The organism is Terrabacter sp. MAHUQ-38 (assembly GCF_014518425.1).
Lineage (GTDB): Bacteria > Actinomycetota > Actinomycetes > Actinomycetales > Dermatophilaceae > Terrabacter.
In genome coordinates, this window is sequence record NZ_JACVCU010000001.1 from 846,940 (window position 1) to 1,075,733 (window position 228,794).

At 70.5% G+C, this 228,794-nt stretch carries 202 protein-coding genes, 1 pseudogene and 1 riboswitch (1 of these 204 running past the window's edge); of the genes and pseudogenes, 119 read left to right on the forward strand and 84 right to left on the reverse strand.

The genetic code is table 11. The annotated features are described in order from the left end of the window. From H9I49_RS04015 to H9I49_RS04025, 3 genes are all read left to right on the forward strand, one after another. A protein-coding gene (locus H9I49_RS04015) for an amidohydrolase (protein WP_188029001.1) crosses the window boundary here: on the forward strand, positions 1-1,093 show its 3' portion. It extends 815 nt beyond the left edge of the window; only the last 1,093 of its 1,908 coding nucleotides appear in the window; its start codon lies beyond the left edge, outside the window; it ends in the stop codon at positions 1,091-1,093. A 189-nt stretch (positions 1,094-1,282) separates the two neighbouring features. After that, positions 1,283-3,949, forward strand: a complete 2,667-nt coding sequence (locus H9I49_RS04020) for a GAF domain-containing protein (protein WP_255523597.1) — start codon at positions 1,283-1,285, stop codon at positions 3,947-3,949. Between the two features lie 216 nt (positions 3,950-4,165). Continuing rightward, the gene (locus H9I49_RS04025; protein WP_188029003.1) at positions 4,166-4,645 is read left to right on the forward strand and encodes a hypothetical protein; all 480 of its coding nucleotides are present in this window, start codon (positions 4,166-4,168) and stop codon (positions 4,643-4,645) included. A gap of 55 nt (positions 4,646-4,700) precedes the next feature. Here the strand turns inward: H9I49_RS04025 and H9I49_RS04030 are convergent, their stop codons facing one another. From H9I49_RS04030 to H9I49_RS04040, 3 genes are all read right to left on the reverse strand, one after another. Beyond that, on the reverse strand, positions 4,701-5,138 hold the full coding sequence (locus tag H9I49_RS04030) for a ribonuclease H (RefSeq protein ID WP_188029004.1): 438 nt from the start codon (positions 5,136-5,138) through the stop codon (positions 4,701-4,703). A gap of 235 nt (positions 5,139-5,373) precedes the next feature. After that, a complete protein-coding gene (locus H9I49_RS04035) occupies positions 5,374-7,548 on the reverse strand; it encodes a response regulator (protein ID WP_188029005.1) in 2,175 nt (724 codons plus the stop codon). Further along, positions 7,545-7,913, reverse strand: coding sequence for an STAS/SEC14 domain-containing protein (locus H9I49_RS04040; RefSeq protein ID WP_188029006.1), 369 nt, complete (start codon positions 7,911-7,913; stop codon positions 7,545-7,547). Before H9I49_RS04040 ends, H9I49_RS04035 begins: the two co-directional genes overlap by 4 nt. 173 nt (positions 7,914-8,086) lie before the next feature. Between H9I49_RS04040 and H9I49_RS04045 the strand changes: the two genes are divergently transcribed. After that, positions 8,087-8,485 carry a PPOX class F420-dependent oxidoreductase gene (locus H9I49_RS04045; RefSeq protein ID WP_188029007.1) on the forward strand — a complete coding sequence of 133 codons (399 nt, stop codon included), beginning with the start codon at positions 8,087-8,089 and terminating at the stop codon, positions 8,483-8,485. On the opposite strand, the gene H9I49_RS04050 is transcribed toward H9I49_RS04045, so the two are convergent. The 6 genes from H9I49_RS04050 to H9I49_RS04075 all read right to left on the reverse strand — a co-directional run bounded on the left by H9I49_RS04050 (position 8,472) and on the right by H9I49_RS04075 (position 12,222). Further along, positions 8,472-9,392 (reverse strand): NADP-dependent oxidoreductase, encoded by a 921-nt coding sequence (locus tag H9I49_RS04050; RefSeq protein ID WP_188029008.1) that lies wholly within the window; start codon positions 9,390-9,392, stop codon positions 8,472-8,474. The two genes, H9I49_RS04045 and H9I49_RS04050, sit on opposite strands and share 14 nt — an antisense overlap. Before the next feature lie 58 nt (positions 9,393-9,450). After that, positions 9,451-10,038, reverse strand: coding sequence for a carboxymuconolactone decarboxylase family protein (locus H9I49_RS04055; RefSeq protein WP_188029009.1), 588 nt, complete (start codon positions 10,036-10,038; stop codon positions 9,451-9,453). A 1-nt stretch (position 10,039) separates the two neighbouring features. Then, a complete protein-coding gene (locus tag H9I49_RS04060) occupies positions 10,040-10,342 on the reverse strand; it encodes a hypothetical protein (protein WP_188029010.1) in 303 nt (100 codons plus the stop codon). Between the two features lie 48 nt (positions 10,343-10,390). Continuing rightward, positions 10,391-10,702, reverse strand: coding sequence for a VOC family protein (locus tag H9I49_RS23700; protein ID WP_370587418.1), 312 nt, complete (start codon positions 10,700-10,702; stop codon positions 10,391-10,393). 96 nt (positions 10,703-10,798) lie between these two features. Beyond that, a complete protein-coding gene (locus H9I49_RS04070) occupies positions 10,799-11,296 on the reverse strand; it encodes a helix-turn-helix transcriptional regulator (RefSeq protein WP_188029011.1) in 498 nt (165 codons plus the stop codon). A 53-nt stretch (positions 11,297-11,349) separates the two neighbouring features. Continuing rightward, a complete protein-coding gene (locus tag H9I49_RS04075) occupies positions 11,350-12,222 on the reverse strand; it encodes an LLM class F420-dependent oxidoreductase (RefSeq protein WP_188029012.1) in 873 nt (290 codons plus the stop codon). A gap of 177 nt (positions 12,223-12,399) precedes the next feature. Between H9I49_RS04075 and H9I49_RS04080 the strand changes: the two genes are divergently transcribed. Beyond that, the gene (locus H9I49_RS04080) at positions 12,400-12,864 is read left to right on the forward strand and encodes an isoprenylcysteine carboxylmethyltransferase family protein (protein WP_188029013.1); all 465 of its coding nucleotides are present in this window, start codon (positions 12,400-12,402) and stop codon (positions 12,862-12,864) included. 92 nt (positions 12,865-12,956) lie between these two features. Further along, the gene (locus H9I49_RS04085; RefSeq protein ID WP_188029014.1) at positions 12,957-14,291 is read left to right on the forward strand and encodes a VOC family protein; all 1,335 of its coding nucleotides are present in this window, start codon (positions 12,957-12,959) and stop codon (positions 14,289-14,291) included. A 26-nt stretch (positions 14,292-14,317) separates the two neighbouring features. On the opposite strand, the gene H9I49_RS04090 is transcribed toward H9I49_RS04085, so the two are convergent. From H9I49_RS04090 to H9I49_RS04115, 6 genes are all read right to left on the reverse strand, one after another. Beyond that, entirely contained in the window at positions 14,318-15,457 is a 1,140-nt protein-coding gene (locus H9I49_RS04090; RefSeq protein WP_188029015.1) for a VWA domain-containing protein, read from the reverse strand. Beyond that, positions 15,458-16,465 carry a VWA domain-containing protein gene (locus tag H9I49_RS04095; protein ID WP_188029016.1) on the reverse strand — a complete coding sequence of 336 codons (1,008 nt, stop codon included), beginning with the start codon at positions 16,463-16,465 and terminating at the stop codon, positions 15,458-15,460. It lies immediately after the preceding gene. Next, on the reverse strand, positions 16,462-17,481 hold the full coding sequence (locus tag H9I49_RS04100; protein WP_188029017.1) for a DUF58 domain-containing protein: 1,020 nt from the start codon (positions 17,479-17,481) through the stop codon (positions 16,462-16,464). Before H9I49_RS04100 ends, H9I49_RS04095 begins: the two co-directional genes overlap by 4 nt. Further along, the gene (locus tag H9I49_RS04105; protein ID WP_188029018.1) at positions 17,460-18,551 is read right to left on the reverse strand and encodes a MoxR family ATPase; all 1,092 of its coding nucleotides are present in this window, start codon (positions 18,549-18,551) and stop codon (positions 17,460-17,462) included. Before H9I49_RS04105 ends, H9I49_RS04100 begins: the two co-directional genes overlap by 22 nt. Positions 18,552-18,611: 60 nt before the next feature. Beyond that, a complete protein-coding gene (locus H9I49_RS04110; RefSeq protein ID WP_370587419.1) occupies positions 18,612-19,565 on the reverse strand; it encodes a S1C family serine protease in 954 nt (317 codons plus the stop codon). A 140-nt stretch (positions 19,566-19,705) separates the two neighbouring features. Further along, positions 19,706-20,611 (reverse strand): CHAD domain-containing protein, encoded by a 906-nt coding sequence (locus H9I49_RS04115; protein WP_188029019.1) that lies wholly within the window; start codon positions 20,609-20,611, stop codon positions 19,706-19,708. A gap of 294 nt (positions 20,612-20,905) precedes the next feature. On the opposite strand from H9I49_RS04115, the gene H9I49_RS04120 reads away from it, so the two are divergent. Genes H9I49_RS04120 through H9I49_RS04130 form a run of 3 tightly spaced genes read left to right on the forward strand, consistent with a single transcriptional unit; the run spans position 20,906 to position 25,548 of the window. After that, positions 20,906-22,426, forward strand: coding sequence for a hypothetical protein (locus H9I49_RS04120; protein WP_188029020.1), 1,521 nt, complete (start codon positions 20,906-20,908; stop codon positions 22,424-22,426). Next, on the forward strand, positions 22,423-24,948 hold the full coding sequence (locus tag H9I49_RS04125; protein ID WP_188029021.1) for a hypothetical protein: 2,526 nt from the start codon (positions 22,423-22,425) through the stop codon (positions 24,946-24,948). Before H9I49_RS04120 ends, H9I49_RS04125 begins: the two co-directional genes overlap by 4 nt. A 54-nt stretch (positions 24,949-25,002) precedes the next feature. Continuing rightward, positions 25,003-25,548 (forward strand): GNAT family N-acetyltransferase, encoded by a 546-nt coding sequence (locus H9I49_RS04130; RefSeq protein ID WP_188029022.1) that lies wholly within the window; start codon positions 25,003-25,005, stop codon positions 25,546-25,548. Positions 25,549-25,700: 152 nt separating this feature from the next. Here H9I49_RS04130 and H9I49_RS24340 read toward each other — a convergent pair whose 3' ends face one another. Then, positions 25,701-26,579, reverse strand: coding sequence for a CHAP domain-containing protein (locus H9I49_RS24340; protein ID WP_188029023.1), 879 nt, complete (start codon positions 26,577-26,579; stop codon positions 25,701-25,703). Positions 26,580-26,583: 4 nt separating this feature from the next. Continuing rightward, a riboswitch (cyclic di-AMP (ydaO/yuaA leader) is annotated at positions 26,584-26,801 on the reverse strand. Between the two features lie 386 nt (positions 26,802-27,187). Between H9I49_RS24340 and H9I49_RS04140 the strand changes: the two genes are divergently transcribed. Next, positions 27,188-27,583 (forward strand): VOC family protein, encoded by a 396-nt coding sequence (locus H9I49_RS04140; protein ID WP_188029024.1) that lies wholly within the window; start codon positions 27,188-27,190, stop codon positions 27,581-27,583. An 18-nt stretch (positions 27,584-27,601) separates the two neighbouring features. Here the strand turns inward: H9I49_RS04140 and H9I49_RS04145 are convergent, their stop codons facing one another. The 3 genes from H9I49_RS04145 to H9I49_RS04155 form a co-directional block, all read right to left on the reverse strand. Further along, the gene (locus tag H9I49_RS04145) at positions 27,602-27,976 is read right to left on the reverse strand and encodes an iron chaperone (protein ID WP_188029025.1); all 375 of its coding nucleotides are present in this window, start codon (positions 27,974-27,976) and stop codon (positions 27,602-27,604) included. Between the two features lie 126 nt (positions 27,977-28,102). Beyond that, positions 28,103-29,119 (reverse strand): zinc-dependent alcohol dehydrogenase family protein, encoded by a 1,017-nt coding sequence (locus H9I49_RS04150; protein WP_188029026.1) that lies wholly within the window; start codon positions 29,117-29,119, stop codon positions 28,103-28,105. A gap of 188 nt (positions 29,120-29,307) precedes the next feature. After that, positions 29,308-30,282 (reverse strand): pirin family protein, encoded by a 975-nt coding sequence (locus tag H9I49_RS04155; RefSeq protein ID WP_188029027.1) that lies wholly within the window; start codon positions 30,280-30,282, stop codon positions 29,308-29,310. A 38-nt stretch (positions 30,283-30,320) separates the two neighbouring features. Between H9I49_RS04155 and H9I49_RS04160 the strand changes: the two genes are divergently transcribed. Then, positions 30,321-31,607, forward strand: a complete 1,287-nt coding sequence (locus H9I49_RS04160) for an MFS transporter (protein WP_188029028.1) — start codon at positions 30,321-30,323, stop codon at positions 31,605-31,607. 93 nt (positions 31,608-31,700) lie between these two features. Here the strand turns inward: H9I49_RS04160 and H9I49_RS04165 are convergent, their stop codons facing one another. Together H9I49_RS04165 and H9I49_RS04170 are read right to left on the reverse strand one after the other, a co-directional pair. Next, a complete protein-coding gene (locus H9I49_RS04165; RefSeq protein WP_188029029.1) occupies positions 31,701-33,218 on the reverse strand; it encodes a S8 family serine peptidase in 1,518 nt (505 codons plus the stop codon). Positions 33,219-33,348: 130 nt separating this feature from the next. Beyond that, entirely contained in the window at positions 33,349-33,957 is a 609-nt protein-coding gene (locus H9I49_RS04170) for a hypothetical protein (protein ID WP_188029030.1), read from the reverse strand. 198 nt (positions 33,958-34,155) lie between these two features. Between H9I49_RS04170 and H9I49_RS04175 the strand changes: the two genes are divergently transcribed. Together H9I49_RS04175 and H9I49_RS04180 are read left to right on the forward strand one after the other, a co-directional pair. Next, complete coding sequence (locus tag H9I49_RS04175) at positions 34,156-34,587, forward strand: hypothetical protein (protein WP_188029031.1); 432 nt, start codon at positions 34,156-34,158, stop codon at positions 34,585-34,587. Between the two features lies 1 nt (position 34,588). Beyond that, a complete protein-coding gene (locus H9I49_RS04180) occupies positions 34,589-35,710 on the forward strand; it encodes a hypothetical protein (RefSeq protein ID WP_188029032.1) in 1,122 nt (373 codons plus the stop codon). Positions 35,711-35,726: 16 nt separating this feature from the next. On the opposite strand, the gene H9I49_RS04185 is transcribed toward H9I49_RS04180, so the two are convergent. Beyond that, positions 35,727-36,488, reverse strand: a complete 762-nt coding sequence (locus H9I49_RS04185) for a hypothetical protein (RefSeq protein ID WP_188029033.1) — start codon at positions 36,486-36,488, stop codon at positions 35,727-35,729. A 313-nt stretch (positions 36,489-36,801) separates the two neighbouring features. On the opposite strand from H9I49_RS04185, the gene H9I49_RS04190 reads away from it, so the two are divergent. The 3 genes from H9I49_RS04190 (at position 36,802) to H9I49_RS04200 (ending at position 42,144) form a co-directional block, all read left to right on the forward strand. Continuing rightward, the gene (locus tag H9I49_RS04190) at positions 36,802-37,875 is read left to right on the forward strand and encodes a transposase (protein ID WP_188029034.1); all 1,074 of its coding nucleotides are present in this window, start codon (positions 36,802-36,804) and stop codon (positions 37,873-37,875) included. Further along, the gene (locus H9I49_RS04195) at positions 37,872-39,965 is read left to right on the forward strand and encodes a cytochrome c oxidase assembly protein (RefSeq protein WP_188029035.1); all 2,094 of its coding nucleotides are present in this window, start codon (positions 37,872-37,874) and stop codon (positions 39,963-39,965) included. Before H9I49_RS04190 ends, H9I49_RS04195 begins: the two co-directional genes overlap by 4 nt. Before the next feature lie 268 nt (positions 39,966-40,233). Next, the gene (locus tag H9I49_RS04200) at positions 40,234-42,144 is read left to right on the forward strand and encodes a hypothetical protein (RefSeq protein WP_188029036.1); all 1,911 of its coding nucleotides are present in this window, start codon (positions 40,234-40,236) and stop codon (positions 42,142-42,144) included. A gap of 43 nt (positions 42,145-42,187) precedes the next feature. Here H9I49_RS04200 and H9I49_RS04205 read toward each other — a convergent pair whose 3' ends face one another. Together H9I49_RS04205 and H9I49_RS04210 are read right to left on the reverse strand one after the other, a co-directional pair. Further along, on the reverse strand, positions 42,188-42,583 hold the full coding sequence (locus H9I49_RS04205) for an SRPBCC family protein (protein ID WP_223128247.1): 396 nt from the start codon (positions 42,581-42,583) through the stop codon (positions 42,188-42,190). Positions 42,584-42,602: 19 nt separating this feature from the next. Continuing rightward, positions 42,603-43,007 carry a cupin domain-containing protein gene (locus H9I49_RS04210; RefSeq protein ID WP_188029037.1) on the reverse strand — a complete coding sequence of 135 codons (405 nt, stop codon included), beginning with the start codon at positions 43,005-43,007 and terminating at the stop codon, positions 42,603-42,605. 204 nt (positions 43,008-43,211) lie between these two features. Here H9I49_RS04210 and H9I49_RS04215 point away from each other — a divergent pair, with 204 nt between their 5' ends. From H9I49_RS04215 to H9I49_RS04240, 6 genes are all read left to right on the forward strand, one after another. Then, positions 43,212-44,423, forward strand: coding sequence for an ROK family transcriptional regulator (locus H9I49_RS04215; RefSeq protein ID WP_188029038.1), 1,212 nt, complete (start codon positions 43,212-43,214; stop codon positions 44,421-44,423). After that, complete coding sequence (locus H9I49_RS04220) at positions 44,420-45,364, forward strand: carbohydrate ABC transporter permease (RefSeq protein WP_188029039.1); 945 nt, start codon at positions 44,420-44,422, stop codon at positions 45,362-45,364. Before H9I49_RS04215 ends, H9I49_RS04220 begins: the two co-directional genes overlap by 4 nt. Next, positions 45,357-46,259 carry a carbohydrate ABC transporter permease gene (locus H9I49_RS04225; RefSeq protein WP_188029040.1) on the forward strand — a complete coding sequence of 301 codons (903 nt, stop codon included), beginning with the start codon at positions 45,357-45,359 and terminating at the stop codon, positions 46,257-46,259. Before H9I49_RS04220 ends, H9I49_RS04225 begins: the two co-directional genes overlap by 8 nt. Positions 46,260-46,333: 74 nt before the next feature. Then, positions 46,334-47,599: a sugar ABC transporter substrate-binding protein gene (locus H9I49_RS04230; protein ID WP_188029041.1), complete on the forward strand. Its 1,266-nt coding sequence runs from the start codon at positions 46,334-46,336 to the stop codon at positions 47,597-47,599. Positions 47,600-47,649: 50 nt separating this feature from the next. Then, positions 47,650-49,920 (forward strand): TIM-barrel domain-containing protein, encoded by a 2,271-nt coding sequence (locus H9I49_RS04235; RefSeq protein WP_188029042.1) that lies wholly within the window; start codon positions 47,650-47,652, stop codon positions 49,918-49,920. Continuing rightward, on the forward strand, positions 49,917-52,250 hold the full coding sequence (locus H9I49_RS04240) for a TIM-barrel domain-containing protein (protein WP_188029043.1): 2,334 nt from the start codon (positions 49,917-49,919) through the stop codon (positions 52,248-52,250). The genes H9I49_RS04235 and H9I49_RS04240 overlap by 4 nt, the downstream gene beginning before the upstream one ends. Positions 52,251-52,751: 501 nt before the next feature. On the opposite strand, the gene H9I49_RS04245 is transcribed toward H9I49_RS04240, so the two are convergent. Continuing rightward, complete coding sequence (locus H9I49_RS04245; RefSeq protein ID WP_188029044.1) at positions 52,752-53,030, reverse strand: hypothetical protein; 279 nt, start codon at positions 53,028-53,030, stop codon at positions 52,752-52,754. A gap of 181 nt (positions 53,031-53,211) precedes the next feature. On the opposite strand from H9I49_RS04245, the gene H9I49_RS04250 reads away from it, so the two are divergent. The 9 genes from H9I49_RS04250 to H9I49_RS04290 all read left to right on the forward strand — a co-directional run bounded on the left by H9I49_RS04250 (position 53,212) and on the right by H9I49_RS04290 (position 63,587). Beyond that, entirely contained in the window at positions 53,212-54,159 is a 948-nt protein-coding gene (locus tag H9I49_RS04250; protein WP_188029045.1) for a cation diffusion facilitator family transporter, read from the forward strand. A 131-nt stretch (positions 54,160-54,290) separates the two neighbouring features. Then, complete coding sequence (locus tag H9I49_RS04255; protein ID WP_255523598.1) at positions 54,291-54,833, forward strand: 2'-5' RNA ligase family protein; 543 nt, start codon at positions 54,291-54,293, stop codon at positions 54,831-54,833. A gap of 115 nt (positions 54,834-54,948) precedes the next feature. Continuing rightward, a complete protein-coding gene (locus tag H9I49_RS04260) occupies positions 54,949-56,004 on the forward strand; it encodes a LacI family DNA-binding transcriptional regulator (protein ID WP_255523599.1) in 1,056 nt (351 codons plus the stop codon). After that, complete coding sequence (locus tag H9I49_RS04265) at positions 56,001-56,981, forward strand: sugar ABC transporter permease (protein ID WP_188029046.1); 981 nt, start codon at positions 56,001-56,003, stop codon at positions 56,979-56,981. The genes H9I49_RS04260 and H9I49_RS04265 overlap by 4 nt, the downstream gene beginning before the upstream one ends. After that, on the forward strand, positions 56,978-57,931 hold the full coding sequence (locus H9I49_RS04270) for a carbohydrate ABC transporter permease (RefSeq protein ID WP_370587420.1): 954 nt from the start codon (positions 56,978-56,980) through the stop codon (positions 57,929-57,931). Before H9I49_RS04265 ends, H9I49_RS04270 begins: the two co-directional genes overlap by 4 nt. 87 nt (positions 57,932-58,018) lie before the next feature. Continuing rightward, positions 58,019-59,605 carry an ABC transporter substrate-binding protein gene (locus tag H9I49_RS04275; protein WP_188029047.1) on the forward strand — a complete coding sequence of 529 codons (1,587 nt, stop codon included), beginning with the start codon at positions 58,019-58,021 and terminating at the stop codon, positions 59,603-59,605. Then, positions 59,602-61,713: a GH32 C-terminal domain-containing protein gene (locus H9I49_RS04280; protein WP_188029048.1), complete on the forward strand. Its 2,112-nt coding sequence runs from the start codon at positions 59,602-59,604 to the stop codon at positions 61,711-61,713. Before H9I49_RS04275 ends, H9I49_RS04280 begins: the two co-directional genes overlap by 4 nt. A gap of 79 nt (positions 61,714-61,792) precedes the next feature. Then, positions 61,793-62,830 (forward strand): glycosyl hydrolase family 32, encoded by a 1,038-nt coding sequence (locus H9I49_RS04285; RefSeq protein ID WP_188029049.1) that lies wholly within the window; start codon positions 61,793-61,795, stop codon positions 62,828-62,830. Positions 62,831-62,990: 160 nt separating this feature from the next. Further along, positions 62,991-63,587, forward strand: a complete 597-nt coding sequence (locus tag H9I49_RS04290) for a YciI family protein (protein WP_188029050.1) — start codon at positions 62,991-62,993, stop codon at positions 63,585-63,587. A gap of 143 nt (positions 63,588-63,730) precedes the next feature. Here H9I49_RS04290 and H9I49_RS04295 read toward each other — a convergent pair whose 3' ends face one another. Beyond that, positions 63,731-65,368, reverse strand: a complete 1,638-nt coding sequence (locus tag H9I49_RS04295) for an HNH endonuclease signature motif containing protein (protein ID WP_188029051.1) — start codon at positions 65,366-65,368, stop codon at positions 63,731-63,733. Between the two features lie 109 nt (positions 65,369-65,477). Further along, complete coding sequence (locus tag H9I49_RS04300; RefSeq protein WP_370587421.1) at positions 65,478-66,500, reverse strand: LacI family DNA-binding transcriptional regulator; 1,023 nt, start codon at positions 66,498-66,500, stop codon at positions 65,478-65,480. Positions 66,501-66,728: 228 nt separating this feature from the next. Between H9I49_RS04300 and H9I49_RS04305 the strand changes: the two genes are divergently transcribed. Genes H9I49_RS04305 through H9I49_RS04320 form a run of 4 tightly spaced genes read left to right on the forward strand, consistent with a single transcriptional unit; the run spans position 66,729 to position 70,924 of the window. After that, positions 66,729-68,030 (forward strand): sugar ABC transporter substrate-binding protein, encoded by a 1,302-nt coding sequence (locus tag H9I49_RS04305; RefSeq protein WP_188029053.1) that lies wholly within the window; start codon positions 66,729-66,731, stop codon positions 68,028-68,030. Between the two features lie 9 nt (positions 68,031-68,039). After that, a complete protein-coding gene (locus H9I49_RS04310; RefSeq protein ID WP_188029054.1) occupies positions 68,040-68,975 on the forward strand; it encodes a carbohydrate ABC transporter permease in 936 nt (311 codons plus the stop codon). After that, positions 68,975-69,925, forward strand: a complete 951-nt coding sequence (locus H9I49_RS04315) for a carbohydrate ABC transporter permease (protein WP_188029055.1) — start codon at positions 68,975-68,977, stop codon at positions 69,923-69,925. Before H9I49_RS04310 ends, H9I49_RS04315 begins: the two co-directional genes overlap by 1 nt. A 3-nt stretch (positions 69,926-69,928) precedes the next feature. After that, entirely contained in the window at positions 69,929-70,924 is a 996-nt protein-coding gene (locus H9I49_RS04320; RefSeq protein ID WP_188029056.1) for a family 43 glycosylhydrolase, read from the forward strand. Positions 70,925-71,555: 631 nt separating this feature from the next. Here the strand turns inward: H9I49_RS04320 and H9I49_RS04325 are convergent. From H9I49_RS04325 to H9I49_RS04335, 3 genes are all read right to left on the reverse strand, one after another. Further along, complete coding sequence (locus tag H9I49_RS04325; protein WP_188029057.1) at positions 71,556-73,166, reverse strand: hypothetical protein; 1,611 nt, start codon at positions 73,164-73,166, stop codon at positions 71,556-71,558. Then, on the reverse strand, positions 73,163-74,200 hold the full coding sequence (locus H9I49_RS04330) for a DUF932 domain-containing protein (protein ID WP_188029058.1): 1,038 nt from the start codon (positions 74,198-74,200) through the stop codon (positions 73,163-73,165). The genes H9I49_RS04325 and H9I49_RS04330 overlap by 4 nt, the downstream gene beginning before the upstream one ends. Positions 74,201-74,348: 148 nt before the next feature. Beyond that, the gene (locus H9I49_RS04335) at positions 74,349-75,830 is read right to left on the reverse strand and encodes a DNA cytosine methyltransferase (protein ID WP_188029059.1); all 1,482 of its coding nucleotides are present in this window, start codon (positions 75,828-75,830) and stop codon (positions 74,349-74,351) included. Positions 75,831-75,892: 62 nt separating this feature from the next. On the opposite strand from H9I49_RS04335, the gene H9I49_RS04340 reads away from it, so the two are divergent. The 4 genes from H9I49_RS04340 (at position 75,893) to H9I49_RS04355 (ending at position 80,062) form a co-directional block, all read left to right on the forward strand. Beyond that, on the forward strand, positions 75,893-76,330 hold the full coding sequence (locus H9I49_RS04340) for a very short patch repair endonuclease (protein ID WP_188029060.1): 438 nt from the start codon (positions 75,893-75,895) through the stop codon (positions 76,328-76,330). Between the two features lie 234 nt (positions 76,331-76,564). Continuing rightward, complete coding sequence (locus H9I49_RS04345) at positions 76,565-78,406, forward strand: hypothetical protein (protein ID WP_188029061.1); 1,842 nt, start codon at positions 76,565-76,567, stop codon at positions 78,404-78,406. 1 nt (position 78,407) lies between these two features. Further along, entirely contained in the window at positions 78,408-79,391 is a 984-nt protein-coding gene (locus H9I49_RS04350; protein ID WP_188029062.1) for a hypothetical protein, read from the forward strand. Further along, complete coding sequence (locus H9I49_RS04355) at positions 79,388-80,062, forward strand: DUF6339 family protein (protein WP_188029063.1); 675 nt, start codon at positions 79,388-79,390, stop codon at positions 80,060-80,062. Before H9I49_RS04350 ends, H9I49_RS04355 begins: the two co-directional genes overlap by 4 nt. 163 nt (positions 80,063-80,225) lie before the next feature. Here H9I49_RS04355 and H9I49_RS04360 read toward each other — a convergent pair whose 3' ends face one another. Genes H9I49_RS04360 through H9I49_RS04370 form a run of 3 tightly spaced genes read right to left on the reverse strand, consistent with a single transcriptional unit; the run spans position 80,226 to position 83,491 of the window. Continuing rightward, positions 80,226-80,900, reverse strand: a complete 675-nt coding sequence (locus H9I49_RS04360) for a hypothetical protein (RefSeq protein WP_188029064.1) — start codon at positions 80,898-80,900, stop codon at positions 80,226-80,228. Positions 80,901-80,903: 3 nt separating this feature from the next. Further along, complete coding sequence (locus H9I49_RS04365) at positions 80,904-82,955, reverse strand: DEAD/DEAH box helicase (protein WP_188029065.1); 2,052 nt, start codon at positions 82,953-82,955, stop codon at positions 80,904-80,906. Then, entirely contained in the window at positions 82,952-83,491 is a 540-nt protein-coding gene (locus H9I49_RS04370; protein ID WP_188029066.1) for a helix-turn-helix transcriptional regulator, read from the reverse strand. The genes H9I49_RS04365 and H9I49_RS04370 overlap by 4 nt, the downstream gene beginning before the upstream one ends. 118 nt (positions 83,492-83,609) lie before the next feature. Between H9I49_RS04370 and H9I49_RS04375 the strand changes: the two genes are divergently transcribed. Together H9I49_RS04375 and H9I49_RS04380 are read left to right on the forward strand one after the other, a co-directional pair. Continuing rightward, positions 83,610-84,113 carry a hypothetical protein gene (locus H9I49_RS04375; RefSeq protein WP_188029067.1) on the forward strand — a complete coding sequence of 168 codons (504 nt, stop codon included), beginning with the start codon at positions 83,610-83,612 and terminating at the stop codon, positions 84,111-84,113. A gap of 29 nt (positions 84,114-84,142) precedes the next feature. Next, positions 84,143-84,538 carry a WhiB family transcriptional regulator gene (locus H9I49_RS04380; RefSeq protein WP_255523601.1) on the forward strand — a complete coding sequence of 132 codons (396 nt, stop codon included), beginning with the start codon at positions 84,143-84,145 and terminating at the stop codon, positions 84,536-84,538. A gap of 159 nt (positions 84,539-84,697) precedes the next feature. Here the strand turns inward: H9I49_RS04380 and H9I49_RS04385 are convergent, their stop codons facing one another. From H9I49_RS04385 to H9I49_RS04405, 5 genes are read right to left on the reverse strand one after another with little or no spacing between them, the layout of a single operon-like run. After that, positions 84,698-85,699, reverse strand: a complete 1,002-nt coding sequence (locus H9I49_RS04385; protein WP_188029068.1) for a hypothetical protein — start codon at positions 85,697-85,699, stop codon at positions 84,698-84,700. Further along, on the reverse strand, positions 85,696-86,256 hold the full coding sequence (locus tag H9I49_RS04390) for a hypothetical protein (RefSeq protein WP_188029069.1): 561 nt from the start codon (positions 86,254-86,256) through the stop codon (positions 85,696-85,698). The genes H9I49_RS04385 and H9I49_RS04390 overlap by 4 nt, the downstream gene beginning before the upstream one ends. Next, a complete protein-coding gene (locus tag H9I49_RS04395) occupies positions 86,253-89,537 on the reverse strand; it encodes a helicase-related protein (protein WP_188029070.1) in 3,285 nt (1,094 codons plus the stop codon). The genes H9I49_RS04390 and H9I49_RS04395 overlap by 4 nt, the downstream gene beginning before the upstream one ends. Before the next feature lie 56 nt (positions 89,538-89,593). Then, positions 89,594-92,980, reverse strand: coding sequence for a type ISP restriction/modification enzyme (locus tag H9I49_RS04400; protein ID WP_188029071.1), 3,387 nt, complete (start codon positions 92,978-92,980; stop codon positions 89,594-89,596). After that, a complete protein-coding gene (locus H9I49_RS04405) occupies positions 92,977-96,060 on the reverse strand; it encodes a helicase-related protein (RefSeq protein WP_188029072.1) in 3,084 nt (1,027 codons plus the stop codon). The genes H9I49_RS04400 and H9I49_RS04405 overlap by 4 nt, the downstream gene beginning before the upstream one ends. An 821-nt stretch (positions 96,061-96,881) precedes the next feature. Between H9I49_RS04405 and H9I49_RS04410 the strand changes: the two genes are divergently transcribed. From H9I49_RS04410 to H9I49_RS04420, 4 genes and pseudogenes are all read left to right on the forward strand, one after another. Then, positions 96,882-98,342 (forward strand): Fis family transcriptional regulator, encoded by a 1,461-nt coding sequence (locus H9I49_RS04410; RefSeq protein WP_188029073.1) that lies wholly within the window; start codon positions 96,882-96,884, stop codon positions 98,340-98,342. 8 nt (positions 98,343-98,350) lie between these two features. Further along, positions 98,351-98,812, forward strand: coding sequence for a DUF4352 domain-containing protein (locus H9I49_RS04415; protein ID WP_188029074.1), 462 nt, complete (start codon positions 98,351-98,353; stop codon positions 98,810-98,812). A gap of 208 nt (positions 98,813-99,020) precedes the next feature. After that, positions 99,021-99,350 (forward strand): annotated as a pseudogene (locus H9I49_RS24345) (DUF6308 family protein); the annotation flags it as partial. A 44-nt stretch (positions 99,351-99,394) separates the two neighbouring features. Next, positions 99,395-99,673 (forward strand): DUF6308 family protein, encoded by a 279-nt coding sequence (locus H9I49_RS04420; RefSeq protein ID WP_188029075.1) that lies wholly within the window; start codon positions 99,395-99,397, stop codon positions 99,671-99,673. A 90-nt stretch (positions 99,674-99,763) separates the two neighbouring features. On the opposite strand, the gene H9I49_RS04425 is transcribed toward H9I49_RS04420, so the two are convergent. Further along, positions 99,764-100,834, reverse strand: a complete 1,071-nt coding sequence (locus H9I49_RS04425) for an NYN domain-containing protein (RefSeq protein WP_188029076.1) — start codon at positions 100,832-100,834, stop codon at positions 99,764-99,766. A 104-nt stretch (positions 100,835-100,938) separates the two neighbouring features. Here H9I49_RS04425 and H9I49_RS04430 point away from each other — a divergent pair, with 104 nt between their 5' ends. Together H9I49_RS04430 and H9I49_RS04435 are read left to right on the forward strand one after the other, a co-directional pair. Beyond that, on the forward strand, positions 100,939-101,076 hold the full coding sequence (locus H9I49_RS04430; protein WP_188029077.1) for a hypothetical protein: 138 nt from the start codon (positions 100,939-100,941) through the stop codon (positions 101,074-101,076). Positions 101,077-101,176: 100 nt separating this feature from the next. Then, on the forward strand, positions 101,177-101,371 hold the full coding sequence (locus H9I49_RS04435) for a DUF4177 domain-containing protein (protein WP_188029078.1): 195 nt from the start codon (positions 101,177-101,179) through the stop codon (positions 101,369-101,371). A 114-nt stretch (positions 101,372-101,485) separates the two neighbouring features. Here the strand turns inward: H9I49_RS04435 and H9I49_RS04440 are convergent, their stop codons facing one another. After that, positions 101,486-102,040 (reverse strand): hypothetical protein, encoded by a 555-nt coding sequence (locus H9I49_RS04440; protein WP_188029079.1) that lies wholly within the window; start codon positions 102,038-102,040, stop codon positions 101,486-101,488. A gap of 274 nt (positions 102,041-102,314) precedes the next feature. Here H9I49_RS04440 and H9I49_RS04445 point away from each other — a divergent pair, with 274 nt between their 5' ends. Then, positions 102,315-102,746 (forward strand): nuclear transport factor 2 family protein, encoded by a 432-nt coding sequence (locus tag H9I49_RS04445; RefSeq protein ID WP_188029080.1) that lies wholly within the window; start codon positions 102,315-102,317, stop codon positions 102,744-102,746. 136 nt (positions 102,747-102,882) lie between these two features. Here the strand turns inward: H9I49_RS04445 and H9I49_RS04450 are convergent, their stop codons facing one another. The 7 genes from H9I49_RS04450 to H9I49_RS04480 form a co-directional block, all read right to left on the reverse strand. After that, positions 102,883-104,406 (reverse strand): M28 family metallopeptidase, encoded by a 1,524-nt coding sequence (locus H9I49_RS04450; protein ID WP_188029081.1) that lies wholly within the window; start codon positions 104,404-104,406, stop codon positions 102,883-102,885. 296 nt (positions 104,407-104,702) lie between these two features. Continuing rightward, entirely contained in the window at positions 104,703-106,598 is a 1,896-nt protein-coding gene (locus H9I49_RS04455) for a glycoside hydrolase family 15 protein (protein ID WP_188029082.1), read from the reverse strand. Positions 106,599-106,675: 77 nt separating this feature from the next. Continuing rightward, the gene (locus H9I49_RS04460; RefSeq protein WP_188029083.1) at positions 106,676-108,616 is read right to left on the reverse strand and encodes a hypothetical protein; all 1,941 of its coding nucleotides are present in this window, start codon (positions 108,614-108,616) and stop codon (positions 106,676-106,678) included. Beyond that, the gene (locus tag H9I49_RS04465; protein WP_188029084.1) at positions 108,613-109,437 is read right to left on the reverse strand and encodes a hypothetical protein; all 825 of its coding nucleotides are present in this window, start codon (positions 109,435-109,437) and stop codon (positions 108,613-108,615) included. Before H9I49_RS04465 ends, H9I49_RS04460 begins: the two co-directional genes overlap by 4 nt. A gap of 10 nt (positions 109,438-109,447) precedes the next feature. Continuing rightward, positions 109,448-110,728 (reverse strand): C39 family peptidase, encoded by a 1,281-nt coding sequence (locus H9I49_RS04470; RefSeq protein WP_188029085.1) that lies wholly within the window; start codon positions 110,726-110,728, stop codon positions 109,448-109,450. A 77-nt stretch (positions 110,729-110,805) separates the two neighbouring features. Continuing rightward, positions 110,806-112,659: a dynamin family protein gene (locus H9I49_RS04475; protein WP_188029086.1), complete on the reverse strand. Its 1,854-nt coding sequence runs from the start codon at positions 112,657-112,659 to the stop codon at positions 110,806-110,808. Beyond that, a complete protein-coding gene (locus H9I49_RS04480) occupies positions 112,640-113,158 on the reverse strand; it encodes a hypothetical protein (protein WP_188029087.1) in 519 nt (172 codons plus the stop codon). The genes H9I49_RS04475 and H9I49_RS04480 overlap by 20 nt, the downstream gene beginning before the upstream one ends. Positions 113,159-113,283: 125 nt before the next feature. Between H9I49_RS04480 and H9I49_RS04485 the strand changes: the two genes are divergently transcribed. Further along, positions 113,284-113,814, forward strand: a complete 531-nt coding sequence (locus H9I49_RS04485; RefSeq protein ID WP_188029088.1) for an RNA polymerase sigma factor — start codon at positions 113,284-113,286, stop codon at positions 113,812-113,814. An 11-nt stretch (positions 113,815-113,825) separates the two neighbouring features. Here the strand turns inward: H9I49_RS04485 and H9I49_RS04490 are convergent, their stop codons facing one another. The 3 genes from H9I49_RS04490 to H9I49_RS04500 are packed head-to-tail and all read right to left on the reverse strand — an operon-like array spanning position 113,826 to position 119,064. Beyond that, positions 113,826-115,259 (reverse strand): dynamin family protein, encoded by a 1,434-nt coding sequence (locus H9I49_RS04490; RefSeq protein WP_188029089.1) that lies wholly within the window; start codon positions 115,257-115,259, stop codon positions 113,826-113,828. Positions 115,260-115,262: 3 nt separating this feature from the next. Continuing rightward, positions 115,263-117,197 (reverse strand): Hsp70 family protein, encoded by a 1,935-nt coding sequence (locus H9I49_RS04495; protein ID WP_188029090.1) that lies wholly within the window; start codon positions 117,195-117,197, stop codon positions 115,263-115,265. Then, positions 117,190-119,064 carry an Hsp70 family protein gene (locus H9I49_RS04500; RefSeq protein ID WP_188029091.1) on the reverse strand — a complete coding sequence of 625 codons (1,875 nt, stop codon included), beginning with the start codon at positions 119,062-119,064 and terminating at the stop codon, positions 117,190-117,192. The genes H9I49_RS04495 and H9I49_RS04500 overlap by 8 nt, the downstream gene beginning before the upstream one ends. A gap of 196 nt (positions 119,065-119,260) precedes the next feature. Here H9I49_RS04500 and H9I49_RS04505 point away from each other — a divergent pair, with 196 nt between their 5' ends. Next, the gene (locus H9I49_RS04505; protein WP_188029092.1) at positions 119,261-119,773 is read left to right on the forward strand and encodes a hypothetical protein; all 513 of its coding nucleotides are present in this window, start codon (positions 119,261-119,263) and stop codon (positions 119,771-119,773) included. A gap of 75 nt (positions 119,774-119,848) precedes the next feature. Here H9I49_RS04505 and H9I49_RS04510 read toward each other — a convergent pair whose 3' ends face one another. Together H9I49_RS04510 and H9I49_RS04515 are read right to left on the reverse strand one after the other, a co-directional pair. Further along, the gene (locus H9I49_RS04510) at positions 119,849-120,292 is read right to left on the reverse strand and encodes a DcrB-related protein (protein WP_188029093.1); all 444 of its coding nucleotides are present in this window, start codon (positions 120,290-120,292) and stop codon (positions 119,849-119,851) included. Between the two features lie 282 nt (positions 120,293-120,574). Further along, entirely contained in the window at positions 120,575-121,093 is a 519-nt protein-coding gene (locus H9I49_RS04515) for an ACT domain-containing protein (protein WP_188029094.1), read from the reverse strand. Positions 121,094-121,248: 155 nt separating this feature from the next. Between H9I49_RS04515 and H9I49_RS04520 the strand changes: the two genes are divergently transcribed. After that, on the forward strand, positions 121,249-121,608 hold the full coding sequence (locus H9I49_RS04520) for a cupin domain-containing protein (RefSeq protein ID WP_188029095.1): 360 nt from the start codon (positions 121,249-121,251) through the stop codon (positions 121,606-121,608). Between the two features lie 48 nt (positions 121,609-121,656). On the opposite strand, the gene H9I49_RS04525 is transcribed toward H9I49_RS04520, so the two are convergent. Beyond that, positions 121,657-122,556: an oxygenase MpaB family protein gene (locus tag H9I49_RS04525; protein WP_188029096.1), complete on the reverse strand. Its 900-nt coding sequence runs from the start codon at positions 122,554-122,556 to the stop codon at positions 121,657-121,659. A 61-nt stretch (positions 122,557-122,617) separates the two neighbouring features. Beyond that, on the reverse strand, positions 122,618-123,022 hold the full coding sequence (locus tag H9I49_RS04530; protein WP_370587422.1) for a PPOX class F420-dependent oxidoreductase: 405 nt from the start codon (positions 123,020-123,022) through the stop codon (positions 122,618-122,620). 109 nt (positions 123,023-123,131) lie between these two features. Here H9I49_RS04530 and H9I49_RS04535 point away from each other — a divergent pair, with 109 nt between their 5' ends. Beyond that, positions 123,132-124,280 (forward strand): hypothetical protein, encoded by a 1,149-nt coding sequence (locus H9I49_RS04535; RefSeq protein ID WP_188029098.1) that lies wholly within the window; start codon positions 123,132-123,134, stop codon positions 124,278-124,280. Between the two features lie 222 nt (positions 124,281-124,502). Here H9I49_RS04535 and H9I49_RS04540 read toward each other — a convergent pair whose 3' ends face one another. Both H9I49_RS04540 and rocD read right to left on the reverse strand, forming a co-directional pair. Next, a complete protein-coding gene (locus H9I49_RS04540; protein WP_188029099.1) occupies positions 124,503-125,147 on the reverse strand; it encodes a type VI secretion system tube protein Hcp in 645 nt (214 codons plus the stop codon). Between the two features lie 162 nt (positions 125,148-125,309). Beyond that, entirely contained in the window at positions 125,310-126,563 is a 1,254-nt protein-coding gene (rocD, locus tag H9I49_RS04545; RefSeq protein WP_370587423.1) for an ornithine--oxo-acid transaminase, read from the reverse strand. A gap of 172 nt (positions 126,564-126,735) precedes the next feature. Between rocD and H9I49_RS04550 the strand changes: the two genes are divergently transcribed. Beyond that, positions 126,736-128,151 (forward strand): cyclic 2,3-diphosphoglycerate synthase, encoded by a 1,416-nt coding sequence (locus tag H9I49_RS04550; RefSeq protein WP_255523602.1) that lies wholly within the window; start codon positions 126,736-126,738, stop codon positions 128,149-128,151. Between the two features lie 37 nt (positions 128,152-128,188). Here H9I49_RS04550 and H9I49_RS04555 read toward each other — a convergent pair whose 3' ends face one another. Then, on the reverse strand, positions 128,189-128,659 hold the full coding sequence (locus H9I49_RS04555; RefSeq protein WP_188029100.1) for a DUF3291 domain-containing protein: 471 nt from the start codon (positions 128,657-128,659) through the stop codon (positions 128,189-128,191). 72 nt (positions 128,660-128,731) lie between these two features. Beyond that, positions 128,732-129,658, reverse strand: coding sequence for an alpha/beta hydrolase (locus H9I49_RS04560; RefSeq protein WP_188029101.1), 927 nt, complete (start codon positions 129,656-129,658; stop codon positions 128,732-128,734). Positions 129,659-129,886: 228 nt separating this feature from the next. On the opposite strand from H9I49_RS04560, the gene H9I49_RS04565 reads away from it, so the two are divergent. The 6 genes from H9I49_RS04565 to H9I49_RS04590 all read left to right on the forward strand — a co-directional run bounded on the left by H9I49_RS04565 (position 129,887) and on the right by H9I49_RS04590 (position 137,029). After that, a complete protein-coding gene (locus H9I49_RS04565) occupies positions 129,887-130,648 on the forward strand; it encodes a DeoR/GlpR family DNA-binding transcription regulator (protein ID WP_188029102.1) in 762 nt (253 codons plus the stop codon). Beyond that, positions 130,645-131,589, forward strand: coding sequence for a 1-phosphofructokinase (pfkB, locus tag H9I49_RS04570; protein WP_188029103.1), 945 nt, complete (start codon positions 130,645-130,647; stop codon positions 131,587-131,589). Before H9I49_RS04565 ends, pfkB begins: the two co-directional genes overlap by 4 nt. 60 nt (positions 131,590-131,649) lie before the next feature. After that, complete coding sequence (locus H9I49_RS04575; protein ID WP_188029104.1) at positions 131,650-133,764, forward strand: fructose-specific PTS transporter subunit EIIC; 2,115 nt, start codon at positions 131,650-131,652, stop codon at positions 133,762-133,764. 76 nt (positions 133,765-133,840) lie between these two features. Continuing rightward, the gene (locus H9I49_RS04580) at positions 133,841-134,110 is read left to right on the forward strand and encodes an HPr family phosphocarrier protein (RefSeq protein WP_188029105.1); all 270 of its coding nucleotides are present in this window, start codon (positions 133,841-133,843) and stop codon (positions 134,108-134,110) included. Positions 134,111-134,115: 5 nt separating this feature from the next. After that, positions 134,116-135,810, forward strand: coding sequence for a phosphoenolpyruvate--protein phosphotransferase (gene ptsP, locus H9I49_RS04585; protein WP_188029106.1), 1,695 nt, complete (start codon positions 134,116-134,118; stop codon positions 135,808-135,810). Between the two features lie 61 nt (positions 135,811-135,871). Beyond that, a complete protein-coding gene (locus H9I49_RS04590; RefSeq protein WP_188029107.1) occupies positions 135,872-137,029 on the forward strand; it encodes a Vms1/Ankzf1 family peptidyl-tRNA hydrolase in 1,158 nt (385 codons plus the stop codon). Here H9I49_RS04590 and H9I49_RS04595 read toward each other — a convergent pair. Next, on the reverse strand, positions 137,023-137,475 hold the full coding sequence (locus H9I49_RS04595; protein WP_188029108.1) for an SRPBCC family protein: 453 nt from the start codon (positions 137,473-137,475) through the stop codon (positions 137,023-137,025). The two genes, H9I49_RS04590 and H9I49_RS04595, sit on opposite strands and share 7 nt — an antisense overlap. Before the next feature lie 129 nt (positions 137,476-137,604). Between H9I49_RS04595 and H9I49_RS04600 the strand changes: the two genes are divergently transcribed. Together H9I49_RS04600 and H9I49_RS04605 are read left to right on the forward strand one after the other, a co-directional pair. Then, complete coding sequence (locus H9I49_RS04600; protein WP_188029109.1) at positions 137,605-140,241, forward strand: adenylate/guanylate cyclase domain-containing protein; 2,637 nt, start codon at positions 137,605-137,607, stop codon at positions 140,239-140,241. Positions 140,242-140,302: 61 nt separating this feature from the next. After that, the gene (locus tag H9I49_RS04605; RefSeq protein ID WP_188029110.1) at positions 140,303-140,863 is read left to right on the forward strand and encodes a hypothetical protein; all 561 of its coding nucleotides are present in this window, start codon (positions 140,303-140,305) and stop codon (positions 140,861-140,863) included. A gap of 5 nt (positions 140,864-140,868) precedes the next feature. Here H9I49_RS04605 and H9I49_RS24350 read toward each other — a convergent pair whose 3' ends face one another. Beyond that, positions 140,869-143,046: an ATP-dependent DNA ligase gene (locus tag H9I49_RS24350; protein WP_188029111.1), complete on the reverse strand. Its 2,178-nt coding sequence runs from the start codon at positions 143,044-143,046 to the stop codon at positions 140,869-140,871. 242 nt (positions 143,047-143,288) lie between these two features. Between H9I49_RS24350 and H9I49_RS04615 the strand changes: the two genes are divergently transcribed. Both H9I49_RS04615 and H9I49_RS04620 read left to right on the forward strand, forming a co-directional pair. Then, entirely contained in the window at positions 143,289-145,283 is a 1,995-nt protein-coding gene (locus tag H9I49_RS04615; protein ID WP_188029112.1) for a hypothetical protein, read from the forward strand. Further along, the gene (locus H9I49_RS04620) at positions 145,280-146,407 is read left to right on the forward strand and encodes an NAD-dependent epimerase/dehydratase family protein (RefSeq protein WP_188029113.1); all 1,128 of its coding nucleotides are present in this window, start codon (positions 145,280-145,282) and stop codon (positions 146,405-146,407) included. Before H9I49_RS04615 ends, H9I49_RS04620 begins: the two co-directional genes overlap by 4 nt. On the opposite strand, the gene H9I49_RS04625 is transcribed toward H9I49_RS04620, so the two are convergent. Continuing rightward, a complete protein-coding gene (locus tag H9I49_RS04625; RefSeq protein ID WP_188029114.1) occupies positions 146,346-147,116 on the reverse strand; it encodes a hypothetical protein in 771 nt (256 codons plus the stop codon). The genes H9I49_RS04620 and H9I49_RS04625 overlap by 62 nt on opposite strands. Next, the gene (locus H9I49_RS04630) at positions 147,116-148,357 is read right to left on the reverse strand and encodes a hypothetical protein (RefSeq protein ID WP_188029115.1); all 1,242 of its coding nucleotides are present in this window, start codon (positions 148,355-148,357) and stop codon (positions 147,116-147,118) included. Before H9I49_RS04630 ends, H9I49_RS04625 begins: the two co-directional genes overlap by 1 nt. Positions 148,358-148,525: 168 nt before the next feature. Here H9I49_RS04630 and H9I49_RS04635 point away from each other — a divergent pair, with 168 nt between their 5' ends. From H9I49_RS04635 to H9I49_RS04660, 6 genes are read left to right on the forward strand one after another with little or no spacing between them, the layout of a single operon-like run. Then, positions 148,526-149,341, forward strand: a complete 816-nt coding sequence (locus tag H9I49_RS04635) for a UbiA family prenyltransferase (protein WP_370587426.1) — start codon at positions 148,526-148,528, stop codon at positions 149,339-149,341. Between the two features lie 18 nt (positions 149,342-149,359). Beyond that, positions 149,360-150,430 (forward strand): 3-oxoacyl-[acyl-carrier-protein] synthase III C-terminal domain-containing protein, encoded by a 1,071-nt coding sequence (locus tag H9I49_RS04640; protein WP_188029116.1) that lies wholly within the window; start codon positions 149,360-149,362, stop codon positions 150,428-150,430. Positions 150,431-150,461: 31 nt separating this feature from the next. Then, a complete protein-coding gene (locus tag H9I49_RS04645; RefSeq protein ID WP_188029117.1) occupies positions 150,462-150,989 on the forward strand; it encodes an isoprenylcysteine carboxyl methyltransferase family protein in 528 nt (175 codons plus the stop codon). Continuing rightward, the gene (locus H9I49_RS04650) at positions 150,986-152,101 is read left to right on the forward strand and encodes an FAD-dependent monooxygenase (protein WP_188029118.1); all 1,116 of its coding nucleotides are present in this window, start codon (positions 150,986-150,988) and stop codon (positions 152,099-152,101) included. The genes H9I49_RS04645 and H9I49_RS04650 overlap by 4 nt, the downstream gene beginning before the upstream one ends. Next, the gene (gene idi / locus H9I49_RS04655; RefSeq protein ID WP_188029119.1) at positions 152,098-152,685 is read left to right on the forward strand and encodes an isopentenyl-diphosphate Delta-isomerase; all 588 of its coding nucleotides are present in this window, start codon (positions 152,098-152,100) and stop codon (positions 152,683-152,685) included. Before H9I49_RS04650 ends, idi begins: the two co-directional genes overlap by 4 nt. 29 nt (positions 152,686-152,714) lie before the next feature. Next, the gene (locus H9I49_RS04660) at positions 152,715-153,458 is read left to right on the forward strand and encodes a phosphodiesterase (RefSeq protein ID WP_370587427.1); all 744 of its coding nucleotides are present in this window, start codon (positions 152,715-152,717) and stop codon (positions 153,456-153,458) included. A 5-nt stretch (positions 153,459-153,463) separates the two neighbouring features. Here H9I49_RS04660 and H9I49_RS04665 read toward each other — a convergent pair whose 3' ends face one another. From H9I49_RS04665 to H9I49_RS23710, 5 genes are all read right to left on the reverse strand, one after another. Further along, complete coding sequence (locus H9I49_RS04665) at positions 153,464-153,904, reverse strand: hypothetical protein (RefSeq protein WP_188029120.1); 441 nt, start codon at positions 153,902-153,904, stop codon at positions 153,464-153,466. A gap of 92 nt (positions 153,905-153,996) precedes the next feature. Beyond that, the gene (locus H9I49_RS04670) at positions 153,997-154,707 is read right to left on the reverse strand and encodes a dienelactone hydrolase family protein (RefSeq protein ID WP_188029121.1); all 711 of its coding nucleotides are present in this window, start codon (positions 154,705-154,707) and stop codon (positions 153,997-153,999) included. A gap of 21 nt (positions 154,708-154,728) precedes the next feature. Then, positions 154,729-155,193: a hypothetical protein gene (locus H9I49_RS04675; protein ID WP_188029122.1), complete on the reverse strand. Its 465-nt coding sequence runs from the start codon at positions 155,191-155,193 to the stop codon at positions 154,729-154,731. A 31-nt stretch (positions 155,194-155,224) separates the two neighbouring features. Next, positions 155,225-155,725 (reverse strand): DoxX family membrane protein, encoded by a 501-nt coding sequence (locus tag H9I49_RS04680; RefSeq protein ID WP_188029123.1) that lies wholly within the window; start codon positions 155,723-155,725, stop codon positions 155,225-155,227. A 185-nt stretch (positions 155,726-155,910) separates the two neighbouring features. Then, on the reverse strand, positions 155,911-156,312 hold the full coding sequence (locus H9I49_RS23710) for an NINE protein (RefSeq protein ID WP_188029124.1): 402 nt from the start codon (positions 156,310-156,312) through the stop codon (positions 155,911-155,913). Positions 156,313-156,487: 175 nt separating this feature from the next. Between H9I49_RS23710 and H9I49_RS04690 the strand changes: the two genes are divergently transcribed. From H9I49_RS04690 to H9I49_RS04700, 3 genes are read left to right on the forward strand one after another with little or no spacing between them, the layout of a single operon-like run. After that, the gene (locus H9I49_RS04690; protein WP_223128248.1) at positions 156,488-157,732 is read left to right on the forward strand and encodes a sensor domain-containing protein; all 1,245 of its coding nucleotides are present in this window, start codon (positions 156,488-156,490) and stop codon (positions 157,730-157,732) included. Then, complete coding sequence (locus H9I49_RS04695) at positions 157,720-158,361, forward strand: response regulator transcription factor (RefSeq protein WP_188029125.1); 642 nt, start codon at positions 157,720-157,722, stop codon at positions 158,359-158,361. Before H9I49_RS04690 ends, H9I49_RS04695 begins: the two co-directional genes overlap by 13 nt. Positions 158,362-158,371: 10 nt before the next feature. After that, positions 158,372-159,301: a DUF4097 family beta strand repeat-containing protein gene (locus H9I49_RS04700; RefSeq protein WP_188029126.1), complete on the forward strand. Its 930-nt coding sequence runs from the start codon at positions 158,372-158,374 to the stop codon at positions 159,299-159,301. A 90-nt stretch (positions 159,302-159,391) separates the two neighbouring features. On the opposite strand, the gene H9I49_RS04705 is transcribed toward H9I49_RS04700, so the two are convergent. The 3 genes from H9I49_RS04705 to H9I49_RS04715 form a co-directional block, all read right to left on the reverse strand. Further along, on the reverse strand, positions 159,392-159,805 hold the full coding sequence (locus H9I49_RS04705; RefSeq protein WP_188029127.1) for an antitoxin: 414 nt from the start codon (positions 159,803-159,805) through the stop codon (positions 159,392-159,394). A gap of 135 nt (positions 159,806-159,940) precedes the next feature. After that, complete coding sequence (locus H9I49_RS04710; protein ID WP_188029128.1) at positions 159,941-161,170, reverse strand: GNAT family N-acetyltransferase; 1,230 nt, start codon at positions 161,168-161,170, stop codon at positions 159,941-159,943. 293 nt (positions 161,171-161,463) lie between these two features. Beyond that, positions 161,464-163,797: an immune inhibitor A domain-containing protein gene (locus H9I49_RS04715; protein WP_188029129.1), complete on the reverse strand. Its 2,334-nt coding sequence runs from the start codon at positions 163,795-163,797 to the stop codon at positions 161,464-161,466. Positions 163,798-163,986: 189 nt separating this feature from the next. Here H9I49_RS04715 and H9I49_RS04720 point away from each other — a divergent pair, with 189 nt between their 5' ends. Beyond that, positions 163,987-164,787, forward strand: coding sequence for an inositol monophosphatase (locus H9I49_RS04720; RefSeq protein ID WP_188029130.1), 801 nt, complete (start codon positions 163,987-163,989; stop codon positions 164,785-164,787). 16 nt (positions 164,788-164,803) lie between these two features. Then, positions 164,804-166,006, forward strand: a complete 1,203-nt coding sequence (locus tag H9I49_RS04725; protein WP_188029131.1) for a benzoate/H(+) symporter BenE family transporter — start codon at positions 164,804-164,806, stop codon at positions 166,004-166,006. A gap of 176 nt (positions 166,007-166,182) precedes the next feature. Here the strand turns inward: H9I49_RS04725 and H9I49_RS04730 are convergent, their stop codons facing one another. Beyond that, positions 166,183-166,815, reverse strand: coding sequence for a hemerythrin domain-containing protein (locus H9I49_RS04730; RefSeq protein WP_188029132.1), 633 nt, complete (start codon positions 166,813-166,815; stop codon positions 166,183-166,185). A 172-nt stretch (positions 166,816-166,987) separates the two neighbouring features. Between H9I49_RS04730 and H9I49_RS04735 the strand changes: the two genes are divergently transcribed. Genes H9I49_RS04735 through H9I49_RS04745 form a run of 3 tightly spaced genes read left to right on the forward strand, consistent with a single transcriptional unit; the run spans position 166,988 to position 169,706 of the window. Then, entirely contained in the window at positions 166,988-168,409 is a 1,422-nt protein-coding gene (locus H9I49_RS04735; RefSeq protein WP_188029133.1) for a triacylglycerol lipase, read from the forward strand. A 35-nt stretch (positions 168,410-168,444) separates the two neighbouring features. Next, positions 168,445-169,221: a hypothetical protein gene (locus tag H9I49_RS04740; RefSeq protein ID WP_188029134.1), complete on the forward strand. Its 777-nt coding sequence runs from the start codon at positions 168,445-168,447 to the stop codon at positions 169,219-169,221. A gap of 47 nt (positions 169,222-169,268) precedes the next feature. Next, the gene (locus H9I49_RS04745; protein ID WP_188029135.1) at positions 169,269-169,706 is read left to right on the forward strand and encodes a VOC family protein; all 438 of its coding nucleotides are present in this window, start codon (positions 169,269-169,271) and stop codon (positions 169,704-169,706) included. A gap of 42 nt (positions 169,707-169,748) precedes the next feature. On the opposite strand, the gene H9I49_RS04750 is transcribed toward H9I49_RS04745, so the two are convergent. From H9I49_RS04750 to H9I49_RS04760, 3 genes are read right to left on the reverse strand one after another with little or no spacing between them, the layout of a single operon-like run. Then, on the reverse strand, positions 169,749-170,546 hold the full coding sequence (locus tag H9I49_RS04750; protein ID WP_188029136.1) for an arylamine N-acetyltransferase: 798 nt from the start codon (positions 170,544-170,546) through the stop codon (positions 169,749-169,751). 33 nt (positions 170,547-170,579) lie between these two features. Further along, positions 170,580-171,605: a DNA polymerase IV gene (locus H9I49_RS04755; protein ID WP_188029137.1), complete on the reverse strand. Its 1,026-nt coding sequence runs from the start codon at positions 171,603-171,605 to the stop codon at positions 170,580-170,582. Positions 171,606-171,649: 44 nt separating this feature from the next. Beyond that, a complete protein-coding gene (locus H9I49_RS04760; protein WP_188029138.1) occupies positions 171,650-172,084 on the reverse strand; it encodes a DoxX family protein in 435 nt (144 codons plus the stop codon). A 121-nt stretch (positions 172,085-172,205) separates the two neighbouring features. Here H9I49_RS04760 and H9I49_RS04765 point away from each other — a divergent pair, with 121 nt between their 5' ends. Beyond that, positions 172,206-172,976 (forward strand): glycoside hydrolase family 16 protein, encoded by a 771-nt coding sequence (locus tag H9I49_RS04765; RefSeq protein ID WP_188029139.1) that lies wholly within the window; start codon positions 172,206-172,208, stop codon positions 172,974-172,976. Positions 172,977-173,000: 24 nt separating this feature from the next. Here the strand turns inward: H9I49_RS04765 and H9I49_RS04770 are convergent, their stop codons facing one another. Both H9I49_RS04770 and H9I49_RS04775 read right to left on the reverse strand, forming a co-directional pair. Next, positions 173,001-174,002: a patatin-like phospholipase family protein gene (locus H9I49_RS04770; RefSeq protein WP_370587428.1), complete on the reverse strand. Its 1,002-nt coding sequence runs from the start codon at positions 174,000-174,002 to the stop codon at positions 173,001-173,003. A 26-nt stretch (positions 174,003-174,028) separates the two neighbouring features. Beyond that, a complete protein-coding gene (locus H9I49_RS04775) occupies positions 174,029-174,988 on the reverse strand; it encodes a sigma-70 family RNA polymerase sigma factor (RefSeq protein ID WP_188029140.1) in 960 nt (319 codons plus the stop codon). Between the two features lie 110 nt (positions 174,989-175,098). Between H9I49_RS04775 and H9I49_RS04780 the strand changes: the two genes are divergently transcribed. From H9I49_RS04780 to H9I49_RS04815, 8 genes are all read left to right on the forward strand, one after another. Then, a complete protein-coding gene (locus tag H9I49_RS04780) occupies positions 175,099-175,437 on the forward strand; it encodes a VOC family protein (protein ID WP_188029141.1) in 339 nt (112 codons plus the stop codon). After that, on the forward strand, positions 175,434-175,934 hold the full coding sequence (locus H9I49_RS04785) for a pyridoxamine 5'-phosphate oxidase family protein (protein WP_188029142.1): 501 nt from the start codon (positions 175,434-175,436) through the stop codon (positions 175,932-175,934). Before H9I49_RS04780 ends, H9I49_RS04785 begins: the two co-directional genes overlap by 4 nt. Before the next feature lie 317 nt (positions 175,935-176,251). Then, on the forward strand, positions 176,252-177,349 hold the full coding sequence (locus H9I49_RS04790) for a LacI family DNA-binding transcriptional regulator (RefSeq protein WP_188029143.1): 1,098 nt from the start codon (positions 176,252-176,254) through the stop codon (positions 177,347-177,349). Between the two features lie 132 nt (positions 177,350-177,481). After that, on the forward strand, positions 177,482-178,768 hold the full coding sequence (locus tag H9I49_RS04795; protein ID WP_188029144.1) for a sugar ABC transporter substrate-binding protein: 1,287 nt from the start codon (positions 177,482-177,484) through the stop codon (positions 178,766-178,768). Positions 178,769-178,772: 4 nt separating this feature from the next. Continuing rightward, positions 178,773-179,780, forward strand: a complete 1,008-nt coding sequence (locus H9I49_RS04800; RefSeq protein ID WP_188029145.1) for a carbohydrate ABC transporter permease — start codon at positions 178,773-178,775, stop codon at positions 179,778-179,780. Positions 179,781-179,782: 2 nt separating this feature from the next. Then, positions 179,783-180,685, forward strand: a complete 903-nt coding sequence (locus H9I49_RS04805; RefSeq protein WP_188029146.1) for a carbohydrate ABC transporter permease — start codon at positions 179,783-179,785, stop codon at positions 180,683-180,685. A gap of 20 nt (positions 180,686-180,705) precedes the next feature. Further along, positions 180,706-182,343, forward strand: a complete 1,638-nt coding sequence (locus tag H9I49_RS04810; RefSeq protein WP_188029147.1) for a glucoamylase family protein — start codon at positions 180,706-180,708, stop codon at positions 182,341-182,343. Between the two features lie 41 nt (positions 182,344-182,384). Continuing rightward, positions 182,385-184,211 carry a glycoside hydrolase family 3 N-terminal domain-containing protein gene (locus H9I49_RS04815; protein ID WP_188029148.1) on the forward strand — a complete coding sequence of 609 codons (1,827 nt, stop codon included), beginning with the start codon at positions 182,385-182,387 and terminating at the stop codon, positions 184,209-184,211. Between the two features lie 26 nt (positions 184,212-184,237). Here the strand turns inward: H9I49_RS04815 and H9I49_RS04820 are convergent, their stop codons facing one another. Beyond that, a complete protein-coding gene (locus H9I49_RS04820; RefSeq protein ID WP_188029149.1) occupies positions 184,238-184,486 on the reverse strand; it encodes a DUF2630 family protein in 249 nt (82 codons plus the stop codon). A gap of 53 nt (positions 184,487-184,539) precedes the next feature. Between H9I49_RS04820 and H9I49_RS04825 the strand changes: the two genes are divergently transcribed. Together H9I49_RS04825 and H9I49_RS04830 are read left to right on the forward strand one after the other, a co-directional pair. Next, a complete protein-coding gene (locus H9I49_RS04825) occupies positions 184,540-185,226 on the forward strand; it encodes an alpha/beta fold hydrolase (protein WP_188029150.1) in 687 nt (228 codons plus the stop codon). A gap of 143 nt (positions 185,227-185,369) precedes the next feature. Then, the gene (locus H9I49_RS04830; protein WP_255523603.1) at positions 185,370-185,942 is read left to right on the forward strand and encodes a DUF4396 domain-containing protein; all 573 of its coding nucleotides are present in this window, start codon (positions 185,370-185,372) and stop codon (positions 185,940-185,942) included. Between the two features lie 200 nt (positions 185,943-186,142). Here H9I49_RS04830 and H9I49_RS23720 read toward each other — a convergent pair whose 3' ends face one another. Beyond that, positions 186,143-186,271, reverse strand: a complete 129-nt coding sequence (locus tag H9I49_RS23720) for a hypothetical protein (protein ID WP_255523604.1) — start codon at positions 186,269-186,271, stop codon at positions 186,143-186,145. Between the two features lie 176 nt (positions 186,272-186,447). On the opposite strand from H9I49_RS23720, the gene H9I49_RS04835 reads away from it, so the two are divergent. Together H9I49_RS04835 and H9I49_RS04840 are read left to right on the forward strand one after the other, a co-directional pair. Next, the gene (locus H9I49_RS04835) at positions 186,448-187,083 is read left to right on the forward strand and encodes a DUF305 domain-containing protein (RefSeq protein ID WP_188029151.1); all 636 of its coding nucleotides are present in this window, start codon (positions 186,448-186,450) and stop codon (positions 187,081-187,083) included. Positions 187,084-187,174: 91 nt separating this feature from the next. Continuing rightward, a complete protein-coding gene (locus H9I49_RS04840; protein ID WP_188029152.1) occupies positions 187,175-189,805 on the forward strand; it encodes a tetratricopeptide repeat protein in 2,631 nt (876 codons plus the stop codon). Between the two features lie 17 nt (positions 189,806-189,822). Here the strand turns inward: H9I49_RS04840 and H9I49_RS04845 are convergent, their stop codons facing one another. Further along, positions 189,823-190,848: a LacI family DNA-binding transcriptional regulator gene (locus H9I49_RS04845; RefSeq protein WP_188029153.1), complete on the reverse strand. Its 1,026-nt coding sequence runs from the start codon at positions 190,846-190,848 to the stop codon at positions 189,823-189,825. A gap of 186 nt (positions 190,849-191,034) precedes the next feature. On the opposite strand from H9I49_RS04845, the gene H9I49_RS04850 reads away from it, so the two are divergent. The 6 genes from H9I49_RS04850 (at position 191,035) to H9I49_RS04875 (ending at position 199,142) form a co-directional block, all read left to right on the forward strand. After that, positions 191,035-192,561, forward strand: coding sequence for an alpha-N-arabinofuranosidase (locus H9I49_RS04850; protein ID WP_188029154.1), 1,527 nt, complete (start codon positions 191,035-191,037; stop codon positions 192,559-192,561). Beyond that, positions 192,558-193,928 (forward strand): ABC transporter substrate-binding protein, encoded by a 1,371-nt coding sequence (locus tag H9I49_RS04855; RefSeq protein ID WP_188029155.1) that lies wholly within the window; start codon positions 192,558-192,560, stop codon positions 193,926-193,928. The genes H9I49_RS04850 and H9I49_RS04855 overlap by 4 nt, the downstream gene beginning before the upstream one ends. Before the next feature lie 4 nt (positions 193,929-193,932). Continuing rightward, positions 193,933-194,931, forward strand: a complete 999-nt coding sequence (locus tag H9I49_RS04860; RefSeq protein ID WP_370587429.1) for a carbohydrate ABC transporter permease — start codon at positions 193,933-193,935, stop codon at positions 194,929-194,931. Continuing rightward, positions 194,928-195,755: a carbohydrate ABC transporter permease gene (locus H9I49_RS04865; RefSeq protein WP_188029156.1), complete on the forward strand. Its 828-nt coding sequence runs from the start codon at positions 194,928-194,930 to the stop codon at positions 195,753-195,755. The genes H9I49_RS04860 and H9I49_RS04865 overlap by 4 nt, the downstream gene beginning before the upstream one ends. Before the next feature lie 10 nt (positions 195,756-195,765). Further along, positions 195,766-198,096 carry a family 43 glycosylhydrolase gene (locus H9I49_RS04870; RefSeq protein ID WP_188029157.1) on the forward strand — a complete coding sequence of 777 codons (2,331 nt, stop codon included), beginning with the start codon at positions 195,766-195,768 and terminating at the stop codon, positions 198,094-198,096. A gap of 131 nt (positions 198,097-198,227) precedes the next feature. Next, entirely contained in the window at positions 198,228-199,142 is a 915-nt protein-coding gene (locus tag H9I49_RS04875; protein WP_370587430.1) for a glycoside hydrolase family 43 protein, read from the forward strand. 193 nt (positions 199,143-199,335) lie between these two features. On the opposite strand, the gene H9I49_RS04880 is transcribed toward H9I49_RS04875, so the two are convergent. Further along, the gene (locus H9I49_RS04880; protein ID WP_188029159.1) at positions 199,336-200,034 is read right to left on the reverse strand and encodes a zf-HC2 domain-containing protein; all 699 of its coding nucleotides are present in this window, start codon (positions 200,032-200,034) and stop codon (positions 199,336-199,338) included. Then, positions 200,031-200,519, reverse strand: a complete 489-nt coding sequence (locus tag H9I49_RS04885) for a sigma-70 family RNA polymerase sigma factor (protein ID WP_188029614.1) — start codon at positions 200,517-200,519, stop codon at positions 200,031-200,033. The genes H9I49_RS04880 and H9I49_RS04885 overlap by 4 nt, the downstream gene beginning before the upstream one ends. Before the next feature lie 122 nt (positions 200,520-200,641). Here H9I49_RS04885 and H9I49_RS04890 point away from each other — a divergent pair, with 122 nt between their 5' ends. The 3 genes from H9I49_RS04890 to H9I49_RS04900 all read left to right on the forward strand — a co-directional run bounded on the left by H9I49_RS04890 (position 200,642) and on the right by H9I49_RS04900 (position 202,485). Beyond that, entirely contained in the window at positions 200,642-201,484 is an 843-nt protein-coding gene (locus tag H9I49_RS04890) for a uracil-DNA glycosylase (protein WP_188029160.1), read from the forward strand. Between the two features lie 171 nt (positions 201,485-201,655). Then, on the forward strand, positions 201,656-201,952 hold the full coding sequence (locus H9I49_RS04895; RefSeq protein WP_188029161.1) for a hypothetical protein: 297 nt from the start codon (positions 201,656-201,658) through the stop codon (positions 201,950-201,952). 14 nt (positions 201,953-201,966) lie between these two features. Continuing rightward, on the forward strand, positions 201,967-202,485 hold the full coding sequence (locus tag H9I49_RS04900) for a DinB family protein (RefSeq protein WP_188029162.1): 519 nt from the start codon (positions 201,967-201,969) through the stop codon (positions 202,483-202,485). Positions 202,486-202,502: 17 nt separating this feature from the next. Here the strand turns inward: H9I49_RS04900 and H9I49_RS04905 are convergent, their stop codons facing one another. After that, the gene (locus H9I49_RS04905) at positions 202,503-202,931 is read right to left on the reverse strand and encodes a hypothetical protein (protein WP_188029163.1); all 429 of its coding nucleotides are present in this window, start codon (positions 202,929-202,931) and stop codon (positions 202,503-202,505) included. A gap of 209 nt (positions 202,932-203,140) precedes the next feature. Here H9I49_RS04905 and H9I49_RS04910 point away from each other — a divergent pair, with 209 nt between their 5' ends. The 3 genes from H9I49_RS04910 to H9I49_RS04920 all read left to right on the forward strand — a co-directional run bounded on the left by H9I49_RS04910 (position 203,141) and on the right by H9I49_RS04920 (position 206,571). After that, a complete protein-coding gene (locus tag H9I49_RS04910; protein WP_188029164.1) occupies positions 203,141-203,644 on the forward strand; it encodes a DUF1992 domain-containing protein in 504 nt (167 codons plus the stop codon). A 77-nt stretch (positions 203,645-203,721) separates the two neighbouring features. After that, positions 203,722-204,792: a winged helix DNA-binding domain-containing protein gene (locus tag H9I49_RS04915; RefSeq protein WP_188029165.1), complete on the forward strand. Its 1,071-nt coding sequence runs from the start codon at positions 203,722-203,724 to the stop codon at positions 204,790-204,792. A 144-nt stretch (positions 204,793-204,936) separates the two neighbouring features. Next, positions 204,937-206,571, forward strand: a complete 1,635-nt coding sequence (locus tag H9I49_RS04920) for an HAD family acid phosphatase (protein WP_188029166.1) — start codon at positions 204,937-204,939, stop codon at positions 206,569-206,571. 4 nt (positions 206,572-206,575) lie between these two features. Here H9I49_RS04920 and H9I49_RS04925 read toward each other — a convergent pair whose 3' ends face one another. Further along, on the reverse strand, positions 206,576-207,370 hold the full coding sequence (locus tag H9I49_RS04925) for an HAD-IIA family hydrolase (protein WP_188029167.1): 795 nt from the start codon (positions 207,368-207,370) through the stop codon (positions 206,576-206,578). A gap of 45 nt (positions 207,371-207,415) precedes the next feature. Beyond that, positions 207,416-208,612 carry an ROK family protein gene (locus H9I49_RS04930; protein WP_188029168.1) on the reverse strand — a complete coding sequence of 399 codons (1,197 nt, stop codon included), beginning with the start codon at positions 208,610-208,612 and terminating at the stop codon, positions 207,416-207,418. 153 nt (positions 208,613-208,765) lie between these two features. Here H9I49_RS04930 and H9I49_RS04935 point away from each other — a divergent pair, with 153 nt between their 5' ends. The 17 genes from H9I49_RS04935 (at position 208,766) to H9I49_RS05015 (ending at position 228,775) form a co-directional block, all read left to right on the forward strand. Further along, a complete protein-coding gene (locus H9I49_RS04935) occupies positions 208,766-210,250 on the forward strand; it encodes a sugar ABC transporter ATP-binding protein (RefSeq protein WP_188029169.1) in 1,485 nt (494 codons plus the stop codon). Next, on the forward strand, positions 210,247-211,350 hold the full coding sequence (locus H9I49_RS04940) for an ABC transporter permease (protein ID WP_188029170.1): 1,104 nt from the start codon (positions 210,247-210,249) through the stop codon (positions 211,348-211,350). Before H9I49_RS04935 ends, H9I49_RS04940 begins: the two co-directional genes overlap by 4 nt. Positions 211,351-211,449: 99 nt before the next feature. Beyond that, the gene (locus H9I49_RS04945) at positions 211,450-212,511 is read left to right on the forward strand and encodes a substrate-binding domain-containing protein (protein ID WP_188029171.1); all 1,062 of its coding nucleotides are present in this window, start codon (positions 211,450-211,452) and stop codon (positions 212,509-212,511) included. A gap of 115 nt (positions 212,512-212,626) precedes the next feature. Beyond that, positions 212,627-213,859: a Gfo/Idh/MocA family protein gene (locus H9I49_RS04950; RefSeq protein WP_188029615.1), complete on the forward strand. Its 1,233-nt coding sequence runs from the start codon at positions 212,627-212,629 to the stop codon at positions 213,857-213,859. A 94-nt stretch (positions 213,860-213,953) separates the two neighbouring features. Continuing rightward, complete coding sequence (locus tag H9I49_RS04955; protein ID WP_188029172.1) at positions 213,954-215,069, forward strand: sugar phosphate isomerase/epimerase; 1,116 nt, start codon at positions 213,954-213,956, stop codon at positions 215,067-215,069. A 101-nt stretch (positions 215,070-215,170) separates the two neighbouring features. Further along, positions 215,171-218,515: a PQQ-dependent sugar dehydrogenase gene (locus H9I49_RS04960; protein ID WP_188029173.1), complete on the forward strand. Its 3,345-nt coding sequence runs from the start codon at positions 215,171-215,173 to the stop codon at positions 218,513-218,515. Between the two features lie 85 nt (positions 218,516-218,600). Then, on the forward strand, positions 218,601-219,746 hold the full coding sequence (locus tag H9I49_RS04965; protein WP_188029174.1) for an inositol-3-phosphate synthase: 1,146 nt from the start codon (positions 218,601-218,603) through the stop codon (positions 219,744-219,746). Continuing rightward, positions 219,743-220,630: an SCO3242 family prenyltransferase gene (locus H9I49_RS04970; protein ID WP_188029175.1), complete on the forward strand. Its 888-nt coding sequence runs from the start codon at positions 219,743-219,745 to the stop codon at positions 220,628-220,630. The genes H9I49_RS04965 and H9I49_RS04970 overlap by 4 nt, the downstream gene beginning before the upstream one ends. Then, a complete protein-coding gene (locus H9I49_RS04975) occupies positions 220,627-221,508 on the forward strand; it encodes a sugar phosphate isomerase/epimerase (protein ID WP_188029176.1) in 882 nt (293 codons plus the stop codon). The genes H9I49_RS04970 and H9I49_RS04975 overlap by 4 nt, the downstream gene beginning before the upstream one ends. Beyond that, the gene (locus H9I49_RS04980; RefSeq protein ID WP_188029177.1) at positions 221,505-222,104 is read left to right on the forward strand and encodes an EboA domain-containing protein; all 600 of its coding nucleotides are present in this window, start codon (positions 221,505-221,507) and stop codon (positions 222,102-222,104) included. The genes H9I49_RS04975 and H9I49_RS04980 overlap by 4 nt, the downstream gene beginning before the upstream one ends. Before the next feature lie 9 nt (positions 222,105-222,113). Further along, complete coding sequence (locus tag H9I49_RS04985) at positions 222,114-222,983, forward strand: TatD family hydrolase (RefSeq protein ID WP_188029178.1); 870 nt, start codon at positions 222,114-222,116, stop codon at positions 222,981-222,983. Positions 222,984-222,985: 2 nt separating this feature from the next. Then, positions 222,986-224,176, forward strand: a complete 1,191-nt coding sequence (gene eboE, locus H9I49_RS04990; protein WP_188029179.1) for a metabolite traffic protein EboE — start codon at positions 222,986-222,988, stop codon at positions 224,174-224,176. Next, positions 224,173-225,558, forward strand: coding sequence for an alkaline phosphatase family protein (locus H9I49_RS04995; RefSeq protein ID WP_188029180.1), 1,386 nt, complete (start codon positions 224,173-224,175; stop codon positions 225,556-225,558). The genes eboE and H9I49_RS04995 overlap by 4 nt, the downstream gene beginning before the upstream one ends. Before the next feature lie 47 nt (positions 225,559-225,605). Then, positions 225,606-226,616: a sugar phosphate isomerase/epimerase gene (locus tag H9I49_RS05000; protein WP_188029181.1), complete on the forward strand. Its 1,011-nt coding sequence runs from the start codon at positions 225,606-225,608 to the stop codon at positions 226,614-226,616. 29 nt (positions 226,617-226,645) lie between these two features. Then, entirely contained in the window at positions 226,646-227,017 is a 372-nt protein-coding gene (locus H9I49_RS05005; protein WP_188029182.1) for a VOC family protein, read from the forward strand. A gap of 109 nt (positions 227,018-227,126) precedes the next feature. Continuing rightward, positions 227,127-227,519 carry a YciI family protein gene (locus H9I49_RS05010; RefSeq protein ID WP_255523605.1) on the forward strand — a complete coding sequence of 131 codons (393 nt, stop codon included), beginning with the start codon at positions 227,127-227,129 and terminating at the stop codon, positions 227,517-227,519. A gap of 17 nt (positions 227,520-227,536) precedes the next feature. Further along, a complete protein-coding gene (locus H9I49_RS05015) occupies positions 227,537-228,775 on the forward strand; it encodes an RNA polymerase sigma factor (RefSeq protein WP_188029183.1) in 1,239 nt (412 codons plus the stop codon). Positions 228,776-228,794: the final 19 nt, after the last annotated feature.

Below are 228,794 nucleotides of genomic sequence, written 5' to 3' on the forward strand. Positions count from 1 at the left end.
GGCGTCGGGGCCAGACAGCATCGCGACCTACGCCGAGCTGCAGGCCAAGGGCCTGCTGCTGCAGCACGTCACCCCCGCCGTGCGACTCTCGGTCGAGCAGACCCTCGCCCCGCGCGAGACCGTCGCCTGGCTGCGTGCCCTGCAAGCGGCATACCAGGACAACCCGCGCCTGCACGTCACGACCACCAAGGTGTTCGTCGACGGCGTGATCGAGTTCCCGGCCCAGACGGCCGCACTGCTGACGCCCTACCTCGACGCCGACGGTCAGCCCACGGACAACTTCGGCGACCTCTACATCACGAGCGCCCAGTACGCCCGACTGGCGATCGCGCTCGACGCGGCCGGCTGGCAGATGCACTCGCACGCCATCGGCGACCGCGCCGTGCGCACCGCCCTCGATGCCTACGAGGCCGCCGTCCTGGCGGGCGGGGGGCGCTCGAAGCGTCGCGGGCACACCATCGCCCACCTGCAGCTCGTGCACCCGGACGACCTCGCCCGCTTCGTCCGACTCGGCACGCTCGCGTCGATGCAGCTGCAGTGGGCCGTGCGAAACGTCTTCACCCTCGACGCCCTCGAACCGTTCATCGGCCCGTCCAGGTGGGGGCGGCTCTACCCCGCGCAGAGCCTCGCCCGAGCCGGCGCCACTCTCGTCGGCGGGTCGGACTGGCCGGTCGACCCGTTCCGCCCGTTCAACCAGATCGCCACCGCCATCGACCGCCTCGACCCGGTGGGCGACACCACCCCGCTCGTCGCCGGCGAGGCGATCAGCCGCGACGCATCGCTGCGGATGCACACCAGGGGCTCGGCCGAGCAGCTGCACTCCGAACGCACGGGCACCGTGGCCGTCGGCCGGCGCGCCGACCTCATGGTCCTGGACCGCGACCTGGCCCGGGTGCCGGTCAACGACATCCGCGGCACAGTCGTGCAACACACCCTGATCGCCGGCGAGGTGGTGCACGACGCCGGCTCGAGCGGCGCCCGTGAAGCCGCGAACCGGGCAGCTGCGGCCACGGGCTCGCTCACCGCGGTGAGCCGGTATGCCGGCACGCGCCGAGACCCGCACGCCTGCTGCGGCCACCGACCGACACCGTGACTGGCAGCACGCCCGGTCCTGCTGCGGCTGCCACACCGTCCGGCCGCGCGCTGCTCCACGACCTTGCGACTTTCTCGACCATGCGGCGTCCGACGGGAGGACACTGCTAGGGGAGCGCATCGGGGCACCAGCGATGGGGGGCCGCGCATGGTCAGGTTCGGAGAGGCATCGGAAGACAGCATCGCCGTGATGTCGCGCCAGGCGCTCGTGGGGCGTCTCGCGCAGGTCAAGGAGCAGTTCCGGGCCACGAGCGACATCCTGAAGGTCTTGACGAGCTCGTCGGGGGACCCCGACAAGGTCTTCGACGCCGTCGTCGAGAACGCGCGGACGCTGCTCAACGCGGCAGTGGCCCAGATCTACCTCGTCAAGGGCGCGACCTATGTCCTCGCCCGGCAGAGCGGCATGTCGGAGGAACACCGCCGGCTCGTCGAGGAACACCCCATCAAGCGCGACCGCGGCACGCTCGTCGGCCGCGTGACCATCGATCGCCGGATCCACTACATCACCGACGCTGTCGCCGACCCGGAGTACAGCCGCTCCGACATCCAGCGAATGGCCGGATTCCGCTCGATGATCGGCGCACCGCTGATCGTGGGAGACGAAGTGGTGGGCGCACTCAACGTGCTGCGCAACAGGGTGGCCCCCTTCGACGACGTCGACGAACGCGTGCTGGCCACGTTCGCCGAACAAGCGGCGCTCGCGCTGCGCCACGTCGACCTGTTCGCCGCGCTCGAGAGCAGGTCCGCCGAGCTGGCGCGAAAGGTCGAACAGCTGGAGGGGCTCGCCGACGTGGGTGCCGCGATCAGCTCGACTCTCGTTCCGGACGAGATGCTCGCCTCGATCGTGTCGCACGCCGTGGAGCTGTCCGACACGGACGGTGGGTCGCTGATGGAGTACGACGAGGCGACCGGGCTCTTCCGCGTGCGGACGGTGTACGGCACGAGCGACGACACAGTCTCTGCCCTTCGGGCCGCGGAGATCCACATCGACCGCACGTGGGTCGGCAAGGCCGCTCGGACCCGACGGGTCCTGCAGATTCCCGACCTGGACGAGGCCCAGCTCGACGAGCACCTGGCGGTCCTGCACCGGTCCGGCTGGAAGTCGCTCGTCGCCATCCCGCTCGCCCGCCCGGATCGGGTCGTCGGTGCCCTGGTCGTCAGGCGCAAGAGAACCGGCTCCTTCAGCGGCGAGACCTGCGACCTTCTCGACACCTTCGCCAACCAGTCTGCGGTGGCGCTGACGAACGCTCGCCTCTACCAGCAGCTCGAGCAGCAGAGCGCCGACCTGGCCGAGGCGAGCAGGCACAAGTCCGAGTTCCTCGCGAGCATGTCGCACGAGCTGCGGACCCCGCTCAACGCCGTGATCGGCTTCTCCGAGGTCCTGCTCGAGCGGATGTTCGGCGACCTCAACGAGCGGCAGGAGGACTACCTCAAGGACATCCACGCTGCCGGGCGCCACCTGCTCGCCCTGCTCGGCGACATCCTCGACCTGTCGAAGATCGAGGCCGGGCGGATGGAGCTCGACCTCACCACGTTCCCGGTGGACGACGTCATCGGCCAGGCCCTCTCGCTCGTGCGCGAGCGCGCGGCGCTGCACGGCATCCAGCTGACGCTCGACGCCGAGCCGGGCCTCGGGCTCGTCACCGCTGACGAGCTGCGCCTCAAGCAGGTGTTGCTCAACCTGCTCAGCAACGCCGTGAAGTTCACGCCGGACGGCGGCTCCGTGGAGGTCCACGCGCGTCGCGGGGCGGGCGACCTCGTCATGACGGTCACCGACACGGGTATCGGCATCGCCGTAGAGGACCAGGCCCGCATCTTCGACTCGTTCCAGCAGGGCAGCAGGTCCGCGTCGACGACGGAGGGCACCGGTCTCGGGCTCACGCTGAGCAAACAGATCGTCGAGCTGCACGGGGGCACGATGTGGGTGAGGAGCACTCCCGGAGAAGGCAGCACGTTCGGCCTCCGGATCCCGCAGGCATCCCTGATCGCGGAGGCGCCTGACGAGCGGTGGATGGTCGACGACCTGTCGGGGTCCGGACCGACCGTCGTGGTCATCGAGGACGACCCGAGCTCGGCCCAGCTCGTCGAGCTGCACCTTCGCGCCGCCGGACTGAACGCCGTGAGCGTCGGCACCGGGGAGGCCGGCCTCGAGGCCATCCGCCGCCTGTCGCCGGCCGCTGTCGTGCTCGACATCCACCTGCCGGGCATGACGGGATGGGACGTGCTCGAGACCCTGAAGGCGGACCCGTCCACGGCATCGGTACCCGTCGTGGTCGTCAGTGTCGAGCCCGAACGCGGTCGCGGATTCGCCCTGGGCGCAACCGAGTACCTCGTGAAGCCGGTCCACGGGGAGCACCTGCTCGCGGCGGTGAGCAGGGCACTGCAACACACGCGGACGCCAGTACCCGGAGGGACCCTTCCGGAGCGTCGTAGCGTCGTCGTGGTCGACGACGACCCGCTCGCACTCAAGCTCGTCCGCAGCACGTTGGAGCCGCTGGGCTGGACGGTCCACACGTGCTCCGGCGGCCTCGACGCCGCAGACCTCGTCCGCTCGGTGGACCCGTCGGTCGTGATCCTGGACCTGCTCATGCCCGATGTGGACGGGTTCGCGGTCATCGACGAGCTGCGGGCAGACGGCACGCGCAGCGGCCCACCCATCGTCGTCCTCACGGCGAAGTCGCTGACGCCGCAAGACCGTTCGCGCCTCGAGGGACGCATCGCCTTCGTCGCGGAGAAGGCGGGACTCGACCTGGCGAGCCTGGCACGACGGCTGGCTCAGGTTGCCGCGGCCGAGGCCACGGCGGCCGAGGCCTCGAGCGACACCAGCCAGAAGGCCGACGATGGAGGGGCGTCATGACCGAGCGCCCACTCGTCCTGCTCGTGGAGGGCGACCCTCACCACCTGCGGCGCTGGAGCAGATCTGAGGCGATTCAGCCGGTTCGGACGACGGGGTATCTTCTCCGCTCTCGCCGGTACTGACCGGAGTGGCAGTTCGCAGGGCCACTCCCGCGGGATGACCGTCCCGTGCCAGTACCAGTGAAGGGCGAGTGCGATGTCTTCCATCCTTTCCACCATGTCGCGTACCAAGAAGCGGGTCCTGAGCTCCGCAGTCTGCCTCGCAGCCCTCGTCGGCGTGTCCGCCACGATGGCGACGCCTGCGGCGCAAGCAATCCCAGTACCGCAGAGGTCATGTGCGTTCGACGTCGCGGGCAACACCGCCGTCAACGGCTGGCGTCCGGTCAACTCCGTCGTGACGGTCAACAACGGCCTCACCTCCCGTCCCGTGGTCGTCAACCTCAATGCCGACGCCGGCGTCGACACGCTCGCGGAGATCCGCGTCGGCTACCGGGTCGATGCCGGGCCCGTCCAGACGCCGGGAGCCCAGAACTTCGCCAACCACACGGAGTACTGGCAGACCCGCCACAGCATGGTCGTCATGCTCATCCCGTCCGGCGTCCACACCATCCGCCCCTACTGGCGGATCAGCGGCGCGGTGGGCAAGAACGGCGTCATCGGCGCTCGCTGCCTCACCGCGGAGGCGTACACGTCCTGAGCAGGACTCGACACCCGGTTGAGGGGTCGCCCGGTGTCGTCACCCGGGCGGCCCCTCAGTCGACACCGCGGCAGGCAGCCACGGCGAGCTGGTCGACGAGGTCGTTCATCTCGTGTCCCGAGTGTCCTTTGACCCACTGGAAGGCAACGTCGCCGCGCTCGCTGACGGCGTGGACGAGAGGCTCCCAGAGATCGCGGTTGGCGACGGGCTTCTTCTGTGACGTGGTCCAGCCGCGCTCCACCCATCCAGCCCACCACCTGTCGCGGAAGCAGTTCACGACGTAGGTCGAGTCGCTCACCACCAGCAACGGGCCACTCAGCGCGGTGACGGCCTCGAGTGCTGCGCGGATCTCCATCCGCTGGTTCGTGCTGGGCTTCTCCGAACCGGACGCGTATCGCTCACGATCAATCGCCCAGGCCCAACCGCCCGGGCCCGGGTTTCCCGAGCATGCGCCGTCGGTGTAGACCGAGACAGCGCCGGCGGGAGCGGCCATGGGCGCCTTCGGTGTCCGGGGCCCGGGGGCCCTGCCCGGGGTGGCTCTGGCCGGCGGCGCCCCCGTCAAGCCGGGTAGAACCAGCCCGGGACCGCAGTTCGCGTGCGCCCAAGCGCTGGAGTCGCCCGCGACACTCGCGATCGAGTCACCGGGTCGAATGGGGGCCTGGCAGCTCGCGCAGCGCCCCGGATACTTGGCCAGCACCGCTCTCCTTGTTGATCAGTCGACTCGACGTTCACAGCTGCTGGTCGGTGATGCCAGCACGCAGCTGTCGGCCCGCGCGCTCGAGCTCGGGCCCCAGCCGATCGAGAAGGTCGACCGCAGTTGCCTTTCCGCCGGTCTCAGCCTGACGAGCGAGGTCCGCGACCCGTACTGCACCGATGTTCGCCGCCGATCCAGCCAGCTCGTGGGCGGCGTCCCGCAGTCCGGCGTCGTCCCCGCTGTCGAGCATCCGGCGCATCGTCGCCAGCAGTACCGGGGAGCGCGCCATGAAGGCATGGGTCAGCTTCACGAGCAGGCTCTGCCCGTCCGGTGCACCGAGCCCGCGCAGGATCGAGAGGCGTTCCTCGTCGATCGCCGGACCCTCACGGTGCGGCGAGGCTGCAGGCACGTCGCCGGGCTGGTCAGAGCGGCCGTGGGCTGGCCGCGCCCAGCGGCTCAGGGCATCGCTGAGCGCCGCAACGTCGATGGGTTTGGCGACGTAGGCGTCCATTCCGGACGCGAGGCAACGTTCACGGTCCTCGGACGTCGCCCCAGCGGTCATGGCGATGATCGGCACCCGTTGACCGCCGGCCTCCCGCCGGCGGATCTCCTCGGTCGCGGAGTACCCGTCCATCACCGGCATGTGGCAGTCCATCAGCACGGCTGCGTACGCAGTGCCCGCGACGGCGTCGACCGCCTCGGCACCGTTCTCGACGATGTCGACCACGTAGCCCAAGTGCGAGACCAGTCCCTCGGCGACCATCTGGTTCACCGTGTTGTCCTCCACGACGAGCACGCGTGCGGAGGTGGTCGCCGCGCGGGCCTGCGGCAGCGGCTCCATCGCTCGCACGGTCATCGCGGGCGTCCCGGCGACCAGCGTGACGAGCCGGTCGAAGAGCTCTGAGCTGCGCACCGGCTTGCTCAACGTGTCCCGGATCCCGGCGTGCCGCAAGGCGTCCCGGTCGACGTCGGTGATCGAAGACAGCATGATCAGCAGGGTGTCGGCCAACGCCTCGTCTGCAGAGATGAGGCCGGCCAGCTCCAGGCCGTCGAGCTCCGGCATACACATGTCCAACACCGCGATCGCATAGGGATCGCCGCCGGCGGCAGCGGAACGCATCAGGTCGAGGACGGCCCGCGCGTGCTCCACGACGTCGGGCCGCATTCCCCAGTCGGCGAGCTGGGACTCGAGGACCAGCCGGTTGGTGGCGTTGTCGTCGACGACCAGGACCCGCAGGCCCCTCAGCAGATCGCGGCCAGCGCTGGGCCGCTCATCCGTCGCCGACACCTGCAAGGGCACCTCGAACCAGAAGGTGCTGCCGACGCCTTCTTCGCTCTCGAGCCCGATGGCGCCGCCCATCGCCTCGGTCAGCTTCCGCGAGATCGCCAGCCCGAGCCCGCTTCCGCCGTACTTGCGGGTGGTGGATGCGTCGGCCTGCGTGAAGGAGTCGAACACCGCGTGCTGAGCGTCCACAGGAATGCCGATCCCGCTGTCCGACACTTCGAACCGCATACGGGCCGGGTCCGCCTCGCTGACCCGGGCCGTGATCACCACCTCGCCCTTCTCGGTGAACTTCACGGCGTTGGAGCCCAGGTTGAGCAGGATCTGACGCAGTCGCACCTCGTCGCCCACCAGCCGCGACGGGACCTCGGGCGAGCAGTAGGCGATGAGCTCGAGCTCCTTGCGCGATGACGTCGGCGCCAGCAGGCCGGCCACCCCCTCGACCAGCTGCCGGGGGTCGAAGTCGACGAGCTCGAGGTCCACCATTCGGGCCTCGAGCTTTGAGAAGTCGAGGATGTCGTTGATCACCTTCAGGAGGGCCTCGCCGGCGTTGTGCAGACCTTCGGCGTACTGCCGCTGGGTCTGGTCCAGCTGCGTCTGCCGAAGCAGCCCGGTGAGTCCGATCACGCCGTTCATCGGTGTGCGGATCTCGTGGCTCATGGTCGCCAGGAACTCCGACTTCAACCTGGAGGCCTCCATGGCTTCCTTGCGGGCGGCCTCGAGCTCGACGGTGCGGGCCTGCACCCGCTGCTCGAGCTCCGCCCGATGGGCAGCGAGCTCCTCGGCAAGCATGTTGATCCCGACGATCACGGCGTCGAGATCCTCATCGTCTGGGGTGCGCGTCCCGCGGGCGTCCAGGTCGCCTGCGGCGAGGCTGGTCAGCAGCTCGATGACGATGTCGATGCCGCGGTCAGGCGACGTGGTCATGTCTGCGCTTGCAGCCAGGTGACCGCGTCGGCCTCCGACGTGAACATCTTCACCGGGATCGCGCCCCGCTTCAGGCCGAGGAAGAAGTTGGCCAGCATTCGCGTGGACGCGGAACCAGCCACGAGCGCGACGGCGCGGTAGTTCGGGTTGCGGTCCATGAAGAACTCCCGCGCGGGTCGGTCGATCGAGGCGACCTGACGCAGGTCGACGAGGGAGAGGACCCTGCCCTGACCCAGTGCGTGGATCTCGGCGTCGACCGCGCGGGCCTCCTCGATGCCGCACACCGCCCCGGGCAGCCAGTCCGTCCGTGCGAACCCGCGCTCCTCGTCCCACGAGATCCGGTAGCACTTGTCCTCGGCGTTCATCCCGACACCTCCGCAACATTTTGTTGCCAAGGTACCGCCAGCCAAGGGCAGATCGGGAGCGACCAGGACATTTCGTCTGCAGTCGCGTCGTCCGGCTCTGCCCGGGTTCGCGCGCCACAGCGGAACTGACGGCCGCAGGCAGCGCTGCCGCTCGCTGCGGTATGAATAGGCCCATGCTGCCAGAGTCCGCCCTGAGCCAACTCGGCAGCGAGAGGTTCGTCTCGCTGACGACCTATCGGGGATCGGGCGCCCCGGTCCCGACGCCCATGTGGGTGGTCCGAGACGCGCAGGGACTGCTGCTCAGCACACCGGAGGGGACGGGCAAGCTCAAGCGCCTGCGCGTCGACCCCAGGGTCACTCTCACGCCGTGTGGTCGTCGCGGTCGGGTCCCGAAGGGCGCCCGCCCCGTCGACGGGGTGGCAGAGATCATCCGCGACGACGAGGTGGTCGACCACGTCGCGGCGCTGCTCCTGGACAAGTACGGACTCGAGTACCGGACCTTCATGCTCATCGAGCGTCTCGTCCGCCGTGAGAACCCACCGCGTGTGGTTCTGTCCATCAAGCCGGCCTGACGCGGATGATCGTCTTCCCCTTGCGTCGCTCGGTGGGGTTGAGGGCGGCGGCGGCATCGTCGAGGGTCGCGACGGTGCCGATGGTCGTCCGCAGTCGCCCGTCACGCACCCGCCGGACGATCTCACCCAGCTGGGCACGATCGGACTCGACGACGAAGTCGACCACCAGGCCGTCGGTGGCCCGCGCCTGCGGCGGCCCGACGACGCTCACCAGTGTTCCGCCGGCTCGGATCACGTCAACGGACCGCTTCGCGATGCCGCCGCCGATGACATCGAAAACCAGATCGACGCCGCCGACGTCTTCCAGGGCGTCGTTGTCGAGGTCGAGGAACTCCTGCGCGCCGAGGTCGAGCGCCGTCTGCCGGTCCGTGGCACGTCCGGTGCCGATGACGTAGGCACCGGCCTCACGGGCCAGCTGCGTCACCATCGACCCGACGGCACCGGCCGCACCGTGCGCGAGGACGCTCTGCCCCGCCCGAAGGTGGCCGTGGTCGAACAGTCCCTGCCAGGCGGTCAGGCCCGAGATCGGCAGGCTCGCGCCGACCGTGAAGTCGACGTCGCCCGGCAAGGGTGCGAGGTTGCGCGCCTCGACGGCCACCAGCTCCGCCAGGGTGCCGTCGCGATGCCAGTCGGTCAGGCCGAACACCCGCTGTCCCACAGACAGCCCGGTCGTGCCATAGCCGAGGGCAGTGACCACTCCGGCCAGCTCGTGCCCAGGGATCGACGGCGTTCGGTCACGGCCGCGGCGATCGGTCCAGGTCGAGGGCCACTCCAGCTCGGTCGGGACGAAACCCGACGCATGAACCTCGACGACGACGTCGTTGATCGCTGCCTTCGGCTCCACCAGCTCCACCAGCGCCATCCCGGCCAATCCCGCAGCCTGATCCGTCACCACGATCGCCTTCATGTGGACACGCCTCTCTCTCAGTCGTCGCCTGCACGGCGTCCAGGGGGACGTCCGCCGTCTAGCGGAGGGTGAATCCCGGGAGCCGGTACTTCACCCGGTGGATCACCTTCGCGGCGACCCGCACCTGCTCCTCGGACTCCCAGGTCCAGTCGAACGCGTTGGCCATCCGGTTGACCGTGTTGAACAGGAAGCCGACGTGGAGCGCGTCGACGATCGCCTCCTCGGGGACACCCGCCTGCCGGGCAGCGTCGACGTCAGCCGGTCCGCACGACGCCGGGTCCTTCGAGAGCTTCTCGAGCAGAGGGATCACCGCGGCAAGTTCGGGGCGAATCACCGAAGGGTCGTCGACAGCGACCTCGCCGCGCGCCTCGATCCTCGTGGTCTCGGTGTGCGCGCGTACGCAGAAGGGACAGTCGTTGAACCGCGAGACCAGCATTGCCAGGTACTCCCGCTCGCCGACGGTCCAGTACGACGGTCCGCGCAGCACCTGCGTCCCGAGCGCGAAGAAGGGGCGGCCCCAGAAGTCCGGCCTGTGCATGGCGGTGAGTGCGACGTTGTCCATCCCCTGGCGCGACAGCAGCTCGCTCAGCCGGATGAACAGCCGCGCGGGCAGCTTGTGGCCGCGTTCCAGGACCTCCAGGCGCATCTCAGGGCCCCTCCTGCATCGCCCGCAGGCCGAGGTCGAGACGCTGCAGCGCGGCGCCCGTCGACACTGCGACGGTGACCTCGAAGATCTCCTCCTCGGTGCAGCCCGCAGCCTTGAGCGCCGAGACGTCGTGTTCGGTGATCTTGTAGGACGCCTCACGCACCTTGCCCACGTATGCCGACCACACCTCGGGCACGGGCGTCCCGGTCCCCGCCGCCCGCCGAACCGCTGGGTCGACCACGCCCGCGCCGTCGAAGACCCTCGCGCGCAACGCAGCAACGTCAATGACGTAGCGACCAGTCACGGCTCAAGTATCGCCCTGGGCCCAGGAGCGCGGAGGTTCGCCGCCGAGCTACGTCCCCTGCTGCAGGATTCGGATGGCGTTGCCGAATGGATCCCGAACCCCCATGTCTACGCCGTAGAAGTGCTCGGTGGGCTCCTGGGTGAAGTCGGTGACGCCGCGCTCGCGGAGCGTGTCGTACAGGGCGCGGGCGTCTTCCGTGGTGAAGACGAGCCCGCCCAGGGCGCCCTTGCTGACCAGCTCGCGCAGCTGCTCGGCCGTCGCTTCGTCATGGAGCGGCGGGCCGGGCTGCTCGAGCGAGATCTCCGTCGCGTGGTCGCCGGGAGCTCGAACGGTGAGCCAGCGGTAGTCGCCCTGCTTCACGTCATTGCCCTTCTCGAGCCACCAGCTTGTTGACGTAGAAGTCGAGCGCCTGCTCCTTGTCGAGGACATAGATGGACGTGACATTCAGCCGGTTGATCATCGTGTCCTCCTGCGCCGTTCCTGATGGAGCGACCCCAATTCTAGGGAGCGGTCACCCGGGGCGGCTTGTCCGAAACTGCTCGAATGATCGGGGCGCGCAATGCTGCCGAGGGGGCGCAGGGCGGCGAGCTGGACACAGTGCGGCGCCACGATCGGGCCGTGCCCCCTCCGATAGGCGCTCGGCGTCTCGCCCACGATCTCCCGGAAGGTACGGCTGAAGGTCCCGAGGCTGGTGAAGCCGACCGCGAAGCAGACCTCGGTGACGGTGCGGTGAGTCTCACGCAAGAGGAACATCGAGCGCTCGACTCGCCGCCGCTGCAAGTAGCGGTGCGGCGTCTCGCCGAAGACGGAGCGGAAGCAGCGGCTGAAGTGGGCTGGGGAGATGTGGGCAACCGCAGCGATCGCTCGCACGTCGAGCGGCTCGGCGTAGGCGCGATCCATGGCGTCTCGCGCACGGAGTAGGCGCCGGTTGAGGTCCTCGACGTCGCGGCTCACCCGCCAACGCTACGCGTCACGGTGCGACCGCTGTGGGTTCGACCTGTCCGGCGCTACAGCGCGGCGACGGCGGGAATGACCCGTTCTGCCATGAGCTCCAGCGTTCCAGGTTCGCTGACATCGGCGAGCGCGCCGTGCGCCACCTGGATACCCAGGTCGGCGAGCTCGTGGAGGTGCTCGATCGTCCGCTCGACATGTTCGCCACGGGGACCGAGGTCGAAGCGCAGCTGAGCGGTCTTCTCGATCTCGTCATAGTCGCGGCCGAGTCGCGCGCAGTGGTCGCGCAGCACCTGCAGCTTGTGGGCCAGCTCGGGCGTGTCGAAGATGTTGCACGCGTCGGCGTACTGGGCCACCAGCCGCAGCGTCTTTCGCTCACCGGCCCCGCCGATCAGGATCGGCGGGTGGGGTCGGCTCAGGGGCTGCGGCGAGTTCAGCGTCCGTTCGAGCCGGTAGTGCTTGCCTGCGTACGGGCTCTCGTCCTCGCTCCACATCTGCTTGCAGATCTGCAAGGCCTGCTCCAGCCGCTCGAACCGCTCCGCAGTGGATGGGAAGAACAGGCCGAGCCCGCGGGACTCCTCCTCGTTCCAGGCGGCCCCGATGCCCAGCATGGCGCGACCACCCGAGAGGACGTCGAGCGTGGTGACGGTCTTGGCCAGCAGCCCGGAGTCGCGGTAGACGACTGCCGTGACGACCGTGAGGAGCTTGGCCCGCTCGGTCTTCGCAGCAAGGAACCCGAGCGTCGTGTAGGCCTCCAGCATCTCGTGCTCGGGCGGGCCCAGGTGCGCGATCTGCCAGACATGGTCCATCACACTGACGCGGTCGTAACCCGCCTGTTCGGCGCGGACCGCCACCTCACCCAGCTGCCGCCGCAGGTCGCTCGGGCCGCCGTCCCAGGTGAAGTCGGAGATGTGCAGTCCCAGCCTCATGCCGCTTCCTCGTTCGGGTGTCTCGCAGCTCGGTGCTCTTCCTCGCCGGCCATCTCCCATTGAACCCGCAAGGAGCCCGGGCGTCACGGGCGAGAGCCGTCGCCGGAAAGTCCAGAGAGAACCGCGTTCCTGTCCGATTGAGGAGGGGAGTCCTGCTCCTCAGGGATGATGGCGAGCGTGGCTGATGATGCTCCAGCGTTTCGGGTGTGGCCGCCGGTCGCGCTCGGCGGACCGTGGCTCGGTGGTTGGGCGCTGACGGTTGTGATTGGTGACCCGGTGTCGATCGACCAGCCGTGGGCTCTCTGGGCGGGCTGGCTGCTTGTGTCGTTCTTCGGCGTCTGGAACGGGTTGGCGCTGTGGCTGATGCACGCCCACCGCACTGCGCTGCTGCCCGGCGGCTCGACGCGGGTCGTCATCGACTCGGGCCCGTTCGGCCTCAGTCGCAATCCGCTCTACGTGGGCCTGGTCGCGCTGGACGTCGGGCTCTCGCTGCTGTCGACCTCGTTCTGGGCGCTCGTGCTGGTACCCGTCGGCGTCGCCCTGTTGTGGTGGGGCGCCGTGCGCCCTGAGGAGCAGTATCTGGCGGCGAAGTTCGGAACCGAGTACGAGGACTACCGCCGCCGTGTGCGCCGCTGGCTCTGACCTGTGGGAGGCCTCGGGACGTCGATGGTGGCGCACCGGGCTGGTCCGCCGGTCTCTGGCGCGGCGACCTTTTCGCTGCCACGCTGTGAGGCATGGATGCCCGGGACGAGAGCCGGTCGGCGCTGACAGCCCGGGAGTTCCAGGTCGCGGACGGTACCGGCGACTGGCGGGTGATCGGCAGGGATGCTCTCGCGTGGTTCGTGACCCCGTCGCACGCAGCGGGTTCAGAGCTGCTGCGTCGGATCGCGGGAGTGGTCACGACCCGGGGTGCGCCTGACCACGAAGCTGGGACCGGACCCGAGGTCGACCTGCGCGCCCGCGGGGTCCGCGTACGGCTGCCTCGGCCGGGTGCCCGCTTCACGGAGCGCGAGGTCGAGCTCGCACGCGCCTTCTCGGCGACCGCCGCCGCCCTCGGGCTGAGCGCCGATCCGACTGGACTGCAGGTCCTGCAGATCGGCGTGGACGCGCAGGACGCGTCGGCCCTGATGCCCTTCTGGGAGCGGGTGCTCGGTTATGAGCGCGTTGGCGACGCCGTGCTGCGCGATCCCGGACGTCGGTTGGCTCCGCTGTGGTTCCAGGAGCAGGACGCGCCACGACCGCTCCGCAACCGGCTCCATCTCGATGCCGTCACCACTCAGCCGGTCGCGCAGGCCACGGTAACCGCCGTGCCCGAGCTCGGAGGGCGGGTGCGTCGCCGGCACGACTACTACGCCACCGTGGCCGATGCCGACGGCAACGAGGCGGACGTGCTCCCCCTGCAGGAGGCGGCGGACCGCTGGCAGGGGGCGGAGACGGAGGACTGGCGGCTCGTCTTCGCAGCCATGGCCTGCTATCCCACAGGAGGCATCGAGCAGGCCGTGAACCTCGTCGACCGCGTGGCCGCCCTGGCCGACGACGCGGGCCTGGCTCTGGGGATCGACGTGCGGCCGGGGTGCGTCACGTTGGACACCGGCAAGGACCTGTGGGAGATCGAGGACGGGTATGAGGTTCTGGCCGCGCAGAGTCAGGCAGCCGCCCGGGGGCTCGGGCTGCGCTCAGACGTCACCCTTCCCCGCTTCCTCCAGGTCGGCATCGACGCGGTCGACATTCCGGCGGTGCGGCGTTTCTGGGCGGCCGCGCTGGGTTATGTGGAGGATCCTCGTGAAGGGCTCACCGACCTCGTCCACCCCCACCAGCTGACGATGCCCTTCTTCCTACAGGGCCTGGACCCCGATGACCACGAGCGCCGCGCACAGCGCAACCGCATCCACGTGGACGTGTTCGTCCCCGACGACCAGGCGCGGGCCCGCGTGGACTCCGCACTGGCAGCGGGCGGCAGCATCACCCATGACTCCGAGGCGCCTGCCTGGTGGACCGTCGCCGATCCCGAGGGCAACGAGGTCTGTATCGCCGTCTCGCCCGGGCGCGAGGAGACGTGGGGCGAGTAGGCGACAGGTCTGCACCCACGCGTGGCTCACCTGCGGCGCGGTCCGCGTACCGAGACCCCCAAGCCGGCGAACAGGACCAGAGCCGCCAGGGCGGCGACCCCGGCGCTGAGGTCGATGTCCTGCTCGCTGACGGTGACGTGCTTGGGCAGGTCAGCCAGGACCTTGGTCAGGCCGTCGGCGTCCGTCGCGGCGAAGTACTCGCCGCGGGTCGTCTCGGCGACACTTCGCAGAGCTGCCTCGTCGACGACCAGGAAGTTCCGGCCGCCCGTCGACCCGCCGCCGGCTCCGCTGAAGTCGCGGATGCGGGGCTGCTGGAACCCGCCGTACTGGTCGCGCGTGCACGCCATCTGCGTGGGGTTCGTCGTGCCGAAGCCGATCGGGTAGACCCGGACCCCGCGCTCCGCCGCCTGCTCGGCGGCCTGGGCCGGCGTCACACCGCGGGTGTTCGCGCCGTCCGTCAGCAGCACGATGATCTCCGGCGCCACGTCCGGCTTCTCGCCACCGACGTCCGACCCACCACCCCCGGCACCGCCGGTCGCAGTCGGAGTCGGCACGGGCGGGGGCACCACCAGGCCCGGCCCGTCCGTCGTCGGCTCGTCCACCACATCGGCCGGCGCGACGTTCGGGTCCAGCTCGGCGATCGCGTCGATCGACCGCAGGATCGCCGCACCGATCGTCGTGCCGCGCCCGGTCGTCACCGCGTCGATCGCCTCGAGCAGCTCGCCGCGATCCGACGTCGGCGCCACCGCGAGCTGCGCGAACCCCGAGAACACCACGAGCCCGACCTTCGTCTCGTCGTCCTGCCCCTCGATGAACGCGCGCACCGCATCCTGCGCCGCCGCAAGACGGTTCGGTGGCACGTCGGTCGCACACATCGACCCCGACACGTCCAGAGCCAGGATGATCGTCGCGCTCGACACCGGCACGTCAGCGCGCACCTGCGGCCGCGCACTCGCCAGCCCGAGCAGGCCGAGCGCCACCAGCACGAGAGCAACCGGCACGTGCCGCCGCCACGACCGCGACCCGCCGACCACCGAGCGCAGCAGGGCGACATTCGAGTAACGCACCGCCTGCCGCTGCCGACGCCGCAGCTGCCACACGTAGACCGCCGCCAACACGGGCGCACACAGGACCGTCAACAGCAGAACGGGCAGCCCGAACGACATCTAGACCACCCGCCCCTGCCGCAGCACCGACACGGTCGCGCCACCGAGCAGCAGCAGCGCCGCAACCGCCGCCACCCACGACGTCACCTCGTGCGGCACCGTCCGCATCGTCCACTGCAGCTCGATCGCGTCGTAGACGGCCGCCAGGGACGCGGCATCCGAAGCCCGCCGGTACGTCCCACCCGTCGTCTCCGCCATCGCCTTGAGTGCAGACTCGTCGAGCGCCGTGGCGACGCTGAACCCGTCGACCTCGATGACGGTCCCCGCCGGGGTCCCGAGCCCGATCGGCTCGATCCGCACCCCCGCCGCCGACGCCAGCTCTGCAGCGATCAGAGGGTCGACCGACGTCGTGTCCTCGCCGTCCGTGAGCAGCACGATCGCCGTCCCGCCGTGGTATCCGATCGGCGTCTCACCCGTCGTCCCAGCCTCCGCGTCCTTGGGCGGCTTGACCGGCTTGCCGACGATCGCGCTCAGCCCCCCGAGCACGCCGTCGCTCAGCGACGTCTCCCCGGACGCTCGCAGCCGCGCGACGGCTGCCAGCACCGCTGCCTTGTCCTGCGTCGGACGCTGCGTCACGAGCCCGGTCCCGCCGAACGCGACCACCGCGATGCGCACCGACGACGGCTGCTTCTCGACGAACGCGCGCGCCGCCGCCTTCGCAGCGTCGAGCCTGGTGGGCTTCACGTCCTTGGCCGCCATGCTGTTCGACACGTCGAACGCCAGCACGACTGTGCCCTCCCGGTGCGGCTCGCCGATCGACGCCACCGGGCGCGTCAGCGACAGCACGAGCATCGCGAGCGCCGCGATGAGCAGCGCCGGCCCGAGGTGCCGCCATCGCGACCGCCGCGGCGCCGGCACGACGAGCCCCTCCGCGGCAAGGGCCTGTCGCCGGGCCTCCTGCACCCGCAGCACCCGCCGGTACCCGACGACGAGCAGCGGCACCACGAGCAGCCCGGCCAGCGCCCACGGCCACGTCAGCGACACCGCACTCGTCGAGGCTCCGTTCATCGACGCCGCCTCCGCCGCAGCTCCGAGATCCGCAGGAGCGAACGCACGAGGTCATCGTCCGTGCGCACGGGGTAGAGGTCCACGCCGGCCTTCCGCGCCCGCTCCAGCAGCTCGGCCTGCCGTGCCTCCGCCGCCGCAGCCAGCCGGCCACGGAACCCGACGTCGCTCGTGTCGACGAAAATCTGCTCGCCCGTCTCCGCGTCCTCGACGTACACCCCACCGGCGTCGGGCAGCTCGCTCTCGCGCCGGTCGAGGACCTGGAGCGCGACGACCTCGTGCCGCCGCGCCAGCCGCCCGAGCGGCAGGTCCCAGCCGTCCGCGCTGATGAAGTCCGACACGACGATGACCAGCGACCGCCGCCGCGCGATGCCCGCCGCTGCCGACAGCAGCACCGACAGGTCGGTCACCGCCCCGTGGCCGAATGCCGTCGGCCCCGCCCCGGCCCCGGCGGCCGTCCGCGCCCTCCGCCGACCGAACCGCCCGCGCCCTGACCGACCAGCCGCGCGAGAGGCACCAGCCGCGGCCTCGTCCCCAGCAGCCCGAGCCTCACGCCGGTCGAGCAGCGTCTTCGCGATCCGCAGCACCTGCGTCCGCCCCGACGCCGGCGGGATCACCGCATCGACCCCGGTGTCCATGACGATCGCCCCGACCCGGCTCCCGCCGCGGATCAGCACGTGAGCGAGCGTCGTCGCGACCTCGGCCAGCACGAGGTCCTTCTGACGGTCGACCGGGCCGAACCCCATCGACGCCGAGTGGTCGAGCAGCAGCCACGCCGTCAGCTCCCGCTCCTCGACGTACTCGCGCACGTACGGCTCGTCGAGCCGTGCCGTCACGTTCCACTCGATGTGGCGCAGGTCGTCACCCGGCTCGTACTCGCGCAGGTCGGTGAAGTCGACCCCCGACCCGCGGAACAGGCTGCGGTAGTCGCCCTGGAGCCGGCCGTCGAGCCGCTTGACGACCCGCCACTCGAGCCGTCGCAGCAGCCGCTCGGCGCTCAGCGTGTCGGTCGCGCCCATGTCGCGTCACCACTCACGGAACCGGGTTCGCCCCCGAACGCGCCTGCGACAGAACCAGCACCCGTTCCGGCACCAGACCCACCAGCACGTTCGTGCAGCGGAGCCGTCGGCGCCGGGACGGCTTCGAGGATCGGTCCGAGCAGGTCGTCGGGCGACAGGTCCTCGGCCAAGGCCTCGTAGGACAGCACGATCCGGTGCCGCAGCACGTCCCGCGCGAGGTCGCGCACGTCGTCGGGCAGCGCGTAGTCCCGCCCCCTCAGGAACGCCAGCGCCCGCCCCGCGAGCACGAGGTTGATCGACGCGCGCGGGCTCGCGCCGTAGGTCAGCAGCCGCGCCAGGTCGTCCCGGCCCACCCCCGCCGGCTCGCGGGTCGCCGTCACCAGCCGGACGGCATACTCGATGACCGCAGGGTCGACGTAGACGGCGTCGGCCTCGCGCTGGAAGCCACGCAGCATCTCCGGGTCGAGCACCTGGACCGTCGCGACCGCAGCACCGATCTGTCGCTCGACGACGACGAACTCCTCTGCGGCAGAAGGATATCCGATGAGCACCTTGAGCATGAACCGGTCGACCTGGGCCTCGGGCAGCTCGTACGTGCCCTCCGACTCGATCGGGTTCTGCGTCGCCATGACGAGGAACGGGTCCGGTGCCGGGAACGTCTCGCGGCCGATCGTCACCTGCCGTTCCTGCATGACCTCGAGCAGCGCGCTCTGCACCTTTGCCGGCGCCCGGTTGACCTCGTCGGCGAGCACGAGGTTGGCGAAGACCGGCCCGAGCGACACCTGGAACTCGCCGTCGCGCTGGTTGTAGATCCGCGTCCCGACGAGGTCCGCCGGCACGAGGTCGGGCGTGAACTGGATGCGCTGGAACTCGCCGCCGATCGCGTGCGCGAGCGTCTTGATCGCCATCGTCTTCGCGAGCCCCGGCACGCCCTCGACGAGCAGGTGCCCGCGGGCGAGCAGTGCCACGAGCATCCGCTCGATGAGCACGTCCTGTCCGACGATGGTCCGCTTCACCTCGTACAGCGCCTGCTCGAGCGCGTGCCGACCGGCGGGTGCCTGTCCGTCCATGCCGTCCTCCTCCTGCCGGTGCTGCTCGATGCCGTATGCCGTGTGGCGCGGGCCGGTGACCTACTGCGGTGGGCTGCCTGCCGCCCCACCGGCGGTCGCGATCGGCACGGCGAAGCCGATGCCGACGAAGAGGCTCTGGTCGGTCGGGTTGGCGAGGCCGGTGACGATGCCGACGACCTGGCCGGCCTTGTTGAGCAGCGGCCCGCCCGAGTTGCCCGGGTTGACCGCCGCGTCGAACTGGATGAGGTGCTCGAGCTTGCGCTTGCCCTCGACCCTCACCGTCCGGTCGAGCGCCGACACGACGCCGGCCGACAGCGAGTCGGTGAGACCGAGCGGGTGGCCGACGGCGAAGACCGGCGCCCCGACCGTCACGCCGCCGCCGAGCACGGCCGGCACGACCGTCTCGGGAAGCCTCGCCGGGGTCAGCGTCGCGATGTCGTTCTCGGGCTCGTCGGCCGCGATCTTCGCCGCGGACTGCGTGCCGTCGGCGAACGACACCGTGATCGAGCTCGCCCCGTCGACGACGTGCAGGGCAGTGAGCACGGTGCCGTCGGCGTTGACGACGACGCCGGCGCCGGTGCCACGCTGCGCCGTGCCATCGACCGTCGACCGCGTCTCGATGAGCACCAGGGACGGCCCGATGGCCGCGTGTGCGCGGGTCGCGTCGGCGGGCGCGGCAGCCTCGGCCTCGGCCTGCCTCTCGAGACCCTTCTGCACGCTCGCGTCGACGTCGCGCTGCGTGAGGACGGGTGGGCCGGGAGGGCGCGTGACGGCATACGCCGTCACGGCTGCGGCGACGACGAGCACCACGACGACGGCGGTCCAGACGCGGCGCGGCACTGCAGCCAGGCGGCGACGCAGCCTGTTCCAGCGGCGCCTCCGTCCCGGCCCCCCGGGATCATCGTGTGCCGAGCCGGACACGCTGGCGGGCTCGCTGCCGGGCACGCGTAGGGCCAGCCCGGCGCCCTTGGCGGCGGTGGGGTCGACTACGGGGGGAGCGGTGACCCGTGCCACCTTTTCGACTCTACGTTTCGATCGGCGCGAGCGGCAGGGGGCGTCGGCACTTCACAGGATCCGCCGATCAGAGGGACGCCGTGCTCCCGGACCGGCCCACGCGGGCGCGGAAGGCCGTCAGGGGGCCGCCCCACCCGGTGTCACTCGTCGCGTGCGACGTGCTCCTCGAGGGCCCCGATCTGACGCCAGGCCCGCTCCTCGAGCTTCCTCGTCGCGCGCTGCTCGTCCGCGTCGAGGTGGCCGAGGAGGAAGGCGGCAGCCTCACCGCTGGCCTCGTCGACTGCGAGGTGGCGCAGCGTCGCCCGCGTGATGACGGCGTCGTGGTGGTCACCGAGCACGGACTGCACCCGCTTGGCCTGCTTGCCGAGGCGTTTGATGCGCTTGCCGGTGACCGGGCGGGCCGTCTCGGCGGCATAGCGCAGCCGCTTCGCCGCCTTGCGCACCCCGTGCAGACGGGTGACGTGCTCGTTGTGGTCGTACGGGGCCTCCGGGTCGCTCGGGTCGACCGGCATCCTGGCCTCGACGAGGCGCTCCGCGACCCGGCGCACCTCGTGGCGCACCCGCTTGCGCGCGACCGTCCGGGCCTCGCGCTCCGCCTTCTCATTGAGGGGCGGGTCGGAGACGAGCGCGTCGAGAAGGAGCGAAGTGGCGGCATACCTCGGGGAGTCGAGCGTCTCGTCGACGACGTCGGCGGCGGCGGCCGCGTCGATCCGGAGCCGGGCGCGCAGGCCCGTCACGGCCTCGTCCTCGAGCCCGGCGAGGTCGGCGTCGGCGATCAGCTGGTCGGTGAGGTCGGTGGCGACGTCGGCATCGCGGGCCTCCCCCAGGCGGCCTGATGCCCACTTGAGCTCCTCACGCAGCGGCTCCGTCACCGATCTGTCGAGGATCGGGCGGAAGGTGGCCAGCGCCGAGCGGATGCGGCGCATCGCGACGCGGAGGTCATGCAGGCCCTGGGGTTCACCGTTGCGCACGGCGGCCTCGGCGACGCGGAGCGCCTCTCGCTGGTCGGCGAGGCGCTGACGCAGGAGGGTGCCGGCGGTCCGCATACTCCCTATCTACCCGTCCTGAGGCGCCACGTCCTGCGATCGGCGGAACCCCGTGACGCACCGGTCGACACGGTTGCCAGGAGGTCGCCACACGAGCCACCTCATCACAGGCTCAGGGTCTCTGTGGGTGGCCGCGGATGGGCCTGCGTGGACCGGATTTTTCGCGATTTTGCCGACGCGGCGACGTGCGATCCCACGTCATGCCACGCGATCGGGTGCGTTCCATGGGTAAGGACCTGGTCAGCGGCGCTGCAGGCAGGGCGCCTGTCCAGGAAGCCATGTGAAGGAGAAGCGATGAGTACCAACGAAAACGCACCCCTCTCACCGGAGGAGCTGGCCAACGAGGGCGTCACGGCACTGCCGGACAAGGAGGTCATCTCCATCCTCGACCTGGCCGCCGACGTGGACCTCGCCATCGACGGCGCCGCCCCCATCGACCTCGCCGTGGCCCTCAACGCCAACGTGGTTGCCCCGATCGATGCCTCGGTCAGTGCCAACCTGTTGAGCGACGGCTCGAGCGCCCAAGCCATGGCGAACCAGGGTGTCCAGGTGACGCAGACCGTCGACGCGGACGCCATCGCGACCGGCCTGCAGGACAGCACCATCGACCAGAGCGACACCGTCGATGGCGGCACGACCGCGGCCGATGGCGCCACCGGCGACACCGGCGACACCGGCGACACCGGCGACACCGGCGACACCGGCATGCTTGCAGCCTCGACGCAGAGCGGTGACACCGCCGACACCGCCGACGCCCTCGACGCCGCTGCGGCGAGCGCGCCCGTCGACGGCAGCGTCGTGGTGGACGCAGCCGGCAACATCATCGGAACCCTCGACAGCGCCACCGGCAACGTCATCGCGCCGGACGGCAGCATCCTCGGCACGCTCAACGAGGTCACCGGCGTGGTCGTCGACTCGGCCGGCAACCTCATCGGCACGGTCACCGACCTGGTGGACGGTGCGAGCGTGGTCGGCTCCAACGGCGCGGTCCTCGGCATCCTCGATGCCGTGACCGGCAACGTGCTCGACGCCTCCGGCAACGTCGTCGGCGTCCTCGACCCCCTGACCGGCGACGTCCTCAACACCCTGGGCGCCGTGGTGGGCACCGTGACCGACTTCGTGGACGGCACCACCGTCCTCGACTCGGCCGGCAACGTCGTCGGCGTCCTCGACGCCGCGACCGGCAACGTGGTCAACTCCCTCGGCACCGTGATCGGCTCGCTCAACCCGCTCACCGGCCAGGTCCTCGACGCCGCCGGCAACCTCCTCGGCACGGTCGGCGAGATCCTCGACGACGTCACCGACACCATCGGTGGCCTCGACACCGGCGACCTGCTCAAGGGCGACCTGCTCAACGTCGACGTCAACGTCGACCTCGACGCCGACCTGGCAGCGCCCATCAACGGCGCCGTCGCAGCCAACGCCAACGTGGCGGCGCCCATCGACGCCTCCGTGTCCGCCAACATCCTCTCCGACAACTCGGAGGCGACGGCCATCGCGCAGCAGGACGCCATCATCAACCAGTCGATCACCGGGAACGCGGAGGCCACCTCCGACCAGGTCTCGTCGATCGACCAGGCGTCCCAGGAGCCGGTGGACACGGACACCGCCTCGGCCGACGGCACGGACTTCGATGCCGTGCAGGCCACGCCGGTGCCCACCGTCGATGTCGCGTCCGCGGCCGACGCGCCGGCCGCCGACACCTCGTCGACCACCGACCAGCCCGACCAGTCGGCCGCCGACACCTCGTCGACCACCGACCAGCCGGCCTCTGACGACGGGACGGTCGCCCCGACCGACACTGCCACGCCATGACCACGCTGATCGTCGCCCCCACCAGGGTGGACGGTGTCGAGCTCATCGGCGAGATGGTGGGCTCCGGCTACCGGAGCCCACCGTCCCTCGTGAGGCGGGGAGACGGACAGGTCCTCCAGCTCACGCCCCTGCTCTACCAGGTGCTGAAGGAGTCGGACGGTCGACGCAGCTGCGCGGAGATCGCGGAGCTGGTCGGCCGCAGGCTGGGCAGGAGCGTGACCGACTCGGACGTCGCGACCCTGGTCAACGCCCACCTGCGGCCGCTCGGCCTGGTCAAGGGCCCCGACGGCTCCGAGCCCGAGCTGCGGCGCGCCGACCCGTTGCTGCGCCTCAAGCCCCGCGTCGCCATCACGAACCCCAGGACCACCCGTCGGCTCACCGATCCGTTCCGCCTGCTCTTCCGGCCGGTGACCGCCGTGGCCGTCCTCGCGGGCTTCTTCGCGGTGGTCGTGTGGGTGTTCTTCGACCGGGGCCTCGGAGCCTCGGCCTATGACGCGTTCCAGCGGCCGCACCTGCTCCTGCTCGTCTTCGTCGTGTCCGTGCTCTCCGGCGGCTTCCACGAGTTCGGGCATGCCGCTGCGGCCCGGTACGGCGGTGCCGAGCCCGGCGCGATGGGGGCCGGGCTGTACCTCGTCTGGCCGGCCTTCTACACCGACGTCACCGACAGCTACCGGCTCGGCAAGGGTGGCCGGATCCGCACTGACCTCGGTGGCCTCTACTTCAACGCGCTCGTCGTGGTCCTCACCTTCGTGTGCTGGTGGACGACGCGCTGGGAAGCGGTCCTGCTGCTCGTCGCCACGCAGGTCCTGCAGATGACGCAGCAGCTGCTGCCTCTGCTGCGCTTCGACGGCTACCACGTGCTGGCAGACCTGGCGGGCGTGCCCGACCTCTACCACCGCATCAAGCCGACCCTCCTCGGGCTGCTGCCGCACCGCTGGAGGGCGCCGGAGAACCGGGTCCTGACGCCGTGGGCGCGCATCCTGATCACCCTGTGGGTGCTGGTCACCATCCCGATGATGGCGATGATGATGCTGGCGCTGATCCGCGCGGTGCCGCGGCTCCTCGGCAGCGCGGGCTCGGTCCTGAAGCAGAATGCAGCCGCGGTGGCCGACGCGTGGAGCGCCGGCAGCGGCGTCGACGTCGCGGCGCACGCGGTCCAGATGCTCGGTGTGGTGCTGCCGGTGATGGCCGGCGCCATGGTCCTCGGCCGCACCGGCTTCCGGTTCTTCCGGGGCCTGGCCAGATGGAGCCAGGGCTCGCCGACCAGACGGGTAGCGGCGGCCGCGCTCACCTCCACGTTGATCACCGCGCTCTGCTGGGCCTGGTGGCCCAACCCGGGCACCTACGAGCCGATCAAGCCGGGCGAACGCGGGCGCTTCACCGAGCTCGTGCAGGTGCCGCTGAACGCGCCGGCCACCGGCCCGGCCAGTCCCATCCCGTCGGCCCTGGCCCCTCCGGGCGCTCGGCAGGTGGGCACGGCGGCGCAGGACCGGCTCTCCGGCGACCAGCGCCTGGTGGCGGCTTTCGAGAAGGGCGAGCCGCTGCCGACGAAGGACGACCCGGTCCTCGCCATGGTGCTCGTGCCCGCGGAGAACGCCGGCGCCGCGACCCCCTCGCCCGCCACCTCCGTCCCGGGCTCAGACCCGAGCGCGCCGGACCAGCAGGACGACATCTGGGTCTTCCCCTTCGACAAGCCGCTGCCGGCCGCCGACGGCGACAACCAGGCCCTCGCCGTCGCGAAGACCGACGGCTCGGTGACCTACGACCTCGCCTTCGCGCTCGTGTGGGCCGAGGGCAACGAGGTCCTCAACGTCAACGAGGCGCACGCGTACGCCTCCTGTTCGGACTGCGTGGCCGTCGCGGTCGCGTTCCAGGTCGTGCTGATCATTGACGACGCCCAGGTCGTCGTCCCGCAGAACCTCGCCGTCGCAGCCAACTACGACTGCTACCGCTGCATCACGGCGGCCATCGCGAGCCAGCTCGTGCTGTCCGTCACCGATGAACCGGGGCAGGAGAAGCTGCGGGCGCTGGGCGAGGTGTGGAACCGGCTCATCCAGTTCGGAGGCACGATCACGTCGTACTCGCTGACCGAGATCACGGTGAAGCTCGAGGCCATCAAGGCTGAGATCGTCGCGATCCTGGGGACCGCGCCCCCGGTCACGCCGAGTCCGACCGCCACCGCCACCGCCACCGCCTCGCCGTCGCCGTCGCCGACCGGCACGAGCTCGCCGTCACCGACCACCACGAGCTCGCCGTCACCGACCACCACGCAGCAGCCCACGACGAGCTCGCCGTCGCCGACGCAGGAGCCCTCGAGCTCGCCGTCGCCGACCCAGGAGCCCTCGAGCTCGCCGTCGCCGAGCCAGGAGTCCACGGCGAGCTCGCTGTCCTCGACGCCGGAGGCCGCGACCTCACCCTTGCCGACGTCACCCTCGACGACCGCAGCCGAGTCCACGTCGTCGACACCGGCTCCGACGACCTCGGAGGCGGCGCCCTCGACGACGACCACCAGCTCGCCATGACACCGGCAGTGGGCTGCAGTGGTGCCGCCCGGTGGCACCCCTAGCATCGGCGGCATGAGTGAGCGACGCGTCCGTGATGCCACGTCGGCCGACGCGCCGGCGTGCGCCGCCATCTACGAGCCCTACGTCACCGACACGTCGATCACCTTCGAGACCGAGGCGCCGGGCGCCGACGAGATGGGTCGCCGCATCGCCACGGCGCAGGACGCCTACGCGTGGCTCGTCCTCGAGGACGTCGGCGAGGAGGGTGGCCACGTCGTCGGCTATGCGTATGCCGGGCCGTTCAAGGCCCGCGCCGCCTACCGCTGGTCCTGCGAGGTGTCGGTGTACCTCGAGATGGGCCGCAGGGGCAAGGGCGGCGGCCGGCTGCTCTACGAGACGCTGCTCGAGCGGCTCGCCGCGCGCGGCTACCGGATGGCCGCCGCCGGCATGACCCAGCCCAACGAGGCGAGCGGCCGGTTGCACGCGACCCTCGGCTTCGAGCTCGTCGGGACGTTCCGCGACATCGGCTGGAAGCACGGCAGGTGGCACGACGTCACGTGGGTCCAGCGCCGTCTCGGCGACGACCCCACCGACCCCACCCCCGCCGACCCCACCTGACCCCACACGACGAGGGATGGTTGGGCTCGGCGGGCCTGGGCGGCGTACGAAAGTGCCCACTCGACTGGGGCGGGGGACGACGAAGGGGAGGATGCGGCTGCATCCTCCCCTTCGTCGGTACGCCTGAGGTACAGCGCGTCAGACGACGTGGCTCACGGCGCGTAGATGTAGCGCATGCCCGGACCGTCGGTCAGCGTGCGCGTGTTGTAGTTGTACGGGCCGGCGAGGGCGTTCATCTCGACGATGTGCACCTGGTCGCCGTCGACGCTCGTGACCCAGGCGACGTGGCCGACGCTGGACGAGCCGTGGACGCCCGGCTCCATGACGAGGATCGAGCGCGAGCGGGGCGTGCCGCTCACGGTGTAGCCGGCGTTGGCGGCGCCGGTGTCCCAGACCATCGCGTTGCCGGTCCAGCCGCCCGGGTAGTAGCCCTCGGACTGGTACCACTTGTTGAGGGCACCCCACGTGCACTGGCCGTCGGTGGCCCAGTTGTACGAGGAACGCATGCCCGACGAGGCGCTGGGGACGGAGTAGTTGCTGCTCGACTTCGTCGACGACGTGCTGGCCGTCAGCGTGCTCCGCGTCAGGTCGCGCGACGCGCGCTCGGCCGCGGCCTTGCGCTCGGCGGCGGCCTTGACGGCCGCGGCCCGCTGGGCCTTGACCTGGAGGTCCTCGATGACGCGCGGCTTCGGCTGGGCGACGCGCTGGGCGACGGCCTTCTGCACGGCCGGCGCGTAACCGATCTTGGACAGGGCGGTCGCCGCCGCGGGAGCGGCAGCGGGGGTGTCGGCCGGGCCGACCGCGGCCGGGGCAGCCCCCAGACCGGCGGCAGCGACGTCACCCGAGTTCGGTGACAGGGTGTCGGCGCTCGCGGGGTTCGCGAAGGTGGCAACGAGGCCACCCGTGGCGGCGACGACGGCCGCGCCCTTCATCGCCGGCTGGGCCGACTCGCGGGCGAGGAGCTTGAGTTCGTTGAGGGGATTGTGACGTCCGGGCGCGCGGTGGCGACCGCGAGTGTTGTCGTGGTTCACGCTGTGTACCTCTCCGCGCCTACGAAGTTAGCTGTCGGGTTCGGGCGGAAAGGTGCCCGGTGCTGCCCCCGGTCCGCGACGGGTCGCGAGCCGGGCGAGTACTTCACCCCAAGGACGTCCGGAGTCGTTGCGCCGGACGCCCGGAGAAACGTGTGGTTCCTCCGCTCCTGTCACAAGGTTGCTGTCTCTCGCCAGGCGGTGACAGGACTAGGCGGTCCACCTCGCGAGAGCCCGGCCAGATGGCCGGACTCCGGGAACTGTAGACGAGTCAACTGGCAAAAGTCACGCTGAGGTAACGGTGACGCGCCGGTAACGTCCTTGAATGTCCACTTTGGTGCGCCTTACCGGCCCTTTACTTCTCTGATAGTGAGACCCGCGTCACAGTGGCCTGCCGATGTCGCACGACGCCACCTGGGTATGCCCGTCCGGCCCGGTCCCAGCGGCCCCGCGGCTCCCCGGCAGGCCCGCCACACGGCATACGCGAGGGGGTCGGATGCCGGGTCGGCGTCGGCTGAACTTTCTGCGCGGCACCCCTGCCACTCGTCCCTCGACGGGACTTCACTGGGAGGACACGGCGCGCCACCGCGTGCCCGGAGGAAGGACAGACCGTGCTCGACAGCTCCCGCGCGTTCAGCGGCTTCTCCGTCGACGACATCCCCGCCGCGAAGGCGTTCTACGCCGACACGCTGGGCCTGCGCGTCACCGAGGAGAACGGCATGCTGACGCTTCACCTCGCCGGAGACGGCGGCGACCGGCCGACCGTCATCTACCCCAAGCCGGACCACGCTCCGGCGACCTTCACCGTCCTCAACTTCCCCGTCGACGACGTCGAGGCGGCCGTGGACGAGCTGACCTCGCGCGGTGTCACCTTCGAGAGGTACGAGGGCACGCCCATCGAGACCGACGAGAAGGGCGTCCTGCGCGGGCAGGGTCCGGACATCGCGTGGTTCACCGACCCGGCCGGAAACGTCCTGTCGGTCATCGGGGCCTCGCCCGGCAGCTGACCCGGCGGCCGCCCGTGCTCAGGTGCCGGTGTCCTCGTCGACGGCGGCGCGCCGCTTGAGGCACAGCTCGGTGATCTCGGCGACGAGCTCGAGGGGGACCGGCCGGTTGATCGGGAAGCGGACGGTGTCCTTGGCCCTGCGGTAGGGGCCGATGGCCTCCTCGAAGGCCGGGTCGCCCGTGGGCACCGGGTAGAGGCCGACGTGGTTCTTCCAGCCGGCGTAGTAGATCAGCGGCTTGCCCTCGATGGTGAACGTCGCCATGCCGTAGCTGATCTTCTCGCCGGCCTGGGGGACGGCGCGACGGATGGCTCGGCGCACACCAGCTAGCTGGGTTCGCGTCTCCTCTGGATAGGAGGCGATGTAGTCATCGACGGACGCAAATCGCGGGGCCAATCGTGGTCCTCACCTAGTTCCGGACCGGTCGTTGGAGGGGATGGCTCGACTGTATTGGGCGAATCGGTCGTCTGCAAAGCAACTTCGCCATACGGGCATAACGGTCAGGGGCTCCGTGACCGTGTGTCAGGGACGCAGGAGGACCTTGACGGCCCGGCGCTCGTCCATCGCGCGGTAGCCCTCCGCGACCTCCTCGAGCGGCAGCGTGAGATCGAGGACCTTGCCCGGGTCGACGCGGCCGTCGAGGACGCGCTCGAGCAGGTCGGGCAGGTAGGCGCGGACGGGAGCCATGCCCCCGGCGAGGCCGACGTTGCGGACGAACATCTGCCGGACGGGCAGCTCGACGCCGTGCGGGGCGCCGACGAAGCCGACCGTCGAGCCTGGCCGGCCGATGCGGAAGGCCGTCTTCATCGACTGGTCGGTGCCCACGCACTCGAGCACCGAGTCGGCGCCCACGCCGTCGGTGAGCTCCATGACCGCTGCGACGCCGGCGTCGTCGCGCTCGGCGACGACGTGCGTCGCGCCGAACTCCCGGGCGAGGGCCTGGCGCGGCTCGTGGCGCGACATGGCGACGATGCGTTCGGCGCCGAGCTCCTTGGCGGCGATGACCCCGCACAGCCCGACCGCGCCGTCGCCGATGACGACGGCCGTGCCGCCCGGGCGGACCCGAGAGGAGACGGCGGCGTGCCAGCCGGTCGCCATGACGTCGGAGAGCGTGAGCAGCGACGGGATGAGAGCGTCGTCGGGCACGCCGTCGGTGCGGAGGAGGCTGCCGTCCGCCTGGTTGACCCGGACGAGCTCGGCCTGGCCGCTCTCGGTCCAGCCCTGCTGTTCGCAGACGGACGTGAACCCGGCGCGGCAGTGTGCGCACGTGTTGTCGCTGTGGCAGAAGGGGATGACGACGAAGTCGCCCACCCGGACCGTGCGCACCTCGCCGCCGACCTCCTCGACGACGCCGACGGCCTCGTGGCCGATCGTCGAGCCGGCGTCGATCGGGTTGGCTCCGCGGTACGGCCAGAGGTCCGAGCCGCAGATGCAGCCGGCGACGACGCGGACGATCGCGTCGGTCGGCGCCTCGATCGTCGGGTCGGGTACCTCGGAGAAGCGGATGTCGCCAGGGCCGTGGATCGTCGTCGCGCGCATGGCCCTCATCCTCCACCCGTCGAGTGGCCACTCCCGTACGGGCTGGGAAGCCGGCCTGTACCGAAGTGACCACTCGACGGGGTTTATGCCTCGAGTGGTCACTCCCGTACGGGTCGGGGCTGTACCGAAGTGACCACTCGACGGGATCTTCGCCTCGAGTGGTCACTTCCGTACGGGTTGGGGGCCGGTCAGCCGCGGGAGCGGAGCCTCAGGTTCGGCAGGCCCGGCGCGGGCAGGGTGTGCTCCCACGCGTCGGGGAACATGCCGTATGCCGTGGAACCGCGCGTCTCGCGGGCCTGCTGCCACTGCTCGCGGAACCCGACGACCTCGTCGTGGCTGCGGCCGATGAAGTTCCACCACATGACGATCTGCTCGCCGAAGGGCGCCCCGCCGAGCACGAGGAACCGGGCCGGCTCGTCGGGTCCGGCCTCGACGGTGATGCGCGAGGGACCCGTCGGCTGGAAGACGATCTCGCCGGGCTTGGCCGTCGCGTCACCCACCGTGAGCAGGCCCGTGTCGCAGAGGAGCCCGTGCTCGTGGCCCGGGTCGACGTCGATCTCGAGCGAGCGGCCGGGCTCGAGCGTCACCTCGGCGCCGACGAGGTCGGAGAACATCGAGACGGGCGACGTCTGGCCGAACAGGCTGCCGAGGAAGACGAGGACCCGTGCGCCGTCCAGGTCGGTGGCGGGCGGCGCGTAGTGCTCGAACCCCGGTGCGGTGAACCGGTCGGCCTCGGGGAGCGCGACCCACAGCTGCGCGCCGTGCAGGACCGTCGTCCCGGGAGTCGAGTACTCGGAGTGGGCGATGCCCGACCCCGCGGTCATGATGTTGAGCTCGCCCGGCCGGACGAAGGCGTGGGCGCCGGTCGTGTCGCGGTGCTCGACCTCGCCGGAGAAGAGCCACGAGACGGTCTGCAGGCCGGTGTGCGGGTGGCCCGGCACGACCATGCCGCCGGTCTGCGAGACGTCGTCGGGACCGTAGTGGTCGACGAAGCACCAGGCCCCGACGAGCGAGCGCTCTCGCTGGGGGAGGCTGCGGCGTACCGGCATGGCGCGTGGCCCGCCCAGCGGCACCTCGCGGTACGGCAGCACGACGGCGGTGGACGGGCCGCCGTCGTCCGCGCCGCAGACGAGCTCCGCGGGACGACGCTCTGGGTTGCTCACCGGATCAGGCTAAGCCCGCCGTTGCTACCTTTCCCACCATGACGGACGACGCCCGGATCAGGCCCGCGAGGCGCTGGTCGGCGTGGCGCGTCGTGTGGTGGTTCGGCTTCGTCAGCCTCGCCGCCGACATGGTCTACGAGGGCGCCCGGTCGATGTACGGGCCGCTCCTCGCGTCACTCGGCGCGAGCGCCGTCGTCGTCGGGCTCGTGACCGGCGCGGGGGAGGCGATGGCGCTCGTCCTGCGACTCGTCTTCGGGCCGCTCGCCGATCGCACCGGCCGCTACTGGGGCCTGACGATCGCCGGCTACGGCCTCACCGCCGTCTGCGTGCCGCTCCTCGCGGTGGCGCCGTTCGTCGGGGGTGCGGGCCTCGCGCTCGCGGCCGTCCTCATCCTGCTCGAGCGCTCCGGCAAGGCCGTGCGCAGCCCGTCGAAGTCGGCCCTCCTCGCGCACGTGGCCACGGCCGTCGGACGCGGCCGCGGGTTCGGCCTGCACAAGGCCCTCGACCAGGTCGGCGCGCTCGCCGGCCCGCTCCTCGTCGCGGCCGTCATCGGTGCGACCGGGGTCATCTGGCCGAGCATGGCCGCGCTCGCCGTCCCCGGTGCCGTCGCCATGGTGCTGCTCGTCGTCATCCGCGCCCGGGTCCCCGACCCGGCCGCGTACGACGCGACTCCAGAGCCTGATCCCCCCGATCGCCTTGCCGCACAGTCGAACCCGCGCAGGAGCGGCGCCCGTGGATGGTTCGCCGACGCGGTCGGCGCCGGCCTCCCGCGCCCGTTCTTCGGCTACGCCCTCGCCGCCGGCCTCACGACCGGCGGACTCGTCACCTTCGGCATCATCGGCTACCACCTCAGCGTCACCGGCCTCGTCGCCGTCGCCGCCGTCCCCCTCGTGTATGCCGGCGCCATGGGTGTCGAGGCCCTCGCCGCCCTCGGCGTGGGGCTCGTCTACGACCGCCGCGGCGGCGCCGTGCTGTATGCCGTGCCGGTGCTCGTCGCGCTCGTCCCCGCCCTCGCGCTCTCCGGCAGCCTCTGGGTCGCCCTCGTCGGGGTCGCGGTCTGGGGCCTGGCCTACGGCGTGCAGGACTCGACGGTCAAGGCGCTCGTCGCGGAGGTCGTGGAGGCGCCGAGGAGGGCGACGGCATACGGCGTCTTCGCGGGGGTGCAGGGGGCCTTCGCGGTCGTCGGCGGGCTCGTCGCGGGCTGGCTCTACGAGCGTTCGCTCGGTGTGCTCGTCATGGTGGTCGCCGCCAGCCAGCTCGTCGCGCTCGTCCTGCTCGTGCGCACCGTCCGCTCACTGCACCACCGCCCCCGCGCCGCGCCCTGAGACGCGCGAACGCGGCGTTCGGTGTCGAGAACCGCAGTGCAGCACTGAGCTCGACACCGAACACCGCGTTCGGCGAGCGGGAGAAGGGGCGCGTCAGCTCACGGCGTCGAGCGCGTCGACGACGCCCTCACCGAAGTAGCTGTTGTCCTCGACCGGGCCGACGCACACCGGACCGCCGGTCGCCGCGTTGCACGCCTTGTCGTCGGCCTGCGACCGCAGCTTCTCGACCATCTGCGCGGGGGTCCACGTCGGGTGGACCGACTTCATGAGCGCGAGCACCCCGGCGACGTGCGGCGACGCCATCGACGTGCCGCTCTTGAGGCCGTAGCCGTTGTTCGCGACGATCGTCGACAGGATCGACGAACCCGGGGCGGCGACGTCGATCGCGCCGAGACCGCGGTTGCTGAACGACGAGAGACGGCTCTGGAGCGTGCCCGCCGGGAAACGCTGCATCGACGACACCGTCACGACGCCGTCGAGCTCGGTCGGGATGTCGTGGCAGCCGCTGTTGAGGGTGCGGGTCACGGCGACGCCGTCGTCGGGGCTGCCGGTGTCCTGGAACGACGACTTGTCGGACAGGTCGTGGGCCGAGTTGCCGGCCGCAGCGGCATGCACGACACCCTGCGCCGTAGACCAGTTCACGGCGCGACGCACGGCCTCCTTGGCGGCGTACTGGTCGGGCTGGTCCTCGCAGTAGAACTCGAACGGGTCGACGTAGTAGCTGTTGTTCGTCACGTCCATGTGCTTGAGCCCGGCCTCGACGAAGCCGCACACGGCGTACTCCGGGTAGATGAAGCCGGCGTCGTTGACGACCTTGACCGAGGCGAGCCGGACGCCCGGGGCGACACCGACGATGCCGACGCCGTTGCGCGCGGCGGCGATGGTGCCCGCGACGTGCGTGCCGTGGTCGCTCGTCGTCGGCTCCCAGCCCGTCGTCCTGGGGCGCCCGGCGTCGGTGCAGTTGACGGAGTTCGCGACGTCGAGGTTGGCCACGAGGTCGGGGTGGTCGCGGTCGATGCCGCTGTCGAGCACGCCGACGAGGACGTTGCGCGAGCCGTCGGTGATCGCGTGGGCCCGGTCGGCCTTGATCATCTGCAGGTCCCACTGCTCGGCCTCGCGCGGGTCGGCCGTGTCGGCCGGTGTCGTCTCGGCCTCGATGTCGCCGTTCGTCGCCTTCTTCGCGCCCTTCTTGTAGTCGGACGCGCCGTTCCAGGTGGCCCCGAGCCCGGCCGGCGTGCCCTCCGACACCCCGACGGAACGCGTCGCGCCGACGGACTCGACGAACGTCCCACCGGCCGCCACGACGTCTGCGCGGAACGAGCCGTTGGTCGAGTGCGCGACGACGACGCCGATCGACGGCCAGGACTGCACCACGACGCCGCCGGCCCTGCGAACAGCGTTCTCGACGACGACGGTGTGGCCCGCGCCGGCCGAGTCGGCGTTGACGACGTAGCTCATGAGCAGGCCGTCGGGAGTGTTGATGGTGACCGGCGTCGATGCGGGCTCGGCGTCGGGCGAGGCGACGGCGATGCCACCGACGGCGGCCGTCGAGGCGAGGGCGAGTGACGCGACGGCGACGAGGCCGCGTCTGGTCAGGCTGGGGTGTCGCATGCGGTGTGCTCCCGTTGGGTGAGGGAATGGGGTCGGTGCCCGGTGTCGGGCACCTCCCACATCCTGCGACCCAACGGCTCGGTGCGCGCGCCGAGACGTGACGGCGCCTCCGGCCTGCGCTGCGACGGCGTCAGGCGGGCTCGGCCACGCGGGTCAGCGGGCCCAGGGCGATGAGCAGGAGGAGCGCCCCGAGCGGTCCGAGACCCCAAGGGAGGGCGATCACGACAGCCGCGACACTCGCGAGCGCGAGCGAGCCGACCGGCATACGTCCCTCGACGGCGAGGGCACCGAGCACGAGGGCCAGTGCCAGGCCGGTGAGCACCCCGCCACCGACCGACAGGGCCGTGGGGATCGTGTCGCCGAGAAGCCCGGTCACGCGGCCGAGCCAGACAGCGCCCGTGGCGCCCGCGCCGAACGCCGCGAGCAGCGCCGTGGGCACGGCGACGGGCAGGTGCTCGGCGCGCGAACCGAGGCTCGTGGTGAGCCACGCGAAGGCCGCCACCGAGGCCACCAGCAGGGCGCCGGCCGCAAGGGCCAGCGGGCCGGGGGCGGCGCTGACGGAGTCGTCGAACCCCCCGCGGCCGAGGCCGTCGACCCAGTCGAGGATGCCGTGGCCGAAGAGGAGGAGGGGTGCGACGAGGGCGAGGACCGGGAGGTGGTCGGCGGTGCCCCGCACCGTCGTTGGGCGCGGCTGCGCGACGGTCGTCGCGTGGGCCTGGGGGAGCGTGCTCGTCGTCATGCTCCAAGCGTGCTGCCGACCGCCGACGGTGCCCATCGGGGTCGACCCCGAGCCGCCCCCGAACGACCCCTGAGAGGGACCGGCACGCCCGGTCTGGCCTTTTTGTCCATTTCGGAGACTTTGCCCGGCTTTGGTCGTAGCGTGCGAGCTGTGGAGTCTAGGGTCGGCTCCCGCAGGGTCCAGGTCAAAGGGGAAGACATGTCCGTGCGCTTCAATGCTCCTCCGGGATGGCCGGTTCCGTCGACGTCGTGGGCTCCGGACGACGACTGGATGCCCGACCCGAGCTGGCCGACCCCGCCGCGCGGCTGGACGTTCTGGACCGTCTCCGACCGTGACGACCATCGGGCCGACCTCGCAATGCTCGAGGCCGCCGGCATCGACGCACACCTCATCGCGACCCCTCGCTTCGGTACGCCGCCGCGCACGACCGGCGCGACGTACGGCACCGACCGGGGCACCTGGCTCGCGGGCCTGCGCGCCCGTGCCTCGTCCGACTTCCTCGAGGCGGCGACCGCCTCGTCCAGCAGGGCCTCGTCCCCGAGCCGTGCATCGTCCCCGAGCCGCGCCGCGGCCGACACGTCGTGGGAGCTCGACGGCCTGGTGAGCTCTGCGGGCCGCCTGGACCTCTGACGTGGACCTCCTGCTCAGGGTCGCACCCGAGGTGCGGCTCCACTCCTCCGCGTCCGGGCTCCGGGCGACGCTAGCTCCGCGGGCCGCCGACGGCGTCCGCTCCGTACGCATGGGCACCGGCATCGGCGCCCGCGAGGCGTCAGCGTCCCACGCCGGACCCGGGTCGTCGGCCGCGGCGCCGCCGACGGTCGGCGAGCTCGAGGAGCGAGCCCGGGCCGCCCAGCAGTCCGGTGACCTCTACGCCCTGCGCGCGATCGAGGAGGCCCTCGGGTCGTTGCACCTCGAGACCCACCCGCCGAGGCGCCGCCCCGAGCCTCCGGAGTCGCCGGTCATCTCCGGCAGGGAACGCACCGACCTGCAGCGCAAGGCGTTCCGTGCGGCGCTGCCCCAGATCTCGCTGTTCAAACGAGCGGCTCGCGCCAAGGCCAAGGCGATCGCCGAGACCGAGGCCGACGGCTTCGGCCGCACGGTCGACGTCGCGCACGCCGTCATCGCCCAGCACCGGGCCGCCGTCCTCGACGACGAGTGGAACGACCTCGCCGGTCACGACCGCTGCGCCGTCATCGCCGAGCTCGACGCCGATTTCGCGTCGGCGGGGTGCGGCGCCACCTGCGTCGACGCCGGTTGGGAGCCCGACACGTCGCGCGGCTACGTCACCGTCGTCGCCCGCTACCCCGGCGTCGACATCGTGGGCGAGCGCGGCCCGGGGGTGTCGTCGAGCGGCCGCCGGATGCTGCGCAGGCGCACCCAGTCGGAGCGCAACGTCATCTATCTCGGCGGGCTCGCGTCGTTCGCGCTCGCCATCGCCCGCCAGGCGATCGCCGTCGCGGTCGCTTCCGACGACGTGCAGCTCATCGTCGTCCGGACGGCCGCGGATGGCTTCGGGCTCGAGCCGATCTACGTCGGCAGCCTGAGCCGCGAGGCGGTGACCCTCCGGCCGGCGCTCGCCGACCCGGTCCCGTTGCTCCTCGGCTCAGCAGCCCGGCAGATGCAGTTCGACGGACCGTCGCACGACCTCGTGGCGGTGGCTCCCGACGAGGACGTCATGGACATCGTGCGCCTCTGCGTCGAGGCGCTCGCCGACGATGAGGTCGACGAGCTGCTCGAGGCCGGCGGGTCCTGAGCCTCCCGTCGGGATGTCAGCTCGGGAGGTTGCAGGCTGCGCTCTGGCCCTGGGCCGCGACCGCCGTGTAGGCCGGCAGCGTCGCGAGGCCCTTCTTCCACAGCACGCGCCACGCCGCCTCGGCCGCCGCGGGGGTCATGCCGCCGGCCTTGAAGTGGGACTGGTCCTTCAGGTGCCGCTCCCACGGCGCGATGGCGGTGCGGGCGCTGGCGAGCACCGTGTCGACCGTCTTCATGGAGGTCGCGCATGCGCGAACGGCGTCGGCCTGGAGGCCGTCCGCGGAGGCGTCCACGGTGCACCCGTCCTTCGAGGCGGTGAACGCCTTGTCGGCGGCACGGAAGGCGGCGACGTTCTCGATCGCCTTCACGGTCGTCTCAGCCCACAGCACCTTCGCCTTGGCCACGGTGATCCTGCCCGCTCGGAGGTCGTTCATGACGGCGAGGTGACGGCCCCACTGACCGAGCGAGAGGTACGCGTCGGCGCGGGCTGCTGACTGCAGGCCCCACTTGGTGCGGCACGAGGCCACGGCATCGGCGAGGGGGTCCGTGGGGGTGGTCGTGGCCATCGTCTCGGAGGGCTCGGACGTCGTGGAGGGCTGTGTCCCAGGCGTCGTCCTGAGGGGCGCAGCCGCGCCCGGGATCTCCGACGGCGAACCCGAGGGTGCGGGCGACGTGAACAGGCCCTTGCCGATCCACACCGCAGCGCCGAGCACGATGACGGCCACCAGGCCGATCACCACCGGCACGTAACCCCGCCGGGCTTGCTCTGCCTCTCTCATGGCACGCCGCGTCTGCGGTTGCTGACCCATCTCTCTTCCCCACTGTCTACGTGGTCGCGCGGTGGCTGGCTTCCACGGCGCGGCGACCCGATGAAAACGATAACCCGCGACCCGCACGTCTGAGCCAGCGAAAACCATTGGTATTCGGGCGAATCCGACATATCGCGGCGTGGAAACCCCGTTTGGTGTGTGAACGCCCGAAGAATGGCCACGGGTAGGTCCACGGTTCGGACGGGGCTACTATCCGAACGAATCCTGTTCTGGCATGGTTGATTCGGCTCATCTCTCGGAGAGTGGGGGCGGAGTGGTTGCGATGACCGTGCTGCCTCCCGATCGGGGACCTCATGCGGCCGAACATCCTGTCCAACCTTCAAAACGCAGGTACGACAAGGCATTTCGGGCAAACGCCGTAGAACGGGCCAAAGCCCCCGGCGTGCGACTGTCCGACGTGGCCGACGAGCTCGGGGTCGCCTCCAGCACCCTCCGACGGTGGCTCGCGGCCCATGACGCGAGCCCCGAGCCCCCGCCCGCGGCACCTGGCAACGAGCCATCCCACGAGCCAGCCCACGAGCCAGCCCACGAGCCAGCCCACGAGCCAGCCCACGAGCCAGCTGACGAGGCGGCCACCGCGCGGACGCCGCCCAGCCACACGGCATACGCCGGAGCCGAGGGGACACGGGGTGAGCCGCACGACCCGTCGCACATCATCGCGATGCTCGACTCGATCCTCGAGATGTTCCCCTCGCCCGGGGCGCTGCCGCTCGAGGGGGAGCTGGCGTCACCCGGGCCGGGTGCGCGGCGCGATGCCGAGCCGCCCGAGGAACGCATCCCGCTCCACGTCGGCGACGACATCTTCCCGTCGCTGCCGCGGCTCCTACCCGCCTACCGCTTCCCGCTGATTCTCGTGACATTGCTCGTGGCCGTCGCCGGCTCCGCCTTCGTGCCGCCTGACTACCCACTGCGCCCGGCCGTGGTGGCGCTGCACGTCCTGTCGCTCGTCGTGTCCTTCGGCGCGGTCCTGGTCATCGACTGGCACGGGCTGCTGTGGCTCGATGGGCGCCGTGGCCTCACCGAGTCGACCCGTCTCGCCGCCGCTACCGGTCCGCTCATCTGGTTCGGCCTCGGCGGCCTCATCGCCACGGGCGCCCTGCTGCATCCGAACCTGTCGTCCGCGGTGACCGTCACCAAGCTCGTCCTCGTGCTCACCGTCGCGTGGAACGGAGCAGCGATGAGCGAGTTCCGGCGCCGGCTCGCTCAGCTTCCGCCCTACGTCAAGCCCAGTGACCTGCCACGGCGTGACTGGCGGCTCCTGCTCGGCGCGACCGTCAGCTCCCAGATCGGGTGGTGGGGGGCGATCCTCATCGGCTTCGTGAGCACGTCGACATGACGGGCCCCACGCGCCCCGATCATGACCAGGCGGTCGACGAGCTGCGGCCCAGGGCAGAGCAGCCGCGACCGGACGGCGTGCGTCCCGGGCTCGCTCCGGTGGTCGCGGTGGGCGCGGGGATCGCCGCGACCGTGGTCGCCGCCTGGTCGACCGGGGCGATGGAGCCGCTCGTGTTCGTCGAGGACGCCGGGCCGCTCGTGCGCTGGTCCGTGCCGGTCGTCCGGGTCGTGCACGACGTCGCCGCCGCGGTGACCCTCGCTGCGCTCGTCTTCGCCGCCTCCCTGGTCCCGGCGCCCGCACGCTCTGGCCCGCAGTTCAGCGCCATGGCCCCGACCCCCGCCGTCCGCCTGGCGACGGGCGCCGCGTTCGTGTGGGCCGTCACGGCCCTGGTCGGGGTCGTGCTCACGTTCGCCGACGCAGCCGGGCTGCCGCTCACCGACCCTGCCCTCCCGCCGCAGCTCGGCGAGCTCGCGTGGGAGATCGACGCGACGCGGATCGGGCTCATCAGCGCGGCATGCGCGTTCGTCGTCGCCAGCGGCGCCGCGGTCGCCCGAGGACGGGTGTCGGCGGCGTGGCTCGCGGCCCTCGCGGGCTTCGGGATCCTCGTGCTCGGCCTCGCGAGCCACACCGGGGCATCAGACGACCACGAGACGTCGGTCAACGCCATGGGCCTGCACCTCGTGGGAGCCACGGTCTGGGTCGGCGGGCTCGTCGTGCTCGTCCTGCTCCACCGGGTGGTCACCGACGTGCCGCGCGTGGCCCGGCGCTACTCCTCCCTGGCGCTGTTCGGCTTCCTCACGGTCGCCGCGTCCGGAGTCCTCGCCGCGACGACCCGGCTCGGTTCGTGGGGCGACCTGGCGACGCCGTACGGCCGGCTCCTCGTCGTCAAGGCGCTCGTGCTCGCCGCCCTCGGCGTGGCGGGCTGGCGGCACCGGCGCTCCACGCTCGTCGCTCTGGAGGCCGGCGTCCGTCCCAGGGCCTTCGTCCGCCTCGCACTCGGCGAGGTGGTGCTGATGGGGGCGGCGTTCGGCGTCGGGGCGGCCCTGTCGCGCAGCGCTCCTCCCGTCCCGGAGGACGTCCCGGACCCGACGCCCGCGCTCGCCGTGACGGGCTTCCCGGCGCCGCCCGACCCGGCGACGACGGCGTGGTGGACCGCGTGGCGGGCCGACTGGCTCTGGCTCGCGGTCGCCGTGGTCGCCATCGGGGCGTATGCCGTCGGCGTCGTCGCTGCCCGCGTCGCCTCCGCGCGTGCCCTGGTCGAGTCGCACCTGGTGGGACGACACGAGGCGCCTCGGGCGGGTACGCAGCGGCGGGCGTCGACCACCGTCGCCGCGTGGCCGTGGTGGCGCACCGCGTGCTGGGTCCTCGGGTGCCTGGCGCTCGCCTGGACGACCAGCGGCCCGGTCGGCATCTACGGCCGGGTCGCGTTCTCGTGGCACGCCGCGCTGATCGTCGCCCTCGCCTTCGTCGTCGCGCCGCTGCTCGTCGCCGGGTCACCGCTCATGCTGGCGGAGCGCGCCCTCGTGCCCCGGACCGACGGCACGCTCGGGCCGCGCGAGCTGGTCGTCGGGGTGGGACGGTCGGGCGTGGTCCGCGGCCTCACGCGACCCGTCGTCGCCACCGCCCTGCTGCTCGTCGGCGCCTTCGGGCTGCACGCCACGGGACTGCTCGACCTCGCGTTGACGACGCATCCCGGACACCTCGTCATGGTCTGCGCCTCGCTGGTCCTCGGCTCGCTCCTCGCCGCGGCGGTGCTGAAGCCGACCGACGGCTCGGCCGGCGCCGCTGGTCCGGACGACGGCGCCGGCCCGGACGCCGGCCCCGGCCCGCGAGTGCCGCGGGGCGTGCTCGTCTGCCTCGGCGTCGTCGTGGTGGCGGCGTTCGCGACGGCGGCCTGGTTGGCCCTCACGACCTCCGTGCTCGCCGCTGACGTCTATGGCGGGCTCCGGTTGCCGTGGCTGCGTGACCTTGCCGCGGAGCAGGTCCGTGGCGGCGCCGTCGTGCTCTTCGTCGTCGTGCCGGTCTGCGTCGTCCTCGCGGTCGTCGTCATCGTGCGGGGCCTGCGCGGGCGGGACCCCGCCAGGCCCTGATGCGGGGATCGGTCGCGGTTCGGACCGAGCGCGGTGCCACACCGACCTGGGACTGACGCGCGCTGCGGGCCCGGAACCCCGCGGCCTCGGGCTGGAGGCGGCCGGGCGGCATACGTCCTGGGCATGAGCCATCCACGGCGGCCACTGCGGCGCTACTCTGCGAAGACGGCACGTGGACACTTCTCGACCATCCCTCCACCACGGGCCGTGACTGCACGACGATGCCCGGCGGGGAGGGCCACGAGGGGTGGCCGAGGGGGCATCTGCCATGACCATTCGCTTCAACCCGCCGCCGGGGTGGCCCGCGCCACCCGCGACGTGGGTGCCGCACGACGAGTGGCTGCCCGAACCCGAGTGGCCGCAGCCCTCGGGGGACTGGCCGTTCTGGGAGGTCACCGTGCCGACCTCCCGCCCCGACAAGCCCAGCAGGAACGGCCGCGGACACCTGAGCAAGATCTCCTTCCCCGTCGCGACGGTGGCCGCGCAGTCGACGGTCTCGCTCGCCGCGCTCTTCCCGGATCGGGCTCGCCAGGAGGCGTTCGCGACCTACGGCGGCTACGGCAGCTCGTCGGGCGAAGCCGAGGTCTACGTGCCCGGTGGCCGTGGGCGAGCGACGAAGGCGGGGCGCGAGTTCTACGAGCCCCGTGGCCGGGCGGGTGGCTCGGGACCGACCCGCTCCGGACTCAGCGGCTCGGTGCTCAACGGTTCGGCTGGAGCGTCGGCCGGCGTCGGCGCCGAGCCGCTCGACCCGACGACACGACCCGAGACCGTCGTGGACGTGGACGTGGACGTGGACGTGGACGTGGACGTGGATGTCGATGTTGGTGCCGGAGTCGACGCGGGTGTCGATGGCGGTGCCGACGTGGCCGGAGCCGGCGAAGCGACGGTGTCCCCCGGCATCCGGCTCTCGCCTGTCCTGCGGCTCGTGGCCCACCCGTCGGGGCTGCGCGTGCAGTTCCGGGTCGGGGGGCCGGTCGCGGCGGCGCTCGCCGACGTCATGACGCCGGCCATCGAGGCAGCGACGCCAGGGCTCTCCGGCGGGCGCGCTGGTGGGGAGCTGGCCGGCGGGCGCGACGGCCGGGGCGGTGGCGGCCGCGAGAGCGGGCTGCGGAGGCTGCTGCGCGGACGTCGCGGACCCGACCGCCACGCGTCCGGTGAGCAGGGCGGCCAGGGCGTCCGGCCCGCGCCCGGAGAGCCGGGGGCGCTGTCGGTCCGCGACCTCGCCCGCCGCTCGCTCGACGCACGCCGGGGCGACGACCGGGCCGAGGCCGCTGCCGTGGAACAGGAGCTGTGCTCGCTGCACCGTCAGACCTTCAGCGTCATCCGCCGTGCCGCGGTGCCGCTCGAATTGGTGACTCCGTCCGAGGCCGAGGCCATCAACCAGAAGGCTCTCGATGCGGCCGGCGCCAACGCGAAGGGGCTGAGCCGTGCCGAGAGCGCGCGGCTCAGGGCGGTCGCGGCGGAACACGCCGAGGCGTTCGTCGCCGCGAGCAACGTCGCGCGGCGCGTGGTTGCCGGCCGCCGGCAGGCGCTCGCCGACGGGGCGTGGCGGCTGCTCGAGGCCAACGACCCAGCCGTCGTCGTCGCCGTCGTCGACGAGGCGATGCGCTTGTCGGGGGGTGACGTCACGTGCCTCGACGCGGGCGTCGACCCCGTCTCCCACCGGGCGTACGTGACGGTGCTGCTGCGTTTCCCGACCATCGACATCGTCGCCGACGAGGGCCGCGAGGTCGCGCGCTCGGGCAAGGTCGTGTGGCGGCAGCGCAGGCCGTCGGAGCGCTACGGGGTGTATGCCGCCGGGCTTGCGTCCGCCGTGCTCGCCGCCGCGAAGCAGGTCGCCAGCATCGCGATCGCCGCCGACGACGTGAATGTCGTCGTCGTGCGCCCGACGCGCAACGGCCGCGAGGTGGAGCCGATCTACGTCGGAGTCCTCGACCGCGAGGACGTCTCGCTCCGTCACCCCGACGCCGACCCGCTGCCGCTCGTCATCGGCTCCGCGGTGCCCGACGGCATCCGGATCGACGGGCCTGAGCGTGAGGTGACCGCGCTCGACCCCGCCGCCGACCGCGACGGCGCCCTGCGCGAGATCGTCGACGCGTGCCGGGCCGCCGAGGCAGCTGGGGACTTGGACGCCGCGGACGCCACGAAGGCTGGGCGGGCGACCGGGGAGGGCGGCTAGGTGCGCGGTCCGGCGCTGGGTGCCTGAACCGCAGTGCACGCCGCTACGGCAGCGGCTGGGGTTGGACGAGGCGGCGTAGCGCGATCGCAGCGAGCGGCCGGTAGCCGACGACGACGGGGGCCGGGCCGTCGATGACGACCTCCGCCTGGCACCCGCCGGGCGCCGGTCGCACGACGTGGTCGAGCGTCGCATGCACCAGACCGAGCCGCACGTGCCAGCGCCACTCCATCGCCTCGGCGTCGACGGCAAGCACCTGGAACGGCATCCGGACGCCGAGAGGTCCGACGACAAGGCCGTTCAGGCCCGGCGCGATGGTCGGTCTGGCGGCGATGACCTCCCGGATCTGCGGTGACCATGACGACCAGAGTGCGAGCTGCTCGTATCGTCGCCAGACCGTCGCCGGGTCGGCGCGGCCGGTCGCGGTGATCGTCGTCCGCACGGCTCGGTCCCTTTGTCGCTCAGGCCTCGCGCGACGGCGCCGGGCTGTCGACGTTGACGGTCGGGGTGCCGGTGCCGCAGCGCACGATGACTGCGCGGGACGTGCCGTCGCCGGGGTTGGACTCACGGTGCACGGCGCCGGCCGGCACCCGCAGGAAGTCCCCGGGGCCGGCCTCGACGACGACCTCGCCGCCAGGACCCGACTCGAGACGCATCCGACCGGAGACGACGTAGAGGGTCGTGTCGTGGTCGCCGTGGTGGTGCCAGCCCGAGACAGCTCCGGGTTCGGTGTCGACCGTCCCCGACCACATCGTCTCGGTGTGGAGGGCGACCTGGCGGCTCATCCCGGGGGTCGGGTCGGCCGGGCTCAACGCGTCGCCCGCGACGCGCGTGCACGGCTGGGCGGGGTCGGCATGCTCGGTCATACGCCCATCAAACCGCGGGTGCGCACCAAAGTGACCACTCGAGCGTCGAGCGGTCGGTTCGGTACGCACGCACGTGACCACTCGAGTGTCGAGTGGTCGGTTCCGTTCGCCCGGCCGACCTCTTGACGGACCCCGGCGCCGGGTCTATGTTTTGACCTAAATTTAGTCCTGAACTTAGTCGGGACGACGGCGAAGGGTGAGTCGATGACGACCAACGGGTACGCGGCCGGGCGCGGCGACCTGGTGCGCGCCAGCGTGCTGGGCCTGCTCGGCACGAGGGGGCCGTCCTCGCGGGCCGACATCGCCCGCATCCTCGGCGTCAGCCCGGCCACCGTCACGCAGACGACGAAGGAGCTGCTGGCCCGCCGGCTCGTCACCGAGCTCGAGTCGGTGCCCAGCGCGGGCGGGCGCCCGGCACGCCTCCTCGGCCTGGACCGCGCCGCCGGTTACGCCATCGGCGCCAAGGTCACCGCCGACCACATCGCCATCGTCGGCGTCGACCTCGACGGAACGGTGCGCTCGTCGGAGTCCGTGCCGTTCGACCCGAGCCCCCGCGACGCGCTCGACGTGCTCTGCTCCGCCCTCTCCGACGCGGTGTCGCGCCAGGAGGGCAACCTGCTCGGGGTCGGCATCGGCATCCCGGGCGCCGTCGACTCGCAGGCCTCCGGGATCGTCGACGCGCCGACCATCGGCTGGCAGCGCGCGGCCGTCGGCCCGCGGCTGCGCGACCGGCTCGGTGTGCCGGTGCTCGTCGACAACGACGTCAACACGCTCGCCGCCGCCGAGAGCGTCTACGGCATCGGCCGCCAGCACGACTCCTACATCGTCGTGACGATCGGCCGCGGCGTCGGCTGCGGCATCGTCCAGCACGGCGTCGTCGTACGCGGCGCCCACGGCGGTGCCGGCGAGATCGGGCACGTCCCCGTCACCGATGACGGCCCGACCTGCGGCTGCGGCAACGTCGGCTGCCTCGAGGCGTACGTCGGTGAGCCGGGGCTCGTCGCCGAGGCCGTCCGCCGCGGAGTCATCGGCCGCCGGGGCACGGTCAAGGGACTCTCGCGCGCCGCCGCCGCCGGTGATGCCGAAGCCCTCGCGGTCTACGAGCAGGCCGGGCGCCTCCTCGGCCGCGCGCTGGCCGGCGTCGTGCACACCCTCGACCCGGAGTGCGTCGTGCTCATGGGCGAGGGCATGGACGACTGGGCGCACTGGGAGCAGGGCTTCGAGGCCGCCTTCCGCCGCCACCTCATGCCGACCCGCCGCGACATCCGCTGCATCGTCGAGCCGTGGACCGAGGACCAGTGGGCCGTCGGCGCCGCGTCGCTCGTGCTCGCGACGCCCTTCGACGCCGTCGCGGGTGGCCAGCAGGGTGAGCTCGTCCGGGCGCGGCTCCAGGCCGCGATCGAGGACGTCTCATGACCGCCACGACGCACGGTGCGCCGAAAGCCGTTGCCACGACACGGCATACGCGGGGAGCCGGCTCGCGTGGACGTGCGTGGCGCAACCGCGGCTGGGTGCTGTTCTTCCTCGCCCCGAGCGCCGTGCCGCTCCTGCTCTTCACGGCGGTGCCGATGATCAGCTCGATCTGGGTCAGCCTGCACGACTGGAACCTCATCTCGGCCATGAGGTGGGTCGGCCTCGACAACTACACCGACCTGCTCACCGACGAGCAGACGCGGGAGGTCTTCCTCCACACCCTCCTCTACTGCGCCGGCTACCTGCCGCTCGTCTACGTCGGCGGGCTCGGTCTCGCCCTCGCGCTCAACCAGCGGATGCCGGCGCGCGCGTTCTTCCGCGCGGCGTACTTCCTGCCCGTCGTGACGAGCTGGGTCGTCGTCGCCCTCGTGTGGAAGTGGCTGCTCAACCCGAGCAACGGCCTCGTCAACACGATCCTCGGCGCGCTCGGCCTGCCCGAGCCGGGCTGGTGGACCGACCCGACGTGGGCGCTGCCGGCCGTGATCCTCAGCTCGGCGTGGAAGGACCTCGGCTTCGTCATGGTGATCATGCTCGCGGGGCTCCAGGCGATCCCGAGCGACGTCGTCGAGGCCGCGACGGTCGACGGCGCCGGCCCGTGGCAGCGGTTCTGGCGGATCACCCTGCCGCTGCTCTCGCCGTCGACGTTCTTCGTCGTCGTCATCTCCCTCATCAACGGCTTCCAGGTCTTCGACCAGGTCTACGTCATGACCGGCGGCGGCCCGCAGGGCGCGAGCCAGGTCGTCGTCGGGCAGGTCTACGACCTGACGTTCCGCTACGGCCGGGCCGGCGAGGCCAGCGCGCTGTCGTGGATCCTCTTCGCCGTCATCCTGCTCATCACGGCCGTGCAGATCCGCGGCCAGAAGCGGTGGGTGCACCATGCCTGACCAGCTGACCCTCGCCCCGCCGCCCGCGCCGAGCCCGGCCGTCCCGCCGCCGGCTCCCGCGGCCATCTCGACCGCGCGCCGCCGCTGGGGTGCACTGACGCTGCTTCGGTATGCCGCCGTGCTGGCCGGAGCGGTCGTCATGCTCTTCCCCTTCCTCTGGACGGTCGTCACGAGCATCACGCCCGAGGGGTCGCTCGCCGACGGGCCGCGCCTCTGGGTCGAAGACCCGACGACCGCGGCCTACGGCACCCTGCTCGAGACGCTGCCGATGTGGCGGATCCTGCTCAACTCGTTCTGGATCGCCGTCGTGTCGACGCTGCTGCAGCTCGTCACGGGCACGATGGCGGCCTACGGCTTCGCACGCCTGACCTTCCGGGGCAAGAACGTCGTCTTCGCGCTCTACCTCGCGACGCTCATGGTGCCGCTCCAGGTGCTCGTCGTGCCGCTCTTCATCGAGATGAAGGTGCTCAATCTCCAGGACACGTACATGGCGCTGCTCGCGCCGTCGATCGCCTCGGCGTTCGGGGTGTTCCTGCTCAAGCAGGCCGTCGAGAGCGTGCCGCGCGAGCTCGACGAGGCCGCGACCATCGACGGCGCCGGCCACCTGCGCATCTTCGCGACGATCATCGTGCCGCTCATCCGGCCCGCGCTCGCTACCGTCGCCGTCTTCGCGTTCATGGGCAGCTGGAACAGCTTCCTCTGGCCGCTCGTCGTCATCCGCTCGCCCGAGTTCATGACGCTGCCGCTCGGCCTGTCGACCCTCCACGGCCAGTTCACGACCGAGTGGGACGTCGTCATGGCCGGGTCGGTCTTCTCGATCGTGCCCATCGCGATCGTCTACCTCCTGGCCCAGCGCCACATCATCGCCGGCGTGGCCCACTCCGGGCTCAAGTAGCCCGCCCACCGCAACCCCACCCCAAGAACGTCCGAGAGCACACCCGGTCTCGGCAGGCAGCGAAAGGCACCCCCATGAAGAACATCGCCAGGCGCAGTGTCGCGCCTGTCATCGCCGGCCTCGTGCTGGCGCTCGGCGCCTGCGCGCAGGGCTCCGCGACGAAGACCGACAACGCGCCCGCCACCGCCGGCGGCCCCGTCACGATCCGCTACATGAACTTCTCGGCCAACGGCGGCCACGAGAAGGACCTCGACGCCATCAAGGCGGCGTTCGAGAAGGCCAACCCGTCGATCAAGGTCCAGGTCGAGACCACCCCCTACGACGCGTACTTCACCAAGCTGCAGACCGCCGTCGCGGGCGGCACGGCCGGTGACACGTTCGAGCTCAACTACGAGAACTTCGTGACGTACACGAAGAGCGGCGCGCTCGCGGAGCTGAGCGGCGTCGACGCGGCGGCGTACAAGCCGTCGCTGCTCGAGGCGTTCCAGGCCGACGGCAAGCAGTACGGCCTGCCCGAGTCGTTCAGCAACGTCGTCCTGTTCTTCAACAAGGACCTCTTCAAGGCTGCCGGTGTGGCCGAGCCCACCGCGGACTGGACGTGGAAGGACGAGCAGGCCGCCGCGGCGAAGCTCACCGACAAGGCCAAGAAGGTCTGGGGCGACTACCAGCCGATCAGCTTCTTCGAGTTCTACAAGGCTCTCGCGCAGTCCGGCGGCGAGTTCCTCAACTCCGACAAGACGGCGTCCACCTTCAACTCGGCCGCCGGCAAGCAGGCCGCCGCGTTCCTCGTCGGCAAGGCCGGCAAGACCATGCCGACCGAGGCCGACGGTGCCGGCACGCCCGACTTCGACTCGAAGCTCTTCAAGAGCGGCAAGCTCGCGATGTGGCACACCGGCATCTGGCTGTTCTCCGGCATGGCGGACGCGCCGTTCGCGTGGGACGTCGTCGTCGAGCCGGGCAACGCGAAGAAGGCATCGGCGATGTTCACGAACGGGGTCGTCGTCTCCTCGCAGAGCAAGAACAAGGAAGCCGCCCAGAAGTGGGTCAGCTACCTGACGAGCTCCGACGTCATGACCGACCTGCGCCTCAAGACGAGCTGGGAGCTGCCGCCCGTCGCCGACGAGGCCAAGCTCGCCAGCTACCTCAAGGCGGGCAAGCCGGCCAACCGCCAGGCCGTCTTCGACTCCCTCGACGCCACGGTCCTGCCGCCGGTCGTCGAGCGCCAGCAGGAGCTGCAGGACGCCGTGACCAAGGAGCTGACCGCCGCGGCCGCCGGCCGCAAGGCCGTCGACCAGGCCCTCGCCGACGCGCAGAAGGCCGTCGACGCGCTCCTCAAGTAGCGCTCGTCAAGCGACCCCACCCCTCACCGACCCGAGAGACCAGCCGGAGCATGAGCACCCTCGTCACCCACCGTCCGTACGGCATCGAGCACCCGTATGCCGTGTCGCCCGACCAGCGCGTCCCCGTCCTCCCGCACCTGGGCCGGTCGACGACCCTCGGCGTGCAGGCCGCGCCCGAGGTGACGGCGGTGGTCTGCGAGTGGCGCGTCCGTGACGGCAGTGGGGAGGTCGTGTCGCTCGCCCTGGAGCCGGTGACGGCGAGTGTCGCGGATGCCGCGGCGCTCGCCGGCGGGGAGGGCCACCTCGCCGAGGCGCAGGCGGCATCGATTGGTGGCGAGGGTGCCTGGGCCGTCGAGTCGCCGGTGCTCGAAGAGGTCGATGGCTACGAGTACCGGTTCGTGGCGGCGACGGGCGACGGCCGGTCGGTGGGGACGGGGTGGTTCGCGGTCGCGCCGGCGCGCTGGGTCTCGGAGCTGCCCGCCGGGTTCACGGGTGGGCTCACGGTCGGTGGTGGCCGGCTCGTCGAGGGCTCGGTCGAGTGGTTCGTCACGGTCGACGGCGTGCAGCGGGCCCGGTTCGCCCTGGCACTGGGGGAGGGCGACCACGTCGTCGGCTTCGGCGAACGCTTCGACCACCTCGACCAGGCCGGTCGGCGCCTCGACGCCGTCGTCTTCGAGCAGTACAAGTCGCAGGGCGAGCACGGTCGCACGTACCTGCCGATGCCGTTCGCGCACGTCATCGGTGCCGACGGCTCGGGCTGGGGCTTCCACGTACGCACGTCGCGGCGGACCTGGTTCGACTGCGGCGTCGACGACCCGTCGCGGCTCGTCGTCGAGGTGGCGCTCGGCGGGTCGGCCGACGAGAACGTCGACGTCGGTGTCTACGACGGCACGCCCACCGAGGTGCTCACGGCGTTTCTCGACGAGGTCGGGCGTGCCGAGGAGCTGCCCTCGTGGGTCTTCCGGCTCTGGGCGTCGGGCAACGAGTGGAACACCCAGGCCATCGTCACGGAGCGGATGGACAGCCACCGCGACCTGGACATCCCGGTCGGCGTCATCGTCATCGAGGCGTGGAGCGACGAGGAGGGGATCATGCTGTGGCGGGACGCGACGTACCAGCCGCGCCCGGACGGGTCCCCGTTCTCGCTGGCCGACCTCGCGTTCCCGGCCGACGGAGCGTGGCCCGACCCGAAGGCGATGGTCGACGACCTGCACGCCCGCGGGATCAAGGTCATCCTCTGGCAGATCCCCCTCCTCAAGACGGCGGCCTCGGAGGACGGCTTGCACGAGCAGGTGCTCGCCGAGGGGGAGGCCATGGTCCGCGGAGGGCACGCGGTCCGCGAGGCCGACGGGACGGCATACCTCAACCGGGGCTGGTGGTTCCCGAAGTCGCTCATGCCCGACCTCTCGACGCAGCGCACGCGCGACTGGTGGACGGCCAAGCGCGACTACCTCGTGCGCGACCTCGGCGTCGACGGGTTCAAGACCGATGGCGGCGAGCACGCGTGGGGGCACGACCTCACGTACGGCGACGGGCGGCGGGGCAGCGAGGGCAACAACCTCTATCCGGTGCACTACGCGCGAGCGTTCGGTGACCTGCTGCGCAAGCACGGCAAGGCGCCGATCACCTTCTCCCGCAGTGGCTTTGCCGGATCCCAGGCGCATGGCGTGTTCTGGGCGGGCGACGAGGACTCTACGTGGGAGGCCTTTCGGCACTCCGTCACGGCGGGGCTCACCGCAGCGTCGTGCGGCATCGTCTACTGGGGCTGGGACCTCGCGGGCTTCAGCGGCGCGGTGCCCGACTCCGAGCTCTACCTCCGGGCGGCCGGCGCGTCGGCGTTCATGCCGATCATGCAGTACCACTCGGAGTTCAACCACCACCAGGAGCCGCTGCGCGACCGCACGCCCTGGCACGTCGCGGACCAGACGGGCGACCATCGCGTGGTGCCGGTGTTCCGCGAGTTTGCTTGGCTCCGTGAGCGACTCGTCGACTACCTCGCCTCGTCCGCGGCGGCCACGGTGGCGACCGACCGACCGCTCATGCGGCCGCTGTTCTTCGACCACCCGGGGGCGGCCGAGGCCTGGGAGCAGCAGCAGTGGATGCTCGGCGCCGACCTGCTCGTCAGCCCGGTGACCTCGCCCGGGGCCTCGACGTGGCCCGTGTGGCTCCCGGAGGGGGAGTGGGTCGACGTCTGGACCGGCGAACCGGTGCGCGGCGGCCGGGTGGTGAAGCGCGACGTCCCCATCGACGTCGTGCCCGTGTGGTGCCGAGCGGACGCCTGGTCGTCCCTGGCGCCGGTCTTTGACAGGGTGGACGTATGAGGACCGACCATTTCATCCGGTTCGAGCGCGTCGACGCCGTCGAGCAGACCGAGCGCGGCCTGCTCGCGCGGCTGCACGGCGAGTGGCTGCGCGTCGAGGCCGTCCGACCCGACGTCCTGCGCGTCCAGCTGAGCCGCGGCGGGGCGTTCGACGAGCAGCCGACGTATGCCGTGTGCGTCGACCCGTTCGAGCCCGGCGCCGACGGCGCTGACGGTGCCGTGGCCTGGCGGGCCGAGCCGGGCGACGACGCGTGGCGGCTCGTGACCGACGACGTGGTCGTGACGCTGTGGCTCGACCCGTTCCGGCTCGACGTGCACCGGACCGACGGATCGGCCGTCGTCGAGTCGGTCGCCGACGAGGACGGCCGCTACTGGACCTACGCGACACTCAACGACGCGTGGACGATGCGCCGCCGCATCGGGCGCGACGACGCGATCTACGGGTTGGGCGAGAAGGGCGGCCGGCACAACCGGCGCGGACGAGACTTCGTGCTGTGGAACACGGACGTCCTCAACGAGCACGCGACGGCCGAGTTCCGCGCGGGCCTCGACCCGACCGACCCGCGGGCCGACATGACGAGCGTCGAGTTCGACCCGTACTACGTGACGGTCCCGTTCTTCCACCACCTCGACAAGGCCACGGGCGCGGCTGCCGGCTCGTTCGTCGACAACGGCTACCGCGGCGAGTACGAGTTCAGCCGCGACGACGAGTACCGGGTCACCTTCCACGGTGGTCAGTGGACCGAGTACGTGTTCGCCGGTCCGTCGATGGCCTCCATCCTCGAGCGCTACACGTGGCTGACCGGGCGCCCGGCCCTGCCTCCGATCTGGGCGCTCGGCTACCACCACTGCCGGTGGCACGCGTACAAGCAGCAGGACATCGAGGTCATCGCCAGGCGTTATCGGGACGACGAGTTCCCTTGCGACGCAATCTGGCTCGACATCGACTACATGGACGGCTACCGCGTCTTCACGTGGGACTCGGAGCGCTACCCCGACCCCCCGCGCATGCTCAAGGGGCTGGCCAACCAGGGCTACCGTGCCATCACGATCGTCGACCCGGGCGTCAAGCACGACCCGGGCTACGAGGTCTACGACGACGGGCTCGAGAAGGACGTCTTCTGCCGCACCGAGGGCGGCGACACCTACGTAGGGCAGGTCTGGCCGGGCAACACCGTCTTCCCCGACTTCGCGACGCCCGAGGCCCGCGCGTGGTGGGGGGCGCTCAACGCCCGCCACGTCGAGTCGGGTCTGGCCGGGATCTGGAACGACATGAACGAGCCGGCCACCGGCGACATCCCGCCGGAGACGATGCTCTTCGACAAGGGGCGGGCCAAGCACGAGCGCTTCCACAACCAGTACGCGCTGCTCATGGCGATGGGCACGATCGAGGGACTGCGGGCGGCCCGGCCCGACCTGCGCACCTTCATCCTGTCGCGGTCCGGCTTCGCCGGCATCCAGCGGTACGCCGCCAACTGGATGGGCGACAACCAGGCGCGGTGGGACCACCTCTGGGTGAGCATGCCGATGGCGTGCGGCTTCGGACTGTCGGGCCAGCCCTTCGTCGGCGCCGACATCGGCGGCTTCCAGGGGGACACGAACCCCGAGCTCTTCCTGCGCTGGATGCAGATGGGTGCCCTGACTCCGTTCTGCCGCAACCACTCCGAGACCAACAACGTCGACCAGTACCCGTGGTCGTTCGGCGAGGAGATCCACGATCTGGCGCGCGAGGCGGTACGGCTGCGCTACCGGCTCATGCCGTACATCTACACCGCATTCGTGCGGGCGAGCGAGACGGGTGAGCCGGTGCAGCGGCCGCTGGTCCTCGACTATCAAGGTGACCCGGGCGTTGTTGACGTCGACGACCAGTACCTGTTCGGCCGCGACCTGCTCGTCGCGCCGGTCTATGAGGCAGGCGCCACCTCGCGCGACGTCTACCTGCCCGAGGGCGACTGGTACGACTGGCACTCCGGCGAGCGGCACCCCGGCGGGCAGACGATCACCGTGGAGACCCCGCGGGAGCGGATCCCCCTCTTCGCGCGGGCCGGCGCCGCGATCCCGATGTGGACGGACGCGCCGCCGTCGACCGATGGCTACCGACCGGAGGTGGTCGAGCTGCACGTCTTCGAGCCCTCGGCCGACGGGACCTGGGAGTCGGTGCTCGTCGAGGACGACGGGCTCACCGTCACCGACGGCGAGCCGGAGCGGCTGACGACGACGGTGCTGGTGTCGCGTTCGGGCGGCGAGGTGTCGGTGTCGCACGAGACGTCCGGACCGGGGTATGCCGGCCACGCGCGGACCCGCTTCGACGTCGTGACCCACGGCGCCTGACGGACACCAGGTCGAGGCTCGGTCAGGGCGCCGTCCCGCTCACGAGGAGCGGGACACCGTGGTCCGACCCCGACGAAGCAGACCTGCAACGTCGGGCACTCCGGGGCGAGGTGCTCGTCCGGCGCGTACGCGCCGGTCGTGACGGACCACACCCCCGAGTTCCACGTCACGGACGTGTCGTCGTTGCTGTACGCGTAGGTGGCGACACAGTGCTGCGACGTGACGCATGTCAGCGAACCGAGCCGGTAGGACGCCCAGCTCGGCTCGTGGGCGGTCCAGCCGGAGCCGTTCCACTGCGCCCAGTTGCCGGCGTCGACGACGGCGAGGCACATCGACGGGCCGCCGCACGACAGGCGGGCACCGTCGGCAGGAAAGGTCGAGGGCAGCGTACGGGCCGCCGTCAGGGTCGACCCGACGTACTGCCGGTAGCGGCCGTCCGAGGCCACCAGCATGCAGGGGCCACCCGGCGCACACGAGAGTCGCGGGCCGAGACCCCACGCGTCAGACGAGGACGCCCGAGTCGGGGGTCGGGGTGCCGGTGCCGTCGTCACGTCGGACCGTGTAGGTCCTCGCCGGCGTGGTGCTGCAGCACCAGGACAGCGTCACGGACGTCGAGCCGGCCTTGGCGGTGAACGTCAGGACCGACGGGTCGGCGGTGGTCGGTGCGGGCGCCGCAGCGGGGGCGAGCTGGGATGCCGCGGCGGCGGCTTCGGACGGGCCGAGGACGACCATCGGGGCAGCGGCAAGGGCGACGGCGAGAGCGCCCGTGACCAGTGACATCAAGCGGCGATGACGGCGCGGCATGGCCACGGCTCCCCTGTCGTGTGCGGGCCGGCGCCGTGCCGGCCGTGGGAATCGTAGCGGTCGCGTGACGTCGCCGCGGGTCTTCGAGCCTGCGACTCGTGCGGGCCGGCTCCGGCGCACTTGCGTGCGGCGGTCGGTGGGGGGAAGCGTGGCACTCATGGCTGTGGATGAGGGTGGCAATGGCGGCGAGAGCCTGCTGACGGTCGTGATCGCGCTGGTGGCGAACGCGCTCATCGCCGTGGCGAAGTCTGTCGTCGCCGTCATCACCGGGTCGGCCTCGATGGTCGCCGAGGCAGCGCACTCGTGGGCCGACGCGGGCAACGAGGTGTTCCTGCTCATGGCCGAGCGTCGCGCGGCGCAGCCCAGGGACGCGACACATCCGTTCGGCTACGGCCGCGAGGCCTACGTGTGGTCGATGTTCGCGGCGTTCGGGCTCTTCGGCGCCGGCTCCGTCGTGTCGGTGTGGCACGGCATCACGGCGCTGACGCACGACGAGCCGGAGACGTCGTACGCGTGGGCGTATGTCGTGCTCGCGGTCGCGTTCGTGCTGGAGAGCGTGTCGTTCGTGCAGGCGACGCGACAGACGCGGTCGGAGGCGCGGCGGCGGGGCCTGCGACCCCTCAAGTTCATTGTGAACACGTCGAACCCGACGCTCCGTGCAGTCTTCGCGGAGGACGCCGCGGCGCTCATCGGACTCGTCCTCGCCGGCATCGGCATCTGGCTCCACCAGGTCACGGGGAACGCGCTGTGGGACGCGGCCGGGTCGATCGCCGTCGGACTGCTGCTGGGGGTGGTCGCGATCTTCCTCATCGGCCGCAACCGCGACTTCCTCGTCGGCCAGGCCGTGCGACCCGAGCTGTGGCGGCAGGCCCACGACGACCTGCAGTCGAGCGGCGAGGTCGAGCGGATCACCTTCCTGCACCTCGAGTTCGTCGGGCCGGGACGGGTCTTCCTCGTGGCCGCCGTCGACCTCACGGGTGACGACCCGGAAGCCAAGGCTGCTGCCCGGCTGGCTGCGCTCGGCAGACGTGTCGAGCGGCACGAGCTCGTCGAGCGCGCGATGATCACCCTGTCGCGCCCCGATGCGCCGACTCTCACGCCCTGAGCCGACCCGTCGGAGAGCTCGGGCTGCTCAGCGCACGCGCCGCTCGTCCCTGGGAGGTCCGTCGTCCAGGTGATGCACGACTGGCCGGCTGCTGACCGTCGGTGGCCGTTTCGGTGGTCTCGACGGGCGCGATGACGGACCCTGAGGCCATGGCGTTGGCGCTGTGCCTGCTCTTCGACTCCCGCAGCGACCGGCTCGTGCGCGAGCTCTGGTCGCGTCTCGAGGCGCGCGGCGTACGCACGCTCGAGACGCACACGCACGGGCGCCACCACCCGCACCTGTCGTATGCCGTCCTCATCGACGGCGATCCCGGCGCGGTCCGCGCGGCCGTCGCCGACCTGCCCGACGCCGGGCCGGTGGAGCTCACGGTGCAGGGCACGATCACCTTCCCGCGCGGACGCGCGGCGCTGGCCTGCTCCGTGCCGTCGGCGGTGGCCGCACGTCAGGAGCGGGTCGTCGCGGCCCTCGAGGGAACGGGGGCGGTGCTGCACCGTCACTACCTGCCGGGTCGATGGGTGCCGCACGTGTCGGTCGCGACCCGGGCGACGGGCGACGGGCTGGCCGTCGTCGTCAACGAGGTGTCCGACGTCCTGCCGCTCACCGTGCGCGCCGAGCGGTGCGCCCTCATCGACACGTCGACGGGTCAGCTCTGGCCCGTCGACGGCATCCCGTGACCCGCGCCGCCGCTCACCTCACCGGATTCCGGAGAAGTGCTTGACGCGGTAGTGGCGGTGTCGCTACTTTTGCGGAGCACCGCAGTTAAACGTATAACTCAGCAGGGAGCTCGCAATGGCGCGAACCGGTGGCCGGGGCGGCCCGACCATGAAGGACGTGGCGCGCGAGGCCGGCGTCAGCCAGGCCGCGGTCAGCCTCGTCCTCAACGACGCCGCCGGTTCCCGGGTTTCCTCTGAGACCCGGCAGCGTGTGCTCGAAGCCGTGGATCGCCTTGGTTACCGGGTGAACTCGGCCGCGAAGTCCCTCCGCGAGGGGCAGTCGCGCCTCATCGGCTTCGTCGGTGACACGGTCGCGAGCGAGCCGTTCGCGGGTGACCTCGTCGAGGGCGCGCAGGACCAGGCGTGGGTCGACGGCCACCTCATGCTCATCATCAACACCGGCGGCGACCCCCTCATCGAGGAGCGCGCCATCGACTCGCTCCTGTCCCGCCAGGTCGACGGCATCGTCTATGCCTCGATGTACAACCGCCGCCTCAAGATTCCACCGCTGCTGCGCGAGGTGCCGACGGTCGTCGTCAACGGCACGGCCGAGGACGGCTCGCTGCCGTCGGTGGCCCCCGACGAGTACACCGGCGGTCTGGAGGCGACGCGACACCTCGTCGAGCACGGCCACGAGCGCGTCGCCTTCATCAACATCGCCCCGCCCGAGTCGATGCTCCCCGCCGTCGTCGAGCGCGAGCGCGGCTTCGTCGATGCCCTCACCGAGGCGGGCCTGCGCGTCGACCGCACGCTCGTCAAGTACGGCGACGGCGATGCGGTCGCCGGTCACCGGCTCGCCACCCGGCTGCTCAAGCGCAAGCGCCGGCCGAGCGCGATCTTCTGCGGCAACGACCGCACCGCCTGGGGTGCCTACCTCGCCGCCGGCGAGCTCGGCCTCAAGGTCGGCACGGACGTGTCCGTGATCGGCTTCGACAACATGCCCGTCATCGCGCCACACCTGCGCCCCGGCCTCACCTCGATGGAGCTGCCGTTCGCCGAGATGGGGCGCCGCGGCGTCGCTCGCCTGCTGTCGGGCGACACCGACCCCACCGTCGAGCTGCTCCACTGCCCGCTCGTGACCCGCGGATCCGTCAGCCGTCCGGCGGGCCCTGCGTCGGGCACGGCGTCATGACCACGCTCACGCTCCGGCGACCCAAGCCGGAGGCCCCGGACGCCCGGCCACGGCACCCGCAGCCCACGCCCGGGCCGTCGCTCGCGAAGCGGATGGCACTGCGTTGGCAGCTCTACGTCCTGATCGCTCCGGCCCTGCTCTACATCGTCGTCTTCAAGTTCTGGCCGATGTACGGCGTGCAGATCGCGTTCCGCAACTTCAACCCGTTCGACGGGTTCGGCGGCAGCCCGTGGGCCGGGCTCCAGCACTTCCAGCGGTTCTTCGGCTCCGCCCAGTTCGCGACCCTGCTCGAGAACACGATCGGGCTCGCGGTCACGAACCTCGTCGTGGCCTTCCCGGTGCCGATCATCCTCGCCCTGATGCTCAACCAGCTCCCGGCCGGGCGGCTGCGCTCCGTCGTCCAGGGCATTCTCTACTCGCCGACGTTCATCTCGACGGTCGTCGTGGTCGGCATGCTCTACCTGCTGCTCTCCCCGCGAACCGGCATGGTCAACAACGCGATCGACCTTCTCGGCGGTGAGCGGATCCTCTTCATGGGCTCGCCCGAGTGGTTCCGGCCCGTCTTCGTCGGCACCACGGTCTGGCAGGAGTCAGGCTTCCAGATGGTCATCTACCTCGCGGCCCTCGCCAGCATCGACCCGGCGCTGCACGACGCCGCCCGCGTCGACGGCGCCAACACGTGGCAGCGCCTGCGCCACGTCGACCTGCCGGGCATCGCGCCGACGATCGCCGTGCTGTTCCTCCTCGCCGTCGGCAACCTCATGAACGTCAGCTTCGAGAAGGCCCTCCTCATGCAGACGCCGCTCAACCTCGAGTCGTCCCAGATCATCCAGACGTACGTCTACCAGGCCGGCCTGCAGCAGGCGCAGTTCAGCTACAGCGCCGCCATCGGCCTGTTCAACTCGTTGCTCAACCTCGTCCTCCTGCTCACCTTCGCGCGCCTCGTCTCGCGGCTCCAGGGGGGAGCGGACCAGTGAGCGCGCCGTCAGTTGTCACCCGAGTGCGTATGCCGTCCGCCCGGCCCGCGGGACCACCGACGCGTGGGCGCTCGGCGGGGGAGCGCGCATACACCGCCGTTGCCGCTCTCGTGCTCGGCGGCGCCGTGGTGGCGATCCTCTACCCGCTGTGGTTCATCGTCGTCGCCTCGCTCAGCAACCCCGATGCGGTCAACGCGGGCGAGGTGTGGCTGCTGCCGAGCGGCTTCACGACCGACGGCTACGCCCGGCTGCTCTCCGATGCGACGGTGTGGCGCGGCATCGGCAACTCGGCGCTCTACACGTCGCTCGCCACGGTGGTCAGCTGTGCCCTCGTGCTCACGAGCGGCTACGTCCTGGCCCGCCGCGACCTGCCCTGGCGCCGGCTGCTCACCGTCCTGTTCATGACGACGATGTTCTTCGACGGCGGCCTCATCCCGCGCTACCTCGTCGTGAAGGACCTCGGCCTGCTCGACTCGGTCTGGGCGATGGTGCTGCCCAACGCGCTCGCCGTGTGGAACGTCATGATCGCCCGCACCTACTTCCGGTCGGCGATCCCCCACGAGCTGCGTGAGGCCTCCCAGCTCGACGGCGCCTCGGAGTTCCGGCACTTCTTCTCGATCGTGCTGCCGCTGTCGAAACCGCTCGTCGGCGTCATGGTGCTCATCCACCTCGTCTGGAACTGGAACGCCTTCTTCGACGCCCTGATCTTCCTCGGCGACGACACGAAGTACCCGCTGCAGCTCGTGCTGCGCAACATCCTCATCCGCTCCGAGGTCGCGGCCCAGGGCAACCTGACCTCCGACCTCGCCTCCTACGCCGAGGCGCAACGCGTCGGCGAGCTCGTGAAGTACGCCATGGTCGTCGTCTCGACGCTGCCCCTGCTCATCGTGTCCCCCTTCGCCCAGCGCTACCTCAACCGCGGTGGTGTCTCGGGCGCTCTCAAGGCCTGATCGGTCATACGTATAACGCACTGCCGCACAAGCCTGCTCAAAACCTCGGAAACTCTCTGCTCCATCAGTCCCGCCCAAGGAGTACCCATGAAGAAGACCCTCGCCGTGGCCGCGGCGCTGAGCCTCTCGCTCGCAGCCGGCTGCTCGGGATCGTCGGATGCCGCAGACGGCCAGGCCGACGCCGGCTTCAAGACGACCGGCCTGCCGATCGTCACCCAGCCGATCACGCTGACCTTCACCGGCAGCAAGGCCCCGCTCGCCGACCTGCCCGCGATGACCCTCGTCAAGCAGTGGCAGAAGGACACGAACGTCGCGATCACGTGGCAGAACCTGCCGCTCGACGCATACAAGGAGAAGAAGAACCTCATCCTCGCGAGCGGCGACCTGCCCGACGCGTTCTACAACTCGGAGCTCAGCGACTCCGACATCATGACGTACGGCACGAACGGCACGCTCGTGCCGCTCGAGGGCCTGATCGAGAAGTACGCGCCGAACCTCCAGAAGGTCTTCGAGAAGCGCCCCGCGCTCAAGGCCGCGGTCACCGCCGCCGACGGTCACATCTACGCGCTGCCGAGTGCCGAGGAGCTCGAGCTCGGGGCGGTGCCCTTCTTCTGGTCGATCAACACCGCCTGGCTGAAGAAGCTGGGGCTGTCGATGCCGCAGACGGTCGAGGACTACCACGCGGCCCTCACGGCATTCCGCACCAAGGACCCCAACGGCAACGGCAAGGCGGACGAGATCCCGCTCAGCTTCATCGGCAACTGGTGGTGCGCCGACGTGGGCGACCTCTTCGCCGCACTCTCGGGCATGCCGGACAACGTCGACCACCGCATCGTCCGCGACGACAAGGTCATCTACACGGCGATCCAGCCGGAGTACCGCGACGCCATCGCCAAGCTGCACCAGTGGTACTCCGAGGGCCTCATCGACCCCGAGTCCTTCACCCAGAACGACAAGCAGTACCTCGCCAAGGGGAAGACGAGCTCCGAGGTGCTCGGCTCCTACGTCTGGTGGGAGACCGAGGAGGTCGTCGGCACCGACCGCGTCAAGGACTACGCGCTGATGGGCCCGCTCGAGGGCCCGGCCGGCAAGCTCGTCGGCCGGTCGAACAACGTCGACTACAGCCGCAACGCCTTCGCGATCACCCGCGCCAACAAGCACCCCGAGGCGACGATGCGCTGGGTCGACCGTCTCTACGACCCCGTCATGTCGGCGCAGGTCGCGTGGGGCGCCATTGGTGAGGGGCTGCAGAAGGACGCCTCCGGTCTCCTCGTCGCGACCCCGCTCAAGGCCGGCGAGAACGCAGGCGAGCGCCGCCAGAAGATCGCCCCGAACGGTCCGCACGTGACCCTCAAAGAGGACTTCCAGACCATCGTCGCGCCCGAGCCGCGCGCCGCCCAGCGGGCGAAGGACCTCCAGGAGATCTACCTGCCGTACGCCGAGAAGCAGTCCTACCCGCTCGCCTTCTTCACCCAGGACGAGCTGGCGCGGATGGGCCAGATCCAGACCGACGTCAAGGCGATCGTCGACGAGAAGCGCGCCGCGTGGATCGTGCGCGGCGGTGTCGAGAAGGACTGGGACGGCTACGTCTCGGCGCTCAAGCAGGCCGGCATCGACGACCTGGTCGGGATCTACCAGGCCGCCTACGACCGCAACAAGCAGAACAGCCAGTGACGAGCGTCCAGGCGCCGGCGGACCTCCGCCGGCGCCACCTCGTCGGGGGCGGCCGCGTGTCCACTCTTGCGGACCTGCTCGACGACGCCCCTCCCGCCCCGGCGGCCGACGGAGCCGTCTGGTCACTCGTCGTCGACTACGCGCCGGTCTCGCTCGTGTCGACATCGGGCCGGACGTCGGGACTCGTCAGCTGGACCGCTACGGATGGTGCAGCTGGTTTCGTGCTCGGGACCGACCGGGGCGGACGGCCGTGCCTCGAGGTCCAGGTGGGGACGGGCGAGAGCGTGCAGACGCGCGCCGTCGTCGCGACCGAGCCCGTGCGTCCCGGGGAATGGCACCGCTACGGGCTCGTCGTCGGTGACACGACGTCCCTCTACCTCGACGGCGAGTGGGTGGGTGAGCTGCCATGGCCTGGTGGGCCGCTGCCCGCCACGGATGCCGTGCGGGTCGGTGCCCGCCACGACTCGATGATCGTGGAGGAGGCGCTGGTCACCGAAGGCGTGACGGGCGTCGTCGGCGAGGTGGGCCTCACGGCACACGGCGATTTCCCTTCGGCCGTTGCCGAGCTGCGCTCGCGTGGGGGGACCGACCGACCGCCCATTGACGTCGCGGCCGAGCTGGCGCGTTGGGTCCGCCCTGACCCGTACCGTCCGACCTTCCACTTCCTGCCGCCGGCGCACTGGATGAACGAGCCGCACGCGCCGATCGAGGCGGACGGGCTGCACCACCTCTTCTTCCAGTCGAACCGCACCGGCGCCCACTGGGGCGGGATCGAGTGGGGGCACGCGGTCAGCACCGACCTCGTGCGCTGGCGACACCTGCCGCCTGCGCTCTCGCCGGTGGACACCCCGGTGGCGCCCGACGGCATCTGGAGCGGGGGCAGCGTCCTGGACGACGCCGGCCGCCCGGTGCTCTTCATCACTGCCGGCGACTTCACTTGCGCGCCAGACCAGTCCGTCGCGATCGCGCGTCCGCGCGGGCAGGGCGCAGGCACCACGTGGGTGGCTGACGCCGAACCCGTCCTGCGTATGCCGTCGCGTGACGACCTCGTGCCCGGGCAGTTCCGCGACCCCTTCGTCTGGAGAGAGGGTGAGCGCTGGTTCATGCTCGTCGGCGCGGGTGTCGTCGGGCACGGCGGGACGGCGCTGCTGTTCGAGTCGGCCGACGGGGAGTCGTGGGACGAGGTCGGGCCGCTGCTCGTGGGCGACGCAGCCGCGCATCCGGAGGTGGGGGAGATGTGGGAGCTGCCAGTGCTGCTGCCCGTCTCGTCGGCGTCGGGACGCGCGGCGCACGTCCTCCTCGTCTGCCCGTGGTGGGCCGCGGTGCCCGACGGCCGCGTGGTCGAGGTCGTCCACTGGCTCGGCGACTGGGACGCTTCGGCGCGGATGTTCACGCCATGGCATCCCGAACCGCGGCGCTTCGACCACGGGCGACACTTCACCGGCCCGAGCGGCAACGTGCTGTCCGACGGGCGCACCATCCTGTGGTCGATCGCCCAGGACGGCCGCACGACGGCCCGGCAGGCGGAGGTCGGCTGGGCACACAATGCCGGGTTGCCGCTCGAGCTCTCGCTCGGTGACGACGACACGTTGCGGATTGCCCCTGTGCGTGAGCTGGCGACCCTGCGCGAGGAGCTGCTCGTCGAGGTGACCCACCTGCGCGCGGCGGAGGTGCCGTTGCTGGCGGCCGACCTGACGCTCGGGCCGATCGAGCTGGAGCTGGAATGCCTCGCCGGGCCTGGGGTCGTGCGTGTCGCTCTCGTCGACGAGGCGGGCGGGGCGCTGCACGCGTCAGTCCGGCTCGACCTCGACGCTCGGCGTCTCGAGGTGCACCGCCCCGGCGCGGTTGACTACGACACGTGGAGCCCCACCGAGCTGGACGGGGCTGTCTTCGACTCTGCCAGTGAGGCAGTGCGCCTGCGCGTCTTCCTCGACGGGTCGATGCTCGAGGCCTACCTCGACAACCGGGCGTCCATCACCACACGCATACGCCCACCGGCCGGTTCGCGGCTGCGCGTGACGGTCCCGGCCGGCGCGGACGTGGCGTCGGTGCGGGCCTGGCGTCTGGGCAGCGCCGAGCTCACTCCGTCTTCGGGCGCGGACGTCTGAATCGTCCGACCGACTCACCTCGATCGACCTGCCCGTAACCGAACCCGAACGCGAACGCCAACCCGACAGGACTGCTCACGTGCTGCTGCTCGACGACCACTGGACCTGGGACTTCTGGACCGCCCAGGACGGTGAGGACACCCACCTCTACTTCCTCAAGGCTCCGCGTTCGCTCGGCGATCCGGACCTGCGGCACCGCAACGCACGCGTGGGTCACGCAGTCTCCACGGACCTACGCGAGTGGACCGTGCTCGAGGATGCCCTCGGCCCCGGCGAGCTCGGTGCGTGGGACGACCTCGCGACGTGGACCGGCAGTGTCGTGCGCGACGGCGACGACTGGTGGATGTTCTACACCGGTATCGGCACCGACAGCGACGGGCTGCGGCAGCGGATCGGCCGGGCGCGCAGCGCCGATCTCGTGAGCTGGACGAAGGACCCGGAGTTCGTGCTCGACGCGCCGGAGATGTTCGAGCAGCTCGACACCTCCGTGTGGCCCGATCTGTGCTGGCGCGACCCGTGCGTCTTCGCCGACCCGGAGCATGGGGGTTGGGCGATGCTCGTGACGGCCCGCATGCCCGACGGCCCGGTGGACGGGCGCGGTGTCGTGGCACTGCTGCGCTCCGACGACCTGCGCTCATGGACGCCAGTCGGTCCGGTCACTCCGCTCGGCGACTGGGGCCACCTGGAGGTGCCGCAGGTCGTGGAAGTGGGTGGCCGTCACCGGCTCGTCTTCTGCGCCTACGCGGACTGCACGAGCACTGTGCGGCAGGAGCGGGTCGGAGCGGTCACCGGCACGCACTACCTCGTCGGCGACAGCCCGACCGGGCCCTTCACGCCAGACTCGGACGGCCTCTTCGCCGCTGACGAGGCGGGCTCGATCTACGCGGGCAAGATCCTCACGGATCCGCTGACCGGTGGGCCGGCGCTGCTGGCGTTCCTCCAGTTCGACTCGGACGGAACGTTCGTCGGAGGCCTCAGCGACCCGGTGGCCGTCGACGTGACCTCCACCGGGCGGATGGTGCTCACGCGGCGACCGTCCGACGTCGTCGCTGACGCCCGGCATCGCGAGGCGGTCCTTGAGGGCCAAGGATCCCCGGCGCCCGCGAAGGGCCGCTGACCCTGCGGCGAGAGCGCTTCCCGCACACGGTTCGCGCCATCGATCTCTCGTCCGACTCGTAGAGCCCGCGGCCGGATCCAACATCGTCGCGCGACGCGCTTGGCTCTGACTACCCTCGGCGAAGCGACGGACCGACCGTCGCATCTCGAGGAGGGCTCTGTTGCAGTTCCTGGTCTTGGGCAAGGACGGGCCCGACTTCGTGTACGAGCCGCACGAGCTTCATGAGGCGCACTGGGCGTACATGGACGAGTGGACGACGGCATTGATCGCGAGGGGTCCGACGCTGTCGCCCGACGGTGCCGACCACACGGGAAGCGTGCACGTGGTGGACCTTGGCGACGCGACGCTGGCTCAGCGATTCGCGCTCGACGAGCCCTATGCGCGGGCCGGCTGGTACTCCGAGGTCTCCGTCATCGCGATGCAGCCGTGTGTCGACGGAACGATGTGGGACCGCCCTACACCCGCCGCGCAAAACCTCGCCGCCTTCGTGCGTGCTGACATCGTCGCTGAGCGCACAACCGAACACGTCGCCGACACACTTCGGCGGCTGCTCGCGGAGTCTGATGACCCGCAGTGGCTCTACGCGGGTGCTGCTCTGAGCGAGGACCGCGACCGTGCCGTCGGTCTCGTCGGCCTCGTCGACCGTCCGCCTGAGTCGGCCCGTCAGAGCATCGAGGCATTTGTCCTGGCCACCACCGGTTGCGCTGCGAGTGGGGTGGAGTGCCATCGATGGCAGCGCGGCGGGCGGCCCGACTGACCCCCACTGCCTTGCTCCGCCGTGGGCCGCCCGGCGCGTGCGTATCGTCCGCGTCGGGACGCGAGCCATGTGAGAACTCCACCTGCGCACCTCCCGGCGCACGCGGTGGCCGAGGACGCAGCGGTGTCGGGCGAGCGGGGCCGTCACAGTGGCGTTGAGAGCAACGCCCTGCTGCGGCTGCGATCCGTGCCCGGGTCTCGTCCCGGTCTGGGAGGTCGATGCTCTCGCGGGACGTGCCAGACGACGCCCTCCGGGGTGACCGTGGCGGTGAGTCCGAGACTGTGGACGATCGTGTGGTGGCGCCCGCACAGGAGCGCCCCGTTGCACAGGTCGGTCGCGCCGCCGTGGATCCAGTGCACGCAGTGATGGGCGTCGCACCATTGGGGTGGCACAGTGCAGCCGGGGAAGCTGCACCCCTTGTCGCGTCGACCGAGTGCGAGCCGCTGAGACGGTGTGAAGTAGCGCTCGGTCCTGCCCAGGTCGAGCACCTCGGAGTCGGCGCCGAGCACCATGGGCAGGATCTCGGCCTCGCAGGCCAGTCGCCGCACGGTGCCGGCAGAGAGCACCTCGTCGTTGTCGGCCAACCCAGCACCTTGGACGCTCTCGAGGAGGGCCTCGAGCGACATGGTGACGACGAGCTTGGTCCGCGGTGTGCGCGTGACACCCTGCGGCGCCCCCACCGCGCGAGAGATCAGCTCGAGTAGGGCGTCAGCACGACGCGTGGCCGCCGTCCGCGGGTCGGCAGCCACCTGACTGACACCCGTCGAACCGGCCGAGGTCCCCAGCGCGTCAGCGAAGCCGGGGGCCTCGCTCGCAGCTCGCCGGTCGGGAAGCTCGGGGTGAGCCAGCGGAAGGCCAAACGCGTCACGCTCGACCGCCGGGGCCGAACAAGCCGGCAACGCGCTGAGCGACATGGCGACCGAGACGCTGTGGCGGACGCTGCGGCGCCCGGACACACCCGCCGTGCCAGCACTGCCGGGAGTCGACGGCCAGTCGCGCCAGTCGAGGTCGGGCCGTGGGCGGGCCAACGCGTCGATGGCTGCGTCGAGGATCGCGGAGCCTTCAGGGTCCATGCGCAGGCGATACTCCGTCATGCCGGCGCACCGACCGACCTTGGTCAACGCCCGGCCGGCCCGCATCCGCTGGTCATCGTCCTCGACCTGGGCCGGCGGCCTCAGGCTCGCTCGGGCCTGCGCGGCGAGACGGCGCAGCTCCTTGACGCCCAGCGCCTCCGCACCTTCGACCATGGAGTCGACGACAGCAGCGAGATGGAGTGGGTCGGCCACCCGCTCGACGTCTCGATGGAAGCGGACGATGACCGCGGCCTTGTCGACCGTGACCGCGCCACGGCGCACGAGCGCGGACAGGTCGCGCCACCGCGGCTCGTTCATCGCCGAGCCAACCGCGGTCACCGCTGCCGCTGCACCGCCCTCGAGCCCGGGCGCGTAGCCGGCGACCCAGTCGTTGCGCGAGAGGCCGACGTCGCCCGCCAGGCCCCGACTCTCTATCTCCGCCGCCAGCATCGCGGTCAGGCTGTGTGCCATCTCGCGCACCGACTGAGCCTGCTCGATCGCGTCGCCGAGGCCGGCAGCACCCATGGCCCACACGGGGGCGTTGTGCGCGAGGAGCCGGAGCTCAGCCGCCATCCGCGCGAGCCGGGCCGCGAGCCCCGGCAGGTCGGAGAAGCCCAACACGTGCGCGGCATCAGCCGGGTCGACCGGCACCGACGCGAGCGTGACCGCACCCGGGACGGGTTCGGTGATCACGCTCGCTGTGCTCATGAGTCGAATATATGTTCGACCACCGACAGCGGGTGCCGCCTATCCACAGGCCCCTGGCGCCCGTCCCAGCTGCGCCCTGCAGTCACAAGCGAGTGAAGAAAGACCCGTCTCAGGTCAGCGGCTTGATGGAGTCGCGGACCTGGAGCGGCATCTCGAGGAGGTGCTCGCCCGTCGGCTCGTCGTCGGCGAGCAGCAGCTCCATGGCCCGCTGACCCATCTGCTCGTACGGCAGCCGGGCGGTCGTCAGGGCCGGCCGCATGTACGACGCGATCTCGTCGTCGTCGAACGAGGCGATGGAGACGTCGTCGGGCACGCGCAGGCCGCGTTCGGTGAGCGCCTGCTGGGCGCCGAACGCGACCCGGTCGTTGAGGCAGAGCGCGGCGGTGATCGGTGTGCCGGACTCGAGGAGGCGCTTCGTGGCGTCATAGGCGTTCCACGGCTCCCAGTCCTCGATGTCGACGACGGCGACGGGCGCGACTCCGGCCTCGTCGAGGGCTCGGTGGATCCCGTCGAAGCGGTGGCCGATCGTCACCGAGATCCGTGGGGTGACGCGGGCGACGGGTGCGTTGCCGATGATGGCGATGCCATCGCGGTGTCCGGCGTCGAGCAGCTCGCGGACGACGGCATGCCCCGCCTTCTCCTCGTCGGGGAGGATGGAGACGGGAACGGTCGGGCTGACGCAGTTGACCGTGACGGCCGGCAGGCCCGGGGGGAGCGCGGGCAGGTCGATGAGACGGGCGGCCACGGCGCCGAAGACGAGTCCGTCGACCTGGCGGTCGACCATGAACGCCAGGGCCTTGTCGAGCTGCTTGGGGTGCTTGAACGTCTCGGCGATCAGCAGGCCCTGGTCATGGTCGTCGGCGACGTCGAGCAGGCCGCGGATCATGGCCGACGCGAAGCGGGTGACGGTCACGTCGTCGGAGATGAGCCCGAAGGTCCCGGTCTTGCCCAGGCGGAGGGAGCGGGCGGCCGCGTTGGGGCGGTAGTTGAGCTCCTGCGCAGCCTCGTGGATGCGGGCCACGGCGTCGGCGGACAGGCGAGAGCCGGGGCGGTTGTTGAGCACGAGGCTCACGGCCGTCTTCGACATCCCCGCGCGCTCGGCGACGTCGGCCAGCGTCGGTCGCTTGTTCACGGCCGCCCCTTCCGTCGTGTCCACGCGCATCTCGTATGCCGTGTGGCCCCGTCCAAGGGTGCCTGCGGCGAGCGTACCCCACAGTAGACGAACCACACGGCATACGCGCTGGTGAAAAGGTTTTAGCAATCTCTTGTGCAGGGTGGTAGGGATCCACTACGGTCTCGTGCTGAAAGGTTTTAGCAGTGACCTGTCAGCAGAGACACAGGGCCTTACCCGGAGGAACCAATGAAGCTCACCTCGACCACCACGCGCGTCGCCGTCGGACTCCTCGCCGTCGCGCTCCCCCTCTCGATGGCGGCCTGCACCAAGGGCGGCAGCAGCTCCTCCTCCGGCGGCGCCGGTGGCGGCGAGCTGACGATGTGGACCCACAATGCCGGCAACAAGGGCGAGCTCGCGGCCATCACGCAGATCGTCAACGACTACAACAAGAGCCAGAGCAAGTACAAGGTCAAGATCCAGGCCTTCCCGCAGGACTCGTACAACCAGTCCGTCGTCGCGGCCGCCGCGTCCAAGAAGCTCCCCTGCATCCTCGACATCGACGGCCCGAACGTGCCGAACTGGGCGTGGGCCGGCTACCTCGCGCCGCTCGAGGGTCTCGACGGCACGCTCTCCAAGTTCCTCCCGAGCGTGCTCGGCAAGTACGACGGCAAGACGTACTCCTACGGCTACTACGACGTCGCGCTCGTGATGGTCACGCGCAAGACGATCCTCGACAAGTACGGCATCCGCGTGCCGACCGTCGACCAGCCCTGGACCAAGGACGAGTTCACCGCCGCGCTGAAGAAGCTCAAGGCCTCCGGCGACTTCCAGAACCCGCTCGACATCGCGACGAGCTTCACGGGTGAGTGGTGGCCCTACGCGTACTCCCCGATGCTGCAGAGCTTCGGCGGCGACCTGATCAACCGCAACGACTACAAGTCGGCCGAGGGCGCGCTCAACGGACCCAAGGCCGTCGAGTGGGCGAAGTGGTTCCGCGGCCTCGTCACCGACGGGCTCGTGCCGCTCAAGTCGGGCGCCGACCCGGCGAAGGACTTCATCAACGGCAAGACGGCGATCCTCTACAACGGCACGTGGACAGCTGTCGACACCCGCAAGGCCTTCGGCAAGGACACCCTCTTCCTCCCGCCGCCGGACCTCGGCAACGGCCCGAAGATCGGTGGCGGCTCGTGGCAGTGGGGCATCTCGCAGAACTGCTCCGACCAGGCCGGCGCCCTCGACTACATGAAGTTCGCGGCGCAGGACAAGTACGTCGCGAGCGTCGCCCGCGACACGAACAACATCCCGGCCACCGACGCCGCGGCCGCCGAGGTCAAGGGCTATGAGCAGGGCGGCGAGAACCAGCTCTTCCTCGAGTACGCGAAGAAGTTCGCCGTGCTGCGCCCGGTGACGCCCGGATACCCGTTCATCGCAACGGAGTTCACCAAGACCGCTCAGGACATCCTCAACGGCGCCGACCCGAAGCAGGCGCTCGACCAGGCCGTCAAGAACATCGACGCCAACCAGAAGTCCAACGGCTACTTCCAGTGAGCTTCTGACATGACGACCATCACCGTGGCCGAGGACGCCTCGGCCGTCACGACGCGAAAGAGTGTGCCCCCCAAAGGTTCTCGCTCGTCGACCACGACGGCGCTGCTCATGCTGCTGCCTGCCGCGGTCCTGCTCATCACCTTCCTGCTCGTCCCGATCGGGCTGACGTTCGGGCTCGCGTTCACCAACGCGCGGCTCATCTCGCCGCGGCCGGCCGAGTTCGTCGGGGTCGACAACTTCGTGCGTCTCTTCGACGACGAGACGTTCTGGAAGTCGCTGCGCAACACGATCATCTTCGCGGCGGTCATCGTGCCGGTGCAGTCGGCGTGCGCCCTCGGGCTCGCGCTGCTCGTCAACGTGAAGATGCGTGGGGTCAACTTCTTCCGGACGGTCTACTTCCTGCCGGTGGTCACGTCGATGGTCGTCGTGTCGATGCTGTGGCTGTTCATGTACCAGAAGAACGGCCTCATCAACCAGGTGCTCCTCAAGTTCGGGATCGCCGGGCCGGACTGGCTCGGCGACCCGAAGACGGCGCTGATCGCGATCATCCTCATGTCGGCGTGGCAGGCCATGGGGTTCCACATGGTCATCTGGCTCTCCGGGCTGCAGACGATCCCGGGCGACCTCTACGAGGCGGCCGAGCTCGACGGGGCCGGCACGTGGCAGAAGTTCCGCTACGTGACGTGGCCGGGGCTGCGGCAGACGCGGACCTTCATCCTCATCACGATCACGATCTCGGCGTTCGCGCTCTTCACGCAGGTCAACATCATGACCCAGGGCGGTCCGCTCGACTCGACGTCGACGCTCGTCCTCATGGCGGTGCGGACCGGGTTCCAGCAGCAGCAGACGGGATACGCGTCCGCGATCTCGCTCGCCTTCTTCGTCCTCGTGCTGGCCGTGACCCTCGTCCAGCGCTACTACACCCGTGACAAGGACGTGGCGTGATGAGCACCGCAACCACTCCCGGCCTCGGGGCCGACCACCTCGCCCACGTCGCCGAGTCAGCCACCCCGGCAGTGCACCGTGGGGGAGAGGAACGACACGGCATACGCCGGGCGCTCGGTGTCCTGGTGCGGATCGCGCTGTGCCTCGTCTTCGGGCTGCCGCTGGTCTTCATGTTCGTGTCGAGCTTCAAGCCGGACCTGCAGATCTTCTCGGACCTCGGCAACATCAAGGCGTTCCTGCCGGTCGGCGACATCTCGTTCGAGAACTACTCGGGTGTCTTCGGCCGAGTTCCCTTCGCGCAGTTCATGATGAACTCCGTCATCATCACGGTCGTCACCGTGGTGCTCGGCATCGTCGTCAACTCGATGGCGGCGTTCGCGCTCGCGCGGATCGGCTTCAAGGGCGGCGGCATCGTGCTCGGCGTCATCCTCGCGACGCTCATCGTGCCGTTCGAGACGCTGGCGCTGCCGCTGCTGTGGTGGTCGAACAAGCTGCCGTTCCTCGGACCCGACGGCTTCACCGAGGGCTGGCTCGACACGTACCAGGTGCAGATCATCCCGTTCATCGCGAACGCGTTCTCGATCTTCCTCTTCTACCAGTACTTCGACAGCATCCCGAAGGAGCTCGACGAGGCGGCGAAGGTCGACGGCGCAGGGTGGTTCCGGATCTACCGCAGCATCGTCATGCCGCTGTCGGGACCGGCGGTCGCGACCGTCGCGATCCTCACCTTCCTGCCGATGTGGAACCAGTACCTCTGGCCGCTCATGGCGGTGCAGTCGGAGGAGCTGCGGCCGGTCATGGTCGGCATCGACTACTTCAAGCAGCTCAACACCTCGTGGGGGCAGATCATGGCGTACGCGTCGATCATCACCGCGCCGGTGCTCGTCCTGTTCGTGGCCTTCCAGCGGGCCTTCATCAACTCCATCGCCAGCAGTGGCGTGAAAGGCTGAATCGTGTTTCGTCTTCCCGAGGCGTGGGTGTGGGACTTCTGGCTCGTCGACGACGGGTCGGAGTACCACATGTTCTTCCTCTACGCCTCCCGCGCGCTGCGTGACCCGGACGCCCGGCACTACCGGGCGTCCGTGGGTCACGCTGTGTCCTCCGACCTGGTTCATTGGGAACGCGTGGCCGACGCGCTCGTGCGCTCGGACGCGCCGGCGTTCGACGACCTCGCGACGTGGACCGGCTCGGTCGTGCGGCACCCGGACGGGCGGTGGTTCATGTTCTACACGGGGTCGACGGCGGTGCCGGGGACGCCGGCGAACATCCAGTCCATTGGGTATGCCGTGTCCTCTGACCTTCTCGTGTGGGACAAGGCGCCGGGGCCGGTGCTGGCCGCGGATCCGCGGTGGTACGAGAGGTACTCCGACGGGCACTGGCACGACGAGGCGTTCCGCGACCCGTGGGTCTTCGCCGACCCTGCTGGTGACGGGTGGCACATGCTGATCACGGCGCGGTCCAACCATGGGCCTGCTGCCGATCCGTCGGACACGTTCGACCGCGGCGTCGTCGGGCACGCGTGGTCTGCTGACCTGGAGAACTGGGAGCTACGGCCGCCGCTCTCGGAGCCGGGGACCGGCTTCGGCCAGCTCGAGGTCTTCCAGCTCGTCGAGATCGACGGCCGGCAGGTGCTCGTCTTCAACTGCCAGGCCGCGGAGATGACGGCTGCTCGACGCGCGACCGGCATCACCCCCGGAGTGTGGGTGGCCTCGGCCGAGTCGGCGCTCGGGCCGTACGGCCTCGCCGATGCGCAGCAGCTGACGGATGACCAGCTCTACGTGGGCAAGTTCATCCGCGACCGCGAGACCGGGGAGACGAAGTTCCTCGCGTTCGTGAACCAGGTCGACGGCGAGTTCGTCGGCGAGATCACCGACCCCTACGCCGTGTCCTGGGACGGCGACCGTCTCGTGCTGACGCCGGCGCGCGACATCGCGGGCGTCGCCCGCTGAACCGCCGAGGTGGGGCTCTTCCCGCCGCTACCTCGGAAGGCGGTTACCGCCAACCGCCTGGAAACGTCGTGCCCGCCGTCGAACTCTGGCGGCGGGCACGACTTCTGACCAAGCCGCATGGTCCGCTGACTGGAGTACTGGGAGCTGCGGGACTGCGCTCGGAGCCGGGGACGGGCTTCGGTCAGCTCGAGGTGTTCCAACTCGTCGAGGTCGACGGCCGTCAGGTGCTCGTCCTCGCCCGAGGCGGACCATAGTTCCAAGGCTTTCACGCACCGCCGAGTCGGGACGCCTCTTCCCTCCCCCGAGCAGTCAGAGTCCAGACCCCTCGTGTGCTTCGCCCAGCCACGTAGGGCACGATCACGCCGTCGCCGACCATGGCATTGCGCTCCCAAGCCGCTTGATTCTCCTATTTGACCTCGCGATTCGATGGCTGACAACGGCGGTCATCCGCCGTCAGAACGTCACTTAGACGATCTTCCATCGCCTCAAGTACTCGAGCCTTTGTTGCAGATCCTCCGAGGTCGTTGAGGGCCAGCAGCATGAACGTGCGCAAGACTGCCTGTGGCGTGAGTGGTATTCGATTCCTTCTCATTCATCGACTGTTGGTGTGCCTCGACCCTGATGTGCTGGTCTAGGACCGGGAGTCGGCGCGCCCCGCAATCTCAAGACCTGTCCTTGTGCCTTCATCCAGGATTGGGGGTGCTGGGATCTCCTCTGAAGGCAAGTGCATGAACGACTGAACCAGCTGGCCAAAACGTACGATCTCCTCGCGCAGTGCCTCTTTCCTCGAGTGGTCGGGCAGTTCCATTCCGACGCTGTGGCTCGTCGCAACGACCTCGACCTTGGCCGGCTGACGCGCATTCATGAGGGTCTGGTCGAACCGGACGTACCGAAGATCCTCCATCTTGATGGCGTCAAGAATCGACCCGTTCTTCTTGAACTCGCTCTTGTCGAGGACGAGGATCCGCCGGTCGGTGACCACGACGTGCTTCCACTCGTCCCAAGACCACCACTGCCCGATCTTGGCGTCCGCGTAGGCGAGCAACCTTTCATCTTTTCCGAGCTGCCATCGCAGAACTCGCGGGAGGAGTTCGGGAACGCCTTCGTCCGCGACAACGATGGCGGGCTTCTGGATGCCCCGCTCGTTGGCTGCGAAGCCATGGAGAAGCTTGGCCGTTTGATCCTGCAGAACCTTCGCTGCCTGGGCAACGTGTTCCGCCGATCGCCTGCCCTTGGTCCAGGGGATCGTCTTGTCTCCTGGGAGCTCTGCCATGATTCCCAGATGGACAGTGAGAACTGTCAGCAGCTCCTCAGCCCGCTCTAGATCGCGAGTCCGCTCGACCCGCGCATCGTCCGCCACCTTCTGGAGAAGTAGCCCTGAGTCAGTGTCGTCTTGGCCGGCGACGGCGTAGATGTGGCCAGCGCGCAGCGCCTGGTAGGTGAACCATGCTTGTTGGGCTTGGAGCAGGCCCTGGGCATCCTGCAGCATCGCCTCCGCATGATGTGTCAGGTACTCGTTTCGGTCCTCGTGCTTCTTGAGCTTAAGAAGTTCGCGGTTGTGCGCGTCCACCTTGCTCTCAAACAGCCGCCGCGCCGTTCGGAGCTGCGCCTCATGCCCCGCGAAGTTCTGCCAGATGTGGTCGCTCACCTTGCCGATGTGCCGTGCCTCGTCCACGCCCTTGAGCATGGTCTCGTGCAGGCCTTGGACCTGAGCCCACTGTTCAGCTCGGATGGCTTTGAGCACCTCGTCAGTGAGTGCGATGTTCTCGCGCACCAAGGAGGAGATCTCTGCGAGCTGGGCCTGGATGGCGAGGAGGGCAACTGCCGGCCCCAAGGAGGCCAGAACGGCCGTGGCACCCGATGCGCCGGCCGGCATCCACCGGATGGAGTGCGCCATCTTGCCGTTGGCGTCCACGAGGGTGCCGAGGTTCACGCCGCCACTCGTGAGTGGTTTTGCGGTCTGAAGCATCTTCATCGTCTCCGGGGCGAGCCTCACGAGACCCTGCATCTGCGCGATCCCCTGGAGGGCTTGCCCGCCCACATTCGCGGCACCGAGGACTCGACTCACAGTGTCGGTCGCTGCGCTCGCTGATGCTCTCGGCAACAGCTCCAAGTCGAAGATCTCGACGCCCTCGGGCGGGTGGGGCCCGAAGACGAGGCCCCAGCCGTCCTCGACTTCCACGAGGGTGGTGCTCGGCTCGTCCTGAGCCGCCGCAGCGTTGCCGTCGTCGTGAATGTTCATGCCGGAAGTCCCTCCTTCACCGTGACCCCGACCGTCGCTAGGGATCGAAGTGTCTTGTCGTCGATGTCCTCGAAGCCGCCGGACGTAGCGCGCAGCGCATTGCGCTCGGCCCGTGACCGTGGGTCCGTGCGTTTAGCTGGGGCTACGTGGTGCTGGTACGTGTTGATGGCCGCCACCACGCCGTATGCCGTGTTCCTCCACGGGGCCACGCGGCGGTCCGTTCTCCAGAGCTCATAGACGGCGCTACGCGCGGCTAGATTTCGATGCGTCCTGAACCTCTCGGGGTTCTTCAAGGGGAAGTGCGCTTCAAGGAATTGAAGCCAATGCTCATCCGTCACCTTGGTGTGACACTGGGCCCGGACCTGCTGTGAGAAGCGGGTAGTGGTGAGCTCGAGTAGCTGGAGCGCGTCGCGGACGTCGTCTACATCGAACTGGCTGTGCTTCGTGTGCCGGATTCGCAACTTTGCCGCATCCTCGTCCTTGAGCGCCGCATTGAGCGTGTTATCGCACACGACGACCTGCGCACCCGTGAGATAGGTCGTAGACGACCTGCCGTCGAGGGAGCTCGTAGCGGTGAGGAAGGGGCGAAACGCCACTCCCTCTGGAGTCGAGATGGTCTCGGGGACCTCGACCTGGACCCATGCGCGGGCGCCCTGCTTCAGTAGACCGGCTGATCCGATTCCTAGATCGGGCCCCACGAGATCGGAGATCCGGTCCAAGAGCCATGCTCGGTAGGGGTGAATCTCGTAGGAGCTGCTCACGATGCCGAGAACTTCGAGGTTGTCGGACCTCGTGATGGCCTTGTATCCCTCCGCCTTGGTGCTGATGAGGCCGCCTGTGTCTGCGTAGACGTCTACGGCCACCGGATCCCAAGCGAACAGGCGCCTGTTGACCTCTTCGACCGGAATCGGGCCCGTGTAGTGATTGGGCTCTGAGCCTTGATCCGACTTCCGATAGTGCCAAGCGGTGCCACGCTTCTCCGTGAATCCGATGAGAACATTTCGGTTGAGCCAACTCATGGACTCTGCTGACATCGGCTTGCTCCCTGTGATGTTCTTATGAAGACAGGAGGACGTTATCGTCCTTTAGGTTGCCCAGCGGGCCATTTGGGCGGCCCGCTGCGTCCCGCCCACCGTAGGACGCGATGGCTCCCATGCGTGCGCTCAGCAGATCGTGGGGTTGTCAGGCAGAGACGCCGAGGACGCCCGCTACGACCTCCGCCAGCTGTAGGGCCAGATAGGGGGGCACTGCGTTCCCCACCTGATGGTACTGCTGCGTCCGATTGCCGCAGAAGAAGTAGTCGTCGGGGAACGTCTGCAGGCGCGCGGCCTCCCGAACCGTGAAGCTCCGCATTTGGCTGGGATCTGGGTGGATGTAGTAGTGCCCATCCTTTGAGATGTGCGACGTGATGGTCGTGCTCGGCGTCTTCCACGCCTGCACGCGGAATCTGTCGGTGAAAGGTGCGTCGAGGCTGCGCGCGTTGGCATGGTTTGGGATGAGTGCCTCTGGTAGCTGACCTAGTTTCACCGTCGTGCCCGTGGTTGCCTTGGCGGAGAGGTAGGCGTATCTCATCAGGTCAGTGACCATGTGCCCGCGAGCCTCGTGCTGAACGATGGCCCTGATTCCTGCCTTCGTGAGCCAATGTTCGAGTTCCCCGTCACGGCCCACAGGGGCCGGACCGCCCAACGCCCACCCGGTTTCGGTGAGCCGAGGACGATATCCCTTGGCTACGCCAGCCGTTTGAAGGCCGGCGTTCCGAATTTCTCGCCATGCGTCCCAGCCATCTTGGCGTGCGGGGCTGATGCGCGACCGGATGCGGGGCAGGTGCCCGATGACGTCCTCGACATTGGGCGTCGTCGAAGGTTGGAGGATTTTGGAGCGGGCCGCTGAGATGTCGCGGCGTACCCCGAGCAGGATCACCCGGTGACGTCTTTGGGGCACGCCGTACTCTTCGGCGCGGATGACGTAATCACCCGGGCTCAGGCCCGAGAACAGCGCGGAGCTGTCGTCGCCGACCACGAAGGAGCGGATCTCATATCCCTCACCAGCGTTTGCGAGGTCGTCCAAGATCATCGAGAAGAGGCGTTGTCCGCGGTGCGTGTGTGAGAGCAGCCCCTTGACGTTCTCCATGACGAACACCGGGGGACGATGTGTTGCGATGATGTCCAGGTACTCCCTGAAGAGGAAGTGCTTGACGTCGTCCTCGAAATCGGGGTCGTTGGTACGCCGTGCGCGTCCGACCAGTGAATACGCTTGGCAAGGGGGCCCGCCGATGAGAACCCACAGGCCTCCCTCGGCCGAACGGGCCTGAAGCGCCCCTTTGATGTGGGAGGAGGCCCGTGTTCTGTTCTCGGGGCCGAGCTCGAGTTCGAGCACCTCACCGTTGGCGTGGTCGAGCGCCTTCTGCGCATCGTGGTCCGACGTGAAGTCCTCCCACGAGGTCTCGCCTCTGAGCACCGACTTGTACCGCTGGAGCGCCCGCTCAGAGCCGCGCAAGCTCCTTACTGCGGCGCGCAGCCGGAGTGTCTTGCATGCGACAGGGTCCATCTCGATGGATGCCGCCGTGGAGAAAATAGCTTCGTCACCGCGACCCATGAGGCTGCAGAAGCCCTCGTTGAGCCCGCCGGGGCCGGCGAAGAGGTCAATGACGGGGATTTGCCGCACACGGTGCTCCTGGGGATGGATCTGTGGTGCCAGGCTAGCAGTGTGCGGGAAACGGATGGCCAGTGGTAGACACCACGCGGAGCGGCGCCGAGCCCGAGAGGACGCCTCCAGACTCCAGACTCAGTGCGAGGTTCTCGATCCAGGCGCGTGTTTCGACGAAACCCGAGATCTCACTGCGGAGAGAGCTCCATCGCCGCGGCCTGAGGTACAGGGTCCAATTCAAGGTCGCAGGGCTGCCGCGTCGGAGAGTGGACGTTGCCTTCACCAAGGCACGCCTTGCCGTATTCGTGGACGGCTGCTTCTGGCACGCCTGCCCCGAGCACTGCGTCGTGCCGAAGGCGAACCGAGAATGGTGGGAATGGAAGTTCGCTGCGAACAAGGCAAGGGATGCTGACACGGATGACAGGCTCAGGAAGCTTGGTTGGCGCGTGGTGCGCATCTGGGAGCACGAGAGCAGTGTCGACGGCGCCGACCGGGTCTCGTGCTTGTTGAGCAAGTAGTCCCGTCCTCGCACGGTCACAGCGAAATGCGCTGACGACACTGTCGTCACCCGTCGGGCGTTGGACGCCGCGTACTCTTGGGCGCAAGCCGCACGCGGCCAGAGCGCACTGATCGGATTGAGACGCATGCGCGTGCGCGATTCAGCGACATGTCGCTGATGGGGCAAGAAGTCCGCACGCCGGCTCGGACGACGTGGTACCAATGTGCCTTGTCCGTCGACACGGGAGGTTTGCGTGGCCGCGCCGCAATGGGTCTTTGACCCGGTTCCACCGTCAGGTGCACTCAGTGGAGGAGATCCCAAGTCGTACCTTTTCAGCCCAAATATCGACTCCCTCGTTCGGGAGGTCGTGCAGAACGCTACTGACCAACAGGCCGGCGATGACGCGGTACACGTCAGGTTCACCCTCCATGAACTCGCCATACCTGATCGGGATAGCTTCCTTGCCGCGCTCGATTGGCCGCGGCTGCGCGAACACCTTCGGGGCGTCGCCGCGAGCGACTCGCTCATCAATGGCCGAGTGTCTGATGCACTGAATGACATCGACTCCGGCAGGCTACTCGTCCTGCAGATCGAGGATTCAGGAACCAGAGGACTTACCGGGCCGGAGGACGGCACGGCAGGGAACTTCGCCGCGCTGTGCAAACACGTTCTGGTGACTAACGACGACAAAGCCGCAAAGGGTGGCTCATACGGTCTTGGAAAGGCCGTCCTGTGGCGCTTCTCGGCGTTGGAGACGGTCTTGTTCGGGTCCGCCTTCCATGATGAGAAAGGCGACCAAGATCATCGCCTGTTCGGGCGAACAGAGCTGCCCTTCCACGACGCCGAGAATGGCAAGTGGGCCGGCCCCGGGTGGTTCGGTGTTCCGGAGCAACTCCCGGCGGGCCGCAGAGCAAGGTCTGTACGAGAGGCGGAAGCGGCGCAACGGGGGGACGCCTTGCTCGTCGGCCGTGAAGCGGCCACCGGGACAGGAACCACCGCGCTCATCGTCGGCTTCTCCGAGCCGGCCTCGGAGCGACCCCGGACGGTGCCGGAAGTGGTCCACGAAATCGCGCTGTCTGCCGCCAAGTGGTTCTGGCCTCGACTGGGCGACGGCAGTCTCGTAGTTTCCGCTCGAGGTTACGTAGGGGGCGATCCGGTCATAGACGAGCTCGCCGACCCGGCCCTCGTGGACCCTGGTTATATCGTCGCCGTCGAGGATTCGGTGACGGGTTACAATGCTCTCTCGTCCGGCGACGTCGCGGAAAAACCCTTGGAGTTCCGCGTACCTCGTCTCAAGACCGACACTGGGAGTGGAGAAGTCGAAGGGCATGTGACTCTGCGCCTAGCGCGTGTCGACGATGACAGGCCCGCGGACACATCGACCGTTGCCTTGGTGCGCGGGGCTGGGATGGTCGTCAAGTACCACCGAGTGCCCGGAATCCCCCTCCAAGGTGGCGGCTACAGGGCCGTACTCCTCGCTGGGACTCGGCACGGATCGGATCCGTCCGACGCGGCCATCGAGGAGTTCCTTCGATCGGCCGAGCCGCCTGAGCACGATGACTGGGTGCACCACACCAATGCTCTGCGCTCTCACTACCGTCCGGGTGGGAAGGCGCGGCTGGACGAATTATGGGGAAAGATCCGGATGGCTGTCATGGAGATGACCAGCAGCAAGCCGGGTGGGAGCGAAAAAGGGCCTGAACTCCTCGCGAAACACTTCCAGGTCGGCGGAAGGCTTGGTTCCCAGAGTCAGCGTCACCGGTTCTTGGTCGACTTCGGCAGGATGCGTTTCGACGGCCACGAGTGGACGATCGAGGGTCGAGCACGCCGAACCGCTGGTGACAAGGCGTGGCACGTGGACATCGGAGCGGCCTTGGCGGGGGAGAGCGTCAAGGTGCCGATGCAACTCGTGAGTGCTACTGCGGATGTTGGAACCGTCGTGTTGGAGCGAGGTAAGGAACGCGCGCGGGTCACCCTTCCCAACACGTCCACGTCCGTGCGGTTCGTCGTGGTCGCCCGTCCGCATCAGGAGGACGCAGCGCTCGCCATGGAGTCCACTCTCCGTGTGGAAGCACTACCTCGCGAGGAGGTCTGACGTGGGCTGGCAGCGCGCCTATCCGTACGCAGAGGACGACAGCGCCCTTGTGGGGACAGTCTCGGCGGCGTCGCCGGGCTTGGTGCAGCGATCTGACGGGACATGGGACGCCTTCAGTGAGGAGCTCGCGCTCGCGAGCTTCGCCGTCGAGGTGAAGGTCGACGAGGAGCGGCTCGCCGCGTGCTTGCCTGATGGGCTCAGCCCCGACGCCTTCGTCGAGATCGCGGTTCGCTTGACAGGATTGCATTCTCGGCAGCGACGCGAGCTCCGGACGTGGGAATCCGGCCAGCAGAACTTCACGGTCGACCTCGACCCCATGGAGTACGTCGGCAAGGTGGACCTGGACGTCGTGGCGCGACTGAAGGCGCCAGTGGACCACGTGCCGGGCTTTGCGCACCTGGCGGGGTCGGTACTGGCTCGAGCGGAGCTTGCCACGATCTGGTTCTCCGAGCCGCCCAAGTCCATCGGTGACACGTTGGAAGTCAGGTGGGAGGACTTCGACAACGACGGCGGCTTGGTCGATGGACAGCTGTTCACCGTGCGAATGGAAGAGCGGCCCGTCATCCTACTGAACTCGGCCGTCCCGTCGGCATACGACATCCTGAGTTCCAAGGGAACATGGGGTGCTGCTGCGCGGATTCGCGACGCCGTCTACGCCCAGATCGTCCACCAAGCGTGGTCGTCCATTCTGTCCCACTGTTTCATGGAGGTTGTGCGTCACGACGAGGGTGAATCGGTGGATACGGTTTTGGCGGAGCTCGAGGAGTGGCAGGCGCAGGTGCTACGAGCGTGGGCGCCAGCTTTTGAGCCCGGTGAATCCGACCCCGACCTCGCCGTTTCTGCGCTGGTGGAGGAGGTCCGTGCCACGGGCAGCTTGGTAGTGCTGCAGAAACTTCCCGAAGCGATCCAGGCAAACTGCGTCACGATCTCGGGCTTCAATGGGCTCGTGAAGGAGTTCGACCGATTTCAGAAGGAACCGACGTGACATACCTGATGCGATACGGAAGTGGGCTGAGTGGCAAGCAGCTTCAAGCCGTTCTGCAGGGTGGCCTCTCCCCCCAGACCCATCCGCTGGGTGCGGACATCAACCTGTCTCCGATGCACCGAGCCGTGGAGGCAATGCGAGCGCCGGATGGCGCCATCAGCCCGACGTCGGACGGAGAGTTCGCGCCGGTGGTTTACGAGACGTTGTCAGATCTGCCTGACAGACATCTTCTGGACAACAGATTCTGGCAGTGGCTCGCCTGTACCGAGTTTCGCGAGTACGTGCGCGGTCGCTGGGCCGCGGGCGTGGATCTAGACGTGGACCCGACTCTGAAGCCCAGCCAACAAGCTCGGTTTCTTGGCAACCCGGGATTGAACGGTCTGGGAAGAAACGCGCTCTCCAGACTCTTCTGGACGGCGCGGGTCATGCAAGACGCGGATCAGGGCTACGCGCTCACGAAGGCCCTTTTCACGAAGCAGGATCTGGCGGTTGGAGTCGTCGAGCGGTCCTTCGGCCTGATTCCCGCGGTAGCCAGGGCGTGCGCGCAACATCTGTCGGCACTGCCCGAAAAGGACCATCGAGCGGCGCTCAAGCGACTGAACCTCCGCGCATCCACGGTGTCCTTGGAAGGCGCCTCAGAAGCGGACGTCCGGGCGCTGCTCCTAGAGTGACCTGGTCCGAACCTCAGCCACCTGCTGAGGTCGCGTGTCTCGTTGGGCGTGTCGCTCTGGCAGTTTGTCGGGTTTCAGGGAGCGAGCTGTCCAAGATGCGCCCGTGCGTCGAGAGCGGAATCACCGAACGCAATTGGAGAACCATGAGGGCTCTCTACCGAGCTCACTCTCGCTCGTAGCCACTCGGGGCTGCAAACCAACGGCTTGCTTCGAGGTGGCCGATGTAGAGGAAGTGGGCGTAGTCGTTCGACGAGACTGGGCCGAACATCTCTCCGGCCTCGTTGATGTAGAAGCGTCCCCCAGAGGCCCCCTTTACTGCGGAAATACGAGCTGCTGTCTCGCGCGCGGCCGGCCCTCCAACCTCGTCCGACAGATGGACGATCGCGACTCGCCGCTCCGAGACCACTCGCTCGTACTTCACGTCCTGAGCCCCGGCCTCCAAGACATAGCGGATCCCGACGTGAGGGCCTGGCCAAGCATCTCCAGGCTGCAGGCCGTCAGGTGCCGACGGGCTCACGACCACGCCGTCCTCGGTCTTGAACTCGAGCCTCTCGTCGTAGTGACCCGCCCAGTAGCAGCTCCTCCCGTCACCCCCCTTGACCAGCACATCACCCCACTCGTTGATGTAGAAAGGACCCCCCGGAACGCCGTTGAGGACCATCTTCACCGCGTTCACCATGTCGGCGAGGTCGCTGTGGTCGGCGGTCGCGAGAAGCTCTTTCATGCTGTGGCTGATGAAGTACTCGAGCCGGATCTCGCCGTGGGCGCTCACCCTGTACTTCGCATCGCGGTTGACGTTCGACGGCACCAGCCCGGTGTACGGCGTCAGACCAGCCATTTCCTACTCCCTTTCCTTCGGCCACGAGAACCCGCCGGTCACGTCGGCGACGAACACGCGGCCACCCGTTCCTTCGGTCCAAGCATGGCCGAGGTTGTTGACTGAGAACCGTGCGAACCCCCGGTCCATGGCTTCCCAGGCCTCAAGCACCCGCCGGGCGTTTCCCTCACCCGAAGGGTCGCCACTGCCATCCACGAAGGCGAACTCCGCCCCACCCCGGACAGCCCGCGAGATCTGGCCTCCCCCACGCTGTGACACCTTGTAGCTTCCTTGCGTCTTGTCGCCCGGGCCCGGGTAGTCCTGGCCCGGTCGGAGTGCTGTGACATCGAACTTTGTCTTCGTCGCTTCCTCGGACAGGGCACGAAAAGGTTCGCGGAGCCGGCCGACCAAGACGAATTGCCCTGGATCACCCCACTCCCACACGAGGACCAACAGGTACTCGGGTGTGACACGGAACCTTCCGCCCTCCCGCCCTCGGACCCGCGCCACCATCTCGGCGACATCCTGCGGATTGACGATCTGTGAGCCGAAGGCGTTGTTGACGACGCCGTTGGTCTTCACGGAGTACTCCTGGCCGGTGAGCACGCCCGGCCACGGGATGACGTCCTCGGGCATGCGTTCACCGAGTGCCGCCCACACCTGCTCTTCAGTCGGGAGCGGGGTCCGAGGCGGCGCCTCCTGCGGTTCGGCGATAGCGGACTCGAAGCGCCATTTCCAGTAGCGGTTGGCGTCTTCGCCCGTCAGGTCGCTCCAGTCGGCCTTCGCGTAGATGAGGTCATCGACCGTTCCCTCGACGTAGATCAGGTGCATCGTCGAGCTTTTACTCGCCCCGTCGTCGTCGACGACCCGCCTCAGGACCCGGCCAAGGGCCTGCACGCGTTGTCGAACCGACGATGTCGATGCAACCGAGACGCCGGTGTCGGCCTCGGGAACGTCGATGCCTTCGACGAGCGACTTCACGGAGACCAGCACGGGAGCCTCGCCGCTGGAGAAGGCGGCGAGCGCGGCACGCCGCCGTTTGTCTGCGAGCTTGGAGTGTTCGAGCTCGACCCGGACGGGTGCGAGGATGCCGTGGTCCAATTCGGCGGCGGTGAGCTCCTCTCGCAGTTCTTCGAAGAGGCGGACGGCTTCATCGACGCGTTCGTGGAACAGGATGACGCGGTGACGCTCGCCATCAGCGAAGACCTCCTCCACGATCTGGCGTGCCACCCGCTGGCGTTCGTGCGCCCGGTAGAGGAGATCCTTGCGCTGGGCGGTCAGTTGGACCCAGCGCCTCGCGACTGCGCCTGCCTCGTGACGGCTTGATGCAAGCGATCGAGCGCGCGCGGTCTCGATGCCCATGCTGCGCAACTCGTCGCCGGCCTCGTCAACGCGGCGGCTGACTGCGTCGTACCGTCGTTGCTCGTCCGGCGACAGTGCGACTCCGTGGTGGTGGAGAGTGAACTCTGGAAGCCAGCCGGACAGGCGTGCGTCCTTCAAGGTGAAGCGGTAAACGATGCTGCCAAGAGCCTGACCGACTGCCTGCTCGTCGTAAGTCAGCAGCTCACCCTCGTCGTTGAGCTCTTCCCGGTCAGGAGTGGCGGAGAGTCCCAGGCGGTACACCGCGGGCGTGTCGAGAACCTTGCGAAACTTCGGCGCCCCCGCACGGTGGCACTCGTCGACGATCAGCATGAGCGGCCCGGCCGAGGCAGCAAGAGCGGGCAGCTTCGAGCTCGCGGTGTTAAGCACGGCCACGACGACGCGCGCCGTCTTGAACGTCGCCTTTCCACCGGCACCGAGTAGGCCCACATCGGCCTCGGTCAGTGAGGTCCGCGCCACGATGTTGTCGCGCCACTGGCGTGCCAGCGCCTCGGTGGGTACGACGATGGCCGCGCGGAGGTCGTTGTCACGCCGCGACGCCTCGGCGAGACAGGCCAGTGCGATCAGAGTCTTGCCGCCGCCGGTGACGATCTCGAACGTGCCGCGGTACGGCGTCTGGTCGGTGCCAGCGACCCATGCTCGAACGGCGTCTCGCTGCCAAGGGTGGAGCTGGAAACCGGTGGTGGTGATGGTCATCGGGTCTCGCGCCACCGCAGCAGTTCCTCGCGGACCGCCAGCTGTATCTCCCGCATGAGCCATTCCCGCATGCGGGGGGCGACGGTCTCGTACACCTGAGTGCTTACGCGCTCAACCACGTCGTCGGCTTCGGTAGAGCGCGCGGAGCTCGACCAAGAGCCCGGCCCCCGCTCGCGGGCCGGCGGGGCGCTCGTCCCGTGGACGTCCTCCCCGGGCGAAGTAAGCATCGGCTGGGGTGCGTCCACAGCGAAGCCGAGCGTCCCGTCAAGAACTGCGAACGGATCCTGGGCGATAGTGATGCCGCGCTCAAGCATCTCCGCTCGTGACAGCAGTTCAAACGCAGTCAGATCGAGTGCGTCTGCGAGCTTCGAGAGCGCGGCTTGCGACGGGTACTTGCGGCCCTTCTCGATCTCCGACAGGTAGGCGTAGCTCAGTTGCGTCTTCTCTTCGAGCTCGGTCCGCTTCATGCCTCGCTCGATCCGCGCCACCGAGACCGCCTTGCCAAGGTACTCGGCAGCCCGCTTATCGGTAGCCACAAAACTCTCCCTCAGGGCCTTGCTTGCTCCAGCGCAAAGCCATAATATTAGTGCTGTTGGCATATCGATCAGGTAGACCTCACACTGTCAGCCTCAATCTATTCGGAGCCTACTACACATGGCCGCAGTAAGTGTTACGCCGCTGGAGCGGGAACTGCACCTCATTGACGTCGAGAACCTCATCGGCACGCCATACTTCACGGCCGCTGCTGTCCGCGCGCTCCGTTCCGCCTACAACTGCGTCAGCCAGGCCGCTACCGGGGCTCTGCAGGTCATCGGAACGAGCGCGGCCTCCAACGTGCTCATCGCCGCTCTCGCATGGGGAAGCGCGCGCCCCGTCTTCGAGAACGGCCCTGATGGTGCGGACCGCGCCCTGCTCGCTGCGGGTGAGTTCGCCCCCGAGCGCCGGTTCGGCCGCATCGTCATCGGCTCCGGCGACCACGTCTTCGCGTTCTACGCGGCCGACCTCCAGAGCAAGGGAGTCGAAGTGACTGTCGTCTGCCGTCCGGAGGCGCTGTCCCGCAAGCTGCTGCTTGCCGTCAACGACGTGCGTTACCTGCCGCACATCGACAGCGGGCCGACCGCGCCGGCGAGCCACGGCGCCCTGGGGCGGGTTGCCTGATGGCGGTCAGGCGGGGACGTCCCTTAGCGATGCCCGACCTCCGTGCGCCGGACATCATGCCGGTTCCGATGGAGCTGCTCGACCGCGGCGCGTGCGGCGGCCGGGCGAGCGTTTTCGACGACGAGAGCGAGACGATGCCCGCCAAGCTGTTGTGCGCGTCTTGTCCCGTGCGAGCGCGTTGCCTCGACCATGCTCTCGAGTTCGAGGAGTTCGGGGTCTGGGGTGGAACGACTCCCGAGGAGCGTGACGTGATGCGCGGCCACCCTTTCAGGTGGACCTGGGAGCAGCGAGTCGAGGCCCAACGGCTTCGCACGGTCTTCAGCCGCGGTGTGGCCGAGGAGATCATCGCGGCCGAGTACGCCGTGTCCACGCGCTCGGTTCAGCGCAAGAAGATCGAGTACCTCGCGCTCACGGCGGCGGCGTAGGCGACTGCGCCCGGAACGGCATGCCCAACTCGGCTCTCGGCAGGCAGCCTCGGCAGGCAGCCGGGGGCTCGAAGCACTCATCGTCCGTCTCGGCCCCTCTCGTACCCAAGGCAAGGCTCATTCGACGAGTGAAACAGGATTGATCGTGGAGCACTGGTTCTATCCGGTCGAGTCGAGAGAACCCAAGTAGGTCCAAGTGGCCCCGATCAGCGCCACTCCGGCACCGGATTCGTTGAGGATGACGGTGCCTCCGTGGGGCAGCAGGCTTGTCCAGCGACGGGCCGCGGCGAATGCAACCGGTCCGACTTCGTTGGAGAGCAGGTCGACCGCATCGGGATCATAGAGATCCGCGACGCGAGGCAGGAGCCTCAGCGGCCGCCCCTCTGGCGGGGTAGGCCACGGGTCACCGGGGCGCAACCTGCCAAGATCCACGCCGACGGCCGTCTCGCGAGCTTGATGGCTCGCGGCCTGAACCGCAATCTGGGCGAGCTGAAGCTCGTCGTGCATCGCCTCGAACTCGGCTTCGAGTGATTGCAGACGGACTTGGGCAGCAGCGTTTGCCTTGGCCAGCCCACGCGCCTCCGCGAGCTGAGCCGCGGCGATCTTGAGCTGCTGCTGGGATCTCTGGACCTGGAGCACGAGGTGTGCCACTTTTGGTGGCGGCGGAACGTCGCCGGCCTTCAACTGGGCGATCCGGGTGAGCACGGCGCCCATCTCGTTCTTCAGCGGCAGATCAGCCTGTAGGGCGAGCTGAGTCACCTGCTTGGCGTACTGCTCCAACTTCTCGAGTGTCGGCAGGGACTCGAAGTGGAACTCGGCGTTTCGGATGTTCGCTACCGTCTCCATGAGGTCGTAGAACATGGGCGTTTTGGGCAGCACCTCACGCAACGGCGAGTCGCTGTTCTTTGCGGGCTCGCGCAGGCAGAAGGCGGGGTCACGCAAGTTGAGCTTCTGCTTGTACATCGGAGGCGGGTTGTAGCCTTGCACGCGCTTCTGGCGGAGCGCCTCGAGCCAGTTCGGTCCAGCGATCGGCTGCATGAATGCGTCGTACTTGTAGCCGAGGTCCCAGCCGACGGCGCGGAGCATGGTCGAGATCGTCCCCAAGATGTTCCCGATGTCCGCTGCGGCCGGGAGGTACACCTTGAAGGGCCGCACGTTCATTCCGACACCCCCTGCTTGCGCAGCATCGGGACGATACGTGTGATGACGAAGGCGACCAGTGGCCCCAAGGGATCGCCCGCTGGGAACCGTGCACACAGGTAGTTGCGGCGCCTCCCCTGATCTCCCAGCACCTCGGCACGCGTCCCCGTGTCGAGCGCGCCCGCCTCCACGAGGAAGGCCGACGCAGAGCCGTCCAGGGCCGCGTCGAGATCGGCTACGGTGGCCTGCCGCATGCTTCCGAACGGGTTCTTGTGATCCCACTTGGCGATGCCGAGCTCGCAGACGTCGGTGCCGTCGTCGCTCGCCCGGACCCCCATGCGGAGACGGTTGACCAACCGTTCGTACTCCGGCGGGCTGTCTACGCGACTCGTCACCGCACACTGCCCGCCGTCCTCCCACCGTTGGTAGGTGAGCTCTAGGAGCACGTCTCCTGCGGCCACCACCCCGGCCACTTCGAGCGCGTGCTGCGCGTCGCCTCCCATGTCCGTGGTCTCGACCTCGGTGCCCCCGTGGTCAGGCACCATCAGCACGGCAGGGCCGATCTGCAGACGACTCACTCCGTGTCACTCCCCACGAGGTTGTCAGCGACAGTCTCACTCTGCGCGTCTGGGGCAGCCCTGATCTCCACCCTGGCGACGCCGAGCAGGGTCACGTCGCCGACGCCCTGGCTCTGCCGGTGGAGCTCGGCCAGGCGCTCCATGCGCTCCCGACCCAGTCGCTCGACGAGACCCTCGTTGCCCTGGACGGTGCTCTGCCAGACCGGAAGGATCTGCCGGTCACCGGGGTCTTTGCTCGCGGTGAGTCGGTCCAAGGTCTTTCGTGACTGGTCGAGCTTGTCGGCCGCAGCCTTGTCTCGGTAGTCGAAGAAGGCGTTGATCTTGTCCACCTCCCGCATCAGGCGGCTCTGAGCGTCTTTGGCAGCGTCGGCTTCCAGCGCGGCCGAGACGGTCCAAGCGTGCTCGCCCGCTTCCGTGATCGCGGCGTCGAGCGAGTCAAACACAGCCGCCTCGATCTCTTCCGGCACGATGGCCGCGTCATTCTCGAGATGCGTCGCCCGTTCGACCAAGAGCTTGGCGCGGTCCTCGTCAGGTCCGGTCTGGTCGTCCACGAAGCTCGTGTGTAGCTCCCGGATGGTCTTCAGTCCGGGCACGGTGATCTGGTGTATGACGAGCCAACCACTGGCGGGCTCGAGGCTCGCGTCCGCCGGGACGACGACACCCGTGGCGCTGCCGTCGTACTTCTGCTGGGTGACCCGTTCCACCAGGTCATCGATCACCGGATGCCCGAGCGCCATGTACTCGACGTGCTCACTGTCCGGAGCGACGTCGGGTCTGAACGTGACGGTGCGCTTGGTGCCTACGTCCTTCGTGTGCCGGGGGTAGTCGCTGATGAACGGCTCATGGAAGGCGATTTTGTAGGTTCCGTCTGGCTCTTCTCGTAGCCAGGTGTTGACGTCAGCAAGCAGGGCCAGACCGAACCGCTCCATGTCGCCGGCGGGGATCCGCTGCGAACCTTCCTCGAGTTCCTGGACGACCTCCTTGGAGAACGACTTCGTCTCCATGATGAAGTCGCGCAGCTTCTCCTCGGCCTCGCGTGCCTCGGCGATCCGCTTCCCGACGTCAGCCTCGTACTTCGCCAGTTCTGCGTCGCGCTCGGCGTCACCGAGCTGGAAGATCCGCTTCAGGTCGGTCTCGGTGTCTCCGAGGATCGGGTCGAGGCCGCCGACGGTCTGTTCGAAGATGCCGATCCGGTTCTCCAGGACGTCGAGGACTCTTTCCTCGATCGTGCCCCGGATCCAGAAGTTGAAGACTTGGACCACGTTCGTCTGACCGAGCCGGTCGACGCGGCCGATGCGCTGCTCCACCCGCATCGGGTTCCAGGGCAGGTCGTAGTTGACCAGGAGGTGGCAGAACTGGAAGTTGCGCCCCTCGCCGCCGGCTTCGGTGCTGAGCAGGATGGTGGGCTTGTCCGAGGTCCGGAAGGCTTCTACCTCCTCGTCCTTGGCGGCCGGCTTGAGCTGGCCGTGGAAGAGGTGGACTTTCCAGCCCAACTCCTCCTCGAGGCGTGCCTTGAGGTACTCCTGCGTCTGTCGGAACTCGGTGAAGAGGAGAACCTTCGGGTTCTCCTCCTGCCGCTCAAGATCTTTGAGCCCGGCGATGAGCGCGTCGGCCTTCGAGTCGGTGGGCAGCTCGTCCAAGAGGCGGACGAGATGCCTGAGCTCGGCGGCCTCCTTCTGGCTTAGATCGCCGATGGCCGTCAACAGCTGGCTGAGCACTGCCTCGTCGTCGACCTCCTCGTCAAGACGCTCGGCGAGGTCAAGCAGCGGTTTGGCCAGCGCCGTGGCAGCCGCGGCCGTCGTGGAGTCCTGTTCGAGTTTCGAGCGCCGCTTGTCGAGCGACATTCGAAGCGCGCGGGTGCTGCTCGCCATCAGCTTCTGGAAGATGACCATGACGAAGCCGATCGCAGTGTTATTCTGTGTGGCTGCCAGCTGGTAGCCGTTCCGCACGTAGTCCTCGACCGCATTCAGCGCCGTCCGCTCCGCCTCCGTAAGGGCGACCTCCCAGCGGTGTGCCTGCCGGGGCATGAAACCGCCGACGACCTTCTTGCGGTTACGGATCAGGATCTGGCTGAGCAAGTGCTCGTCCGCGAGCTCGTCGCAGACCGCTGCGATGCCTTCCGGGCCGGCACACAGTTCCGCCTCGACCCTGGTGGCTTCCTTGCCGAGCCAGCCAGAGACCTTCGCGAGGATCTCCTCTTGGTTGTCACGATCTGCGTACCCGTTGATCTTCAGATCCTGAACGAGTGCGTTCAGCCCTGGAACCCTGTCACGGTGGTTGGTGAAATGCCCCAAGGTCGGGAACAGTGCGGGGTCGAGCAGCTCGATGAGCCCGTAGATCTCTCCAGGGTCGAGCTGCATCGGCGTCGCGGTGAGGAAGAGGGCTGAGCGCTTGGAGAAGGTCTGCGGCGAGACGAGCTGCTCCACGACGCGGTACAGCTTGGTTCGCTCGACCTTGTTGCCGATGTACCGAACTCGTGCGTGGTGGGCCTCGTCGACGATGACCAGGTCCCAATCGACAGCGGTGGCAAGCCGGTTCCATTCCCTGGTTGTGATCCACGAGCTCGACACGATCGAGCTTTTGATGTGCTCGAACGGGTTGGTATCGGCTCCGTGCTGGTTGCGCAGATACCTCGCCGTCTCGCTGTTGATGATGGAGAACGTCTCGTTGAACTTCGTCTTCAGCTCGTACTGCCACTGCCGCATGAGGTTCGGTGGGACGACGATGAGGACACGGTCGGCGCCCTTCCGTGCGCGGAGCTCTTTCAGGATCACACCGGCCTCGATGGTCTTGCCCAGACCGACCTCGTCGCACAGGAGAAAGCGATGGGGGTAGGCAGAGATGACCCGGTGTACCACCGAGACCTGGTGCGGCTTCAGGTCGATGCGGGACTCACCCAGCGCGATCAGGTCTCGGTTGAGCGCTTCCAGATGGTGCGCGTGCGCGGTGAGGGCGAGCCAGAATTGACGGGGCGTGCCCACCATGCCGTTGCGGAGCCGGTTGGCCGGGTCCATGAGGATGTGGGGACGCAGGTCCTTCTCCTGGACCACTGTCACGTGAGACCCGACGGCAACGTTCCAGCGAGGAGGCTCAGCGTTCGAGAGGCCTTGAACGACTCCGATCTCGCCGGTGGTGACACGACGCACCGAGCCGCTGAGCTCCACGCGGCGGACGATCTGGGGTGCTCGCCTAAAGATGCGTACGTCGTCGAAGTCGTCGAACTGAACCGTGACATGGTGGCCGGTCAACTCGGTAATGACGCCGAACCGTTCCTCCCCCATGTCCTGCCACGAGACGAGCCCACCCTGAATCATTCCGACCACCGTTGCCTACCTTCTCAGAAGAGCCTGGCGCTAGTCGTGCCGCCAGGCTTAGCCTTGGGCGGCTGACGAAGTGCCGGTGGCACGGCCGGCAGTTCGTCAGCGGCCACGAGCGGGCCGGCGACGATCTCATCGAGTAGCGCCACGCCCTCGGGCACACAAGCAATAGTCTCCCTGAGCGCGGCGACGATCTCGACGAGCTCGGTGCTCCACTCCGGCGACCACGTACTGGGCCGGATGTGGTCGAGCGGGGAGTCGCTGGACGCGGCTCGGCCCGCTGGCTTGGCCATTCGGTAGCCGAGCCATTTGGGGATGACATCCATGCCACTGACGGCGAACTTCCAGACCTCGTGGGGGACACCCGTGAGCATTCCGTCGGCCACGCGCAAGGTCTTGGAGTCGGGGCTGTACTTGATGTCGGCCTTTGACTCGGGTAGCCGGCTCGGCTCCGACTCCCAGATGACTCCGGCGGTGGGAAGCGCGTCGCTGCCGAATCGCTCGCCGAAGGTCTGAAGCCAGATCAGCTTCTCGCCGTGCGCGGCCATCCGCTGGAACAGCTCGCGGTCAGCCGTAAGCGGCACACGCGGACCGGGGGTTTCCAGCGCCTCGTGAAAGCGCTCGGTGTAGTCCGCACCGGCGAGTACGCCATAGGAGTAACTGAACAGCTGCTCGACAGTCACTTGAGTGTTGAGCTTTTCGCTGACCTTCGCAAGCGCCGCGGGATCGACGTTAGCAGTGCCGTTGGCGTCGCGAAAGAGAGGCACGATGTCTTTCCCGCCCCGACCATTGAAGCAATGAAGGTCGGGTACGTCGGTCGAGACAGTTGCTGCTGGCCCCAGGCCCAGCCGATAGGAGGAGGTGGCGAGATAGACTTGGTTTTCCGATAGAGACCACCAGAGGGAAGGGCTCTCAGTCTTCGCCATCCTGGGGTCATCGAACGCCCACTGCCGATCAAAGGAACGGAAGGCGTAGCGCCGAATAGGAGGGTGAGGCGCTCCAGACTTCAGATCAGCGATCCGCTCCCGTCCACCGACGCGCGACATAACGTCGCGTCCAGAACTCGGCGTCACGAACATGCGTGCACGCTGTGTAGGGTCACTCTCGCCAACGAGTGCCTGCCAGCGCCGCGTAAGAATATCTTTAGCTGTTGCGATAGGCCAAGTCCGACCGAACTTGCATCCAGGCTGTTGCCATGGGAACAAGTCCGCCAGTCGCGGGAACAAGACCCATTCAGCACCCCCCGTTGCATGGGTGAGTGGCGCACGCCAGTCAGTGCTGGCCTCGGCCGTGTTGAGCTTCGCCTTGCCCGTAGCAAGGTCTGTCAGGGCACCAAGCTTCTCAGCGCGGGTGCCGCGATAGCTCGCGTAATGCACTGGGGCCGGGGTTCTGCGGTTGCCGTTGCCCCGCCGCACCAAGGTCACGATCGCGACCGGCGACTCGATGTCGAAGACGTTCTCGTCCTTACGAGTTCCCTTGTTGTCGCCGTGGAGGTCAACGACCACGATCTCATCGGCGACCTCGCGTGCCAGTCGTCGGAGGCCCAGGAAGCCCGGGCCGTCCAGCCATGAGGACGCGGTAATCATGGAGACGACGGCCGGTCCCGTGTTCTCTTCGAACACCTTCCAGATCGCCCATCGCCAGAAGTAGACGTAGAGGTTGTAGAGGCTGGCGTGTGCACTGAAGATCACATGCTTCTTGGCGTCGTCGAAGATGTCGTCGAACAGCGATCGGGACGCGCCGTCCTGAAGAGCGGTTATGAAACCCCCGGTACCGATGCTCGCCACACGGTCGTACGGCGGGTTACCGATTAGGACGTTGTGGTTCCAGTCGTACTTCACCTCGTCGGCGTGCGCGCCCTCCGTGCTGATCGGGTCGGCAAGCTCGTCGATGACGTGCGGGTGCTTCGCGCCGAGGGTGTCGCCGAGGTAGATCGGCAGACGGGTCTGCTCGCGCAGCTCTTCGGAGATGTCCAGAGAGACCTTGAGGTGACTCACGGCGTACGAAGCGAGTGATATCTCGCAGGCCGACGCGTGTGCCAGGGCCGCCGCCTCGCCGGTGTCTCCCGCGTTGCGTCTGGCTTGGCGGATCCACTCGACGAGGAACGTGCCGGTCCCGTTGGCAGGGTCGAACATCGAGACGACAGCGTCCTCGGGTTGGGCCAACCGTGGGATCCCGATCTCGGGATGAGCCGCGGTGTACTCCGCCCACGTCGTCAAGTCGGCGACGCCGAGCGGCAGACCGAAGGACTTCAGCGCGTCGTCAACGGTCTTCACGATGTAGCGCACCACCGGCAGCGGCGTGTAGAAGGCGCCGAGGTCCTTACGTTGCTTCGGGTCGTACTGCGCGAGGAACTCCTCGTAGAAGTAGACGACGGGGTCGTCGCGCTGGTTGTCGGCGCCGAAGTCGGCGAGCAGCTCGTCGACGTCGGTGACAGCCAGCTGCTCGGCGAGTTCGTTGAGCCCGAGTTCGTCGACGTCGATGACTCCGTCCGAGTCGTCACGGAAGCGTGAGTAGATCGCGTCGAGGAACTCGTTGTCGAACTTCAGGGCCGAGACCGACTGGTCTGCCTTGAACTTTTCAGGATGCGCGATGCGCGCGGTGAGCAGTCCGTAGACCATCGTCTGGGCGTAGACGTCCGCGAATCGCTCCGGCGTGAGATCGCCGAGAAGCTGCTGACGTACGTCGTTGAACAGCGCCCGGATCGGACCTGTCTCGGTCTCGACCTCGTACATCGTGCGGACCTCGTCGCGGACGTCCTGGGCGACCTCTGCCATTCGTGCCGACAACGCCTTGGCCGACTTCATGCCCTCGCGGTAGCCGTGGAAGCCCTTTCCGTATTCCGGGCTCAGGACGATCTTCGGGCCGTGCGGCGATGCCCAGAACAGGTCGCTTACTCCCTTGCGCACCAGCAGGTCGAGGCGGGCCGGGGTCGGCTCATGGCTCCACGACAGGACGTTGAGGACGCGCTTGCGGTCCTTCTCGCGGAAGTTGACGACGTGCAGGAGGTGCTCCTGCCCCTCTGAGAGGCAGAAGAAGAGAAGGTCGGGAAGGGCCCATTGAGCGTGGGTGCCGCTGCCCGTGCGTGCGCGCTCGTTCTTGACCAGACGCTGCACGAGGCGGCGAATGGCGCCCACAGGGAGTTGGCCGCCGTCGAACTCCAGCACCCACACGCCGAAGTCCTGGTCCTTCTGCAACTGGGGGATCTGTGAGATGTGCTTGAGCTTGGCTACCTTCTCCGGGTCGAGGTGCAGCTCCTCGGGCTCCCACTCCAGTTGGAGGTCGTCCCAAGAAAGGCCGTGCGGGATCGGCCAGTCCAGTCCGTCGAGGAGAAGCGTCAGGAGGTCGTCGGCAGACCTGGGTGCCGCCTTCAGGAGCTGGCGCAGCCGCTGTTCGTTCGTGCTCATCGGACCTCGACCCAGCAGATCGTCTTCGGTGATGGGGCGTCGAGCGGCAACTGGGTCTCCTTGCGCATTCGCTTGGTCTCGTCCCGCTCGAACGCGCGCAGAGCGGCTTGGACCTCGGCACGATCGGTGAACGCCTGGGCCTTGTCTGTCGGCTCGGCACTGATTGCGTCGGCAATGGCGTGGAGGCCTCGCTCCACTCGGTCTGTCGTGCGGAGTGACCACTCCACCTCACCGGGCTCGAGGGTCCACTCCGGATCCGCGTCGTCGTGCACCTTAGTCAGGACCGGCACACGTCGGCAGATGAAGACGCCTGAGGGCCCGCCTGACTTGGCGACGGAGATACCTTCAGGAAGGCGTTCGACGAGTTCCTCCAAGCCGGGGTTCTCCGTGACGAGCTCCAGCCACCTAAGGCGGAGCTCCTCGATGGGGGCGATGTCCCCGTTGTACTCGTCCTTGAATGCCTGGAACACCTTTACATCATCGAAGATGTCGGACTCGTCGAACAGTTTCCCACCCGGGATCCCGAGGGTGGTCGAGATCATGAGGGTCTTGTTCTGCACGCGGTTGTAGAGCGTGAGCAGGGTCTCGATCTCGGCTGGCGGAAGGAAGTTGCGGATCTGGATGTGTCCGCGCGACTTCTTGGTCGAAGGCCGCTCCCTGACGAGCTCCGCTTCGATGGAAGGGTTCATCCGTCGGTCGACGCGACCGATGCGCTGCATGAGCCGCACCGGATTCCAGTGGATGTCGTAGTTGACCAGCAGGGTGCCGTCCTGCAGGTTCACACCTTCGCTGAGGACATCGGTCGAGACGAGGACGCGCAGTGGCGCCAGAGTCGTGCGATCCGCGGCTGAGACCTTGTTGTAGAAGGGTGCAAACCGCTTGATCATCGCGTAGCGGTCGTTGCCACGGGTCCCGTCGATGCGGTCGACGTCAGCCAGGCCGTCCTGCTTCAGCCGCTCTTCGAGATAGCGGGCGGTGTCGGCGAACTCGGTGAACACGATGACCCGCTGTGTGCGGAACTCAGGCGTGAACACGTCCTTGTCGAGTGTCTTCTTGCCGCTCTTCGGCGGTCCGATCAGTAGGTCGCGAAGGTGGAGGTACTTGTCGTCGTACCCCGCGCCGCCCAAGATCAGGTCCATGAACCGCTTGAGCTGGTCGAGGTCCTCGAAGGCGGCATCGATCATCTCATCGAGCCGATAGTCGCCGTCCACGAGGTTGTACTCGAGCTCGCTGAGCTCTTCTTCGGTGAGGTCCTCCGCGTGCCAGACCTCGGCGAGGGTGGCACGATAGCGATCGTGGATGTCCTGCAGCGTGCCCTCGTTCGCCGCGCGCCATGCGGCGAGTTTCGCCTCTTGGCTCGAAGCGATCTTGGAGTTGACGTCGAGCCAGCGCAGCACCTTGGCAGAAAGGTCGAGGCAGGAGCCTGCAAACGCGGCGAGGCTTGACTCGAAGCGCTTGAGGAAGATGGTTCGGATCAGGGCGACGACCTGACGTTGGCGGTTCTCTGCGACCGTGTCGACCGCCGTGTCGGTCGAAAAGGCCAGTGGGTAGTACATCGGGAGCTTGAACAGGGGAGTCGCGCGACTGAAGGCGTTCTGCAGCTCGGTGAAGAGCGGGGAGTACAGCGTGCCGAAGTCGTATTCCACGACGCGCGGCACCTGCGTCTCGGGGAAGACCACGTCAGGGCCGCCGGCGACCTTGGCGCTCTCTACGGCGTACTTCCGGCTGTTCTGGTGGATGATCGCCTGGAAGAGCTTGTCCTTGGCCATGAGCGCAGCGATGGCGGAATAGTCGGGGACGCCACTCTTGAAGGGCTTCTCCAGTTCGACCGTGTACTTGCGCAGACTGTTGATGCCGATGCTCGAGAAGTGGTCGTCGGCATCGACGCCGGTGAAGAGCTCGGCCTGGTGGACGAGGTCGAACAACGTGTTGTTGATCGGCGTGGCGGTCAACAGGAAGACAGTCTTCCCCTTGCAGACCTCGAGCATGCGCCACCACCGAGACCCCCACGGGTTGTCCTCGGTGCGCTTCGCGCCGTGATTGCGAAAGTTGTGGGCCTCGTCGATGATGATGACGTCGGCCTGTGCGGCGAGCTGCTCGATCTTCTCCGGCGCATCCGTTCTGGACAGATCGGTGTGCGCCATGACCCTGACATTGGAGAACGGGCCGTGGAGGATCGGCAGCTTTTCCTTCAACTCCGGGTTCCACACAGCGTCCTGGCCGGTCTTGGTCGCCATGATGAGCACGTTCTTTCGGTGTCGCACGGCGTAGTACTCGGTGAGCATCAGGCCGACGAAGGTCTTGCCGAGACCGACCCCGTCGGTCAGGAAACCGCCGTTCCAGCGTCGAGACATCTCGACCAGCGCGTGGAACCCCTCGCGCTGGTAGGGGGCGAGGAGCGGGTAGATCGCCGAGTCCGACTCCTCCCACGTCTTGTCGGTCGGGTCGACGTTGGCCGTGAGGGAGTGGAGGGCCTTCGCGTAAACCTCGAATGGGGTGAACTCGCGTGCGTTGTGCTCGAGCACGGCGAGGAGGTCCTCGTTGACTGGAGCTGCCTCGTCCCAGTGCTTCTCATACCACTCTTGGAGATCGGCGACTTCCGGTCCTTGGAACCGCACGTTGAGTTCGACGTTCTGCGTCAGCCCCGGGCGTGTGAAGTTGGACGAGCCGACGAGCGCAGCCGAGCCCACCACCTGCAGTTTGCTGTGCGTGATGTACGCCTTCGCGTGAAACTTCTTTGACCTGTAGACGCGGATCTCGATCTTGCCAGCGCGTATGCCGTCGACGACGGCGTCGACGCCGGTGAGGAAAGGGTCGCCAGTCTGCCGCTCGACAACGATGGAGGTGTCCAAGGCGGCCGCGATCGCATCAGCCGTGGCCCGACTGGTCTCGCCACCGATGAGCAGGCGGATCTTGTCGACCTTCTGCCAAGCGGCGTCCAGCGCAAGGAAGGCGCCGATCTCGAAGTGACCCGTGGCGATGTCGATCGCCGAACTGATGTCGCACCACTCGCGGACGTACTGAAGTGCCTTCCAGTCCTCAGCGGAGTTGTCGACGATGAATTGCTCCGGTGTTGCCAACGTTCAGTTCCTCCCACCATGGTCACTGCGGTTCACTCTAGTGACGGGATTGATTACCTTGTCGCTTTTGAGGTTCGTCTGTACCCCACTGCCGTTTGCATGCGTCGGACTTGAGGCTCATTTGCTTCCACAGCACAGTCAGAGTCACCGCAACGCGCCGTGCTCCGCACGACCGCAGCTCCACTGCCGTGGTCTGAGAGATGACGGTGACTGCCAGTCACACTGCGAAGAAGGTTGGTCGGTCGTCTGCGCAAGGACTATGGAAAGCGCGGTCACTGCCCGAGTCTCCGACGAGTACCCGACAATATTCCGCCGGCCGACATGCCTCTCCGCGCGCGAGCTCAGTGACCGACCCCACGGGCGGTACCGAATGCACGGTTGCCTCGGACTCCTCGTCAGCCCGAGGGCGACTGGCAGCATCCCGGGGTGGTTTGCGCCCTACCACGCGGCAGGCGCCTTGATGCGCGCCGAAGACGGGCTGTCTTGGGAGGACCAACTGCTTCCAGACCGAGTCACAGGCGACGACGTCGACGGCCACCTGTGTTTCGTGAGCGACGTCCTCCACCACGTGTCGGCGAGCTCGTCGGCCCGTTAAACGATGTCGTTGCCTTGCGCGCCGCAAGCGCATCCAGGGGTTGGCTGGTCGATCACCGAACCGAACGTGTCGCCGCCGCGAGAGTCTCGATCGGTTGGGTGCTCGGAGTCCGGCTGCGGCCCGGGATGGGGACGGACGTCTCCATGAAACTCGGCGCCATTGGCTGTGTCGGCCGACCCAACTCCTGCGTCGGGATTTTTGTCGTGTCCTTGGGTGAAGGTGCCGCATGACGAACTCTGACAGCTCCACGAACGCGACTGACACGACCCCTGCCTCGGGGGCCCACTTCGACACCGACGCCTTCGCGGTCGTCGTCAAGCATCTCACCATCTCCGACAAGGACGCCGTCCGCGAAGCCCAGCGCTGGACCACCGGCGAGCGCGGCCCGATCGTTGATGACCCGGCCGTCCTTGGCCAGGTTGATCTCACAGCATACGTCTCCGAGGCGATCCGGATCGGGTCGCTCGCCCTATCCGCCACCGGGCAGGCGCAGGAGATCAAGGCGCTCGAGCGGATGGTCAAGGAAGTCGGCGCAAGGACTGCCGAATCGACCGAGAAGGCCGTCGCCGAGACGGGTCGCGCAGTGAAGGACGTGACCGAGACGTTCTCCCGGGTGGCTGCCGACACCAAGAAGGCCTTCACTGAGGCTGACGCACTAACCCGCAAGGCGCTGACCGAGGCGGTGGCGACGACCAAGCTTGACCTCGTCTCAGAGGTCCGCCGCCTCTTCGGCGGTGAGAGCCCGGAACTGCTGGAGAAGCTGGCCCCCCTGCTCGACAAGTTCGGCGTCGGCCTTGACGAGAAGGTTCGCGTCAGTACTGAGGCCCTGCTCGCCAAGGCGGCCAAGCAGTTCGACCCGAGCGACCCGACGTCGCCCATCGCGAAGCACACTGCTGTTCTCGACGCTCGGCACGCCGCCCATGCCGCTGAGATGGCGAGGCAGTATGCGGAGATCACGAAGAAGATCGAGGATCTCATCACCGCCGCCCGGGTCGAGGACGCGAAGTCCAAGTTGGCGAGTGTGACCCCGATCAAGGGCGCTTCGTACGAGGACCAGGTCCACGCGGTCATGTATGACGTCGCCGCCGGGCTGATGGATGAGTACACGGAGACCGGCTCGCTCGTCGGCCGTCTTGCGCGCTGCAAGAAGGGCGACGGCGTGCTGGCGGTGCCCGGCCAGCCGGCAAAGGTCGTCCTCGAGATGACGGACTCCCCGCGGACTGGATGGGTGGACTACCTCGACGAGGCCGAGCGCAACCGAGACGCCGTTGCTTCTCTCGGCCTCGTGCGGACCATTGAGCAGAACGGCGGCCAGTCGATCTTGGTCCTCGGACCGCGTCGGATCGTGATGGCATTTGACCCCAGGCGCGACGACCCGAGCCTGCTGCGCACGGTCGTGATGCTTCTGCGGGCCGGTGCCATTGCGGTCAACGCCCGCACCGGTGCGACTGAGATCGCCAAGGCTGAGGAGAAGATTGCGGCGGCTGTCGAACAGCTCGGCCGAATTGACGAGATCCAGAAGTGTTCCGGCCTGATCATCAAGAATGCCGAGAAGATCAACAGCCACTCCGAGGGGATCAGCACCACCATTCGACGGCTGCTCGATCAGGCGCTCACCGCGCTCGGATCGGCCGACCATGAGATCGACGCGGACGACGCCGAAGTTCCTTTCGCGGCCGCCGGGTGAGCTCCAGCATGAGCGGTCCGGCCCGGACGGCGCGACGGCACGTCCGCGTCGGGCTGCGCGCTCGAGACCTGGCCACCGCGAAGGTGGGGCAGAAGGTCCGCGACGGCCAGTTCGAGTTCACGGTCACCAAGGTGCAGAAGGGCGTCAAGACCATCGGCGACCAGTACCTCAACGAGAAGGCGCAGGGACAGTACGTCCTCGTCAGCATCACGGTGACCAACATCGGCGACTCGGCGCAGCTGCTCGCCGACTCGTCGCAGAAGATGCGCGACTCGAAGGGTCGCGAGTTCTCGACCGACACGGCGGCCGCGATCTACCTCAAGGACAACAACGTCTTCCTCAACGAGATCAACCCTGGGAACTCCGTCAAGGAAACCCTCGTCTTCGACATGCCGAAGGGCACCGAGCCGGCCAGCCTCGAGCTGCACGACTCGCCCTTCTCCGACGGCGTCACCGTGCAGCTCAGCTGAGGCGGCGTATGCCGTGTGGTGGGCGCCGCGCAGTGAGGGGGCGCGGCGCCCACCACCAGTGCAGAGACAACACTCAGGCTGATCACGCTTCTCGATCGGCAGATCCGCGACGTCGTCGACGGTGATGCGTAGAGTCTCGGCAATTCGGCAATACAGGACGGGGGAGGCCGCGATGGCTGAGAACGACGGGGTCCAGCCGGCGCCGGAGATGCTGGCGACTGCCAAGGAGCTGGCGCTGTCGGCGCTCGAGCCAGCCGACGCGACGCGAAGACTGCGGCGCTTCTACGACACCACCTCCGACTATGCGGGGGCGAGCTTCGCGACGATGGGGGTGAACCAGGCAGACAGGATCGGCGCGGACGACCTGTTCGCGACGACTCTGCTGAGTGTTGACATCCCCGCCAACGCGGCACGGCGGCTGACCAGCCATGAGTCCACCACGGAGGCGATTAGAACCGGCTTGGCGGCGCTCCCCGCGGGGCCTCTGGAGACGACCGATGCAGACGGACTGAAGGCCATGCAGGTCCTCTATCTGCACGTGAAGAGCAACCTCGCCAGGGCCATGGCCCAGAACCCGAACCTATGGGTGACCGCGCAAGCAAGTTCTGCGCACGCAAGCGGCCCGACCTCTTCCCGGTACGAGACAGGGTGGTCTGCCGCCTGCTCGGCATCGAGCGTTCCGGCAACGCCCGTGTGGACTGGATGGTGTTCCGGCACCTCATTTCAGATCCGGACGTCCGCCAGGCCATCCACGCGGTGGTTGGGGAGCTGGAACGAGAAGGCGACGACCGAGTCGAGCTCGACACCGAGCCTTTGCGTCTGCTCGACGCCGCCCTGTGGACCAAGGTCAGCATGGCCTGAGTGCTGCTCGTTTGCCGGTCCGTCTGTCCGTCCTCGACGATGGCCCCGGCGATCCTGCGTGCAATGACCTTGCAGACGGCCACCTGGGGCTCAACCACCCGGCTCGCTGACCAACTTCCAGAAATGGCCTCGGAGAAGGAAACGCAAGTGCTCCTCCACGTCATACCTGTCGAGCCGGGCAGATAGGTCCAGGAGTAGCGCGCGATCAAGATCTCCCGGGATGAACGGCCGCTGGCTCATCAGACGGGTGCGGTCCGCGGCGCTGGCGGTGATGGACCACGTGGCGATCACCCCACGGCACACCTCGTCGATGAGGTCGAGCTCGTGCTGGCTGGCTGCGGGAGCCGTACGGTCCGACCCGACACGCTCACTGACACTCGACCACACCACGCGACCGGGCCCTTCGGTGCCCGCGGCTGGCCGCTGCGGGACCTTGCTGCCTGCGAGTACAGCGGGAGTAGGACGTCCTGGCATGGCGACCGGGCGTTCGGCCGGACCATCGATCTCGCCGAGGTCGGACGTCTCATCGACGCTGCTCCGCGGCCCGGGCAGCGGAACCGCCACCGCGGCGGCTGCAGGGAGCAGGTCACCTGCGGCGTCAGGCTGGAGCTGCCGCACGCGCACGGAGTCGTCGACCACGGATCCGTCCAGCACGATGAGGTCATCGGACTCGCGGATCAGGTGGCGAGACACGGCGTGAGCTCGACCCAGTCGATCCGGGACGGCCATGAGCACGACCTGCATGCCGTGGCTCTGGGCCTCCTCAACCGCTTCGCTGAGGTCGTCATCTCCAGACAGGAGGTAGATGACGTCCACCGAGCGGTTCCTGCCATGGGCCGCGAGGTCGAGGCCGATTCGAAGGTCCACGCCTTTCTGCTCACCCTGCGGTGAGGTGCGGCCCAGTCGCAGCTTCACTCGCGGAAGCATGCCGATGGCCTCTTGGGTTGAGTCCGGCGTGCCTCCCGGACGGTTGCCCGAGTCGTACCAGTGCAGGCGCAGCAGGGGCAGTCCGCTCGCCTTCTCGGCATCTGCGATCAGGCGTGCGACGAGGTCTGGATACGACACCACGACGCCCTTGCGCAGCGAGGTGCCGGTTACGCGCGTCGCGGCAGCGGCGAGGAGATAGCCGACGTCGACATAGAGCGCGCAGTAGGACCGCATGTGGGCAGGCTCTCACGCTTGGCCTTCCGTTACCTGGCGGCGGGGGCGTCGCCGCGCTTCGCATTGACCTGCTCCTCGCAAAAGGAGCAGGTCCCGACTCCCAATTGATCGGATCCGACGCCAACCGGATCCCGGTTCTCGACGCGAACTGGGTCGTCCTCGGTCAGGACCTCAAGGCTGGGAGCAAGGTCGCCGGTAACTCCTTCATCACCGCCACGATCAAGAAGTACAGCGACGACTGACGATGCCGCCCTCGATCATGACGTCATCGGGGCACGTGGCTGTCTGCCCAGACGAGGGCGCTCTGGTCCCAAGACTGATCGACAGAGAAGAAGGTGCGGCATGCCGCAGTACAAGGTCGTCGAGCTCCGCGAGGGGATGATCGGCGGCAAGATGTCGGGCGACAAGCTCGAGAAGGTGCTCAACGAGTACGGCTCCAAGGGGTGGTCGCTCAAGGCGATCACGTCTGTCGATGTCAAGGGGCGCATAGGACCCGGTGGGGTCAGCGGCGTCCTGGTGACCTTCGAGAAGGCCTGAGCCACTAGCAGGTTGGTGCGAAGGTGCGGCGCTCGCATTGGAGCGTCGCACCGGCACTTCCCGTCCGTGCGGCAGAAGCGCGGGCGGTGCTCGTGGTTCGTCGTTCAGACCGACTCACTCGCAGTTGGGGCACGGACCTGAGACGGGCATCTCCATGAAGCACGTCGGGCAGACCGCGCCGCGTCGCGCCTCCGTGGCTGCCGCCGCCCGCGGAGTGCTGGCCCGGACGACGCGAGTTCGCGCGCTCAGCGTGGGCTGCGCGTCGGCGGGGACGTCGGCTCCCCAGTGGCGGTAGCACTCCAGCCGTGCTGCGGCCGCATGCGTCTCGCGCTCGAGCGGGTCGTTGATGGGTGACTCGCCGGCGACGCGGAGCACCTCGTCGTAGCTGGCACCGACCTGCCCGTCGTCCTTGTGGACGACCAGCGACGTGAGCGGCGGCTCGTTCCGGACGTGGTTGACCTTGACCAAGTCGGCCATCAGGCCGCCGATCCAGTTGCGCATCTGCGACTTGGTCCGCAGCGAAGATCGGCGCTGGACCTCCTCGGCGAGCTCGGAGTAGGTGATGACCGCGTTGTAGCGGCCGGCGGTCTCCACGAGCACTTCGTATGCGTGCTTCGCCCAGTAGGGCTGCGCGAACTTCGGAGTCACGTACGTCTCTTGGTCAGACATGGCCAGCCATCCGATTCCTCCATGGGTCCACGACGAAGTACCAGTCTCCACCTGCTCGGGCTGCAACACCGACCCGGTGTCGGCTGACTGGCAGCCTCTCTACCGCTGCCCGCAGGGAAGGCCGGTCGCGTCATGGGAGCCAGCCATCGAGATGACGGCGTCACCGTGCTCTACCAAACCGGTCTGCCCTGGCGGCCGATGACGAGGTCGACGAGCACGCAGCCTCATCGGTGCGCGAGTCCTACACTCGGAGGGCAGCAGCAGAGGAGGCGAGATGACGTCCGAGGTGTCAGATCTCGTGCTCCGGATGGCCGAGCGTATGAACGCCCATGACCTCGACGGCATGGTGGCGCTCATGCACCCGGACTACCGCAGTGAGCAACCGTTCCACCCGGACCGCAACTTCGTCGGCCGCGCCCAGATGAAGGCGAACTGGGGCGCACTGCTGACCGGCATCCCGGACCTTCGCGCCGAGGTCGTGCGAGCCACCCAGGACGGCACGACGAGCTGGAGCGAGTGGCACTGGTGGGGCACGCGCGAGGGCGGCGAGCCGTTCGAGCTGAGAGGCATCGCCCTGTTCGACGTCGTCGACGGGCTCATCACCGCCGGTCGGCTGTTCACCGAGCCCGTGGAGCAGGCGGGCAGCGGCATCGCCGCCTCCGTCGAGGCCCAGTCCGGACGAAAGCCGGCGCTCGAGGAGGAGTAGCGCTCCCGCCTGGCCGACCCCGAGCCCCGGGTTCGGCAGCTATCGCTGGCTGTCGAGGTACGCCGGGCCGCGAACGGGCGTATGCCGCCGGGCGGGCCCGGCGGCATACGGCCTTGTCTCTCTGGTGCAGTGAGCGTCAGCTCGTGGCGAGGACCACCTCTCCGGGCGGAGGCGGCGGGCGGAAGTTGCCCTTGGACTTGGTCCCGTTGATGAGGTTCGTGCTCATCGCGTAGGACAGCACGGCGTACGCGACCGCGTCGCTGTTCTCGGCGAGCGCGGTGTTGTTGTTGTTGGCGTACGTGTCACAGGCCTGGTGGTAGCAGGGGTCGTAGGCCTGTCCGGCCGTGCCACCCCAGATCGCCGCCTCCTGCGCCGTCTTGATCCCCTCGGCGCCGGTGAAGAGCCCACCGGAGGGCACGCCGCTCGCGATGAACGGGCCGTAGTCCGAGCGGCCGCTGAAGTCGGTGCCCTTGAACGGCAGGCCTCGTGAGGTGAAGTACGCCTCGAAGGTCTTCTCGATCTGCGCCGAACCAGCAGGCCCAGGCCCTGCACCCGTCCTGTCGGAGTCGTCGCCGTCGTAGATGAAGAAGACGTAGTTCGGCGACCCGATCATGTCGAAGTTGAGGTAGAGCGCGATCTTCTGCAGCTCGGCCATGGGCAGGGTGTTGACGTAGAACGTCGAGCCGATGAGGTTGGCCTCCTCTGCGCCCCACCAGGCGAAGCGCAGGGTGTTCTGCGGCTTGACCTTGGCCAGGTTCTCGGCGATCTCGACGAGAGCTGCGGACCCGCTGCCGTTGTCGTTGATGCCTGGGCCCGCGTTGACCGAGTCGAGGTGGGCGCCGGCCATGACGACGTTGCTTGAGTTCTTGCCGCGCAGCTCGGCGAGGACGTTGGACGTCGTCACGGTCTCGCGCAGGGTGTCGGTCTTGAGGTGGACGATCAGCCCTGGCGTAGCCGCCAGCTCGAGGCCGAGAGCCTGCTCGATGCCGACGACCGGGACGTTTCCGGTGAAGCCGGCCCCGAGGGTGCCGTTGAGCGGTCCGGCGATGTTGTTGTAGACGATGACGCCGGTCGCGCCGGCGGCGATCGCGTTCGAGGCCTTGAGGGCGAAGGTGCAGGCCACGGGGAAGCCGGTGGGGGTCCCGCGCGAGACCAGCGCAATGTTCCCGGCGGGGAAACCGGCCCAGTCCGAGGCCACGCAGCCGCGCTGGTCGCCGGACGGCGTGCTCACGGCGGCAGTCACGTCGCCGCTGCCCGAGTACGACATGATGTTGTGCGGCAGCGACCGTGCGACGGGCGCGACCTCTTCGAGGACCGACGGCGAGAGCTCCTCGAAGGTGACGAAGTCGAAGGGCTGCGTGGTCACGGTCCAGCCCGCCGCCCGAAGCTTGTCGGCGACGTAGGCGGCTGAGGCGTCGAAGCCCGGCGAGCCGGAGAAGCGCGTCCCGCCGTTGGCGTCGGCGATGGCCTGCAGCGCGGCCTGGTGCTCGCGGACCCCGGCGAGCTCGACGCACTCGAGCAGGCTGGCGATGGTGCTGTTGACCCGGGCAGCACACGTGGCCGGTGCGGCCGTGGCATTGGTCGCCGACGACCCCGCGGCGGCGATGACGAGGGCGGCCGAGGCGAAGGCAGCCGCGAATCGGGTGTTGCGCAATCGCATGTGAGGTGCTCCTTCTGGAAGGTCACGCGCATCGGCGCGGTGCGCCGACGGCATACGGAATCCGTTGGTGCGCAAAGCGGCTCGAGATCAGGGGCGGCCTCCACTCTCAGCCGACCCCCGGCGTGGAGGGGGTGACCGGTACGACGCCGCGGCGAACGGTGCGCGCAAACTGACCTCGGATCCGCGTGGACGGAGCCCCCGATCCTCCGACGGTAGCGGCGCCGCCTCCGCTCGTCACGCCTTCGGCCGAGAGCCGAGGACAAACCCCCGCAACCGGGTCTCGCCGCCCCGCGTGCTCACTCCTGGTCGGGCGCGGTCTCCTGCGCGATGACGTGCATGACGGCGTTGATCAGGGCCAGGTGGGTGAACGCCTGCGGGAAGTTCCCGAGGTGCCGCCCGGTGCGCGTGTCGATCTCCTCCGCGTACAGCTCGAGCGGACCGGCCAGCGACAGCAGCTTGGCGCACAGCTCGTGCGCGCGCTTCGTCTCACCGATCTCCGAGAGCGCCGACACCAGCCAGAACGAGCAGATCGTGAACGTGCCCTCCTCGCCGGCGAACCCGTCGTCCGTCTCGTCGACCCGGTACCGCAGCACGAGCCCGTCCGACGTCAGCTCGTCGGCGATGGCGAGCACCGTCGCCCGGATGATCGGGTCGTCCGGCGGCAGGAACCGCACCAGCGGCGCCAGCAGCAGCGACGCGTCCAGCGCCTCCGACCCGTAGTACTGCGTCAACACACCCCGGGAGTCGACGCCGTGCTCGAGGATGTCGTCCTTGATCTCGTCGGCGGCGAGCCGCCACTGCGCAGCCTCGTCCTCCCGCCCGATCATCGACGCGAGAAGCGAGCCCCGGTCGGCCGCGACCCAGCACATGATCTTCGACGACGTGAAGTGCTGCAGCTCCCCGCGCACCTCCCAGATGCCGGCGTCCGGCTCGCGCCAGTGCTTCAGCGCCGCCTCGACCTGCTTGCCGAGGATCGGCCAGATGCGCCCGTCGAGGTGGTCGGCCACCTTCGAGTGCAGGTAGACCGAGTCGAGCAGCGCGCCCCAGACGTCGTGCTGCACCTGCGAGTGCGCGGCGTTGCCGACGCGCACGGGCCGCGACGCGGCATACCCGGGCAGATGCTCGAGCACCGACTCGGGAAGGTCGCGCTCCCCACCGATCCCGTACATGATCTGCAGGTCGTCGTCCCGCTCGGCCAGGTCGGCGATGAAGGAGAAGAAGTCGACGGCCTCCCAGTCGAACCCGAGCGAGTACATGCCCCACAGGGCAAAGGTCGCGTCGCGGATCCACGAGTAGCGGTAGTCGTAGTTCCGTTCTCCGCCAGGGGTTTCCGGTAGGGACGTCGTCGCCGCCGCCGCGATGGCCCCGGTCGGCGCGTACGTCAGACCCTTGAGCGTCAGCGCGCTGCGCTGGAGATAGCTGCGCCACGGGTGGTCTGGGAACTTGCCCCGCGCGAGCCAGTGCTGCCAGTGGTGCGCCGTCCACTCGAGCCGCTCGTGGGCCTCCTCGTGCGTCAGAGGAGGCGGCAGCTCGCCCCACGACAACGCGATGAACCGCTCGTCGCCCTCCTTGAGCAGCGTCCGCGCCGTCGCCTGCCCGCCCTCGAAACCGAGGCGCAGGTCGGTCGTGAGGGTGAGCGCGATGTCCGACCCCTCGGCTTGGGCATGGCCCTGGTGGTAGCCGCGCTCGGTGTAGTCCCACGTCATCGGTCGCCGGCCGTAGTCGATGACGGGCTCGCACTCCATCACCGTCTGCACCTCACCGGACACGCAGCGGATGGTGCGCAGCAGCGTGTGCTCGGCGTCGTAGTCCATCGGGGTGCGTCGGTGCTTGGGCGACACCTTGTCGTCGTGGTGCCACGGGCCCAGGAGCAGCACGTCACGCACGATGATCCACCCGGTCGGCGTGCCCCAGCTCGTCTCGAGCACCATCGTGCCCGGCAGGTACCGGCGCGCCGTCGGCACAGCCACATCCGCCGGCTTCAGACAGAACCGGCCCGCGTGGCGGCCCAGCAGCGTCCCGAAGATGCTCGGCGAGTCCAGGCGGGGCAGGCACATCCAGTCGATGTCGCCCCCGGGCGCCACGAGCGCCGTCACCTCGCCGTCGGACAGGAACCCGTAGTCCGCGATCGGCACGGTCTTGACGTGCGTCGTCGTGACCTTGCCGCCGCTGGTGTGTGTGCTCGGGACCATGCCTTCAGGTTCGCCTGCGCGACGCGTGTCCACAAGACCCGCTCCCGAGGCCGTATGCCGGGTGGCCGCCGGCGCGGCTAGGTGGCGCGGGGCTGCAGCGCCTGGACCCAGGCCGCCAGGTTCGGCATGCCCATCTGCTGGCCGAACGCGAACGCCGCCTCCGAGCCGTCCTGCTCCCGGAACCGCACGACCAGCGCGCGCTTCTTGCCCGCCTCGCACGCGGTGATGCTCGACCGGGGCACGTCGAGGTCGCGCTTGCCGGAGTACGACCGGAAGACCAGCCGTTGCGAGGTGAGCAGCAGCTCGCCCGGCTTGGAGCTGAGCACGGTCATGCCCATCTGGGCTCCCTTCCAGCACAGGATGTTCGGGACTCGCGCCACCACCTCCTCGGTCGCTTGCGTCGGCATGTCGTTGCTCATGGTTTCCGTCCTTTGTTCGGTGGTGGGTTGGTGTCGCGGTCTCGTGAGCTCGCCCAGCTGCTCGCGCTGCTCGGCAGAGAGCTGCTCGCGCAGCCGCTCACCGTGCGCGCGTGCCTGGCTCGCGGACGAGCCGAGCAGCGCTGCCACGAGCCTCGGTCCGAGGACCGGGTCCGGACGGCATACGTTCGACCAGAGGTGCATGACCGCGATGTGCACGCCGGGCCCCGAGCCGGGCATCGGCATACGCGCCGTCGTGGTGACCAGGTCGGCCGGCAGCACCCGCAGCGCCAGCGAGAGGATCTCGGAGGCGGCTCGGCCGCCGTGGTCGTGGCAGAGGTAGAACCACGCCACGCTGTCGTCGGGGTCGGCCTCGACCCGGGCGAGGAGGAGTGGCAGCGGGTCGATCCCGTACAGCGGAGCCAGGGTGATCGCGGTGATGAACGACGGGTCGTCGTGCCGCAGCGCACGGTCGACCGCAGCGCGCGACGCCTCCTCGGAGAGCAGCTTGCGGCAGCGTTCGGCGAGGTCGGCGCGCACGGGCCGGTCGAGGGCCCCGTAGGCCGGCGAATCGGGGTCCTCGAGGTCCTTCCACAACGTGTGGGTGAAGCCCAGGTCGTCGACGGTCACCGCCTCCGCCGGGAGCATCGACAGGCCGAGGAACCACTTGTCGAGCACCTCGCCCATGACGGGGAAGGCGTCGATGCTCGCACCGGGAGAGTACGGGTCGAGCAGCGCCCGGGCGATGCCGCGCGCGCCGTCGAGGCCGCTGCGCTGCAGCTCGCCCTGCTCGTCGAACGTCCACATCCACCGGGCGACATCGACTCGCTCGGCGACGAGGGGCGCCGTGTAGCCGTCGCTCACGGTGTTGCTCCAGCCCTCCTCGACGAGCCAGCGGTCCACGTCCGTAGACCGTTGCTCCAGCGCCAGGAGCGCCTCGACGGCGTGAACGCGTCCCCAGCCGGTGTGCCAGCGCGCGAGGTCGAGGAGCATCCCCTCGGCGAGTTCTCCGTGCGCCCGCAGCAGCGAGCACGCCTCTGCGCTGAACTCGGTGAGGCGGCCCAGGTCCGCCGCCGGTCTGACGATCGGGTACCAGTCGAGCAGGGCGGCCGCCGCGAGACCCGCCTTGGCCGGGCCGCGGTGACGGCTCCGACACACCAGCCAGCCGCTGACGAGCGCGGCAGCCTCCGTGAAACGCCGTCGCTGGTCGTCGCCGGACACGTCACGGCCGTGCGCGGCCACCGCGTTCGCGACGTCACGGGGCGTCGCGAGCTCGACGGCATCGAGCGCGTTGTACGCGTCGAGGAGCGTCTCGCGGTCGAGCGTGCGGGCCGCGGCGCGATGGATGGCCTCGATGAGGGTGACGAACGGAGCCTGCGCGTCATCCGAAGGCCCGACGTGATGACCGAGCACGCCCGCGAGAGCGCCGGGTGCCCAGAGGAGCTCGTCGTCCGCCACCGGCTTCGGCACGGGCAATGGCGCGTCGGGGCTCGTCGCGGCCACGGCGACCTCGCGCAGCGTCGGCCCTTCGAACGGCGGGTCCCACAGCGCCACCGAGCCGGGGTCGGCCAGGCCCAGCCAGAAGTCGTCGCCGGTGCTCACGGATGCACGCCCGTCGCTGCGTGGGCCCGCACGTCGCTGACCCGGATCACCTGCCGCGCGTCGGCCCAACCCGGACGGACGACCTCGCTCACCGTGCCCGCCGCACCGGCGCTCCCGTGCGGGGCGATGCCCACGACCTGGTGCCTCGTGGGGTCGACCGGGTCACCCGGACTCACGGGGAGGCGGACGACGCCGATGGCTGCGAGCTGCCGCTCGACGACGGCACGCTCGGCCTCGGTGCCGGCCAGGTCGAACGCGTGGATGAGGTCGGCCACCTCGGCGTCCGTCGGCGCGAATGCCGCACGCTCCGTGCCGTCCCCACTGTCCCCGCCCGAGCTGGGTTGCCAGATCGCTGGAGCGCCGAGGTGACCCTGCCGACTCGGCGCTCGCCTGCTCTCCGGTCGTCGCCCGCGGCGCCCAGCCAGGGCGGCGGCGACCAGCGCGACGAGGACCAGCAGGCCGAGTGCGCCCAACGCGATCGGCACGAGCCCGATCCCGTCCGACCCGACCGCTGCGGGCAGGCCGGGGACGACAGTCGCCGTCGACGGGGAGACCGTTGCCGTCGACGTGCCGAGCGTCGCCGTGGACGGGGCCGACGGCGTGGCGGCCGCCGGTGACGTGGACGGTGCGGCCGGTACGGGTCCGCCGGTCGCGGTCCCGGGGGTGGCGACGGTTCCCGGGATGGTCGGCATGACGACGCCGGTGGTGGCCGCGGCGGGCACAGCCGGAAGGGGCACGCCGGTCGCGCCCGGCACCGTCGGCCCCGCCACGGCGGGGCACGGCGTGCCCGCAGCGAAGCACTGGGTCGAGGTGCCGGGCACGGCGACCACCTCAGCTGCGGGTGCGGCCGAGGGCGACGGCCGACAGGAAGGGCAGCAGCACCCAGCCGTTCTTCTGGATGGTCTCGCTCACGGCGTCCGACCCGAGGTCGTCGAGGCCGGTGTCGGGGTCGGGCCTGCCGTCGATCGGCTGGCCGTCAGCACCCAGCGGCGCGGGCGTGACCTCCTCGGGCCCGGTCTCCACCGGGGTGCCGTCCACGGGGGTGCCGTCCACGGGGGTGCCGTCCACGGGAGTGCCGTCAACGGGGGCCGCCTGCTCGGGAGCCGGCTCGTCGCACACGATCATCGCGTGGTTCGAGTCCGCCCACGCGTTCTCGAAGAGGCCGAGCGGCAGCTCCTCCTGGTCACCGCCGGGCGTTCCGGGGTCGGAGAGCGTGACGGTCTGGCGTTCGAGGTCGATGGCCGTGACGACGACGGCGTGGTCGGGCGCGTTGTCCTCCGTGGACTCGCCGTCCCAGTACTCGCCGCTGTCGACGAAGACGATGACACCGCGGCCCTCCGAGAGGTCGGTGGCGAGGCTCTCCATGTCGCCGAACTCGTACCGCGCCGGGACGCCCGCTGCCTGCATGAGCTCCGCGCCCTTGGCGAACTCGATGCCCGGCACGCCGTCCATCCCCACCGAGAAGGCGCCGTGCTCGTTGGCGAGCTCGACGAAGCTCGCCTCGTCGTCGTAGTGCACGCCGGTGTACTCCGACACGATCTGGGCGATCGAGGCCGGCAGGCAGAACCCGTTCTGGGCCTGCTGGAACCAGTGCTCCGAGGCGTCATCCGGGTCGCCGATGAGCTGGCCGTCGACGACGAGCTCGCCGCCGGGTGACGTGTCCTCCGGCATGCCTTCCTCGACCGGAGTGACGTCGACCGGGAGACCGTCCCCCGGCCCCCCCTCGAACTTCGTGTCGAGCAGCTCGACGAAGCCCGGAGCGACCGACAGCAGCTGGTCGCGCGTCACCGTCTCCGAGTCGTCCGAGACGCCGTCGCCGTCGCGGTCGATCTCGATGCGGAAGCCGTCGCCGTCCTTGACGATCCACACGTCCGCAACGCCGTCGCCGTTGGCGTCGACGACGAGGCCGTCGGCGCTGGTGTCGCCGTCGAGGTCCATGACGACGAGGTTCGCGCCGCTGTCGCTCGTCACGAAGAGGGTGTCGAACACGCCGCTCTCGTCCGAGTCGAAGAGCTGGCGTTCGAAGGTGCCGGTCGACTCCTCGCCGGGGAACTCGGTTGCGGGCTCGGCGGCATCGTCAGCGCCGTGGTCGGTGATGGTGTCGTCGCTCATGTCAGCCTCCAGGAGTGGGGTGGTTGCCCAGTTGGAGGAGCTGGCCGGGGCCGTTTGTTCCGGACGTTGCCGACGGGTCAGGTGTGGCCGAGGGCGAGCGCGTCGTCGACGGCCCGCAGCGTCTCGCGCAGCTGCCGGCGCGTGCGTTCGTGCTCGGCCAGGAGAGCGGCTCGCTGCTGTTCCGACGCCCTGGCCGCGGCCCGGCCCGCGACGACGGCGGCGTTGAGGCCCGCGACCTGCGTCTCGAGGTGGCTGCGGAAGGCGACGGCGAGCTCGGGCTTGACCTCACGGATCCACGCGTCGACGTACTCCGCGAACTCGGTGCGCTGGCGGACCAGCGACTCGCGGACCTCGGTCGTGAGCTTGCTCCGCTCGAGGCGGTTGCTGCGGAACGCGATGTTGAAGGCCGCCCACGCCCCGGCGCCGATGAGCCCGGCCGGGCCGAGGAACGACATCGTCTGCCCTCCGGCGAACGCCATCGCTAGGCGCTCGCCCATGGACGACCCGATGCTGACGCTCGTCACGACCATCGGGTCGAGCAGGTCGCGCGGGACGTGCACCTGGCCGACGTGCGCGGTCTCGGGGGCATCGGTCGGCACGATGGCGGCGAGGTCGACGACGGGGGCGGCGTCACCGAACATCCGCTCGACGATGCCCGTGAACCGGCTCGTGAGCAGGTCGACGAGTGCGTCTCGTACGAGGGCGTACTCGCTCACGAGCTCGACGGTGAGGCGTCGCACGTAGTCCTTGCGTCCCGGCCCGAGGGGCGTCTTCTCGATCCGGGCACGCGCGTCGACCTCGAGCGCCTCGAGGCGGCTCCGCGCGTCGCGCAGCACCTCGCTGCGCAGCCGGGAGAGGTCACGGTCGAGGTCGAGGCTCCAGCGCCCCTGTACCGAACGCAGGTCGACCTGTCGGGCGGCGAGCTGCTCGGCCTCCGCCTCGATCCGGGCCAGCTCGTGCGGGTCGTCGACGGCCCGCTCCATGAGGTCGAGCTGGGCCACCACGTTCTCGAGGCCCGAACGGCAGGTGCGCAACGCGTTGAGAGGCGCGAGGAGCTCCTGCTGGCGGGCGACCGCGGTGAGGTGCGTGAGGAGGGTTCGTATGCCGCTCGCCTCCTCGAGCGCGGCCCGCGTGGCCTCGTCGGCGGCTGCGGCGGCATCCGCCATGGGCGACGAAACCCCGACGACCGGCACGCGCGCGAGCCGGACCGACGCCGCGGCGAGCTGGCCGTGCACGTGCTCGACCATGGTCTGCCACGACGCGGGGTACTTGTCGATCATCGTCACCGCGACGACGACGTGCTCCACGTTCTCGGCACACTGCTTCAGGTACTCGAGCTCCGTTGCGGCCATGGGTGATCCGGCATCGACGACATAGAGCAGGACGCCACCGTCGGCGGCCCGTCGTTCGGTCAGCCGGGCCCGCGAGCTGCCCAGGCCGCCGATGCCCGGCGAGTCGAGCACCCCGATCCGGCCGAGCGGGCCGGGCCGGACGTGCACCTCCACGGCGAGCGGTGGTTCCTCCGCCGGATCGAGCAGAGCCAGGTCGGCGTGGAGCCCGACCTCCGAGAGAGGGATCGTCCGGCGCCCGCCGTCGGGGCCGAGCACTGCGGCGTGCGGCTCGTCGTCGCTGCCCTCGGGAAGTGGCAGGAGGCTGACGAACGTGGCACTCGTCTCGCCCATGCCGACGGGCGACAGGCCCGGCGTGCCCATCAGCGTGTTGGCCAGCGAGCTCTTGCCGCGCTTGGTCTCGCCGACCACGACGACACGTAGCGGCGTCCGCATACGCGCCTGGTCGAGCGCGAGCCGGGCGTAGCCGTCGCGGGCGTGGTCGCGCAGCACCCGCGTCGTCGCGTCGAGGGTGATGTTGAGTCGGCTCCGGACGTCCGTGGCGGCAGGCGCCCCGGGCGTCTCACCAGCCGTCGTCACCATCGCCGGCACCGTGCCCGACCGGCTCCGCGAGCCCGTCCCCGCCGGGTCCGTCGTCGACGCGCAGGCCGTGCGCGGAGTCCTCCGGCGACTGGCCGTCCCCGTGGTCGGCGTCGCCCTGGTCCACGTCGCCGTGGTCCACGTCGCCGTGGTCCACGTCGCTCTGGTCCACCTCGCCCGGTCGCTCCGGGTCCGAGAGCACGTCGGGTTGTTCCGAGGCTGCTGCCGCACCGTGGTCGTGCGGCACGAGCTCGGCGCTCGCCTCGTCGGGACTGGACGCGAAGGCGCGTTCCAGCGCGGCGGTGAAGAGGTGTGCCGGGGGATCGCCCACGGCGAGGAGGTCGTGGACCGGACCGTGCTCGTCGACGCCGGCGTCCTCGCGGACGTCGCCGATCGCCGCTTCGCTGCCGTCGAGCTGCGCGGGGCCCACTGCCGCGTCGGGCGCCGCGTCGGGTGCGTCGGGTGCGTCGCGTGCGTCGGGGGGAGCATGACGGTCGTTCACAACTCACCTCCTACCACAGCCGCAGAGTTCGGGTGATTCACGGACCACGACACGGCGACGCGGGGTACGTTCTCGATCATCGCGTGAGGGCGCGAAAGCAGTTGGCAACGAAGTGGGTGGGGCGCATGGGGGCCGTGCACCTGGGGGAGGACGTGCTCGCGCGTGCGAGAGCGGGGGACCAGCAGGCGTTCGCCGAGCTGGTCCAGGCTCATCAGCGCGTGCTGTGGGCTGTGTGCCTTCGGATCACGAACAACCAGCACGACGCCGAGGACGCGCTGCAGGAGTGCCTCATCGCCGCGTGGCACCACCTCGACCAGTTCCGGGGCGACTCGCGGTTCGGCACCTGGATCTACCGCGTGGCCGCCAACGCCGCCATCGGCGTCGCCAAGCGTCGCAACCGCCCCGTGCCCCTGGAGGACGTGCACGCGGTGACCCCGGACGTGGGCGAACGCATCGCCGACGTCGAGCGGGTGCGTGCGGCTCTCGCGGAGGTGCCGCTCGCGTTCCGCAGCGCGCTCGTCCTGCGCGAGATCTGCGACCTCACCTACGAGCAGATCGCCGTGCACGAGGGCATCAACATCCAGACGGTCAAGAGCCGAATCAGCCGGGCCCGAGCCCACCTGCGCGAGCTGCTCGCGGACGACGTCGCCCGCTGACTTCGAGGTGTTCACCGCGTCTCCTTCGCGACCGCCTGGCCGAGGTGGAGCATCGACTGCGCGAGCGTGCGCGCCGCTTCCGCCTCGGCGCCCGTCCGGGCCGTCCCGGACTCCGCCTGGAACCGCGAGGCCTGCGCGAACGCCCACGTCGCGGGATCGCTGTCGGCCGGCACGGCATCCATCCGCTCGCGCAGCGTACCGAGCGACAGCCACCGGCGAAGCTCACCGAGCAGCGGGCTGGAGGGCTGCTCCCGCGTGAGCAGCCGCTCTGCCCTGACCTCTCGCACGACGTGCGCTGCGGGCCCGTGCGCGAACTCCTCGACACGGCGGGCGAGCTCGACCGGGACGTCGCCGCGCCGCGCGGCCGCCGTCAGGGCTTCGAGCGCCCGGGAGGTACGCGCGTGGCGCACCTGCACGAGGCATCGGTGCAGCGCCTCCTCGATGCCACGGATGCCGCTCGCCTGCTGGAGCCACTCGATGAGCTCGGCGCTCGTGGTGCTGCGGGCACGGCCGTGGTTGAGCCCGTACGGCGTGAGTACCTCGCCCAGGTGCACCATCGTCTGCGCGTCGACCCCGGCCGCACCGGTGCTGGCGCCGAACCGGAGGAGCGCCGCAGGTGCCTCACGCAGCGTCCTCAGGAGCCGGGCGTCGGCCTCGGTCAGCCGGCCCGTGCGCACCGACTCTGCCATGAGGCCGCTCACCGGCAGCACCTCGGTGAAGTGGTCCGGGAGGGTCGCGGCGGTGCGGGCCGCCGCAGCGCGGGCCTGCTCCATGGGGTCGTCGTCCCCCCAGCCGCCCGCGCCGAGGTTGTCGGCGTGCGCGAGCAGGCCGATGGTGCAGACCAGGCCACCAGGGTCGGCACGTCCCGCCGGAGCGGTGGTGGCGAGGCGCAGCTCGTCGATGACGCGGGCGTCGTCGCTGCGCACGGTGCCCCGGAAGAGGTACAGCAGCACCTCGGCGCCCGCCGCGAGCCGGCGCGCCTCGTCGGCGACGAGGGCGTTGGGGGAGGTGGCGGCCAGGCCCGGGGTGTCCACGAGGCTCACGGCGTGCAGCACCGCGGACTGGAGGGCGACCTCGAGGCGCACCACGGTCTCGCCCGGCGCGACGGGGGCGCCGCCGAGGGCCTCCTCGATCGACAGGGGGATCCGCCGGTCGTCCGCGGTGACGGCGAACGCCGCCTCGGGCGCGCCCTCCCGGTACACGACCGGGTAGCGGGTGCAGTCCTCCGCCGCGGTCGCGGCCACGCGTCGACCGACGAGCGCGTTGACGAGCGTCGACTTGCCGGCGCTGACCCGGCCGACCACCGCGACCCTCAGCGGCGACGCGAGCCCCAGGCGCACGGCATTCAGCTCCCCCCGGAGGGCGTGGCCCGTGGGCAGCAGGTCGAGCAGGTCCGAGCAGAGGGCGTCGACCGGGTTGTCGGTGAGGATGTCGAGGTCAGTCATGGCTCACGTGCTCCCCCACCACTGCACGAGGTTCGGGATGTTGCCTCCGGTCGAGACGAGGTAAGCGAGGGCGAGGTCGTCCTCGTAGGTCCACATCAGGCGGGCCACGTCCTTGCTGTCGGAGAAGTGCGCATAGACGCGGCCCTCCGTCGGCGCGTCCTTGCCGTACGCCCACGTGTCGACGGCCGGCGGGTGCGTCAGGTCCGTGTTGGTCACCCTGCTTGGATCGGTCCCCAGGTCGGTGAAGTACGCGTCGGCCTCCTTGCGCAGCTCGCTGACCGTGTCGTACGTGAACAGGTAGAGCCACGTGCTGCCGTCCACGGCGACATCCGTGGACCGTGGGGTGCACCGGATCGCGTGTGCCTCTGGGGCGCCGTCCCACGGTGTGCAGCTGCCGCTCTGGACGAGGGCCTGGCGGCTGCGAGCCAGGGCGCACTCGTCGGTGGTCAGGTCCGCGCAGTCGAAGGGCGGCTCGGCTGTCGTGCTCGTCTCTCCACCGCTCGTCTCGCCCGTGCTCGTCTCGCCGGTCGACGTGGTCGTCTCGCTGGTGCTGGTCTCGGCGACGCTGCTCGACCCAGTCGTGCGGCCCGCGGTGGGCGCACCGTCGCGTCCACCCACCCAGACGCTCCCGAGGACGGCGGCCAGCAGCAGCGCCCCGACGATCGACGCCACCCGCAGGCGGCTGCGCCGGCGAGGCGGAGCGGTGGCGTTCGTCGCCTCGGTCAGGGCAGCGTCCGCACTCAGGTGCACGGGCTTCGGGGTCCGCGCGGCTGCGTGTCCGGGAAGCTGCTCGACCGGGGGGGCGGGCGGTGGCGCGGCCGGTGGCGCGGGCCGCGGCGGTGAGGGCGGCGGCGTGCTTGCTGGGCTCGCGACCGGGGCGAGCAGCGCACCCAGGCTCGTCACTTCCTTGGGGTCCCCGAGGGTGCCGACCCGACCGCCACTCACCGCCTGGAACTCGCGCTGGACGAGGGGGATGAGGCTCGACCCACCCGTGAGGAAGAGGTGGTCCACCGGTGCGCCGGCGAGCAGCCGGCGGGTGGTCTCGACGGCCCGAGCAACGCTCGGCCCGATCATCGCCTCGAACTCCGCGGCCGTGAGCGTCACGACGGCGCGCTCGCCGGCCACGGTCACGAGGACGGGCGCTGACGCGTGGTGCGACAGTGCGTGCTTCGCCCTCGTGATCTCGTCCCTCGTCGTGAGGCGGGCAGCGAGCCCCTCGTCCGAGTCGAGGGCCTCGAGGAGGTCCTGCCGACCCTCGGCGGCGAGCTGCTCACGCACCCAGCGCTCGATGTACCCGTCGAAGTCGTCCCCACCGAGAGGGTCGATGCCGTCGAAGTCCCCGACGATGATGTCGAGCGCGTTCCCGTTGCCGGCGGCACGGAGGTGGGCCACGTCGAAGGTGCCGCCGCCGAAGTCGACGACGGCGAGGCGCTCGCCGCTCGACACCGCACCGCCCGCGGCGTGGCGCCAGGCCGCAGCGAGCGGCTCGGGCAGCAACGACGTCGTGTCGGGGTCGGCGCCCGCCCGCGTCGCGGCCTCGAGCAGCAGGGCCGTGAGGTGAGCGCCCCAGGCCGCGGGATGGGTGATGACGACGGAGTCGGGGGCCGCGCCGCGCGACTGCATCCGAGCCGCGTCGAGAGTGCGGCGCAGCACCGCCGCGACGAGGTCCACCGGGTCGACCACCGTCCCCCCGAGCAGCATCGAGGGTGGGCCGAGTCGGCGCTTGGGGGTGCGTTCGAAGGCTGCGGGGTCGAGTCCGGCGAGCCGTGAGGCGTCGTCCCCGACGAGCAGCTCGTCGCCGCGCAGGAGCACCGCCGAGGGCATCGCGTTCGTGCTGTAGCCGAGGCGCAGGGTCGTGGGGGCGCCGTCTCCCCGCCGGATCGACGCACACGTGTTCGAGGTGCCGAAGTCGATCGCCAGGACGTAGCGGTCACTCATGCGGAACGGCCTCCTCGAGCCGGCCGTCGAGGGCGGCCGTGACGTCGCGGACGATCGAAGCCATGACGATGGCCGCAGATCCGGCTGCCACGCTGAACCCGGCGCCGAGCCCGAGCCAGGGCAGGTCGGACGACCCCGAGTAGGCGAGGCTGACGACGAGCAGCGCGCCGAGCAGGACCTGCCACGCGACCCAGAGCGCCCACCAGATCGAGCTCCGGCCGAGGTGTGCGGCGCCGAGGCCGGCCGCGCGCAGGAGCTGGCGGAGGCTGCGTCCGGCGAGGTACAGGTTGGCCAGCGGGACCCACCAGCCGGCGATGACACGAGCGGTGCCGCCGACCGCCGGACCAGCGCCCGAACGCACCCACTCGCGCGCGAACCAGCGGAAGACGAGCACCGAGCTGGCAAGGCAGGCCACGGGCGTCACGACGAGCATCGGCACTCCGAGGCTCTCGTTGTTGGCGAGGAAGGCCAACGTCAGCAGGGCGCAGGCCGCGGCGAGGACGAACAGCGAGACCCGCGCCGCGCGGACGAGTCCGTCCGGGCGCGCCGCAGCATGAGGCGCAGCGGTGGGCCCAGCGTGAGGCACGGCGTCGGGCCCGACGTGGGGCCCGGCGTGGGGCGCGGGTGCTCGACGAAGGTCGGCCGGCGGTGGCCAAGGATCTGCGACGTGGGCCGGGGGCGCTTCTCGGGGCGCGCCATCCGGCGGCGGGAGGAAGCGCAGCACGGGCCTGTTCGCGTCAGCGGCCACCCGGCCCGGGGCGGCTGCTTGCGCCGGGACCTCTGCTCGCTCGGGTGCGCCGACCGGGGCGGTGAGCGCGCCGACAGCGGTGATCTCCTTGGGGTCACCGAGGGTGCCGACCCGACCGCCGGTGAGCCGCTGGAACTCGCGCTGTACCAACGGGATCAGGCTCGAGCCGCCGGTGAGGAAGAGATGGTCGACCTCGGCGCCGTCGAGGAGACGGCGCGTCACGTCGAGTGCCCGGTCGATGCTGGGGCGGATCATGGCCTCGAACTCGGCCGCCGTGATGGTGACGACCACACGTTCGGCGCCGACGGTCACGAGCACCGGGGCGGACGCGTGGTGCGAGAGGGCGTGCTTCGCCCGGCGGAGCTCGTCGCGCAGGGTCAGCCGGGCGCCGAGGTGCTCGTCGGCCTCGAACATCGCGACGAGGTCCGAGCGGCCGTCGGCGCGCAGCTGGGCGAACACCCACTGCTCGAGGAGTGCGTCGAAGTCGTCGCCGCCGAGGGGGTCGAGCCCGGCGGCGTCGAGCACGCGCAGGCTGTCGACGCCACCTCCGGGGGTCGACTCGAGCAGCGCGACGTCGAAGGTGCCGCCACCGAAGTCGGCGACCGCGACCGTCTGGGCCCGGGCACCGTCGAGCACGTCGCGGTACGCGCTGGCGGCCGCGATGGGCTCGCTGAGCAGCTCGACGCCGTCGACGGCCGGCTGCGCGAGCGAGGCGGCGCGGCGCAGCTCGCCGACGAGGTGCGGGCCCCAGGCCTGTGGATGCGTCACGAGGATGCTCTCCGGGTCCGCACCGCGCGACTGGGCGCGGGCGGTGCCGATGACGTGGGCGAGCACGGCAGCGACGAGGGACGCGGGGTCGAGTGCCTGGGCGCCGAGCACCATGGCCGGCTGCCCGAGCCGACGCTTGGGGGTGCGCTCGAACGACGTGGGATCGAGCACCGCGAGGCGCGTGGCCTCGTCGCCGACCACGACGTCTCCGCCGCGCAGCAGCACCGCGGAGGGGATGGCGTTGCTCGCCGCGCCGAGGCGCAGCGGCATCGCTGGTTCACCGTGGCGTCGAAGAGCGGCCGTGGTGTTCGTGGTGCCGAAGTCGATCGCCAACCGGTAGCTCGCGAGCATGGCTCTCCCTTCGGTCGGGTGCCGCGTTCTGTGCGTTGGAGTGATGGGCGGTGGGCGAATGTTCCCGGACGGCCAGGATGTGCGTTCCCCGATCCGCCCGGCCCCGCCGGGAACATCAGCCCCACCCGCGGCTCTCCAACGAGATGACCCAACAGGCCCGCCCGGGCCAGCGCAGGAGCAGCAAGGAGCACCCACCATGAGCGACTTCCAGTGGACCGACACGAATGCCGACGGCGTCGGCGACGTGGGCGTGGGCGACAGCAACGGCGACGGCATCGTCGACATCACGATGCAGGACACGAACTTCGACGGCCACGCCGAGACGGCGATGCTCGACCAGAACCAGGACGGCCGCATGGAGGGCGCCGCCGTCGACACCAACCGTGACGGCGTCTTCGACGTCCTGGCCGTGGACAACAACGAGAACGGGGTCTGGGAGCGCATCGGCATCGACGCCAACCAGGACGGCCAGATCGAACAGGCCGTCTTCGACCTCAACGAGAACGGGGTCAACGACGCGGCCGAGCCGGCTCCCGGCGCTGTCGTCGGCGGCGGGGGCGGCGGTGGCGGTGGGCAGTTCGACGCACTGATCAACTCCCCTCAGTTCGCGAACGACCCGGAGTTCCGCCGTCAGGTCCAGGAGATGATCCGGAACCACAACCGGACGATCGAGCACATCATCTGGGGCTCCGACGCCGACGTCGACTGAGTTGACGACTGCGCGCCGACGGGTCGCCCGCTCCCGGAGTGGGCGACCCGTCCGTGTCAGTCGCCGGCGGCGGGGTCAGTCGGCGCTGCCCACCCACGGCCCGAACCGCACGCGCGACAGGGTCGCCCGCAGCACCTGCTCCACGTGAGGGAAGTTGCTGGCGGGGGTCGTGGCCGTGGCGGTGAAGCCCTGCCCGCTGACAGCGAGATACACCTGCAGCTGGCGGACCTTCACGCCGTCGGGCGGCCACCACTCGAAGTCGCGCAGCAGCGCCCGTCGTGGTCCGAGGCTGATCTGCTCCAACGAGTGCTCGTGGAACTGCGGGAACTCGCGCCACAGCAGGTCGCCCTGCGCCTGCGCGTACTGCTCCGTGTCCAGCTGCGGCGCGATCGGCTCGCTGCTCGCGATCACGTTGGCCTGACCGCCGGGCGCGAAGACCGTCCACGACTGCTTGCTGAGCCAGCCGGCGGGCGCCGCGACGGACACCTCGGTGATCGGCCACGAGAACTGTTGCTCCATCGGACGCCCTCCCGTCGCTGGGCGAGGTGGAACGCCCGCCATGTGACTTTGAGAAGGGTGGCGCGCCGTTTGTTCCCTTGGCCTGCCCCGCACCGTGGAAACGCAAGGGAGCCGCAAGAGTTCCGCTAGGTCATCCGAATCGGGACATTTGGCGGGAGAACCGCCCTTCACTGGAGGAAGTCGTCAGGGGATGACGAAAGACTTCGGCGGTTGGCCCGTTGTGGTACGAAAACCGTCACGGGGCCCGAGCTCGCATCGCGAGGCGGGCCCCATCGTCGTGCCTCAGGCGACGGCGATGTCGACGAGCAGCTCGGCGGCGAGCCGCTCCAGGTCGGCGCGCAGCACCGCCGTGTCCGACTCGGCCGGCACTCGCACGACGACGTGCGCCTCGAAGAGGAGCCCGCCGGACATCGGGGCCTCACGCGTGCCGGTCGTCATCGTCTCGATCGACAGGTCGTGCTGACTGAGGACCGAGGAGACCTCGCGGACGATGCCGGGGTGGTCGTTGCCGAGCAGGTCGACCGTCAGGCGCGTGCCCTCGCCCGTGCCGTGCCCGGCCGCCGACTCCGCGCCCGGGTGCGACGTCACCTCGAGCAGCCCGTCGAGCCCGCGTAGCGCCGCCGTCAGCTCGTCGACGCGCTCGGCCGGGACGCCGACGACGACGATGCCGGCGAACTTCCCGGCGAGCTCTGCGAGCTGGCTGTCCTCCCAGTTGCCGCCGTGCGCGGTGACGACGTCCGCGAGGGCAGTGACGAGGCCGGCGCGGTCGTCGCCGATGACGGTGAGCACGAGTCTGGGCACATCCGCAGCCTACTGACCACGGCCCCAGCCGCGAGCGGCGTCACGAGCCCTCGGGGCGGCTGGAGGCATAACCCCCGCGCCCGCATCACGACGCTCCTACGCTTGGAAGGCGCCGGATGGTCGTGTCCGGGGTCGCCCGAGAAGGGGAGGCAGCCATGGCATCAGTCGAGTCGCAGAGCATCGAGAGACCGCATGAGAGGAGACCCTTCCGCGCCCACGGGCAGATGGATGTGGTCACCCTCGGGGACTTCACGCTGGGCAAGGGCACGTTCGAGCCGGGTTGGCGCTGGTCCGAGGACGTCAAGCCGATCGCCGGCACGGACTCGTGCCAGACCCTGCACACCGGGATCTGCATCTCGGGCCAGATGACCGTGCGGATGGACGACGGAACGGAGGCAAGTGTCGGCCCTGGTGACGTCGTTCGCATCGAGCCGGGTCATGACGCCTGGGTCGTGGGCGACGAACCCTGCGTCATGTACGACACGGGCGTGGCGGCATACGCGAAGCCGCGGTAAAACCAGGTCGGAACGGGCGGGCCGGCGTGCGCCTTCTCGCCGTCGCGGTCAGCGGACCTGTCGGGGGGCTGGTGAGTCGGACGGGCGGCGTTCGCCCAGTCCCGCCATGCCCCACCGCACGGCTGCCGTGCCGAGGTGCCCGAGCGGCCGGGCCACGAGCGTCGACACGACGTCGGGCAGCGGGATGCCGAGCATCCACCGCGCCCAACCAGGCAGCAGGGACACGCCGCCCGAGGCGATGGTCCCGTAGCCCGGCCGGGCGTAGAGCGGCAGCGGTGGGTCGAGGAGCAGGAAGCGAGCGGCCTCACGCGCGGCCGAAGTCGCTTCCAGCTCAGGGCGATACGAGGCGAGGACCTCGCGCAGCTCAGCGACCGAGCGGGGCGGCGCCTCGACGCCGAGGCGAGCCGCGGGGATGCCCGCCTGCGTGACGTAGAGGTCCGCCTCGGCATCGCTCAGCGGCGTCCCGCTGAAGGTCTGGTACGCCCGGAGGAACGAGTCGATCTCCGCGACGTGCACCCACGTCAGCAGGCGCGGGTCGTCGGCGCGGTACGCCCGCCCGAGGGAATCCTTGCCGCGCACCCGCGCATGGATCGAGCGCACCGTCGCGATGGCCCGCTCGGCGTCCTCGACGGTGCCGAACGTCGTCGTCGCCAGGTACTCGCTCGTGCGCTGGAGCCGGCCCCAGGGGTCGCCCTTGTAGCCGCTGTGGCCGGCGACCCCGGCCATCGCGAGCGGGTGCAGCGACTGCATCAGCAGCGACGTGACGCCAGCCGGGAACATCGACGCGTCGGCGTGGACGCGCCAGATCGGGTCGTCGGACGTGAACCACCGCTCCCCGCGCGCGCCCCAGATCCGCTGCGCGCGGGCCGGTGCGTCGTCACCGGCAACCTTGCTGCGCAGCATCAGGCCCAGCCGGCGCTGCACCAGCCGGGCTGCGATCGTGCTCATGCCAGTCACCGTATGCCGCCGCGGACGCGCGCAGGAGACGTCTGTCCAACGTTGCGCCGGGTCAGGTCAGCGTGATCCGTATGCCGGCACGCGGGCCACGCGGACGCACCCGGTCGGTGACCCGGGCGATGGCGTCGCCGAGCCGTGCCATGACGTACTTGCGGACCATCGCACGCTTGACCGCTGCGACGCCCTCCGGGCTGCGGTCGACGACGGCCGTGCCGGCATACGTCGGCGCCCCGTCGGGCACCCGGCCGCGGATGTCGCACGGCCGCAGCTCGACCCGCGACGTGTGCGCCAGCCGCTTCAGCTTGCCCGCCGGGTCGACGCTGATGGCGACGAGCTCCTCGCCGTCGCGCGCGATCCACACCGGGGTCGACACCGCCGTTCCCGTCCGCCGGAACGTCGTCAGCGACACGTACGGGTTGGCGGCGAGCACGTCGAGGTCGTTCGGCAGGGAGCTCACGCCGCCAGCGTAGGCCGGAGGCCAGCTGAGTACGGATGCCCAGTATCGTCCGGGCCCCCGGCCGCTCTTCTCCCCGACCAGACCAACCTCTTGGGGAGAACCAACCACCATGCGCATCGCCTTCACACCCGCCGAGAACGGCTTCGCCTTCAGCAACGGCTTCACCAACCACGTCCTTCGCATCCCGGCCATCAGCGTCGACATCACGACGCGCGGGCGCTGTGGCGGCATGGCCGCTGCCGCAATGGACTACTGGTACGCCGGTCTCGCCATGTCGACGAACAGCACTCTGCCGCAGGACGGTTCGCTCGTCGCGGACTACGTCTACTCGCGGCTGATGGACACGTTCGTCGACAACGGGCTCAAGTTCGTCCAGTACGCGACGAGCCTCGACCACCCGACCTGGCTGCGCGGCAAGGGAGTCGCGCGGATGACCCGCGAGGACGAGCTGCCCAAGCTCAAGGCGCGGCTCGACTCCGGCCAGCCCGTGCTCCTCGGCCTGACCCAGGCCCGCGACGTCACCCAGCTCGGCAACGACCACCAGGTCGTCGCGTACGGCTGGGAGCAGGACAGCCGCTACACCTACGTCCTCGTCTACGACAACAACAACCCGGGCCAGGAGGTCCGCCTCAAGCTCACGACCGTGGACGACCCGGCGGAGCGCGCGATCACGGGCAGCAACGGCAAGACGTGGCGCGGCCTCTTCGTCGAGAGCTACACCCGCAAGATGCCGAGCTTCCTCGCGAACGGCCGGCTCATCCACGACTCGACCGACCCCAGGATCCACGTCATCCGCGGCGGCGGCGCCTTCTGGATCCCGTCGCCCGCGGAGTTCGACGCCGGTGGGTTCCGTTGGGAGTCAGTCGTTGCCGCGAAGCCCGGCTCGATGGCGCACGTGGCGACCCACCCAGGCAACGGCACGCTCGTCCGCGAGCGCGGCACGGACCCGATCCACGTCGTCTACGGCGGCAAGGCCTTCTGGATCCCGTCGCCTGAGGTCTTCGAGGGTCTCGGCCTCGACTGGAACGCCGTACGAGAGATCCCGCAGGGATCGCTGGCCGGGCTGCGCTCCACGCCGCTCGACCGCACCCTGCTCCGCGAGCGCTCGGGCGCCCCGGTGTGGCTCGTCGACGGTGGTCGGCTGCGTCACGTCACGAGCCCAGGCGTCATGGACCGCCTCGGTCTCGAGTGGGGCTGCGTCCGGATCGTGCCCGACGGGGCGCTCGCCGGCCTGGCGACGGGGACGCCGATCTACTGACGGGAGGGGCCGAACGGACTAGTCACACTGGTCCGTTCGGACCATATTTCCCGACTTCAACCGACTCGGCCCTCACCGGCGTGTCACTCTGACCAGGTCGCCCTCGGACGGGACACTCGTTCTCAGGAAGACAAAGACTTCGACGGTTGGCCCGTTGTGGTACGTGAACCGTCACTGGTAGCCCGGACTCGCTCAGCGAGCCGGGCGCCATCATTTTCCGGCTCAGCCTCCTGTGCTCGTGCGCACGTTCCAGGTGGCCGAGATCGTCTCGCCGACGCCGCCGGTCGCGCTCTGCAGGAAGATCGAGTACTTGATGATCGCGAAGGCCAGGCTGAACGAGTCGGTGGGTGAGCCACCGCCCTCGCTCGCCGAGGTCTGGTAGCTCGTGACCGCGACGTCCCTCAGCTCGATCTCGAGGAACTTCGTGCGTGCCTCCCCGGACGTCACGCCCTGGAGCACGCCGGTGGCCAGGCGCTTGCCGTTCATCGTCCGGAGGAAGAGCTGCGGGCTGGCCGACCCGGTCTCTGCCATGAGACTCAGCCCGGAGATGGTGGACTTGCTCGCGGACCAGCCCGACCCGGAGACGCTGGACGCGTTCGAGGCTCCCCAGGAGAAGCTCATCACGTCGATCCACCTGCGGTGCTCGTCATCGACGCTGTCGCCCAGGATCGGGTCGAGCTGGAGGAAGTAGTCGCCGGAGCCGACCCCCGCCAGCGCGGCCACGGTGGCCATCGAGGGCGGCTCGGCGGCGGCAGCCACGCCGCTGCCGCTGAGGGCGAGGGCCCCGGTCAGACCGCCAAGACCGAGGGCCCCGGTCTTGAGGGCGCCGCGTCGGGTGGTGGTGAATGCGTCATTGCCGTCAACCATGATCGACCCCACATCTCTGGTGGCATGAAGTTGCCACGGGATCCGATCGTATGGACGAATCCAATTGCGCCGCAGGCAAACCCAGCATCTCGTCGGGCGGCGAAGTGGTCTGATGTCAGCGAATGTCAGCAGATGTCAGGACGCGCAGCAACGGCACGCGGCTCAGTGCAGGATCGCGGCGAACGCGTCGACGATGATCTCGATCTCTGTCTCACCGACGACGAGCGGCGGTGCGATGCGCACGGTGGAGCCGTGGGTCTCCTTGACGAGGACGCCGCGCTCGAGCAGGCGGTGCGAGGCCTCGCGTCCGCTCATCAGGCTCGGGGCGAGGTCGACGCCGGCCCACAGTCCACGGCACCGCACCGCGTCGACCCCATGACCGACGAGCTCGCGCAGCCCCGACTCGAGCAGTGCGCCGAGCCGGCGGGCCCGCTCCTGGTACTCGCCGGTGGCGAGCAACCTGATGACGGCCTCGCCCACCGCGGCGGCGAGCGGGTTGCCGCCGAACGTCGAGCCGTGGCTCCCGGGTGTGAAGACGCCCAGGACGTCCCGGTCCGCGACGACCGCCGAGACCGGCACGATGCCGCCGCCGAGCGCCTTGCCGAGGACGTACATGTCGGGCACGACGTCCTCGAGGTCGCAGGCGAAGCTCGAGCCGGTGCGCCCGAGGCCCGACTGGATCTCGTCGACGACCATGAGCACGTTCCGCCGACGGGTCAGCTCGCGCACGTCGCGCAACCAGCCGTCTGGCGGCAGGATGACGCCGCCCTCGCCCTGGATCGGCTCGAGCAGGACCGCGACGGTCTCGTCGGTGATCGCCTCCTCGAGCGCCTGGATGTCGCCGAAGGGCACGAGGTCGAAGCCCGGCGTGTAGGGGCCGTAGTGGTCGCGCGCGAGGGGGTCGTCGGAGAAGCTGACGATCGTGGTGGTGCGACCGTGGAAGTTGCCGGTCATGGCGACGATGCGGGCCCGGCCGTCGGGCACCTGCTTGACCTCGTAGCCCCAACGGCGGGCCGTCTTGATCGCCGTCTCGACGGCCTCGGCGCCGGTGTTCATCGGGAGCACGAGGTCCTTGTCGGCGAACGTCGCGAGGTCGCGACAGAAGGGACCGAGCCGGTCGCTGTGGAACGCGCGACTCGTCAGCGTCAGCCGGTCGAGCTGGGCCCGCGCCGCCGCGACGAGGGTGGGGTGCAGGTGGCCGAAGTTGAGGGCGGAGTAGCCGGCGAGCGCGTCGAGGTAGCGGCGGCCCTCGACGTCGGTGACCCAGGCCCCCTCGGCACGCGCGATGACGACCGGCAGCGGGCTGTAGTTGCTCGCCACCCAGTAGTCCGCCATCGAGACGTGCTCGTGCGTCGGGGTGCCCGGGGTCGGGCCGGTTCGCTCGCGGGCCCCGGGCCGTGCGGCCGTGTCGCTCACCCCTCGATCGTGGCACTGAGTCGGCCCGTCGGCGCGCGAATGCGAGGTGCTCGGCTGCTCGAACCGCCGAATCGGGCCCCCTGCTGGCACACTGGGCGTGGCGGATCCCGCAGCCAGGACTACCCGCGGTGGGTGTGTCGGTCACGTCGGTGATCCAGCCGCGGAGATGGCCATGAGCAGTCAGAGCACCGCCCGCACCCGCGTCGTCGTCCTCGGTGCCGCAGGACGTGACTTCCATGACTTCAACGTCGTCTTCCGCGGCGACGCGACCTACGAGGTCGTCGCCTTCACGGCGACCCAGATCCCCGACATCGACGGTCGTCACTACCCGGCCGAGCTCGCAGGGCCCCTCTACCCGCAGGGGATCCCCATCGTCGCCGAGTCCGAGCTCGCCGACCTCGTCGCGCGCGAGGGCATCGACGTCGTCGTCTTCGCCTACTCCGACGTCCCCCACGAGCACGTCATGCACCTCGCGTCGACCTGCATCGCGGCCGGTGCCGACTTCCGCCTCCACAGCGCACGCCGCACGATGTTGCGAAGCACGAGGCCGGTCGTCGCCGTGACCGCGGTCCGCACCGGCGTCGGCAAGAGCCAGACCACCCGCTACGTGTCACGGCTGCTGCGTGACCTCGGTGTGCGCGTCGTCGCCGTCCGGCACCCGATGCCCTACGGCGACCTCGCGGCCCAGGCCTGCCAACGGTTCGCGACCTACGACGACCTCGACCGACACCAGTGCACCATCGAGGAGCGCGAGGAGTACGAACCGCACCTCGACAACGGCGTCATCGTCTACGCCGGCATCGACTACGAGCGGGTCCTCGCCGAGGCCGAGCAGGAGGCCGACGTCATCCTCTGGGACGGCGGCAACAACGACCTGCCCTTCTACGTCCCCGACCTGCACATCGTCCTCGCCGACCCGCTGCGTCCGGGCCACGAGGCGGCGTACCACCCGGGTGAGGCGAACGTCCGGATGGCCGACGTCGTCGTCATCGCGAAGTGCGACTCCGCGCAGCCGCAGGACATCGAGGCCGTGGAGAGGTCGGTGCGTTCGCTCAACCCGCAGGCAACTGTCCTGCGCGCCGACAGCCCTGTCACCGTTGACGATCCGGCCGCCGTCAACGGGCAGCGCGTCATCGCCGTCGAGGACGGGCCCACCCTGACCCACGGGTCGATGACCTACGGCGCCGGTGTCGTCGGGGCACGTGCCGCCGGCGCGTCCGAGATCGTCGACCCGATGCCGTATGCCGTGGGGTCGATCGCCGCGACCTACGCCAAGTACCCGAACGCGCGGGGAGTCCTGCCGGCCACCGGCTATGGGGCTGAGCAGGTGCGCGACCTCGAGGCGACGATCCGTGCGGCGTTCGAGGCCGGCGCGTGCGACGCCGTCGTGAGCGGCACGCCCATCGACCTGACCCGCGTGCTCTCCGTGCCGGCGCCGCTCATCCGCGCGCGCTACGAGCTGCGCGAGGTCGTGCCCGGAGGGCTGGCGGCGGCGCTGCGAGCCGTCCTGCCCGCCGAGCCCGCGCGCTCAGAGCGTGAGCCTTCGCAGGACGGCGCCGCGGTCATGCCTGCCACGAAGTCGGTGTGACCTCCGGCCTCGCCGCCACCACCGATGGCGCAGGACGTCAGGGCACCCGCTGACCTCGGCGCAAAATCCGGCCGTCGGCGTCGAACTGCCGCAACAGCGAGAAGGCCACGGGTGACGACCCATGCCTCCTCAGATGGGCGAGGCGTCCGAGCGCCTCGTCGACCGTCGGACGCGTGCCGGGCGGCACCCACCACAGCGCGGTCGACGGCTGCTCCGTCGGGAGGAACCAGCGCTTGCGCCGCAGCAGCAGCTGCCCGTGGGTGCTGCGGTAGACGAACTCGTGCAGGCTCGCGTAGTCGCGCCACACGGACACGTTGACGACGAGCCGCTGCCCGTCACGGGTCACGGTCTCCTCGCCCGGTTCGGCCCTCAGGTGCCAGATGAAGCCGGGGCTGCTCTCGGCGAGGGCCGCCGTCCCGTTGAACGCGAACACGAAACCGCGCATCGTCGGGTCGTCGAGGGGTGCGCGTGCCACCGAGACGTTGACCTGGGCGAGCTCAGCCGCCACGACGCAGCCCGGCTCCGTGCCTGCTCATGGCTCGACGCTACGTCAGTGCCCCACCCAGCGTCCGCCCACAGGTCACGTCGTGGCGGGCACGTGTGCGTCGAGCCAGTCGAGGATCTCCGTCTCGACCTCGTCGCGGTTGGTCTCGTTCAGGATCTCGTGCCGCGCCTCCGGCCACAGCGTCAGCGTCACATCACGCACCCCGAGGCGGCGCAGCTGCTCGGCGACCCGCTGCACACCCTTGCCGTTCTGGCCCACCGGGTCCATGGCTCCCGACGCGAGGTGCACCGGCAGGTCAGTGGGGATGCCCGATGCGACTCGGTCGGTGTTCACGGCCTCGAGGCCGCGGAGCAGGTCGGTGAAACCGCCTGCGCTGAAGACGAATCCGCAGTCCGGGTCGTTGACGTACTTGTCGACCTCGTCCGGGTCGCGCGACAGCCAGTCGAAGTCGGTCCGGGTCGGCTTGAAGGCCGCGTTGTACTGCCCGAAGCTCAGCTTGTTCATCAGGCCGCTCGTGTGGCTGTGGCCCCTCAGCCTGGCCTGCGTGGCCGCGAGGAAGACGCCGACCTTGCCGATCGCGCCGGCGCCGCCGGCCGTGCCGGTCAGCACCAGCCCGGCGAGCTCGGAGCCGTGCTGCGCGGCGTACCCGCGCGACAGGAACGAGCCCATGCTGTGCCCGAGGAGGAAGACGGGGACGCCCGGCTGCTCCCCGCGCGCCAGCTCGGTCACGGCATACAGGTCGTCGATGACGGTCTGCCAGCCGTCGCGCTCGCCGAAGTAGCCGCGCGGGCTGGAGGTGCGCCCGTGCCCACGGTGGTCCGAGCCGTAGACGGCGTACCCGTGGTCGGTGAGGCGCTGGGCGAAGCGCGCGTAACGGGTCGAGTGCTCGGCCAGGCCGTGGGCGATCTGCACGATCGCCTTCGGGGCGCCGTCCGGCAGCCAGCGGTTGACGTGGACCTCGGTGCCGTCGGGCGTGGTCAGCGTGAGGGTGCTGCTCTGCATGGATCGTCCTCGATCTCGCGGTGGCCGTCTGCCCGCACTGTATGCCGGGTCGCCCGTGCCGGCGCGCCCTCCCGGCCGCGCGTCGGCCCCGTCTGCCCGTTCGGGCATCCAGATCGTAAAAACCACAAAAACGGGTGCCCGAATCTCTTTACTTCACGCCGCACCAGTGGTTTCCTAGTCGTACGGTCCCGCACGGGACGAACGAACCGACCAGGACGAGGGAGTCCGATGTACGCAGCGGAGCGGCAGCAGCGGATCATCGCCGAGGCACGACGTGCCGGCCGGGTCGAGGTCACCGCGCTCGCCGACTCGCTCGGAGTCGCCGCCGAGACCGTGCGTCGAGACCTCACCGCCCTCGAGCGTCGCGGGTCGCTGCGTCGGGTCCACGGCGGCGCGATCCCCGTCGAGCGCCTCGAGGTCGAGCCCACCCTCGCCACCCGGTCCGGTCGCCTCACCGAGGTCAAGCGCCGCATCGCGGCCCGCGCCCTCGACGAGCTGCCCGGCGGCGGCAGCATCATCCTCGATGCCGGGTCGACCGCCCTCGCCGTCGCCGAGATGCTCCCGCCCGACATCGACCTCACCGTCGTCACGAACAGCCTCGCCGCGGCCACCGTGCTCTCGACGCACCCCGGCATCACGCTCTACGTCCTCGGCGGGCGTGTCCGCGGCACCACCGGCGCCGCCGTCGGCGACTGGGCCACCGGCGCGCTGGCCGACGTCACCGTCGACATCGCGATCCTCGGCACCAACGGCCTCTCCGTCGCCCGCGGCCTCACGACCCCCGACCAGTCCGAGGCCCTCGTCAAGCGCGCCATGGTCGGCGCGGCCCGCCGGTGCGTCCTGCTCACCGACTCGAGCAAGGCCGGAGACGACCACCTGCACCGCTTCGCCCAGCTCACCGACATCGACCTCGTCATCACCGACACCGACCTCGACGACGACGTCGCCGCCGAGATCCGTGCGGCCGGACCGGAAGTGGTGACCGCATGATCGTCACGCTCACGCCCAACCCCAGCATCGACCGCGCCGTCTTCATCGACGCACTCCGCCGCGGGGAGGTCCACCGCGGCGGCCCAGGGCGGATCGACCCGGGCGGCAAGGGAGTCAACGTCTCCCGAGCCCTCGCCGCGCAGTCCGCCGACACGGTCGCCGTGCTGCCCATCGGCGGGCCGGAAGGCCACCTCCTCGAGGAGCTGCTCGACGCCGCCGGGGTGGCACACGCATCCGTCCCCGTGCACGGCACCGTCCGGATGAACATCAGCGTCCTCGAGCCCGACGGCACGACGACGAAGCTCAACGAGCCCGGCCCCGACCTGTCCCCGGCCGAGGTCGACGCGCTGCTCGACACGACCCTGCAGCGCGCCGAGGAGGCGCAATGGGTCGTCGGCTGCGGCAGCCTCCCGCCCGGCGCCCACACCGACCTGTATGCCGTCCTCGTCGCCCGGGTGCGCGGCCGCGGCGGACGCGTCGCCATCGACTCCTCCGGCGCGCCGTTCGCGGCCGCCGTCGCGGCGAAACCCCACCTCATCAAGCCCAACCACGAAGAGCTCGCCGAGCTCGTCGGGCACGACCTGCCCACCCTCGGCGACGTCCGCGACGCCGCCCGCGAGCTCGTCAGCAACGGCATCGAGCTCGTCGCCGTCAGCCTCGGCGGCGACGGCGCCCTGCTCGTCACCGCCGACGAGTTCGCCCACGCCAGGGCGACGATCACCGCACCGCTGTCCACCGTGGGCGCGGGCGACTGCATGCTCGCCGGCCTCCTCCACGGCCTGTCCACCGGCCTCGACCCGGCCGATGCCCTCGTGACCGGCGTGACGTGGGGCGCCGCGGCGGTCACGCTCCCCGGAAGTCGAGTTCCCGCACCCAGCGACCTCGACGGCATACGCGCAGAGCTCACCCGCCACCCCGACCTGGCTCTCGCGCTCACCTGACGCAACGCAGTCCCCGCTCGAAACCGCACTGGCTCAACGCTTCTCCCGAAAGGAATCCCCATGTCCCTCATCACCGAAGAGCAGGTCGTCCTCGACCTCACCGGTGCCGACCGCCACGAGGCGACTCGCAGGCTCGGCGAGCGACTCGTCGCCTCGGGCCGGTGCACCGACCTCGACGCGTTCCTCGACGACGTCCGCAAGCGCGAGGAGACGATGGCCACCGGCCTGCCCGGCGGCATCGGCATCCCGCACGCCCGCAGCGCCGCCATCACCGAGCCCTCGCTCGTCTTCGGACGCACCGACGGCATCGACTGGGGCGCCAAGGACGGCCCGGCCACGCTCGTCTTCCTCATCGCGGCCCCCGAGGGCGGCGGCGACGCGCACATGCAGATGCTGCCCAAGCTCGCCCGTGCGCTCATGAAGAAGGACTTCAAGGCGGCGCTCGCGTCGGCGACCACCCCGGCTGACGTCGTCCGCATCGTCAGCGCCGAGGTCGAGCTCGACAAGCCTGCCGCTGCCCCCGCAGCGGCCTCCGCGCCCGCCTCTGCCCCCGCCGGTGCCGCGGCCTCGGCCGGCGCCGACGCCACGGGCGCAGCCGCCCCCGGCGCGGTCGCGACGGCGGAGCCGCCGGCCAAGCGCGTGCTCAACCTCGTCGGCGTCACGTCCTGCCCGACCGGCATCGCGCACACCTACATGGCGGCCGAGGGCCTCGAGAACGCCGCCAAGGCCGCAGGTCACACCATGAAGGTCGAGACGCAGGGCTCCGCCGGCTCGAAACCACTCAGCCCGGCCGAGATCGCCGCTGCCGACGCCGTCATCTTCGCCCACGACCTCCCCGTCAAGGACGCCGGCCGGTTCGCCGGCAAGCCGAGGGTCGACGTCGGCGTCAAGAAGGGCATCTCCGACGGCCCGGCGCTCGTCGCACAGGCCGAGCAGCTCGTCGCCGAGTGGGACGCCGACCCGAGCAAGCGCGAGGCCGCCGTCGCGGCCGCGACTGCCGCCGGTCCGTCCGGCGGGCTCACCTCGAAGGTCGAGGAGGGCGCGAGCACCGCGACGAAGGTCCGCCAGTGGCTCATGACGGGTGTGTCGTACATGATCCCGTTCGTCGCCGCGGGCGGCATCCTCATCGCCCTGTCGTTCATGCTCGCCCAGGTCGCCCTCGGGGAGAGCGGCGCGATCGAGATCACCAAGTACGGCCTGACCGCCGAGGGGCAGTACAACATCGCCCAGAACTTCACCCCGTTCAGCCTGACGTCGTGGGCCGCACTGCTCTTCGTCATCGGCGGCGCGTCGTTCGGCTTCCTCGTGCCGATCCTCTCTGGCTTCATCGCCTTCGCGATCGCCGACCGTCCGGGTCTCGTGCCCGGCATCGTCGGCGGGTCGGTCGCGGCGACGATGGGAGCCGGCTTCCTCGGTGGTCTCGTCACCGGGCTGCTCGGTGGTTTCGTCGCCCGGTGGGTCTCGAGCTGGAACGTCGCGAAGGGCGTCCGCGGCGTCATGCCGGTCGTCGTCATCCCGCTGCTCAGCTCGCTCATCACGATCGGCCTGTTCATCACCGTGCTCGGCCGCCCGATCAAGGGCCTGACCGACGCGCTCAACACCTGGCTGACCGGAATGTCCGGGGCGAGCGCGATCATCCTCGGCGTCATCCTCGGCGCGATGATGGGCTTCGACCTCGGTGGCCCGGTCAACAAGGTGGCCTACGCGTTCGCCACGACCGGCCTCGCCGCCGCGGGCGCCGCGACCGACGCCCCGCAGCTGAAGATCATGGCCGCGGTCATGGCTGCCGGCATGGTCGCGCCGCTCGCGATGGCGCTCGCCACCACCATCCGCCCGCACCTCTTCTCCGAGCCGGAGCGCGAGAACGGCAAGGCGGCCTGGCTGCTCGGCCTGTCGTTCATCTCCGAGGGCGCGATCCCGTTCGCGGCCGCCGACCCGGTCCGCATCATCGCCAGCTCGGTCGTCGGCTCGGCCATCACCGGTGCTCTCGCCATGCTGTTCGGCACGACCCTGCGGGCGCCGCACGGCGGCATCTGGGTGCTCCCGCTCATCGGCAACTTCCTGCTCTTCATCGTGGCGCTCGCCGTCGGCGTCGTCGTCATGACCGGCATCGTCGTGGCCCTGAAGTCCCGGGAGAGCAACCTTGCCGAGATCGACGCGAGCGCTACCGTCTGATCAGGGCGTGGCCCCGATCGACGTCTGACCCACACCGACGCAACGACCACCCGTTTTCCAACGAAGGAGCACGTCCATGGCAACCCGTACCGTCACCATCGCCTCCTCGGTGGGCCTGCACGCCCGCCCGGCCGCCCTCTTCGTCGAGGCCGCGAGCAGCTCCGGCCTCGACGTCGAGATCGCCAAGCCGGGGGAGGACCCGGTTGACGCGACGAGCATCCTCGGCGTCATGGCCCTCGGGGCCAAGTACGGCGAGGAGGTCGTCCTGACCGCCGACGGCGACGGCGCAGACGAGACGCTCGACGAGCTCGTCGCGCTCCTGTCACGCGACCTCGACGCGGAGTAACGAGCATGGCCGAGTCGGAACCCACGTCGGAGACCAGGCAGGGCATCGGCGTCAGCCCGGGCACGGCATACGGGCCGGTGGTGCAGGTCGCGCCACCGGTCCGGCCTCCGGCCGGCGAGCCGTCGGTCGACGACCAGGAGGCGGCGCTCGCCGACGTGCGCGCGGCCTTCGAGTCGGTGGCCGTCTCGCTCGAGGAGCGGGCGACGCGGGTCGAGGACACGGCCCAGCAGATCCTCAAGGCGACGGCCCTCATCGCGCGCGACAAGGGCCTCGTCAAGGCCGCCGCCAAGGAGCTCGCCGCCGGGCACGGCCGGGCCAACTCGATCGCCAACGCCATCGAGACGTATGCCGTCCAGTTCGAGAAGCTCGGAGGGTACTTCGCCGAGCGGGTCGCCGACCTGCGAGACGTCGGATCCCGCGCTGTCGCAGCGGTTCTCGGGGTGCCGGCGCCGGGTGTGCCGGCGTTCTCGGAGCCGAGCGTCATCGTCGCGGAGGACCTCGCGCCCGCCGAGACGGCGACCCTCGACCGGTCACTCGTCGTCGGCATCATCACCGAGGCGGGTGGGCGCACGAGCCACACCGCGATCCTCGCCGCGCAGATGGGGATCCCCGCCGTCGTGCAGCTGTCGCACGCCACCGAGATCCCCCCGGGCACGCCCGTGGCGCTGGACGGCGACTCCGGTGAGGTGACGATCGCCCCCGACATGGCGCTCGTGACCGCGCAGCGTGAGCGTGCCGCCCGGCGCGCCGAGGCGCTGGCGGCCCTGTCGGGTCCGGGCCTGACGGCCGACGGCCAGCCCGTCGCCCTGCTCGCCAACATCGGCGGCGTCGACGACGCCGTCGCGGCAGGGGCCCTGGACCTCGAGGGCGTCGGCCTCTTCCGCACCGAGTTCGTCTACCTGTCGGCGACGAAGGCCCCGACGGTCGAGGAGCAGACCGAGATCTACCGCGGCGTCTTCGCGCCGTTCGAGGGCCGCCGCGTTGTCGTGCGCACGCTCGACGCCGGCGCCGACAAGCCGCTCAAGTTCGCCGACCTCGGACCGGAGGAGAACCCCGCCCTGGGGCGTCGCGGTCTGCGGCTCTCGGCCGAGCGGCCCGACCTGCTCGACGCCCAGCTCGAGGCGCTCGCGACCGCTGCGCGCGAGACCGGCGCCGACGTTCGCGTCATGGCGCCGATGGTCGCGACCGCCGAGGAGGCGGCGTGGTTCGCTCGGCGGGTGCGCGAGAACGGGCTGCCCAAGGCGGGAGTCATGATCGAGGTGCCGGGTGCCGCGCTGCGGGCTCGTCACGTGCTCGACGAGGTCGACTTCGGCTCGCTCGGCACCAACGACCTCGCGCAGTACACCATGGCGGCCGACCGCATGCAGGGCGCGCTGTCCGACCTGCTCGACCCGTGGCAGCCGGCCGTGCTCGACGTCGTCGGTGCGGCGTGCGAGGGCGCGGCGTCGGTCGACCGGCCCATCGGGGTCTGCGGTGAGTCGGCGGGCGATCCGCTGCTCGCCCTCGTCCTCGTCGGGCTCGGCGTGACGAGCCTGTCGATGGCGCCGAGCAAGGTGCCCGTCGTGCGGCTCGCGCTGTCGCTCCACTCCGTCGCCGAGTGTCGCGCGCTCGCTGAGGCCGCCCGTGCCGCGCGCACCGCGGCCGACGCGCTGCACGCCGTGCGCGAGTCCGCGCGGGCCGAGCTCATCGAGCTGCTCTAGGGCGCAACCTCTGCCCGGCGAGTGGGTAGGGGCCGAGTGTCCCCGACACATGGAGGTACCCATGGACCTCGAGATGTTCCACGGACTCGCGGAGACCACCGGACCGTTCGCGAGCGTCACCATCGACGTGACGAAGACCGACCCGGCCAACGCCGACCACATCGAGTCACGGTGGCGCGACATCGAGCGCCGGCTGCGTGAGGAGGGTGCGCCCGACGGCGTGCTCGACAGCCTGCGTGACGCCGCGCTGGAGCCCACCGGCAAGGGAGGCGAACGCGGGCGCCTGCTCGTCGCCACGACCGACGGGGTGGTCGCGAACCAGGACCTGCCCCGACGACCCGACCAGGACGCCACCTGGGGGCCGATCCCCTCGCTGGTGCCCGCCGTGCGGGCCCTTGCGGGCTCCCTCCCGCACGTGCTGGTCCGGCTCGACCGCACGGGTGCCGACATCGAGGTGTGCGGCGGTCACGCGGGCCTCGAGCACGAGACGCATGAGGTGCAGGGCGACCACGACGAGCTGCACCAGGTGCACACGGGAGGCATGGCGCAGCGCCGCTTCCAGGCCCGAGTCGAGGACTCGTGGGAGCACAACGCCGCCGCGGTGGCTGACGAGCTCGACCGAGTCGTGCGGACCCATCGCCCCACCACGGTCATCCTCATGGGCGACGAGCACGCCATGAGCTTCCTCGAGCGGCATGCGAGTGAGGAGCTGCGGGTGCTCCTCGTCCGCAGCGCCACCGGCGGACGCGCCGCGGGAACCTCCGAGGAGGCCGTCCGCGACACGACGTCCTCGGTGCTCGCTCGGGCGCGCGCCGAGGCGGAGGCCGAGGTCGTCGAACGGTTCAACGAGCAGACCGGGCGCGCCGGGGCCGCGAGTGACGGGCTCGGCCCCGTCGTCGAGGTGCTGCAGCGCGCCCAGGTGGAGCAGCTGCTCCTCATCGAGGGCCGCGTGCACGAGGAGGAGCTCTGGGTCGGTCAGGGTCGCCTGCAGCTCGGCCTCACGCGCGAGGACGCACAGCTCGCGGGGGCCACCGAGCCCCAGAGGGCACCCGCAGACGCTGCCCTCGTGTGGGCGGCCGTGTGCTCACGGGCCGGCGTGACGCTGCTCGACCCGGGGCAGGTCAACCCGGCCGACGGTGTCGGGGCGCTGCTCCGATGGTCCGACGAGTCGACGCCACGCTCACGCATTCCGAGCATGCCGGGACACGGAGGTCAGTGACCGTCGCCGCGCGCCCCTGACTCGGCGAACGTCTTGAAGGCGTCCATGACCGACTGGCTCTGCCTGGGGAAGCTCTTCCCGAAGAGGAGTCCGGCGAGCTTCATGAGACCGCTGAACCGGAACTCGTTGTGCGCGACCCACCGCGTGGCGTCCGGGCCGGACTCGTGGAACTCGTTGCGGGTGACGTTGTGGACGCCCTTGGCGTCGTAGGTGGCCTCGAACGCGTACGGCAGGTCGCGCCGCGTCACGGTCTCGACCATCTCCAGGGTGCCCCGGCCCCGGCGGAAGGTCAGCTTCGACTGCGCGCCGGGATGGCCCGGCGTGCCGTGGATGGGCTCGAAGGAGATCAGGCCTTCCATCCACTTCGGCAGGCTGGCCGGGTCGTCGAAGAGCTCGATGAACCGCGCCCGCGGCACGTTGACGACGATCTCCTGGGTGTACTCCATGGACGAACGCTACTGCGGCCCGCTCCGGTGACCCGTGCCTCGCGGCCCGGGGCCGATGCACCGGTCTTGACGCGCGATGAGCTCACCAACCACGCTCAGAACGGCAGGGTCGGGGGAGGGAGGAGCCCCGTGCGCGAGCTGCTGTCCGGGACGGTGTCGATGCTGTTCTCCGACATCGAGGGCTCGACCCTGCTGCTGAGCCGGCTGGGGCGCCGGTACGCCGAGGCGCTGGACGGCCACCGCGCGGTGCTCCGCTCCGCGTGGGCTGCTCACGGCGGCACCGAGATGGGCACAGAGGGGGACAGCTTCTTCGTGGTGTTCCCGACCGCGGAGGGAGCGGTCCAGGCAGCGGTCCAGGCCCAGCGAGCGCTGGAGCGCCATGCCTGGCCCGGGGACGAGCGGGTGCGGGTGCGCATGGGCATCCACACCGGGACGCCGCAGGTTCACGACGACGACTACGTCGGGATGGACGTGCACCGGGCCGCCCGGATCGCCGCGTCCGCTCATGGAGGGCAGGCCGTCCTGTCGGCGGTGGCCGCCGAGCTGGCTCGCGACGGCCTGCCCCAGGGCGTCGGGCTGAAAGACCTCGGCAGCCACCATCTCAAGGACATCCCCGAGCCGGAGCGACTGTTCCAGCTCACCGTCGAGGGCCTGCAGAACGACTTCCCGGCGCTCAAGACGCTGGGGGCGTCGTCCAGCCTGCCGGTCCCGACCACGCGCCTGGTCGGGCGTGGGGCGCCCGTCGCAGAGCTGGTCGACCTGGTCGCATCGCGCGAGGTCAGGCTGGTCACGCTCACCGGACCAGGAGGTTCGGGCAAGACCCGGCTCGCGATCGAGGTGGCCGGCAACCTCGTGACGGCCTTTCCCGACGGCGTCTTCTTCCTGCCGCTGGCCTCGGTCACCACCGCGGAGGTCATGTGGACCACCATCGCTGACGTGCTGGACCTGCCGAGGGGCAGCCGTATGCCGCCGCGGCTGCTCGAGCAGGTGGCGCTCCGCGCGGCCCTCTTCGTCCTCGACAACCTCGAGCAGGTCGACGGCGCCGACGACGTCGTCACCGAGCTGCTGGCGGCCGCGCCGCGCGCCGCTGTCGTGGCGAGCTCGCGTCGCCCGCTGGGGGTCCCGGGCGAGCAGCTCTACCCGGTCCCGCCACTGGGGCTCCCGGCCGGCTCGACCCTCGCGGCTGCCGAGGACTCCCCGGCGGTGCAGCTGTTCGTCCACCACGCGCGCAGCGTGCGCCCCGACTTCCGGCTGACCGCCGAGAACGTCGAAGCCGTGGTCGCCATCTGCCGTCACCTCGACGGGTTGCCCTTGGCCATCGAGCTGTCCGCTGCTCGGGTTCGCCTGCTCGGTCCGCAGGCTCTCCTGCGTCGGATCGACACGAGCCTCGACACGGCGTCGATGAGCCGTCATGGCCCACCCAGGCACCGGACGCTGCGCGAGACCCTCGCGTGGTCCTACGACCTGCTCCCGGAGGACCAGCGGGCGTTCTTCCGTCGCCTGGGGGTGTTCGCGGGCGGGGCGGACCTCGACGCGGTGGGCGCAGTGGCAACCGCTGTCCCGTCGGGCGACCGGCCCGCCGCCACCCTCGACCTCGTGGCCGACCTGGTCGACGCCAGCCTCGTCGTCATGTCCGAGACACCGGACGGCGAGCCGCGCATCGCTCTGCTGGAGACGATCCGCTCCTTTGCCCTTGAGGAGCTGCGCGCCGACGGCGAGCTCGACGACGCCCGCTCCGTGCACGCAGGCCACTACCTGCAGGTCGCCGAACGGCTGAAGGTGACGCGCGACTCCGACCACCTGCTCGCCCTGAGCCAGGCGGAGACCGAGCTCGACAACTTCCGAGAGGCCCTGGCCTGGGCCGTGCGCCAAGGGAAGGCGACGGGGGGCTCCGCAAGCGCCGGCACCACGATCGCCATCCGGCTGTCGTCGTCGCTCGGATGGCTCTGGTACACGGGCGGATACGTCGTCGAAGGTTGCCGCTGGCTCGAGGTGGCCCTCGCACAGGCGGGAAGTGCGCCGTCGGCGGAGCTCGCTGACTGCCTGGGAACCTATGCCAACCTCCTGATCGCCCGAGGAGAGGCAGAGCGCGCCTGTGAGTACGCCACACAGAGCCTGGTGGTCGCGCGCACGGTCACCGACGTGGAGCGGGAGGCGTATGCCATGGGCGTCCTGGGGACCGCGCAGCTGCACCGAGGAGACGTCGAGTCCGCGCGCCAGACCTTCGAGGACTCCTTGGTGTTGCACCGCCGCATCGGCAACCAGTTCAGGCTCACCCGGGCCCTGGGCAACCTCGCCGGAGTCGAGGAGGAGCTCGGCCACTACGACCGAGCCGAGGAGCTGACCCTCGAGGCACTCGAGGTCGTCCGCGCGGCCGGCGACCTGCACGAGGCGGCGGTCCAGGGCCAGAACCTCGCCAACCTGCTCGCGGTGAGCGGACGCGCAGACGAGGCCGGCCGGCTCGCGCAGTCGCTCATCGGGCAGGTCCTGCAGCTGCACAGCCCGAACCTGACCATGGCGTTCGCCAACACGTACACGAACATCCTCGTCCGGCTCGGCGACCCCGTACGCGCCGCGCACCTGCTCGGCGCCGAGGAGGCCATGAGAGACCGCCTGTCGCTGCCGAACCCGTATCAGCAGGAAGAGCAGGCCGAGGCCTGGACTGCGGTGAAGGGCCTCATCTCAGCCCAGGACTGGGAGCGCGAGATCCAGACCGGGCGGGAAGCCTCGGTGGAGGACCTGCTTGTCGGACTCAGGGAGGGCTGACCCGCTCCGGTCCGGGCGTCCTCACCGTTTCCGGCACTCCGGCATCGCCGGAGGAGCGACGATGGACTCCTGGGGTGACCTCGACGACCGTGAGGAGCGAGACATGCACGTGCCCGTCGAACCGCGCAGCAGGGTCAACTACTTCCACGGGCGCTTGGTGACCGCAGACGACCTCAGGCGCGAGCAGGAGCAGTTCCGGGCGCGACAGTGGTTGCACAACCGGATGCTCCACGGCTACGGCGTCGCCACGGGTCTGGAGGTGACGGTCCTCGACGACGAGCTGCACGTGTCGCCGGGCCTGGCCATCGACGGGCTGGGACGCGAGATCGTCCTGACCGACCTGCACACCGTCGACGGCAGCGGGGTCGTGACCGAGAGCCACGGACGCGTCCAGCTCGTCGTCACCTGGGCCGAGGAACCGGTGGACGAGGTGCTCGGACCCGATGGGCCGGAGCCGAGTCGCTTCGTCGAGAACCCTCGCCTCTTCCTGACCGAGCACCACGTCGGTGAGCCCCCGGTGGATGCCGTCCTGCTGGCTCGCATCCACCGCCGCGGGCACGAGCTCGTCGTCGACGCATCGGTACGCCGCCACGTGTACCAGCACGTGCACCACGACGGCTGAGTCGGCTAGCGCCCCGCGGACAGGACGTCGGCGAGGTCGTAGCTGACGGGCTCCTCGAGCTGGTCGAAGGTGCAGGACTCGGGCGTGCGGTCGTCGCGCCACCGGACGAACTGCGCCGTGTGACGGAAGCGCGTGCCCTCCATGTGGTCGTAGCGCACCTCGACGACGCGCTCGGGACGGAGCGGAACGAACGACAGGTCCTTCTGGTTGTTCCACCGGGAGAACTCCGAGGACCGTGGCGTCCGGACGCCGTCCTCTGGCTTGGCCCAGTTCCAGGGGTGCTCGTCCCACTCCGCGATGAGGGGCTGGAGCTCCTCGAAGAGCTCTTGGCGCCGCGCCATCGGGAACGCCCCGATGACACCGACCGACGCGAGCTGCCCGTCGTCGCCGTACAGCCCGAGCAGGAGGGAGCCGATCGCGTGGGGTCCGCTCTTGTGGACGCGGTAGCCGGCGACGACGCAGTCGGCGGTCCGCTCGTGCTTGATCTTGAACATGAGCCGCTTGTCCGGCTCGTACGCGACGTCGACCGGCTTCGCGATGACCCCGTCGAGCCCGGCTCCCTCGAACTGCGTGAACCAGCCCTTGGCGACGTCGCGGTCGGCGGTCGCGGCGGTGAGGTGGACGGGGGCGGACGCCTTGGCCAGCGCCTTCTCGAGGGCCGCGCGACGCTCCGAGAACGGCCGGCCCGTGTAGTCATCGCCGTCCAGGGACAGGAGGTCGAACGCGACGAACGACGCCGGCGTCTCGGCCGCGAGCTTCTTGACCCGTGACGCGGCCGGGTGGATCCGCTGCTGGAGCAGGTCGAAGTCGAGACGGTCGCCGGACCCGGGCGCGATGAGCACGATCTCGCCGTCGATGACGCACTTCTGCGGGAAGTTCGCGAGCACCGCCTCGACGACGTCGGGGAAGTAACGCGTCATCGGCTTCTCGTTGCGCGACCCGATCTCGACGAGGTCGCCGGACCGGAAGATGATCGACCGGAACCCGTCCCACTTCGGTTCGTACAGCGCCTGGACCTTGACCGCGCTGAAGTCCTTGACCGGCTTCGCGAGCATCGGCGCGACGGGCGGCACGACGGGCCCCCACACGTCGCGCAGGTCGGCGTCGCGCTCCGCCTTCGGCGCCATGTACTCCTCGTCGGACTTGTCCTGGCGGCGCTTGCTCGGCTGCACGCGAGGCGGCTCGCCCGGCATCTTGGGGTAGTCGGGCGGGAAGTTCAGCTCGCCGAGGCCGCGTTCGTCGACGTCCTTGTCCCACAAGGCGATTGCTGCGGCGACGTCGCCGACGGCATCGTCGATCCCCGCCCAGGCGTCGCCGCGCGACGCGACGAGCGCGGGCACTGTGCGGACCGTCAGCTCCTTCGGGTCGACCGACCCGAGCTCGTCCCACGTCACCGGCGTCGAGACCGGGGCGCCGGGCAGGGGTCGCGGGGAGTACGCCGAGGCGATGGTGCGGTCGCGGCACGCCTGGTTGAAGTCGACGAAGATCCGCTCGCCGCGCTCCTCCTTCCACCACGACGTCGTCACGAGGTCGGGCAGGCGCCGCTCGAGCTCGCGCGCGATCCCGATGACGCCGTGCCGCACGTCGAGGAACTCGTGCGTCGGGGCCACTCGCGCGTACACGTGGACGCCACGGTTGCCCGACGTCTTCGCCCAGGCGGTCAGCCCGATCTCCTTCATGACCTCCCTCAGGGCGTGGGCCGCCTCGACCGCGTCGGCGAACCCGCGACCCGGCTGTGGGTCGAGGTCGATCCGCAGCTCGTCGGGGTTGTTGACGTCCCCCGTGCGCACGGGCCACGGGTGGAAGGTGATCGTGTTCATCTGCGCCGCCCACACGGCGCTCGCGATCTCGTCGATGACGAGCTGCGGGTGCTTGCGGCCCGACGGATACGTGCACATCACCGTTCGCGTCCAGTCGGGCACGCCCTTCGGCGGGTTCTTCGAGAAGAACTCCTCACCCTCGATGCCCTCCGGGAACCGCTGGAGCGTCACGGGCCGGTCGCCGAGCGCGCGGAGCATCGGGTCGGCGACGGCGACGAGGTAGTCGGCCAGGTCGAGCTTCGTGACCGGCTTTCCGTCGGCCATGCCGGCCGCCGGCCACAGGACGCGGTCGGGGCTCGAGACGCGCACCTCCCGCACCCCTGACGGACCTGGCGCTTCGACGACGGCGGGCTTGGCGCTCACCCGCCGATCGTAGCCACGCACCACGACATCCCCGCCGACATCCGCATCGAGCGCTCGACGCGAGTTCACGCAGAGCCCTGCGGTGCCTGTGCACTGAGTCGTCCGGCGATGCAGCATGGTCGTCGAACGGCTGCGTCACCTGATAACCCGATGCACAGGCAACGGCGCGCCCTCCCGATCCGCGCCCGCGCACGCGGCAGCACTGCTTTCATGGAGGTATGCGGCCCGCTGGAGTCGCCGACATGGGCGCCCCCCGAGCCGGCATCGGTGCCGGCATGGGTGCCGGCATCGTGGTCCGGGGAGACTCGGTCGCGCGCGCCGGCGACGCCGTCCGCCGTCTCCTCGGCGCGCCGAACGGCCACGCGGTCGTCCTCGTGCGCCTCTCGCCGCCCACGCCGGTCTCCGCGGCCGTGGTCGACGTCGTCGTCGACGTCCTCGTCGAGGCCGGCTGCACGGTAGCGGTCGGGACCATGCTTGCCGGCCGGGAGCGCGACCGCGGCCACCGGTCCGTCGGTGCCCTGGCGCACGCCGCGGGCCTCACCGGCCACACCGGCCGTGGTCGGCCGTATGCCGTCGTCGACCTCGCCGACGACCTCGTCCCCGCCCGCCTGCCGCCCACGAGCGTCCTCGCCGAACACGTCGTGTCGCGCGCCTGGCTCGACGCCGACACGCGGGTCGTCATCGGACGTGCGGTCACCGACCTGACGGACACGTATGCCGGGTGCCTCGACACGCTGCTGCGCGTCGTCCCGGAGGTGCCGGGCTGCGAGCCGGCCGACGTCGCGGGCGACCTTCTGCGCCACGTCCCTCCGCAGCTGGCCGTGGTGGACGCGGTGAAGAGCAGCGTCGGCGCCGACGGCAACCGCATCCTCGAACCACGCGACACGGACACCGTTGTCGTCACGACGGATCCGCTCCTGGCCGATGTCACGCTGGCGGCGCTCCTCGGCGTCGACCGCGCCACGTCCCGGCTCGTCGCGCGAGTCGTCGCAGCGCGTGGCGAGACGATGCTCGGCGACCTACGAGGCGACCTACAAGGCGACGTGGAAGGCGACCTCCGACCCTTCGACGACATCGACCGCCCGCACCCCGTCACGACCCGGGCAGCGCAACGCCTCGCGAGGGACCCTCGTCTCGCACGCGTGGTCAGTGCGGCGACCGGCGGCCCCGACGCAGGCACGGTCCCGGCCGACCCGGTCCTCGCCGGGATCCGCCCCCTCCTCACCGAGGCCGTCCGCGCCGCGAGCGACCCGGTCGGCCAGGCCGGCCTCGTCGGGCTCCTCGGCGTCGCCGGTGCGCTGACCGACGGTGGACACGCGTGGGCGGCAACCATGGACAAGGCCAAGATCGACCGGCGCATCGTCCCGCTCGGCTTCGACCCCGCAGAGCATCCCGACGAGGACTACGACGACCTGCCGCGCCTGCTGGCCGCCGTCGACGCGGCCGTCGACGCCCTTCCTCGTCCTGACCACCCGGACGGCCTGCGCTGGTGCCTCGTCGACCGGGCCACCGTCTTCGAGATGAGCCGGGTCGTGGGGGCGGACTTCGACGCGTGGGTGGAGCGCGTCGACGTGGCCGCCGGCATCAGCCTGATGGCCGACTACGTCGGCGGACGGCGGGTGGTCGTGGGGGAGGACGAGTCCGGTCGGCTGCGCCAGGCCGAGCGCAACCTCTACCTCCCGCAGCCCAACTATGTCGCGGCCTGGGGTGGCGAGCCCATCGACGTCTGCAAGATCGAGCTCGTCGAGCGTGGACCCGACCGCCACCGCCTGCTGTGGCGCACCGTGCGGAGCCCGAACCGCTCCGCCGTGCACGACGACGGCACTCTCACGTTCGCGCGCACCGACACCGCAGCCACGGCGGGGGGCACGCTGGTGACGATCCGGGGGCGCCAGCTCTTCGCCCTGCCGCCGGTCCTCGAGGCGGCCGACCTACCGTCGCTGCCCGAGCTGCACGTGCCCCTGCTCGAGGAGGCGTACCGCCGCTTCTTCACCTCGACCTTCGACAACCTCGAGGCCTGCTTCGAGGGCCGCGAGTTCCGCATCGGCCGGCCGCCGCCCGAACCCGACGAGCCGCTGCTCACCGAGTCGGTGCGGCTCGTCCTCGATGCCCTGGTCTCGCGCTTCGGCGCCGACCGCGAACGTCCTGCAGCGCGGGCGGCGCGGGGCGGGGCGGACAGCGACCCCGAACCCGGCCTCGACGCCCACGGCTTCCGCCACGTCAGGGGCCCGCGATGAGGGTCGCCGTCACCGGTGCGACGGGGCTCGTCGGGCACCACGTCGTCGCCGCGGCGCTGGCTGCCGGGCACGACGCCGTGGCCGTGACGCGGCTCGGCCGCCGGGTGCCCGACCGCCTGCGGGCGCTCGGGCCGGTCACGAGCGTGGCTGCCGAGCTGACCGACCGGACCGCGCTCACGCGCGCGCTCGACGGCGTCGACGCTGTCATCCACAGCGCCGCCGTCTACTCCTACCAGTCGGCGGCGCGAGAGCTCGCCGACGTCAACGTCACGGGCACACGGCACGTCCTCGAGGCGGCAGCCGCCGCCGGCGTGACCCGCGCGGTCGTGACGAGCTCGGCCGTCACGTGCGGCTCGAGCGTGGAACCGAGGTCCCTGACGGAGAGCGACCACCTGGGTTCGGAGCCCGCGCCGGCGTACTACACGAGCAAGGTGCTCCAGGAACGCGAGGCGCTCGACGTCGCCGGGCGCACCGGCCTCGAGGTGGTGCTGGCCCTGCCGACGGTCGTGCTCGGGGGTCCCTTCGACCGTCTCGGCCCCAGCAACGCGATCGTGCTGCGCTACCTCCTGGACCCCAGCCGGAGCACCTTCCCCGGGGGCTGCAACGTCGTCGACGCGCGCGACGTCGGCGCCGGGCACGTGACCCTGCTCGAACGCGGCGAGCCCGGTGAGCGCTACCTCCTCGGCGGCGACGACGTCCCGTGGCGGACCCTGCACTCCCTCGTCGGCGAGCTGGCCGGCGTCGGTCGGCCGGCAGCCGAGCTCCCCGCCGGGGTCGCCTGGCTGGCCGCCGCCGCTGCGGAGGGGTGGGCGCGGGTCACCTCGACGACGCCGCTCTCCACGCGCGAGGAGGCGAGCACCGTCGGGCGGTACTACTGGTACTCCTCCGGGCGTGCGCACGCCCTCGGGTATGCGCCGCGCCCCGCTCGACAGGCCGTCGCCTCCTCTCTCGCGTGGCTGGCGATCAGCCCCGACCTGCCGCGCGTCGTGCGCGAGACGCTGCGGCTCGGCCCGGAGGTGCGGGCCGAGCGCCCGCTGCAACCGCGACCCCTGGTCGACGAGGTCAGCCCTCGACCACGACCACCACGTCCAGCACGGTCTCGACCCCGCCCGTCACCTCGATGATGCCGGTGTAGCGCTCGCCCGGTCTGACGACCTCGGGGGTCAGGTGCACCTCGAGCTGCACGTCGTGCTCCGTCGCGGCCGGGATCGTCACCCCCTCGGGGTCGACCCGCAGGTCGAGGCTGACGTGGCGGCCCGTGTCCGGCTGCAACCGCCCCGGCGAGAGCAGCACGCGTCGGGCACGGGCGTGGGTGTTGGCGAGGGTGATGGTCCCGGTGACCGTGTCGCCGGCCGCGCCGCGGAGGGTGACCGACGCCCGCTGGTCGCCGAAGCCGGCCCCCAGGGTCACGTCCCTGTCGTCGTCCGCGACGACGACAGGGACGGCGGCAGGGACGGCGGCAGCATCGGCGTCGGCGCCCGCGGGGCGTCGCACCGGTCGCGCTCGCGACGCAGCCTGCGTGTCGCTGATGACCTGCGCCATGCTCCTGCTGCCGATGGCGACGAGGTTGCCGGCCACGTCGAGTCCCAGGGCGCCGACCTCCTTCCAGTAGTGCACCCCCTCACGGGCCACCGCCTCGAGCCACGCCCGACCGGCCGCCGTCGCGTCGACCTCGGACGACAGCGTCGCCCTGCCGAGCTCGAGGGACTGTCGGGCGAAGCTCGCCTGGGCCGCCATCGCCTGGCGGGCCAGCTCGGTGATCCGGGCCAGCATCTCGTCGCTGGCCTTGTCGTTGCTCTTGTCGTTGCCCATGTCGTTCGTGTGCTCGGCCATCAGTGCTCTCCTGGCTGGGGGTCGGGGTCGGGGCTCACGAGGTAGGAGTGGTGGAAGCCGAGCCTCGGGTCGGACCGCTCCGGGATGGTGCCGTCGATCTCGCCGAGCTCCGGCATGACGATGCGGTCACGCAGCTCGAGCGAGGGGTAGTCGTAGACGCTGATGTGGTTCTGGCCGCGGTTCGCCGTGAAGAGCAGCGTCTGGTCGGCTGACAGCTGCGAGGCGTAGATGCCGTCGATGAGCGAGCCGCGGCTCACCCGGAACGACTCGGCGAACAGGTTCGCGTTCGTGGCGAGGTTGGCCCGCATGAGGCTCTCGCCGACCGTCGTGAGCGACTGCCGCGGGTACGCCCACGTCTCGAGGCTGCCCGGGTGCTCGTCGATGATCCGGTGCCGGGTCATCGTCTCGAGGTCGACGAGGACGACGGTGTGGCTGCCACCGGTGCAGAAGATCAGCTCGGTGTCGGAGATGGTCACGTCGGAGTTGATGTGCGCCGGCACGTCACGGTCGGCGACCCAGTGGCGCAGTACCTGACCGTGCTCGGCGTCGATCTCGAACGCGTACTGCCGCAGCCACGCCATTCCCCAGTGGGCGTAGTCGGTCCGGTCGGCGGGATGGACCCGGAAGGAGATCGCGTAGAAGACGTCGAGCACCGGGTGGCAGACGACGTGCCAGCAGGTCGTGGGCAGCGTCACGGTGCGCGCCTCGCCCGACAGCGTGTCGAGGATGCCGACCTCCCGGGCCTCGCCGCGGACCGGGTGGTCCATGCCGCCGTAGACGATGTAGCGCCCCGAGGCCGTCTGCTTCATCGCGTGCGGGACCTTGAGTCCGTGGGGTGCGAGGACCTCGGCCTTGGTGAGGCGGTTGACGTCGAACGTCCACAGGTGCTCGCCGATCGCGGTGACGAACCGCGTGTCGTCGAGCCACACGACGTGCGTGCTGCCCTTGATGGTCGTGTCGGGCACCTCGAAGCGCAGCGTGGAGACCCGGTCGACCTCCTCGAGGGTGGTGAGGTCGTAGAAGAGCAGGTGCTGACCGGTGTTGCCCAGGAAGCCGATCCGCCGGCTCGGGTCGACGCTGGGGGCGTGGCCTCCCGAGGCCCCGGTGAAGTAGGTCGCCTTGTACGAGTGGTCGCCGCTGGCCGGGTCGTAGCGGAAGAGGCACACGCCCGCCCGGCCCTCGAGTCCGTTCAGGCCGTTCCCGTCGAGGGCGACGTGGAACGCGTAGGGATACTCACGCAAGGGCAGCCCCGACCGCGTCGTGTCCGCGCCGGCGCCATGCGGTCTCGCCGGTCCTTCAGGCTAGCGCCGGCGGTGGGATCGCTGTCGCGAAAACGAGATTCGGGAGAGTTCGGGCGTTTGCCCCACGCACCGGGACGTTCACCGTGCGGGTCCCCGTAGGCTCGGCCCGTGCCGGGGAGCCGAGTGGCGAGGACGATGCGAGGGCTCGCCCTCGCCTGCCATCCCGGGCCCACCGCCGCCGTCACGGTCCTCACCGCGCTGCTGGCCTGGTCGGCCGGCCACACGCCGCCGCGCGGCGCCCTCGTCACGGCGGCGGTCCTCACGGGCCAGCTGTCGATCGGCTGGTCCAACGACCTCGTCGACGCCCGGCGCGACCGCGCCGTCGGCCGCCTCGACAAGCCGATCGCCCGCGATGAGGTCTCTGCAGAGACCGTTCGCGCCGCGACGGGCACGGCCCTGCTCGCCTGTGTCGTCCTGTCGCTCGCCTGCGGCCCACTGGCGGCTGTGGTGCACCTGTTCCTCGGAGTGGCGTGGGGCTGGGCCTACAACCTCTGGTTCAAGCGCACCGACCTGTCCCCGCTGCCGTATGCCGTCGCGTTCGCGGCGCTGCCCGCCGTCGTCACGCTCGCCCTGCCCACCCCCAGCTGGCCGGCTCCGTGGGTCCTGCTGACCGGCGCCCTGCTCGGGGTCGGCGCGCACCTGCTCAACACGCTGCCGGACCTCGCCGACGACGAGGCGACGGGCATCCGCGGACTCCCGCACCGGCTCGGGGCACGACGCGTCCGGTGGCTGGCACCCGCGGTGCTGCTCCTCGGGACGGTCGTGGCGGCATACGGCCCAGGCATGGACGCGTCCGGCTGGGCGCTGCTGCTCGCGTGCCTCGTCCTGGCCGTCGTCGCGGTGACGACGCGCGGCCGCCTGCCGTTCGTCGCAGCGATCGGCATCGCGCTCGCGAACGTCCTCGCCCTCGTGGTGCGCGCGTGAGCCGCTTAGGCTGAGCCGGTGAGCCACCTAGCGGCCGTCCGCGGAGTCCTGCCTGACCACACCTACAGCCAGGCCGACATCACGGAGGCCTTCGCCGACGTGCTGGGCTCGACCGGCTCGGAGCGCGCCCTCCTCGAACGGTTCCACGAGAACGCCGGCGTCAGCCAGCGCCACCTCGCCCTGCCGCTCGAGCGGTACTGGCAGCTGGCCGACTTCGGCGCCGCCAACGACGAGTTCATCCGCGTCGCCACCGAGATCGGCTCCCACGCCGTCACGAAGGCTCTCGCGGCGGCCGGCCTCACGCCCCGCGACGTGGACCTCATCGTCTCGACGACGATCACCGGCCTCGCCGTCCCGTCCGTCGAGGCGCGGGTCGCCGCGGAGATCGGCCTGCGCGACGACGTCAAACGCGTCCCCCTCGTCGGCCTCGGCTGCGTCGCGGGCGCGGCCGGCGTCGCGCGCGTCCACGACTACCTGCTCGGGCACCCCGACGACGTCGCCGTGCTCCTGTCCGTCGAGCTGTGCAGCCTCACGGTCCAGCGCGACGACACCTCCGTCGCCAACCTCGTGGCCAGCGGGCTCTTCGGTGACGGTGCCGCAGCGGTCGTCATGGTCGGCGCGAACCGCGCCTCGGCGCTGGCTCCCGCGCAGCCGCACGTCGTCGCGACCCGCAGCCGGCTCTACCCCGAGACCGAGCGCGCCATGGGCTGGGACGTCGGCGCGACGGGCCTGCGCATCGTCCTCGGTGCCGAGGTGCCCGACCTCGTGCGCGCCAACGTCCGCGACGACGTCGACAACTTCCTCGGCAGCCAGGGCCTCACCCGCGCCGACATCGGCTGGTGGGTCGCCCACCCCGGCGGCCCCAAGGTGCTCGAGGCGATGCAGGACGCTCTCGAGGTCGAGCGCGAGGCCCTCGGCGTGACGTGGCGCTCACTCGACCAGATCGGCAACCTCAGCTCCGCCTCCGTGCTCCACGTGCTCGCCGACACCCTCGCCGACCATGCTCCCGAGCCCGGCTCGTGGGGCATCCTCCTGGCGATGGGCCCGGGCTTCTGCCTCGAGCTCGTCCTGCTCCGAGCGGCCGAGTGAGCGACCGAGTGAGCGACCGAGTGAGCGACCGATGACCTCCCAGTGGCTCTTCACGGGCCTCGTGCTCCTCGCCGGGCTCGAACGCTTCGCCGAGCTCGTCGTCTCGATCCGCCATGCCGCCTGGGCCTTCTCCAGCGGCGGGGTCGAGCGCGGCCAGTCCCACTACCCGTTCATGGTCGCGCTGCACACGGGCCTGCTGGCCGGCGCGGTCGCGGAGGTCTGGCTCGCCGACCGCCCGTTCGTGCCGGCGCTGGGCTGGGTCATGCTCGCCCTGGTCGTGGCGAGCCAGGCGCTGCGCTGGTGGTGCATCCGGACCCTCGGCAACCAGTGGAACACTCGCGTCATCGTCGTGCCGGGCCTCTCACTCGTGCGTCGCGGCCCCTACCGGGTCATCCCGCACCCGAACTACGTCGCCGTCGTCGTCGAGGGGCTCGCCCTGCCGCTCGTGCACACCGCGTGGGTGACCGCCCTCGTCTTCACCGTCGTCAACGCCGTGCTGCTCACCGTCCGCATCCGCGTCGAGAACGCGGCCCTGCGCGAGATCGCGTCTCCCACGTGAACGCCGAGGTCGTCGTCATCGGGGGAGGGCCCGTCGGGCTCGCGGCCGCGCTGTATGCCGTCCGCTCCGGACTCGCTCCCGTCGTCCTCGAGCCCCGGGTCGGCGCCATCGACAAGGCGTGCGGCGAGGGCCTCATGCCGGGCGGCCTCCAGGCGCTGGCCGAGCTTGGCGTCGACCCGCCCGGCCACGACCTGCGCGGCATCCGCTACGTGTCGCGCGGCCGCGTCGCCGAAGCCGACTTCACCGCCGGCCTCGGCCGCGGCGTGCGCCGCACCACCCTGCACGAGGCCCTTCGGGCGGCCGTCGACGCCGCCGGCGTCGAGGTGCTGCCGTTCGGAGCGGCCGACGTGATCCAGGGAGACACCACCGTCACCGTCTCGACGGACGACGCCGGCCGACCCGGCCCGACGCTCTCTGCAGCCTGGGCCGTCGCGGCCGACGGCCTGCACTCGCCGACCCGGCGCTCGCTCGGGCTCGACCGCGACCACGGCACGGTCCGGAACCTCCCCACCGGTGGACGGTCCGGTGACCGGACCGCCGACGCCCGACCACAGCGCCGCTACGGGCTGCGCCAGCACTACGGCATACGGCCGTGGAGCGACCACGTGGAGGTCCACTGGGCAGCTGCGGGCGAGGCGTACGTGACGCCGGTCGCCGCTGACCTCGTGGGTGTGGCCGTGCTCAGCCGGCACCGGAACTCCTTGTCCGACAGCCTCGCCGAGTTCCCGCAGCTGCGCGAACGGCTCGGCGGCGCACCTGTCGTCACCTCGGTGCGCGGCGCCGGCCCCCTGCGCCAGCGCACGACGAGGCGGGTCGCCGGACGCGTGCTCCTCGCCGGCGACGCGAGCGGCTACGTCGACGCCCTGACCGGAGAGGGGATCTCGCTGGGTCTTGCGCACGCGCGGGCCGCCGTCGCGGCCATCACGGCCGGTGACCCCGAGTCCTACGAACGCTCGTGGCGCGCCGCCACCCGGCGCTACGCCCTCCTGACGCACACCCTCCTCAAGGTGACGAGACCGGCCTGGGGTCGGCGCCTCCTCGTGCCCGCCGCGGCGACCCTGCCGCCCGTCTTCCGCGGGGCGGTCAACGAGCTCGCGAGGCCCGGACGATGAGCGAGGAGCTCGTCGTCCTCGTCTCCGCGGAGGGGCGCGCCATCGGCACCGCGCCGAAGGCGACGGTGCACCACTCCGACACCCCGCTGCACCTCGCGTTCTCCGTCTACCTCTTCGACGACGCGGGCAGCCTGCTCATGACCCGCCGGGCGGCCGACAAGGGGACCTTCCCCGGCGTCTGGACCAACTCGGCGTGCGGCCACCCCGCTCCCGGCGAGCCGCTCCACGAGGCCGTCCGCCGACGCGTACGCGACGAGCTGGGTGTGGAGACGCTCGACCTGCGGCTCATCCTGCCGCGCTTCTCCTACCGCGCGGAGCAGGACGGCGTCGTCGAGTGGGAGCTGTGCCCGGTGCTCGTCGGTCGGGTCGCCGGCACGGCACCGACGATCGCACCCGACCCGGCCGAGGTCGGCGAGTCGGCATGGGTCGAGTGGTCCCCGTTCGCGGCGGGCGTGCTGGCGGGTCGTCGCACCGTCTCGACGTGGTGCCGCGAGCAGGTCGCCGAGCTCGACGCCATCGGTCCGCGCCCGGGCGCGTGGCCGACCGCGGCCGCCGCCGACCTGCCGGAGGCACTGCCGCGCTGAGCCGAGTACACGACGAGAAGGGTGGGTAGGTGAAGAACGTGGTCGCACGTCTCATTCCCGACGTCAGCATCGCCCGACGGCGCCATGCCGCCGAGCCACCGAGCCTGCCCACTCCTCCGAGCCGCGCTGCCGGGGTCGCGCTGGCTGCCGTGCTGGGCACCGTCGCGCGGATCACCCGCCGCAGACCCCTGCACGCGGTCGGCCGCACGTGGGACGCGGTGCTGCGCGTCGACGCCCCGGCGCCGGACCTCGGGGTGCCCCTGCTCGAGGAGCGCGGCGTGCATGCGTGCACGTTCCGCGTGTCCCGCGCCCTCAGCACCCGCCCCGGGTGGTGGGACATCGGCGGCGTCGCGATCCGGGTGCCCGGGGCGGGGGCGGTCGGACGTCCCGCCGACCTGCTCTTCGCGACCACCGGCACTGGGCGGGTCACCAGGCACCTGCTGCGACCCGTGCGCTTCGCGACCGAGCAGTCGCTCACCACGCTGCTCCCGACCCGCGCAGCAGGCCACTCGGTCGTCCTGCTCCTGCAGCCGACGGCTCCCGACGACGAACCGCGCGAGTACGAGCTCGCCGTCTCGGTCGACGGCGCTCCGTGGCGCGTCGCCGGACTCGTGCAGCTGCAGCGCGAGCTGCCCGCCGCCGACACCAGGTTCGATCCGATCGTCAACGAGCTCGACGGCACGAGCGCGCCGCCGTGGGTCGTCGCGATCCGGGAGCCGGCCTACCGGTGGGCGCGGCGCCTCGGCCGCCGCACCCCGAGCCGCGAGGCCTGAGCGGTTCAGAGGAGCTCGTCGGCCGCGGCCTTGACCTCGCCCCACGCGCACCCGGCTGCGAGAGCTTCGCGCGTCGCCTCGGTCGCCGCCATGACGGGGTCCGGCCTGAGCGCCGCGATCACGGCCGCCACCGCACGCGCCTCGACGCATACCGGATGCCGCTGCAGCTGGGCTGGGGAGGACGACGACGGGTCGGCGCCGAGCTGGGCGGCGCACGCGGACTCGAGCTCGCGCTCGAGCTCCCAGAGGCGGACGAGCTCGGCGATCTCCGTCGGCCGGTCGAGCCCACGCTGCGCGATGTCGAGGGCGACGTGGTCCCGGACCCCGGTCACCGAGCACGCGAGCCGCGCGATGCGGAAGGCATAGCGGCGGGCCCGACCCGGCTGGGACCGCTTGATCCGCCGGCGCGGGTCCGGCTCGCCGGTCTGCCCGTCCTCAGCGGTCACCGTGCGCCTCTTCCGTCTCGGGTCCGCTCCAGCGAGAAGCATTCCCCCGGCCCATACCCGTTCGGCCTCCCCGGGGTGCGCGGCGCCCGCGCTCAGGCCACGGGAAGGCGTTCGCGGAGGAAGTCCACGGTCCTCGTCCACGCGAGGACCGACGCCGCGGGGTGGTGCAACGGCAGGTCGTCGTTGTCGAACGCGTGGTCGGCGCCGGCGTACGTCAGGAAGACCGTGTCGGGCTGCTGCGACAGGGACGCCTCGATGCGCCGCACGGTGTCGGTGTCGATGTACGAGTCGGCGAGCCCGAAGTGGTGCAGGCTCGGCGCGGTGACGGTCATGAGGTCGTGGAGGCCGGGCAGCGCGGACCCGTAGTAGCTGACGAGGGCGTCGAGCGGGGCGGACCCACGGGACTCGAGATGCGCGGCGAGGTTGTAGCCGAGGCCGCCGCCGAGGCAGAAGCCGACCGCGCCGACACCGTCGGTGACCTCGTCGCGCTCGCGCAGCCACTCGACGGTCGCGGCGGAGTCGGTCACGGCGGCCTGCCAGTCCAGGCGCTGGACCAGACCCATGCCCTGCTGCAGGGCGTCCTCCCCCTCGATGGGCGAGGTGACACCCAGCCGCCAGAAGATCTCGGGGGCGACGACGACGTAGCCCAGCTCGGCGAGCTGGGCCGCGCGGCGCTGGATGTAGCCGCTCACGCCGAAGATCTCCTGGAGCACGACGATCCCCGGACCGAGACCGCTCGGCGGGAGCCACAGGTGGGCGGGCATCTCGCCGGCATCGGTCGGGATCGTCACGTGTTCCGTCATGACGCCCAGTATGGGCGAGGCTCAGCGGGTGGGCCGCAGCTGACGCAGGCGTGCCTCGTACAGCTGGACCCGCTGCACGAGCGCGTCATGCTCTCGCTCGTGCCCGCGCAGCACAGCGACGAGGACGATGCTGACGACGACCGTCGCCCCGCCCAGACCCCACAGTGCGAGCAGGCCTGTGCCGGACGCGGCACGCCCGGTGACGAGCAGGCCGACGATGCCGGCGACGAGCAGGACGCCCGTCACGCCGAGCCCCGCGACTCGCCGCGAGGCCGCCCGGTCGGACGTCTCGAGGGACTCCAGGGCGATGGCTCGCTCCTCGCGGGCGACCCGTCGGTCGAGGTAGGTGGCGGCCGGGAACCGGTGGACCCGGCGGCCCTGCCCCAGTCCGAACCGGCGCCGGTAGTCGGCGGGCGAGTCGAAGAGGTGGGGCAGGACCGGCGAGGTCAGCACGGTGAGCGGGGTGGGTGCAGCCAGGGTGGTCATGACAGCTCCTTCGTCGGGGCAGGTGGCCGGGTCAGGCGTCCGAGCCGTCGCGCAGCCGGGCGCCGAGGGCGTACGCGGCGACGACGAGCGCGGCCGCAGCCAGGACGATGTCCTTGAGGACGTACTGGCCCATGAGCGAGGGGCCGTGCGGGAAGAGCTCGGCGGTGAAGAGCGCGAGCGGCGCCGTGATGCCGGTCAGCGCGCCGCCGAGGACGAGCACACCGACGCGGAGGAACCTGCCGGTGACGAGCGTGAGGCCGATGACGGTCTCGGTGACGGCCGTGAGCAGCACCGCGTTGTGGCCCGAGACGAGCCCGAGGGTCAGACGGTCGATCGTCGCCGAGGCGATGGCCTCCGCCGGGCTGAGGCCGGGGACGAACTTGATGACGCCGAAGCCGAGGAAGACCAGCCCGAGGCTGATCCGCAGGGCGTGCAGGCTGTAGGCGACGAGGAACGCCTGGAGGCGGTCGACGGCCGCGGTGGCCTTCACCGTCAGGGACTGGGCGGGCGCGTCGAGGACGAGCTGGGACATGGTGGATTCTCCTTGAGGTCGATGTGTCGAGTCCTCAGAAGGAGTGCGCCGCCCACAGATACGAGCCGGGCGGTGTTTGAGTCGACGTACCTAGACCAAAGACCAACCGTCCGGGGCAAATCGGACGCTCGCGATCGTCAGCCTGAATTCGCTTGACAGCAGGGTTGATTCACGCGGGGGGCGCGTCACCAGTTGAGGAGCGTCCGGTCCTGCTTGTCGCGGAAGGTGCCGACGAGGATGAGGATCAGGTCGACCAGGGTCCAGATGCCCAGGCCGCCGAAGGTCAGCACCTGGACGATGCCGGTGCCGACCTTGCCGACGTAGAACCGGTGCACGCCGAGCCAGCCGACGAAGAAGCACAGCAGTGCTGCCGCCAACCGGGAGCGGTCACTGACCGGGTAGCCGTTCGCGTCATGGGTCGCGGGGACGAACGCAACGGTCAGCGGGGGAGCGGCGGCCGCCGGAGGCAGCTGGGGCCCGACCTGGTCGGTCCATGCGTTGCCGTCCCAGTAGCGCGACTGCTGCGCATCCGCGGGGTCGGGGTACCACCCGGCCGGGATCTCGCGTGGGGCGGGCTGCTGGCTCATGACGACCTCCGAGGACCTGCCAGTCGTCGTGCGGACCGGCGCTGGCACCAGCATGGAGTATGCCGGGTGGCCGGCACAGCAGGCACACACCCGTTTCGGGGCTGTACTTTTCTGCAGGTCCGGTCGGGGACAAACGTCATGGCCCGGGGGCGAGGCCGCGCCCTACGGTGGTCGCGTGACCACGAACCGCAGCCGGGCCGAGCGCTGGATCGCCCCGCGCCACACGGCATACGTGGTGCTCGGTGGGGTCGTCGCCGCGCTCGCGGCACCCGTCGTGTGGACGCTGATCGGTCTGGCGACGGGGCTGGTCGTCGTCGTGGTCGGGGTGGCGCTGCTCGGGCTGCTCCTCGTGCTCTCCGAGGGCCTGAGCCGGTGGCACCGGGCGCGCGCGGAGGCCCTGCTAGGGGTCGTCGTCGAGCCGCCCATCGAGCCTGCCGCCGGCGGCTGGCGGGAGTGGCTCGCGCGGCTGGGGCGGGCGACGACGTGGCGCCAGCTGACCTACCACGCGTTCGTCGCGCCCACGGTCCTCGCGCTGTCGGCCGCGCTCGTCGCCTTCTGCTGGGGTGGCGGCCTCGTGCTCGCGTCGTCGCCGCTGTGGCTGCGGGTCAGTCCCGACATCGCCACCACGGGTGGCACCGTCCGGGGCGTCGGGCAGATCTGGGGCGAGGCGGTCTTCGGCGTCGGCTGTGTCCTCGTCGCGCCGTGGCTCGCACGGCGGCTCGCCGTCCTCGACCTCGCGATCATGCGGCCGATGCTCGGTGAGACGCGCGGCGAGCAGCTGAGCCCGCGAGTCACCGCCCTCGAGCAGACCCGCGCCGGAGTCATCGACGCGGCCGACGCCGAGCGCCGCCGCATCGAGCGTGACCTGCACGACGGCGCCCAGCAACGGCTCACCTCCCTGGCGCTCAACCTCGGCATGGCCCGCTCGACCCTCGCCGCCGACGCCCCACCCGAGGCCCGGCGTGCCATCGAGGAGGCGCACGACGAGGCCAAGCAGGCGCTCGCCGAGCTGCGCGGCTTCGTCCGCGGGCTGCACCCCGCGGTCCTCGACGAGCGCGGCCTCGACGCAGCCCTCTCCGGCATCGTCGCCCGCTCGCCCGTGCCGACGAGCCTGCACGTCCTCCTCGCGCAGCGGCCCCCGCGGACCCTCGAGGCCGTCGCGTACTTCGTCGTGTCCGAGGCGCTGACCAACGTCGCGAAGCACTCCGGTGCGACGTCGGCCGCGGTGCGTGTCACGTCCGACGCCCAGCGGCTCGTCGTCGAGGTCACCGACAACGGGCACGGCGGCGCGGCCGCCGGCTCCGGCACGGGCCTCACCGGGCTCACGAACCGCGTCGCTGCCGTCGACGGCAGCCTTGCCGTCACGAGCCCCGCAGGCGGACCCACCGTGCTCAGGGCGGAGCTGCCATGCGGGTCGTGATCGCCGAGGACTCGATCCTGCTGCGGGACGGGCTGATCCGTCTGCTCGCCGCCAACGGCATCGAGGTCGTCGAGGCCGTCGGTGACGCCGAGGCCGCTCTCGTCGCGGTCGAGCGCCACCAGCCGGACCTCGCCCTGCTCGACGTGCGGATGCCGCCGACGCACACCGACGAGGGACTGCACGCGGCGCTCGTCATCCGTGCCCAGTGGCCCGACGTCGCGCTCCTCATCCTCAGCCAGTACGTCGAGGAGCGTTACGCCGCAGACCTGCTCGCCAGCACGACCTCGTCCGTTGGCTACCTGCTCAAGGACCGCGTGGCCGACGTCGGCGAGTTCGTCGAGTCCCTCCGCCGGGTCGCTGACGGCGGCACGGCGCTCGACCCGGAGGTCGTCGCGCAGCTGCTGCTGAGGCGCGACAAGAGCCCACTGCACCGGCTGACCGACCGCGAGCGCGAGACCCTCTCGCTCATGGCCGAGGGCCGGTCGAACACCGGCATCGCCCGCGCGCTGCACGTCAGCGAGAGCGCGATCGCCAAGCACGTCAACGCCATCTTCACCAAGCTCGACATGCCCACGACGGCCGGCGACCACCGCCGCGTCCTCGCCGTCCTGCAGTACCTCTCGGAATAGGGGATCCACGATGAGCCACCACGAGCCCACCTCGACACCGGGTACGCCCGGCCCGCGACCCACCGCGCCTGCCGGACCGCCCGTGCCCGACGACCGCATCCACGGCGACACGCTGCACGGCGACGGCCCCTACGGCGACTCGTGGCTGCGCCCGACCCTGACGGCGCCGCGCGCCGAGGCGCCGGCCGAGGTCGCAGCGGACGGGGGCCGGCCCCAGCCGCCGTCGGTCCGTCGGTCCTGGCTCGTCGCGGGACTCGGCGCGACGCTGCTGCTCTCGAGCGGGTTCGGTGTGCTGTCCTGGGACTCGCTGACCGGCGGCCTCTGGCGCGACGTCGACCAGCAGCACACGTACTCCCGGCCGACGGGCGCGCTCACGATCGAGGGCGGCGCGAACGACATCGAGGTCATCGGCGGCGGTGAGCCGGGCAAGGTCCAGGTCTCGAGACACCTGTCGTGGGGACCGGGATCGAGCGAACCGACCGCGGGCGAGGAGCTCGTCGGCTCGACCCTGACCCTCGACGCCGACTGCAACGGCTTCCTCGGGTGGTGCTCGGTCGACTACGTCATCACGGTGCCCGGTTCGACGGACGTCGCCGTCCACAACGGGTCGGGCGACACCACGCTCACCGGTTCGTTCGGGGGCCTCACGCTCGAGGTCGGGTCCGGTGACGTCGAGGCGGCGAACCTCGACGCCGAGACCGTCGCCGGCGAGGTCGGTAGCGGCGACATCGACCTCGAGCTCGCCACCGCGGTCCCCTCGGTACAGCTCACTGCCCGCTCGGGCGACGTCAGCATCGCCGTGCCACCGGGAGCTGACTATGCGGTGACGACTGACACCGGCTCCGGCGACGAGCAGGTCTCGATCGCGACCGACCCGTCGAGCACCAACCGGATGCTCGTCAACACGGGCTCCGGCGACATCGACGTGGACTACCGCTGACCCGCCGCTGAACCTGTCGTCGGGCACACACGACGAAGCCGTATGCCGCCGAAGGAATTCGGCGGCATACGGCCCCGGGGGTGCGCCGGCTCAGCTGGGGTTGCCGGCGGGGGACTCGTCGTCGAAGGCGCTGTGCTTGTCGTCGGGGACGGAGGACGCGGAGGACGCCGAGGACGCGGAGGACGCCGAGGACGCGGAGGACCCGGCCCCGGTGGGGGACGCCGTCGTCGCGTCGTGCTTCTCGACAAGCTTGTCGATGCCCTTGTCGACCGAGGCGCGGACCTTGGTGAGGGTGTCGGCGTGCTTGCCGCCGGTCCGCTCCTCGATCCTGGCCTCCGCCTTGTCGAGGGCGCTGTCGACCTTGCCCCGGTTCTCGTGGGCGTAGCCGGCAGCCAGCGACATCGCGGCCTTGGCCAGCTCGACCACGGCATCGCCGAAGTCCTTGGCCTTCTCCTGGAGGTGGACCTCGTCCGCCTTGTGCTTCAGCTGCTCACCGAATGACACGGTGTCTCCTCATCTGCATCGGCCCGACCCACTCGTCAGGCTCACTGCATCCACTCTCATCCCAGGCGGCCACCTGCCACAACCCGGGTCGACCCCGATTCGACCCCGAGTGACCCCGACCGGCTGCGACGACCGTCAGTCGGGGAGCAGCTCCCAGTGCAGGCCGTCGCCCCAGCCGCCGCTCGACAGCCGGTCGACGGCGTGCTCGCGCCCGAAGACGACGAAGCCCGCCGCGCGGAGCACCGCGTTGCTCGCCTCGTTGTCCGCGGCGGTCTCGGCGACGAGGCGACGCAGGCCGAGCCCGCCCTCGCTCGTCGGCGCCAGCGCGTGCCCGACCGCGAGCCGCGCGGCCTCCTTGGCGGCGCCGCGGCCGCGGGCGCTCGGGAAGAACTGGTAGCCGAGCTCGGCCACGTCACTCACGGGTCCGCCGCGGCTGAAGACCGTGACCCCTCCGAGCGCACGATCGGTCTCGAGGTCGGCGACACACCAGTCGATGCCCGTGCCCTCGGCCATCCGCTCCTCACGGTTGCGGACCCACGTCGGGAACGTCTCGCGGCGCAGGATCGACCGGGACGGCATCCAGTGCTCGGGGTCGTCGTCGCGCGGCTCGACCGCGTCGACGTCGTCGAGGCGCCACGGGCGCAGCCGTACGTGCTCGCCCTCGATCGGGACCGCCGTGAGCCACGGCGTCTGCGGGGTCAGCGGCTCGCCGGGGGTGATGCTGGCGGTCCACGTGTCGAGGGCCTCGGGGCCGCCGTCGGGGTCGGGGTGGCTGCCCGGGATCGTGCCGTGGAAGGTGAAGCCCGCCGCCCACGCCGCCCGCCGGGATCCCCAGTTGCCGGCGACCGCGCGCCAGTGCACCCGGGTGACCGGGGCGCCCCACACGGGTGTGGCGAACGCGTACGCCACGACCAGCCGGACCGCGCGCGCCATGACACCCCGGCCGCGGGCGTCGGGGTGAAGCCCGAACCCCAGCTCACCGGCCGAGGGCGCCCCGGTCGGGCGCAGGTCGATCGTGCCGCCGTAGCGCGGCGTGCCGTCGTCGTCGGTCCACTCGATCGCCCACGTGCGCTTCGCGTCGGCCGAGCCCCAGGCCTTCAGGTTGTCCTCGATGAACCAGACGGCGTTCTCGCGCGTGTAGGGCCGCGGGACGGTCGTCCATCGCAGGCTCTCGGCGTCGTTGCTCTGCTCGGCGATCGCGTCGGCGTCCTCGAGGGAGTGCGCCCGAAGGGTGACGACGCCGTCCGACAGGGGCGTCACCGAGAGGTCAGCGGGGTCGGCAGCGTCGGCAGGCTCGGCGTCGGCGTCGGCAGGCTCGGCGTCGGCGTCGGCGTGGTGCGTGGGGGTCGATGAGGTCGCGTTCACGGCGTCAGCCTGCCAGCCGGGACGTGGCGACGTCAGCCAGATTTGTGCGGCCGGGCCCGGAGGGCTCCGGGGGCCACGGTCGACGTCCCCGGACGAGAAAGACCGGGAGCCAGCATGCTGGCTCCCGGTCCGTTGGCCCGCTTCCCCTCCACAGGCTGCGTACCGGCCTCTACCGTACCCAATGCGACCTCGGGACGAACACGCGTCATGCGACGCGAGACGCAGGGCGCCTGCGGAGGGGCCGAGGACGGTCGTCCTCGGCCCCCGGACCGTGTGTGCGGCCGGTGTCCCGCTCAGGCGGGGTTCGTCACCGACACCGTGAGGTCGGTGCCGGCGTCACCCGTCACCGTGACCTTCACGCCGTGTCCGGCGACCTTCACGCTGTTCTGCGGGTTGGTGCTGCTCCAGTAGGCGTCCTTCTCGGTGTCGTCGAACGTCGGCATACCGGCCGTCGACGGTGCGCACGCCGCGACGGTCTCGACCGTCTGCGACTTGCCCTTGCCCGAGAGCACCTGCTTGTGCAGGCACGTGGCGTCGGTCGCCTCGAGGCCGAAGGTCGCGTCGAACGGCTGGCGCCGGTTGCTCGGAGCCGACCCGTCGGGATACGTGAACTTCGCGGGGCGCGCGTCGACCGGCAGGGCGAGACCGCTGCCCGGGTGCACCGACGTGTTGTTGTCCTCGACCGAGTGGTCGACGTACCAGACGAGCATGCCGTTCTGGAAACGGAAGAACTCCACCCAGTCGGGGCGCGTGTACGCCTCGCTGAACTGGTACGGGCCCTGGGCCAGCGTCTGGTCGTAGCCGACGTACTCGCGGTTCTCGAGCAGGTAGTAGTTCTCGAACGAGCCGGTCTCGGTGCCGGTGCTGATCTTCCACAGGCCGGTGGCGCTCCAGCCGTCGGCGCCCGACTCGACGTCGTCGGTCAGCAGCGTCGTGCCGCCCGACCTGACCACGATGTCGTCGATGAAGGCTCCGGCGAGATGCACCCCGCCGTCGGTCTGGTAGCGCAGACGGAACATCGACGGACCGTTCGCGGCGTACGACCAGCGCAACGACGTCCACTTCCCGGAGGAGTCGCCGTCGACGGCCTGACCGGCCCGGTGCCACGTGGCGCCCTTGTCGAGCGAGTACTCGGCGTAGAGGTAGTCGAAGCCGGCCTCGATCTCGTACCACGCCTTGGCCTGGACGGTGACCCGGCCGGCCGACGGCACCGAGCGCGTCAGCGTCTCGTTGAGGTCGTCCGCGCTTCCCGTCCACCAGGAGTGCGTGCCCGACACCGGTGTCGTGTAGGCCTTCTCGACGGTCTTCGCCGGAAGGTCCACCTTGACGGCCTGGTCCTTGCCGTCGACGTGCAGCTGCGCCGGGTTCAGCGTGTAGCTGCCCGAACCGCCGGCGGCAACCGTGGAGTGGTCGAGCCAGCCGAGGAAGAGCTTCTCCTCCGGCCCCATGAGGCCCGGGGTCGTGCCGATGCCCTCGTTGGCGGCGGCGCCGTGACCCAGCCACGAGCCCGAGCTCATGAGCGTCCAGAACGCCGTGCCGTTCTCACCGCCCGCCGTGTCGTAGTAGTCGGGCAGGCCGAGGTCGTGTCCGAACTCGTGCGAGAAGACGCCGAGGCCGCCGTTCTCCGGCTCGGTCGTGTAGTCGCCGAACCAGTACTTCGACTGGCCGATGCGGCTGCCACCCATGAAGTTGTCCTTGCCGTCGAGGACCGGGCCGGTGAGGCCGAAGTCGTCGCCGTTGACGTACCAGCGGTGCGACCAGATGGCGTCCTCGCCCTGCGCGCCGCCACCGGCGTCCTCGCCCTGGCCCGCGTGCACCGCCTGGAAGTGGTCGATGTAGCCGTCGGCCTCGTCGAAGTTGCCGTCGTGGTCCCAGTCGTAGCGGTCCCAGACGTCGAACTGCGCGAGGTACGCGTCGATCTCGGCGGGGGTCTTGCCGGCCGCGACCTGCGAGTCGTACCAGGCGTTGCCCGTGTCGGAGATGAACTGCCATGAGCCGCCGAAGTCCTCGACGGCGTTGTCGCCGTAGTAGGACTCGTTGTAGGGCACCTTGACCCAGTCGGAGACGGTGTTGACGACGGAGTACTGCCCGTTCGAGAGGGCCTCGTAGTAGCCCTTCATCGACTCGCCGGCGCCGTTGAAGAGGCCCTCGTAGTACGCCGTGTCGTAGTCGGGTGCCCAGGTCGTCGAGTTGTCCTTGGTGCGGTCCGGCTTCGGGATCTCGTTGTGCAGCGGCCCGGGGACGGTCCCGAACCGACCCGCGCTCTGGTCGCCGAACTCGCTGAGGATGGTGAAGATCTTGTCGGTCTTCACGGTCTCGACCTCGACCGACTTGCCGTCGGCGAGCTCGACGACACCGTCGGAGCTCACGGAGGCCTGACCCTTCGACACGAGGTCGATGGCGGCCTTGCGCTGGGCGACCCAGGTCTTCGTCAGGGGCCCGGGGCGGTTGTCGGGCCGCGCGCTCCTGCCCGTTCCGCTCGCTGCGGCGGCGGTGGTGACGGCGCCGGCGGCGCTCGGTGCCGCCGGCGCTGCGGCGGTGGTGACGGCGCCTGCCGGTCCGGCTGCGGCCGCAATGACTGCGGCGACGGCCGATCCGACGAGCGCCGTGGTGGCAGCTCTGTTCACGATGGTCCTTCCATGCGAATCAGGGGGCCGGTCGGCCTCTCCTCCCCCGAGAAGGGTCCGGTCCGTCGCACCTGTCCTGACGAGGGGCCAGTCGCGAGTCTTGCACCCGTTCGGGCCTCGTTGGGGCTTTCGGGGGTCCGAATCTGGACGGGCACCGGAGAATCTGCGGCAGGTCGCTAGGTTGGGGCGGTGCAGACGGACGAGGTGCTGGGCCTCCTGAAGGACGTGGCCGACGAGGTCATCAACCCGCGCTTCCGGGCTCTCGCCGCGGGCGAGATCCACGAGAAGCGCCCCGGCGACCTCGTCACCGACGCGGACCGCGAGGCCGAGGTCCTCATCACCGCGGCGATCAACGCGGCCCACCCCGAGGCGGTCGTGCTCGGCGAAGAGGCCTTCGCCACCGACCCCGACCTCCTGACGCGCTACGCCGCCGCCGACCACGCGTTCACCGTGGACCCCGTCGACGGCACGAAGAACTTCGTCCACGGTTCGAAGGACCACGCGGTCATGGTGAGCGAGACCCGCGACGGCGAGGCGGTCCGGGCGTGGATCTGGCAGCCGCAGCACGAGCTCGCCTACGTCGCCGAGCGCGGCGCCGGCACCTACCGCCACGACGCCGAGGGGTCGCGCCGGCTGACCGTCCCCGCACCGCCCAGCGGCGGCCTCCGGGGTCGCACCTCACGCCGCGCCTGGATCGGCCAGGCGCTCGAGGGCCTGGAGCCGATGGCACTGACGTGGGTGTCGTGCGGCATCGACTACCCCAAGCTCGTCGAGGGTGCGGCCGACTACATCCTCTACGCGCGCGCTGCCCCGTGGGACCACGTGCCCGGTTCGCTCCTGCTCGCCGAGGCCGGTGGCGCGCTGGGCACGACTGCGGGGCAGGCCTACTCGCCGCGCGACCTCGCGCCGCCCGGGCTCGTCGCCGCCGGCAGCCACACGGCATACGAGCAGGTATGCCGTGCGCTCGCCTCGAGCGCCCACCTTCGCTGAGCGCCCTGGTGCAGCAATGAGGTCCGCGGGTGCGGCCGGCCCGTCCACCGCGCACACGGTGCTCGCCGGGGTCGTGTGCGGGCTGGTCGGCTTCACGAGCTCCTTCGCGGTCGTCCTGACGGGTCTCCAGGCGGTCGGCGCCAGCCCGGAGCAGGCCGCGTCGGGCCTCCTCGTGCTGTGCGTGACGATGGGCCTCGGTTGCGTGCTGTTCTCGTGGCGGCTGCGGATGCCGGTCACGATGGCCTGGTCGACACCGGGTGCGGCCCTGCTCGCGGCCGCCACCGTGCCGGCGGGTGGATTCGCCTCTGCCGTAGGCGCATTCGTGCTGTGCGGCGTGCTGCTCGCGCTGTGCGGACTGGTGCGACCGCTCGAACGGCTCGTCGAGGCGATCCCGACCCCGCTCGCGAGCGCGATGCTCGCCGGCGTGCTGCTGACGCTCTGCGCCGCGCCCTTCCGGGCCGTCGTGGCCGCGCCCGCCGCGATCGCCCCCGTCATGGTGACGTGGCTCGTGCTCGTCGCGGTCGCCCGCCGCTGGGCCGTCATCGGCGCCCTCGTCGCGGCCGTCGTGGTCATGGCCGTGCAGGGCGTCTTCGGCCGGCTCGACCTGTCCGCGGCCGCACCGGCGGTCGTGCCGGTCGCCCCGGTGTGGGACGTCACGACTCTCGTCGCGATCGGGCTGCCGCTGTTCGTCGTCACGATGACGAGCCAGAACATCCCCGGCATGGCGGTGCTGGCGTCGTTCGGTTACCGGCCCGGCATCCGGGGGCCGCTGCTCTACACGGGCGGCGCGACCGTGGCCGGAGCGTTCGGGGGCGCGCACGCGGTCAACCTCGCCGCCATCTCCGCGGCCCTCGCAGCCGGGCCCGAGGCACACCCGGACCGCGGCCGTCGGTGGGTCGCCGGCGTCTCGTGCGGCGTCACCTACCTCGCGTTCGGGCCTCTCGCAGGTCTCGTCACGGCCGTGGCTCGCTCGGCACCCGACGGCCTCATCGAGACGATCGCGGGGCTGGCGCTGCTCGGCACGTTCGCCGCTTCAGCGGCCGCGGCACTCGCCGACACACACGCCCGCGAGGCCGGTGCGGTCACGCTCATCGTCGCCGCGTCCGGTGTCACGGTCGCCGGCGTGGGCGCGGCCTTCTGGGGCCTGCTCGCCGGCGTCGTCGTCCTCGTGTCCCTGCGCCTCGCCAGGACCCGCCGCCTCCCTCGCCCCACCCCCTGACGGCCCACGTTTCGCGCGCTCATGATCCGAGCGCGCGATGTGGACGTCGAGCGCGCGACATCTCACGCGCCTGGAGCCTGTTTCGCGCGCTCCACGGATGAGCGCGCGAAACGGGGAAGCCGGCGGGGGTGGGGCAGGCAGGCCCCGGGCGGGGGTGGGGGAGGCGTCGAGCGGGGTCAGGCCTCGGCGGTCTCGGGGGAGGACTTCTTCGAGGCGGCAGCGCGGGCGGGCGCGGTCTTGGCCGCCTTCCTCGCCGCGCGCGCGGCCTTCTTCGCGGTCGGCGACGCCTTCGTCGTGCGCTTCCCCTCGACGTAGCCCTCGGGGTCCTTGTCACGCGGCGTGATGCCGTCGGCCCACCGCAGGGCTTCGTAGCGCAGGAACTGCAGCGCGATCTCGTGGCGCAGCTCGAGGCTCGCGCGCTGGCGGAAGTCGGCGAGGTCCTGCCGCTCCTCCTCGCCCATGTGGTCGCTGTTGTGCACGTTCGCGTCGACGACGGCCGTCCACCAGGCGTCCGACCCGGTCCGGCAGCGACCCACCCTGCGCACCGCCTTGCGGATGTCGTTGTGGTCCTTGACGGCGTCCTCGACCTCCTCGTCGACCGACTCGGCGTCGGCGCCGCCCGTCCCGAGCCGCAGCAGCTCGGGGTAGAAGTAGCGCTCCTCGGCCTCGGCGTGGACCTCGAGGAGGATCTCGAGCCGCTTCCAGATCGCAGCCAGCCCCTCGTCGTCGTCGCGCGGCCACTCCTCGAGCATCGCGAACATCCGTCGCTGCTCGTCGTGCTGGCGAAGGATGACGTCGGTGATGTCCACGGGTGCCTCTCTGTCGTCGGGCTCGGTCCTGTCCCACTCTGCCCGACCCGGACCCGTGCGACCCGAGCGGACGCGCAGCCACGGGCTTCGCCGTTTCGCGTATCAGGCGCGCCGGGTGGTGCCACCGTTGTTCGGGACAGTTCACCAACAGGGCTGATGAACGGTGGGTCTGATGACGAGCAACGATCTGGTCGTGGTGCTTCCCGGCATCACCGGGAGCACCCTCGGCGTCAGGGGTCAGGACGGGTCACCCCCGAGCGCCAACCTCATCTGGGCGCCGAGCGCCGGTGCGATCTGGAAGCTGCTGACCGGCGGCCGGTCGATCCTCAAGAAGGTGCTGCCCGAGGGGATCGGCGACGAGCACCCCGGCGACGGCGTGGAGCCGGTCGCGCTCATGCCGGACGTGCATGCGCTGCCGGGGATCTGGACGCCGATCCGCGGCTACGACGTGCTCGTCGACGCCCTGGAGAAGCAGGGCTACACGCGCGGCGACGGCGCCAAGCCGGCCACCCTCATCACGTACGCCTACGACTGGCGCCTGTCGAACCGCTACAACGGGCAGCGCCTCAAGACCGTCGTCGAGCCGGCGCTCGAGCGGCTGCGCGCACAGGGCGGCGAGTACGCGGACGCCAAGCTGGTCTTCGTCTGCCACTCCATGGGTGGGCTGGTCGCCCGCTGGTACATCGAGAAGTGCGGCGGCGCCGAGGTGACCCGCAAGCTCATCACGCTCGGCACCCCGTGGCGGGGCGCGACCGACGCCCTCGAGCAGCTGGTCAACGGCGTCAAGAAGGGCATCGGTCCGCTCTCCATCGACCTGACGGAGTTCTCACGCAGCATGCCGTCGCTCTTCCAGCTGCTCCCGGAGTACGCGTGCATCGGCACGTCGAACGGGTGGGCCAAGACGACGGAGGTGTCGGTCCCCAACGTCAGCACCGCGATGGTGGCGGACGCGATGGCCTTCCACACCGACCTCCAGGCCGCCGAGTCGGCGCGGGCGGCGAGCCGGACGATGTCGCACATGGTCGTCGGCATCCGGCAGCCGAGCCAGACGACCGTGACGTTGCAGGGCGGACGGGCGGTGACCTCGCAGACGTTCGGCCCGGACAACGACTACGGCGACGGCACCGTCTCGCTGACCGGTGCGGTCGGTCTCGGCGAGAGCCTCGACACCAACCTCGCCGTGCGGGTGCCCGAGCAGCACACGAACCTGCAGTGCAACCAGTTCGTCCTCGACCAGGTGCAGGAGATCCTCACCGCGCAGCCGATCCGGCGCCGCGACATCAGGGACACCAACGTCCGCGCCGTGGTGCCCGACCTGATCACGACAGGGCAGGCCCTCAAGGTGAGCTTCGACCTCGAGTCCGACAACGCCGACGCCGACCCGCCGCGCAAGGCCGTCACCGTGACGGTGCGCAGCGCCAAGGGCAAGGTCCTCGCCAAGGCCGAGCCGGCGCTGCGCCGCGGGCACGGCGTCGCCACCTTCGCCGACCTCCCGGCCGGCACGCACTCGGTCGTCGTCGCGGGCACCGAGAGGTCCTCGACCGTGCGACCCGTCACCTCGACGACGGTCGTCTGGCCGAAGCCGACACGCTGAGCGCTGACCGGACACTGCACGGAAGGGAGTACGACATGGCCGAGGAACTGTCGAAGGCGCTCCAAGCCATCCGCGACATCGACATCGACGTGCCCGACGTCTGGCAGGAGCGGGGCCTCGAGGGCGTCGGCGACGAGGCCCCCGAGCTCGACGCGACGAAGCCGCAGGCTGCGGTGGTCGACTCCGACGTCGTCGCATTCCCCGAGGGCGTGTCGGCGCAGGTGCGCAATGCCGTCAGCGACTGGATGTTGTTCGCCCAGCGGGCCGCGACCAAGAAGCACCCGAAGGGCACGGACTCCGCGCAGTGGGCGGACGAGTACCTCGACGTGATGCTCGCGACGGGCTGGAGCCTGCGCGAGAGCGCGTCCGCGTGGTCGGAGGAGAGCGTGTCCGGCTCGGTCGTGCACCAGAAGATCCTCGACGTCATCGCCGTCGTGCTCGGGCCGGTGCCGGCAGCGCTCGCGATCGTGACGGCCGCGCTGAGCTCGCTGCAGGCCATGAACGAGGACTCGAAGTGGATCACGCTGTTCGACCGACGCGGCAAGAGCGCGACGAGCGTCGGCTTCTCCGTCGCGAACGTCGAGGCGGAGAGCGACGGCGCCGCGGCCCTGCGGTCGGTCGACTTCCGCATCGAGGCCAGCAAGACCCTGACGCAGGTGCTCTTCTTCAAGTTCACCCACCAGGAGGCCAGCATGTTCAGGCGGGGCGTCGTGCTGGCCATCTCGGCGAGGAACCTCGAGAGGCTGGGACCGAAGATCGCCGAGCGGGTCGCCGAGATGGCCGAGGACTCGATCGCCGGCTACGACCTCTGACCGTGGTTGTCTGGAAGGGACCGAGAGCCCGACCAGAGGAGAAGCCCATGAGTGACCCGTCCCGCACCGCCCCGACCGCACCGAGCCCAGCGACGGCCCCCACCGTGACCTGGGACTGTGTCGCCCTCGACTGCGCCGACGCTGCGGGCGTCGCCCAGTTCTACGCCGACCTGCTCGGCGGCACCGTCGAGGCCGACCCCGACGGCGACTGGTTCAACGTCGTCTGGGACGGCCCGCGCATCGCGACCCAGCTCGCGCAGAACCACCGATCACCCGACTGGCCGCGCGGGCAGCAGCAGGCACACATCGACTTCGTCGTCGCGGACATCGCCGCCGCGCACGAGCGGGTGCTCGCACTCGGCGGCACGGCGCTCGACCCGATGGAGCCGCCGCAGCCGAAGCCGGACCGGGGCTTTCGTGTCTACGCCGACCCTGCCGGCCACCCGTTCTGCCTCTGCCGCCCGACGAAGGACGCCTGGGACTGAGCGCCCGCGCCCCATCACCGCAGCCCGACACCCGCGCCGGCGTCAGGCTACGACGAGGCCGATCTGCTCGGCGAGCGCGGCCTCGACCGCAGCGTCGTCGGCGAGCTCCAGCTCCTCCCGCCGGCCGTGCGTCTTCGTGATGAGCCGCTGCCCGCTCACGGTGACCCGGCCGGTCGGCGTGAGCCGCGACGCCACGCGCTGCCGCGTGAAGTGGCTCTCGGGCGAGGTCTGCTGCCACTCGTTGCGCGGCTCGAAGTCGGCGAGCGGGTGCGGTTCGGTGGTGAAGACGAACTGGTCGTGCCAGTCGCCGCCCCCGGTCCGCTCGCGGTAGTGCCAGGCGTCACCCCGGCGCACGAGTCCCACGTCCTTGCCGCGCTCGTCACGCTCGAAGCCGTCGCGCAGCGGCAGCGGTTCGATGAACGCGTCACCGAACCCGACATCTGCGAGCACCGGCTCGGCCAGGTCGGGGGAGGTGACCACGAGGGCGACGTGGTCGAACTCCGGGGTCAGCCCGCCGCCCGGGAGCGACACGCGCGCGGAGACGAGGTCGACGGCATACCCGAGGCTGCGCAGCAGCAGTGCGAAGAGACCGTTGAGCTCGTAGCAGTAGCCGCCGCGTCGCGCGTCGACGACCTTGCGCAGCAAGGACGCCCGGTCCAGTCGGATCGGGCGACCGAGCGGGATGTCGAGGTTCTCGAAGGGCACGGTCATGAGGTGCGCTCGGTGCAGCGACACGAGCGCACCGAGCGTCGGCGCCTCGGGCGCAGCGACGCCGAGGCGGGCGAGGTAGGCCGTGGCCTCGGCGTCGGTCAGGGCGTCAGTGGTCGTCGGGGCGTTCACGCGACCATGCTGCGACCTCACGCCCACTTGAGGTCAAGCCTTCCCGGGGACAGGCAGCGGCAGCGTCACGCCGACCATCGTCACGCCACGGCCGTCCCACTCGTATGCCGTCTGCTCGAGCAGGTGCCCGGCCGCGGTCCGCAGGCGTGCTGGGTCGAGGGTCGCCTCGTCCAGCGGCCCGCGCTCGACGACGACGGTGCCGTCGTCGTAGCGCACCTGCACCTCGAGGCGGTGCGGCAGCCGGACAGGCCCGTCGAGACCGGTCACGCGGGTCGCGGCCCGGCCGACGCACTCGTCCAGGACGGCGACGACCTTGGACCGCGTGCGGGTCGAGGCCATCGACCGGCTCGCGCTCACCGACCTCCGTGGTCCGGGCAGGCGGATCGTCGCGTCGTCGGTGCCGGCCGCGATCGACACGAGCCTGCGGGCCATGGCCGTCGTCACGACCTTCTTGAGGTCGTCCTCGGTGAGTCCGTGCAGGTCCGAGACGACGAACAGGCCCGCGGCGTGGAGCTTCTCGTAGCTCGTCGGGCCGACGCCCCACAGCTCGTCGAGGCGCAGCCGTGGTCGCACGCGCGCCTCGAGCTCGGCATCGACGACGACGACCCCGTCGGGCTTGGCGCGCCGGCTCGCGAGCTTGGCCATGAGCTTGGTGCTTCCCGCGCCGACCGAGACGGGCAGCCCGACCTCGGCCCGGGCCGCGGCGCGCAGCGCTGTCGCCATGCCGCCGACGTCGCCGCGGTCGCGGCCGGTGACGTCGAGGAAGGCCTCCTCCATCGAGCCCGGCTCGACGAGGGGAGTGAAGCGGTGGAAGAGCTCGAAGAGCCGCGCGGACGCCTCCTCGTAGGCCTCGCCGCGGTAGCCGGTGACGAGCATGTCGGGCCAGCGGCGCTGGACCTGGCGAAGCGGCATACCGGCATGGATGCCCAGCGCACGGGCCTCGTAGGACGGGCACGCGACGACCTCGTGCGCGACGACCATCGGCCGCCCGCGCAGCCGAGGGTCGTCGCGCTGCTCGACCGAGGCGAAGAACGCGTCGGCGTCGGCGTGCAGGATCACCCCACCACTGTGGCGCGTCGCGCCGACAGCGGGACCGGATCCCGTCAGGCGGTCGCGGTGCGGCGGCGCACGAGCGCGTCGATGCTGAAGCGGCCCGGCCCGGTGACGGCGAGGACGAGGCTCGCGACGCCGAGTGCGCCGACGAGCTCCCAGCCACCGTCGGTGACGAAGACGGGCGAGCCGCGGTGGACGATGAGGTAGGCGCCCAGCATGTTGAGAGCCAGCAGGATCCCGGCGAGCGGCGTGAGCAGGCCTGCCACGAGCAGGACGCCGCCGGCGAGCTCGATGACGGCCGCGACGACGGCGCTGATGTCGGGGGCGGGTGCGCCCATGCCGGCGAAGGCCTGTTGGGTCACGGCGATGCCGTTCTGGCCGATCTTCTGCCAGCCGTGGGCGATGAAGACGACGCCGATGACGAGGCGGGCGACGGCGAGGGCGAGGTCGGTGGCGCGGGGGTGGAGGGAGGAGAGGGGGCGCATGACGTCCTTCGTTGAAATGTGAATTGGACGTCAAGCGTACAAAACGGACGAAACGGGCGCCTGCCGAGAGGCGTCGCCGAGATGACGGTCGGGTGTCGGTGCCGACCCGCAGGATGGCGCCATGAGTGGTGAGCGCGTCCTCGTCTTCGAGGACCACTTCGACGCACCCGACCTCGACGCCGGCAGCTGGGTGCCCCACTACCTACCGGCCTGGAGCTCGCGCGCCCGGACTGCCGCGTCCTATGAGGTACGCGACTCGTGCCTGCACCTGCGCGTGCCGGTCGACCATCCCGTCTGGTGCGAGGGCGAGCACACGCCACCGATCCGGGTCTCGGGCATCCAGTCGGCCAGCTGGTCCGGACCCGTCGGCAGCCCGCAGGGGCAGCAGCGCTTCCGCGAGGGCCAGACCGTCCGCGAGGAGCAGCCCGAGCACCTGGGGTGGACGCCCGACCACGGCTGGGTCGAGCTGCGCGCCCGTGCGGTCGTCACGCCCCGCTCGATGGTCGCGCTGTGGATGGTCGGGCTCGAGCACGTGCCCGAGCAGTCGGCCGAGATCTGCGTCGTGGAGATGTTCGGTGACGCGGTCGAGCCCGGCGTCTCGACGGCCGTCGGCATGGGGCTGCACCCGTTCCGCGACCCCGCGGTGGCCGAGGACTTCGCGGCGCCTCGCCTGCCGATCGACCTCACCGGATGGCACACGTATGCCGTTCGCTGGGACGTCGAGCGCGCCGACTTCCACGTCGACGGGCAGCTCGTCCGCTCCTGCGCGCGACCGCCGGCCTACCCCCTCCAGCTCATGCTCGCCGTCTTCGACTTCCCCGACAAGTCCGACGGTCACGACGCCGAGGCCGTGCCCGAGCTCGTCGTCGACTGGGTGCGCGGCTACGAGTAACCGTCAGCAGGCCGCTGGTAGCCGTCAGTAGCCGGCGTGGTCGAGGGCCTCGGTCGTCAGCTGGCGGCCGAGCTCGATCATCTCCGCGGCGCGGTGGAAGTCGAGGGTGCGCACGGCGTTGGACGGGACGGTGACGAGGACGTCGGGCGGGTTGCTCGCCATCCGGTAGCGCGAGATGAGGGCGCTCATCGTCTCGAACGACATGTTGAGGAGGTCGACGAGACCCAGGTCCGACTGCCGCATGACGAGGGCCTCGGACGGGGTCTGGGGGACCTCGGCGACGGCCGGGGCCGGCAGCGGTGCGTCGCCGTCGAGGTCGCGCGCGTGCCCACCGAAGCGGCTCGTGAGGGCCCGCACCCGCTCCGACTCGAGCACCTCGGCCGCGCTGCGCCGAAGCCGGGTGGTCCACTCCTCGCGCGGGACCGGCTCCGACGACTCCTTGACCGGGGTCGTCTGGCCGCCCGAGGTGCGCATGCCCGAGAGCGACACCGCCACCGTCAGGTCGGCGGACGCGGCCGCCGTCGGCTCGATGGGGATCGGGTTGATGAGGCCGCCGTCGACGAGGACGCGGCCGTTGATGACGGCGGGCGTGATGACGCCGGGGATCGCGATGGACGCGCGGATCGCGTGCTCGACCGGTCCACGCTGGAACCACACCTCGCGTCGTGCGTTGATGTCCGTCGCGACCGCCGTGTAGGGGATCGGGAGGCTCTCGATCGTCGCGCCGTCGAGGATCTCGCCGACCTTGGTGATGATCCGCTCGGCCCTGATCGCGCCGCCGGGCGAGACGATGTTGAGGTCGAGCAGGCGCCACACCTCGCGCTGGGTCAGGCTGCGCGCCCACTCGGTGTACTCGGCGAGCTTGCCCGCTGCTGCGACACCTCCGACCAGCGCGCCCATCGACGTGCCCGCCAGCGACACGACCTCGAAGCCTCGCTCGGCCAGGACCTCCAGGGCCCCGATGTGCGCGTAGCCGCGGGCGCCCCCCGATCCGAGGACGACCGCCGCACGCATCCCGTCTGCCACGCCTCAGACGATACGACTGCCGTCCGTCAGTCGCGGAGGTAGTCGATGTCGAAGGCCTCGAGCCGGGCGGCGTCGGCGACGAGATGGATGCCGACGACGTGTCCTTCGCGCACCGTGAACCGGAACGCGACCTTCGGCGCCCCGTGCAGCATCCACACCGCGCCGATCCCGCCGTCGAAGGCCGCCAGGCGCGCCGCCTGGGCCGAGCCGCTGAAACGTTCGGCCACCGCGAGCTGCCCCTCGAGCACGGCCGGAGAGCCCATGGCGATGGCAGCCTCGTCGGACGTCATGACGACGTCGGGGTCGAGCAGCCGGAGCAGAGCGGCGAAGTCCCCGCCGCGCGCGGCGCTGAGGAAGGCCGAGACGACGGCGCGCGGCCGTGCGCCACCCGCCTCTCCGACCCCTCCCCCGGCCCCGACTTCCGGGCCTGCCGCGCGGACGCGACGGCGGGCGCGGCTCGCGAGCTGGCGCGTGGCGGCCGGGGACCGGTCGATGATGTCCGCGATCTGCTCGAACGGCATACCGAAGAGGTCATGGAGCACGAAGGCGAGCCGCTCGGCGGGGCCGAGCGTGTCGAGGACGACGAGAAGGGCCATCCCGACGCTGTCGGCGAGCTCGACCTCGAGAGCCGGGTCGGCGGTCGGGACGGGTCGCTGCGTCGGCGCTGTGCGTGGGTCGCCGCCGGCGACGAGCCCGGCGAGCTCGGTGTCCCAGCTGTCCTCGCGTCGCGACGAGCGCGCCTGGAGCATGTCGAGGCTGATCCGGCCCACCACCGTCGTGAGCCAGCCCCCGAGGTTGGCGATGTCGCCCGGGTCGCTGCGGCTCAGGCGCAGCCAGGCCTCCTGCACGGCGTCGTCCGCGTCCGCCGCTGAGCCGAGCACGCGGTGGGCGACCGCCCGCAGCCGCGGCCGGTGCGCCTCGAAGTCGCGGGCCAGCCAGTGCTCCCCGCTCGTGTCGTCCACCTCGTCGGGCACCTGGTCGTCCATCGTTGTCACATCCTCGGCTCGTGGTCCGTCATAGCACTGACGAGCCGGTGGCACCCGATGTGACACCGCACCGCCACCACCAAGCGCACCACCGCACAAGGAGAGAGATCATGTCCGCCGTGAACACCCTCATCTACCCCGTCGCCGACCTCGAGGCCGCCAAGAGGGTCTTCACGACCCTGCTGGGCGCGCCGCCGCACACCGACGAGCCGTACTACGTCGGCTACAACGTCGACGGCCAGGAGATCGCGCTCGACCCGAACGGCCACCGCAAGGGGCTCACCGGCGCCACGCCGTACTGGTCCGTCGACGACCTCGAGGCCAGGATCGCCTCCCTCGTCGAGGCCGGGTCGACCGTGACCCAGAAGCCCACGGAGGTCGGCGGCGGGCGCACCGTGGCCGTCCTGGCGGACGCCGACGGCAACATGATCGGCCTGATGCAGGGATGACGACGACCGAGGACGAATGCCGTCCGGCCGGGTCGGTGGCCCCGCCGCGGGCCACGGCCGAGCGCGTCCGCGACACGCAGGGGCTGCTGTCCCGGGAGGTCGACTGCTGGGTCGCCACGGCGGACCCCGTGACCGGCGCCCCGCACCTCGTGCCGCTCTCGTTCGTCTGGGACGGGTCCTCCATCCTGCTCGCGACCGGGGAGCGGAGCATCGCGGGGCGGGGGCTCGCGTCAGGGACCGGCGTGCGGATCGGGCTGGGCGCGACCCGCGACGTCGTCATGGTCGACGGCTCGGTCGAGGTCATCCCGACCGGTGAGCTCGACCCCGCCGAGGCGGACCGCTTCGCCGAGCGAACGGGTTTCGACCCCCGCCAGACGGGGTCCACATACCTCTTCTTCCGGGTCGTCCCGACCCGCATCCAGGCCTGGCGCGAGGAGAACGAGCTGCGGGGCCGCGACGTCCTCGTGGCGGGCCGGTGGGTCCACGCGGAGGACTGACGCCCCAGGGCGGAACAGATTCTCCCGCAACGGCTTTCGGCGCATCCAGGGCCTGAGCGCGCGGGTCGGACGAACGCGCCGCACGGCATACGCCATGGGCCCCCGGAGGGGCCGCGAGCGAGGGGTCGGGAGGGTGTCGACGACGCCCTCCCGACCCCTCGCGCGACGTCTCGCCCACCGGCGGGTCTTGCGCTCTGCGCCGAGACGTGTGCAGGATGGAAAGGCGGATGTAAGCGCTTACAGCACCCGGTGGCCCGGGTGACCAGGCGCGACGCCGCGACGCATCACTCAACGACGAGACGCGAGAGGTGGGATCCGTGGCGGCGGCAGGCGAGCAGGACGGCAGGCCCACGACGACCCCCTCGGCGGCACCGGCCGCCAGTGCCAACGGCACGACCATCTACTCGGTCGCCGAGCTCGCCGGTGTCTCCATCGCCACCGTGTCGCGGGTGCTGCAGGGCGCCGGCACGGTCTCGTCGAAGACGACCGAGAAGGTCCTCGCCGCCGTCGACGAGCTCAACTACGTCCCGCTCGGCGCGGCACGCAGCCTCGCCGTCCGGCAGCACGAGGCCCACGGCCTCGTCCTGCCCGAGCTCTCCGGTCCGTACTACTCCGAGCTGCTCATGGGCTTCGAGTCGCGCGCGGCCGACCTCGGCCAGAGCGTCACCCTCATGCTCACCGACGGCAAGGCCGACCTCGCCCGCGCCGTGCGCCAGCTCGCGACACGCGTCGACGGCATCGCCGTGTTCGGGTCGGCCGCGATGCCGCCGCCCGTCGCCCGCGCCCTGCACGGCCAGAAGCCCGTCGTCATGATCACCGGCGAGCCGCAGGACGGCGTCGAGTCCGTCGGTGCCGAGAACGCGCACAGCGCCGAGGAGCTCACCGAGCACGTCCTCGCCCATGGCCGCACCCGGCTCGTCTTCGTCGGTGACCCCGACATCGCGCCCGACATCCACGAACGCCACGCCGGTTTCGTCGCCGCCCACCGGGCCCGCCGGGTCCAGCCCGCCGAGCCCGTGCGCGTCCCGTTCCGCGAGGGAGAGGGCGAGGCCGTCGCCGAACGCATCCTCGCCGGTGAGATCGAGGCGGACGCGGTCGTGTGCGCCAACGACGAGCTCGCGCTCTCGATCATGAGCCGCCTGCAGGATGCCGGTCGCGAGGTCCCCGGCGACGTCGCGGTCGTCGGCTGGGACGACGTCATGGCTTCACGCTACGTGCGTCCGGGTATGACCACTGTGCGTCAGCCGGTCCGGGAGCTCGGGGTTCTCGCGGCCGACCGTCTTCACCACCGGGTCCAGGGCGGTGAGCCCCTCGCCGAGAGGCAGGTCCTCCCGACCCAGGTGATCATCCGCGGCTCGTGCGGTTGCCCGAGCCCGCGAAGCACCCCACCCCCGACCGAGCGGCGCACCCGATGACCCGCAGCACGTGACGGCAGGGCCGTCGCCCAGAGCTCGCTCCCACCCGCAGCTCACCGAGCAGCACCGCTGCTCAACCGCACGAAGCGAAACGACAACGTCTCGACGAACACCCGAGAAAGCGAGAGACCGATGAGACGCACCACAGCCATCACCGTCGCGTGCATGACGGCCGCGGCCCTGACCGTGACCGCCTGCGGTCGTGGCCCCGAGGGCGGCGGCGGGACCGCCGGCCAGACCGGCGCCGCGGTCGACACCGGCAAGGCCACCGGAGAGATCACCGTCTGGGCGATGGGCGCCGAGGGGGACAACCTGCCCAAGCTGACGGCGGACTTCGAGTCCGCGAACCCCGGCGTCAAGGTCAAGGTGACCGCCATCCCGTGGGATGCCGCGCACGACAAGTTCACGACCGCCATCACGGCTGGCAAGACGCCCGACGTGGCCATGGTCGGCACGACCTGGATGGGTGAGTTCGCCAGCAGCGACGCCATCGACCCGACCCCCGCCCAGATCGACAAGTCCGCCTTCTTCGAGGGCGCGCAGAAGACCACCGAGGTGAACGGCACGTCCTACGGCATCCCGTGGTACGTCGAGACCCGCGTCCTCTTCTACCGCACCGACCTCGCCAAGAAGGCCGGCTTCGACACCGCACCCACAGACTGGCAGGGCCTCAAGGACATGGCCAAGGCCATGCAGACCAAGGCCGGCGCCAAGTGGGGCATCGGCCTGCAGGCCGGCGGTGAGGGCTCGTGGCAGACCCTCATGCCGTTCGCCTGGTCCGACGGCGCCGACCTCACGAAGGACGGCGGCAAGGCGTACAACTTCGACAGTCCGCAGATCCTCAAGGCGGCGAAGTACTACCAGTCGTTCTTCACCGACGGCATCTCCAACAAGGCTGCCCCCGCCACCCCGACGACCGAGCCCGACTTCGCCAAGGGCACCGTGCCGATGTTCATCTCCGGCCCGTGGATGATGTCGGCGGTCGAGAAGGTCGGCGGGCCCGGCTTCAAGGACAAGTACGACGTCGCGCCGATCCCCGCCGGTACGACCGGCTCGTCGTCCTTCGTCGGCGGCTCGAACTTCGTCGTCTTCAAGAACACGAAGAACCGCGACACGGCCTGGAAGTTCGTGCAGTGGCTCGCCGACCCCAAGGTCCAGGCGAAGTGGTACACCATCTCGACCGACCTGCCCTCGGTCAAGAGCGCCTGGCAGGACCCGGCCCTCGCGTCCGACAAGAAGCTCGCCGTCTTCGGCAAGCAGCTCGAGACCGCCAAGGCACCGCCGTCGTTCCCGACGTGGGAGCAGGCGGTCAAGGCTCTCGACACCGAGATGGAGAAGGTGACGAAGACCGGAGCCGACCCGGCGGCGGCCCTCAAGGCGGCGCAGCAGCAGGCCGACTCCATCGGGACGGGTCAGTGATCCCATGACCGCCCAGCCCGGCACGAGCGGGTCCACCGGACCCGTGACGCCACCTGCGGCGACGCCTCCGGGGCGGCCTGACGACAGGTCGCCCCGCGGGGCCGACACCGGAGGGTCCCGCAGGCCGGCCGGCTCGTCCGCCCTGCGGGAGGGGCGGGCGGCATGGATCCTCGCGATCCCCTTCTGCCTGCTCTTCCTCGCGTTCACCGCCTGGCCCGTGGTCCAGTCGCTCTTCATGAGCATCACGGACACGAGGTCCCGTGACCTGCGAAAGCCCTTCTCCGTCAACATCATCGGCCTCGACAACTTCACGAAGGCGTTGTCCGACCCGCTCTTCCGGAAGGCCGCCGCCAACACCGCCTACTTCGTCCTCGTCGGGATGCCGTTGACCCTGGTCATGGCGCTCGCCGCGGCCGTCGCGCTGGACAAGGGGATCACCCGCTTCCGCGCGGCCTTCCGGCTCGGCTTCTACCTGCCGGTCATCACCTCGATCGTCGCCGTCGCCGTCGTGTGGCGCTTCCTCCTGCAGGACCCCGGTGGTCTCATCAACACGGCGCTCGGATGGGTCGGCATCACCGGCCCCAACTGGCTCGGTGACCCCAAGTGGTCGATGCCGTCGATGATCCTCATGGCGGCCTGGCGCAACTTCGGCACGGCGATGATCATCTTCCTCGCCGGGCTGCAGGCCGTGCCCGCCGAGCTGCACGAGGCGGCCGCCATCGACGGCGCCGGCGCGTGGAAGCGGTTCCGCTACGTCACGATGCCCCTGCTGCGTCCGACGCTGCTGTTCGTCATGGTCACGACCGCCATCGGCTATCTCCAGTTCTTCGAGGAGCCGTTCGTCATGACGAAGGGCGGGCCCCTCAACAGCACGATCTCGCTGTCCTACTACACGTACCAGCAGTTCGGCTTCGGCAACTACGCGCTGGCGTCGGCGATGAGCTACCTGATCTTCGTGGTCATCGCCGTCGTCACGGCCATCCAGTTCCGGCTGCTGCGAGAGAGGACCTGATCATGGCCGTCGACACCGCATCACGGCCGTCCGGTTCCGCGCCTGCTCGCGCCCGGACGAGGAAGCCGCGCTCCGGCATGGTCGGGTCGAGCCAGGCCGGCCGCTGGTGGCTCTACGCCATCCTCGTCGTGGCGTTCATCGCCGTCGTCGCACCGTTCGTCTGGATGGTCCTCGGCAGCTTCAAGAGCGAGGGCGAGCTGCGGCAGGTGCCGCCGACGTGGCTGCCCGAGAGCGCCTCGCTCGACAACTACACGCAGCTGTTCGACAAGCTGAGCTTCGGCCAGTTCTTCACCAACTCGATCATCGTCGCGGTCGTCGTGACGGCCGGCAACCTGGTCTTCTGCTCGATGCTCGGGTACGCCCTGGCCATGCTCGACTTCAAGGGCAAGAAGCTCATCTTCACCGCCGTCATGACGACGCTCATGATCCCCGGCGTCGTGACGTTCGTGCCGCTCTTCGTGCTCGTCGCGAACGCCGGCCTCATCGACACGCTGCCCGGCCTGTTCCTGCCCTTCCTCGTCAGCCCGTTCGGCGTCTTCCTCATGCGCCAGTTCATCCTCGGCCTGCCGAAGGACCTGCTCGACGCAGGCCGCGTGGACGGAGCGGGGGAGCTGCGGATCTTCTGGCGGATCATCCTGCCGCTCTGCGGTCCCGCTCTCGCGACGCTCGGCATCCTGACCTTCCTCGGCAGCTGGAACAACTTCCTGTGGCCGCTCGTCGTGGCCCAGTCCGAGGACAGGTACACCCTCCCGGTGGCCCTCGCCCTCTACTCGACCGGCCAGAACAGCACGAACTACGGGCTGCTCCTCGCCGGCGCCACCGTCGTCATCGTCCCGATCCTCGTCGTCTTCCTCGTCTTCCAGAAGCGCTTCATCGAGGGCATCGCGACCACCGGCCTCAAGTAACACGAAACGGAGCACAGCCCATGTCCGACCCGTCCAAGACCCTGCACACGCCGAGCCGCCGCGCCCTCCTCGTCGGCGGTGCGGCGTCCGTCGCCGCGTTCGCCCTCGCCCCGCCCGCGTCCGCATCGGCCACGCGGCAGGCCCCTGCCTTCGTCCGCGCACCATCGGCCCTGGCACTCGACAGTGCGCGCGTACGTACGTGGGCGGCCGACACCTGGCACAGCCTCGTCGCCATGACCGACCCGAGCACCGGCCTGCCGGCCGACAACATCCCCGAGTCACTGGCGGCCGGTGACCGATCGTCGTTCACGTCGCCGACGAACATCGGCGGCTACCTGTGGTCGACCGTCGTCGCCCGGGAGCTCGGACTCATCACCAAGGACGAGGCTACGGCGCGCCTGGTCCGCACGCTCAAGACGATCTACCGGATGCAGCACCACGGGCCGAGCGGGCTCTACTACAACTGGTACGACGAGGCGACGGGAGACGTGATCACGACCTGGCCCACGTCGGGGGCCCGGGTCTACCCGTTCGTCTCCAGCGTCGACAACGGCTGGCTGGGAGCCGCCCTGCTCGTCGTCAAGAGCTCCGACCGGGCAGCGGCCGTATGGGCCGACCGGATCTTCAGCCGGATGCGGTGGGACATGTTCTACGACACGAACGTCGGCCTCAAGCCGGGCCTGATCCACGGCGGCTTCTACGACGCCCCGCCGCCGCCCGGGTTCAGCGGCTTCACCGGCAACCACATCGGCATCGGCCCGGACGTCTGGTACACCAACCACCACTACGACACGACGGTGTCGGAGACCCGCATCACCAGCTACCTCGGCATCATCACCGGCCAGATCCCGGGCGCGCAGTACTACGCGATGTGGCGCACCTTCCCCGCTACGTGCGACTGGAGCTGGCAGGAGATGCAGCCTGTCGGCGTCAACCGCACCTACCTCGGCGTCCAGGTCTACGAGGGTGCTTACACGTACCGCGGCATGCACATCGTGCCCGGCTGGGGCGGCTCGATGTTCGAGGAGCTCATGCCCGACGTCTTCGTGCCCGAGGCCGAATGGGCGCCGAACAGCTGGGGCCGCAACCACCCGCTCCACGTGCGCGCGCAGCGTGAGCACGGTCTGATCGAGGCCGGCTACGGCTACTGGGGCTTCTCACCGTCGAGCGACCCCACGCGTCCGCCGGACGGCTACCGGGAGTACGGGGTCGACGCTCTGGGCCTCGGGCCGGGCAACGAGTCGGGCAACCCGGGCAACGGTTACTTCTCCGACGTGGAGATGACCAACTTCGATGTCGGCTTCGGCGACTGCAGGGCTGCCACGAACCCGAACCCCACCTACGGTGAGGGGGTGGTCACCCCACACGCCTCCTTCCTGGCGATGATGCACGAGCCGGACGCGGCGTTCACGAACCTCGCGAAGATCGAGACAGTGCTCGGCGCCTACGGCCAAGGCGGCTTCTTCGACGCCGTCGCCGTGAAGACGGGACGGATCGCGCGCCGCTACCTCTCCCTCGACCAGGCCATGGTCATGGGCGCGATCGGCAACGTCCTGGGCAACGACGTGGTCAGGCGCGCGTTCAGCACTCCGGCCGTCGAGGCCAGGCTTCGGCCGGTCATCGGCATCGAGGAGTTCGGGGCCAGCCCCGTCGCCTGACCGCCCATCCCCTTGCACCCTCCTACGAAAGGCTGCGTCCCGTGCGCCGCGAGCTGAGCACGAGCGAGGACGGGGTCGCCTACCGCGACCTCAACGGCAACGGTCGGATGGACCCCTACGAGGACCCACGTCTGCCGGTCGAGGGCCGCGTCGAGGACCTGCTCGGCCGCCTCTCCCTCGAGGAGAAGGTCGGCCTGATGTTCCAGACCGTCATCGAGGCCGGCACCGACGGCACGGTCCTCGAGCACCCCGGCAACATCAGCAAGTCCCCGACGAGCACCGTCGTCCTCGACAAGCACCTCAGCCACTTCAACGTCCACGCCCTCGACGACCCGCGGATGGCGGCGCGGTGGAGCAACGCGCTGCAGGAGCTCGCCGAGCGCACGCCACACGGCATACCCGTGACGGTGTCGACCGACCCGCGGCACGCGTTCATCGAGAACGTCGGCGTCTCCTTCTCGGCCGGCGCGTTCTCGCAGTGGCCGGAGCCGCTCGGCCTCGCGGCGCTGCGCGATGCCGAGGCGGTCCGCCGGTTCGCCGACGTCGCCCGCCAGGAGTACGTCGCGGTCGGCATCCGGGCGGCGCTGCACCCGACGCTCGACCTGGCGACCGAGCCGCGGTGGGCCCGCCAGGCGGGCACGTTCGGCCAGGACCCCGACCTCGTGACCGAGCTCGGTGTCGCCTATCTCCAAGGCTTCCAAGGGGACTCGCTCGGGCCGGGGAGTGTCGCGTGCACGAGCAAGCACTTCCCGGGGGGCGGCCCCCAGAAGGACGGAGAGGACGCCCACTTCCCCTACGGTCGCGAGCAGGTCTACCCGGGTGGGCGGTTCGAGGACCACCTCAAGCCGTTCCCGCCGATCATCGAGGCCGGCACCGCCGCGATCATGCCGTACTACGGGATGCCGGTCGACCTCGTCGTCGACGGTGTGGAGATCGAGCCGGTCGGCTTCGGCTACAACAAGCAGGTCGTCACCGGGCTGCTGCGCGAGAGGCTCGGCTACGACGGCGTCGTCGTCACCGACTGGGAGCTCGTCAACGACAACCACGTCGGCGACCAGGTGCTCCCGGCGCGCGCGTGGGGGGTCGAGCACCTCGGCCCGCACGGGCGGATGGAGCTCATCCTCGAGGCCGGGGCCGACCAGTTCGGCGGTGAGGAGTGCGTCGAGATCCTCCTGGACCTCGTGGGCCAGGGCCGGGTCACCGAGGCGCGCGTCGACGAGTCGGCGCGTCGGCTCCTCACCGTCAAGTTCCGGCTCGGCCTCTTCGACGACCCGTACGTCGACGAGGACGCCGCTGCCGAGACCGTTGGGAGACAAGACTTCCGGGCCGAGGGGTATGCCGCGCAGGCGCGGTCGGTGACCATCCTGCACAACGAGGATGGCCGGCTCCCCCTTGGGCAGGGCCTGCGCATCTACGCCGAGCGCGTCTCACCCGACGCGGTGGCGAGGCACGGCACGCTCGTCGAGCGGCCCGAGCACGCGGACGTCGCGATCGTGCGGCTCACCGCGCCGTTCGACCCTCGGTCCGATCTGTTCCTCGAGTCGTGGTTCCACCAGGGATCTCTCGACTTCCCGCCGGGACTGGTCGCGCGGCTGCAGCGGATCGCCGCCGCCTGCCCGCTCGTCGTCGACGTCGTGCTCGACCGGCCGGCGGTGCTCACGCCCCTGCTGCCCTTCGCGTCGGCCGTCGTCGGCAGCTACGGCAGCAGCGACGGTGCGCTGCTCGACGCGATCACCGGGACGGTGGCCCCCGTCGGACGGCTCCCGTTCGACCTGCCGCGCTCGATGGAGCAGGTGCGCGCGCACGGCGAGGACGTGCCGGGCTACGACGACCCGCTCTTCGCGTTCGGCCACGGGCTCACCATCTGAACGTGACCATGTGACCAGGTGACTGGTCAGCCGGTGTAGCCCTCGACGGTGCGCTCCGAGCGGACCTCCGCCTCGTCGGGGTCCAGCCCGACCTCGCGCTTGGCCCGGCGCTGGCGCAGGAGGTCCCAGCACTGGTCGAGCTCGACCTCGAGGCTCTTGAGCCGGGTGTGCTCCTCGTCGACCGTGATCGACCCGCTCTGCAGGGCCGAGCGCAGCTCGTGCTCCTCGTCGATGAGCGACTTGATGTGGTGCTGGATCGAGACGTCGTCAGCCATGCCGTCACCTTCGCACGCGCCTCTCGCCGCCGTCGAGGCCTAGCCTGTGGACGGTGACCACCTTCGCACTCCTGCCCGGTGCCGGCGGCGCCGCGGCCTGGTACTGGCACCGCGTCGTGCCGCTGCTCGAGTCGGCGGGCCACGAGGCGCTCGCGATCGACCTGCCGGCCGACGACCCGGGAGCCGGGCTCCCGGAGTATGCCGCTCTCGTCGCGTCCGCGCTCGAGGGCCGTGACGACGTCGTGCTCGTCGCGCAGTCGATGGGCGGGTTCACGGCGCCGTTGGTGGCCGCCCGCCGTCCGGTCCGGGCGATCGTGCTGCTCAACGCCATGGTCCCGCTGCCCGGCGAGACGGCCGGCGCCTGGTGGGACGCCGTCGGACAGGAGGACGCGCGGGTGTCCGCCGCCCAGGCCGGTGGGTACCCCGCCGAGTTCGACCTCGACACGTACTTCCTCCACGACCTCGACCCTGCCGCCGCGGCCTCCGGTGCCAAGCACCAGCGGCCCGAGGTCGACCGGGCTTTCGAGACGCCGTGCGCGTTCGACCAGTGGGCCGTCCCGGTGCACGTGGCGGCCGGCGCGGACGACCGCTTCTTCCCGCTCGACCTCCAGTGCCGGGTCGCGCGCGAGCGGCTCGGTGTCGACGTCGACGTCGTCCCCGGCGGGCACCTCGCCGCGCTCTCGCACCCGGCTGAGCTGACGGCATACCTGCTCACCGTGGAGGGCGAACGAGGGTCCTGACGGGGGCTGCGGCGGCGTACACGGCGACGGCCGGGTAGCCGCCTGCCAGGGGCTATACCCTATGGGGGTATATAATTCATCACTGGGCGGAAGTTCCCGGACCGACACCCAGCCAACTCCGGCGCCACCGAAGGAGATGACCGATGAGCACTCCCCACCATGGCCACGACCCGATGCAGGAGTGGCGGCACGAGCACGAGCGCATCGCGGGTGACGAGGCCCGTGACGTCGAGCCGCACGCGTCGATGGGCGCGACGCCCGCGAACGGCGCCGCGTTGACGCGCCAAGCGGTGTCCGCGACGCTGCACTGCCTGACCGGGTGCGCCATCGGTGAGGTGCTCGGCATGGTGCTCGGGACGTGGTGGGGGTGGTCCGACGGCGCCACGATCGTCCTGGCCATCGTGCTGGCGTTCTTCTTCGGCTACTCGCTGACCGTGTGGCCGGTCCGGCGCGCCGGACTGCCGTGGCGGCGTGCGATCACCGTGGCCCTGGCAGCGGACACCGTGTCGATCACGGTCATGGAGATCATGGACAACTCGGTGATGCTGATGGTGCCGGGCGCGATGGGGGCGGGACTCGCCGACGGCGTGTTCTGGGGGGCCTTGGCCCTCTCGTTCGTGGTCGCCTTTGTCGTGACCGTGCCGGTCAACCGGTGGCTTATCGCACGGGGAAGGGGCCATGCCGTGGTCCATGAGCACCACCATCACGCGTCGTGACGCGACCCCGACAGCTGCGGGCGGTCCCGGGCCTGCTGGGGCTCGCGGTGCTGATCGCGGCCGTGGTCGCCATGCACTCGATGGGTGCCGGTCACCAACGCGACGCAGTCGTCCATGGGGCGAGCGCAGCTCATGAGCCCGCTGCGATGCACTCGATCCCGGTGCCGGTCGGCGAAACCGGCCGTTGCGGCTCCTGTCCCTCACACCTCGGGCCGGTCGGTGACGCGCACGAGACCGCGCCGATGTGCCTGGCCGTGCTCACCGGGCTGATGCTTCTGGCGCTTGGCCGGCGGCTGACGCACGGACGTGCCCGGCTGCCGCTCGGTCACGACCGTCGGCGACAGCTCGCCCGGCGCGGACGCGCTCCGCCCGGTCTGCTGGCTCCCTCCCTGTCACAACTGGGCGTGCTCCGGATCTAGGCCGAAACCACCCGTCGACCCCCGGTCGGCGGCTTTCGACGCACCCGGCAGCACCCTCAGACACAGACGATGGAAGGAACCACCCGATGAACCCCACGCGCATCCTCGCGCTGCCCCTCGCCCTGGCCGGTCTGCTCACCGTGAGCGCCTGCGGCGGCTCGAGCGCCGGCGGCCACGGCATGACCAACCACTCCAGCACCGCCTCGACCACCGCCTCCACCGCCGCTTCCGGCACGGCCGCGGCGGGTGCACACAACGACGCCGACGTCGAGTTCGCGACCGGCATGATCCCGCACCACGGTCAGGCCCTGACGATGGCGGACCTGGCGCTGGACAGCGCCGGCAACGCGCAGGTCAGGGCGCTGGCCGAGCAGATCAAGCACGCGCAGGACCCGGAGATCCAACAGATGTCCGGATGGCTGCGCGGCTGGGGCGAAACCGTCCCGGAGGCGCAGGGCATGAACCATCACGCTGGCACGCACGGGGACGGGATGATGTCGACCGAGGAGATGGACGCCCTCGGCAAGGCCACCGGCGCCCAGTTCGACCGTATGTGGCTGATCATGATGGTCCGCCACCACGAAGGTGCGATCTCGGCCGCGCGAACGCAGCTGACGGCCGGGTCCAACGCCGAGGTCAAGGCCCTGGCGCAGGCCATCATCGACGGGCAGAGCAAGGAGATCGCCGCCATGAAGGCACTGCAGGCCCAGTTCACGGGCTGACCCATCACGTGCGCCTGGGGCTGGACATGCCGGCCCCAGGCGCACGGCAGCTTCGTTGGCGCCGTCGTGGGTTTGCGTCGATGATGAGCGCATGGGTGACCCGCCGTCCGCCCGGCTCACGATGCTCTTCAGCGACATCGAGGGCTCCACGCGGCTGCTCAACCAGCTGGGGTCCGCCTATCCCGAGGTCCTCGCCACCCACCGGCGCATCCTGCGCCGAGCCTTCGAGCGGGCACGCGGTCGGGAGGTGGGCACGGAGGGCGACAGCTTCTTCGTGGTGTTCGGGTCCGCAGCGGATGCGGCTGCCGCGGCGACCGAGGGCCAGCAGTCCCTCGAGGCCCACCAGTGGCCCGACGGCTCGGCGATTCGCGTGCGCATGGGGCTGCACACCGGCCACCCCGAGCCCTTCGAGGACAACCTGGTCGGGCTGGACGTCCATGTGGCGGCGCGCGTGTCCGCCACGGCGCACGGCGGGCAGGTGGTGCTGAGCCGGGCGACGGTGGAGGAGCTCGCGGACCGGCTGCCGCCCGGCACGTCCCTGCTGGACCTCGGGGTGCACCGCCTCAAGGACATCGTCGACCCGCAGCGCCTCTGCCAGCTCGTCATCCCCGGGCTGCCTTCGACCTTCCCGCCACTGCGCAGCCTCGGGGCCCCGGGCAACCTCCCCACGCCACCTGCCCCGCTCGTCGGTCGCGACGCGGAGCTGGCGGCCGTCGGAGCGCTGTTGACGACGGGCGACCGGCGGCTGGTGACACTGACCGGGTTCGGCGGCGCCGGGAAGACGCGACTGTCGATCGCGGTCGCGCAGGAGCTGGCGCCGTCCTATCCCGACGGTGTCCACTTCGTCGATCTGTCCGCCGCGACCGACGACGCGGTCGCCTGGAGGACGCTCGCAGAGACGCTCGGCCGTTCCAGCGACACCGAGGTCGAGCTGCTGGAGCACCTCCGCGACCGCAAGGTCCTGCTCGTCCTGGACAACCTCGAGCAGCTGCCCGGCGCTGGGGCAGCCGCCGTCACGAGGCTGTTGGGCTCGACCGTGTGCCTGCGCCTGCTGGCCACCAGCCGTCGTCCCCTGCGCGTCGTGGGGGAGCAGGAGTACCCGGTGCCGCCGCTGGGCCTGCCTGCTGCGCTGCACGCGACGCCGACCGTCGAGTGGGCCGGTCGAGCGGAGTCCGTGCGCTTGTTCGTCCAGCAGGCACGGCTGGCGGACCCGGACTTCGAGCTGTCGGACGACAACGTCGCTGACGTCGTCGCCGTGTGCCGCCGGCTCGACGGGCTGCCGTTGGCCGTCGAGCTCGCGGCCGCGCGCGTTCGGCTGCTCTCACCCAGTGCGCTCCTCGACCACCTCGACGAGGCCCTGGGACTGCCACTCGCCGGCCACCCCGAGCGGCAGCGGACCCTGCCGGCGACCGTCAGCTGGAGCTACCGCATGGTGGGGGCCGACGAGCAGAGGGCCTTCCGCGCGCTCGCCGCGTTCGGCAACACCGGCGGGACGTTCGACGCCCTGTCCGCCGTGCTCGACGTGCGGTCGTCGATCTCCGCGGTGTCCGGCCTGCTCGACGCCGCCCTGGTCCGCGTGGACGACGACCCTGCCGGCCCGCGCGTCCGGCTGTTGCAGACCGTCCGCTCCGTCGCGCGTGAGCTCGCCGCGGAGGGCGGGGAGCTCGACGACCGCCAGCGCCGGCACGCGGACCACTACGTGGCCCTGGCCGAACGCGGTGCGGAGCGGATGAAGGGCCCCGACGCCATCGCGGGGCGCGGGTCGATCGAGCTGGAGATGGACAACCTGCGAGCCGCACTCGACTGGTCGCTCGGCGACGGGCCCGGCAACGACCCGCCCGACGAGGGTCGCGTCGCCACCGGGATCCGGCTCTGCACTGCGCTCGGGTGGTACTGGTACGTCACGGGTTACGACGCCGAGAGCCGGCGCTGGCTCGAGCGTGCCAGCCGGGCCGCGGCCGAGCACCAAGGTCCCGAGCTGGCTGACCTGCTCCACTCGTTCGCCCTGCTGCTCCTGCAGCGGGGCGACGACGGCCGGGCCCGTGACGTGCTGGCCAAATCGCTCGTGCTGTGGCGCCGCGCCGGCGACCGCACCGGGGAGGCCAAGGCCCTCAACAGCCTGGGTGTCGCGTACCGAAGCCTCGGCGACACCGACCGCGCGCGTGTCCTGCTCCAGCAGAGCGTGGACGTCGCGCGGTCCCTGGACAACTTGCAGCGACAGGCGACGGCACTGACGAACCTCGCGCTGCTCGAGATCGACGCTGGCCGTCCCGAGGCCGCCCTGCCGATGCTCGCCGAGGCCGAACGCCTCGACCTCGAGCTGGGCAACGCGTGGGGTGTCGCAGCAGACCGCGTCAACCAGGCTGCCGCTCTGCTCGCCTCCACGCGCCCCGCACCGGCCATGGCGCTGCTGCGCGACCTGGCCGCCTCGGTCACCGAGCACGGCGATCCCGACCTCACCCTCGGCGTCATAGAGCTGCTCGCGTATGCCGCGTCGACGGTCGGCGACCACACGCGAGCCCTTCGTCTGGCTGCCTGCGCAGACGAGCAGCGCACGGTGGGTGACCTGCCGCTGACCGACCTCGACCGGGCCTTCCTGGAGCGACAGCTCTCGGCTTCCCGCCAGGCGCTCGGCGACGCAGCGGCTGAGGCCGACCGTGAGGGCCGGGCGCTGACGGTGCCGTGTGCTCTCGGCGAAGCAGCCGAGATCGCCCTCGCCTAGACAGGTGTCACTGCCCGTCAGCTGCGGGCGCCTCGGCGGAGGGGGATGCCGAGGGTGGTCTCGCGGGCCTCGAGGGTCCAGCCGACCTCGACCTCCTCCGCATGGCCGCGGTCGCCGTCGATGCGGCGTGACAGCAGCGCGAGCGCGGCCCGTGCCAGCCCGGTCAGGTCGGGCGAGATCGTCGTGACCGTCGGGTTGGAGTAGCGCGTCTCGGCGATGTCGTCGAAGCCGACGATGGCGACCTCCTCCGGCACCTTGACCCCCGCCTCGACGCACGCGCGCAGCGCCCCGATGGCCATGAGGTCGTTGAAGCAGAAGACCGCGTCCGGCGGCTCGGACAGGTCGAGCAGCTGCCGCATCGCGGCGTGGCCGTCAGCGCGCTCGAAGTGCGGCACGCTGATGACGAGGTCGGTGTCGTAGGGGAGCCCAGCCGCCTTCAAGGCCTGGCGGTAGCCGCGAAGCCGCTCGGACGCCGTGCCCTTCATGGGCTCTCGACCGACCGCAGCGATCCGCCGCCTACCTTGTGCGACAAGGTGCTCCGTGGCGGCGCGTGCAGCCGCCACCGAGTTGACGGCGATGTGGTCGATGCCCATGGGGACCGGGCGCTCGCCGAGCAGGACCATCGGCAGGTCGTCGGCGCGGCGGCTGATCTCGTCGGCGGACAGGGCGAGCGGCGAGAAGATGACGCCGTCGATCACGTGCGAGCGCATGCCCTCCAGGACGACCCGCTCGGCGTCGGCGTCGCCGCCGGTCACGTCGAGCAGGACGATGAAGCCGAGGGCTGCCGCCTCCTCCGTGATGCGGGCCGCGAGCTCGGCGAAGTACGGCGAGTCCATCGCGGGCACGGCCAGGGCGAGGAAGCCGGCCCGGCCGTGCTTGAGGCTGCGCGCGGAGAGGTTGGGGCGGTAGTGCAGCTCGGCCATCGCGGCCTCGACGCGCTCACGGGTGCTCGCCTTGACGTGGGGGTGCTTGTTGAGGACGTTCGAGGCGGTCTTCACTGACACGCCTGCACGCTCCGCGACGTCCCTGAGCCGTGCCGCCACCCGTGACCTCCGTCCGTGCGAGCCGCCGGGCCCGTCCCGTCGTGGAACAGGCTAGCGCCCGCAGTCGGCCGTCGTGAGGGCCTTGCGCACCTCTGGACAGGTTTCGGTAACCGTTGTAATTTTCGGTCGAGCGCAATTGGGTAACCGTTGTAAGCAAGGCTCAGCCGAACGGTCAAGGAGGACCGGATGGGAAGAGCGACAGTACGGCTGGACCCCGCCTTCACGGTGGGGCCGGTGCGGCCGCGGATCTTCGGGTCCTTCGTCGAGCACATGGGCCGGTGCGTCTACACCGGGATCTACGAGCCCGACCACCCCGGGTCCGACGAGCGCGGCTTCCGCACCGACGTCGCACAGCTCGTCCGCGAGCTCGGGGTGACCACGGTCCGCTATCCCGGCGGCAACTTCGTCTCCAACTACCGGTGGGAGGACGGCGTCGGACCCAAGGCCGACCGCCCCACCCAGCTCGATCTGGCGTGGCGCTCGGTCGAGACCAACCAGGTCGGCACCGACGACTTCGTCGACTGGGCCCGCGACGTCGGGGTCGAGCCCATGATGGCGGTCAACCTCGGCACCCGCGGCGTGCAGGAGGCGATCGAGCTGCTCCTCTACTGCAACGGGGCGACCGGCACCTCGCTGCCCGACCGGCGTGCCAAGAACGGTCACGTCGAGCCGCACGACATCCGCGTCTGGTGCCTCGGCAACGAGATGGACGGTCCGTGGCAGATGGGGCACAAGACCGCGGAGGAGTACGCGCGGGTCGGCGAGGAGACCGCGCGCGCCATGCGCCGGGTCGACGACACCCTCGAGCTCGTCGCCTGCGGCTCCTCGAACCGCGGCATGCCGACCTTCGGCACCTGGGAACGCGTCGTGCTCGAGCGATGCTTCGACCTCGTCGACCACATCTCGGCCCACGCCTACTACGAGCCGGTCGGCGGCGACGTCGACTCGTTCCTCGCCAGCGGCGAGGACATGCATCGCTTCATCGAGTCGGTCGTCGCCACGGCTGACCACGTCGCCGCGGTCAAGGGCTCCGACAAGCGCATCATGGTCTCCTTCGACGAGTGGAACGTCTGGTTCCAGGAACGCTTCCACGGCGAGAGCTCGCTCGAGATCCGCGAGGCGCCCGAGCTCATCGAGGACGTCTACGACGTCACTGACGCGGTGGTGGTCGGCAGCCTGCTGATCACCCTGCTCCAGCACACCGACCGCGTCGCGATGGCCTGCCAGGCCCAGCTCGTCAACGTCATCGCCCCGATCGCCACCCGCCCCGGCGGAGCCGCCTGGCGGCAGACGATCTTCCACCCCTTCGCCCTCACGGCCAAGCACGCCCGGGGCACCGTGCTCCGTCCCGCCGTCCGGTGCGACACGGTCGAGACCAAGGCCTTCGGGCCCGTCGACCAGCTCGTCGTCACCGCGACGCACGACCCCGAGTCCGGCGACGTCGCCGTGTTCGTGGTCAACCGAAGCCGCACCGAGACGTGCGAGCTCGCGCTCGACGTCGCGGCGGACGTCGGGGGCGGCCCGACGGCATACACGGTCGTCGAGCACCTCATGGTGCACGACGACGACCCCTCGGCGACCAACACCGAGGACGACCCTGACCGGGTCACCCCACGCGCCGGGGACGCGCGGGTCGACCGCGCCGCCCTCACGGCAACCCTGCCACCCACCTCCTGGCACTGCATCCGCCTCACCGAAGGGACCGTCCAATGACGAACCACACCAACACCCCATCGCCCCTTCCGGGCGGCCCGCTCGCACGGCGGACGATCCTCTCCGGCGCTCTGGGACTCGCCGGTGCGGCCGGCCTCGCGGCGTGCGGGTCGGGATCGAGCGGCGTTCCGGGCCAGGCTCCGCAGACAGCAGGCGGCGCCGGCGGCGCCACGGGCTACAACGGCCCCAAGGTGACGCTGCAGTTCTGGAACGGCTTCACCGGCGGTGACGGGCCGTTCATGAAGAAGCTCGTCGACCAGTTCAACACCGAGCACCCCAACATCGCGGTCAGCATGAACACGATGCAGTGGGCCGACTACTACACCAAGCTGCCCGCGGCCGTGACGTCCGGCAAGGGTCCGGAGATCGGCATCATGCACGTCGACTCGGTGCCCACGAACGCCGCCCGCAAGGTCATCCAGCCGCTCGACGACGTCGCGAGCGCGCTCAAGCTGAGTGAGGCGGACTTCGCGCCCGTGCCGTGGAAGGCCGGCATCTACAACGGCCAGCGCTACTCGATCCCCCTCGACGTGCACCCGCTGGGCTTCTTCTACAACAAGAGCGTCATGGAGAAGGCGGGCCTCGATCCCGAGAAGCCGCCGACGAACGCCGACGAGTACGGTGCCGCGCTCGATGCCATGAAGTCCAAGGGACTTCAGGGGCACTGGGCCAGTCCCTTCCCGTTCACCGGTGGCCTGACGGTCCAGTCGCTCATCTACCAGTTCGGTGGGGCGCTCTTCTCCGACGACGGGAGCCAGGTGCTGTGGGCCGACGAGCCCGGCGTCAAGGCGATGACGTGGTTCCAGGACCTCGTCAAGAACGGTCACTCGGCACCGAAGATCGCCCAGGACGCCGACCTCGTCGCGTTGGAGAACGGCAAGACCGCCTTCAACTGGAACGGCATCTGGACGATCAACACGCTCGGCGCCAAGCCAGGTCTCAAGTGGGGCGTCGCCGCGCTGCCGAACATCGGTGGCACCAAGGCTGCCTGGGCCGGGTCCCACCAGTTCGTCCTGCCGACCCTGCGCACTCCGGACGAGAACAAGTCGACGGCGGCCCGTGTCTTCCTCAACTGGATCAGCACGAAGAGCATCGAGTGGGCCAAGGGTGGCCAGGTGCCGGCGCGCAACAGCGTCCGCGAGTCCCCGGAGTTCAAGGCGCTCAAGGACCAGGCCGCGCTCGCGACGCAGATCGACGACCTGCACTTCGTGCCGCCGGTCGCCGGGATCGGCGACGCCATGCCGGAGTTCGACAAGGCCCTCAACCTGGCGATCAACGGCGGCCAGGACCCGGCCAAGGTCCTCGGCGACGCAGCCGGGCGGGCCACGAAGATCCTCGAGGCGAACAAGAAGAAGTACGGCGGCTGACATCGTGAGCACCACGTCAGGCCAGCCCGCCCCCGTCACGGGGCGGGCGGCCGCGGCCGCGGACGGTGCGGTCGAGCTGGTCGAGGAAGTCGACGAGCCGCGCGGGCCGGGCCGCACGTCGGGGATCCACGGCTCCCGACTCACGCCCTACCTCTTCCTCGCGCCCTTCCTCACCCTCTTCACGGTGTTCGTCCTGGTTCCTGGCCTGCTCGGAATCTGGATCTCCTTGCACAACTGGGACTTCCTCCTGCCGAACAAGCCCTTCGTCGGCGCCCAGAACTACCTCGACCTCTTCGACAGCTCGTCGGTGCAGTTCGAGTCGTTCTGGAACTCGATGCGGGCGACCGGCTTCTTCGTCCTCATCAGCGTCCCGTTCCTCGTGGTGCTGCCGCTGCTGCTCGCCATGCTGCTGCACCGCCACTTCCCGGGCCGCACGTTCTTCCGGGCGATCTTCTTCGCCCCCTTCGTGCTCGGCGTCGCCGTCATCGGCCTCATGTGGAGCTACCTGCTCGACCCGTCCTTCGGCCTCGTCAACGGCATGCTGGGGGCGATCGGGCTGCCCGACGACACGGCCTGGACGACGTCGCAGCCCTACGCGTGGATCTCGCTCGCGGCGGTCACGATCTGGTGGACGATGGGCTTCAACGCCGTGATCTACCTCGCCGGCCTGGGCGACATCCCGGCCGACCACTACGAAGCCGCCGAGCTCGACGGCGCGTCCTCCTGGCAGCAGCTGCGCTACATCACGATCCCGGGCCTGCGCCCCGTCCTCGTCTTCATCGTGATCACGACGGTCCTGGCGAGCGCGAACATGTTCGGCCAGAGCTACCTGATCACCCAGGGCGGACCGGGCGAGACCACGCGCACGGCGATCATGGTCATCACCGACCTCGGCCTGACGCAGTACCGGATGGGCGAGGCGTCCGCCATGAGCTACGTGCTCGCGGTCTTCCTGTCCCTCGTCGCGCTGGTCAACTTCTGGGCCCTGCGGGAGAAGAAATGAGACGCAAGAACGGCCCGCTCTTCTGGGTCACCCTCGGCATCCTCACCGTCGTCTTCGTCGGGCCGCTGCTGCTCATCCTGCTGACCTCGTTCAAGTCCCAGAGCGAGTCGCGGACGGTCCCGCCGACCTACTTCCCGGCGGAGCCGACGCTGCGGGCCTACGACGTCCTCTTCTTCCAGGACGCAGCGAGCCCGGTCCTGCTGTGGTTCGCCAACTCGCTCGGCGCCGCGTCGATGCACGCCCTGCTCGTCGTCACGGTGTGCTCCCTGGCGGGCTACGCCTTGGCACGCATGGAGTTCCGCTTCAAGAGAGCCATCTTCACCGGCATCATCCTGACGCTCTTCGTGCCCTCCTTCATCTTCCTCATGCCCAACTTCCTCATCCTCGACAAGGTCGGCTGGCTCGACACGATCTGGGCCCTCGTGGTGCCCGGCGCAGCCGGTGCCTTCGGCGTGTTCTTCATGCGGCAGTTCTTCCTCGGGCTGCCGAAGGAGCTCGAGGAGAGCGCCCGCCTCGACGGTGCCGGCCCGTTCCGCACGTGGTGGTCGATCGTGCTGCCCAATGCGCGCCCGGCGCTCGTCACGCTTGCGGTGCTCAGCTTCCTGGCCAACTGGAACGACTTCATCTGGCCGATCTACGTCCTCTTCTCGCCGGAGCGGCTGACCCTGCCGGCCGGCCTGAGCCGCCTCCAGGGCGCGTACACGATCGACTATCCGGTCGTCATGGCCGGCGCGATGCTGGCCGCCATCCCCGTCCTCGCGCTCTACGTCTTCGTGCAGCGCTACGTCATCGAGGGCGTCGCGAGCAGCGGCGTCAAGGGCTGAGGAGTCCGCCATGACCCACCTGACGTCTCGTACCACCATGCGCGCAGTCGCCTGTGTCGCAGCCTTCCTCGCGAGTGCCGGTCTGGTCGCTGCGGCTCCCGCCGCCGGAGCGCGTATGCCGTCCGGCGCGGTCTCGACGGCCGCCGCGGACCCCGGCCACCCGGCATACGACAACGCGGTGTCGGACAGCTTCTCCGACACCTTCGCCGACCCGTCGGTCATCCGCGGGCGCGACGGCTGGTGGTATGCCTACGCCACCTCGGACCCGCTCAAGGCCGGCGATCCTCCCGGTGCCATGCACATCGCGAGGACCCGGGACTGGTCCAGCTGGGACTACCTCGGCACGGTCTTCACCGCGGCCACCCGGCCCTCGTGGGCGACTCCGACGGCGGGCCTCTGGGCTCCCGACATCCGTTACGTCGCAGGGCGTTACGTCCTCTACTTCACCGTCACCGACACGACGCTCAACGCCGGCGACGACTCGGCGATCGGGGTCGCGACCGCACCCTCACCCGCCGGGCCGTGGACCGCGACGGGGGCGCCCGTGGTGCCGCCCCGGCCCGCGCCGGGTGGCGGCTTCCTGTGGACGTTCGACCCCGCCGGCTTCACCGACGTCGCCGGCAACCGCTACCTGTACTTCGGTAGCTACTTCGGCGGCCTCTGGGCCACCCGGGTGTCGGCAGACGGCCTGACGTCCGTCGGCAACGCCACCCAGGTGGCCATCGACAACCGCTACGAGGGCTCCTTCGTCGTGCGGCACGGCGACTGGTACTACCTGATGGGCTCGTCCGCGAACTGCTGCGCCGGGCCGGCGACGGGCTACTCCGTCTTCGCAGGGCGTTCCACCTCGCCGCTCGGACCCTTCGTCGACGCCGAGGGCACGTCGCTGCTGACCTCCCGCGTCGGCGGAACGATCGTGCTGACGCAGAACGGCAACCGCTTCGTCGGGGCCGGGCACCACGCCGTCTTCACCGACGCGGAGGGGCGCGACTTCATCGCCTACCACGCCCTCGACCGCAACGACCCGTGGTTGACCGAGCCCTTCGGGATCAACCGGCGACCCATGCTGCTCGACCGGCTCGACTGGGTGGACGGTTGGCCGCGGACGCGCGCCGGCTTCGGACCGTCCGACACGTCGCAGCCGGGCCCGACGCTCGCCTCCGGTCTGGGCATCACCCCGACCGACCCGGCCGCGAGCGGCTTCCGTGGGCTGGCCGACGGGCCCGAGGACCCCGTGGGCGGTGACACGGCACTGGTGCACGGAACGGCCTCGACGGTGGCAGCCGCGGCGAGCGGACCGCTCCATGTCCGCCTGGACGTGCGCGGCGACGAGCCGCTGCGCGTGCATGTCGGGCGCGACCCCGCCGTCAAGGTCACCGTGGACCTGCGCGGCGGACGGCTCACCGCGCAGGTCGACGACGGGAGCGAGGTGCGTTCGGCCACGACCGGCCTGCGTGCCCTGCCCGCCGCTGCCTGGCGCACCCTGACCGTCGAGGCCACCGCGCAGGGCCTCACCGCCGAGGTGACGGAGAGCGACCTCGCCGACGTCGTGGCCCGTGCGACGGTCGCCGGTCCGGTGCTGCCGAGCGCCGCCCCGGTGCGGCTCAGCAGCAGCAACGCCCTCGTCGACAACGTCGTCGTCAGCCCGCCCGCAGCCGACGCACCGACGCTCGCGCCGGTGCCCGAGGCGGGAGCCCTGCTCGAGGCGAAGGAGTTCGACTCGCCCGGTCTCGACGGCTTCACCTGGGTGCGGCCCAACCCCGCCGTGACGGTGTCCGGCGGCAGCCTGCGCTGGCCGGTCGAGGGCACCGACCTCGTCGGTGGCGGCAACGACGCGAGCGTCCTGCTGCACAACGGCACGCCCGGCGACGGTGACTGGATCGCCGAGGCGAAGACGCGACTCGACCTGGGCACCGACTCGGTCCGCAACTACCAGCAGGTCGGCATGGTCGCCTACGAGGACGACGACGACTTCGCCCGCCTGTCCAAGGTGGCCATCTGGAACACCCGCCAGACCGAGTTCGGCCGCGAGACCGCGGCTGTCCCGGACGACCCGGACGGGCCCACGATCTACGGTGGCGCCATCATCGGTACCGCGGCCCCGACCCTCTGGCTGCGTCTCGCGCACCATCGCAACGCCGCGGGCGAGCACCTGTACCGGGCCGGCACCAGCCGGGACGGGGTCACGTGGACCTGGGGTGCGACGTGGACCTTCCGCGCCGACACCAACCCCCGCATCGGGCTCGTCGCGCACGGCGGTGCGTCGCCGGCTGCGACGGCCGAGGTCGACTACCTCCGCTTCTACGGCTCCTCGTGGCCGGAGGACCCGGGAGCAGGATGACAGGCCCCATGCGGGGTCAGGCTCGCCGAGCGGTCCGGCCCGCCGCCCTCGCACTCGTTCTGGCGGTCGTCCTCACAGCCGGGCTTCTCGCCGGCTGCGGGGGCGGCCCCGCACCGACCACCGGAGGAACCGTGACGACACACGCCGCGGGCCCGACGAACCCCGTCTGGCCGAACAACTTCCCCGACCCGCAGATCCTGCCCGACGGTGACGGCTGGGTCGCGATCGCCACGAACGGCAACGGGATGAACGTCCAGGCGCTCCGCAGCGACGACCTCGTTCAGTGGACGCAGGGCAGCGACGCGATGCCCGAGCTCCCGGCGTGGACGACGCAGGGCAAGGTCTGGGCCCCCGAGGCGCACCGCTTCGGTGACCGCTGGGTCATGTACTACACGACGATGGCGCCCAACCCCGCGATCCAGTGCGTCGGCCTCGCCGTCGCGGACCACCCCGGGGGGCCCTACCGCGACACGAGCAGCAAGCCCTTCGTGTGCGAGGAGGACCAGGGCGGCACGATCGACGCGTCACCCTTCCTCGCCTCGGACGGCACGGCATACCTCTACTGGAAGAACGACGGCAACGCCGTCGGCGTCGACACGTGGATCTCCGTCCAGCGGCTGTCGCGCGACGGGATGCGCCTGGAGGGCAAGCCGAAACGCCTCTTCCGGCAGGACCTCCCGTGGGAGGGACAGCTCGTCGAGGGCCCCTTCGTCTGGGAGCGGGACGGCGTGTTCCACCTGTTCTACTCCGCCAACGACTACGGCAGCGCGAACTACGCGGTCGGTCACGCCACGTCGTCGTCGCCGACGGGACCCTTCCGGAAGGACCCCGAGCCGGTCCTGACGACGAGTGACGTGGCTGCCGGGCCGGGCCACTGCGCCCTCTTCGAGAAGGACGGCCGGGTGCTCATGGTCTACCACGCGTGGGCGCCGGACTCGATCGGCGAGGACGTGCCGGGACGAACCATGTGGCTCAGCGAGGTCACCTTCGACGGGCAGTCGGTGTCGGTCACCCCGCCGCAGAAGGAGCTCCCGGACTGGCTCTGAGGATCCGCTCTTCGGCGTCCGTGTATCAGCGACCCGCCCTGCGGCTCTGTGTGGCAGGGAACGGTGCGGGGAAGGGGGCTTCCCCGCACCGACCCGAAACGCTTGGGCGGCTGGCCCGTTGAGGTACGTTAACCGCCATCAGGGCCCGGAATCGCAGACCTGCGCAGTCGCGAACCGGGCCCTCTGGCGTGCGTCAGGTGCGGGCGGAGGCGAGCACCCGCCCGCTGCCGGTGCGTACCTCCAGCGACTGGATCTCGTTGGGGCGCAGGGCCGTCGCGCCCGTCACGCGGGAGTAGCCGGATGGCGTCGCCCGCCACGAGGCCGCGGTCGACTCCTTGCCGTCACGGCCGATGACCCAGAGGAGCACCTCGCCGTCGGTCGGCATGTCCTCGCAGTCGATGTCGAGCTGCGTGCCCCAGCCGCGGGTCACCAGCGCGACGTCGACCTTGACGGTGCTGCCGGGTGCGGCCGCGGCCACCACGTGCGTCGTCGGCGGGGTGGGCGCCCTGGTCGAGAAGACCGAAGGCCCGAGCCAGGCCCCGCCGGCGAAGATGCCCACCGCTGCAGCGGCGCCGACCGCCGAGAGCCACGAGCGGCGCTTGCGCCGACGGCGGGACACCTCGGTGAGCAGGGTCGTCAGGCGCCCGTCGTCGGGCTCGGTCATGAGCGGCGGCGGGGCGCCGCCGGGCGTTGCCGTCGTGGAGAGATGAGGGCCGCCCTCCGGGCCGGCGAGGTCGAGGAGGCGAGGCAGGCCGGAGACCTGGCCCAGCTCGGCCTGGCACTGCGTGCACGTGCGCAGGTGCTCGCTGAACGCGCGGTGGTCGTCGTCGGACAGGCCACCGAGCACGTACGCGCCGAGCAGCACGTGCAGGTCGTCCGATCCGGTGGTCATCTCGTCACTCCCATCTCGTCGAGGATGACGCGCAGGTTGCGCACGGCGTAGTAGGCGCGTGACTTCACGGTGCCCTCCGGCACCCCGAGGCGGTCGGAGGCCTCGGCCACCGACAACCGCTCGAAGTAGAGGCAGCGCAGGACGTCGCGATGGTTCGTCTGCAGCCGGCCCAGGGCCTCCTCGACGAGCACCTGGTCGAGCGCCCGGTCGAGCGCCGAGTCCGTCTCGGCGACGTCGACCAGCCGGGCCTCCTGCGGCCGGCGGCCGGCGGCGCGGTGCTGGTCGACGATGAGGTGGCGGGCCGTCGTGATGAGGTACGCACGCAGGTTGTCCGCCTCGGGCGCCTGCTTCCAGACACGCAGGATGACCTCCTGGACGATGTCCTCGACCCGGTTCGCGTCGCTCGTCGCGCGCCACACGACCCGACGCAGCATCGGTCCGTGCTCGCGGTAGATCTCCGCGACCGCCTCCTCGTCGAGCGGCATTGCGGCAGCCACCTCCTCCAGTTGCTCCCCGTCTGCGAAGACGCCTGCGTCCTTCACCCGGTTCAGCCGTACCTTCCTCGAACCGTCTCATGCCGGCGGCCCCTGGGTCCTAGCGTGGGGTCATGTGCCCCGTCGCCATGCCGAACCCGGCCCCGCACCCCGTGACGGGCGGGCTCTTCCTGTCGCCCGTACCGCCGGGCTCCGGTTGGCCGGGTGACCCGGCCGACGCCTCGACGCCCGTGGCCCGCACCGCCGCAGCGGTGCGCCGGCTCGCGCAGGGAGCGGACGGCATACGCGAGCTGGATGCCCGCGTCAGCGTCTGCCGCGCGTGCCCACGTCTCGTGCAGTGGCGTGAAGCCGTTGCGACGCAGGGACGTCGCGCCGCCTTTGCCGACCAGCCGTACTGGGGACGGCCCGGTCCGTCGTTCGGCGACCCGGACGCCGAGGTGCTCGTCGTGGGGCTGGCTCCTGCGGCGAACGGCACCAACCGCACCGGGCGCATGTTCACCGGCGACCGCTCGGGAGACTGGCTGTATGCCGCCCTCCACCGGGGCGGGTATGCCAGCCAGCCGACGTCGGTGGCGTCGGGCGACGGGCTCGAGCTGACCGGCCTGCGGATCGTCGCCACGGTTCGGTGCGCGCCGCCCGAGAACAAGCCGACGACCGAGGAGAAGGCGACGTGCGCGCCCTGGCTCGACCGCGACCTCGAGCTGTCCGAGCCCCGGCTGAGGTCGATGCTCGCCCTCGGGTCGATCGGGTGGGACGCCGCGATCGGGGCGGCGCGGCGACGTGGATGGACCGTGCCGGCGCCGAAGCCGCGGTTCGGCCACGGCGCCGAAGCGGTGCTCGTGACGCCCGGCGGTCGCGAGGTGCGCCTCGTCGGCAGCTACCACGTGAGCCAGCAGAACACCTTCACCGGCAAGCTCACCGAGGCCATGCTCGACGAGGTCATCACCCGCCTCTGAGGTTCAGGCGACGCAGAACTCGTTGCCCTCGGGGCCGACGATCGACGCGCCGTCGGCGTCGTCGGCGTCGTTGGCGTCGCAGCCGAGCGTCCAGTGGGTGGCCATGCTCGCGAGCGTAGCTGGGTAGCCCTGCGGTTGCCGCTGTCGCGCGACCGGCGAAGGGTGGAGGGCATGACGTCGCGCTCCTTCCGTCCGTATGCCGTGACGCTGGGACTGCTGTGGGTGCTCCCGGCGGTGCTCGTCGTGGTCCTGCACGTCACGTTGCCCGACTACAACGCGTCGGGGCAGTGCTCCGGCCTCGGCTTCGGCTGCACCTTGACTCCTGCCGACCTCGTCCTGTTCCTGGGCTACTTCGCGGCGCCGGTTCTCTTCGTGCTCGGACTCGTCGCGTGCGTGGTCATCGCGTTCGTCCAGTCGCGTCGACAGCGCCGAGGACCTCCCGAGCGACCGACCTCGTCGCCCGAGTGAGTGACGATGGAGCGATGGTGACGACACCGTTTCCCGAGCCGGCTGCCACCGCGGACCTGCGAGGTCTGCTCCTGACCTACCTCGACTTCTACCGGGACGCGGTCATCGGCAAGCTGGACGGCCTCGACGCCGACGCCGTGCAGGTGAGTGTGGCTCCGTCCGGGTGGACGGCGGCGGGGCTCGTCAACCACCTCGCGAATGTCGAGCGTCGCTGGATGCGATGGGGATTCGTCGCCGAGGACATCGCCGACCCGTGGCGCGACCACGACGGGGACGACGGGTGGTTGTCGCCTCGAGTCGACGTGACGGAGCTGGCGAGCCGCCTGCACCGTGCGGGTGTCGAGACCCGCCGGATCGCTGAGGCGCACGCCTTGACCGACACGGCGGCGGTCGGGGGCCGGTTCACTGGCGAAGCCGCCGCTCCGCAGCTGCAGTGGATCCTGCTGCACCTCATCCAGGAGTACGCGCGGCACGCCGGCCATCTCGACATCTGGCGCGAGCTGCACGACGGAAGGGTCGGCGAGTCCCGCTGAGGTGGGCGGACCCTCTTTCAGAAGGTGGTGACGACAGCCACCGGGTCGAGGCCGAGCATGAGCAGGAGCACGCAGGCGGCGACAGTGCCGGTGACGAGGGCGACCAGCAGCCCCGCGAGGACGGGCGGCCATGCCGCAGCCGATGTCCGCAGCGCGAGCCTGGAGAGCGCGAGCGTGCTGCCGAGGTTGACGGCCACTGCGACGGCGAAGGCCGTGCTGTACCGATCGACGACCGGAGGACCGACGGCCGCGACGTCGAGCACCTGGAAGACGCCGTAGCTGAGAGCATCGAGGACCAGGATCGCCCAGACGAGCATCGCTAGCCCGGCCGTCGTCACGAACGCGTAGGCGAGTGCCCACCACGGCAGTGAGAGGTCAGGTCGACGGTTGCGCGCGTGCGGCGCCACTGGGACGGGCACCCGGTCGGAAGGAGCTTCACCGCTCATGGACTGAGGATCCGCGCGCTCGGACCGCGAGCGCGAGGGTACCTGTACTCGACTCGGCATGGTTGGTGGCGGCCGGGCGTGGGAGGTGTCGCGTCGGGGCGCCTGAACCGTCAGCGGCGAAGGGGTGTGGCGCCGGAAGGCGTGACGTCGGCGAGACGCGCTCGGCAGGCCGGACCGTTTGACCCCGCCCGGCGGGTTAGCGTTGGGACATGTCGGGCCAGCCGTACTGGGAGAGTCCCGTGGAGAAGCAGATCCGCGAGGCGCAGGAGCGTGGAGACTTCGACAACCTGCCGGGTGCGGGCAAGCCGCTCGACCTGAGCGACTCGGGTGACCCGGACTGGTGGGTCAAGCGGTTCGCCGAGCGCGAGAAGCTCGACCTCGGCGCCGCTCTGCCGGGGGCCCTCGCGCTGCGCAAGGAGGCGGCCGGCTACCCGGAGTCGCTCGTCGACGTCCGCACCGAGGAGCAGGTGCGCGAGATCATCGAGGACTACAACAAGCGCGTCCTCGCTGATCGCCTGCGCCCCGCCGTCGGCAACCTGCCGCCCGCCCTGGCCCGGACACTCGACGTCGACGAGATGGTCGAGCGCTGGCGTCCCCTGCGCGCCGAACGGGACAAGCAGCAGCGCGTCGTGCGCGAGCAGCGTGAGGCTGCGGCCGCGGCGGAACGCCAGACCGCCCCCTCCTGGTTGGCGCGCCTGCTCGGTCGCGGCTGAGCCACCCACTCGAGTCGCCCTGACACGCTCGCGCGCGGCTGGCCCGCCGGGGCGTGCGGGCGGGCCATGCTGGGCCCATGGACCGCCAACGCGCCCTCCGCCGTCGTCTCGCCACGCAACGCCTGACGTCCGCGCCCTTGCCGACGGCGGCCGACGTGGTCCGCCTGCTCACGTGCGTCCAGTCGCAGGAGCGCGACCACTCCTTCTTCGCGCTCTCCCAACGAAGCCGCGCCACGACGTATGCCGCCGTGCGGGCCGAGCACGATGCGGGCGCCTTCGTACGCACGCACATCCTGCGCCCCACGTGGCACTACGTCGCGCCGGAGGACCTCCGCTGGATCCTCGCGCTCACAGCACCGCGCGTCGAGCAGCTCGAGCGCCCCTACCTGCTCAAGTTCGGCTACGACGAGCCCACGATCGGACGTGCCTTCGACGTCATGACAGGCGCGCTCGAAGGGCGGAACGTACTGACCCGCAAGGAGATCGGCGAGCACATGTCCCAAGCCGGTCTCCTGGGGTCAGGTGAGGGGCTCGGCCACCTCCTCCTCGTCGCCGAGCAGCGCGGCCTGATCTGCGGCGGGCCGGTCAAGGGCGCCCAGCACACCTACGGTCTCGTCGACGAGCTCGTCCCCGCGACCCCGGAGCGCAGCCGGGACGAGGCGCTCGCCGAGCTGGCCCACCGGTTCTTCGCCGGGCACGGCCCGGCCTCGGTCAAGGACCTCGCGCGGTGGGCGTCGCTCACCGTCGCCGACGCGAGGCATGGGCTGGCCGCGCTCGGCGGCACGCTCGAACAGGTGGACGTGGACGGCATACCCCACTGGTTCGACCCCTCCCTGCCGGCGCGCACGACCCGCGGCGACGTCGCCCACCTGCTGACGACCTACGACGAGGTCACGCTCACCTACCCGGCCGTCAGTTTCCCGTTCGCTCCCGGAGTGCCCGAGCCCGAGGAGTTTCCTTGGTACACCGCCGTGGTCGTCGACGAGACGCGCGTGGGGACGTGGCGACGCACGCTAGGAGGCGACCGTGTCGTCGTCGAGACCCTGCTCGCCCCCGGCACGACACCACGCCAGCGCGCGCTTGTCGACGACGCTGTCGGCAGGCTCGGCGCCTTCCACGGCCTGCCGGTCGAGCACGTCCGGGGCTGACGGCGCGACCTCTCTGGGTGCAGCCTGAGCGAATCCTGTCAGTTCCACGGAAATGTAACCCGGCCTGTCCCCAACCGCCCGCCGCGGCCCGAGCAGGACTAGCGTCGAACGGCCATCCACGCACAGTCCTGCAGAGGTGATCCCATGAGGCGTCCTTCCACCCGCACCGCGAGCGTCGTCGGAACGCTCGGCGCCGTCGTCGGCTCATTCCTCGTCGGCAGCGCCGCGCCGGCCCTCGCCCACGGCGACTCCGGCGGCCGCCACGACCAGACGCTGAGACCGCGCACCCAGTTCGTCATGGCGCCCGACGGCTCGTCCGGGGCGACGGAGCGCGGCGCCGGCATCCCCAACATCGACTCCGTCAAGAAGACGATCTACGCGTACTACGGCGACCCCGGCACGGGCCTGGCCAACCGCACGTCGTCGCCATACATCAGCGAGATGCGGTCGATCACCGCGGGACTCCGTGCCACCTTGCAGAAGAAGCTCGACGCCGCCGAGGCCGCCGGCCGGAAGCCGGCCATCGTGCTCGACGCGGATGACACGACCCTGTGGACCTACGACATGGAGGTCGCGGACATGAAGTTCGTCTTCGACCCGACCCGCCAGGACTACTGGGTGCAGAACAAGCTCTTCCCGGCGACGCCCGGCATGGTCGACCTCGTCAACGAGGCTGACGCCATGGGGTTCGAGATCTTCGGGCTGACCGGGCGCGGGGCGTCCCAGAAGGACGCGACGGTCGGCAACCTCAAGGACGTCGGCTACAACGCGTTCACCCCCGACCACTACTTCACGAAGTGGGCCGGCTCGACCCCACCGGACTACATCACGTGCGTCACGGCGAAGTGCACCACGGTCGAGTACAAGGCCGGCACGCGCCGGCACATCGAGCAGGACCTCGGCTACGACATCGTCCTCAACATCGGCGACCAGTGGTCCGACCTGCAGGGCGGCTACGCCGACCAGAGCGTCAAGCTGCCGAACCCCACCTACTACCTGCCGTCGCCGAACCTCCCGGGCGTCCACGAGCCGCGGCTCGCGCCTCGGACGACGTTCACCATGAAGCCCGACGGCTCGAGTGGGCTGACGGAGGGCGGAGAGGGCATCCCCAACATCGACTCGGTCAAGAAGACGATCGCGACGTACTACGGCGACCCCGGCACCGGCATCGCCGACAAGACGACGTCGCCGTACATCAACGAGCTCGCCGCCCTCGAGCACCGCAACGCCCAGCGCCTCGTCAGCGAGTGCCGCCAGGGCGTGCGCAAAGGCACGAGGCCCGCTGTCGTCCTCGACGCGGACGACACGACCCTGTGGACCTACGACATGGAGGTCGCGGACATGAAGTTCGTCTTCAACCCGACCCGCCAGGACTACTGGGTGCAGCACAAGCTCTTCCCCGCGACGCCCGGAATGCCTTCTCTCGTCAAGGCCGTCGCCGGTGCAGGCTGCGCGGTCATCGGCCTCACCGGTCGGAACAGCGGGCAGAAGGAGGCCACGCTCGCCAACCTCCGCGAGCAGGGCTACCCCCAGTTCACGAGCGAGCTCTACTTCACGAAGTGGCGCAGCGGCGAGACGCCACCCGCGTACATGCAGGGCCACTGTGCGGCGTACCCCACGTGCACGACCATCGAGTACAAGTCGACGACGCGCGCGCACATCGAGGGGGACCTCGGCTACGACGTCGTCGCCAACTTCGGCGACCAGTACAGCGACCTCATCGGCGGCAGCGCCGACCGTGCCGTCAAGCTGCCCAACCCGACCTACTACCTGCCCTGACGCGTCAGCGCTCCTCGTGGGCGACGAAGCGGACGAGGTCGGCGACGGAGTCGACGACCCGGCTCGGTCGGTACGGGAAGCGCTCGATCTGCTCGCGCGACGTCGACCCGGTGAGCACGAGGACGCTGCGCAGGCCGGCCTCGAGACCGCTGATGATGTCGGTGTCCATGCGGTCGCCGACCATGATCGTGGTCTCCGAGTGGGCGTCGAGGCGGTTCAGGGCGCTGCGCATCATGAGCGGGTTGGGCTTGCCCACGTAGTACGGCTGGCGTCCGGTGGCCGTGCTGATGAGCGCGGCCACCGAACCGGTCGCGGGAAGCTTGCCTGCCGGGCTCGGGCCGCTCGGGTCGGGGTTCGTGGCGATGAAGCGAGCGCCGTTGTCGATCAAGCGGATCGCGCGCGTGATCGACTCGAACGAGTACGTGCGTGTCTCGCCGAGGACGACGTAGTCGGGGTTGCGCTCGGTCATGACGAAGCCGATGTCGTGCATGGCCGTCGTGAGGCCGGCCTCGCCGACGACGTACGCCGAACCGCCCGGCCGCTGGTCGGCGAGGAACTGCGCCGTCGCGAGCGCTGACGTCCAGATCGCGTCCTCCGGCACGTCGATCCCGCTGCCCAGCAGGCGGGCTCGCAGGTCTCGAGGCGTGAAGATGGAGTTGTTCGTGAGGACGAGGAAACGCTTGCCGGATGCCTTGAGCGCCTCGACGAAGTCGGCGGCGCCGGGGATCGCCTCCTCCTCGTGGACGAGGACGCCGTCCATGTCGGTGAGCCAGGTCTCGACGGGGCGGTGGTGGGTCATGGGGACATTCTGTCGGCTGAGCCCGCCGCTCGACGCTCAGAAAGCTCAGGACGCGGACTGCGCGATGGCGAGGTCGACCCGGTCGGCGGTGAGGGCGTGCTGGATGACCATCGTCGCGGCGCCGATGACGCCGGCCTGGACCCCGGTCGTGGCCGGGACGATCTGGAGCACTCCCGTGGCGAGGGGGAGCGAGCGGCCGTAGACGACCTCGCGCACGCCGGCGATGAGGCTCTCGCCCGCCTGCACGAGCGAGCCGCCGATGACGATGACCGAGGGGTTGAGCAGGCTGACGCACGTGGCGAGCACCTCGCCGATGGTGCGACCGGCCTGGCGCACGGCCAGTGCAGCCGGGATGTTGCCGCCACGGACGAGCTCGACGATGTCGGTGTTGGACTCGGCGAGGATGTCGATCTGCTTGAGCGCCTTGGAGATCGCCGGACCGCTGGCCACGGCCTCGAGGCACCCGGTGTTGCCGCAGGAGCAGAGCACCTCCGGTGCATGCGGCGCGGCGACGTGGCCGAGGTCGCCGGCTGCGCCGACGGCACCGCGGTGCAGCCGGCCGCCACTGATGATGCCCGCGCCGATACCGGTGGCGACCTTGACGAAGAGGAGGTGCTCGACGTCGGGGTGGGCCATCGCGTGCTCGCCGAGGGCCATGATGTTGACGTCGTTGTCGACGAGGACCGGCACGTCGAAGTCGCGCCGGACGTGGGCCGGCACGTCGTAGCCGTCCCAGCCCGGCATGATCGGCGGGCGCATCGGCCGACCGCTCGAGTGCTCGACAGGGCCGGGCACGCCGATGCCGATGCCGATGAGGTCGCGCGGCTCGCGCCCGGCCTGATCGAGCAGGCGGTGGGTCGTCGCCACCAGCCAGTCGAGGACCACCTCCGGTCCGTCGGTGATGTCGAGGCGCTCGGCGATCTCGCTGAGCGGCCGACCGCTGAGGTCGGTGAGGGCGACCCGTCCGTGCGTGGCGCCGATGTCGGCCCCGACGACGACCCGCGCCTCGGGGTTGAAGGCGAAGCGGACGGGCGGACGGCCGCCCGTGCTGGCGGCCTCTCCGCTCGGAGCGAGCAGCCCGGTCGCGAGCAGGGCGTCGACACGCGCGCCCACGGTCGACCGAGCCAGGCCGGTCAGCTTGGCGAGCTCGGCCCGCGTGCGCGGCGTCTCGTCGCGGAGCAGCTGCAGCAGCTCGCCCGCTCCACTCACGGCATACGCGGACGACGTCGACTCTGGGCGCACCCTTCAAGTCAAGCACACGCGGCTTCCACCTGCCATTCAGTCGGCTTTTTCGTGTCGGCACAAAACTTTTGCTTGACGCACCGACAAAAGTGGGACACGGTGTGACGCATGGAATCTCGACGGCGAGATGCGGCCGACCTCCCGCTTCTGCGAATGACCAACGTGGTCAAGCGTTTTCCGGGGGTCGTTGCCCTGGGTGGCGTGGACCTCGACGTCCTGCCCGGTGAGGTGCACTGCCTGCTCGGCCAGAACGGTGCCGGCAAGAGCACGCTCATCAAGGTGCTCGCCGGCGTCCACGAGGCCGACGAAGGCACCATCGAGTGGTCGGGGGAGGAGGTCACGCTCCACCACCCGCAGGCCGCCATGGACCTCGGCGTCGCGACGATGTACCAGGAGCTCGACCTCGTCGAGGGCCTCACCGTCGCCGAGAACATCTTCCTCGGCCACGAGCCCACCCGGTTCGGCCTCTCGCAGCGCACCGCGGCCCGCAGGTCGGCCGCTGCCCTCCTGGGCCGGCTCGGCCACCCCGAGATCTCGCCGTCCGTCGAGGTCGGCACCCTCTCGGCCGCCTCGTGCCAGATCGTCAGCATGGCGCGAGCCCTGTCGCGCGACGCCCGCCTCATCATCATGGACGAGCCCTCCGCCGTGCTCGACGCCGGCGAGGTCGACCAGCTCTTCCGCGTCATCCGCGAGGTCACCGCCCAGGGCGTGGCCGTCGTCTACATCTCTCACCGCCTGGAAGAGATCCGCGAGATCGGCGACCGCGTCACCGTGCTCAAGGACGGCCGGACCGTCGCCACCGGGCTCGACGCCAAGACGACGCCGACGCAGGACCTCATCCGCCTCATGACCGGCCGCTCCATCGAGTACGTGTTCCCGCCCAAGCCCGAGGTCGCCACCGACGCCGAGCCCGTGCTCCGCGTCGAGGGCCTCGCCCGCACGGGCGAGTTCGATGCCGTGTCGTTCGACGTGCGGCCCGGCGAGGTGGTCGGGCTCGCCGGTCTCGTCGGCTCGGGCCGCTCCGAGATCGTCGAGACGATCTTCGGCGCCCGGCGGGCCACGACCGGCACCGTCCGAGTCGGCGGCAAGACCGTGCGACCGGGCTCCGTCGCGGCCGCCGTCGCCGCCGGCATCGGCCTGTGCCCCGAGGAGCGCAAGAGCCAGGCCCTCGTCCTCGGCGCCTCGCTCGCCTCCAACATCACGCTCGCGACCCTCCCGCGCTTCTCCCGCGGAGGGCTCCTCGACGGCTCCGCCGAGGTCGAGGCCGCCGAGGAGCTCCTCGAGTCGCTCGACGTCCGTCCGCGCGGAGTCCACCGCGAGTCCCGCACGCTCTCCGGCGGCAACCAGCAGAAGGTCGTCCTCGCCCGCTGGCTGCTCCGCGGTTGCAAGGTGCTGCTCCTCGACGAGCCCACCCGCGGCGTCGACGTGGGTGCACGCTCCGAGATCTACGCCCTCATCCGCCGCCTCACCGACGAGGGCGTCGCCGTCGTCGTCGTCTCGAGCGAGATCCCCGAGGTCCTCGGGCTCGCCAACCGGGTGCTGGTCCTCGCCGACCGCACCGTCCGCCACGAGGGCCCGGCCGACGAGCTCGACGAGCACGCCGTCCTCGACATCATCCTGAAGGGAGACGCGGCATGAGCGCCGACGTCACGAAGGCCGAGCACACACCGGGCGAGCCCGTCGCCGGGGTAGCTGAGGGGGCCCCGGCGACTCCGTCCGCGGCGCACGCGGGCGGACCTCCAGTCGGGGGAGTCGCGGCCGCCCGCCAGGGAGGCCTCGCCGGGTTCCTGAGCAGTCCGGCCGGACGCAGCGCCGGGCTCGTCATCGCGCTCGTGCTGCTCGTCGTCGTCGGCATCGTCACCGCCGGTGACCGGTTCGCCAGCCCCGACAACGCGCTGACGATCCTGCGCCTCGGCGCGACGATCGGCGTCGTCAGCGTCGGCATGACCTTCGTCATCTCCGGCGGCGGCATCGACCTGTCGGTCGGCGCGATCGTCGCCCTGTCGTCGGTCTGGGCCACGACCGTCGCGACCCAGACGATGGCCGCGAACTACCACTGGGTCGTCATGGTCTTCGCCGCGGTCGCAGTCGGCGCCGCCTGCGGACTCGTCAACGGCGTCCTCGTGGCCTACGGCCGGATAGCACCGTTCATCGTCACCCTCGCGATGCTAGCCGCCGCCCGCGGGCTCGCCGAGCTCATCGCCAAGCGCCGGACGCAGATCGTCCGCGAGCGCGGCTTCATCGACTTCTTCGGCGGCAGCGTCCTCGGCATCCCCGTCCTCGTCATCATGTTCGCCGTCGTCGCGGCCATCGGCTGGGTCCTGCTGAACCGCACGACGTTCGGCCGGCGCACGCTCGCGATCGGCGGCAACCCCGAGGCGGCACGGCTCGCCGGCATCCGCGTCCAGCGCCAGACCATGTACCTCTACATCCTGCTCGGCATCGCCTGCGGCATCGCGGCCGTCATGATCATGGCCCGCACGACGACCGGCACCTCGACCCACGGCCAGCTCTACGAGCTCGACGCCATCGCCGCGGTCGTCATCGGCGGCACGCTCCTCTCGGGTGGGCGCGGCACGGTCGTCGGCACCGTCCTCGGTGTCCTCATCTTCACGACGCTGAGCAACGTCTTCACCCTCAACAACCTCGACACGTCGACGCAGGCGGTGGCGAAGGGGGCGATCATCGTCGCCGCCGTCCTGCTCCAGCAGCGCGTCTCCCGCACCAGGTCGACCTAGCCGCGCACCGGTCGACGGCGACACCAGCACCAGACCGCAGCACGACACAGCAGCACCACTCACCGCACCACCCCTCGTTTCGCTCACCTAGGAGTCAGCGTGTCCGCATCCCTTCCCCGCACGACCAAGCGCGTCGCCGTCCTGGCGATCACCATGAGCACGGCACTCGTCGCCGCCGGCTGCACGAGCAACGACCCGGTCACGACTCCCGCCGCCTCGACCCAGCAGGCAGGCGGCAACGCCGCGAGCGACAACGACGCCCCGGGCGACAAGGTCGTCATCGGCTTCTCGGGCCCGGCCGCCGACCACGGCTGGCTCGGCGCCATCAACAGCGCCGCCCAGGCGGAGGCCAAGAAGTTCAGCGACGTCGAGCTCAAGGTCGCCGAGGGCACCAACGACGCCAGCCTTCAGATCAGCCAGATCGAGACCTTCATCAACGACAAGGTGGACGCCATCGTGCTGCTGCCGACCGACGGCGCCGCCCTCACCGAGGTCGCGACGAAGGCCATGAATGCCGGCATCCCCGTCATCAATGTCGACCGTGAGTTCTCCAGCCCGTTCGCCGCGCGCGCCACGATCCTCGGCGACAACTACGGCATGGGCGTCTCCGCCGGCACGTACGCCTGCAAGGTCGTCAAGGACAAGAACCTCACCAACCCGGTCATCACCGAGATCGCCGGCATCGACGCCCTCCCGCTGACGCAGGACCGCAGCAAGGGCTTCGCCGACGCCCTCAAGGCGTGCGACCAGACCGTCGACAACCGCGTCGCCGCCGAGTTCACCGTCGAGTCCGGCAACCGCCAGGCCGCCAACCTGCTGCAGGCCGCGACGAAGATCGACATCCTGTGGAACCACGACGACGACCAGGGTGTCGGCGTCATGGCGGCCCTGGACCAGGCGGGCCGCCACGAGATGGCCTTCATCGGTGGCGCCGGCTCGGCCAACGCGATGCGCTGGATCCAGGAGGGCAAGATGGCGGCCACCGTCCTCTACCCGCCGACCCAGGCGGCTGACGGCATCAAGCTGGCCCGCCTCATCGCCCAGGACAAGGGCATCAGCGACCTCGTCCAGGTCGAGGTGCCGCGACGCATCGTCCTCAACGCCCCCGTGGTCACCAAGGAGAACGTCGCCGAGTACCTCCCTCTCGGGTTCGAGTCCTGACCGGTCGGCGCCCGTGCCCAGGGGACGCGGGCGCCGACCCCCAGTGACCGCCAAGACCGACGAGACCGACGAGACCGCCAGCCGCACCACCACCACGTTCGGATGTGAGGACGTCATGACGACACCCAGCAAGCCCACCCTCGGGGTCGGGATGATCGGCTACGCCTTCATGGGGCGAGCCCATTCCCAGGCCTGGCGCAACGCCCGCAGCTACTTCGACGTGCCGGCGACGCCGGACCTCGTCGCGGTCGCCGGGCGCAACGAGGCTGCGGCCCGCGACACCGCGGACCGGTTCGGCTGGGCCGAGGTGGAGACGGACTGGCGCCGGCTTCTCGAGCGTGACGACATCGACATCATCGACATCTGCACGCCGGGCGACACCCACGCCGAGATCGCCGTCGCGGCGCTCGAGGCGGGCAAGCACGTCCTCTGCGAGAAGCCGCTCGCCAACTCCGTCGAGGAGGCCGAGACCATGGTGCGGGCCGCCGAGCGCGCCGGGGAGCGGGGCATCCGCTCGATGGTCGGCTTCACCTACCGCCGCGTCCCGGCCATCGCGTACGCGCGACAGCTGGTCGCCGAGGGACGGCTAGGGCGCATCCTCCACGTGCGCGGGGCCTACCTGCAGGACTGGCTCGTCGACCCGGAGTCGCCGCTGACGTGGCGCCTGCAGAAGGAGCGGGCCGGCTCGGGTGCGCTGGGCGACATCGGTGCCCACATCGTCGACCTGGCCCAGTTCGTCACCGGTGAGACCCTCACGGGCGTCTCGGCCCTCACCGAGACGTTCGTGCGCGAGCGTCCCGTCGCCGATCCCGCGACGCTCGGCACCGGTGGCATCAGTGCCACAGCCGCACGCAACGGCGCCAGCAAGACGGGCGCCGTCACCGTCGACGACGCCGCCGTCCTCGTGTCGCGGCTGAGCGGCGGCGCCCTCGCGACCTTCGAGGCGACCCGCTTCGCCCACGGTCGCAAGAACGCGATCCGCCTGGAGATCAACGGGACCGACGGGTCGCTCGCCTTCGAGTTCGAGGACATGAACGTCCTGCACGTCTTCGACGGCACCGCGCCGAGCCGTGACGCCGGGTTCACGCGGGTGCTCGTCACCGAGTCCGCCCACCCCTACGTGGCGGCCTGGTGGCCGCCCGGCCACGTCCTGGGCTACGAGCACGGCTTCACCCACCAGGCGGTCGACCTGCTGACCGCCATCGCCGAGGGCATCGACCCCCGGCCCACCTTCTCCGACGGGCTCCAGGTGCAGCGGATCCTGTCGGCCGTCGAGACGAGCGCGGAGCGGGAGGGGTCCTGGACCCCGATCGACGGGGCCCGCGCGGCGTCCTCGGCACTGTCCTGACCGCGCGGAGGAAATCCGACCTCGCTTGTCCTGAAAGGAGATTCGGCTCCACCCGCACGTCCAGTCTCTGTCACCCCTGAAGGAGCAAGCCCTCATGCACCACGACAACGACGTCAACCCGCTCAAGCTGGCGAAGGGTCTCGGCCTCAACCGTCGGCAGTTCATGGCCGCCACCACGGGCATGGCCGCTGCCGCCGCCGTGACCGTCGCCGGCGCCGGGACCGCCCTCGCCTCGACCGCCAGCGGAGTGGTCGTGCCGCCCGGCAAGCGCGGCATCATCCTCTACACCGTCCGTGACGCCATCTCGCGCGACCCGTCCACCAGCCCGTACGCGTCGGGCTTCAAGGCGGTCTTCGAGGAGCTCGGGCGCATCGGCTACAAGCAGGTGGAGTTCGCCGGCTACGGCCAGAGCGCGAACGCCCCCGGAGGCAACGTCAACAGCGTCGACGGCGCCCGCCTGCTGCGCACGTGGCTCGACGACAACGGGCTCGAGGCCGAGGGCAACCACGGCTCGATCCCGTCGACCATCACGGACGCCACGCTCGCGTCGTTCGACGCAGCCTGCGAGGTCGCCAACATCCTCGGCATGCAGCACATCGGCACGGGCAGCGACCCGACGAACAGTGCCTACGTCGCGGACTGGGCCGCGGCTGCCGAGCGCTGGAACATCCTCGGCGCGCGAGCTGCCTCCCACGGCCTCAAGCTCTACACGCACAACCACGACATCGCGTACAGCTTCCTTCTCGACAGCGGCCCGCTGGACGACCTGGGTCGACCGACCCGCTCGTCCGGCATCCGCCGTCTCGAGTACTTCCTGGCCAACACCGACCCGGAGTACGTCTACCTCGAGATGGACATCTTCTGGGCGCACGTCGCGAAGTTCAAGCACACGGCATACACGGCTCCCGACGGCACGGCGGTCAGCTCGATCTTCAACCCGCTCGGAGTCGTCCAGGCCCAGCCGATCCGGTTCCCGCTCTTCCACGCGAAGGACGGCGACTACCAGCCGGAGACGCCGAACGGCTACGCGATGGTGCCCTTCGGCACGGGCGACATCGACTACACGACGTTCCTCAGCAAGACCGGCGCGAGGGGCTACCACAACCCGATGTACGAGCAGGACAACGCTCCCGGTGGCGCGGCGAACCCGGGCCAGTCGCTGGAGTTCGCGCGGACGAGCTACGCCAACCTGGCTGCCCTGCGCGCCTGACCCGAAGAAAAGTCACCGGCCCCCGGGGAGCGCATGTGCCGTTGCAGCGGCGCGCTCCCCGGGGACCGGCTTCGCCCGTCTCTGTCAAGAAGGACGTACCGATGAATGCTACAAGTCCCCGAAGGGGACGGAGGGCGGTTGCGGCAACAGCAGCCGCCATCCTCAGCCTGTCCACCCTGGGCGGTGTCCTCGCGACCCCTGCCCTCGCACACGACGGTGTCGACCACGGCATCGAGCCCGCGCTCGACTGGTCCAACTACGAGAAGATCACGCTCACCAAGGACACGGGGGAGCCGATCGACCTGGCCGTCCTGCCGGACCGTCGGGTGCTCACCACCGCCCGCAACGGTGACGTACGCCTTGTCGACCCGGACACGGGCGTGACCAAGGTCGTCAACACCCTGCCCGTCTACAACAACTCCGAGGACGGCCTCCAGACCGTCACGCTCGACCCGGACTTCGCGACGAACAAGTGGGTCTACCTCTACTACGCGCCGAAGACCATGACGGCGCCCTACCCGACGACGACGCCCTCCGGCTCGGCGCCGAACAGCCTGCCCGCCGGCGCCGACGCCAGCTACTGGGACCAGTGGAAGGGCTACAACCAGCTGAGCCGCTTCACGTGGGACGACGCCGCCGACAAGATCGACCTGTCGACCGAGCAGGTCATCATCAAGGTCGAGACGCAGCGCGGCCAGTGCTGCCACGTCGCCGGCGACGTCGACTTCGACGCCGACGGCAACCTCTACCTCTCGACGGGTGACAACACGCCGGCGAGCGCGCCGGGTGCCAACGGCTTCGCGCCAAACAACAACACGCCGGGCTTCAACCCCGGCTTCGACTCGCGCCGCGGCGCCGGCAACACGAACGACCTGCGCGGCAAGATCCTGCGCATCCACCCCGAGGCCGAAGGCGGCTACACGATCCCGCCGGGCAACCTCTTCCCGGAGGGCACGGCCAAGACCCGTCCCGAGATCTTCGTCATGGGGGTGCGCAACCCGTTCCGCATCGACGTGGACCCGCAGGCGAACTCTGTCACGTGGGGCGACTACGGCCCCGACGCCGGCGCGCCGGACCCGCAGCGTGGCCCGATGGGCTACGTCGAGTGGCAGACGACGGCCATCACCAAGCCGATCAACGGCGGCTGGCCGTACTGCACCGCCGACGCGAAGAACTACAACGAGTGGGACTTCGCCACGGCGACGCCCGGCCCGTTCTTCGACTGCGCAGCCGGCGCCAAGAACAACTCGACGCTCAACACCGGCCTCGCGGTGGTCCCGCCGGCCACCGCGGCGACGCTCTACTACGGCGACAACAACACCCATCAGCCGTGGCCCGAGCTGACCGACTTCTCGGCGGCCGGCGGCCAGGGCCCGATGGGCGGGCCGGTCTACCACTACGACGCCGACAGCACGTCGACGACGAAGTTCCCGGCGTACTGGGACAGCAAGGCGTTCTTCGCGGAGTTCTCCCAGGACTACCTCGCGGTCTTCGACGTGCAGTGGCCCGACGGACCCGTCGACCACATCACGAACTTCCTGCCCAACGCCGACCTCGAGACGAACGGGCAGCCGATCACCGACAGCCCCATCGACATCGAGTTCGGCCCGGACGGCTCGCTCTACGTCCTCGACTACGGCGACGGCTTCTTCCGGGCCAACCCCGACGCGGGTCTCTACCGGATCGACTACTCGCCCGGCAACAAGGCGCCGCAGCCGAAGATCTCGGCGAACCCGATCAGCAGCAGCAGCGCTCCGCTGACCGTGCAGTTCGACGGCAGTGACTCGGTCGACCCCGAGGCCGCGGCGCTGACGTTCGAGTGGGACTTCGACGGCAACGGCACGTTCGACGCCACCGGCGCCAAGACGAGCTTCACGTACACCGAGCTCGGCAGGTACCCGGCCCGCCTGCGCGTCACCGACCCGGAGGGCCGCCGCGGCCTGACGAGCACGTCGATCAGCGTCGGCAACGTCGCCCCCACCGTCACCATCGCGAACCCGCCGAGCGGCGCGTTCTTCGACTGGGGCCAGGCCGTGCCCTTCAGCGTCACGACTTCCGACCCCGAGGACGGCACCGCAACCGTGTGCCCGCGCGTCTCGTGGACCTTCGGTCTGGGCCACGACGCGCACGCCCACCCGCTCAGCCAGGGCACCGGATGCCAGTTCGCGATCCCGACCCCGGCCGACGCGACCCAGCACGGCGAGACCGAGAACATCTTCGGCGTCGTCGTCATCACCTACACCGACAACGGCGCGAACGGCCTGCCCGGTGCGACGACCACCGAGCAGCTCGTGCTCAACCCGAAGAAGCAGGAGGCCGAGTGGGCCGACGCGACCGAGGGCGTCGAGCTGACGAACGACGACACCGCGAGCGGCCTTCGCAAGGTCACCTCGTTCGACGCCGGTGACTGGCTGGCCTGGGACCCGGCGAACCTCGTCGGCGTCACAGGAGTGACCACTCGGGCCAGCGGCTCGGGCACCCTGTCACTGCGGTGGAGCTCGCCGACGGCGACGCCGTTCGGCACGATCGCCGTGGACGGCGCCGGCTGGACGAACGCGACAGCGACGCTCTCGTCCAAGCCCGCCGGCACCGGCCGCCTGTACGTCACGTCGACGGGCGGGGTCGTGCTCGACTCGCTCGGCTTCGTCGGGGACGGCGGCGCCGACGTCACGCCGCCGGCCGTCTCCGCGACGCTGAACCCGGCGGCCCCGAACGGTGCGAACGGGTGGTACACGAGCAACGTCACCGTGACGGTCAACGCGACCGACAACGGCACGGTCGCCTCGCGTCAGCGGTCCACCGACGGCGGCGCCACGTGGGTCAACGCGAACACGGCGCTGACGATCGCCACCGAGGGCACGACCACCGTGCTATACCGGGCGACCGACAACGGCGGCAACGTCAGCGAGGTCGGCTCGGTGACGGTCAAGCGCGACACGTCGCAACCCGCGATCGCAGTGTCCGGTGCCACCGACGGCGCGTCCGTCGGCGACTCCGGCAACGTGACGTGGACGGCGACGGACGGGGCGAGCGGCATCGACACCGTCTCGGCGCGAGTCGACGGCGCGGCAGTCCCGGCGGACCAGCCGCTGGCCCTGTGGAAGCTGACGCTGGGCAGCCACACCCTCGTCGTCACGGCGAAGGACAGGGCCGGACTCGTCCGCACGACCACGACGACGTTCACCACGACGACGTCGTTGACCGAGCTGACGAAGCTCACCGAGCGCCTGGCCCGCGAGGGCCTCGTGACGCGGTCCGGGGAGACCCTCCTGGAGAAGCGCCTGCAGCAGGCCGCGAAGAACGTGGCCGCCGGTCGGAAGGACGCCGCGATCTCCCAGCTCCAGGAGTTCGTCGTGCTCGCGAAGTCGGCCGCCAACGTGTCCGACACCACGGCATCGGCTGCGCTGCAGCGCGACGCCGACGCGGTCATCGCCTCGCTGCGCTGACCGTCCCGGTGCCCGGCGGTGGGATGCCTCCGTCCCGCCGCCGGGCCACCGGCCCCACCACCTGATCCGACGAGGAGAACGAGACATGACCGACGTACGAACCGGACTGTGGCTGGTCGGCGCGCGTGGCTCGGTGGCCACGACAGTGGCGACCGGCCTGGCGCTCATCACGGCGGGCGGTGCCGGGACCGACGGCCTCGTCACCGAACAGGGCGAGCTCGCCGGCCTCGGCCTAGTCGCCCTCGACGGCCTCGTCATCGGCGGGCACGACGTCACGGAGGTGCCGCTGGCCAAGCGGGCGGCCCAGCTCGCCGAGGCCGGGGTCATCCCGCACGATGCACTCCGGCTCGTGTCGGACCACCTGGACCGCGACTGCGCCCGTATCCGCATCGGCCATCGGGAGGGCGCCGAGCCCCAGCAGGATGCCGTCGAGCGTCTCGCCGCCGACATCCGCGCCTTCGCGGAGGCCGAGTCGCTGGCGCGGGTCGTCGTCGTCAACGTCAGCTCGACCGAGCCGGTCGTGGACGCCGACCCAGCACACGAGTCGCTCGAGGCTCTCGAAAGCGCTTGGGCCGCAGGCGAGTCCCCGTTACCACCGAGCTCGGTCTACGCCGCGGCCGCGTGCGCCGCCGGTGCAGCCTTCATCGACTTCACCCCCTCGACGGGTGCCCGCCTCCCGGCCCTCGCCGAGCTGGCCGAGCGCCACGGCGTGCCGTGGGGCGGCAGCGACGGCAAGACCGGCGAGACGCTCGTGAAGTCGGTCCTCGCGCCGATGTTCGCCGCACGCTCGCTCCGGGTCCGCTCGTGGGCCGGCACGAACCTCCTCGGCGGCGGAGACGGCGCCACCCTCGCCGACCCGCACGCCATGGAGAGCAAGGCGCGCAGCAAAGCACGGGGCCTCGAGGCGATGCTCGGCCACCCCGTCGACGGGCCCGTCCACATCGACAACATCGCCGACCTCGGCGACTGGAAGACGGCGTGGGACCACCTCACCTTCTCGGGCTTCCTCGGCACGCGCATGTCGATGCAGTTCACCTGGCAGGGGTGCGACTCGAGCCTTGCCGCGCCGCTCGTCATCGATCTCGCCCGGCTCGCCGACCTCGCGCTGCGACGGGGTGAGGTCGGCCCGCTGCCCGCACTCGGCTTCTTCTTCAAGGACCCCGTCGGCTCGGACGAGCACCGGCTCTTCGAGCAGCACCGAGCCCTGACGGAGTGGGCGACGGCGTCGTGACCGGGCTACGCGACCTCGTCGAGCTGGTGCGGGCACCGGCCGCCCTGACAGTGCCCGGCGACACGCTGGCCGGCGCCGCGAGCGCATGCTGGCCCGCCGGCATCCGTTCGGCGGCGCTGCCCGTCGCCTCGACGTGCCTCTACTGGGCGGGCATGGCGCTCAACGACTGGGCGGACCGGAAGATCGACGCGGTCGAGCGCCCCGAGCGGCCGATCCCCTCGGGTCGCGTGCCCGCGTCGACGGCCCTCGCCGTCGCGGGCGGCCTCACGGCAGCCGGGGTCGCGGTCGCGGCCGTCGCAGGCGGTCGCCGGTCCGCTGCAACCGCCGCGGTCCTCGCCGCGGCGGTGTGGGCGTACGACCTCTCCCCGAAGCAGGGACCGCTGAGCGTCGCGACGATGGCCTCGACGCGTGGCCTCGACGTGCTCCTGGGGGCGAGCACGGGCGGCGGAGCAGGCCTGCGCCGCGCCGCCGCGCCGGCCGCGCTCGTAGCCCTGCACACCGCCGGTGTGACCGCCCTGAGCCGCGGGGAGGTGCACGGCGGCTCGACGGTCGTGGCCCGGGCGTGCGTTGCGGCCACGACCGTGGTCGCGACCGCCTCGACCCTGCGGCCCAGCGCACGACGTGGGCCCGGCGGAGGCCTCGGCGCCGCCGTCTCGGTCGCCCTCACCGGGTGGTATGCCGTCAGCGTCGTCCGTGCCCAGCTGGCCGCCGCGCGCACTCCGGACGCGACGACGGTCCGCCGGGCCACCGGCGCCGGTATCCGCGGTCTCGTGCCACTCCAGGGTGCAGCGCTCGCGGCCGCCGGTCACTCCGGCCTCGCCCTGGGCCTCGCGGCGTCGGCCCCGGCCGGCGCGTACGCGATGAAGCGGGTGTCGGCGACATGAGCCTGCGCTTCGGCTACGGCCTCAACGGCTTCACAGACCATCGCCTGGAGGACGCGCTCGCCCTCCTCGCCGACCTCGGCTACGACGGTGTCGCACTGACCCTCGACCATGCGCACCTCGACCCGTTCGCGCACGACCTGTCCGCGCGTGTCGCCCGGGTCGCGGCCCTGCTCGCCCGCCACCGCCTCGGCGTCGTCGTCGAGACGGGCGCCCGGTACGTCCTGGACCCGCGCCGCAAGCACGAGCCGACGCTCGTCTCCGACTCGGGCCGGGAGCGACGGATCGACCTGCTGGAGGGGGCAATTCGTGTGGCGGCAGAGGTCGGCTCGCCTGCGGTGTCGTTCTGGAGCGGGATCGCGCCGCGTGCCGTCTCCCGCGCGGAGCTGTGGTCGCGCGTCGAGGACGGTGTCGCTGCCCTGCTCCCGGTCGCCGAGGCGGACGGCGTCGACCTCGCTCTCGAGCCGGAACCCGGGATGTTCGTCGAGAGGATCTCCGACGTGGTCGAGCTGCGCCGCCGGCTCGGAGACCCTGACCGGCTGCGGCTCACCGTCGACGTGGGTCACCTGCGCTGCACGGAGGACGCCGAGCCGGCGGCCTGTGTGCTCGGCGCCGGCGACCTCGTCGCCAACGTGCAGATCGACGACATGCGCCGCGGCGTTCACGAGCACCTGCCGCTCGGCGAGGGTGAGGTCGACTTCCCACCGGTGCTCGCAGCGCTCGCGGCCGTCGAGTTCGGCGGGCTCGTCGCGGTCGAGCTGCCGCGGCACTCGCACGCCGCCCCGACGCTCGCCGCATCGAGCCTCGAGTTCCTGCGTGACGCCGAACGGCGTGCGCAGGCCGCATCCGACACGCGACGACCCCAGGAGGTGGCCCGATGAGTGCCTCCACGACGGACGACGCGCTCGCGCAGGTCGCGAGCGATCCCGACTCCGTCGAGCGCCACTTCGCGGCCGCCGCTCGGGTCGCGGCGCGGGAGGGACGCGACGGCGACGCCGCCCGCGAGGCCCTGCTCCTGGCGCTGCCGGGCCGGGCTGCCGAGGTCGTCACCCGGCTCACCCACCTCTACGCGCACGGCGACGCCGCCGAGCGCCGGGCCGTGCTCCTCGCCCTGCCGGCGCTCGACGCTCCCGACCGGTCCTCACCGATCGCCGACGCCGCGCTGCCCATCGTGCGAGATGCCCTGCGCACCAACGACACCCGCCTCGTCACCGCCGCCGTTGGTCCATACGCCGCCGCCCACCTCGACGACGACGCGTGGCGCCAGGCGGTGCTCAAGGTGCTCTTCACCGGCATCCCGGTGGAAAACGTCGCCGGCCTCGCCGAACGCGCGGACGGCGAGCTGGCCCGCATGGTGGGCGACTACGCCGCAGAGCGCGAGGCCGCCGGACGCGTCGTCCCACCGGACGCCCGCACCGTGCTCGCCCTGGCCCGGTCCCAGCATCCGCCCGTCACCCGTCCCGCCCGAGCCGACTGAGGAGCCGCCGTGCGCATCTTCGACCCCCACATCCACATGACCTCCCGCACGACCGACGACTACCAGCGCATGCACGCCGCCGGGATCCGCGCCGTCGTGGAACCGTCGTTCTGGCTCGGCCAGCCTCGCACCAGCCTCGGGTCGTTCTGCGACTACTTCGACTCGCTGCTCGGCTGGGAGCCGTTCCGCGCGTCGCAGTACGGCATCGCGCACCACGCGACGATCGGCCTCAACCCGAAGGAGGCCAACGACGCCCGCTGCCGCGAGGTGCTCGACGTGCTGCCGCGCTACCTCGCCAAGGACCGTGTCGTCGCGGTCGGCGAGCTCGGCTACGACTCGATGACGCCCGAGGAGGACGCCGTCTTCGCCGCGCAGCTCGAGCTCGCCGCCGAGCACGAGCTGCCCGCCCTCGTGCACACACCGCACCGCGACAAGCTCGCCGGCACCCGCCGCACCCTCGACGTCGTCAGCGAGTCGGCCCTCGAACCCGGCGCCGTCCTCGTCGACCACCTCAACGAGATGACGGTCGGGGTCGTGGCCGAGTCAGGCGCCTGGATGGGCTTCTCGGTCTACCCCGACACGAAGATGGACGAGCACCGCATGGTCGAGATCCTGCGCCGCTTCGGGCTCGACCGGATGATCGTCAACTCGGCCGCCGACTGGGGCAACAGCGACCCGCTCAAGACGGTGCGCGTGGCCGAGGCCATGCTCGCGGCCGGCTACACCGACGACGACGTCGACCGCGTGCTGTGGCGCAACCCCGTGGAGTTCTTCGCCCAGAGCGGCCGCCTCGAGCTGCCCGACACGGAGGCGCCCGAGCTCGTCGGCGCTGGTGCGACCTTCATGGGCAACTCCGTGCTGCGCGGTGCGAGGGACTGACAGTGCGCCTGCTCCACGCCGACGGCCAGACCGTCCACGTCGCGTACTGCACCAACGTCCACCCGGGTGAGGACCTCGACACGATCATCGGGCAGCTCGACCGCTTCGCCGTGCCCGTACGTCGCCACCTCGGAGCCGACGCGCTCGGCCTCGGCCTGTGGCTCAGTGCGCCGGTCGCGCGCGAGCTGGCGCGCGACCCGCGGCAGGTCGACCGGCTCCGCACCGCGCTGGACGCGCGCGCCCTCGAGGTCGTCACGCTCAACGGCTTCCCGTACCGCGGCTTCCAGGACGAGGTCGTCAAGCACCGGGTGTACCACCCCGACTGGACCGAGCCGTCGCGCCTGACGTACACGACTGACCTCACCGAGGTGCTCGCGCGGCTGCTGCCCGACGACGCCGCCCGCGGCAGCATCTCGACCCTTCCGCTCGGCTGGCGGCACCCGTGGTTCGGTGACCGGCAGGTCCTCGCGGCCGAGCAGTTCGACCGGCTCGCCGACCACCTCCACGCCCTGCGAGACCGCACCGGACGCGAGATCCGGGTCGGCGTCGAGCCGGAGCCCGGCTGCGTCATCGAGACGACGACCGAGCTCGTCGACCGGATGGCCGGCTGGGACGGGGAGGTGCTCGGCGTGTGCCTCGACCTGTGCCACCTCGCCGTCGGTTTCGAGGACGCCGACGTCGCGGTGCGGCGCCTGTCCGCCGCCGGCCGCCGCGTCGTCAAGGCGCAGGTGTCCGCAGCGCTCCACGTCGAGCACCCCGCCGACGACGCGACCCGCGGCGCCCTCGGCGCCTTCGACGAGGACCGGTTCCTGCACCAGGTGCGTGCCTGCGGCGACCACGGCCAGCTCCGCGGGCGCGACGACCTCGGCGAGGCGCTCGGCGGGCGCCGACCGCTCGACCCGGCGCCCGGTGGGACCGAGCGACCGTGGCGCGTCCACTTCCACGTGCCGCTCGGGCACGCCCCTGAGCCGCCGCTCGCGGCCACGACTGCTGACCTGCGCGCGTCGCTCGGCGTCCTCGTCGGTGGCGACACGGCGCTGACCGACCACCTCGAGGTCGAGACCTACACGTGGTCGGTCGTGCCCGAAGCGGTCCGTCCCACCGACGACGCGGCCCTCGCGGTGAGCATCGCCGGCGAACTGGCCTGGCTGCGCGACACCCTCATCGACCTCGGACTCAAGGAGCCCGCATGAACCCTGTCCTTCTCCTCGACGTCGTCGGGCTGACGCCACGGGCGCTCGCCGACATGCCGCGCCTGCGCCGCCTCGCCGCGTCGGGCTGGCAGACCTCGCTCGAGACCGTCCTTCCCGCCGTCACCTGCTCGGTGCAGTCGACGATGCTGACCGGGCGCCCGCCCGCCGAGCACGGCGCGGTCGGCAACGGGTGGTACTTCCGCGACCTCGGCGAGGTCTTCCTGTGGCGCCAGCACAACGCGCTCGTCGAGGCGGAGAAGGTGTGGGACGCCTTGCGACGCAGGCACCCCGACGCCCGGGTCGCCAACGTCTGCTGGTGGTTCGCCATGGGCATGGACGTCGACTCCGTCGTCACCCCACGGCCGATCTACCACGCCGACGGACGCAAGTCGCCGGACTGCTACACGCGGCCGCCCGCCCTGCACGACCGGCTCGTCGACCGGCTCGGGCCCTTCCCGCTCTTCCACTACTGGGGTCCGACGGCGTCGATCGCGTCCTCGCGCTGGATCGTCGAGGCCACGCGGATGCTGCTGCCCGAGCACGACCTGACGCTCGCCTACGTGCCGCACCTCGACTACGACCTCCAGCGGTTCGGCCCGGAGTCGCCCCAGGCCCGGGCCGCCGCGCGCGAGGTCGACGCCGTCCTCGCACCGCTCCTCGACGACGCCGAGCGGCTCGGCGTCAGCGTCCTCGTCGTCAGCGAGTACGGCATCACCGCCGTCGACCAGCCCGTCGACGTCAACCGCGTGCTGCGCCGGGCCGGCCTGCTCGAGGTGCACACGCAGGCCGGCATGGAGTACCTCGACCCGTGGACGTCGGAGGCGTTCGCCGTCGCCGACCACCAGGTCGCCCACGTCTACGTCCGGGACCCCGACCGTGTCGCCGAGGTGCGCACCCTGCTGGCCGCCACTCCGGGCGTCGAGCAGGTGCTCGACCGGGCCGGCCAGACGGCATACGGCCTCGACCACGAGCGCACCGGGGACCTCGTCGTGGTCGCCGAGCCCCGGGCGTGGTTCACGTACTACTACTGGCTCGACGACGAGCGCGCGCCCGACTTCGCCCGCGGCGTCGAGATCCACCGCAAGCCCGGCTACGACCCCGCCGAGCTGTTCTTCGACCCCGCCGACCGCTCGGCCAAGGCGCGGGCCGGGCTCAGCCTCGTCCGCAAGAAGCTCGGCCTCCGGTATGCGATGAAGGTCGTCCCGCTCGACCCGCGCTGGGTGCGCGGCAGCCACGGGCGCCTGCCCGACGACCCGGTGGACGGCCCCGTCGTCATTGCGTCCGACGCGGCCCTGCGGCGTGAGAGCGTGGCGGCAGCGGATGTCCACGACCTCGTCCTCGAGGCAGCCGGCGTCGCCGTCGCCCAGCCCAGCCACCCCTGACCAGCAGCAACCCACAGCAGCAACCCACAGCAGCAAGGAGATCCACGATGGCCCGACCGATCACCCTCTTCACCGGACAGTGGGCCGACCTGCCCTTCGAGGAGATGTGCCGCCTTGCCGGCAAGTGGGGCTACGACGGCCTCGAGCTCGCGTGCTGGGGCGACCACTTCGAGGTCGACCGCGCCCTCACCGAGGACGGCTACATCGAGTCGCGCCGCGAGATCCTCGAGAAGAACGGCCTGCAGGTCTGGGCCATCTCCAACCACCTCGTCGGCCAAGCCGTGTGCGACGACCCCATCGACCAGCGCCACCAGGACATCCTCCCGGCCGCGGTGTGGGGCGACGGAGACCCCGAAGGCGTGCGCCGGCGGGCCGCCGAGCGGATGGCCGACACGGCCCGTGCCGCCGCGAAGCTCGGCGTCGACACCGTCATCGGCTTCACCGGCTCGGCCATCTGGAAGTACGTCGCGATGTTTCCGCCGGTGGGCGACGACGTGATCCAGGAGGGGTATGCCGACTTCGCGCGCCGCTGGAACCCGATCCTCGACGTCTTCGACGAGGTCGGCGTGAGGTTCGCCCACGAGGTGCACCCCAGTGAGATCGCGTACGACTACTGGAGCACCGTCGCGACGCTCGAGGCGATCGGGCACCGCGAGGCGTTCGGCCTGAACTGGGACCCCAGCCACATGGTGTGGCAGGACCTCGACCCGGCTGCGTTCATCTGGGACTTCAAGGACCGGATCTACCACGTCGACTGCAAGGACACCCGAAAGCGGATCGGCAACGGCCGCAACGGTCGCCTGGGTTCGCACCTGCCGTGGGGCGACCCGCGCCGCGGCTGGGACTTCGTCTCGACGGGCCACGGCGACGTGCCGTGGGAGGACTGCTTCCGCACCCTCAACGCGATCGGCTACGACGGCCCGATCTCGATCGAGTGGGAGGACGCCGGGATGGACCGCCTCGTCGGGGCCCCGAACGCGCTCGAGTACGTCCGCGCGCTCAACTTCGAGCGCCCGCAGGCCTCCTTCGACGCGGCATTCAGCAGCTCCAAGGACTGACACGCCCCGGCGGGTCTACGGTCGGACCCATGGGACTCGTCCAGATCGCACAGCACGCCGAGGACCTCGGCCGCGCGTCCGCCTTCTACGCCGACCTGCTCGGTGCCGAGCCACGCGCGACCTACGACCCGCCCGGACTCGTCTTCTTCGACCTCGACGGCGTGCGCCTGCTCCTCGACCGCGGCGCGCCGAGCGCCCTGCACTACCTCCGCGTCGACGACATCGACGCGACCCTCGAGCGCCTGCGCGCGTCCGGCGTCGCCGTCGAGGCCGAGCCCCACGTCATCTTCACCCACGAGGACGACACGCTCGGCCCGGCAGACACCGACGAGTGGATGGCGTTCGTCAAGGACAGCGAGGGCAACCTCGTCGGCCTCGTCGAGCAGCGCCCCCGCAGCTGACCGGGATCTCTCGGCGCCGCGCTGTCGATTGCGGTCCGGCGCGTTCGTGTACAGGGTGAGAGCAGGCGAACCGTCCGGCTCCGCACCTCACCGAGAGGCAGGCACGACGATGACCAGCACCCCGATGAAGACGTACCTCATCACCCTCTACTCGCCCGACGGGCCGCCGCCGCCCGAGGTCGACCTCGACGCGATCATGGCCGAGATCGAGAAGATCAACGACGACATCCGCGCGGCCGGCGGCTGGGTGTTCGCCGGCGGGCTCGGCGACCGCGCCGCCGCGACGACGATCCGGTCCTCGGGCTCCGGCGAGCCGGTGCTCACCGACGGTCCGTTCCTCGAGGCCAAGGAGCACCTCGGCGGCCTGTCGATCGTGCGGGCTCCCGACTACGACGTGGCCCTCGGCTGGGCGAAGCGCACCGCGCAGGCGACGGGTCTGCCCATCGAGATCCGGCCGTTCGTCGACGACGACGACCCGGGCCAGCGCCCCGAGAACGAGTGACCGGGCCCGACCGAACCGTGACCGTCGAGCCCGACGACATCGCCCGGGTCTTCCGCGAGGAGCACGGGAGAGCCGTCTCGGTCCTCATCCGTGTCCTCGGCGACATCGACCTCGCCGAGGACGCGGTGCAGGACGCCTTCACCGTGGCCGTCGAGCGCTGGCCCCGAGAGGGTATGCCGCCGAGTCCCGCCGGCTGGATCATCACGACCGCGCGCCACCGCGCCGTCGACCGCCTGCGCCGTGAGGCGTCCCGCGACCGCAGGCACGCCGAGTCGGCTCTCCTCAACGCCGGTGACGACACCCTGCACGACCAGTGGAAGGAGGGACCCGTGCGCGACGACCGGCTCCGTCTCGTCTTCACCTGCTGCCACCCGGCCCTCGCACCGGAGGCCCGCGTGGCGCTGACCCTGCGACTCCTGGGCGGTCTCACGACTCCGGATATCGCGCATGCGTTCCTCGTGCCCGAGGCGACGATGGCGCAGCGGATCGTGCGGGCCAAGAAGAAGATCCGCGACACGGGGATCCCGTACCGGGTGCCGCGAGACGCCGATCTGCCGGACCGCCTGGCCTCGGTGCTCGCCGTCATCTACCTCATCTTCACCGAGGGGCACACGGCGACGTCGGGCGACGAGCTCGTGAGGCCCGACCTCGCCGCCGAGGCGATCCGGCTCGGTCGAGTGCTCGTCGAGCTGATGCCCGACGAGCCCGAGGCGGTCGGCCTGCTCGCCCTCATGCTGCTGGCGGAAGCGCGTCGTCCGGCCCGCACCGACGCCGCCGACGAGCTCGTGGTCCTCGCGGACCAGGACCGCTCGCTCTGGGACCGTGAGCTCGTGGCCGAGGGCCATGCCCTCGTGCGGGCTTGCCTGCGCCGCAACGCTCCTGGGCCGTACCAGCTGCAAGCTGCGATCAACGCCGTGCACACTGACGCCGCAACCGCCGAGGAGACGGACTGGCGCCAGGTCGTCGCGCTCTACGACCACCTCCTGAGGATCGCACCGACCGACGTCGTGCGCCTCAACCGGGCCGTCGCGGTCGCGGAGCTTCACGGGCCGCATGCGGGACTCGCGCTGCTCGAGGGGCTGCACCTCGACGGCTACGTCCCCTTCCACGTGGTGCGTGGGGAGCTGCTCGGACGCGTGGGCCGCCGCGAGGAGTCCGCGGCGCAGTGGGGGCGTGCCGCGGACCTCAGTGCCAACGCCACCGAGTCGCGGCACCTGCGGTCGCGCGCCACGGACATGACGTCCGGAGCGGATTGAGCCCGCCCGTCGCGGGCCG

Excerpts from the sequence above, each read along its gene's own strand:
- H9I49_RS04020 (WP_255523597.1), top strand. The coding sequence starts at position 1,283 with ATGTCGCGCCAGGCGCTCGTGGGGCGTCTCGCGCAGGTCAAGGAGCAG.
- H9I49_RS04025 (WP_188029003.1), top strand. The coding sequence starts at position 4,166 with ATGTCGCGTACCAAGAAGCGGGTCCTGAGCTCCGCAGTCTGCCTCGCA.
- H9I49_RS04030 (WP_188029004.1), bottom strand. The coding sequence starts at position 5,138 with ATGGCCGCTCCCGCCGGCGCTGTCTCGGTCTACACCGACGGCGCATGC.
- H9I49_RS04035 (WP_188029005.1), bottom strand. The coding sequence starts at position 7,548 with ATGACCACGTCGCCTGACCGCGGCATCGACATCGTCATCGAGCTGCTG.
- H9I49_RS04040 (WP_188029006.1), bottom strand. The coding sequence starts at position 7,913 with ATGAACGCCGAGGACAAGTGCTACCGGATCTCGTGGGACGAGGAGCGC.
- H9I49_RS04045 (WP_188029007.1), top strand. The coding sequence starts at position 8,087 with ATGCTGCCAGAGTCCGCCCTGAGCCAACTCGGCAGCGAGAGGTTCGTC.
- H9I49_RS04050 (WP_188029008.1), bottom strand. The coding sequence starts at position 9,392 with ATGAAGGCGATCGTGGTGACGGATCAGGCTGCGGGATTGGCCGGGATG.
- H9I49_RS04055 (WP_188029009.1), bottom strand. The coding sequence starts at position 10,038 with ATGCGCCTGGAGGTCCTGGAACGCGGCCACAAGCTGCCCGCGCGGCTG.
- H9I49_RS04075 (WP_188029012.1), bottom strand. The coding sequence starts at position 12,222 with ATGAGGCTGGGACTGCACATCTCCGACTTCACCTGGGACGGCGGCCCG.
- H9I49_RS04085 (WP_188029014.1), top strand. The coding sequence starts at position 12,957 with ATGGATGCCCGGGACGAGAGCCGGTCGGCGCTGACAGCCCGGGAGTTC.
- H9I49_RS04090 (WP_188029015.1), bottom strand. The coding sequence starts at position 15,457 with ATGTCGTTCGGGCTGCCCGTTCTGCTGTTGACGGTCCTGTGTGCGCCC.
- H9I49_RS04095 (WP_188029016.1), bottom strand. The coding sequence starts at position 16,465 with ATGAACGGAGCCTCGACGAGTGCGGTGTCGCTGACGTGGCCGTGGGCG.
- H9I49_RS04100 (WP_188029017.1), bottom strand. The coding sequence starts at position 17,481 with ATGGGCGCGACCGACACGCTGAGCGCCGAGCGGCTGCTGCGACGGCTC.
- H9I49_RS04105 (WP_188029018.1), bottom strand. The coding sequence starts at position 18,551 with ATGGACGGACAGGCACCCGCCGGTCGGCACGCGCTCGAGCAGGCGCTG.
- H9I49_RS04115 (WP_188029019.1), bottom strand. The coding sequence starts at position 20,611 with ATGCGGACCGCCGGCACCCTCCTGCGTCAGCGCCTCGCCGACCAGCGA.
- H9I49_RS04120 (WP_188029020.1), top strand. The coding sequence starts at position 20,906 with ATGAGTACCAACGAAAACGCACCCCTCTCACCGGAGGAGCTGGCCAAC.
- H9I49_RS04125 (WP_188029021.1), top strand. The coding sequence starts at position 22,423 with ATGACCACGCTGATCGTCGCCCCCACCAGGGTGGACGGTGTCGAGCTC.
- H9I49_RS04130 (WP_188029022.1), top strand. The coding sequence starts at position 25,003 with ATGAGTGAGCGACGCGTCCGTGATGCCACGTCGGCCGACGCGCCGGCG.
- H9I49_RS04150 (WP_188029026.1), bottom strand. The coding sequence starts at position 29,119 with ATGCGCGCGACGACGATCCACGGCCCTGGCGACATCCGCTTCTCCGAG.
- H9I49_RS04160 (WP_188029028.1), top strand. The coding sequence starts at position 30,321 with ATGACGGACGACGCCCGGATCAGGCCCGCGAGGCGCTGGTCGGCGTGG.
- H9I49_RS04165 (WP_188029029.1), bottom strand. The coding sequence starts at position 33,218 with ATGCGACACCCCAGCCTGACCAGACGCGGCCTCGTCGCCGTCGCGTCA.
- H9I49_RS04170 (WP_188029030.1), bottom strand. The coding sequence starts at position 33,957 with ATGACGACGAGCACGCTCCCCCAGGCCCACGCGACGACCGTCGCGCAG.
- H9I49_RS04175 (WP_188029031.1), top strand. The coding sequence starts at position 34,156 with ATGTCCGTGCGCTTCAATGCTCCTCCGGGATGGCCGGTTCCGTCGACG.
- H9I49_RS04185 (WP_188029033.1), bottom strand. The coding sequence starts at position 36,488 with ATGAGAGAGGCAGAGCAAGCCCGGCGGGGTTACGTGCCGGTGGTGATC.
- H9I49_RS04190 (WP_188029034.1), top strand. The coding sequence starts at position 36,802 with ATGACCGTGCTGCCTCCCGATCGGGGACCTCATGCGGCCGAACATCCT.
- H9I49_RS04195 (WP_188029035.1), top strand. The coding sequence starts at position 37,872 with ATGACGGGCCCCACGCGCCCCGATCATGACCAGGCGGTCGACGAGCTG.
- H9I49_RS04200 (WP_188029036.1), top strand. The coding sequence starts at position 40,234 with ATGACCATTCGCTTCAACCCGCCGCCGGGGTGGCCCGCGCCACCCGCG.
- H9I49_RS04210 (WP_188029037.1), bottom strand. The coding sequence starts at position 43,007 with ATGACCGAGCATGCCGACCCCGCCCAGCCGTGCACGCGCGTCGCGGGC.
- H9I49_RS04215 (WP_188029038.1), top strand. The coding sequence starts at position 43,212 with ATGACGACCAACGGGTACGCGGCCGGGCGCGGCGACCTGGTGCGCGCC.
- H9I49_RS04220 (WP_188029039.1), top strand. The coding sequence starts at position 44,420 with ATGACCGCCACGACGCACGGTGCGCCGAAAGCCGTTGCCACGACACGG.
- H9I49_RS04225 (WP_188029040.1), top strand. The coding sequence starts at position 45,357 with ATGCCTGACCAGCTGACCCTCGCCCCGCCGCCCGCGCCGAGCCCGGCC.
- H9I49_RS04230 (WP_188029041.1), top strand. The coding sequence starts at position 46,334 with ATGAAGAACATCGCCAGGCGCAGTGTCGCGCCTGTCATCGCCGGCCTC.
- H9I49_RS04235 (WP_188029042.1), top strand. The coding sequence starts at position 47,650 with ATGAGCACCCTCGTCACCCACCGTCCGTACGGCATCGAGCACCCGTAT.
- H9I49_RS04240 (WP_188029043.1), top strand. The coding sequence starts at position 49,917 with ATGAGGACCGACCATTTCATCCGGTTCGAGCGCGTCGACGCCGTCGAG.
- H9I49_RS04245 (WP_188029044.1), bottom strand. The coding sequence starts at position 53,030 with ATGTCACTGGTCACGGGCGCTCTCGCCGTCGCCCTTGCCGCTGCCCCG.
- H9I49_RS04250 (WP_188029045.1), top strand. The coding sequence starts at position 53,212 with ATGGCTGTGGATGAGGGTGGCAATGGCGGCGAGAGCCTGCTGACGGTC.
- H9I49_RS04255 (WP_255523598.1), top strand. The coding sequence starts at position 54,291 with ATGACGGACCCTGAGGCCATGGCGTTGGCGCTGTGCCTGCTCTTCGAC.
- H9I49_RS04260 (WP_255523599.1), top strand. The coding sequence starts at position 54,949 with ATGGCGCGAACCGGTGGCCGGGGCGGCCCGACCATGAAGGACGTGGCG.
- H9I49_RS04265 (WP_188029046.1), top strand. The coding sequence starts at position 56,001 with ATGACCACGCTCACGCTCCGGCGACCCAAGCCGGAGGCCCCGGACGCC.
- H9I49_RS04275 (WP_188029047.1), top strand. The coding sequence starts at position 58,019 with ATGAAGAAGACCCTCGCCGTGGCCGCGGCGCTGAGCCTCTCGCTCGCA.
- H9I49_RS04295 (WP_188029051.1), bottom strand. The coding sequence starts at position 65,368 with ATGAGCACAGCGAGCGTGATCACCGAACCCGTCCCGGGTGCGGTCACG.
- H9I49_RS04305 (WP_188029053.1), top strand. The coding sequence starts at position 66,729 with ATGAAGCTCACCTCGACCACCACGCGCGTCGCCGTCGGACTCCTCGCC.
- H9I49_RS04310 (WP_188029054.1), top strand. The coding sequence starts at position 68,040 with ATGACGACCATCACCGTGGCCGAGGACGCCTCGGCCGTCACGACGCGA.
- H9I49_RS04315 (WP_188029055.1), top strand. The coding sequence starts at position 68,975 with ATGAGCACCGCAACCACTCCCGGCCTCGGGGCCGACCACCTCGCCCAC.
- H9I49_RS04325 (WP_188029057.1), bottom strand. The coding sequence starts at position 73,166 with ATGAACATTCACGACGACGGCAACGCTGCGGCGGCTCAGGACGAGCCG.
- H9I49_RS04330 (WP_188029058.1), bottom strand. The coding sequence starts at position 74,200 with ATGTCAGCAGAGTCCATGAGTTGGCTCAACCGAAATGTTCTCATCGGA.
- H9I49_RS04360 (WP_188029064.1), bottom strand. The coding sequence starts at position 80,900 with ATGGCTGGTCTGACGCCGTACACCGGGCTGGTGCCGTCGAACGTCAAC.
- H9I49_RS04365 (WP_188029065.1), bottom strand. The coding sequence starts at position 82,955 with ATGACCATCACCACCACCGGTTTCCAGCTCCACCCTTGGCAGCGAGAC.
- H9I49_RS04375 (WP_188029067.1), top strand. The coding sequence starts at position 83,610 with ATGGCCGCAGTAAGTGTTACGCCGCTGGAGCGGGAACTGCACCTCATT.
- H9I49_RS04380 (WP_255523601.1), top strand. The coding sequence starts at position 84,143 with ATGCCCGACCTCCGTGCGCCGGACATCATGCCGGTTCCGATGGAGCTG.
- H9I49_RS04385 (WP_188029068.1), bottom strand. The coding sequence starts at position 85,699 with ATGAACGTGCGGCCCTTCAAGGTGTACCTCCCGGCCGCAGCGGACATC.
- H9I49_RS04395 (WP_188029070.1), bottom strand. The coding sequence starts at position 89,537 with ATGGGGGAGGAACGGTTCGGCGTCATTACCGAGTTGACCGGCCACCAT.
- H9I49_RS04400 (WP_188029071.1), bottom strand. The coding sequence starts at position 92,980 with ATGAGCACGAACGAACAGCGGCTGCGCCAGCTCCTGAAGGCGGCACCC.
- H9I49_RS04410 (WP_188029073.1), top strand. The coding sequence starts at position 96,882 with ATGACGAACTCTGACAGCTCCACGAACGCGACTGACACGACCCCTGCC.
- H9I49_RS04415 (WP_188029074.1), top strand. The coding sequence starts at position 98,351 with ATGAGCGGTCCGGCCCGGACGGCGCGACGGCACGTCCGCGTCGGGCTG.
- H9I49_RS04420 (WP_188029075.1), top strand. The coding sequence starts at position 99,395 with ATGGGTGACCGCGCAAGCAAGTTCTGCGCACGCAAGCGGCCCGACCTC.
- H9I49_RS04425 (WP_188029076.1), bottom strand. The coding sequence starts at position 100,834 with ATGCGGTCCTACTGCGCGCTCTATGTCGACGTCGGCTATCTCCTCGCC.
- H9I49_RS04435 (WP_188029078.1), top strand. The coding sequence starts at position 101,177 with ATGCCGCAGTACAAGGTCGTCGAGCTCCGCGAGGGGATGATCGGCGGC.
- H9I49_RS04440 (WP_188029079.1), bottom strand. The coding sequence starts at position 102,040 with ATGTCTGACCAAGAGACGTACGTGACTCCGAAGTTCGCGCAGCCCTAC.
- H9I49_RS04445 (WP_188029080.1), top strand. The coding sequence starts at position 102,315 with ATGACGTCCGAGGTGTCAGATCTCGTGCTCCGGATGGCCGAGCGTATG.
- H9I49_RS04450 (WP_188029081.1), bottom strand. The coding sequence starts at position 104,406 with ATGCGATTGCGCAACACCCGATTCGCGGCTGCCTTCGCCTCGGCCGCC.
- H9I49_RS04455 (WP_188029082.1), bottom strand. The coding sequence starts at position 106,598 with ATGGTCCCGAGCACACACACCAGCGGCGGCAAGGTCACGACGACGCAC.
- H9I49_RS04470 (WP_188029085.1), bottom strand. The coding sequence starts at position 110,728 with ATGAGCGACGACACCATCACCGACCACGGCGCTGACGATGCCGCCGAG.
- H9I49_RS04475 (WP_188029086.1), bottom strand. The coding sequence starts at position 112,659 with ATGGTGACGACGGCTGGTGAGACGCCCGGGGCGCCTGCCGCCACGGAC.
- H9I49_RS04485 (WP_188029088.1), top strand. The coding sequence starts at position 113,284 with ATGGGGGCCGTGCACCTGGGGGAGGACGTGCTCGCGCGTGCGAGAGCG.
- H9I49_RS04490 (WP_188029089.1), bottom strand. The coding sequence starts at position 115,259 with ATGACTGACCTCGACATCCTCACCGACAACCCGGTCGACGCCCTCTGC.
- H9I49_RS04495 (WP_188029090.1), bottom strand. The coding sequence starts at position 117,197 with ATGAGTGACCGCTACGTCCTGGCGATCGACTTCGGCACCTCGAACACG.
- H9I49_RS04500 (WP_188029091.1), bottom strand. The coding sequence starts at position 119,064 with ATGCTCGCGAGCTACCGGTTGGCGATCGACTTCGGCACCACGAACACC.
- H9I49_RS04505 (WP_188029092.1), top strand. The coding sequence starts at position 119,261 with ATGAGCGACTTCCAGTGGACCGACACGAATGCCGACGGCGTCGGCGAC.
- H9I49_RS04510 (WP_188029093.1), bottom strand. The coding sequence starts at position 120,292 with ATGGAGCAACAGTTCTCGTGGCCGATCACCGAGGTGTCCGTCGCGGCG.
- H9I49_RS04520 (WP_188029095.1), top strand. The coding sequence starts at position 121,249 with ATGGCATCAGTCGAGTCGCAGAGCATCGAGAGACCGCATGAGAGGAGA.
- H9I49_RS04525 (WP_188029096.1), bottom strand. The coding sequence starts at position 122,556 with ATGAGCACGATCGCAGCCCGGCTGGTGCAGCGCCGGCTGGGCCTGATG.
- H9I49_RS04535 (WP_188029098.1), top strand. The coding sequence starts at position 123,132 with ATGCGCATCGCCTTCACACCCGCCGAGAACGGCTTCGCCTTCAGCAAC.
- H9I49_RS04540 (WP_188029099.1), bottom strand. The coding sequence starts at position 125,147 with ATGGTTGACGGCAATGACGCATTCACCACCACCCGACGCGGCGCCCTC.
- H9I49_RS04550 (WP_255523602.1), top strand. The coding sequence starts at position 126,736 with ATGAGCAGTCAGAGCACCGCCCGCACCCGCGTCGTCGTCCTCGGTGCC.
- H9I49_RS04560 (WP_188029101.1), bottom strand. The coding sequence starts at position 129,658 with ATGCAGAGCAGCACCCTCACGCTGACCACGCCCGACGGCACCGAGGTC.
- H9I49_RS04565 (WP_188029102.1), top strand. The coding sequence starts at position 129,887 with ATGTACGCAGCGGAGCGGCAGCAGCGGATCATCGCCGAGGCACGACGT.
- pfkB (WP_188029103.1), top strand. The coding sequence starts at position 130,645 with ATGATCGTCACGCTCACGCCCAACCCCAGCATCGACCGCGCCGTCTTC.
- H9I49_RS04575 (WP_188029104.1), top strand. The coding sequence starts at position 131,650 with ATGTCCCTCATCACCGAAGAGCAGGTCGTCCTCGACCTCACCGGTGCC.
- H9I49_RS04580 (WP_188029105.1), top strand. The coding sequence starts at position 133,841 with ATGGCAACCCGTACCGTCACCATCGCCTCCTCGGTGGGCCTGCACGCC.
- ptsP (WP_188029106.1), top strand. The coding sequence starts at position 134,116 with ATGGCCGAGTCGGAACCCACGTCGGAGACCAGGCAGGGCATCGGCGTC.
- H9I49_RS04590 (WP_188029107.1), top strand. The coding sequence starts at position 135,872 with ATGGACCTCGAGATGTTCCACGGACTCGCGGAGACCACCGGACCGTTC.
- H9I49_RS04595 (WP_188029108.1), bottom strand. The coding sequence starts at position 137,475 with ATGGAGTACACCCAGGAGATCGTCGTCAACGTGCCGCGGGCGCGGTTC.
- H9I49_RS04605 (WP_188029110.1), top strand. The coding sequence starts at position 140,303 with ATGGACTCCTGGGGTGACCTCGACGACCGTGAGGAGCGAGACATGCAC.
- H9I49_RS04615 (WP_188029112.1), top strand. The coding sequence starts at position 143,289 with ATGGGCGCCCCCCGAGCCGGCATCGGTGCCGGCATGGGTGCCGGCATC.
- H9I49_RS04620 (WP_188029113.1), top strand. The coding sequence starts at position 145,280 with ATGAGGGTCGCCGTCACCGGTGCGACGGGGCTCGTCGGGCACCACGTC.
- H9I49_RS04625 (WP_188029114.1), bottom strand. The coding sequence starts at position 147,116 with ATGGCCGAGCACACGAACGACATGGGCAACGACAAGAGCAACGACAAG.
- H9I49_RS04645 (WP_188029117.1), top strand. The coding sequence starts at position 150,462 with ATGACCTCCCAGTGGCTCTTCACGGGCCTCGTGCTCCTCGCCGGGCTC.
- idi (WP_188029119.1), top strand. The coding sequence starts at position 152,098 with ATGAGCGAGGAGCTCGTCGTCCTCGTCTCCGCGGAGGGGCGCGCCATC.
- H9I49_RS04670 (WP_188029121.1), bottom strand. The coding sequence starts at position 154,707 with ATGACGGAACACGTGACGATCCCGACCGATGCCGGCGAGATGCCCGCC.
- H9I49_RS04675 (WP_188029122.1), bottom strand. The coding sequence starts at position 155,193 with ATGACCACCCTGGCTGCACCCACCCCGCTCACCGTGCTGACCTCGCCG.
- H9I49_RS04680 (WP_188029123.1), bottom strand. The coding sequence starts at position 155,725 with ATGTCCCAGCTCGTCCTCGACGCGCCCGCCCAGTCCCTGACGGTGAAG.
- H9I49_RS23710 (WP_188029124.1), bottom strand. The coding sequence starts at position 156,312 with ATGAGCCAGCAGCCCGCCCCACGCGAGATCCCGGCCGGGTGGTACCCC.
- H9I49_RS04695 (WP_188029125.1), top strand. The coding sequence starts at position 157,720 with ATGCGGGTCGTGATCGCCGAGGACTCGATCCTGCTGCGGGACGGGCTG.
- H9I49_RS04700 (WP_188029126.1), top strand. The coding sequence starts at position 158,372 with ATGAGCCACCACGAGCCCACCTCGACACCGGGTACGCCCGGCCCGCGA.
- H9I49_RS04725 (WP_188029131.1), top strand. The coding sequence starts at position 164,804 with ATGAGGTCCGCGGGTGCGGCCGGCCCGTCCACCGCGCACACGGTGCTC.
- H9I49_RS04735 (WP_188029133.1), top strand. The coding sequence starts at position 166,988 with ATGACGAGCAACGATCTGGTCGTGGTGCTTCCCGGCATCACCGGGAGC.
- H9I49_RS04740 (WP_188029134.1), top strand. The coding sequence starts at position 168,445 with ATGGCCGAGGAACTGTCGAAGGCGCTCCAAGCCATCCGCGACATCGAC.
- H9I49_RS04745 (WP_188029135.1), top strand. The coding sequence starts at position 169,269 with ATGAGTGACCCGTCCCGCACCGCCCCGACCGCACCGAGCCCAGCGACG.
- H9I49_RS04760 (WP_188029138.1), bottom strand. The coding sequence starts at position 172,084 with ATGCGCCCCCTCTCCTCCCTCCACCCCCGCGCCACCGACCTCGCCCTC.
- H9I49_RS04765 (WP_188029139.1), top strand. The coding sequence starts at position 172,206 with ATGAGTGGTGAGCGCGTCCTCGTCTTCGAGGACCACTTCGACGCACCC.
- H9I49_RS04775 (WP_188029140.1), bottom strand. The coding sequence starts at position 174,988 with ATGGACGACCAGGTGCCCGACGAGGTGGACGACACGAGCGGGGAGCAC.
- H9I49_RS04780 (WP_188029141.1), top strand. The coding sequence starts at position 175,099 with ATGTCCGCCGTGAACACCCTCATCTACCCCGTCGCCGACCTCGAGGCC.
- H9I49_RS04785 (WP_188029142.1), top strand. The coding sequence starts at position 175,434 with ATGACGACGACCGAGGACGAATGCCGTCCGGCCGGGTCGGTGGCCCCG.
- H9I49_RS04795 (WP_188029144.1), top strand. The coding sequence starts at position 177,482 with ATGAGACGCACCACAGCCATCACCGTCGCGTGCATGACGGCCGCGGCC.
- H9I49_RS04800 (WP_188029145.1), top strand. The coding sequence starts at position 178,773 with ATGACCGCCCAGCCCGGCACGAGCGGGTCCACCGGACCCGTGACGCCA.
- H9I49_RS04805 (WP_188029146.1), top strand. The coding sequence starts at position 179,783 with ATGGCCGTCGACACCGCATCACGGCCGTCCGGTTCCGCGCCTGCTCGC.
- H9I49_RS04810 (WP_188029147.1), top strand. The coding sequence starts at position 180,706 with ATGTCCGACCCGTCCAAGACCCTGCACACGCCGAGCCGCCGCGCCCTC.
- H9I49_RS04820 (WP_188029149.1), bottom strand. The coding sequence starts at position 184,486 with ATGGCTGACGACGTCTCGATCCAGCACCACATCAAGTCGCTCATCGAC.
- H9I49_RS04830 (WP_255523603.1), top strand. The coding sequence starts at position 185,370 with ATGAGCACTCCCCACCATGGCCACGACCCGATGCAGGAGTGGCGGCAC.
- H9I49_RS04835 (WP_188029151.1), top strand. The coding sequence starts at position 186,448 with ATGAACCCCACGCGCATCCTCGCGCTGCCCCTCGCCCTGGCCGGTCTG.
- H9I49_RS04840 (WP_188029152.1), top strand. The coding sequence starts at position 187,175 with ATGGGTGACCCGCCGTCCGCCCGGCTCACGATGCTCTTCAGCGACATC.
- H9I49_RS04850 (WP_188029154.1), top strand. The coding sequence starts at position 191,035 with ATGGGAAGAGCGACAGTACGGCTGGACCCCGCCTTCACGGTGGGGCCG.
- H9I49_RS04855 (WP_188029155.1), top strand. The coding sequence starts at position 192,558 with ATGACGAACCACACCAACACCCCATCGCCCCTTCCGGGCGGCCCGCTC.
- H9I49_RS04865 (WP_188029156.1), top strand. The coding sequence starts at position 194,928 with ATGAGACGCAAGAACGGCCCGCTCTTCTGGGTCACCCTCGGCATCCTC.
- H9I49_RS04870 (WP_188029157.1), top strand. The coding sequence starts at position 195,766 with ATGACCCACCTGACGTCTCGTACCACCATGCGCGCAGTCGCCTGTGTC.
- H9I49_RS04880 (WP_188029159.1), bottom strand. The coding sequence starts at position 200,034 with ATGACCACCGGATCGGACGACCTGCACGTGCTGCTCGGCGCGTACGTG.
- H9I49_RS04885 (WP_188029614.1), bottom strand. The coding sequence starts at position 200,519 with ATGCCGCTCGACGAGGAGGCGGTCGCGGAGATCTACCGCGAGCACGGA.
- H9I49_RS04890 (WP_188029160.1), top strand. The coding sequence starts at position 200,642 with ATGTGCCCCGTCGCCATGCCGAACCCGGCCCCGCACCCCGTGACGGGC.
- H9I49_RS04895 (WP_188029161.1), top strand. The coding sequence starts at position 201,656 with ATGACGTCGCGCTCCTTCCGTCCGTATGCCGTGACGCTGGGACTGCTG.
- H9I49_RS04900 (WP_188029162.1), top strand. The coding sequence starts at position 201,967 with ATGGTGACGACACCGTTTCCCGAGCCGGCTGCCACCGCGGACCTGCGA.
- H9I49_RS04905 (WP_188029163.1), bottom strand. The coding sequence starts at position 202,931 with ATGAGCGGTGAAGCTCCTTCCGACCGGGTGCCCGTCCCAGTGGCGCCG.
- H9I49_RS04910 (WP_188029164.1), top strand. The coding sequence starts at position 203,141 with ATGTCGGGCCAGCCGTACTGGGAGAGTCCCGTGGAGAAGCAGATCCGC.
- H9I49_RS04915 (WP_188029165.1), top strand. The coding sequence starts at position 203,722 with ATGGACCGCCAACGCGCCCTCCGCCGTCGTCTCGCCACGCAACGCCTG.
- H9I49_RS04920 (WP_188029166.1), top strand. The coding sequence starts at position 204,937 with ATGAGGCGTCCTTCCACCCGCACCGCGAGCGTCGTCGGAACGCTCGGC.
- H9I49_RS04925 (WP_188029167.1), bottom strand. The coding sequence starts at position 207,370 with ATGACCCACCACCGCCCCGTCGAGACCTGGCTCACCGACATGGACGGC.
- H9I49_RS04935 (WP_188029169.1), top strand. The coding sequence starts at position 208,766 with ATGACCAACGTGGTCAAGCGTTTTCCGGGGGTCGTTGCCCTGGGTGGC.
- H9I49_RS04940 (WP_188029170.1), top strand. The coding sequence starts at position 210,247 with ATGAGCGCCGACGTCACGAAGGCCGAGCACACACCGGGCGAGCCCGTC.
- H9I49_RS04950 (WP_188029615.1), top strand. The coding sequence starts at position 212,627 with ATGACGACACCCAGCAAGCCCACCCTCGGGGTCGGGATGATCGGCTAC.
- H9I49_RS04955 (WP_188029172.1), top strand. The coding sequence starts at position 213,954 with ATGCACCACGACAACGACGTCAACCCGCTCAAGCTGGCGAAGGGTCTC.
- H9I49_RS04960 (WP_188029173.1), top strand. The coding sequence starts at position 215,171 with ATGAATGCTACAAGTCCCCGAAGGGGACGGAGGGCGGTTGCGGCAACA.
- H9I49_RS04965 (WP_188029174.1), top strand. The coding sequence starts at position 218,601 with ATGACCGACGTACGAACCGGACTGTGGCTGGTCGGCGCGCGTGGCTCG.
- H9I49_RS04975 (WP_188029176.1), top strand. The coding sequence starts at position 220,627 with ATGAGCCTGCGCTTCGGCTACGGCCTCAACGGCTTCACAGACCATCGC.
- H9I49_RS04980 (WP_188029177.1), top strand. The coding sequence starts at position 221,505 with ATGAGTGCCTCCACGACGGACGACGCGCTCGCGCAGGTCGCGAGCGAT.
- H9I49_RS04995 (WP_188029180.1), top strand. The coding sequence starts at position 224,173 with ATGAACCCTGTCCTTCTCCTCGACGTCGTCGGGCTGACGCCACGGGCG.
- H9I49_RS05000 (WP_188029181.1), top strand. The coding sequence starts at position 225,606 with ATGGCCCGACCGATCACCCTCTTCACCGGACAGTGGGCCGACCTGCCC.
- H9I49_RS05005 (WP_188029182.1), top strand. The coding sequence starts at position 226,646 with ATGGGACTCGTCCAGATCGCACAGCACGCCGAGGACCTCGGCCGCGCG.
- H9I49_RS05010 (WP_255523605.1), top strand. The coding sequence starts at position 227,127 with ATGACCAGCACCCCGATGAAGACGTACCTCATCACCCTCTACTCGCCC.